Raw genomic sequence first — 230,686 nt, forward strand, 5'->3', positions numbered from 1 at the left:
GTTTTGGAAGCCACAGATGCCGAAACGCGCGCTTTCTGGCGGACTCTGATCACGGAAGTCGAAAAACACGGCATCGGTGGCGTCGGCAAGTTCGAGCGCTATTTTCGCATCTTTCGAACTTGGCTACTGCCTCTTGTGCATTCACGCCGAACCATCGACGCAGTGTTTGTTCCCCGCTCGCCCGCAGAGCGACTGACATTCTTCGACACGCGGTTCAACACGGTGCGATGGCGTCTTTTGCTGAACATCTTCTTCTCTCGCCTCGTCATGGGTCGCATGGGCCGGGACAGTGCGTTTTTCGATCATGTCGAGGGTAGCCCGGCCCAACATGTCGCCCGCCGCATCCGTCATGCGGGAGTCACCACCGATCCCTCGCAAAATCCCTATCTGCACTGGATTCTCAAAGGCGATCATGGCGACGCGCTGCCGATGGCGTGGCGTTCCGAGCATTATGAGACAATCCGATCCCGGTTGGATCGTCTCGACATCCGCCTTGGATCGCTTGAGGCTTTTGTGTCGACCGACGAAAAAGCCAGAGGATTCAACCTGTCCGACATCTTCGAGTACATGTCGCCCGAGACCTTCCATCAGGTTTACGGGTCGATCCTGACCGCTGCAGAGCCAAATGCCCGACTAGTCTATTGGAACATGATGGCACCCCGGAGGGTTCCGCCGGAATTCAGAAACAAGGTTGAAACCCTGACCGACATCGAAACACAGCAGAAGGCCCGCGACATGGCATTCTTCTATTCGGATTTCGTCGTCGAAGAGTTTCAACCGTGACTGTTATTGGGCAGATTCTGCTGGCGGCGGGGTCGGTGCTGGCTCTGGTCGGCGTAATGATGATTATACGCAATCTGGCTATTACAGCGGGCCTGAAACCCGAAGTGCAGCGCAAGCTTATGCATGTCAGCACCGGCCTCTTTGCGTTGCTGCTGCCCTGGTTGTTTCCCGATCGCTGGCCGGTTTACATGCTGATTGCGGCCACAATCCTGGTGATGCTGGTGCTGCGCCTGCCTCGTTTTTCGTCGGGTCTGGGTGCAACTTTGCATGGTGTGGATCGTACGTCCTACGGCGACTTTCTGCTCGCCCTGTCAGTTGGGCTTTGCTTTCTGCTAGCCGGGGAAAACACGCTGTTCTACATACTGCCAATCGCCGTTCTGACACTCGCGGATGCAGCCGCTGCGCTTGCCGGGACCACGTATGGAACCAAACGCTACGTGGTAGAAGATGGCGATAAGAGCTTAGAAGGATCAGTGGTGTTTTTTGTCGTAACACTATTGGTTGCGATCATCTGCTTCTTGTTCTTATCGAAACTCCCGCCATCTAACATCATGATGTTGTGCCTTATGGTTGCGGCTTTTGGCACATTGGTCGAGGCACAAAGCTGGCGCGGGTTTGACAACCTTTTCCTGCCGCTTGGCTTGTTGATTTTCCTAAACGGCCACTATTTCAGCTCTTTGGCAGAGCTCGCCCTGTTGGCCGCCATGTTCTTTGCCGCCCTTGCCAGTTTCGGCGTAGTGGGAACCAAACTGGGCCTGACCAAACATGCGACCCGTGTGTATGTTGTCGCGGTTTTTTTGCTGCTGGCCGCCGCAAAGCTGCAGAACACAGTACTGCCGATCATGGTTCTTGCCGCACATGGCTGGGCGCGTACCGCTTCTCCTTGTGACAGTAAGTACCCCGATCTGGATATCATAGCCGCCTTGGGGCTTTTGGGATTTGGTTGGCTTGCGGTGGGAAATGCAACGGGATGGGATGCAGTTTCCTTTTTTGGGCTCAGTGCGATGGGGTTAGCTATGGGGCTCACTGCTATGGCGCTGCGTCCCATTCCTGTTGTTATACCACTTGCTGCGGCTGTCCTTTATTTCATTCGAACTTGGGCTGTTTCCCAGAATTCTGAACAGTCGAACTGGGCTGAACCGCTGACGGTACTGGCCCTGTTCTCATTAGCTTGTTCAGCCGCAGCGCCGTTGCTCCGACCACATTGGTTCGAAAAAGATAGGGTGCTCAGGCTGACGCTGTTGGCCCTCGCGCCGCCGTTGCTTTACTACGTTTGGATCGTTGCTGGATCGCTAAATGCTGGGTTCTTTGCCGGAGTTTTTTCATGACCAAAGAGTTCATCAGAACGGCGGATGCAAAGCTGACCGTTTATCTGAACGGTCCGATCTGGGACGGCGCGCGAGCCGCGACCTTCGGCGATTTTTCCTGCAAAACGCCTGAAGCCGGTGCCGAAATCCTGTGCAAAGGGATCGAGAGGGTGAAAGACGCCGGCCTCAACCGCATCATCGGGCCGATGTCAGGCGATACCTGGCACAGTTACCGGTTCGTCTCGGATAGCGACGGGTCCGCTCCGTTCCTGATGGAGCCTACCAACAAACTTCATGAGCCCGGGGTTTTCCAGTCGGCAGGATTTACAGAGATCAGCCGGTATTTTTCGGCCCGGGTGTCGTTGCAAGCCGCAACCGGGTCAGCACCGCCGGAAAGCGATGGGTTCGTGGTGGAAGAGTGGGACGGAACAGACCCCGAGGCGCTGTTTCGTCAGGTCTTCGACCTGTCAACCCGCGCATTTTCCGGCAACGCGTTCTACAAACCGATATCCGAGGCAGATTTCCTGGCCATGTATATGCCAGTTGTGCCGATGATGAAGCGCGATCTGATCCTTTTTGCGCGCCGCCATGACGGGACATTGGCAGGGTTTCTGTTTGGCATTCCCAATTATGCCGAAGGCCCCAATCCGGCATCCGCAATCCTCAAGACCTATGCAAGTCTCGAACCGGGCGCCGGACGGCATCTGGCTCACCGGTTTCACAAGGCGGCGCTCAGGATGGGGTACGAAACCGCCATTCATGCGCTGATCCATGATGACAACACCTCCGCCGAGCGCAGTGCAGCGGAAGGCGCGACAATATTCCGGCGCTATACTTTGCTTGGACGGAAGCTGAATGGCTGACCTGCTGTCCCAATTCGCCACGGCGGTTAAACGGGTTCCTGACCGGACAGCCATAGTGGACGGCAAGGGCCGCGAGATCACCTTTCAAACCCTGCGCACGCGCGTTCAGCACTTGGCAGGTCGGTGGCAGGACAAGGGTATCCGGTCAGGTGATCGTGTGCTTTTGGCCATGCCAGTCAACGCGGACCTATATGCAAGTCTGGCTGCGCTTTGGACCCTTGGCGCAACCGTTGTCTTACCAGAGCCAGCCTTGGGGCTGGCCGGTCTGCGCCACGCCGCCCGAACAACGAAGCCAAAAGCGTTCTGTGCAGCGGGTGCGTATTCTTTGCTGAAGTTTCTGGTTCCGGATCTCTGGGCCCTGCCCCTGCTGACGCCTGGTAAAAGCCGCAGTAACCCGGTGGCGCAAAAGGTACAACCGGACGATATCGCCCTTATTTCCTTTACCTCTGGTACAACTGGCCAGCCCAAGGCCATTCCGCGCTCGCACGCGTTTTTGATGGCGCAGCACGATGCCATCGCACCCCTCCTCGACAGCCGCAAGGCCGAGCGCGATCTGGTGGCCTTTCCGGTGTTCACGCTGATCAATCTGGCGGCCGGGCGCACAAGTGTTTTACCCAACTGGAGGTTCAGCAAGCTGGACCGCATGTCGACTGTGCAGTTGGAAAGCTGGCTTCAAACGCAACAGATCACCCGGGCCCTCATCCCACCATCGCTATGTGAAAAACTGGTTCAATCCGACGATACCGGTCCGTTGCACACGGTGTTCACCGGCGGCGGTCCGGTGTTTCCGAGTCTTGTCGAGGCGTTGAGAACCCGGCACAGCCTGTCAGTTGTGTGCGTCTACGGGTCGACCGAGGCTGAACCGATTGCCCATCTTGACGCCGCGAATATCACGGTGAAGGATCACCGCGACATGGCTGTTGGAAGGGGTCTTCTTGTGGGATACCCGGTGCCCGAAATCACGCTCCGCATCCGCGACAATGAAATTCAGGTCGCCGGCGCACATGTGAATGACGGGTATTTGAACCCGACCCACTCAAAGAACAACAAAATCAAGGAAGGTGACGTCATTTGGCACCGGACCGGTGACGCTGGCGCGCTGGATGATGACGGGCGTTTATGGTTATGGGGGCGCGTCGGGTCCGAAATTGAAGTCTTTTCAGGTACGCTCTTCCCCTTTGCTATCGAAGTCGCGGCACAGCGATGGCCAGGTGTAGATCGATGCGCGCTCGTCAATACCAAGGCAGGCCCCACACTTTGCGTCCAAGGTTCCGCGGATCACATCGACGATTGGACTAAATCTGCGCTTGGTTTTGACGTTCCAAATGTGATTTCGATTAAGAACATTCCTATGGACAAGCGTCATGCCTCCAAAGTCGATCGTACGAAACTTACACGCATAATAGAAACCTGACGCAATATGGCTCGTAGGCCACTGAGCCTGCCCAACTCATCGCTCCCGTCGCTGTGCGCGTTAACAGAGGACTGAGTGTAGCGACGAAGTCATTGTTTTAGAATTTCCAATCAAAACCTGCACACCTTGGTCAGGGGAAATCTGCAATTGCCAGTTACATCTGGCCGCATGAAACATATAATCGCAGATACACTGTTAGGGTGCGCCCCGGCGAACGGTTGATACCCATGTCATTGCACAAAGATGTTCGGCTTGACGCGTCATCCAAATCCGTCCCAAACCTCAAGCGTTTCTAACCCAGAACTACTAGCCGGCTTTCTTCTATGCTGCTGCAAGAATGTCAATTAAGCTCACGCACACAATCACGACTAATAACTGCGCGCTCGCGAACTTTGCTGCTCTGCATTTTAAATTGAATAAGCTGTTGTAATGCGTCGATGAACATAAAAGATTGAAATAGAGTTCTCTTGGCTCGGTAGCTTCAGATACCCAGGAGAAACGAGTATGGGGAAAGCAGATATGACAAAACCTACTTCCGCTCAGAAAAAACTTTCGGAACGGTTACCAGTTTATCTATCGTTGGCCTGTATCATATGCAGCTACCTTGTCTCCGCCGCTTCATTGCAAGCTTCTGAGCTTCCCTGGATCAAACTAGATAGAGAGGTTCAGGCGCCATCGGGCGCCAAATCACTCTGCAAAGATTATTCGTGGGCGTGCGCGAATACTCGTACTTCTGGTCTGCCAGAAGCGCAGGAGAAACAGATCGTTAAAGCGATTAACTTGCGCGTCAATCGGAGGATCCGCGCCGTTTCGGATCAAAACCAATACGGGACAAAGGAATACTGGACGCTACCAATGCAGGGGTCAGGGGATTGCGAAGATTTCGCTTTGCAAAAGAAGTTTGAACTAATGCAGAACGGCTTGGATCCTACGAAGCTACTTATTGCAACTGTCTTAGACACCAATCGCAGTGGCCATGCAGTTTTAGTTTATCGCTCGAGTGAAGGCGATTTGATTCTGGACAATGTCACCAACAGGATCAAATCGTGGAAGGAAACGAGGTATCTTTTCCTACGAATACAGGACCCAAATCACCCTGATCGTTGGGTACAGGTTTCTAGCGGCTAAAAACAATGTGGCGCGCCCTCGAGACGCGCCACAATAAAATTTTGGTCCTGCGTCTACTGGTTGTTTCGCGGCAACCCAAGTTTAGGACACCGCTTCAAACTTTGGTCAAGCTTTCGCAGCGTTGTACAAACGCGGAGTCACCAGACCTGTACTGTTCAAACCGCGCATCGCCTTGGCTGCCGCAAGCACTGCCAGATCAGCAATCGGCTCAATGACAATTACCAGCATATAAGCACCGCCAAAGGACAGAACCGACGCCATGGTTTCTGCGCCGAAACCCTGGCCGTAGAAGGCCCAGAACCCAACCCATGCGACTACTCCTCCCTGATACGTCGCACTTAGGGCAAGAGCTTGGCCATATTTGAGGTCAACATATGCTGTGCCGGGTGCGATGATGCGGCTGGCCAGTGCTTGTAGCGCAAATAGCGGCACCAGCAGAGTGGTCAGGTTGATGAAGTACTGCGGAAGATCGAACGGGGCAAAAAACACACCCTGAATCAGGAGACCAGCTGCCAATCCAAAAGCCGCGGGTGCAGCACCGAGAAGCAGAAACAGCGTCGACCCCAGGATGAAGTGGACTTCAGAGACACCAACCGGGAAATGCGGCAGGACTTCGAAGAAAAGGAAAACACCAACGGTGGCGAGCACCGAGCGCATAACAAAAGATGCAGGTCCATTCGCACGCAATGTGGAAAACGTTTCTTTCGCTGCGTAAGTAGCCGCACCTGCGGCGGTAACATAGGAAAGCGCGATTTTGGCACCATTCACGATGCCCGGTTCGATATGCATGTTCTTTCTCCCTACCGCCTCACCCGGCGGCTTGTCAGGTTGAATCGACCGTAAGGCCGACAGGTTCAGTCTGGGCATAGCCCGGCGCTTTACGGCAGGTCTCCTGACTCGCGGGTGCTCGCTCCGCCAACCTTCCCGGTTCCATTACGAACCAGTGGTGTCTTGGCATCGCTCTCCGCTCACAGTTGCGGGGGCAGTTACGGAATTGGCGCCATTGAAAACACCGAACCGTATTCCCTTTTAATCCTTTTGGCTTCCGCCATCAGGAACCGAAAACAATTCACCGCTACAATGGCGGCTTCGCCTGTGTCAATTGTCTTTGCGACCTATTCCAATGTAAACTCGACCGAAGCAGGATTCACGCAACCGGTCACTTGATCGACAGGGTAAACCAAGCGTTACCTGAAACCTCTTGAAGCTCTAGCTGCTAGAGGCTTTAAGATTCGGATTAATTCGCGATAGTGCGATCCAAATACGTTAAACTTGTGAACCAGGACGAGACCTATGCTTACAAGGCGCCATTTCATTCAATCCACCATAGCGCTGTTCTCGGCGTCTGCGGCCAGTCCATTGATCGCCAAAACCTGGCCAACCGCATCGCAGAAGACCTATTGGGACAGTCAGGTCACGCCAATTGGTTACGATCCAATGACCTCAAATCCGTGGGGTGTTCATGACCGTTTTTTACCAAGACGCGTCGCGGCAAATGATGGTTTGGTTCCAGGTGACATCCATGTGGATGCCGTCGCGCGCTATCTCTATCATATCGAAGAAGGCGGGACCGCAATGCGCTATGGCGTAGCGATCGCGCGCGGGAACCTTTACGAGCCCGGCACCTATGTTATCCGCCGAAAGGTCGAATGGCCACACTGGACACCAACCGCTTCAATGATCGAGCGCAACCCCGAATACGCGGAATTCCGGAATGGCATGGAGCCCGGGCCGAATAATGCTCTCGGCTCTCGTGCCCTTTATCTATACGTTGGAGACCGAGACACATATCTCAGAATTCACGGCACGCCTGAGCCAAGAAGCATCGGCGGTCGCGCAAGTTCTGGATGTGTGCGAATGATCATGGCTCATATCAATGACCTCTACCCAAACGTGAAAACCGGCTCGACCGCTTTCCTATACTCTGCCGAAGATAGCGTCACAGCCCGCTCATGAATATTGGGCAGCGTACATGGACGTCGCTGCCCTCATTTCGATCAGGCGTCGCGCGCAATGCAGATCGGAGCGCCATTCGTCGCGCGCAATGGTACCAATGTCGTCTCGACGGGTCCGCTGTGCTCATACCAAAAGCAATTGTCTTCGGGCAGGAGGCGCGCTGTGGTCAAATCCTGCGCCGGCCCTGCCAGCGCTACGACCGAATCTGGCACGTTGCCTGGTTCAAGTGCTTTGCTTTTGGCCCCAGTGAACTGGGCTGAGCAACCAGCCGTAATCGAGACTAACGTGATGGTAATTGCGATCCGTTTCTGCATTGATCTATTCCAAATTTTTTGCGTCATCTGCAATTAGATTGCATCCACACGGCCGGCCCGCAAGACGAAATGAACTAACAATATCGCAGGCAAAGAACCCGGATGAAAAAATATAAAAGGTATTGAAGCTCTAGTTACTGTAGGAACTATTTACAAAGGACCATAGAGATTCTTGAGGTCCAATCATGTCATCCGATACCCATAGCCACGACCATGGCCACGAAAACAAACATGGTCACCACGCATGCGGTAGTGGCGGGTGTGGCGACATCGCCCCCGCCGGTCCAATTCCTGAAGGTGGTAGAAGCTTTCAGGTCTCTGGCCTTGATTGCGCCGAAGAGGTGGCGATCCTGAACCGTGTCGTCGGCCCGAAAGCAGGTGGTGAAGAGCATCTCGCATTTGATGTGATCAACGGTCGGATGACGCTTCTTGAAAGTGCTTCCAAGTTATCTGACGAAGATGTCATGCTGCTGGTTGCGAGTACTGGTATGACCGCCAAACCATGGGATGACGGAAATGCCGCCCAGGACCAGGTGGCGCATATTGCACGTCAGCGGCGGTTCACCACTCTTAGCGGAGGGTTTTGGGCAGCAGGTTTTGGCTGGCACATTTTCGAAACCGGCATGGGCGGTGCGCTCGGGCTGTTCTCGGGACATGGTGAGGTTCCGATGCCTTTGCCCGAGGCAGCTTTGTTCGCGGTCGCGATCTTGTTTGGCGTCTGGCTGGTGGCCCCTAAAGCCTGGTCTTCGGCGCGTCGACTTTCGCCGGATATGAACCTTTTGATGGTTGTTGCCGTCGCTGGTGCCATCGCTCTGGGTGAGTTTTTTGAAGCCGCAACTGTAGCATTTTTCTTCTCGCTCTCTCTTTATCTGGAAAGCTGGAGTGTCGGACGTGCTCGGAACGCGGTATCCGCGCTGCTTGATCTGGCCCCCCCGACGGTTCGGCTGGTTCGTGCTGACGGTTCTGAGGCAACGGTCCCGGCGGCGGATGTCTTTGTCGGTGACAGCTTCATCGTTCGCGGTGGGGATCGCATTCCACTTGACGGGGAAGTCATCGAAGGGGCCGGTGCCGTTGACCAGGCTCCAATCACAGGTGAAAGCGCGCTGATTCCCAAAGAGCTGGGTGATGAGGTCTATGCCGGCACAATCAATGGTGAAGGCACCCTCAAAATACGTGCGACGAAAACAGCGTCAGACACCGTGCTTGCCAAGATCATCCGGATGGTCGGTGATGCTCATGCTCGCCGTGCGCCGGTTGAGCAGTGGGTTACAAAATTTGCGCGGATTTATACGCCCATCGTTATGGTCGTCGCAGTGGCCATCGCCCTGATCCCACCGCTTGTATTTGGCGCATCGTGGGGCTTCTGGTTTTACAATGCACTTGTTCTGCTGGTTATCGCCTGCCCCTGTGCGCTCGTCATTTCCACACCGGTTTCAATCGTTGCGGCTTTGACCGCTTCGGCCCGGGCTGGGGTTCTGATTAAGGGCGGCGCATATATCGAGGCCCCCGGGCGTACCACCGCACTGGCCATGGACAAGACCGGCACGATCACCATGGGTGAGCCTGAAGTGGCCAATGTCTATCCGCTGGGCGGCGCATCCGAGCAAGAGCTGTTGGCGAACGCTGCAAGCCTTGAGGTTCGGTCTTCACACCCGCTGGCCCGCGCCATTTTGACCAAGGCAGAACAGACCGACATTTCGATATCGGCGGCTGAAGACATCCGAACCGTTCCCGGTCGTGGTCTGGAAGGCCGTACCGAGCGTCGAGATATCTGGCTTGGCTCCGACCGCTTCGCTGTAGAGAAAGGCTTTGGCGCGTCCATCCCTGCCGAGTTGCGCAACCAAATCGAAAGCGCGGGAAGCACACTTGTTGTTGTCGGGGATGAGAACGGGTTAACCGGTTTGCTTGAGCTGCGGGACCGCATTCGACCCGAAGCCCGAAGCATCGTAGCCCAGCTTCATGCGCAGGGCGTGAAGTCAATCATCATGCTGACTGGTGACAACGAACAAACAGCGAGAGCGGTAGCAGCCGAAGTCGGCATCGACGAAGTCCGGGCCCAACTTCTGCCGGAGGACAAAGTCGCTGCGATTGAGGAACTGGCAGAACAGCACGAGATGGTTGCGATGATCGGCGATGGCGTCAACGACGCGCCTGCGATGGCTCGGGCACATTATGCAGTTGCGATGGGTGCAGTTGGATCTGATGCTGCTATTGAGACTGCAGACATTGCTCTGATGACTGATGACATCGGCAAAGTACCCCGGCTGATCGATCATTCACGTCGAACCATGTCGATCATCCGTCAGAACATCGGCTTCTCACTTGCGACCAAAGCACTGTTTGTGACCCTTACCGGTTTTGGATTGGCATCAATGTGGGGTGCAATCGCCGCAGATGTCGGAGTGTCCTTGCTGGTCGTGGCTAACGCCTTGCGGCTTCTGAAAGCCTCGGAGGGTAACATACACTCAACAGGAACAGAAACCGTTGGAACGCCAGGTGAAAATGCTGAATTGGCGCATGGGCAGTAATCAGGCGCGCGGCACCTAAGATCGCGTGTGCTGTGGGATGCCCACTGAAATCAGCATCCCACAGCCGATTTTCACAATCTATCACTGTGGCGTGGTGCCCGATGTATCAATCAGTCTTGGATCTTGTATGGCATTTCATCCTGAAGATGAGGGCACATTGACACTGATCTGGCTTCCCGGAGCCGCACTTTAATCAGTCAACTTCATCCTGAATGAGGGGGGTTAGTTTGGATCGCCCCACTGCCCCACCCTCTGCTACTGCCAGATCCATTGCCATCATCCTGTAATCACCGCGCATCCATGAAGAAAACAAGTTCTTGTAGAACCGCGAAAGCGGGTGTCCCGACTGCCCGGATGGTGTCAGGAAAAAGAAGCCTTTGTCTTCTGAAACAGACATGACGGCCTGAAAATTCGTGCCGATATTTGTTGCAAACGGTTTTTCGTCAGACATCCCGAATTGAGACGAGAGCAATGAATAAGGTCCTCCGGACTTCGGTTCCCGCACAGATAACAACCCATTGAGGAATCCGGCTGGGCTAACCGCAGACCAATCCAGATTCACAACGTGTTCAGATCCCCAGCTCCACGAAGAAAGGTCGGGACCGTAGCGCTCGGTTATCCAGACGAGCGCATCGTCGAGTGCGAGAACGATCCACTCGTCGCTGGTTTCGACACGAGTTGAGGTGCGATTGTCACACCACATCGCGGCCTCTTCTCTATTTGAAAGAACCGCGGCAAGAAAATATGGATTCGGATTGGTCCACAAATCACGCGCCGCAGGAAATTCATCCTGTAGAAATCGGCGTTGCAAAGCACGCGCCCATGCCCAGAATATCAATGGCTCCGGCGAAAAACGATCCATTTCACCGTTCCATTCAGCCAAGCGGTTCAAGGCATCCTGTCGGATTCCATCGAGCGGGTCGTCGGTTGCGGGGATCATGGGTGCAGAACGCCACAAGTCCGCTGCCATCAGAGGCAACAAGCTACGCGCTGCTGAACTAACGGTATCTTGTTGTACCGCCATAACACCATCAACTGAAAAAACGCGTTGGCGCGCATCAAGTTCTTTGAGCCTTTGCTGCCGAAGCAGGATTGCATCTTCATCGGAGATGCCCGGCCAGGTCATGACGTCTTCTTTGTCAATAACGACGGTCTCCAACCCGAACAGAGGCATTTCAGAGATCAACTTCACGGCGTCTTTTGCGGTGACTACCTGTGTCAGTCGGTAAAGAGTTCTCAAAAAGATATCGCTATCTACCCGTTCGGATGTACCGTTTTGCAATTCAGGTTGCCCGGCATTTGAGTCCAAGGCCCAAGCAACGTCATTTGAACGACCCAGAACAACGAACGGAACGCCGGGCAAAGTCGCCCCTGCTACTGCCCCCGAGGGAAATTGAAGATCAGCCATGTACAAGGTTGATGGGAGCGAAAGCGGCCCGCTAGTCTCGATCGCGAGAATTGGGGAATTGGAAACCGTTCGTTCACTGGTCAATGCCCAGGCACCCAGCCGAGCTTTTGGCGTGCTCTTGAGCAATCCGGGTGTTTTCGGTCTGTCGCCTGGAATTGACGCGCCGCCACTCTCGGCCTGCCGCAGATTGCCTAAGAACTGTTGAGTTATTCTGAGACTATCCTCTGGCCGCCAGGCCATGATTGTCTTTTCATCGTACAACAACAGTTCTGGTGCCCCCCGGCCACGCCGGCCTTTTGACACCTCCCCGATCCAGGCATTGACACCGGCTGCATAGGCAATCAGCATTTCAGACAAAACTGGATCTATATCGCGATATCGCGGAACTGGTACTTTACCCGAAGCGGACCGTCGTTCCCTTAACATCTGACCCAATCTATCCTGCGCATGAACGAAACCAAGTGCGAAATAGGCATCGGACGGGGATGAAGCCGAGATATGTGGGATCGCCATAGAGTCCCTCAGGACGTCCACAGAATCTTTCAAACCCTCTAACCTAAAATCTTCCTCATAGTCCGGAAGAGAAGCCAGCATGAGATATGTAGCCGTGACGAAACAGACGGTAGCGATGAACAGGGCTGCAAGAACCAACCCAAGCACAATCCTGAGCAGCGCTTTCAATTTCAACCACCATTCGGATCAGCCTAGGAAATCAGACGCACAACTGCGATCGACAGAAAGAACGCAATCAGGCCACAAACGATGGCGTATCCTGCAGCATACTGAAGAATATCAAGGCTGTTGCCATTCCGGCGCTTTGCCAGAACGCCACCCCAAACGGCGCCAACCAAGGCACCCGCGATTGCCATCATCTTACATCCTCTGATTTTGTTCATTTGCGGTGCAGTTCACTTCAGGCGTTCAAACCGTCAAACTGATAGCCGCGCGTCTGAAGGCGTTCTGAAAGAACTCTCACGAGTTAACTTCGCGTTTCTTGGCAGTGAGATCGCCCAGCTGCTTCTCAAGCTGTGCCCGTGCACTACTTAATCGCTTTTGCGCTGCTTCGTTTTCTACCTTGTCATTCGCAGCGGCAGCAAGTCGATCGTCAGAAAGCGGGTCTGTCGGGCGCCCGTCGACCAATACTTCATAATGAAGATTTGGGCCGGTCGCGGTGCCGGTCGACCCGACACGACCAACCACCTGGCCCGCCTCCACGCGCTGACCTTTGGTCAGACCATCGGCGGTTGCGCTAAGATGCGTGTATCGCGTGACCGTGTCCGATCCATGAGCGATTTCGACCACACGCCCATACCCCCCGCGCCAACCAATATAAGACACGCGGCCCGGGGCCGTCGCATGCACCGGAGTACCACGTGCGGCAGCAAAATCGACACCTGTATGCATCCGAACATTTCCGTAGACCGGGTGCTTCCGCCGACCAAAGACAGAACTCAGGCGCGCGCCCTCGACTGGCTGCGAGAAGACGCGAAGAAGCTCACCATCTACATAGATTGTGGCGCGGCCATTTTCGGCATCTGGCCATGCTATTTCATAAAGTTGGTCATCAACCTCCAGCGCCGCAAAAATGAGTTCTGGCTGGCCTGTTCTCTCGCCATCGATGCTCTTTTCGCGCCAGAGAAGACGGAGAGCTTCACCACCTGTCAGATCCCTCCGAAAATCCACTGTCCCGCTCAGCATCTGCGCCAGATCCACCGCAAAACGAACCGGGATCTTTGCGCTACTCAGCGCATTTGAAATCGAAGTTTCGATCTCTGTTTTGCGGGCAAGAATGACGGTGTCGGGTTCTGGCGAGACCACGCGCGTGGACAACGTTTCGCTGAGTATCACCTCGATTCTTACACCACCTTCCACCGCAAGCTCCACGCTCTGCGGTTGATCCGCTGCGGTGGTAACGACTGTTATCGAGTGACCCGGGCGCAAACGCTGCAAATCATATTCAGCGCCAAGCGCAAGTGCGATTTCGGCCCGATCGGTTGCGTTGATCCCGGCTTTAGACAGCAAACTGTCGAGCGTGTCGCCCAACGCAAGTTCGCGCGTCCATGTCCGTGAAGGCGGTTCAACAGGTGGCAAAGGTTCCTCTGCCTGAATGGGTTCCGGTTGAGCAGGTCGAAACGAAACGGGGCTTGGAGCGAGTTCTGCTGATGGTACGTTCAGCAACGGAGCCGATGTGATCTGCGGTTCCGCAGGAAGCTTGGGCACCGGAAAGACCGTGGGCGCAGGCGCCGTCACTTCAGACCTGTTCGAGGCAATGAACACGATCGAAGCAATTGAGACGCTGCTGATCGCGATTGCCGAGGTTGCTAGAAACCGTGCGTTCATGATGTTTTATCCGCTCCACTTTTCAAAGCACGACGGATCTTGGGCACAGCGAATTCTCTCTGCTCATGATAGTCGATGGTGCTGACAAATTCGCCTGTGGGGCTAAACAGAAATACACTTGCAGTGTGGTTCATTGTGTAGTCGCCATCTTCCATTGGAACTTTTTCATAAGTGGCGCGAAAATCGTCTGCGGCCTGAGCGATTTGGTCCGAAACGCCGACCCACCCACGGACAGCCGGATGAAAGTAGCTGACATAGTCGGCCATAGATTCGACTGTGTCTCTTTCAGGGTCTACGGTTATGAACACGACGTTCAATTCATCCGCGTCATTGCCCAGATCATCCAGCCAGAGGGAAATATCCGAAAGTGTCGTCGGGCAAACATCCGGGCAGTAGGTAAAGCCGAAGAACACCATTGTTGCACGTCCGACGAGCGATTGCGGGGTGACGGTGGTCCCTTCGTGATCAACCATGCGAAAGTTCATGTCTGACAACGCAAGGGGACGAAGGCGATCAGATTGAGCCGCTCCCGGCCCATCCACTTGCCACCATCCGGCAAAGAGATTCAGGCCGATTACACCAAGTCCAGCAGCCCCGAATTTGAGAACGCGTCGCCGCTGCATCAGTTCTCGGGGCCTCGCGCAGCAATGCCAAATATCGGCACGTTGACAGTCTTTTCTGCGCCATCGGCAAAGATCAGAGTCAGCGTAAAGCTCTCGCCTTCGGTCATAGGGCGTTGCAGCCGCATGAGCATTGCGTGGAGCCCGCCCGGCTCAAGCGCTACGGAACCGCCCGGCGCAATTTCCAGCTCGCCAGCTGGTGCCATGGAACTGACGCCCTCTGCATTGGTCGATGTCTGATGGATCTCGGGCATCATCGCAAGATCGGTGCGGATAGACGTCAGCGTGACGGCCTCATTGCCGGTGTTGCGGATCGTCATGTAAGCGACGCCAGGTCGGTTGGTGCCAATTGAAGCGCGCGACCAGGCATCTTCAACGACAACATCGCCGCCCCCTGCCAGTACAGGTGCCGATATAATGGCAGTGGTGCCGAATGCGGCAAGCACACCTGCCAGAAGTGTATTTTTTGCAGTGAGTCTCATAGTACCTCTCGCTACTGCTCAGCTTTGCAGTGCTGCAACTTCTGCAGCGACCAGGCGTCTCAATTCAGCCTCACCAAACGGATCCAGAGATTTGCCATTGACGAAGAATGTCGGAGTTTGCCTTATACCGACCGCTTCGACATCAGCGCGATCCTGATTGAGAACACCGACTGTCTGGGGCGCAAGCATTTGTGCCTGCGCTGCCTCGGCATCCAGTCCCGCCGCTGCTGCAATTCGAATAATAAGACCAGGCTCAGGCGCACCATGCGCGGCCCATTTGGGCTGCTCTCGCAACACGGCTTCCAGTACCGGTTCAAAGACCCCCTGCATGCGTGCCGCTTCAAGCACGCGGATCGCCTCCTCTGAGCCCTCGCCATGGAAAGGGGTGTACCGGATCACAACGCGCACGGCGTCTCCATGCTGAGCCATTATGTCCTTCACGACCGGATGAAAGGCGCGGCAGGCTTCACAAGCCGGATCGAAAAATTCGACAATTGTAACCGGTGCATCTTTAGGGCCGAGAACAGGCGAGTAAGAACGGATAAGTGTTTCAGCGATTTCGGGTGCGACAGGCTCGATATTGCCTGAAGCAGTCGTTCGGTTCACGTACCAGGCGGCGGCCCCGAATCCGGCCCCACCGAGCGCGAGAACGGACAAGATCATGCCACGTCTGTTCATACTTGTTTCTCCTTGAGTGAAAGAGCACATAGAGCGCCGATCAGCGCAAACGAAACGAGCGCCATCAGCGGAATCGGGATGCCCAAAACAGATTGATTTGCGTCGGTGCAGGACGGACCACTTGCCGAGCATGGTTGGATTTTTTCGGGGATCAGACCAGCATACAGGCCCATGTGCCACAAGGCGACAGCAGCGCCCCCAAATGCCAGTGCTATCCCGTATCGCCCCACGTTCTGGTCCTGCCACCACAGGCCAAGCCCCAGTACGATCGCCAATGGGAACATGAACGCGCGCTGGAACCAGCACAGCACACAGGGCGTCTGCCCCAGGATCTCTCCAATGAACAGAACAGAAAGAGAAGCAACCAAGGCAATCGCCCAGGCCAGGCCGAGAAGTGTATCTTTGGAAAACCGGGTCATGGTGCTCAGAGTCTCTGTTTCAGATCCGCAAGAATTTCTTCGGCAGGCGTGCCATATGACCAGGACTGGACGAATCCAGCGTCCTTGTTGAACAGAAACAGATGAGAGGTATGCCCCATCGTATATCCATCCGGCGCAGTGGCTTGTTCGATCCGTTCGTAGAATATCGGGAAGGTCTTGGACGTTTGCGCAATCTGTTCTGGCGTGCCTGTAAGCCCAATGATCCCCGCATCGAAAAGTGGTACATACTCGGCCAGGACTGCCGGGGTGTCGCGTTCGGGGTCAATGGATACGAAGATAGGTTGCACTTGGTTTGATTGGCTTCCCAGCCCTTCCTGCACTGCTGCTACCTCAGACAGTGTTGTAGGGCATACGTCCGGGCAGTTGGTGAACCCAAAAAACACCAACATCCATTTGCCCGCAAAGTCGTTCTGAGTACGAACAACGCCAGAGTGATCTGTCAGTTCGAACCTGGCTTCGAACGGGACAGACCCCTCCTCAATCCGCGCAGGTCTATATTCTGACCACAGCATCAGATAGGCAAATGCCGCCGTTGCGACACCAGCCAGTACCCATAAGATTTTTTGAAATACGGTCAGTTTCAAAGTTAGCCGTCCGCCTGTGATTCTTGGTTCAGAACGGCATGTACACCCTCTACCTGCTAGAGGTTCAAAGGGGATTTTGAGCCTGCGGCTGGGTGTCACAGGTCCACCGGCTGGAAGGTGCTATTGTGCGGTGCCAACCCGAACCTACATAAGCTGTAACTTTGTAAGGAGACCCAGATGCTGACGATCGGAACGCTTGGAAAAAAGACCGGAACCAAGGTTCAGACGATCCGCTACTACGAGCAGATCGGACTTATGCCGGAACCGGGGCGCACCGAAGGTGGCCAGCGGCGTTATGGCCATACCGAACTGGATCGCCTGGCTTTTATCCGTCACGCCCGCCAACTGGGGTTTTCGCTTGAAGCGATACGCGAACTGCTTGATTTGTCCGACGATCCGGATCGCCCATGTCATGAAGCCGACCGTATTGCGCGCCGGCAACTCAAACAGATTGAGCAAAGAATGGCGCGGCTAGAAGCGTTGCGGACCGAACTGGAGCGCATGGTGCATGAATGCAGTGGCGGCAACACCTCGGATTGTCGTGTACTCGAAGTTCTACGCGATCATTCCGAATGTCTTACTGATCACGAAGACATCGGCGCGTAACCCTAGGCAGCGTTGTTGCGAACTGGAAATAGCCTCTTGAAGCTACAGTCACTGTAGCAATTACAAGTCTTTCTGAGTTGATTCGACGAGAGACCAAATGCTGAACCGAGACCCGTTGTTAACCGCCACACCTCTGCTTGATTTTGAAACACCCGCAATTTCTGGGCTCATAACGGAACGGCGCTGGCCCGATCTGCCTATCGGGGATCGAATTGGCGCTATTTATGATTTCGTTCGTAACGAGATTGCCTTTGGTTACAACCGTGCAGACGATATCCTGGCTTCAGAGGTGCTCGCTAACGGCTTTGGGCAATGCAATACCAAGGGCACTCTTTTGATGGCACTGTTTCGCGGCAGCGGTATTCGATGCCGTTTGCATGGCTTTACGATCCACAAAGAGTTGCAGAGGGGTGTGGTCCCCGAATTGATTTATCCGCTGGCGCCAGAAGAAATCTTGCATTCGTGGGTCGAAGTCGAAGTAGACGGTCGTTGGGTCAACCTCGAAGGATTTATTCTGGATCAGCCATACTTGGAGGCCTTGCAGCATAACTTTGCAGAAACAGAAAGCCTGTGCGGTTATGGGGCGGGTACCCGTTGTTTGAGCACCCCTCAGGTCGAATGGGAAGGTCGTGACACGTACATTCAGAAAACCGGAATCGTGAAGGATTTTGGCGTTTTTGATAGTCCGGATGCGTTCTATGCTGACCATGCGCAAAGTTTCGGGAGCATTCGTGGTTGGCTCTATCGCTTCATATTCCGTCACTGGATGAACGCGCGCGTACGTTCCCTGCGCAATGGGAAGCTGAAGGCTCGAATGGCCGCCACGCATACACACGGAAATGCATAGCGGGGCTTCAACTGAAGCGCTTTTGCAAGGCCGTATTCAGTGCCTCTGACAATAAAACCAAAACGATGATTGCCAACGTCACGGTCGCAGCCTTTTCATACTGAAACGACCGTACGTAGGTTTGTACATACAACCCGATGCCACCGGCACCGACAATGCCCAGTATCAGGCTTTCGCGCAGATTTAGCTCAAACCGAAATACGGTATCGCGCACGATCACAGGCGCCATCTGCGGCCAGATTGCCCAACGCAACTGTTGAATTCTGTTGGCCCCTGCGCTTTCAAGCGCCGCCACAGGAGCGGTGGCAACATTGTCGATGGCTTCCGCATAGAACTTTGCCAACATGCCGGTCGCGTGAAATGTGATTGCCAGAATACCGGGAAGCGGGCCCAACCCAACAGCGCCCACCATTAGCATAGCGACCAGGATCAGTGGGATCGACCGGATAACCGCAAGCAAGGCACGGACGGGACGCCAGATCGCTGCTGGCACCATAGTTTCAGAGGCCAAAACGGCCAGTCCCGCCGACAGGATCACAGCGAACAATGTTCCCAGAATGGCGATCCTCAGTGTCTCCGCCAGCCCGGTCAGAACCTCGCGCCAAACGGACAGGTCAGGTGGGATCATGCGCCCCAAAAACTCTGCCAGACGGGGTCCCGCGCCTGGCAGCTTGCCCAATCCCATATCTCCGCTGGTCAGCGACCACAGGATCGCCAGCACCAGCATGACCCAAATGACGGATCGACCCATCAACTGACTACACGCAGCCCCGATGTGACACCGGCACCGTGATACAGTTCATCGATGTCCCCGCTGGTCAACTGAGCCGACGGTTTGTCGAACAATACCACGCCATCTCGCAGGCCTATGATGCGCTCAGCAAAGCGGCGTGACAGGTCGGGCTGATGCGAGCTGAAAATGACGCCGGTTTCGCGGCTACGTGCAGAGCTGGTGATCAGGCTCAGAATGCGTTCGGCGTGAGCAGGGTCCAAATTGCTGACGGGCTCATCCGCAAGGATCAACTCGGGTTCTTGTGCCAGACATCTGGCAATCGCAACGCGCTGCCGTTGTCCACCCGACAACTGATCGGCACGGCGGCTTGCCAGATCGGACAGCCCCGTATCCTGAAGCGCTCGTGTCACACACATATGGTCCTCTTCCCGAAACCGACCCCAGAGTGAGGACCAGATAGTCATCCGGCCCATCCGACCGTTCATCACATTCTGATAAACACTCTGCCGATCAACCAATGCGAATTCCTGGAAGACAAAGCCAGTATTGGCACGGTCCTCGCGGGATGGAATTCCTGTTGCCAAAAGTGACTTGCCCAGCACCTGGGCCTCTCCCTGCCAACCGCTCGAACGACCATCCAACAACGCCAGCAACGTTGATTTGCCCGCACCCGAAGGACCGAGTAGCGCGACGCTTTCACCGGGCTGCACCGACAGCGAAACATCTGAAAGAGCTGCCGCACTGGCAAAGTGCTGCGATACCGCGTTGAGTGAAACTACAGGGTTCATTTCAGAAACCCATACCGCCGCGCAGTTTCGCGCACGCCTTCGTAAACCGATGGATCTGCAGGGAGATAGCCGTCCGGGCCGTAAAGGTAAGCCAGCAGGTGACGGTTCTCACTCTCGTTGAGGCGCAGCATGGTTTCAATGAACTTTGCCTGCAGCCCGGCGTCCAGATCAGGGCGGGCAATGATTGCGTGGCTGGGAATTTGTTCTGATTCCGCGAGCACCCTGATCTCGGCCTGCTGATCCGGAGTCAGGTAGAGATCTGCATACTGGCTCGCGCCCGCAGCATCGACCAGTCCGTTGGCCATGGCCTGCATCGCTTGCTGATAACCACCGGCAAAAAATTTCTGCCCGAAAAAACTGTCAGCATCGCCCGTGCCCGAGAACAGCCCGGCGCGCACAAACAGATCAAGCGGATAGATGTAACCGGATTCCGAGACCGGATCAGAAAAGGCAATGTCATGTCCCCGGAGATCGGCCAACGTTTCGATACCGCTGTCACGTCGCACGAAGACACGGCCCGAATAGCTGGGTTGCCCGCGATAAACCTCGGACAACAGCGGTACGGCGCCGATCTGGTCTTCGGCCAACACAAAGGGCAACGCTCCCATGAACGAGATATCGGCATCACCGTTGCGCAACGCCTCGACGGCAGCAGCGTGGTCGAACGTGACAAACCCCGTGACCGGGACGCCCATCTGCTCTGAAAGCCAGCCGGTGATGACGTTGATGTCACCCAACAGCTTTTCGGGGTTCTCCTGCGGGATGAAGGCCAGCTTCAGCCCCTGGTCAGTTGCAGCCATTACGGGCAGGGCTGCAGATGCGGCTGCAGCACCCAGAAAATTGCGGCGCGACAACATCAGAACATCCTCTCGTCAATTTCGGCCTGCATGGCCTTGAACAGTTCCCACTGGCGGGTGGCTTCGGTCCAGTTTCCTTCGGCGCTGGCATCGCCAACCGCTCGCAGGATCGCGGCGAATTCGTAGATTTCGGGCTTGGCGTTCTGATTGACCATGACACTGGCATCCGCCGCCAGATCAGGAGCTACCGTGTCGATCAGAACCGCTATGTTTTCGGCATCCTGCATCGGCAGCAGGGTATCGAGCGTGCTGGCGAATGTTGTCAGCTCCTCCCAGGACAAGCGGAATACGCTGTTGCGACCCTCGAATACTTGATAGGGTTCTTCACCGTCTCCAACAGCTTCGACGTAGGCCGTCAGATCTGCGCGCTGTGCTTCGTCCAAACCCAAATTTTTGGTATCATTGAACCAGTCAACAACGCTGGCCAGCGTCGGCAGCGATCCGTCATGCATGTAAGGTGCAGTGAAATTGACGTTGCGCAGCGTCGGGGTTTCGAACGCAGAAGCCGTGCCGCCGGGGAATGGTGGTTCAGCGCTGCCGATGTCGTAGGTCAGACCATCGCGGAACTGACGGTCAGGCGTGTGACACGAAGCGCAGGACTTGTCACCAAGTCCTGCAAATTTGGTGTTGAATAGCACCTCCCCGCGCTTGGCGTCATCTGACGCCAGATCCGTCAGCTTACCGGACCGATCGATCTTTGGGTTGGGAAGAAAGTCGAACTGTTTGACATAGGCTTCCAGCGCGTCCAGTTGGAACGGCGTTGGTTCCTTTCCCGCGAATTCGGTCACAATCACATTTCGGATGAACCGGCGCAGGCTGGGTTCGCGCCCGTCGCGGCCATAAGGTGCGGTAAAGCGGATGCCGCGCATGGAAGGCGTATCCAAGTGATCATCGGTCCGATCATTGAACATTGGATTGAAGAACGAACCGTCCACATCCATCCCACCCGGATGGGATGACAGGCCGGGAATGAAGAAATCCCGGTTCACGTCGGAGCGGTTGTGGCAGGTCGAGCAGGCGATGCCTAACTCGCGCGCCGGGCCGCCGAAGATTTCAGGGCTGTCGAACAGCATGTCGCCATAGGCCACCAGCGGTAGATTGGCTTCATCCTCACCCGCCTCCTCAAACTGAAGAACCAGCCGTGGCAGCTGCGCCTGATCTCCGATGTTTGACCCTGGCGGCAGCGTGGCGGGCATTGTGATTTGTTCGCCGGAAAGCACAACTGTTTCAGGCAGCGGTGTTAACTTGTCGCGTTGGGCATACTCGGATGGCAGATAGTTGGCACGAATATAGGCAGCGACAATGGCCTGAGCTTCTGCAAATTGGTCGGCATCCACCGTTTGTGCACCATTGCCCAGTACTCCTGCGCTGCCAAGGGTGGAGTTCAGAACCAGCCATGCCCGGCCCAGATCGCGAGCCGCCGACGCATCCGCAGCCTTGATACCATCTTCGAATGCGCGGAACAGAGCTGCCGCTTGCGCAACCTCGCGTGCCGCTTCAGGCTGACCCAACGCGGTCTTTGCGACATCCAGATGGCGCAGGATTCCCTCAGCAATGGCAATTGTGCTTGCTTCGAACAGCGCCTGGAGATCTTCGGCTTGCATAGCTTGGTTGATCGCAAGCGCCTCTTTGTCGGAAACGCGTGACAATGGAGCGACCTGAATGTCACTGCCAGGTGCGGGCGAGGTCCAACTCCTCTCAATTTCACCCCAGGGAACCGGGGTTAGATTTCCCATGAACAAGGTCAGTCGATACGCGGCAGCGCGCGGAGCCCAAGGAGATTCTTCAATCGCCGTGGCATCGGCGATCACTGGCAATGCGCAAAGAAGTGTGGACGCTATTAGATACTTCATAGCTCTGTCTATTAAAGTTAGCCTTGTCTAATTTATTGATGAAGGCATGCTCATTGTCAAGTTCGGCTTTCAGGTGCATACACTAGTGACTGGATTACCGACCTAATCGTGAGCCGATGACTGAAACGACACCGCAAGATTCAGATCGTACTATTGACACTCAGGCGAGTGGATTTGAGGCTGTGCGACAGGCCCACCAAAGCGAAATGGTTGAAGACTACGTTGAACTTATTGCGGAGTTGATCCATCAGAATGGCTCGGCGCGCCCGGTCGAAATAGCCGAGCGGTTGGGCGTAACCCAACCTACGGTTTCGAAGAATTTGGCCCGTTTGAAACGAGAAGGTTTCATAGAACAAATTCCCTACCGCTCACTTCAACTGACCGATGCCGGGCGTCAATTGGCGGAAGCTTGTAGAAGGCGTCACCGAATTGTCGTGGATTTCCTGATCGCCTTGGGTGTTTCAAAGGAAGTCGCAGAGCATGATGCTGAAGGTATTGAGCATCATGTAAGCGAAGAGACTCTTGCAGTTTTCAAAGGGTTCGTTAGGCGGACTGAGGAAACAAAGTAGAAACTAAAAACCTAAGTTGTGCTGGCGAATTCTGGCACTCTTAGTTTTAGAAAGACTAAGACCACTTAAACCTTTGTTGGGCCGTTGCACTAGCCCCGCACGAACCCTTGTCGCATCTGAAAAGCGAAAATTGAGCGGGTTTAATGATTGAATCTTTTCCCAAGCAGCCAAGGTAATAATCGGTCTAGCTCACTTATTTTCATTGGGGATCGAAACCTTTAGCGGCAGTGGCCTTACTACAGCAGCTATCCCCCAACTGAATTGGCGGACACGGTACAGTCGCGTAGGAACAAAAGACACAGCAATCGCCTTCCAACGGTTTCAAAACTGCCTCACATGATTTGCATTCATAAAACCACTGGCACGAGTCAGTTGGCATTTTCTCGGTTTCAACGTGCCCACACCGAGGGCAGGTCAAAATGCTATCGAGCACCACAGTTTGATTTGTCATTGTCTCACATCTGCATGATTAGATAGTCGTTGATTTGAGCCTTATTGAACACGATGACCCATGCCAACGCGGTAGTCGCCGTGCTTCCGACAAGCCACCATTTCAGATTTGCCAACGTCCCGTTTAGATGCGCTAAGAACCACGAAACCGCGACCAGCGCTGTTGAGACGGCGAGAACATAGTAGCTTGCCGCCGCTATTTTTCCGAATACTGCCAACCAACTGCCGCCCAAGCCTAACAACATCATGGCCATTGGAAGAACACAGCATGTTGCGACGCCCAGAGCTGAAACCGATCCCAAGTAGCTGAGGTTCACGTATTTCTTCATCTTTTGCTCCCGAGATGCTCGATTTGATTGTGTTGAAGCACCGGTATTCAGAGCGTATAACTCCTGTAGTAACTACAGGATCAAGTGGAGGCACTTCACATGATTGCGATAGGTGAGGCTTCCCGGCAATCCGGGGTTGGCATAGAAACCATCCGCTACTACGAACGCGAAGGTATCGTACCAAGACCCGTGCGAGCTCTGAACAATCGTCGCCTCTATGCAGCAAGCGATGTGGGAAGACTTCGATTTTTGAAGAGGTGCCGCGACCTGGGATTTCCTCTCCCAGACGCAAAGGCGCTTTTAGAGCTGTCAGAAGGAAGTGCCGAAGACTGCTGGTCAGTGAAAGAACTGGCCGAGGCGCATATTGCCAGCGTTCGAAGCAAGATTGATGAGCTCAGACGTCTGGAGCGTGCCTTGAGTGAGCTTACTGCCAATTGTGATAGCGGTAATGTTCACTGCCCGATGCTGCAAAGCCTGCGAACGATGGATGATATCTGACTCTGGCCACCGGGCGGAAGCTCAGAGTCTGAGATTTGGCCAGATCAGGTCAGACCAAGGTCTGTGGTGCGGTAACAGATTGTAGTTCATAGTCGATTTCACGATGAGAGCGAAAGTAACTGACCTGACGATTGGCAATTGGTCGTTGTCGCGAGTCTTTCTTGCGGCCAGTATCTTCGTGATGGGTACTGCTACCGCAATCGTTGGGGTCTGGGTGTCTAATCGAATTCAGAACGCAGTCGTGCAAAACTCCGCCAACTCCGCAGCGCTGTATATGGAAAGCGTAGTTTCCCCGCTCAGCCAGGAATTGGCACATGGCGACCGCCTTTCTGAGCAGGCGAGCCTGGCTCTGGACGAGATTTTCATGACCCAGCCAATGCGTGACCGTATCGTTTCCTACAAATTCTGGAAGCAAGGCGGTGTGATTGCGCATGCCTCGGATACAGACATCATAGGAAACCGTTTCAATCCAACGGATGATTTAAGGCGAGCGTGGAGCGGAGATATCTCCGGCTCTTTCGAAGAGCTTGATCATGCCGAGAGCGCCGCCGAGGCGGCATTGGGGATACCACTGCTTGAAGTTTACAGCCCCATCCGCGAACTCTGGTCCGGCGAAATCATCGCAGTTGCGGAGTTCTACGAAAGAGCTGACCAGCTTGAGTTAGACTTAGCCAAGGCTAGGCGAACAAGTTGGTTGGTCGTCGGCTCCGCATTTCTGGCAAGTACTATTGTTCTGTATTCCATTGTCGCAATTGGCGACAAAACAATTCGACGACAGGGGTCTCTTCTTAAACAGCGGTTGAAAGAAAGTGAGAAGATGGCTGAGCAGAATGCGCTGCTGCGGTCGCGTGTGGTCGAGGCGTCGGAAAGATATACCACGCAAACAGATCGGTTCCTCAAGAATCTTGGAGCTGAGCTACATGATGGCCCTGCGCAATACCTGTCGCTCGCCGCCCTTAGGCTGGAGGCGGCGTTTTCCAAAGAGTCGGAAAGGCCTAAAGAGGCAGTGGAAATTCAGCAGTCTTTGCAAAAATCGCTGGCTGAAATTCGTGCAATTTCGCGAGGGCTGTCCGCGCCAGATATCGATAGCCTGTCACTCGTCGATGTTGTGAAGAGAGCCGTAGAGGATCACGCCGAACACAGCCCGTTGCGACCGGATATTTCATTCCTGGGTAGCCAGGCCCCGGAGTTGTCATTGTCCGACAAACTGTGCGTTTTTCGGTTCCTCCAGGAAACGCTTTCCAATGCCGCTAGATATGCTCCAGCTTCCAAGTGCACTGTTATCGCTGAGGCGCAGAACGACCGCATAGTTGTAAAGATCACAGACGACGGACCAGGATTTGACAGGTCAGAAGAAACCGCGTTGCGAGACGATGGTGGCCAGGGGCTTATGGGCTTGCGAGATCGGGTCGAGAGCATTGGTGGCAGGTTCGACGTCGCATCGAGACCGGGCGAAGGCACCACCATAGCTATGACACTATTTCCCAGAAAGTTAGGCACATCATGACTACATCTGTCGTAATAGCCGATGATCACCCGATATTCAGGGATGGTTTGCAGCGCACGTTGGATGAAGCCGATGGCTTCGAAGTTTTAGCCGCTGGGTCCAGTGCTGAAGAGGCAGTATCGCTGGTCGGCACGCATCAGCCGGACATAGCTATTCTTGACCTCTCGATGCCCGGTGGCGGGATAAGCGCGACACGTAAAATCGCGGCGATGGCAAATCCACCTGTCATTGCAATCTTGACAGTCTCAGAGAACAGCGGCGATGTCGCGGACGCCTTGGAGGCGGGTGCGATTGGGTACATTGTGAAGGGAGTAACCGCAAGCGAACTAACCGCTTCTTTACGCAGCATCGCCGCAGGTGAAGGGTTCGTTTCTCCTGGCTTGGCCTCGCGGGTACTTCTTCAAATCAACGCTGACACCGGCATGTCTGTTAACAGCAGCATTCTAGATGACCTTACACATCGTGAGGAAGAAATACTGAGACGTGTGGCCAAAGGACTGAGTAATCGTGAAATCGCTGACGAGTTAGACCTCCAGGAAAAGACCGTGAAGCACTACATGACCGCGGTCCTGTCCAAGCTTCATGCGCGAAATCGGGTAGAGGCCGCGCTCATTGCACATGATGTTTGGAACAAGGGAGAATAGCTGCGGTCTCTTTGACGACTATGGCGACCTCTCACTAAGAGAAGCCGCCAACGATTATCGACTGAAGTTGCTGTTCAGTTAGCAACCGACTGTAACCTCCGGCGATCAGAGGCCGTTGCGTTTCTTTCGACAACAGTCCGGTTGTACGGGTCTTTCAACTCGTAACGCCCAAACTCGATCTCCTCTTTCCAACCATTGGCATAATTCACTTCGATATTGTTGCCTTGGCGTTCGATTTTCGTGGGTCGACTTCCAGCAGTGCCGCCTTGCCCAGATGAGCGTACATTTTCGATTGAGATACCATTCGCCAAGGACCGAAGCCTTGAAACGTCAGCGCCGGTCGCGGCCCGCTCCTCAACAGTTCGGTTCTGAGCATTCTTTCTCTCATACCGCCCGTTTTCGATCTCTTCCTTGGTTCCGTCCGAGTAACGCACCTCAATGCCGTTGGCGTTCGTTTCGACCTTTGTTATCCCAGCCGAACCCGACGATTTGCCCCCTGAATTAGACTTATCCTTCTTTCCGCTGCCCTTATTGGAGCGTTTGGAGTCATCATCGTCATTATCGTCATCATCATCGTCGTCGCGAGCACTTTTTCCTGATCCCGAATTGTCGTCCCGGTCATCATCTCTGTCGTCGTCTCGATCATCGTCTCTATCGTCATCACGATCATCATCTCGGTCGCCACCACGGCCGCTATTACCCGACCCCGAATTATCATCCCGATCGTCGTCGCGATCATCATCCCTGTCATCGTCACGATCATCATCCCTGTCATCGTCACGATCATCCCCGTCTTTCCCTTTGCCGCTTTTGGCAAAGGCATATGACGGTTCAAAAAGTAGGCGACCATCCTTATCAAAGGTTGGCACATAAGGCGTCGCGGCAATCAACGAAGCCAACGCCGCGGTACTTAGAAGTTGACCCAGCTTTCTTTGAATTTTCATTTTCGCCTCCAATTTTGATCGACACGCTTCGTGACATTGGAGACAGGCTACTACCGGTCCGACTTTCCCACATCGGGCTTAGGTCTGACGAATTTCAAGCCGAACGTCTTAATCAGATCAGTCAAACCAATAGATTTTTTGCAGAACCAAATGAGCAGTTTAGTGAGGATTAACCCCGTCGCCTTTCAGCTCGTCATCAGGTTCGAGGTGGATGACAAAGACGGAACCCGGGTACAGACACTCTAGTTCTTCCTCTATGTCGTTACATATATCGTGCGCTGCGCTGACTGGCATCGTGCCATCCACAACAAGGTGAAACTCTACAAAGATAACATTCGCGGATCTGCGGCCTTTGAGGTCATGATACTCTAAGGCTGCGCCAAGGTTTGCTTCGATTGCATTAGAAACAGTCTGCAAGTCATGTTCCGACAGGCTCACATCCATCAGGCCATCGACGGATGCCCGAATAACTTTCCAGCCCTCCCACAAGATGTTCAGCGCAACAAGAATTGCCAGGATCGGGTCAAGGATCAACCAGCCGGTGACAAGCGCTAGTATCAGTCCTGCGACGACACCAACAGAAGTCATAACATCCGTAAAAATGTGGCGGGAGCTCGCTTCCAAGGCGGGCGATCCCTCGCGCCTACCTGTCCTAAGCAAGAGGTAGGCCCATGCACCGTTCACACCCGTTGCAACGATATTGACGGCAATTCCAAGCAGCGGCGCATCCTCAAGATGCGGGTTCGGGAGCGCCAGTACAGCTTCTCTGATGATCAAGAACGCCGCCAACACAATCAGCGCGCCCTCAACCACGGCTGAAAGATACTCAGCTTTTTTATGACCAAAGGGGTGGTTTTGGTCAGGGGGCTTATTGGCAACCCGAACTGCGAAATACGCCAACAAAGCCGCGACAACATTCACGGTTGATTCCATTGCGTCCGACAACAAAGCCACCGAGCCTGTCAGCCACCAAGCCAACAGTTTCAGGGCCAGTACCGCAATGGACATCGGAATGGACCAAAGAGCGATTTTTTGTGTCATTTGGCCGCGACCCTCAGTCAATCATAAACAGAAACTCGAGCTATTGCTGAGCTCCGAAGTTCAAAATGTAAAACAGGTGTTTGGTGAAAAGGGAATAGGCCTCACAGCTTCGTACTGGCGACCGACGACAGCATCTGGCCCCCCGCATAGCGCCAAACGACTGTTATTCGGATGGAAGCCCCGTCGACGAAACAGGAACAGCTTTGAGATAGGCGGCAATCGCCAAACGGTCCTCATCCGTGAGGCGTGATGTGTTCTCGATGACGTCCACCATCTCACCACCAGCGCTGTCATAATCCGGTGTGAAGCCGGATTTCAGATACTCGGCAATGTCTGCCTCAGACCAATCAAGCTGGTCTGCGGTCAGGCCGGGGATACGCCCCTTTCCGCTGGGGTTTGGTGCTCCCGTCAACCAGAGATCGCGTTGCATGCCCCCTAAGCCGTTGCGTGGTGTATGGCACTCAGCGCAATGGCCAAGAGCCTCCACTAAGTACCGGCCATGTCGTTGTTGGTCGGTTAGATCCCCATCGAGCACCCAACCTGGCGACATGAACAAGAGCTTCCATCCCCCCAATCCGCGCCGAACGCTGAAAGGAAAACCTACGTCATGCGCAACACTTTCCGTTGCGGCTGCTGGCAGCGTGCCGAGGAATGCGTGTAGCGAAACCACGTCTTCGGCCGACATGTTGGCGTAAGAGGTATAGGGAAACGCTGGGAAATAGTGCTGCCCTTCGGGTCCGGTTCCATAGATCAAGGCATTGGCCAGATCCAGGGCAGACCAGGATCCGATACCAGCTTCCGGGTCACTGGAAATGTTGGGGGCAATGAACGTGCCGAATTCCGTCTCAAACCGGCGACCACCAGCGAGCGCTAGCTTGTCTTCACCGATCGCATCCGGCGCTGAATGACAGGATGCGCATCCTGCCGCGTGGAACACGATTTCACCTCTGGCAAGATCTGGGTTCAAACCGTCGAGTCGTGATTGATCCATTCGTTGAGGTCGGGTCAGGACCAAACCGGCCAACCCGACCAAAACAATGACGATTGCGACAAAGAAAAGAAAGCGCCGCACCGTTAGTGCCCAATCAGTTCTTTGGAGCTCTGTATGCTTTGTGACATGCCGAACAGCTTCCGCCCAGATCGCCCATCGCTGCTTTCAGGGCATCAACATCTTGACCTGCCGCAGCCTGCATCGCAACAGCGGCGTCTGCCATGGCCTGCCCTTTTGCACCCACGTCAGGGAAGTTCTCCCAGATCGCAGGCAATGCACGGGTGGTCGGATCGGACACATTGTCAGATCCCTGGGGCCACATCGCGGATTGATCGATTTGTGTCAGTACAACAAGATTATTCGCGGCCCGAGTTGCGGCCTCGGCATCATAATCGACCTCTCCCTTAGCCATTCCGCCAAGTGTACCAAGGTTGAAGGCATAGAGTTGCATGATTGAGGTACGAGCTTTCACAGCTGGGTTTTCACTTTCTTGGGCGATGGCTGTGCCAATGGCGGCCAATGACAAAAGACCGGTCGCGAATACTGAGAACTTCTTCTTCATGATGTGTCTCCCTGTTTAATGCTCCGAATGTTAACTTGAACGATTTTTCTTGTAATTGTTTGTTATTGGTCGTCACTTGTTAATTTATGAACAACGAAAACTGGGATGATATTCGGTACGCGCTCGCCGTAAGCAAATACGGCTCACTCAATGCAGCGGCAGCGGCACTGGGCGTCACGCATGCGACCGTGTTGCGAAGGGTGGCCGCATTCGAAGAGCGCAATAGCTGTGTGATTTTCCAGAAAAGCCCTTCGGGATACTCCGCCCTGCCCGAGGCCAGAGCAGTTCTGTCGGCTATGGAAAGCGTCGAAGATGCGGTGCTATCGGTCGAACGTGCGCTTGTAGGAGCAAACCGGTCTCCGGTAGGTCACGTACGTATCGCGTCAACTGACAGCCTTTGCCAGCTTGTTTTGCCCCAAATACTTAAAGAGATATCCCAGTTGTACCCTGGCTTGGAGCTGACTTTATTGAGCGGCAACAGCCATCATGATTTATCGAGATTAACTGCGGACATCGCCGTAAGGCCCTCCATAAAACTTGAAGAAGGGCTTGTTGGGGAACGCGCAGGTACGCTGTCATTTGGAGTTTTCGACGACGGCGGCACCAATCAAAAATGGTTGCGGCTTGATGGGGCATTGAGTCGTTCTCTTCCAGCAAAATGGCTTGCCGATCATGTCAGTGCGGATGAAATGACCAACGGAGCAGATAGCTTCTTAGTGCTTCAGCAGATGGCTGCATCTGGGGTGGGCAGAGCGTTTCTGCCCTTGTTCATCGGGAACGCGGACCCTCGGCTTCAGCTATCGAGCGAGATGGATCCTAGAATTGATGTTCCACTGTGGGTCGCGACACTTGATGAAATAGCACACACTCCGAGGTTTGCCATTGTACAACGAGCTTTGATTGATCGCATAGCCAACAAAACACTCTGCCGCTGAGAACAACGGGAAGTCGCGCCCTCGCTCGGGCGGACTGTACGCTTTCAGGCCTTCAAGGGTTTCGTCCGGTGGCAGGAAACGCGCGATCATTAAGGTTACTAACGTCGCAAAAGGCGCGGCTGACCTCTAAGGCAACCCCATTGTTCGCTGCCTGACCTACAAATCAGCTCTGATTTTCCGAAAGGGAAGTCAGATCAAACCAAACAGTCCGTCGGAGCATGAACTGGAGGCGGTGGGTTAGTTTATGAAGCAAATGTCAAATTCAACTAATGTCTAACATTGGGGGCGTCTTCTGATGACGAACGTCCACCGCTTGTCTGGTCCAACTATGACGGTTAGGTCGGGTTCGCTTGACTTTAAACAACAGGAATGCGGGGAGACATATAGCTTTGCGATTCGATAGATATTAGTTTACTGATTTTATATGTTATTTTTCCTTAGAGGAGCGCAGACACTAACATTCGCAAGTCAAGGCATTTCCGATTAGTCAGCGCCCTTCTTAGAATTTCTCAGGTATTAGCTGCGTCTCGACCAATGAGCAAACGCGCTTCTCTCTGACATCCACTGTGGTTTGTGCCGGCTGGTGATCAGAGCCCGTAATAGGCCTTCGGCATCATCCATAGCCTCGCTCGTTTCGCAAATCGTGATGCCCAGGTCGTCTAAATTCGTTTTGTAGAGCTCCGAACAACGAGTCGTGTGGCGAGCTCTTCGGATTTAGGTGCCTGATCAGAAGCGATCCAATCGGCTAGCGCGTCTGCTGCTCGTTCACCCATCTTAGAAACAGGTAGATGCACGCTTGTCAGAGGCGGAACGGTCACGGACGAAATTGGAAGGTCGTCAACGCCCATCATAGAAATCTGATCCGGGACGCTGATGTTTTGCGCTTGAAGACCAAGCAAAACCCCAAGCGCAACGACGTCAGATAGGCATAAAATTGCATCTGGCTTGGTGTTTAGACCGCCGAGGTGTTTTGCAACGTTTACTCCGCCCTGATGGCTGATCTCGGTTTCGAAGGTTGAAAGATTTCCAGCGAAGGGAAAGGTTGTAATGCCTGCAAGGCGAGCTCGTGTGCGATCATTGTCGTGAACCGGGCCATGTACGACAGCAATGTCCCGATGTCCGAGATCTGCAAGGTGCTGCAATGCAAGTTGCGCCGCGGCTGCGTTATCATACCCGATGGTCGGCAACGGGTTTTCGGGGTCAAAGAAAGACGTAATGATTGTTGGCAACATAGTGCGCTCGATCAGATCGAGCAGCGCGGCATTGTGTGTGGCTCCGGTGATAATCAGCCCCTCAGCTCCGATATCCAGCAGGCTTTTGGCTTTCTTGGCTTCGATATCCAGATTTGCCTCGGTGGTTGCTACGATCAGTGACAATTGGTGGTCCGACAGCTTGCGCTCTAGCGCCGCAAGAAAGCGGGCAAAGATTGCGTTGTCCAGAGTTGGGACCAATGCGCCGACAAATCTAGTGCGTCCGGAGTTGATCGCGCGCGCGGCCGCACTTGGGACAAATTTGAGGTCAGCGATGGTGGCTTGAACTTTTTCCAGAGTATCTTTCTTAACCACACTCGGTTCGTTCAACACGCGCGACACCGTCGCGACAGACACGCCCGCAGCCTTTGCTACATCTCTGAGATTTGCGCGTTTTTTAGGCTCTGGGGCTTTTTGCATCGTAGGATTTGGTGTCCATTTCGCGGATTTCTGAGTAAAGAGTTGACATATGTAACTAGTTTCATCAACCTCTGTAACTAGTTACATTTTGGGAATTCAGCAGCGATATGCAGGGGTCATCCGTCTTACACGCGTTTACCAACTCGGGGTTTGACAGCCCTGGCCGCCTGTTTCCTGGGTTTCAGAACGCTTCTGACACCCGCATGCACATCCTTACCCCACGTGAGGCTGTTCGACTGGTCGTAAAGCACGGTGATTTGCTTTCGATAGAAGGGGTTGGTCCAAAGCAAGCACTGGATGTTGTGGCGTTCACCAATGATGGAAAGTCGGGACTGGCGGCGCTGAGTTTGACAGCAACCGGGCACGTCAAATGGGACGATTTTGATAGTACACAGCTCCTGACTTGGGTTACGGCGCATGGCGGCAGTCGGCAGGTTCCCTGTCACAGGCTGGACCACATACCCGAGCCGCTGATTCTCCGCGCAGACCACACGGTTACTGTCTGGGTGATAAGTACAACCGGGGTTACAGGGTTGATTGAAGGCAGTGCGACCGGGAACATCACAGTCTTGCACAAACCAGCAATGGTCAAAGGGCCGCCTTTGCCACCTTTGCTGGGTGATACACGGGACGAATTCACCGTGCAACGCGGCAGCGCTCTGGCCTATGAACTGAAGGCTGGAGAATTTGTTCAAATCATCGACATTGAAGGCCAGCAGTGTTCTGACTTCATGGCGCTGCGAACTGATGGGCTGGATCGTGGCCAGGAATGGATGATCGATTCAACTGCCACTCGGTCGATGGTGCGCCGTGCCTATCCCGGCCCCGGCTTGCTGGACAAGTTCTTTGATCGTGAGATGCGCCCGCTGTTGAATGTGGTTCAGGATACCTGCGGTCGGCATGACACATTCGGGCTAGCCTGTACCGCTCGCGGGTATGAGGAGCGAGGGTTCCCCGGCCATCTGAACTGTTCGGATAATATGTCAAATGCCTTGGCCCCTCACGGTGTTTCACAGCGGGCTGCGTGGCCTGCAATCAACTTCTTCTGGAATACATGGATCGACCCGACAAACCATCACATTCTAACCGAGGAATCCCACTCGCGTCCCGGTGACTATGTCGCCATGCGCGCGCTTGAGGATCTGGTTTGCGTCTCGACCGCCTGCCCGGACGACATTGATCCCATCAATGGCTGGAACCCGACCGATGTGCATGTACGCATCTACCGCCCCGAAACGCCCATCCGCCGTGCGGTTGCCTATCGTGAAAAGGAAGACGCGCCCATGTCGATCAGTCAGGAGTCGGCCTTTCACGACCGTCTGGCCCCGTTAACCCAGCATTTCGCACCTGCGCGCGACCTATGGGCGCCCGTCAGTTACCCTGCCCACGGCACGTTGGGTGAATACTGGGCGTGTCGCGAGGCGGTGACTGTTCAGGACATGAGCGGACTTCGCAAATTTGATATTGTCGGCCCGGATGCCGAGGCTCTGATGCAATTGGCCACCACGCGCAATGTGGCGAAGCTACCGGTCTGGCGCGGGTCTTATACATTGATGTGTGACGAGAGCGGCTCGGTGATCGACGATGGCACCCTGTTCCGAATTGCGTCCGAAATCTTCCGTTGGTGTTGCGGCACCGAAGAAAGCGGGCGCGCGTTGCAAGAACTGGCCGATGCGCGTGGCCTGCAAGTGCGGATCCATGCATTGCGTGGAGCAATGCCCAACCTGGCCATTCAAGGGCCAAAGTCGCGCGAACTGCTACGCAAGATCGCCTTTACGCAACCGCATGTGCCAGGCTTGGATCATCTGAAATGGTTCGGCGTCACCGTCGCGCGGCTACGTGACCGCGAGGGTGCGCCGTTTATGCTGTCACGCTCGGGGTATACCGGTGAGTTGGGGTATGAGGTCTTCTGTTCCAAATCCGACGCCGTTGCGATCTGGGATGCGGTGATGGCGGCTGGGGAAGAGTTTGGGATCACGCCAATGGGCTCGGCCGCCCTGGACGTCATCCGGATAGAGGCGGGGCTGGCCGCGGCCAATGCCGAGTTTGCGCCGGGTGTCGATGCCTTTGAGGCTGGTCTTGGCTTCGCCGTCGATCTGACAAAAACCGAATTCACTGGAAAAGCCGCACTGGAACGCAACCTGCGCGAGCCACGTCGGGCGCTCAAAGGACTTTTAATCGGATGCGATGATGTGCCAGCGCACGGTGCACCCGTCTATACAGGTGAACGGCAAGTAGGTGTGGTAACGTCTGCCACCCGATCACCGACGCTGGAACACGCAATCGCAATGGCACGGTTATCCATCGAACACGCGGAAAACGGCACTCAACTTGAGATCGGTCAACTCGACGGGCGGATGAAACGCCTGCGAGCCACCGTCTCGGATATTCCATTCATAGACCCGCAACGTAAGCGGGCGCGCGCCTGAAGGCGCATGCAACTCAACGCAACGGGAGAAAGTACATGAAAAAACTGAAACTTATTGCAACCTTGACCTTTGCTTTCGGCGCAACAACGGCGATGGCACAAGAAAAGGTTATGGTGGGCGAGCCCAGCTGGCCCGGTGCCAAAATAATGAGCCGTGTGATCGGCCAGATCATTGAGACCCGCTTGGGTGGAGAAGCTGGCTATGCCCCCGGAGCAAACGCGGTGATCTTTGCCGCCATGGATGGCGGTCGTGGTGACATCGACGTACACCCGGATGTTTGGCTGCCGAACCAGTCGTCCTTCACGGATGAATATGTCGATCAGAAAGGCACCGTAGGTTTATCCTCAGGCAGTTACGAAGGCCGCGCCGGGATTTGCGTGCCAAACTACATGGTCGAAGATCACAACATCCGTTCGATCTACGACCTGGCGACACCCGTCGCGCAAGAGCTGTTTGACTCCGATGGCGACGGCATGGGTGAGGTCTGGGTTGGTGCCTCGGGCTGGGCCTCGACCAACACGTTCAAGGTGCGGGTGCGGGATTATGGGATCGAGACATTTCTGACGCCGACCACCGAAGACGAAACCGTGTTCTATTCCCGTCTGAAAGATCAGATCGACCAGAAGAAAGGCGCGGCCTTCTACTGCTACGCGCCACACTATGTGCACGCCTTATATGATGTGACCATTCTGGAAGAGCCCGAGCACGACGCGGCCACCTACAAGATGGTTCAGCCCGATCAGGATGCCGATTGGTATAACAAATCCCATGTCAGCACGGGTGAACCGGTCAAAACCGTGACAGTGGCGCATTCGAAATCGCTGGAACAGCGCAACCCGGCAGCGGCCTCTTTCCTTGCCAATATCGACATGGATGCGGGAGAGCTAAGCGGTCTGACTTATGAAGTCGTAGTCAAGGGCCGTGACACGGATGAAGTCGTAGCCGAATGGATCGCCGCCAACGGCGATATCGTCGACGGTTGGCTGGGACTGACGACCAACTAAAGCCCATGCGCCCCTGACTATCGGGGGCGCGAACCAACACAATTCCAATGGGGCCAATATGACAGCGGAAATAGCAATCGACGCAAAAGGCGTGTGGAAAGTTTTCGGTACACGCTCGCAGGAGGCTTTGAACGCTATCCACAGCGAGGGCCTGAGCAAGGCTGAGGTGCTGGAACGCTTCAACTGCGTTGTCGGCGTGGCTGATGCCAGCTTTGAGATCGAACGAGGTGAACTGTTCTGCGTCATGGGCCTGTCGGGTTCGGGTAAATCGACCCTTGTGCGTCATGTGAACCGTCTGCTGGAGCCCACTGACGGCCATATCTATCTGGATGGCGAGGATGTGATGGGCCTGAACGATGAAGGTCTGCGCGATCTGCGTAACCGGCGCGTTGCGATGGTGTTCCAGAACTTTGGCTTGATGCCTCACCGCACAGTCCGCGACAATGTAGCAATGCCGCTGGAAATTCGCGGAACCGGAAAAGCACGCCGCTGGGAAGAGGCCGACCGGGTGCTGGAGCTGGTCGAGCTGAACGGTTGGGAAGACAAATACGCACATGAGCTGTCAGGCGGTATGCAACAACGCGTGGGACTGGCCCGTGCGATCGCTGCAGACCCTGAAATCCTTTTGATGGATGAGCCGTTCTCGGCCCTAGACCCGCTAATCCGCAAGCAGTTGCAGGATCAGTTCATGGACCTCAGTCACAAGCTGAACAAAACCACGATGTTTATCACCCACGACCTGGATGAAGCAATCCGCATCGGCCACCGCATCGCGATCATGAAGGACGGGCGCATCGTGCAGATCGGCACACCGGAAGAGATCATACTCAACCCCGCTGACGACTATGTGGCCGACTTTGTGGCGGGGATTTCGAAACTCAATATGATCTTCGCCCATGCGGTCATGAAACCGGTCGATGAGTTCGAGGCGCATCACGGCGAACTCCCGGAGGATGCCAAAGAGGCTCACCCAGATATGGATCTGTCCGACCTGATGAATCTCTGCGTGGACGGACATGGAGTCGTAGCCGTAACGCAGGATGGCCAGACGGTAGGTGTTATTAACCGTGCGGGTTTGATCCGCGCAATTCAGGACAGTCAGGCGTAAGGGCAACGATATGAAACATGTTGATACGCAACAGATCCAACCGGAAACCGCCGACCGTCTGAATGGGCTAATAGGAGATTTTGTCGGTCAGGGGAACGCCTATTACCAGAAGACCTTCGCCTACATGATGCAGGCCCCAGGCTATCGCTTTACTTTAAACACAGCTGCAGCAATCCTCGGGCCGATCTGGTTTGGTGCACGCGGGCTGTGGTCGTGGTTTCTCGGGTTTTTGGTTTTGGAAACGCTGGCCTACATCCAGATCGGTCTGGGTTTGTTTGGTGATCTTGGGCGCGAGTTCCGCGAGCGGGCGATACAGATCGAGCAGACACTGGAGCTGCGCCGACAGCAGATTGCAGCGGCGGAGCAATCCGGGTCGACCACGTTGGAGTCGTTGAAACGCGCGGCGGAATCACTTGAAGGTGCTCTGGCTGGCGCGCAGGAGGCCGCACGCACAGCGGACTCTACCGGTGTCACGTATCTGATCATTGGGATCGCCCTTCTGCTGGCAGTCAAGTTTTTAGCTGCTTCGCTGGCCAACTGGACGCTTGAAGGTCAATTCGCGCGCTGGCGTTCAGACCCAAGTGTAGCCCATGGCTGGTCTATCTCTCGGCTGATTGTGGCAACGGCGTTGACCGCTGTGGTGGTGATCCTGTCTATGATCAAATTTGCACAACCGGACGCGGTGGCTGTGCTCAAGACCTTCCCAACCAACCGGGACTGGCGTCTGAACGTAGGCGATGGTGTGCAAGCGGTGTTCGAGTGGACCAAGACTGCCGGGCGCGGCTTCTTTGATGGGCTGACCTATGGTATGCGCACCCTGCTGGACTGGATCGAGGTTGTGCTGGTCGATACCCCCTGGCCGGTCGTAGCTTTGGTGATCATCATGCTGGCTTACCTGTCGGCTGGTCCCCGTGTGGCGATCTTCACCGGAGCCGCGCTGGCCTATCTAGGCCTGCTGGATTTTTGGGAAAAGGCGATGACTACAATCGCCCTGTTGGGCGCCGCGGCGCTGATTTCGATCACGCTGGGCATTCCATTGGGTATCTATTGCGCCCGTCGCCCACGTGCTTTTGCCATCGTGCGGCCCATTCTAGATTTCATGCAGTCAATGCCCTCCTTCGTCTACCTGATCCCGGTGGTGGCTTTTATTGGATCTGGAAAGCCTGCAGGCGTAGTTGCAACCATGATTTTCGGTAGCCCTCCGGTAATCCGCTTTACGGTACTTGGCCTGCAGCAAGTCCCTGAAACTGTGCGGGAAGCCGCTTTGGCCTTTGGAGCAACGCCTCGTTACCTGCTATGGCGGGTAGACCTGCCCTTGGCGCACAAAACCATCATGGCAGGTGTGAACCAGACTATCCTGATGTCTCTGGCAATGGTTGTTGTCGCCTCGCTGATCGGCGCCAAGGGTTTGGGCGAGGACGTGCTAGAGGCACTGCAATACGCAGCGGCGGGACAAGGAATTCTGGCCGGTTTGGCAATCTTGTTCTGCGCGTTAATCTTGGATCGGATTGTGGCCGGACGAAAATAACAATTGTGGCAAACGCACGATCATCCGACTGAAGTTCTAAGTGTGTTTTCAAAGCCAATTGGTAGAGGGCGCTGCCTGAAGAGCAATCCGATGCTTTGCCCATACCTCTCAAAAAAGGCTGAGAAACATCCGGTGCATTAATCTAAAGAAAAGTCCAATAGTGTCCTCGGATCAGTACCGGGTTACAACGACTGCGACCGCAGCGAACACCACACCAATCAAAAGAGCCTTTGTATTCATTGAAGAACGATCGGGCAGTTTAACCCGAAGAGATAGAGCTATAATCACGCCCCCCGTTAACCCGGTCGCGATTGAATAGAGCATGCTACTTTTGTCCGCGTTGAGACCGATCAATATGCCGACCGTAAGTGAAGCGACAAAATATGTACGTAGCCATCCAGACATATGCCCGGGGTGGGTTTTATAGAGATAAATATTCACTCCAAATAAATGCAGCGAATAGGCCAACGTTCCTATGACGTACAGTTCAGGCGAAGTTGCGGTTGCTTGCATGACTGTAATGGCAAGCAAGCAGTTATAGGTTCCGAGTGCCACAGCATCCAAGCCAAGAGACAACCTGTTGTCGACCCCTATCTCGCGACCGGCTTCCAACAAGTAGTAAGCGAGAAATCCTAGCAGAGAGTAACCATACAGCGAGTGTTCCCATTTCCCGGTTGCAGCTAAACCGGCTGACAATTCACCGATTTTTGGCAGCAAGAAAAGGAAAGCATAGCCAAGTCCGATCCCTGATGAAAAATCAGATAGCCAGCTTGCCGGGGCCGGGAATCTGCGGAAAAAAGACACGCAGAAGACGTGAACAGTACCAATGACTGCAATCGATGTTATCGCGAGGTATGTCGGCGCTTCGAACACGGCTAAGATCCAACGAACATATTACAAGCAGATGAGACACTCGTTGTGATCAAAAGCACAACCCAGAAAGTGAAGAAGGTGCGATAGCGGCTTTCTCAGAATGCCTACCGACTAGTTTTTTGAGTACCGATCGTACTGAACGATCAACGGCAGCTTTTGTCTGCTTAACAGCCAATTATTCAAGTTTGCCAAACACGTGCCTCGAGCCCATCGCGCCCAATGACGCAAGGTTTGCCAATGAAAAAGAAGCACGGAAAGCGAGAATTACATGGTTGAAGGCGTGCCTTGAAACAAACACTTGTAAAGGCGCTCGGCCTTGCCGAATTGAACCCGGTGCGTTCACAAGCGCATGGCCTTGTAACCCCCAAGAGAGCCTGGACCATGCGTCTCTTTCGGAAGCCTTGCTGCCAGTGAGTTAAATAAACTCAGATCAAAACGTTATTTGGCCTCAAAAACCATCTCGCCCTCGACGAACGTCTTTAATATCTGCGCCTCACTGACCTCCGAGATCGGAATTTCAAATAGGTTGCGGTCAAGCACGATGAAATCGGCAAGCTTGCCGGTTTCGATTGAGCCAAGCTCTTCTTCCGCAAAATCCAAGTATGCAGAGTTGATTGTGCGGGCATCAATTGCCTGCTTCAGCGTGATCGCTTGGCCCACCGCAGGATCGGGTGGACTCGTGTCAGCCACAGGATCGATACGGGTCACGGCCGCCTCGATCGATGCCAATGGGGTCTGCATGAACAACGGACCATCAGAAGCGATAACGACCCGTCCTCCGGCGTCAGCCACAGAGCGCATTGGGAAAACCCTCTGCGCGCGTTCCGGGCCAACCACGCGGTTGACGACATCGTTGTGGGGGTTCGAAAACCATAGTACTGGCGAGAATTCCGGTGTCAGATCGAGTTCTACCAGTCTTGGCATGTCATCTTCCGATATGAAAAACGAATGGGCAAGCTGGTAGCGGCCTTTCAGCTCGCCGAGTTGGTTTCGTGCGATTTCCATTGCGTCCAGAACAAGCCTAGCACCGCGATCACCCACAGTGTGGAAAACCATGCCTTTCATACCTTGTTCTTCAAACCGGATAATGTCGGCCACAAGTTCCTCTTCGGTGAAAAAGATTAGCCCATAGTCGCCCTGACCAGAAGCAAGAGGATCATACTTTGAAACCGCGTCAGATTGGGACTGTTCCGCTTTCGAGGCGTTCGTCAGGAAAGGTTCCAGCATCGCTCCGGTTTCAGTCGGAATGCCATCGATATTGACCTTAATAAAGGTTGGGTCCAGCCGTGGCGCGATCAAGTCTTGAAACGTGTCGATTGCAGCACGTTGGTCTTCCACGGATTGATATGCCCGCGTCGGAGAATCGTAGGTCCACGCCACACTAACCCTGATCGGAAGCCCCTCGGTCGTTGCAAGCCGATGTAGCGCCTGCACATTTATCAATTCGCTATGCATGTTTCTGGCAGATGTCACACCCATTGAGGCAAGCAAGTGTAGCACGTCCCTTGCGCCATCAACGTGGGTTTCGATATCCAGCCCGCGTAGAAATGGCATCGCGTAAAGACCCATCGCGGCCTCTTTCATGTAGCCTGTTGCTTCTCCTGTTTCTGGATCCCGCACAATGATCCCGTTCCGTGGGTCCGGTGTATCGACATCAATACCGCTATCGATCATCGCCGGTGTATTCAGCACTGCCTCGTGCCCGGTTGCAGTGATAATATAGGCCGGAATATCAGAGACTGCCTCATCAAGCCAAGTAGTGTTCGGTTCTCCATCAAACAACTCGTTGGCCAATCCAGATCCAAAAAGGTATTCGAGATCTGGGCGCGCAGCTACAAATTCGCGAATCAACTCCGTTGCCGCTTCCGGGTCGGCATCGCCCGGGAGTAGGATCACCTCGTCAGACAATGCCGCAGCAACGTACCAATTGCGGAAATGAACATGGATGTCATAAAGGCCCGGCAATACCATCGCACCCGCAAGGTCGATCGTTTCAGTCTCGCTCCCAGCCAGCGCAACGACTTCTTCTGCTGAACCGACAGCAATGAAACGTCCATCCTCAATCGCAAACGCCTGGGCCCATTCTTGTTCAGGGTCGACCGTATAGACCTGCGCATTGGTGTATATGGTGTCGGCGGTTTGAGCGTGTACTGCCGTCGTCGCAAGGGCGATTAATGCAACGGGCGCTAACAGGAAGCGAAATGAGAAGGCCATGGGGCTATCCAATCATTGTGCAAACATTGATCCTCGCCAACGCAGGGATTGGCTGAACGGGACCCTCAAGCAAGCTTCCGAGCAATGCGCGCGCGCCCATCTGATGCACAGCGTTGAATATCTTGATACTATTAGCAACTTAAATTACCGCGATTCAGTTCTGAAATTTACCCTTGCTTTGTCCGCAAGCGGGGCCTTCAGCTCCGGGTCGTCGAAGGTCAGCTTTCCTTAGCCTGACCGCTTTTTTTGCTTTCTTCTTTGATCTGAGAGCGGAAATTAAAACAGTTAATCGCTAATAGCGGCAAAGTCTGCAAAGCTAGAATTGCAAGGCGCAGGTTTGAAGGCCTGGTTTGGGCTGCGGCGAGTTGCTGATCTTAAATCATCCCAAGATCCATCTCAGGCCTTCATCTTAAAGTTAGATGGCTGCTGCAATGGAGGGCGGCCGAGCATTTGCCAATCCTAACGGTGCTGAGTCGCAATTTCTCTAAAGCTTCCGTTATCGATGTTGAGCACAACAATCTAGGAGATGGCTTATGGAGTTATTGTTAGACCAACTTCTTCAGACAAACTCCTAAGTGTACCACCGTGACAATGCCAAAAGCGGAATATCCCCACAAACGGAAAATTGATGTTATATAGAGAAATAGGAATATTAATTCTTGAGTTGCAGATCATCGGCACCACCGAGCTATCTTGATTTAGGAGTTCCACATGCTTCGAGCTTTTGTTTGTTCTATCTCACTAGGGCTGGCATCATCGACTGTCCTTGCAGATGCTGTTCCAAGTGAAGAAGCCGCGGCAGGCTTGTTCTCAGATCAACCGTATTCCCCGTATGCCGAACGCACTTTTCCCGAGCGACCGCTGTGGGGAGACACGCATCTTCACACCGGGCTTTCGCTGGACGCAGGTGCTTTTGGGAACACTCTGTTGCCTGATGAAGCATGGCGTTTTGCAAAAGGTGAACAGGTTACTTCTTCAACGGGTCAACCAGTAAGACTGGCCCGGCCTTTGGACTGGATGGTTCTCACGGATCACACTGACCTAATGGGATTCGCCCCTGACCTTCAGGCTGGCAAGCCAGGCGTTCTTGCCGATCCGAAAGGTTTGGAATGGTACGAAGGTTACAAGGCAGGCGGCGAAGAGGCCGGCAAAGCGGCGTTCGATATCATTACCAATTTCTCGCAAATGACCCTGCCAGAAGTCCTTCTGGACTCCTACAGCCCGGGTGCTGACGCTTTTGCTTTTACATGGGAGCAAATCGTTCTGGCTGCGGAAGAACATAACGACCCCGGCAATTTCACGGCGTTCATAGGGTTCGAGTGGACTTCCGTACCCAAGGGCTTCAACCTGCACCGGAATGTTATGCTGCGCGATGGGCCCATCAGGGCGCTTCAGATGGTGCCGCCAGTCACGCAACCGCCCTTTGGTGATACCGACCCAAGAACGCTGTATTCATGGCTAGATGACTATCAAGAAAAAACGGGTGGTCGCGCGGTAGCTTTCGCCCATAATGGCAACCTGTCGAACGGATGGATGTTCCCGACCGAAGACACCTATCACGGTGGCAAGGTCGACGAGGAATATGTGGCTGCCCGCGCAAAATGGGAACCCCATTACGAAGTCACTCAGATCAAGGGCGATGGCGAAGCGCACCCCTATCTGAGCCCCGACGACGAATTCGCGGATTACGAAAACTGGGACGTTGGCAACCTCGACATAACCGAGCTGAAAACTGATGACATGCTGGCCGGCGAGTACGCCCGAGAAGCCTTGAAGCGCGGTTTGTTGTTGGAAGATAAGTTCGGCGTGAACCCATATAAGTTTGGCATGGGTGGCGCGACGGACAGCCATACGTCTCTGGCAACTGCTGAGGAAGACAACTTCTTCGGAAAATCCGTCAGCGTTGAACCTTCGGCCACGAGAATAAAGCATCCTTTCATCGCCAACGATCTTGGCGAAATTCCTGGCGACCTCCTTGTAGCTTCCGGGTACACGGCCGTTTGGGCGACCGACAATACTCGCGCTGCGATCTTCGATGCGTTCAAGCGGCGCGAAACCTACGCGAGCACTGGACCGCGGATTGGTCTACGGTTCTTTGGCGGATGGGATTTCGATGACGCTGATGTTGAAACTCGCTTCCTTGCGGATGTGGGCTACACAAAAGGTGTTCCAATGGGTTCGGATCTGCGACCTCGCGAGGGTGAAGGTCCGCCCACATTCCTGATCGCTGCTCTGCGCGACCCGGTCGGGGCCAACCTGGATCGTGTACAGGTGATAAAGGGATGGCTCGATTCCGAAGGTGCTTTGCAGGAAAACGTCTATGACGTGGCATGGTCGGACAACCGTGTTGCCGATCAAAACGGCAAGATCCCTGCGGTTGGGAATACCGTGGATCTGGAAACCGCCAGCTGGACCAATACAATTGGAACCGCCGAACTGGTAACCGTTTGGTCTGATCCTGATTTCGATCCAAATGCGCGGGCATTCTATTACGTACGTGCGCTCGAAATCCCAACCCCACGCTGGGTGTTGTACGACAAACTGAGGTTTGGTGCGGAGCTGCCGGAAGATGCGGTACTTACGCATCAGGAGCGCGCGTATTCCTCGCCGATTTGGTACACGCCGGCAGAGTGACCTTACTTCGTGCAGATTTGGGGACCCAGATCGCAATCACTAACTCGGGACGCTCTTATGATAAGCGGCGCACCTTGAGTTGCAATTCCTTGTGTTATTCAACTGCCTGATGCCAGCATAAAACATAATGCCGTATCGCGTTTCACGCAGGAGCCTTCATGCGAATAGTGAAAGAACCTCTGTTCCATTTCTTCTTGATCGGAGCTGCCATATTCATTTGGTTCCACATAATATCACCAGATAACGACGCCGCTGCAGATCCGGAGACGATAGCGATAAGCGAAAGTGATGCCGCGCTGTTAGCTTCACAGTTCGAAGCGAGGTGGAAACGCCAGCCAAGCGGTTCTGAGCTACAAGCGTTGGTCGACGCTTCAATTCGCGAAGAAGTTTTAGTTAGGGAAGCAAGAAAGCTTGGCTTGGAACGCGGAGATAGCGTGATTAGATCGCGGCTGAGCCAAAAGATGGATTTTCTGACCGAAGCCATCGCCGCTTCAGTTATTCCAGAAGACGAAGATCTAGAGGCTTTCCTCCAACAAAACACGGACCGCTACGCGACACCCAATAAGGTCGCGTTCACTCAAGTTTTTCTTGGTGAAGAACCAAGTGAGACCGAGATTGAAAGGGCACTGGCCGCCTTGCGTGCGGAGCAAGAGACTTCCGGCTTGGAAAGCGCGACACTACTGCCTGCATCAATGCCCCTAACCGCGACACGGGTAATCGACTCGGTCTTTGGAACCGGATTTTCCAATGGTCTCGCCAATCTCGAAAAAGGCCAGTGGATGGGGCCGGTCCAATCGGGTTACGGCATCCATCTGGTGAAAGTGCTTGCCATTGAACCAAGCCGGATACCTCGCTTGCAAGAGATCCACAGTGTGGTGCTTCGTGATTGGCGTCGCGCCATGAGCGAAGATTTGGCGCAGGCGCAATACGAGGCTCTTGCCGACAATTATGAGATCACAGCACCCGATCTCACAGGTCAGGTCAAATGAACTTCTTCTTCAGCTTGATGTTTGCTCTGCTGTTCGCGTGGCCCACGGGGTACGCCAACGCGCATGCGCTTGATCCGGGATACTTGGAAATTCGACAAATCACTACGGACACTTGGAGTGTTCATTGGCGAAAACCAGATGTGTATGGTCAACCAATGGCGATTGATGCGGTGTTACCGGATGGCTGTACACCCACACACGGCCCTGACCCAATCTCCGATGGGCGAGCGTGGGTTTCTTCCTGGGTTGTCGAATGCCGTGCTGAGATCGCGGGCCAATCCATCGAGATCGACGGACTGGCGGCACAAAAGAACGACGTTTTGGTCCGTGTGCATCCTCTGCACGCCGAGCCTGCCACGCTTCGTTTCACCCCGGATGCTGCCATCCAAAATATACCTTTTGAACAGACAACATGGTCTGTTTTCATAGCCTATTTTCAGTTGGGTTATGAACACATACTAGAAGGCTGGGATCATCTGCTCTTCGTCTTCGCCCTATTTATATTGGTCCCTAATCCGTGGAGACTGGCGGGAGCAATCACGGCATTCACCTTGGCACATTCAATAACACTGGCACTGGCAACGCTAGGATTTCTGAATGTCCCCGGCCCGCCGGTCGAGGCCGTCATTGCGCTTTCTATCGTTTTTTTGGCAATGGAAATTGTTAAGGGCGGTGACGGGCGTTTTCGACTTTCAAAACAAAAGCCCTGGATCGTTTGTTTCGGATTTGGGCTTTTGCACGGCCTTGGTTTTGCAGGCGCTTTGGCCGAGATAGGACTTCCCTCCAACGATATTCCTGCAGCCTTGTTTGCCTTCAACCTAGGCGTCGAAGCTGGTCAGTTGAGCTTTGTCGGAGCTTTGGCACTTCTTGTCGCGATCTGGCGATTGATGGCACGTCCAGTTAGCCAAAGGGCGACTGTGATTGCCGCTTATGGCATCGGGTCAGTATCGATGTACTGGCTCATAGAACGCATAAGTGGGTTCTAAAGCGCTAAACCTCGATGTCGTTGAGGTGGTAGATCGGCTCAAGGCACTAGTCGATTGCGAAGCGCGCAAATTGACCGGATGCAGGTGCAACCGCGCAGAATAGGCTGCGAACAAAAGCCCACTTCATCGCATGCCCAACGTTTGTTTACCTAAGCGGCCATAGTTGCTCCCTGTACAAACTGCGGATCGGGTACGCATACTTCAGCCAGCACCTTCAAACCCGCTCGCCATAAATGGGATAAAACAAACGACAAGCGATGTTTAACGGGTTTAATATGAAGCGATCTTTGGTTGAGTGGTCAGTTCCCCTGCGGACCAAGCAAACCACTACTTCAATCGCCGGATAGCGGTCGATGCCTACCAGGATCACGATTGGGCGAATGACCTCGGGAATGCTTTTGAAGTACTTGACGGAGTTTGGTCTGGTCATTCCCAAACGCCATCCCGTGCCACGGTGAAGCCTAGTTAATCTGACATAACCTTTCACTTGTGTTCTGCTAAGAAAGCCAATGCGTCTCTCTCGAAACGCGGCCACTCTGGGTCGTTGTCCGGCATGGCATGGTTAGAGCTTTCGTAGGCGATGAACTTCGCGTTGGGTAATCCCTTAGCGAACAGTCGCCCCTGATCGACCGGTTGCATCCTGTCTCCCGTCGCATGACAAACCAGGCACGGCACCTCAACCTTTGACAATGTTTGCCGGATATCAATTTGGTCGATCACATCGCGATACCGTCCCATGTTTTCGGGCGAGATCATTTGGCTCATGTCTTTTGCATATTGCCGCCGGGCTTCTTGGCTCGCGCCTGGCACAATGATCTGCGCCATCAAATCGCGTAGAGACGGATACTCGTCGTCCCACCCTGCAGTCATCATGTGTTTCATAGCCAGAGCCCGCGCCACATCCTTCGGAGACTTACGTTTTGCTCGTCCTACTGGGAAACCACCGATCATAACAATTGCCGAGACCCGGTCTGGTCGACGGGCTGCAAAGGCGGCGGCTACAGCAGACCCCTGTGAAATCGCAAGGATTGGCGCGCGCTTTAAACCAGCCGTGTCGTAAACGGTTTCCAAGTCATCGACGAACCTATCGAACGTGCAAGTTTCTGCATCCCAGTCAGAAAGACCGTTGAGCCGTGCATCAAATCGAATTAGTCGGTGATGTTGCGCAACCGAAGTGCAAATTGGAGCCACCGCAGGATTGCGCCAGTCCAGTTCTAGATGTCCAATCCAACTTGGTGCTTTAACAACCGGGGATCCGTCACCCACTACGCTCCAAGCCAGACTAATGCCGTCATCAGTTTGACAGTAGCGGATTTCTTGTGTTTTGGCGAAATCAACTCGTGACTTTGATACACCTTCATCAGTGAAATTAATCGACAATACCTCAATCGGCTGTGCAATACCTTTGAGTGTCCGCAGTCCCTCTCTGTGCAATCGGTTGGCATAATCCGACCCGGCAAGATCGCAGAGTACTTTTGAGACCAGAATGCCACCGGGTTCAGCTGCCGCTTGGAGACGTGCCGCAATGTTTACGCCGTCTCCGAAGATATCTTCACCGTCCACAGTGACATCGCCTACATGCAAGCCTGCTCTAAGCTGAATGCGTTCTGGAACCAAATATGGATGGTCTGGCTCTCTAAGGTGGGATTGAATCGCGATTGCCCCTTCGAGTGCGTGACTCGCTGACGGAAATTCTATTAGTGCCCCATCGCCAAGAAGTTTGACCACCCGGCCATGGTGCTGTCCGACGATTGGTGTCACCAAATCGCGGTACAGCGTGTTCAGTGTTTTGAGCAGTGCCTTTGAGCCACCCTGCATCATCCGACTGAAGCCGACGACGTCGAGAGACAGGATTGCAGCAAGGCGACGTTGGCTCATGGTTATTTCCCGCAAGATTGCTCGAAAACTCTACCACGCCCATAAGATGTTAGAATCGATAACTTGTCAGAAGGCGTGTTTTTTGCTTCGAGATTACCGTTCGCAAGGTCTCTAAAAGTCGGAAAATCGGAGATACAGTCACGTAAAGTGCCTGCAGATACGTCTTTTTGCGAAAGGCCGTTTTGTCCGAGTCTCTGTCCTTGCCTCGATCTTGATGAGCTTACGCAGACGGAAGAACCGGACCTGAAAGACTGAAACCTCGAACCGGAGACAGCCAAGAACCGCATAGCGAAGACAGGCGTCATCAGACAGAAGCGCCCACATGACAACAGTGAGCGCAAATCAGCTAAAAGAATGAGCAGGTACTCCATTTCTCGCCAAATTGCGGCGTCGCTATCGACTCAAGGCGTTCCATGATAAACTTAGCGAATTTAGTGGGGGAAAATCCCGATGGAGTACTACGACCTCGGCGACTACACTCGTAAGATTTCAACGTCGTCAGATAACGCTCAGAGATGGTTTGATCGGGGCTTGGCGTGGACATATGCCTATAATCACGAAGAGGCGATAGTTTGCTTTCAAAAGGCTCTTGCCGCCGACCCCGATTGTGCGATGGCGCATTGGGGCATCGCGTATTGCATCGGACCTAACTACAACAAGCCTTGGGAAACTTTTGAGGACGACGAGAAGCCCGACTGCATCGCATTGGCAAGTGCATCAATCGAAGCCGCTACCGCGCTTTTAGATCGATTGACACCAATTGAACGTGCCTTGATCGAGGCGATCCCATCCCGCTATCCGAGTTCGCCAGACGTAGAGGATTTCAGACCCTGGAATGATGCCTTTGCTACCGCAATGCGCAAAGTCCATGCCGAATTCAGCAATGATCTGGACGTGTGCGCCGTCCTTGCCGAGGCTATCATGAACCGGACGCCTTGGCAGCTTTGGGATTTACGGACCGGGAAGCCAGCCGAAGGCGCAGACACGCTTGAGGCAATTGGCGTGCTCGACACAGCGTTCTCCTCTCTTCCTGGCGCATGGGAACATGCTGGGCTTCTACACATGTATATCCATCTGATGGAAATGTCCCCACACCCCGAAAGGGCGCTGCGCCATGGCGATGCGCTCAGCACACTGATTCCGGACGCCGGGCACCTACTGCATATGCCTACTCATGTCGACGTTTTGTGCGGTGACTACATGAACGTGGTGCTTCGCAATCAAGCGGCCATCGTTGCCGACAGGAAGTTTCTGAAGCACGAAGGCCCCGACAACTTCTACTCCGTTTATCGCTGCCACAATTACCACTTCAAGATCTACGGGGCGATGTTCCTCGGACAACCGAGTGCAGCGATAGAAGCGGCGGAAGAATTGATTGCGACATTACCTGCGGAGACCCTTCGCCCCATGGCCGACTGGTTCGAAGGTTTCATCCCTATGAAGCAACATGTTCTGATCCGGTTCGGACGCTGGCAAGAGATACTCGATCAGGACCTGCCAGTGGATGAAGAGCTTTTCTGCGTCACTACCGCCATGATGCGGTACGCGCGAACCGTTGCCTTGGCGAACCAGCACAAGATCACTGAAGCCGATGGTGAAAAGGTAAAGTATTATGAAGCTTTGGATCAGGTGCCTGAAACCAGAATGCTGTTCAACAACACGTGCCTCGACATCTTGAAGGTTGCTGAGCAAATGATGCTAGGTGAGCTAGCCTATCACAAGGGAGAGCACGAGAGCGCTTTCGAGCATCTGCGCAGATCGGTCGAGATTGATGATGCGCTGCCCTATGACGAACCCTGGGGTTGGATGCAGCCCACTCGGCATGCGCTCGGCGCTTTATTATTGGAGCAAGGCCATATGGTGGAAGCGGAAAGCGTCTATCGCGCCGACCTTGGTCTGGATGCAACGCTTAGCCGGGCCTGCCAGCACCCAGGCAATGTCTGGAGCTTGCACGGCTTGTACGAATGCCTAACTCGGCGCGGTGAAACGGTTGAAGCGCCCCAAATAAAACTACAACTGGACAAGGCCGCTGCCCGCGCCGAAGTGCCAATCAAAGCATCATGTTATTGCCGGCACAAGGCTTTGGCAGCCGAGTAATCGGCTGCCAGAAGGACAGTCTGAGTCAAAAGCAACATCTACTTTACCCGCAATGCGGGCTTCAAATCGAGTTGGTCGAACGGCCGCATAGAATCCAAAACTCTAAAACGCAGCGCCCTAGCCGATTGCCGCTATGCAGCAATATCGTTGACTCTGCTCTCTCGGGTGTCTTATCGCTGTTGTCATGATGAAATCGTTCTTTGCACTCCAGGACTATTATCCTCAGCTTCGATAGCTGCGGGTGCTTCATCATTAGTTTCCGCTGCCCCTGACAGCGGTCAACAAACAATCGACCTTGTGCCGGGCGGCAAATTTAAAGGTCGAAAAATGAACAACAACAGAAGAAATCAAAACACTTCACTAGGTATCGTGGGGTTTGGTGCGTTCGGACAGCTTGCAGCCCTTCATCTTAGCCAGCACTTCGAAATATCTGCTTACGATCCGTCCCCAGACGTTGCCAAGGCCGCAAAGCAACTCGGAGTACGTCCGTCATCATTATACTCAGTATCGCAGGCTGACGTGGTCCTCATTGCTGCACCAGTGTCCTCATTTGAGCAAGTTGTCAGCGAGATCGCGGCTGCTTGTAAGCCCAGCGCGCTGATTGTTGATGTAGGCTCAGTAAAGGTAGTTCCCTCGGAAATCATGCGGCGGCGGCTACCGAACGATGTAGACATAATCGCGACCCACCCCTTGTTTGGTCCTCAGAGTGCTGCGACAGGTATTAAGGGTTTGAAAATTGCCGTCTGCCCCATTCAGGGAAGGCAACATGCCAGACTTGCTGCGTTTTTGCGCAAGACACTGGGTCTGACTGTCATCATGACAACACCAGAAGATCACGACCAAGAAGCGGCAGTAGTTCAAGGGCTCACGCACCTCATCGCCAAAGTGCTTCTGCGAATGGGACCGCTGCCAACGCGCATGACCACGAAGAGTTTTGACTTGCTGTCTGAGGCGATTTCCATGGTTCAGCACGATGCGCCAGAAGTATTCGAAGCGATTGAGAAGGCCAATCCCTACGCCGAGACCGTGCGACGACGGTTTTTTGATATGGCCGCAAGTCTGAGTGTAGAGCTGGAGGCAGCATTTGATTACACCGCCAACAACAAAAACGGACATTGAATACTTATCGGATCTCGAACAACGCATAGTGAAAGCGTCGGGCGAACAGGCCTTTTTCATTAAGGCCTTTCCAAAAACATCCCGAAGGGTGACGGGTCCGCAATACAAACCGGTTTTTTCCACCACGTCTCTCGCGAAACCGAAAAAGGCTGATGCGTCGAGGCGGTCCTCTTTGGATGTTTCGCGCAGAACAAGGGTTAGATCGATGTAACGCGATGCGGCTTCTTACAGTTCATCAAGATGCACTGCTTTGCTCCTGCCTCGGACGGAGTAGATTCGCGTAACCGGGCCGCCCTCCGGCTGCAGCGCCCCCGTTATTGCGGAAAGCTTAGGACGCAAAGGTCAAATTCAACTGATGCCCAACGTTGGCAGCGCCTTCCGATGTCGAAAGTACCCTGCTTTTCTGGTCTGACTATGACGGTTGGATCAGGTTTGTGTGACATTCAACAGGAAAGTTGTGCGATACATAGTTTTACCCTCCAATGACACTTAAGTCATTGACTATTAGTCAATCGGTAATTCTTCGGCGTACAGGTTTTGCCGTTTGCTGCTCAAAAGCCTTCCACAACAAAGGTGCGTCTAGAAAGCCGTCACTACGTTAATTGCGGTGCAAGTTCGAGGAGCGTCCACGTCGAGCCATAGGACGAAATGAAGCCCGTCATCTGATCAAAAAATATTTGCTCTTCAAGCCGGAAGACATCGCACGATCGGGTTTCAGAAGAAAATACAGTTTCAATTGAACCTGTTCAGATGATCAAACCATGTCCCGAGCTTAGATTGTGCCAAATTTTGGATTTCATCCTTCAATTCCGAAACCAATTTCAAGTATCAGCACTAGACTGCTACAGCCTGCAGCAACTCATCGCGTGTCACGTCTTCCCTGGTGCCGTTGATTATGACTTCTCCTCGTCGCAACGCGATAAATCTGTCGGCAAGTTCATAGGCAAAGTCAAAGTATTGCTCCACTAGAATGATTGCCATTCCGCTCGTGGTTCTGAGGTGTCGGATGACTTCGCCTATCTGTTGGATGATGTTGGGCTGAATACCTTCGGTCGGCTCGTCCAACAGAAGCAGGCGTGGTCGTGTTATCAATGCCCGTGCAATCGCCAGCTGTTGCTGCTGACCGCCAGAAAGGTCACCTCCGCGACGGTTTTGCATCTGTTTGAGGACCGGGAACATATCAAATATATCACCTGGAATGAAATGTTCGCTGGCAGGCAGACAGGCATACCCCGTTTCAAGATTTTCGCGAACTGTGAGCAAAGGAAATATCTCACGACCTTGTGGGACATAGGCCACACCTTTCCACGCCATTTGATGAGCGGGCAGGACGCCCAGAATTTCCCCGTCCAGTTCCAGACTGCCGCCCGATCGCGGATGCGTACCTGATATTGCTTTCATCAGGCTGGTTTTCCCGACACCATTGGTCCCCATCACGCAAGTCACTTCACCTTGTCTGGCTTCCATGGAAATCCCGTTGAGGATTTGCGAATGCCCATAATGCAAAGTCAGATCTGTTAGCTTCAGCATTGTTTAGCGCCCTAGATATACGTCGATGACGTCCTGGTTAGATGTCACGTGATCAAGACTGCCTTCAGCCAAGGCGGACCCTTCGTGTAGAACCGTGACTTTGCAATTCAGGCGTCGGACAAATTCCATATCGTGTTCCACCACAACAACGGCACGGGTTCTGGCGGCTTGTACTAGCAAGTCGGTGGTGTGTTCGCGCTCCTGCGGTGTCATGCCAGCGGCAGGCTCGTCCACCAGCAAAAGTCGCGGCTCCTGAGCCAGCAGCATGCCAATTTCCAGCCACTGCTTTTGACCGTGGCTCAGTTCACCAGCTTTGCGGCTTAGATTCTGATACAGGCCGATTTCGACAGCCAGATCTTCAACTTTCTGCAAATCGTCAGTGGAGGTTCGATAGAAAAGCACGTGAAGCCAGCCACGTTTGTTCTGAAGCGCCATCAGCAAGTTTTCCTGCACGGTCTGGTCTTCGAAAACCGTGGGTTTCTGAAACTTCCTTCCGATCCCAGCCTGAGCGATCTTTGCCTCGGACAGCCCCAACAAAGATACCGATTTCTCCCCCCAGATGACACGTCCTTCATCGGGCCGGGTTTTACCTGTAATGATGTCCATGAACGTGGTCTTGCCTGCCCCGTTTGGGCCGATCACGGCGCGAAGCTCGGCCTCGCCGATCTGAAACGACAAGTTGTTGATAGCACGGAAACCATCGAAAGTGACCGAAACGCCGCTAACCTCAAGCAAAGTGCTCATTCGATGGCCTCCTTCTCGCGCAGAGCGCCGTCATCCGGTCCCAGATTTGCCCCATGCCTGTCCGGGTGGCGGCTGTCGGTCCACAAGTCGAACAATCCTCCGATACCCTGCGGGGCGAACAGCGTAACCAACACAAAAGTTATGCCCAATAGCACCTGCCACCAGTCGACCCATTTGATCGTGTAAAATCCAAGCGGAATATCCGGGGCCTGTCCGCCCGTGAACCACGTGCTCAGAAGACTGACAAAAGCTGCACCAATTACCGCGCCATACAATCGGCCTCGTCCACCGATGGCGACCCAGACGGCCAAATAGATCGAGGCGATAGGGGCCATTTCCTCGGGATTGATGATGCCTGCTTGCGGGTAATAAAGCGCGCCGGCAATGGCTGCGATACAAGCAGTCAGGGTGAAGACGGCCAGCTTGAATACCTCGACTGAATAGCCAAGGAAGCGCACCCGTGCCTCGTTATCGCGAATGCCGCGGATGACCGAGCCGAACTTGCCTGACACGATCCAGGCTGCCAGCATATAGCCCAGACCCAAGGCCAGCGCCGAGGCCCAGAGGAACCAGATCGACACCACGTCCTGCGAAGCGGTGACACCTGGCAGGTTCTGCAGGCCGGACAAGCCGTTGTTCCCACGCAACCCGCTGTCGTTCTGAAACAGATACAGGGCCAGTGCCAACGTCATCGCCTGTGTCAGGATCGATAGGTATACACCGGTGACACGGCTCCGGAAAGCCAACCATCCGAAGACCAGCGCCAACAGACCCGGGACCAGCACAACCAGGATCAGTTGCAGGGTCAGGCTGTGGGAGAACGCCCAGATCAACGGAAACTCCGACGATCCGACAACGCCAAAGACTTGTGTTCCAATCGCGTCCACCACTTCGGACGACGTCGGTGGAATTTCGGCCTGTGCCAGCGAGTCGACCACGATCAGGCGGGTGCGTTCGTACATCAGCCACATGCCGATCATGTAGCCCCCCAGCCCGAAGAAGGCGAAGTGACCCAGTGACAGGATGCCGGTGAAGCCCCAGACCAGATCCATCGCCACTGCGATCAGGCAAAGGCACAGGGTTTTGCCCAGCGTTTTGACGAAACTGGTCGAGATTACACCGATCCCGAAACCCTCGGACAGGATGGTTACGCTCAGGGTGAACAGGGACAGGATGGCAAGAAAGACCAGCACGGATGGGTTCTTGGCGATAAAGCTGCGTTCCATGGCTCAATCCCCCGCCGCGCGACCCTTGAGGGCGATAATGCCCCGCGGCCGAAACTGGATGAAAATGATGATGAAGATGATCATGTAGGTTTGGGCCGCGAGGGTGTTCGACGGGTTCATCCACTCGATCCCCTTCTGCAGGAAGCCGATCATACCCGCACCTGCAAGCGCCCCCCAGATGTTACCAACCCCGCCCACAACCACTGTCATGAAACTTTGCACGATATAGTCGCTGCCCAGATCGGACGTGACCTTGGCGAATAGGCCAATCGCGACCCCGGCGATGCCGGCAATGCCGGAGCCAAGCCCAAAGGTCAGCATATTCACTCGCCCGGGATTAATCCCCATTGACGCCGCCATGCGCGAGTTCTGCGTTACTGCACGCATCTCAAGCCCTAGCCTCGTCCGTTTGATGATGTAGAGGAAAAGTCCCAGAAAAATAAGCGCCAGAACGAAGATCGCAATGCGGATGTAGCTGATTGAAACCACGTCATTCAGCATCCACGAACCATCCAACCAATCGGGAGCAGTCAGCGGGCGCGCCTGCGTGCCAAAGATATTCTTGGCCAGCTGCTGTAGGGCAATTGAGATGCCGAACGTTGCCAGCAACGTCTCCAATGGGCGAGCGTAAAGCCAGCGGATCACCAACCGCTCCATAGCGACGCCCATCGCGAAGGTGACAGCAAAAGCAATTGGAATAGCAACCATGATCGAAAGCGTATGATCAGGGATAATCTGCTGCACCACGTAGCCGGTATAAGCACCCATCATGATGAACTCGCCATGGGCCATGTTGATCACGCCCATCACGCCGAAGGTGATGGCCAGACCGATGGCGGCGAGGAAATAGATCGACGCCAGTGAGATCGCGTCCAGCGTCAGGTCGAGTGTTTGGCTCAGGCCGACCTTCAGTTCGATCTGTTGCAGGGCTTTCTCTGCTGCTTCAGTGACCTCGGCAGATGGCTCACTGTAGGTTTCGAAGAATACATGCGTGTTAACTGCGGCGTTGACATCCGCCTTCGTGACCAAGGCTGGCACAGTCCCCGCCTCTGCCAGAGAGTTATACGCACGCGCGCGCATTGCATCTGAATTCAGCTGTGCGACGGGAGTACCACCTACACGACCACCTTCTATATTGGCCGCCAGTGCCGATCTGATATCTTCCGCCGAAACACGCGGTGCGGCCAGGTTTCCTGCAACGAGCAAGTCATATGCTTCGTCAGACGTTAAGGCGTCTGAGCCCGCTTCAAGAATAACGGCGACGTTAAGGTCCTGGGGCAATTCGGTAGCGGCTTGGCGGGCAGTGACGAGCAACGGGTTCAGAGCCGCACGAACGTCTACGCCCAGATCGCCGGACATTTCTTTGATCGCCGCCACGCGGGCTGCGGTATCTTCGTCAAAACCAATCGTCAGCAACCGTTCCAGCCGCTGCTTTTGCGCCTTCAACTCTGCTTCGGGTTCATCCCCTATCGAAGCGCGAAGTGGCTCCAAGAGTGCACTTTCGGGATCACGTTGGATGGATTGCAATGCGGCCAGACGTTTTGCGCGATCCGGATCGGTCAATTGAAACTGGACCAGAGCGGTCCCGATCATCGCGCGGATACCGCTGTTGGGCTTCAGCTGCCTAAGCTCGGATTTCTCAAATGTACCGACGACTTCTCCGGTATCGAAGTCGGTCAATTCATACGACCGCCCCTCTCCTTTCTGGCCAGAAAAGAACAGACCGTCCGACTTGCGCATCCACATGTTCTTGGCTGCCCATGTCTCAAGCATCACTTGCGCCTGAGGCAAGCCGCTTGATGCAATCGCATCAATCGCCGGTTTGATCGTCTTGCGCGAGCTTTTGGCGATGATCTCCTGATGCTCTTGCAGGATCGGTTGTAGACCGACCTCTTGAGCGTTGGCAGTCAGGCAGGCGCACAGGATTGCGAGGCCCGCAAGGAAAAGTCGTACCATGTGGTGAAACCCGAATGTCTTTATTTTAGCAAGGCGGGCAAACAAACCCGCCTTGCGTGTCGGTTAGTAGTTCGACAGGGTCTGAACGCAGGTCTTGGTCTCGGTGTTGTACATACCGCAACCCAGCTCTTTCCAATCGGAGACGAGCACAGCCGACTCCGGCAGGAAGTCGGTCCAGGCGTCACCCGGCACGACGTCGGTTTCGCTGATGATATCGAACTGACCGTCTTCCTGAATTTCACCGATCAGAACCGGTTTCGCGAGGTGATGGTTCGGCAGCATCACAGCGGTGCCTCCGGTCAGGTTCGGGAATTCCTGCCCATACATCGCGGCGCGTACAGCATCGACTTCGGTCGAACCGGCCTCGGTCGCGGCGTTTACCCACATGTTGAAGCCGATGTAATGCGCCTCCATCGGGTCATTGGTCACACGTTCATCACCCATGGTGGCTTTCCAGGTGTCCACAAATTCCGCGTTGGCCTCAGTATCCGCCGACTGGAAGTAGTTCCAAGCGGCGAGGTGACCGACGAGGTTGGTGGTGTCCAAACCAGACAGTTCTTCCTCACCGACCGAGAAGGCCACGACCGGAATGTCATCTGCCGAAACACCAGCCGCTGCCAATTCCTTGTAAAAACCAATATTGGCGTCACCATTGATGGTCGAGATCACACCGACTTTTTTACCATCCGCGCCCAGCGCGACCACGTCCGCCACGATCTTGGACCAGTCGGAATGGCCGAAAGGCGTGTAATTGACGAAGATATCTGCTTCCGCGATACCTTTTTGCTTCAGATAGCTTTCCAAGATATTGTTGGTGGTCCTGGGGTAGACATAGTCTGTGCCGAGCAGAGCGAATTTCTCGACCCCCAGTTCCTCCAGGAAATAGTCCGTGGCGGGGATGGCCTGTTGGTTCGGAGCGGCACCGGTATAGAAGACGTTTTTAGAGCTTTCTTCGCCCTCATACTGGACCGGATAGAACAGAAGACCGTTTAGTTCCTCGATCACTGGCAGAACCGACTTGCGGCTCACCGAAGTCCAATTGCCAAAGATTACATCCACCTCGTGGACGGTTAGCAGCTCACGCGCTTTTTCGGCAAACAGAGGCCAGTCAGAGGCCGGGTCGACCACGACAGCTTCAAGCTGTTTACCCAGCAGACCGCCCTTGGCGTTTTGCTGGTCAATCAGCATCAGCATGGTGTCTTTCAACGTCGTTTCCGAGATCGCCATCGTACCGGAAAGCGAATGCAGCACTCCAACCTTGATCGTGTCTTCGGTCGACAAGGCGGCGGTGGCCATGACAGCAAATACTGCCGATCCGGCGAGTGTGGATTTGAGCGATTTCATGTGATCCTCCTGACGGGGCCGGGAGAGAGGGCTTGCACAAAGGCACACTCTTCTTCTACCTGATCCCCGCAACTGTTGTTGCGTTCCGTGTGGCGGTTGTGTTCGAGGTCCAATTCGCGCAGCCGTCACACACCCCCGGGTCATCTCCGCGGTGGCACCCATACGGTTTCTGCATCGCAGCAAGCTTGGCAACTTACCTTTAACCCAATTCGGAAAATCGGCGCGATGCGCCTATTTTTTCATCCAAGACCGAGGTCGCTGTCTAAAATTTAGCCGCGCGATGTCGAATTAAGCAGATTTCGACTCTGTAGATTAGTGTTCCGCCCCCTCAACAGAGAAACAAGTGGCACCAATCAAAGCTCCAAAGGTGCCCTATTACCCACGTTGCAGCCATATTGCCCACGCACAGTGCTATTCCACCGCGCGCTGCAGGCGCCGTCAGTTTGAGTACCAAGCAATTGGGTGACAGGACGGTGCTGAACAAGTTTCGCCAGTCCGGGTCTTATAAATGCCTGTTCCCCAGAACCAACACACCTGATCTTGACGCGGTTCTTCTTAACACGGCAGGCGGCGTAACCGGAGGCGACTCATTTCGACTTTCCGGTAAGGCAGCAAAAGGAACGGCGCTGACTTTGACAACACAAGCCTGCGAGCGCGCCTACAAGGCCAAGCCGCAAGAATGTGGCCAGATTACCAATCATCTGACTGTTGAGACTGAAGCCCGGCTGAACTGGTTGCCGCAAGAGACTATTCTGTTCAATGGCAGCGCTCTGGAGCGACGCCTGAAAATCGAGATGGCGCCAGATGCCGAGATGCTGATGGTAGAGCCGCTGGTCTTCGGCCGCATTGCGATGGGCGAGACGCTGACCGATATCCGTCTAAACGATCGGATCGAGATACGGTACCAAGGAAAAAAGGTGTTCCTTGACGCGATCCAGTACTCGGGTGATTGGCACAAACATCTGTCCAAACCGCATATTGCAAACGGCGCGGGTGCGATGGCGTTGATCGTCTTCGTATCGGAGTCAGCCGAAGGTCATCTGAATGCCATTCGTCAGATGCTGCCCAATACCGCAGGTGCAACTATGATCCGCAATGACCTGTTGGTTGCTCGTGTTCTTGCCGAAAACAGCTTTGCCCTCCGTCGCACATTGATGCCTATCTTGCGACGGTTGAACAAAGACGCGCTACCTCGATGCTGGATACTTTGACATGAACCTGACCCCTCGCGAAAAAGACAAACTGTTGGTCGCCATGGCCGCCGAAGTCGCCCGCAAACGGCTGGACCGCGGCGTCAAACTGAACCACCCCGAGGCGATCGCCCTGATCACCGATGCCGTGGTCGAAGGTGCACGCGATGGGCGTTCAGTTGCTGACATGATGCAAGTCGGGGCCGAGGTGATCACCCGAGAGCAATGCATGGAAGGTGTGCCCGAAATGATCCACGAAGTTCAGGTCGAAGCCACCTTTCCAGATGGCACCAAGCTGGTGACCGTCCACAACCCCATTCGCTGAAAAGGAAACCAATATGACACGCATGCTTTTCCCCGCCCTGATCTTCGCTGGCCCGGCAGCCGCCCATAACGGAACGCATATCCACGCCCACGGCACCGATTATGCGGCGATGGGCGTTGGGCTGGCGGTTGTTGCGCTGGCTGCTGTCGCGCTGATCACAAAGCTGAACAAATGATCCCCGGGGAGCTGTTCCCGGCTGATGGTGAAATTACCCTGAACCCCGACACTGATGCGATCACTTTGATGGTCGCCAATACCGGCGACCGCCCGGTTCAGGTCGGCTCACACTACCATTTCGCCGAAACCAACCCGGCGCTCGACTTTGACCGAACTGCCGCGCGTGGCCTGCGCCTGGACATTGCGCCAGGCACCGCTGTGCGGTTCGAACCGGGGCAGGCCCGCGAAGTTTTGCTAATCCCGATCAGTGGTGCGCGCAGGGTCTACGGCTTCAATCAAAAGGTCATGGGGGCACTCTGATGCCAGCAAAAATCAAGCGCTCAGACTACGCCGCGATGTTCGGCCCGACCGCAGGGGACAAGCTGCGGCTGGCCGACACCGATCTTGTGATCGAGGTCGAACATGATCTGACCAGCTATGGCGAAGAGGTCAAGTTTGGTGGCGGAAAGGTAATCCGCGACGGGATGGGGCAATCTCAGACCACGCGCGCCGAAGGCGCCGTGGATACGGTCATCACTAATGCTCTGATCGTTGATCACTCGGGCATCTACAAGGCCGACGTTGGCCTGAAAGACGGGCGGATCGCCAAGATCGGCAAGGCGGGAAACCCCGATACACAACCCGGTGTCGACATCATCATAGGACCCGGAACCGAGGCCATTGCTGGCGAGGGTCGTATCCTGACGGCAGGTGGGTTCGACAGTCATATCCACTTCATCTGCCCGCAACAGATCGAAGACGCGCTGCATTCCGGCCTGACAACCATGCTGGGCGGGGGCACAGGTCCTGCGCATGGGACATTGGCCACCACTTGCACCCCCGGTCCATGGCATATCGGGCGGATGTTGCAGGCGGCGGATGCTTTCTCGATGAATCTAGCCTTTGCGGGTAAGGGCAACGCTTCGCTGCCTGCCGCGCTCGAAGAACAGGTCAAAGCCGGAGCCTGTGCCCTGAAACTGCACGAGGACTGGGGAACCACCCCGGCCGCCATTGATTGCTGCCTGTCGGTGGCCGACGCGATGGACGTGCAGGTGATGATTCACACCGACACGCTCAATGAATCAGGCTTTGTCGAAAACACCGTGGCGGCCATGAAGGGTCGCACTATCCACGCCTTCCACACCGAAGGCGCAGGCGGAGGCCATGCCCCGGATATCATCAAGATCTGCGGCGAGAACCACGTTCTGCCGTCCTCCACCAATCCCACGCGGCCCTTCACCGTGAACACGGTTGAGGAACATTTGGATATGCTGATGGTCTGTCACCACCTCGACAAATCCATCCCCGAGGACGTGGCCTTTGCCGAAAGCCGCATCCGGCGTGAGACGATCGCAGCCGAAGATATACTGCACGACATGGGCGCATTCAGCATCATCGCGTCTGACAGTCAGGCCATGGGTCGGGTCGGAGAGGTTTTGATCCGCACGTGGCAAACCGCTGACAAGATGAAGAAACAGCGCGGGCGCCTGGCCGAAGAAACCGGTGAGAACGACAACTTTCGCGTCCGTCGCTATATCGCCAAATATACGATCAACCCTGCTATTGCCCATGGGCTCAGCCACGAGATCGGGAGCATCGAGGAAGGCAAACGCGCTGACCTCGTCCTTTGGAACCCGGCCTTTTTCGGCGTGAAGCCCGAGATGGTTCTGCTGGGCGGCACCATAGCCTGCGCGCAAATGGGCGATCCCAACGCGTCGATCCCTACACCGCAGCCGGTTTATAGTCGGCCGATGTTTGGCGCTTACGGACGGTCGGTGGAAAACTCGGCGATCACATTTGTCTCGCAGGCGGCCCATGCGGATGGGATCGGTGATACACTGGGATTGGCAAAGCAAACCGTCGCCGTCCAAAACACACGAGAAATTGGCAAGCAGGATCTTCTGCTGAACAACGCGACACCGCATGTCGAGGTCGACCCGGAAACCTACGAGGTGCGTGCGGATGGCGAATTGCTGACTTGCCAACCCGCCGAAACGCTGCCGATGGCGCAACGATATTTTTTATTCTGATCAAAAAATGTGCTGCGTTGCGGCGCGTGCAAGGCAGCAATGACCAAATACGCACTTCTAAGTGAGGCCAATATGACAGATATAAAAACCCATGGGAGGACCAACGTTTACGAGGGTCCAAATGGCACACTCAGCAACACATACAAACACGCGCTTTTCGCTGGCCGGTTTAATCGTATCCATCGGGTCGTCAATTTACTCGGCCCTGATCAGCGTAGCCGAAGCTCAATCTCGCGTCCGGCAAGTCGAATTCCTGCAATCGCTCAGCGACGAAGAGTTGAAAAACCGCGGTCTGACGCGCGAACGGATCGTGCACCGAGTGTTCTCGGACTCAATCTGGCTCTGAATATTCCCGCTGCAGAGGAGGTGATGGTATGACCGCCCTGCTCTGCACTGCGCGCCAGTATTCGGATCACACGCATGGCGATCCGGCAGACTGTCTCTCGTTGACCTACGACAACCGTTTTTTGCGGCGTAAGGTTCTTACCTGCGAAAGCGGCGAACAGATTCTCATCGATCTCGCGCAAACGACCTCACTGAACCACGGTGGCGCGTTGGTTTTGGACGACGGTCGCGAAGTGGAAATACAGGCAGCACCGGAAGTGTTGCTGGAGGTAAAAGCACCGGACCTGACACGTATCGCCTGGCATATCGGCAATCGGCACACGCCTTGTCAGATTGAAAAGACTCGCCTGTTGATCCAAGTCGATCACGTCATCCGTGATATGCTTCTTAAAATCGGAGCAAAAGTGCGAGAGGTGAATGAACCATTCACCCCCGAAGGCGGGGCCTATGGCCACGGCAGGACCCATGGCCACACCCACTGACGCCAATATCCTGACGCTGACACAATGGTTGTCCCCTGCCTATCCTGTTGGGGGGTTTGCCTACTCTCACGGGCTTGAAGCTGCGATTGACCAGGGAACTGTCGCGAATTCTCGGGATACTGAAGCCTGGATTTCAGATGTGCTTGAACATGGCTCTGGGTGGAATGATGCTGTGTTCGTTGTGGCGGCCTTCAACGCGCATGACAAAGAAGAACTGATCGACGTCGATATCGCGGCGCGCGCCTTTTGTGCGACATCCGAAAGGCTCATGGAAACCGAGTTGCTGGGACAGGCCTTCGGAAACGTCACTAAAGGTGTCTGGGAATTGGACCTTGGGCAATTCACCTACCCCGTCTCGATTGGACGGGCTGCAAGACTAGAAAACCTTCCTTTGCTGCTGACGACCAAGATGTTTCTGCAAGCATTCGCAAGCAACCTTGTCGCCTGTGCGACGCGCCTTGTACCACTGGGACAGACCGATGCGCAGCGGTTGATCCGCCAGCTGACACCGTTGTGCGCCCAGATTGCTGAAAGGGCAAAAAAGGCGAGCCTGGATGAGTTAAGCTCTACCGCGTTCTTGGGGGACATTGCGGCCATGAAGCACGAAACACAATATTCGAGGATTTTCCGCACATGACCAGTATGAACGGCCCGCTTCGCGTAGGTATTGGAGGCCCAGTAGGAGCCGGAAAAACCACTTTGACCGCCGCCTTGTCTGAAGCGCTGCGCGATGTCTGTTCGGTGGGAGTTATTACTAACGACATATATACGCAGGAAGATGCCGAAGCGCTGATGCGCATGCAGGTCCTGCCGCGGGACAGGATCATCGGCGTCGAAACTGGCGGTTGCCCGCATACAGCAATTCGCGAAGACGCCTCGATCAATTTGGCCGCCGTCGCCGAGATGCAGACACGTCATCCGGACCTCGATATTGTTTTGATTGAAAGCGGAGGCGACAATCTATCAGCCACATTCAGCCCGGAACTGGCGGATCTGACCATCTACGTGATCGATGTCGCTGCAGGCGAAGAAATACCCAGGAAAGGCGGGCCGGCGATTACGAAATCAGACATCCTCGTAATCAACAAGACCGACCTTGCACCGCATGTTGGCGCTTCGCTGCAGGTTATGGAACGTGATGCGAAAATTATGCGTAAAGGAAGGCCATTCTTGTTTTCGTCACTTCGTCACAGAAGCGGGGTCGACGCAATTGTGGATCTGCTTGTGAAAGGCGGAGGTTTAAGAATTTCGGAAGCGAATTAGTCCCAGAGACGAAGAGGCTAAGATAGCTCGCCAATTAGCCCATTCCCAAGCCCTTTACACCAGTGCTTTATTAAGAATCCTTGGAGAGCGTGACCAAAAACGCAACTAAGTCTGCAATCTCCTGCTCAGATAAATTCAATTCCGAAAGAATGGCTTCACCGTCGGCGTGCAGCCTTTCAGTATCAATTTTGCTGTAATGCCGTATCACAGACTTCAGATCATCTAAGCTGCCGTTATGCATGTAAGGAGCAGTTTCAGCCACTCCCCGCAGGCTGGGCGTCCGAAAGGTTCCAAAATCAGAATGGCTCCTGCGTACATTTCGCACGGCCCAGGCACCTTTCTTTTCCGGATCGTCGTTCCAATTGCCGTCCAGTGTGTAGGGGCTTGAGAGTAAAATGTTCAATCCTCCGAACCGACCTTGGTCAACCTCGGTTTCATTCAGAAAATATGGCACACCAGCGTCATGGAACTCGTTGTTGGAAAACCTCGGACCGTTGTGGCAAAATACGCATTTCCCGCGCCCTAAAAAGAGCTGAAGACCTCGCTGAGCTGCTTCGGGGTATTCCTTAGCCGCTGCAATATCTCGGCGCTCCAAAGCATCGCGAAAATCGTCAAATATCGTCCGGTCGGTGGCTAAGGTCTCCAAGTAAGAAGAAAGAGCTTTTGCAGTATTCACCAGAAAAAGTTCAGGGCTTTGATCCTGGAGGTGACCAAATATGGCTTCAAAATCATCAATGTAGGTACTTTCAGAGATAGCTATCTTTAGGCTTTCGGCACTATGCGCCATCTCTTGTTCTTCGATGATCGGATGCAGGCTGGCTGCCCAAAGATTATCGCTTTTGCCGCCCCAACCATACCAGCGCAGCCCGGCAAGGTTTCGCAGTGATGGTGTGTTTCGATTTAACAAATCACGACCGAGTGCCCGCGCCTCCGGCGTCGTAAATGCCTGATCAGGATCATGACAACTTGCACAAGAAAATGCACCATCGACTGACAACACCGGATCGTTGAATAAAGCCTGTCCGAGCTTGATTGCCGTGGCGTCTTTGGAAAATCTATTGCTTGGATCCGACTGGAAGGATGGTGGCCACGGCCCAAAGGACAACGTTTGTTCAATTTCGTCTTCGGTCAACAAGACATCTGCACGTACTGCCCCGGTCAGAAAAATTAGCGCAGCTGTCATCCACAGCTTCATTTCAGCGCAATTTCTGACGTGTAGAACACCGATTGGCCACTGACGTCGACATCGATTTGCAGCTCCCACAAACCCGGCATGTGAAACAACATATCATCAATTCGGAACACTCCGCCGTCCAATGCGGTAACCTTGGGAGTATAGTTCATACCATGTTGATGAGCGGGCATGATTGCATCCACACGCATTTGGCCCACAGCAGTTTCACTACAAACTGAAACCAACACCGAAAACGGTTGGGCCAACGGAATTTCGTCAACCGTCAGATAAACCTTGGGTGCGTTTTGTACTTCCGAATTCATGCGTTGCCCCGTCGCTTCACAAGCAACCGCCGCGCTGGACCATATAAGAAACCAAGCAGCGCAGTGGGTCATTCTGATGCCAGCAAACGTTCTGCGTTAGCATAGGCAATGTTGTCTGCGATCTGGTCCGGCAGCAAATCCAACCATTCACGCGAAAAATCGGCATGAGGGCCTACGTAGTACCAACGTTCAGGTGCGAACGTATCCGTACCGACCATGAACCTATCGGGATGGGCTTGGAACGCAGCCCTCCAATCCGGGTCGACACGGCCTCGCGAAACCATGTCCGAACGAAATGCCAGATCGGCCCATAGCCCGGGATAGATGTCTAGCGCATCGACCACACTGGCTGGATCGTCAAACCCAGAATGGGCCCACAATACCCGAGCTTCCGGCCATGTTTCGAAGATCAAGTCAACGGCCTCGCGATCACCATGGTGGTGCAGGATTAGGTTCCGCTCTTTCGCCAGTGCAATCATACGCTGGATGACCGGCGTCTTGATGTCATCTCCGTAAGCGTGAAACTCGCCGATGGCCTCGTAGTTGTTTTTTGCCAGGTTTGTTTCCAGATACTCGATTACAGTTTCATCGTGCATCCAGGTGTTGATCTCACCGCGACGACGATAAGGGCGAAGCGCCGGAACAACGATGTCCGGTGCCACGGCCAACAATAGCTGAGTGCCATTGTCATCCGAGCTGGAAATCAGCGCTTTACGCACGCCTGCATCTCGAAGGATTTCGGCCACCTGTTCAGGCGGAACCAGTTTGACTGCATCGTGGCTGTAGTGAATATGTGCGTCAAAGATCGGTCGCTGTTCTGCGACGGCGGTACTGCAAAATAACGCTGCACTTAAAATGGAGATATGTTTCAGCACCGCAAGCCTCCTCAATATCATTCAGACCCTGGCAAGCGTCACGTCGAAATTCACGTGCAAGAAAGGTTCGGCAATCTTACCAGAAAGCTCCATGCCATCGGGAAATTCTGATGCAGGTCGTTCAACATATGTCATTACCAGATCGTCCCGAACGCCAAAGACAGTATCCTGATCTAAATAGGGATCATTGTCCGGAAAAATCTCCGTCACGAGTGAGCGATACCCGGGGGCTTTGACGATAAAGTGCAAGTGTGAGGGCCTCCATGGATGGCGACCACAAGCGCGCAGAATATCACCGACTGGCCCGTCAGACGGCACGGTGTATTCAACTGGCTTAACTGTGGTGAACGCATATCTGCCATCATCGCCAACTGACATCAGCCCGTGGAAAGAATAGGTGTCCTGTTCTTCATCCTGACTGGCGTAGAGGCCGTTGGGTGCCGTTTGCCAGATATCCAGTTCTGCCCCGGCAATCGGATGACCTTCGGTATCGCGGATCACGCCCTCTGCAAGTAGAACCGGCCCGCCGTAGTGACGCTTCATATCGCCACCGATTGGCAGCGGGGGGGCGCCCGAGACGTGAAATGGACCTAAAACGGACGAACTGGTCGCATCGGCACTGGAATGCAGCATATCAACCAATGACGACAGGCCCAACACGTCCGAGGCTAGCACGAATTCATGCCTATCCTCGGTTTCCACCGCAGCGCAGCCTTCCAGAAACGCAATCCCGGCCCGCCACTCGTCATGCGTCAGGTTGGTTTCCCGCGCAAAGTCGTGGAGGTGTTTGACTAGGGAGCCCATGATTTCACGCATCCGTGGATCAGTATCTTTTGACAGGTACCCCATGAAGACGTCGGTGATATTGTCTTTGGTGACAGAGCGCATCTTGTCCTCCTTAAATCAGGGCAAGGCTGAGGATCGGGAACTCGATCAGAATGAACAGAACGATCAGCATCACGAACGCAAAGGGAAGTGCGCCCATGAACACGTCCTTAAGTGATATGCGGTCATCGTTAATCGTGGATTTGATAACGAAGCAGGATATACCCAAAGGTGGTGTCAAAAGACCGATCTCAGCCCCGACCACGGTGATAATGCCAAACCAGATCAGCGACATATCAAGCGCTTCGGCCATGGGCAGGAACAGCGGTACCACAATCAGAATGATCGACGCGGTGTCGAGCAATGTTCCCAGAAATAGCATCAACAGAACATAGAGCAGCATGATCGACCAGAAAGATGCGGAATTCCCCGCAAGCAGATCCTGTAGTTGATTGGGCAGCCCGGCCAGCCCCAGCATGCGGCTGTAGATTGAAGCGGCCGTGATCAGGAACAGGATCGCGGCTGTGATGTGACCGGTTTCCAGCAACGCGTCCCAGAATGCGCGTGGAGACATCGACTTACGGGCAACCGCGATGATTAGCGCAACGAGAGCTCCGGCGGCCCCTGCTTCTACGGCAGTCAACCAACCTGTGTAGATACCACCAAGGACGATGGTAATGATGAACAGTGTCGGCAGTGTTTTGGAGGCTATCTCGCGCCCTGACATCCACTCGGTGTCTTCGACAACGCGGCCACCGACGAATGCTGGGGTGAAACGACCCATAACCCAAATCGCGCCTACATAAGCGATCGCCAGCATGATCCCCGGAATAACCCCCGCAAGGAACATGTCCCCTACAGATTGCTCGGCGACAAAGGAATAGATGATCAGCATCGCCGAGGGCGGGATGATCATCCCCAAAACCGAAGACCCGGCGACCACGCCAACAGCAAACCGTGGGTTATAAGCCTGCGCCATCATCTGCGGGACCGAGACCTTGGTGAACACGGATGCGGAGGCTATTGACGACCCAGTCACTGCGGCAAAGACGGCGTTGGCTCCAACGGTTGCCATACCGATACCGCCTTTGACCTTGCGAAATCGCATGGTCATGACTTCGTAGATGTCCCTGCCCAACCCGGCTTTTGAGACAATGAGCCCCATGAAAGTAAACAATGGGATGGTTGCAAAGCTGTATTCCATCGCGCTGTCGCCGACTGCCACTTTCAGCAGGTTGAGCGCCAGCGTGAAATTGTCCCGCATCAGCCAGATCGACACGAACGAGACAACGCCCAATGCGATCGGAATGTAAACGCCTGCGTAAATCAGAAAGACGATGGCAACGACCGAGATCAGGCCAATCTCAATCGGCGTCATTCTGCGGCCTCGTCATGTTCAGGTGCACGAATTAGATGCGGGCGGTCCTGCGCCGTGACAACCTTGAGCAGGAAGATCACGCAGGCAAGCGCAGTACCGCACGCGATGACCAGTTTGACCGGCCACCATGGCAGAGTGAAAAGACCCGGAACTCCGAAGTAGTCCTGTGTCTCCCACATATGCAGGAACTCGGGAAAGGTTACATAAGCAATCAGACCCATGAAGATTGCGGAGATGGCATTGATAATGCGCCTCAGGTTGGCCGTTAGCCCAGGACGGCGGTGGTGTAGCAGGTTCAGAAACCCGTCCGAGCGCGTCAGCCGATCCACTCTGACTACGTCGGCCAGCTGCAAAAAAACGATCATCACGACCGAAAATTGCACCATTTCATAGGTGCCACGCAGAGGTGCCGAAAACAGACCGCGCGCAATGACGTCGACATTCAGAATGACCACCAACGCAAGGACGACAAGCGTACCCAATGCGTTGGCGGCGATAGCAAGCGAATTGGCGACCCGCGACAAGCCAGCAACTGCGGTCTTCAGCATGAAAGGCCCCTTTCGTGGATCGCCAGACTGTTACTCGGCTGTCCAGTCACGCACTCCGGTAAAACCGGCGTCCTGCAGCTTGCCGAGATAAGCGGCCAGTATCGCGTCGCCTTGTTCACCGTTCTCATTCAGTGTGGCTGCCCATTCCTGTGCTACATTTGGCATTGCGTTGGCCCAGGCCGCTCGGTCTTCGTCCGAAACTTCGACAATCGTCCCGCCGGCTTCGGTGTATGCGTCCCTTGAGGCCGCAGCCCGGTCCATAGCGATGCCAGCCACATGATCACGGTAGTCAATTGCGACGGCCTGCAGAACGCCTTTGACTTCATCCGGCAACTTTGCCCAATAGTCAGAATTCACTGTGATCGTCTTGGAGTTCACGGCACCCAAGTCAGCTTTGAGCATGTAAGGAGCTACTTCGGCGATCTTGAAGGTCTTGGCGGCTTCAGGCCACAGCATCGCACAATCAACAAGGCCGGTTTGCAGCATATTGTAGAAATCGGTCAGGCCACCGCGAACCCCCGCTGCATCTTTGATACCTTCGAGATATCGGAGGTTCAGTCCCGCCCCTGCCACTTTTCGGCCTTCCAGATCAGAAACAGCCGAGACCGGCTCTTTACAAAAAACCTGATAAGTATCGAGCACTACACCGGTCGCCAGATAGACTTGGTTCTGCGCAGCGAACTCATTTTGCATCGCTGGGTATTCGCGCGCGATCTCATCCACGGCTTTGGCTACCGCGCGAGAGTCCGATGACACGAAGGGGGTCGACCCCGATATCCCCTGACTGGGCAACTTGGACGAATGGAAGATAGTTGTGACAATGCCGATGTCGCCAAGGCCAAGCTGGATCCCTTCCAGCACGCCCTTCGGCTTTACGATCGAACCGCCATAGTTCTCTTGCCAGTTCATCTTGTAGTTGCCGGAGTCGGCCAGCCGCTTGTCCACTTCTGGAATGAAGAAGTTGGTGAATTCTTTCACCCACAAGGCCCGATCGGGATAGCCATCAATCACGACGGCGGAAATGGTCTCTTCTGCTGCAAGAGGCAACGCCATGGTGCCTGCCAGAGCAAATCCCATTAGGCTGCGTTTAGTCCAGTTTTTCATTTCTCTCCTCCCAGAAAGTCGGGTCCTGTCGATTTTTATTGGTTGGTTTTGACCCAGTTGACGGTCAGGTCCGTGCCTGCCGCTTGAAACAGTTTTGCGATGGCGCAATACTTGGCTGTCTCCTCGCCCACGCGTGTCAGATCCTCCTGACTGGCGGGCGTATCGCACTTCACAGTGAGTTCGATTTCGGGAAACGGAACATCGATCTCCTCTTCCATCAGGACACCGCGCCGATCCAGCCTGCATTTCGCGTCGATTGTCACAGTGCCGAGGTCAACTCCCAACCGATGTGCGTTCTTGTGCCCGATGACATTCGTACAGGCGATCAGGGCTGCCATTGCGGTTTCGGTCGGAGACGGGCCAAGATTTGTTCCGCCTCGTTCCACGGGCTCGTCGATAATCACGTCCAGATCGCGAATTGGGATCTCGGTTCGCGCGTGTGTCGGGCATTGAGCTGTCGTACGGTAGGTTACGACAGGTTTGACTTTCATCGCCACAGCGTCACCTCCTCATGCATAAGAGCAAACCTTTTCGAATGAGAAGCGAGGCAGCTTGTGAAACAATCCTGTTTCGTCTGCGTAGCCCAGATTGCAAAGAAAGTTAGACTTGAGCGTCGTACCCGCGAAGAATTCCTCGTCGACGATCTTGTTTGAAAAGCCAGACATGGCGCCGACGTCCAACCCAACCGCACGCGCGGCGATCATGAAGTAAGCGCCCTGAAGCGTTCCATTGCGAAACGCTGTATCGGCTACATATTCGGGATTATTTTCGAAAAGTGGCCGTCGATCTTCGTGCGGGAAAAGAAAAGGTAATTCCTTCCAGAAGTCCATGTCATAAGCAATGATCGCAGTGACCGGCGCATCCATCATCTTTGGCACGTTCTTCGGCTTTAACGACTTAGCTAGGCGCTCTTTTCCTTCCGCACTTTTAACGAAAACGAAGCGGGCGGGCAGCGTGTTCATGCTGGTCGCGCCGTTGATCGTGATGTCATAGATCTCTTCAAGCAATTCGTTAGAAACAGCCTTGTCGGTCCAGGCGTAATGAGATCTGGATTCGCGGAGGATCAGAGCAATTGCGTCGTCTGAAAGACGTGGAATGCGCTCGCGCAGATCGCGATGATCTTGCTGCGCCTTTGCGCGAAGTGCCTCCAGCTCTGCCCCGGTTGGTGCGCTCATGCTGCGGCCACCTTAGTCTCGGCGTCCTTTTCGTCGATGACGGGGCTGGCGCATATGCCGATGCCCTCAATCTCGACCTCGACGGTTTCACCCGGCTTCAACCAACGTGGATTGGGCTTTTTGGCGTGACCAACACCCGGCGGCGTACCCAACGCAATCAGATCACCGGGTTCGAGAGTGGTATATTCCGAGATCGTGGCGATGACCTGACGAACCCCCCAGATCATGTTGGCGGTGTTCGAGCTTTGCAGGATTTCGTCCCCCACTCGGCTTTCGATTTTCAGGCCGGATGCTCCCTCCGGCAAGTCTTCCGGCGTTACAGTGAAAGGGCCGATCGCGCCTGTGTCATCGAAGTTTTTGCCGGGCGTCCATTGAACGGTTTTACGCTGATAATCCCGCAGCGACCCGTCGTTAAACACGGTGTAGCCGAAGACATAATCCAATGCGTCCTCTTCCGAGATATGACGGCCGCGTTTTCCAACGATCAGCATAAGCTCGGCTTCGTAGTCGAGTTTCTCGGAACAGGTAGGCCGCACCATAGGTTGCCCTGCCGCCATGATCGAATTCTTCCCACGCATAAACAGCGTCGGATACTCCGGGATATCATACCCGCCTTCCTTGATGTGGTCCGTGTAGTTCAACCCCATGCAAATGATCGTTCCGGGAGCGGCTACGGGCAATGCCGGAGTGATGGAAGACACGGGCACACTGTCTGCCGCGTCAATTTGGGGGGCAAGTGAGTCGGCCAGTTCAGGCTTGGCTATCAAACCCATCAAATCCGAACCGATTGCAGGATGCAAAGCCGTTAGATTCACTGCATTTTCGCCGTTTACAGCAAAAACCGCTGTGCCATCCAAAGTCTCTCCCACCAGGTATTTCATTTTCACCATCCATGTCAGTTCACTTGATTTTTGCCGACTATTTTGCAATATGTCAAATAATATCGATATTTTTGGAGGACGCAAATGGTTGCCTGGGCGAACTACAAATCAGAAGCAAAAAGCCGTGGTGCACTTGCTTTGGAACTCTACGTAGTACTCAGCACGCCTGCCAAAAAACCCGAAGATGTAAAGGCGTCGCTACCTGACCACCTGGCCTATCAGGCACAGCTTGAACGCGCGGGACAGCTGGCTTTTGCAGGGCCAATTTCTGATGAGACTGGTGAGCACATGCAAGGAATGGGCCTGATTATCTATCGTGCTGACAGTCTTGAGGCTGCCCGAAAACTGGCCGAGGACGATCCGATGCATCAAAGCGGTGCGCGCGAATTTGAACTTCGGCGCTGGATGATCAACGAAGGCTCGCTGAGCCTTTCAGTTGGCCTATCGACTGGAACGAGTGCCCTCAGTTAAGAGCAATCAAAAGTTTTGCCGCGAACAAAGGAACGGTCGGATATGGACGCCATGCTTGATACTGAGGGCAAAGAGACATCTGCCACGCATGGCGCGTATCGAAGGCTGCGCGACATGATATTGACCGGAGAATTACCTCCGGGACAAAAACTCAAGATCGAGCAGCTTCGGGGCCTTTTGGACACCGGCGCTAGTCCGGTTCGCGAAGCGCTTAGCCTTTTGACTTCGGACATGTTGGTCGAGCGGATTGATCAGCGCGGATTTCGCGCAGCACCAGTCAGCAAATGTAATTTCGAAGAAATACTTCTGTTGCGCTGCAACCTTGAGGAAACCGCGTTGCGCGCCTCTATCACCAACGCGGATGAGGCCTGGGAAGATCGGCTTGTTTTGCGTCACCATCATATGAAAAAGGCCGGCCAGAACGGCGCGCGTGACTTTGAAGACGCTCACAAGGAGTTTCATATGGCCTTGTTGGACAATTCGAATCTGCCGTTGCTTATGCGGTATTGCTCGCAGCTTTACGACCTGAACATTCGCTATCGCTATCTGGCGGCTGGCGGTTCGAGCTACAAGAAGCGGGACATTGCCGCTGAGCACCAGCAAATCTTGGACGCCGCACTGAACCACGACGCGGACAGCGCAACTCGGCACCTGGTTGATCACTATCGTCGAACAGGCGAATACCTGAGTAGTCAGATGGAGCCCTGAAATGCAGCGGAATTGGTTTCTGGGTGATCTATTGAACCAATTTCTGGAGCGTACTGAAATAGGCGTGGCCAAGATGACAAACGGTCCATTGCCGAACTATGCGAAGCGCTATTGTCTGCCGAAGGTGAAGTTTCAGGCTTCACTCTCGCGTCTACGATCCTATGGCGCTACCACACCCTGAATGATACGGAGAAACTAGACTTTTTTGTCTAGTTGAATGACCAACTTGAGTTGGATGCGGCTCAACTTTCTGCGACAGCCCGCATCTACGCCAGTGATCAAAGTGTCAATTTTTATCAAAGGCTTAGTGAAGTTTCAGAGCCAGGGCGGGATGAGTTGTGGGTTTCTTCTATGGCAGTGGTGTGGTCAGCGCAATTGCCGTGGCCTCCCCAAAATTGGCGGCGGGCGTGCCATTCTATGGTCGCCAGCCAGCAGTTGAGGATGTGGCCAAAATTCAGGCACCGTTGCAGATTCAGATGGGAGAGCTTGATGAGCGCAGCAACGCAGGTTGGCCGGATTTTGAAGCCGCCCTGCAATCCAACGAAAAGGTTTACCAAGCCTACATCTACGATAATGCCAACCATGGTTTTCATAACGACAGCACGCCTCGTTATGACGAGGAAATGGCAAACCTAGCCTGGTACCGCACCATTGATTGGCTCAACACTTATCTGAAGTAACTACAGTGTACGGCGAAGCGCGCATTGTGTTTTAATCGCTTCGTCGTAACCCTCAGTCTACCGGTGCCGATTCATTTTAAGCTCCAGTAATCTATCTTCCATGATCAGATAGGTCGAAAGGAACGCTTGGCTACAAGGCTTGGGAAAAAAGACATCATCGCTAAAAGAAGCCTTCATTGGCGGGGTACAAAACCATTGGTTGTTTACTAAAAACGTCGAAACACGAGCGTCCTGTGGGAGTTATGTGAGGCGTTCTCTGGTTGAGTGGTCGACTCGTCAGAGTATAGCCTGCACAGTCACCTAAGCCTGAATGCTTGCTACTTAAGTTCGCCGGATATCCCTCTCACCTGCTGCGAATTTCCGCATTCCGCCCGAAGTAATCCCAAAAGATGAAGTTGAATTGGATACCTGATGAAAGAAGTGAGGCGAAAATGGCAAGGTTTTGTCACTGGTGGCAGAACTATGTGTCGTTCACGCTTAACTAAGCGATTGATTTTACTTTAGCTGCCATTTCAATAGTGCACACGTTTTTCCATTTGCGTCTCAAAGTCCTTCCATCATGTCGGCTGAACTCTAAGAGAGTTTCCATTCAACTAAAGTGTGGAATACATCGAGAGAAAACCCAAAGCAAAGATCGCATCCTGAAAGCGATGTCATTCTTTTTGAACTTTATTTGTGTTCTTTTGTCGACTGCCTTCGCCACTACTGCAGTTGTAAAATATCCGGAACGCAGAGTTTTCTTTTTGCCGGCATTTTGTCCGCACCATCCGATCGTTTCAGTCGCTTGGGACCGTCTTTTACCTTGATCTTCGGCTTCGCTAGTGGGCCTTTCAAGGTCACGGGCCAGGGGCTCTTCGACAGAGGTTCGCCAATCTTGCGGGGCTGCAGGTTTAAGTCCAAAACCTTGCCCGCCACATTAACACCGCCAAAGACGACGACTTGGACATGATCTGTCTCCAATGTGGTTTGTTTCGTCGAAATACTTCCATTTGAAATACTAATCGGTGCACGCAAACATACGATCGGAGCAATCTTTTGTTTCTCTTTGGTAAACACCCAAGGTAGTATCCCTAGCCCTGCCAGATCCAAAAGCTGGGTCTCGATCGAGCCGTCACGCATTGAGACCGTGGCATTGCCGTTCATGCTGTTGGCAAAATGCTTAGGTGAATCGGTTCCGCCGGTCACCGAAAAATCTGCATAGATGGTACCGCTTGCACCCTTTTTGAAGTTCAGGTTGTGAAGAATTTCATCCAGCTGCCAGCCGCCTGCTGTGCCGGTCAGCGTGAGCAGATGCGCGTCGTTCGATAGATCCATTTGTCCGCTGACATCGAAATGAGCACCTCCGTATTCAAAATTCAAAGGTCCGGCCTTGAGTTCATTTTCGTTGAGCGTCAGTCCACTCCGCAGACTGCTGATGCCTTTGGCGCCCTCTATGTGCCGAAGATCAACGTCGACATCCATATCCATACCGGACAAGAGAATTGAACGCCCAATAGGTTTAAGTGTTACGTCTCTTAGAGGACTAGAGACGCCAGATTCCTCAATGACGTCTTCCTCGTCGGGCTCTGGACCGCCAATTTTCCTCAATTGTGCAGCGGCCTGAACGATGGTTCGGATCTGATCTATCTTTATCAAGTCACTCTCTATGGAACCCTGTAGTACAGGATCACTCGTTGCATCATCAAGATCGGCCACAATTTGCAGGACAGAGTCGGCAACCTTGACTTTGGCATTCGCATCCCAATCGGTTCCTTCGCTGGCAAGGCCAATTTCAAAGATAGCCTGTCCAGTTTCCACCCGTTCAAGCGATAGGGCTTCTAACAGGTCCGCTCCGGAGGGGACTTCTACTTGAATTGCCAAGTCCAGGTTCTCGAATTTGAGCACATTTTTGACAGAGCCATGCACCTCAAGGTTCCAAAGTTCCGTTTCGCTTGTCTGGCCATCCAAATTTGTCAGCGAAAGCTGATTGATGTCGCCGTTCAAATGAAAGTTACCAGAAAATCGACCAAGTTGATCATCCGGTCCCAGAAGCTCTGGTGAGATCAAGCTGCTTGCGGGTATATCCATTAACCCGTCGGCCGATATGCCTTGTAATTGCAACGCGTCTTCGACCGAACCGTCCAAAATGATAAATGGATCAGCAGGGTTCCCAATTCTCAAATTGATGTTTCCAACACTCAAGGCGCCTTCGGGTGTTCTGGAAAGCTCGGAAAACTTAATCGGGGGCGGCCCTTCACCAGAGGTATCCAATGTGAACCCGTTGGTTTCAATGACCATTTGCCGCTGCGGGACCTGCCCGGGTACGCTATCGATAACCATGTCAACTGCTATTAGTTTTAGATCATACCGCGACGCGGCTGGGGCGGGTTCAGCATCTTCAGGGTACAACCGAATGCGGGTTGTCAGGGATACGTCTTCTGGGTTTCCCAACTCTCCGATTTGTCCCGTCAGCGAAAGGCTTTGCCCACCATCCAATTCAGTCAATACAGCCAGGTCATCAATCCGGGCTACGCCGTCGACTGATTTGAATGTTGCACCAATGCTTCCTGAACCCTCCAGAACGCGATTGAGTTTCAGGATATCAAGAAGCTGACCAAGTTCGGCAACCTCTATGGTCGTATTCACTTGTAGCCCGTTCTCTTCAGGGACTTCTTCGGCGGCAATCGCAATCTGTTCGAAGTTCACTGCGACCTGAAACGGGTCGTCCGCGGGAATGCTCGCGTTCAGATCAAACTTCTCTCCATTTAGTGAACCAGCCCCAACCGCGGTCGCAACGTCGGTTTCCGTATCACGCTTTAAAAACAGCTCAGGAAGCTGCAGATCCAACACAAGCCCGTTTAGATCGTTCTGGTAAAGAACGGCAACATCGGTCAGGTCAATTTTTTGGTCCGTTAGAATTCCAGCCACAGACAGGTTTGCAGGTTTGGCCGGATCCCCGGCTTTAGCGCCCGTTTGGGAAGCGGACTGCCAGTTTCCGACACCGTCTTTGTCCGTGATCAAGTTGAGGTGAACACCCGAGATAGAAAGCTCACTCAGCGACAATTTGCTGTTCCAAAGGTCGCGGGCAGAAATATTGAACTCAAGTTTGTCGATTGCCGCCAGATTCGCTTTGGTCTTGATCGCGCCGGGTAGTACCAATCCCGCTGCGGATACCTGCAGTTGCCGACCAAGGCCTAGACGCACTTCATCTTCTATTAACACGTCCTGACCAAGTTTCTTCGAGATCAGGTTTTCAACAAAAGTGGTTCTGAAAGAAGAAAACAACGCAGAGGACAGGAAAAGCCATGCCACAACAACCGCGACGAACGCGACAGCGCAACAAACCATTACACCTCTTGTGATGAACCGCACGCTTTTCTCCTAAGGTTCTGATTCCTTTCTTGGGCAGACTAGACCATTAAAGCATCATGTTAATGGAATATGTGGCTTCTTATTTTGCTGAACCCTAAATGACCTTGACCATTTAGCCGACTTCTCTTGCGGAATTGGTCGGGCGGCCAAGAAACGGTTAAAGGACTAAATTTAGGATGTGCTGCTGATCCAGTTTCAAAATAGCTGGCTTGAAACGCGTTTAACGTTTCATAAACGAGCACATTGCATTAGCTTTGACGACTGCGCCTGGACGCCCCAATTAAACTAGACGCGGTTAAAATGCTTCAATTTCCCACATCCATCTAATTACTGTTATATGTGAATTCTTCAAACGACGGGGACACAATGAATTCGCTAACTAGAATAACACGTGGGATAGGCGTCGCTTTCAAGGACGGTAGAGTGAAAGGCCTTCTTGCCTTCACAGTCGGAATTATTTTATGGGCCTCGGTCTTCTACCACTTTGTCGAAGGTTGGAGTTGGCTAGACTCGATCTACTTTTCCGTAGTGACAATTTCGACCGTAGGGTTCGGTGACTTCTCACCTGAAACTGCGGCGGGGAAAATCTTCACAATGGTGTATATCATTGTAGGCTTGGGTGTTTTCGTGACTGCGGCGACCACAGTGGCAGATACAATCTTGTCCCAAGACGACGAAAAAACGGACAAATAGATTATCCCAAATTAAGGCAATTTGAGTTCATGCGCAGGTATCAGTGCGACCGCGCATCTGAAGCCGTGCCTCGGATTCACTCGTACCTTCAAACTGATAGATGATCGCCGAAAACTCAAAAAATATACATATTACGTTTTTTGAGTGTATTGTTTGGAAAACAGATAGTGGAGGGATGGAATGGAAAAGACCCAGGACGCGAAGATTGTCGACCTCGCGATACGATTGCTCTTTCTCGGATTATTCCTCTACAGCGCCCTGGTCATGGTGGCTCCGCTTGCAAGTGTGGTTATCTGGGCAACGATACTCTGCGTCGCGCTCTACCCGGCATTTGATTGGCTGCAATCCAAGCTGGGAGGACGTAAGAAGCTTGCCACAACAATTATCGTTCTGTTGGGCCTTGTTCTGACCCTGGGGCCAGTCGCAACTGCGGTGTCTGGTGCTGCAGAACTAGGGTCTGAATTCGCGGAACAAGCAGACAAGGGTGAATTGAAAATCCCCCCTGCGCCCGAGGGCCTCAAGGAATTGCCGTTGGTTGGAAATAAAATCTCCGATGTCTGGGGAATGTTTGAGCGCAATCTTGACGGCGCGCTTGCAAAATACGGCGCGCAAATCCTTGAGATCACCAAATCGCTCTTCGGAAAGGTGTTGGGCATTGGTATCGGGCTTCTTGGCTTAGCTCTGTCCGTATTGATTATGGGGGCATTGTTCAGCCCGGGGCCAAATTTGGTCCAGGGTCTTCAGCGCTTTGCCAACCGTGTCTTTGCACCACGCGGCGGTGAATTCGTGACACTGGCAGGCGCAACGATCCGGAACGTTACAAAAGGCGTGATTGGCGTAGCAGCCATTCAGGCTGTTTTCGTTTGGATACTGCTGGCTTTGTTCGGGATTTCTTCGGCCGCCACACTGGCATTTGTCTGCCTCATACTCTCAATTATCCAAATCGGGCCCGGATTGGTTCTTATACCGGTAATTATCTACGCATGGAGCTCCATGTCTGGCGGAACTGCTTTGATCTTCACCATACTGGCCGTTCCAGTCATGATAATGGACAGTTTCCTAAGACCCGTGTTCATCTCAAAAGGCCTTGAGACTCCCATGTTGGTCATCCTCATCGGTGTTCTCGGAGGTATGATGGCGTACGGGTTGATCGGCGTTTTTATGGGGCCGGTACTCTTTGCTGTCTTCTATGAGCTGTTCAAGGTTTGGATTGATACCTCACCTGAAGCCGAGGGCACGGTTGAAGGTGCGGCGAAATGAGGAAAACGATATGGACAACCCTGGCTGTCATTCTGATTTTTCTTGTCTGGTATCTGGTCGCTGATCGAAAAACGCCATTTACCGGGAACGCCAGAGTAAAAGCTGTGGCCACCCAAATCGTGCCTCAGGTGACTGGAACGGTAACGGAAGTTTTGGTAGAAAACGGCCAAGTCGTTTCGGCAGGTGATGTTCTGGTTCGAATAGATTCCAGACCCTACGAAATCGAGCGTTCAAGGGCGGAAGCTGATCTTGAAGCGGCAACCCAAGAGGTGGGTGCGTCTTCGGCAGAGGTAAGTGCGGCACAAGCCAAACTCGCAAGGGCGCAGAGCGATCTGGATACGATGCGCATTCAGACGGAACGTGTATTTGCGCTCGAAAAGAAAGGGTTGATTGCCGTCTCAAAGGCCGATGATGCACGAGGACAACTGGCAGAATCTGAGGCAAACTTTGAGAACGCAAAAGCTGATTTGGAAAAAGCGAAGCAAAGGCTTGGTGACGATGGGATTGAAAACCCGAAAATCCAGCGCGCACTGGCGGCCTTGGCGGATGCGGAATTGAACCTTGAATGGACCGAACTGCGTGCTCCGGCGACAGGTGTCATTTCTAATCTGCTGATTGCCCCCGGAACGTATGCGCGATCCGGTCAGGATCTTTTGACGTTTCTGGATGCAACCGACGTCTGGATAGAGGCGTATTTTACCGAGAACAATCTGGGAAGAGCTTCAATAGGGTCTCCGGTTGATGTGGTGTTGGATATGCATCCAGGTAAGATCGTTCCGGGCGTCATTGAGAGCTTTAGTGCTGCTGTTTCTTTGAGTGGCGGTGATGAGCCGGGGCAATTGGCGAGCCCGCCAAGCACCAAGGGATTTTTGCGGGAGCCTGAAAGGTTTCCGGTCAGGATTGTTTTACCCGGCTATGAAGCTGGAAGTGCCGAAGACGATCTTCGCTTTCAACTGAACGGGCAGGCCGATGTGATCATGTATCTAAGCGACAACTCGTTGCTGAACCTCGTAGGCCGCGCCTACATCCGCGTAGTTTCAATCTTCTCCTATGCGTACTGAGGATCAAAGCTCTGTCACCCGGCTTGCGCTGGGTGTTACGGGTGTCTTTGCATTGGGCCTATTTCTTGGGTGGCCCCTTGCCGTTGTTGGGGCGGTGTTCACTGCCCTTTTCCTTCAAGCACCTGCGGCACTACCTTTGGCAGCATTTGGTAAGCTGTTTGTCTTCTCGATTGGATTGATGTTCATTTCGTTCCTTTTGTCGTCAATCTTCTCACCTTATCCACTTGTGTTTCTCATTCTGGTGGCCATTGGAATAATCCTGTCTTTCATTTGGTCAGTTTCCGGTGCCGGAGTATTGCCGGGTGTCATCGCTCTCATGGGGGCGTTGATGATTCCGAATTTGGTGCTGCAATCACAGGATCTGGCTTTGGTGCTTGTGTATTGGATCCCGTTGAACCTGCTGTTTGCTGGCTTCGTATCGACGCTGATGTTCGTGTTGATACCCGCTGCACCTCAAACGGCACCTCAAAAGAAAGCTGCAGCATCGCCGGACTTCGACTCACATCGCCGAATAGTCAGGATGTCTCTTGTCACAGTGCCCTTTGCTATGGCGTTCTTTATTTCCGGCGCTTCTGCTTTGTTAGTCCTGTTTTTTGTCGCCCTGCTGAGCCAGCAACTTGCGGCAATGCCTGCTGCAGGCAAAGCAGTTGCAAAAGCAATGCTGACGGCAAATCTACTTGGGGCGGCAGTCTCCATCATATGCTATGAAATAAACGTAATAGCTCCGGTTATTCTAACCCCCATTCTGCTGTGTTTTTTCTTTTGCCTAACACTCGGAGCACTTGGAAAGTCAAAAGTCCCGCTCGCCGCCGCCGCCGGTTCCGCTATTACAACAGCTCTGATTGTATATGGCGGTTCGGTTGCGCCCTTTTCAGACGAGGCTGACGTCAAGAGCATCACTCGAGTATTGCAAGTCGCCAGCGCCGCTTTCTTTGTAATTATCGCATATGTCGTGGTGGATGAATTCTGGCCAGAAAAAGAGCGCCAGGCGACTCCATGAAGTTAGTTGCGATAAAGCTTGGCGCTGAAACCAGCAGAGTTCCCAGTTTGACCGATTTTTGCAACCATCGCTCGAATTGCAGCGCCATAATAAACCGCGAACATTGCTGAAGCGGTTTTATGTCAAGCGATCTCTGGTTGAGTGATGGCCGTTCTGTGGAACAAGTTCGAAAGGCTGCCTCCTCACGGGACGAATGAAGCTTTCGCCGAAGCTGCGCCAACGTCTGCCTTCCCTTCGAAAGTCAGCGTTGAGCAACACTGACCGGAAGTTTCTGTGCGTTACCCCATTGCCTCGGCGATTGCCCATACATGCGCCTGAACTCGCGACTGAACTGGGACGGGCTGACGTAACCAACGTCCATTGCGGCTTCGTTCACAGGCATCCCGCCCGCGATCTTCATGGCGGCGTTGTTGAGGCGCATCGACTTAACGAATTGGATTGGTGCCATCGTCGTGACTTGCTTGAATTTACGATGGAAGACGGCCCGGCTCATGCCCGCTCGGCTTGCCATATCGTCAATCGAGACCGGCGCATCCAAGTGTGACGACACATGTGCAATTGAACGTGCGATGGCGTTGCCAGCACCGAATGCCTGCCGGGCGAAGGTGCCAGCTTCTCCCCTCAGGATCGCATAGAACACCTCACGTAATCGCGCCTCGCCAAGAACTGCTGTATCCGTCTCGCTGTTTCCGAGCTGCAGTAGCCGCAGCAGAGCTTCAGTGAATCCATCGTCCCATCGTGCAAACCTAATTCCTGGCTCCCGCAGATCTCCTTTGACCGAAGGCAGAACGCCCCCGGCATTTTCCATCTCCATTGCCAACTCGGCCATGGCGCGTTGCTCAAGAGAGATCATAACCCCGTAGAGAGGGTTGTCATGCGAGGCCAAAGGCGTCCCCGCCTTGACCGGCATCGACATTGGGCAGCAGAGGTATTGACTGTTGTCATATTCGTATCTTCGGCCATCCAGAACGGCTTCCTTCACACCACTCACAATGGCCACGATGCAGGGCTCGTAAACGGCTGGAACACAGGGGATTGATTGCGTGGCGCGAAATAGCCGCACGCCCTTGATGCCTGTCTCGGTCAGGCCGTCTGTTTCGGTTCGGTTAGCGATGATTTGTTTAATCTGATCCTTGCTCATAACAGAGATGTAATGGCTCCAGATCGATGCTGGCAACTACCTTGATGTAATCGGGCAAGTATTCGCGATGATCTCGCCTGTTTCTGTGCTTTGGTGAGAGTTATATGCATTTCCAAGTTAACACACTCTTCACTCGATCCCTGCGCTGACGCAGTTAGGAGACAAAAGATGCCCGATACCACCTTTGGACCCAAAGGCTGGATGCCTGAGCGCCTCGGCGACCTCTCCGGCAAGACCTATCTCATCACGGGTGCCAATGCCGGTGCCGGGTTCCAGGCCGCGCGGATGCTTCTTAAGAAGAACGCCAAGGTCGTGATGTTGAACCGCTCGGCTGAGAAGTCTCAGGCAGCTGTGGCGGATCTGAAAACTGAGTTCGGCAGCGAGGCGGAAGTAAGCTTCATTCGCATGGACCTGGCCTCGCTCGCAAGTGTACGCGAAGCTGCGGACGAGGTTCTGAATTCCGTTCCCCGGATCGATGCGCTCATCTGCAATGCTGCTATCGCGCAGGTGCCTATCCGTAAGCTGACAGAGGATGGGTTCGAAAGTCAGCTCGGCACCAACCATTTCGGTCACTTCCTGCTTTGCGGGATGCTGTTCGAACGGATCGAAGCCTCGAAAGGTCGGATCGTTGTTGTCGCCAGTCTTGGCTACAACATGGGTCTGAAGACGATCAAGTTTAACGACATGAACTGGGAAGAGGGTTACGGGCCGAATACCGCCTACTCACAAAGCAAGCTGGCGCAAATGATGTTTGCCTATGAATTGCAGGACAGACTCGCCGCCGCAGGGCGCACCGAGGTCGAGGTCTATGTCTGTCACCCCGGCTCATCGGCAACATCCCTGATCAGCACGAGTGGCAGCCGGACGATGCGTTTCATCTGGTGGCTCATGACCAAGACGCCGATGGTTCAAACGGCCGAGCAAGGGTCCTATCCCGAAGTCATGTGCGCCACCGAAGAGGCTTTGACCGAACAACGCGCGCTTTACGGGCCGACGGGCCGATTGGAAGCGGTTGGCCCGGTCGGCAGAGGCACATTGAACCCACACGCATATGATAAGGATGTCATGGTGAAGCTATGGAACGTATCCAAAAAGGCGACTGGTTTCAGCTGGGAGGTTTGAGTTGGTAGGTTGAGTGACGTGCGCCAATGTTCCGCCACCAAAGCTGACATCGAAGTCTTGCATAGCCACGTCGTCTAACTGACGGGTTTGCTATTCTTGACGGTCAGACATGCAACTCAACGATCTGAATAAGGTTGCCACAGGTGTCGTCGAACACTGCCATTGTCGCGCCGCCTGCCTTAATTGGGGGTTGCGTAAACTCGACGCCTGCCGCCTCGAGTTTGGCAACCTCAGCTTCAATGTCGTCAACACTGAAGGCCGAAACGGGAATGCCATCAGCCATAAGTGCTTCCTGATAGGCACGGCTCGCCGGATGCACATTCGGCTCAAGGCCTAACTCCACTCCTTCGGCATCCTCTTTAGATACCAATGTCAGCCAACGGTGTTCGCCAATCGGGATATCGTGCTTCACAACAAACCCAAGTTTGTTGGTGTAGAAATCCAGCGCCTTAGACTGATCATCCACAGCAATGCTCTTCATGTACATTTTCATAGTGCGTCTCCTTGTGAATATAGGTCCACCCAGGGATTGATCGCATCCGCGATCGGCGCGGCCACCAGGGTGTGAATTTTTGTGCGCCCTCGCCAAGTCGTGGTGATCAGACCTGCCTGCTCAAGCGTATTCAGATGTCGAGTTATGCCTTGTCTGGAAATTGTGACTGAATGCTCTTCCAACAAACGAGCACAAAGTTCGAAAAGCGTCTGGTCGTGACGCTTTCTCAGCTCTTCAAGGATCAACAACCGCGTGGTGTCGCCAAGGGCGTTGAAAAGAATGCTTAGTTGCGGATCAAAATGAACGCTCATGCTTCATCATGCAACAATAATGTTGCATGTCAAATCGAACTATCAGTTCGAGCAGTTCACGGCATTCATTTCTTAGGGCTCGTCGCTGACATTCTTTGTGCCCCTCACGAATGACAGATTTGGATATCCGGAATGTTCGGTCCCGTGATCTGATCCGGTCGCTATACGGGACAAAGCGGAAACTGTTCGAATGCTAGCTGGCGCGAATAATGATGGGCTGATTGGACTGCGGCCACTTCACTCTGGCCACCATCCATCTATTTCGAAGGCGATTAGTAGGAGAGCTGGTAGTAGGCTGACAGCAAAACCGCGATGATCACAAGTTCAACGACCAACGGTGGCAGAACTGCCTTGTCAAACCCATCCGCAAGAATTCCCACAATACGTCCGACAGCAACAACCGCCATCAGGATCGCAACAGCTACGAAGCCCAGTGTCTGCCCTGTGGTCAGACCGATCACCAACAAGGTAACTGAGGCCAGAAACAGCCCGCCGATAACCGAGCGGATCGTGCTGAGTCCGGCGGTGCCGACCGGCTCGATGGCAAAGTTGGCGACCATGCGCCGGGGGGCGAACATGGACATGATGCCGAGACCCGACAGCATAATGGTTGCGAGTATGACGAAGATGTTCAGTGTGGTTTCCATTTCATTTCTCCTTTGCTTCAGGCGAACTGACGTAGTGCCTGGTTCGCGTTATCCTGAGTGGTGACGTCTGACAGAGCCCCGTCGATGCTAGCTTGATCCACGACTGCTCCGGTGGGATAGCCGGTTTGACTGGCGTAGAAGTGGCCAGTCTTGAATTCCGGGTTCAGCAAACCGTCCAGATACCGTTTTGCCCCAGCCTCAACGCCGTGCATCATCCCGAATATGGGCATCAGAACGCCGCCAATATGTTTGAAGACAATACGTTTTATAACGGCAGGTCGTCAAAGCCAGCGGTACCTGCGGTACCACCCGGGCTCATTGTGACAAAGCGAATATGGGGGTGCTGACGTGCCATCGCTCCCATCCACAGGGTCGCGGTGAGCTTGGCGTAGCCGTAGGTCTGCATCGGATCGCCCTCGGGGCCGAACTTGCTGCCATCAGCGATTGATTTGAATTCGTCGACTGTTCCATCGGACAAGTCCGGGCAACGCATGCCCATTTTGGGAATGCCGCGTGCGGCTTCGGATCCGGCATACAGAATTGTGGACGTTACCAACTGACGCTCCAATAATGCGTCTACCAACACCACGTGGCCGAGAACATTGGTGGCGAAGATGTTGGTCACGCCATCGCTGGTGAGGCTGTTCGGATGCCGCCCACCCGTGCCGCCTGCATTCAGGATTACGGCGTCGATCGGGGTGGAAAGTTTGGCTACAGCGGTGCGAACCGAAGCCGGATCGGTCACGTCCATCAGGACGATTTCAAAGATTTTGCGCCTGGTCTCACGTTCCAACGCTGCTATTGCGGCTTCCGCCTTCGTTGGGTTGCGGCAAGCCAGATAAACTTTGGATATGCCCTTTTGCAGTGCAAGCTGTCGGGCCGCCTCGCGGCCCAGTCCGCCATTTGCGCCTGTGATCAATACAGATTGTATTTGGTTCATGGGGTATGGTCCTTGGGTTTGCGATTGATGCGCCCAAGATAGGATGGCCAACAAATGATCTGTAGATAGGTATTTCTGGACACAGTGTTTCAAAAATGAAACACAAGATGTATGTCGATCAAGGAAAGCCATTCCCTGAACTGGGACGATCTGAAGTACTTTCTGGCGGTTGCCCGAACCGGAACTCTTCGGGGGGCAGCTGACAGTATTCAGGTGAACCACACCACGCTGACGCGCAGGATTTCAGTCATGGAAGAACGCGTCGGCAGCCGGTTGTTTGATCGCTCAAAAACCGGCCTCGCCCTGACTCAGCTCGGCGAAGATCTGATGCCTCACGCCGAACGGGTAGAAGCTGAAATGACCGCTGCGTCTCGCGTCATTGTTGGCAGAGATGCGCAACCCTCGGGCACGGTCTACGTTACTCTTCCCCATGGATTGGCAATGACATCGTTGATGGATGATTTTGCCGCCTTCGCAGATTTTTACCCAGACATCATCCTGAGCTTGAACTTCACCAACGACATCCGAGACCTGATGCGACGAGAGGCTGACATCTCCCTGCGTATCGCGGATGAGGTGACGGACGATGTGGTCGGGCGAAAGTTGGTCCAGATGTCTCAAGCAGCCTATTGCACGCGAGACTACGCCGAACGGATCTGCGACAATGGCGGCGAGGGGTTGCATTTCATCGGTTGGCATGAGCCAGAAGAGGCCACTACAGCCAAATGGATCAAAGACAGTTACTATCCGAAAGCCCGGCTTAAGCATCGTGTTTCAGAACTTGTGCCCTTGATCACATCGGCGGCGTCCGGTCTTGGCATGGCCTATCTTGCGTGCAATCTTGGCGACCGCCATCCCGATCTGATCCGTGCGCCCTTCCAAAAGCCGATACCGTACCGAAACATTTGGCTATTGCTGCATCGTGATCTTAGAAACACCACGCGTGTCCGGCTCTTCGTCGATTTTATGTCCGAGCGGGTCAGGTCTAGGCGAAACGAGTTCTGGGTTTCGGGAACCTCAAAGCGGGAGTAGCGGTTATTCTATTCGGAAAGATGGACGGTAAACTGTGCTCTTTTGAGACACTAACAGCAGCGTCGTTGAATGGCGGTTACTCGTATTGGGTCAGAAATGCTTGACGTTTGGGTCAGAATTGAATGACGTGATCGACCGCTTTGTTGAGGTTTTGGTTGTCGATTGAGTCCACGATCAGTGAAGTTCCACATTTCCTTGTTGTAAGGCGACACATAGTTCTGCCAGCAGCGACAGAGCCTTGCCGTTTTCGCGTCCCTTCCTTCATCCAGAACCCGGACCGATTTAGTTGATCCTGACTTCCTTTCGAGAAAACCAGGGCTGATTTGCAGATCAGACGCCGGAGGCGCCTGTTCCTGCTGCTCTGCCACGTGGCGAACGCGCTTGGGGGCGACGCAATGTTATTCGACAATAGTAGTGCGGCCCGCAAGCGCAGCCGAAGACACGGATTTGTCTAATAGGGTTGCCCGAGGGGGAAGGCAGCGTCTTACCCCTGATCGCCAGAGGCGTTTGGCTTGTCCAAATCCTACTAGCCCCAAAAACAAGTGCGGCTGAGTTGGCTGTGCCGTTACTTCTGCTCCAGAACACGTTGCTTTTCTAAAGAATCGGCGGAAAGCGGTCATTTGCTGCAGGCGCGGGAACACATTGTATTAGTTGTCAAAGCGGACCTTCGGTTTTGATCTGCAAATGGAAGTGGAATCTGTTGCCTCAAGCAAACTGGTAGCGCAACTGAAAAACCAAAAAATGATGCGATGTGCTATCACGGATTTCTTTGATGGCACGTAGAAAAACTGTGCAGCTATTCCGCTAAGTGTGAAATCAAGCTGAAAAATTGGGCGAACGGCAGCCTGATGAAGCATTAAATGGCGCTGGAATTGCTACCAATGCGCCTTGGCCTAACTTGTGACCCTATGAACCAACATCTAACTGTCGTTGTAGTCGAGCAGAACCAAGAACGAGCCTTTGCGATTGTAGATGCTCTTAAAGAGGCCGGAGACGTAGACGTTTCTGTAATCGGCAATGTCTCCGGGCTGGCAAGGAAAATTGCTACTCATAGCCCAGATATTGTCCTGATTGATATCGACAACCCCTCTCGAGATATGTTGGAAGAACTTACCGTTGCTTCGGGCCCATTGGAACGACCCGTGGCAATGTTCGTCTCAGGCGCCGCAGGCGGATTGGCAAAAGCTGCTGTTGAGGCCGGTGTATCGGCCTATGTTGTCGATGGATTGCAAGCTGAGCGAATTAAACCTGTTATCGATACCGCCATCGCTCGGTTTCAGGTGTTGCGCCAGATGCGGACTGAACTTGCAGAAACCCGCCGTGCGCTTGAAGAGCGTAAAGTGATCGACCGCGCAAAAGGTTTGCTGATGAAAGCCAAGGGCATTTCGGAAGACGAAGCCTATGCGCTACTCCGAAATACCGCGATGAACCAAAACCGCCGTGTCGCCGAGGTGGCAGAAGCCTTGGTCACTGCTTCGGGGTTGTTGTCATGAGAACCGTAACACTGCCCGTCGCGTATATGCCGCTTGTCGACGCGGCCCCGTTGATCGTTGCGCGCGAAATGGGGTTCGACCATGCTGAAGGCATCTCGCTGGACCTGCGTCCGGCGCCATCGTGGTCCTCTTTGCGCGATATGCTGGCCTTTGGGCATGTGGACGCGGCGCATCTACTATCGCCTGTCCCCGTTGCGATGGCTTTGGGTCTTGGTGGAATCGCGACACCGCTATCTGCGGTATCTGTCCTGTCTTTGAACGGCAATGTTATAGGTGTTGGAACGCAATTGGCCGAGCGACTGATCGACCAGGGCTATGGTTTTGATTTCACCGATGCCGCTGCGGCTGGGGCTGCACTGGCAAAAGCTGCCGATGAAGTCTTGGTGTTTGGCGTGCCTTTCCCATTTTCAATGCATGTCGAGCTGCTGCGCTATTGGATTGCGGGAACCAAACTGGCCTCAAAACAGGTCGAAATCCGCACCGTCCCGCCGCCACTCATGGCGCAGGCGCTTGCGGGAGGCGAGATCGATGCCTTTTGCGTGGGCGAGCCTTGGGGCTCCTTCGCAGTGGACGACAGTGTTGGCGCACTGCTGTTGCCCGGAAAGGCGATCTGGACTTGTGCACCTGAAAAGGTGTTGGCAGTCAGAAACGACTGGGCCGAGACGGAACCGCATTTGCTGGGAAGTCTCATGCGGACCGTATGGCGTGCGGGACGCTGGCTGTCAAACACGGACAGCCGAACAACCGCGTCCGAGATGCTGTCACGCAAAACCTACCTCAATGTCTCACCCGAGCTGATCGACCGAGCGTTAATGGGTGAGTTCGCCATATCTGCACGCGGCGAGCAACGCAGTGTGGAAGGGTTTGTCGAGTTTTTTGACGGTGCTGCCACCTTCCCGTGGCGTAGTCAGGCCAAATGGGTCGCGCATCAATTGGCGCTAAGAAACGGGCTGGACGTCGGGACAGCGGAACGACAAGCAGCTAAAGTCTTTCGAAGTGATCTCTATCGTCGCGAGTTGCAGGGGCTTGGTGTGGAAACACCCGGCGCATCCGAGAAACTTGAAGGAGCTTTGTCTGAGTCGACGGCAGTTGCCTCAGCCAATGGTAGCCTGATTCTATCTCGGAACGTCTTCTTCGACCGGCGCATTTTCGAGCCCGCAGGGTAAGATTGCACAATTTTTTTGCAGCGCAGCATCTCTTTTTGCTGCGCTGCAGAATTCTCGAAGTGAAGATGTCAAAAAATGATGACGTCGCACTGCGCGTCTGACTTAATCGGGACATCGGAAGGCAACGACGCCCACCGACGGAATTCGCCCACAATCCAGGGCACCTTAGAAGAGCAAAGCCGCTCGACCATCCGCCACCTCCTCCCGGCGGACTGTGTCGGCGGCTTTTTTTGTTTGCCCATGGGGTTGGGCTGAACCGAAAGGGATCGAGATGAAAAAGCTTCTTTTAGGCCTCGCCGCGACGACGGCGCTTGTGTCTCCAGCACTGGCCGAATTGGAACTGGAAAAAGACGAGCTGACCTTTGGCTTTATCAAACTGACCGACATGGCGCCGCTGGCGGTCGCCTATGAGAATGGGTACTTTCTGGACGAAGGCCTGTTCGTGACGCTGGAAGCACAAGCAAACTGGAAGGTGCTGTTGGATGGCGTGATTGACGGACAGCTTGACGGCGCACATATGCTGGCTGGACAACCATTGGCCGCAACCATCGGGTATGGGACCGAAGCCCATATCATCACGCCATTCTCAATGGACCTGAACGGCAACGGCATCACCGTGTCCAATGAGATTTGGGAAGAGATGAAGCCGAACATCCCGGTGATGGACGACGGCCGTCCCCAGCATCCGATCAGCGCCGAGGCTCTGGCCCCGGTCGTCGAGAAGTACAAATCAGAAGGCAAGCCCTTTAACATGGGCATGGTCTTCCCAGTTTCGACCCATAACTACGAACTGCGCTATTGGCTGGCCGCCGGTGGTCTGCATCCGGGTTACTACAGCCCTGAAAACGTGACCGGTCAGATTGGTGCGGATGTGTTCCTGTCGGTGACCCCTCCACCGCAGATGCCTGCCACGTTGGAGGCCGGCACGATCTATGGCTATTGCGTGGGTGAGCCGTGGAATCAGCAGGCTGTGTTCAAGGGTATCGGCGTTCCGGTTATTACCGACTACGAGCTGTGGAAGAACAACCCCGAAAAGGTCTTTGGTCTCAATGCCGAGTTCGCAGAACAGTACCCCAACACCACTCTGGCCGTGACCAAGGCCCTGATCCGCGCAGCGATGTGGCTGGACGAGAACGAAAATGCCAACCGCCCTGAAGCCGTCGAGATTCTGAGCCGGGCTGAATATGTGGGTGCGGACTATGAGGTTATCGCCAACTCGATGACCGGCACGTTTGAGTATGAGAAGGGCGACAAGCGTGAGGTCCCCGATTTCAACGTGTTTTTCCGCTACAACGCGACCTATCCGTTCTACTCGGACGCCGTTTGGTACCTGACGCAGATGCGCCGCTGGGGGCAGATTGCCGAGTCCAAGCCCGACAGCTGGTATGACGAGGTCGCCAAGTCCGTCTACAAACCCGAGATCTATTTGGAAGCCGCCCGCTTGCTGGTCGACGAAGGTCTGGCGAATGAAGCCGACTTCCCCTGGGACAGCGATGGTTACAAAGCGCCGACCCCGGCCGAGGATATCATTGACGGCGTCGCTTACGACGGACGCACACCCAACGCCTATCTCGAAAGCCTGTCCATAGGCCTGAAGGGCGAGCAGAAGATCATCGGCTCGGACGTGCAAGGCTAATTCCCCAAATCCTGCGCCCGGCCCGCGCCGGGCGCAGCCCCCAAAGTGCCCCGCCATCGCAAGGACACATCAGATGACAACGGTCGATCCCGAATTCAACGCAGACGCTGCCCGAGAGGAACGTCGCGCCCGCCTTTTCACCCGCATCAATGCAGCCGACAAATGGTTCCAGGTTCTGGGTCTCAGCTGGGCTACCCCGGTCCTGAAAGCCGCCGCCGGGGACAACCCGCGCGCACAGATGACCGAGATCTGGCGGTTGCTGATCGTGCCTCTGTTGTCGATCTGCGCCTTCTTGTTGCTGTGGGGAACGCTGGCCCCCAAGGTGCAGACCTCTCTCGGCGCGGTTCCGGGGCCGGCGCAGGTTTGGGAAGAGATGGTCAGCCTGAACCAGGATGCCAAGGCCAAAGCGGCCAAACGCGCGAAGTTCGAGGCCATGGTCGAGAAGCGCAATCAGAAATTCATTGACGCTGGCCAGCCGGAGAAAGTGAAAGAGGTCGCCTTCACGGGTGCTCCGACCTATTACCAGCAAATCTGGACTTCGATCAAAACAGTGTTTTTTGGGTTTCTGATCGCCACCGTCATCGCGGTCCCACTTGGTATCGCGGCCGGCCTGTCTCCGACTGCAAATGCAGCCCTAAACCCGCTAATCCAGATCTTCAAACCGGTCTCGCCTCTGGCCTGGTTGCCGATCGTCACGATGATCGTCTCGGCCGTTTACGTCACCAATGACGGTTGGTTCGCGAAATCCTTCCTGATCTCGGCCATTACCGTGACCCTGTGTTCGCTATGGCCCACATTGATCAATACATCTCTGGGTGTGGCCTCCATCGATAAGGACCTGGTGAATGTCTCCAAAGTCCTGAAAATGAACACCTATACCAAGATCACCAAACTGGTGCTGCCCTCGGCCCTGCCTCTGATCTTCACCGGCCTGCGCCTGTCACTGGGCGTCGGCTGGATGGTTCTGATTGCGGCGGAAATGCTAGCGCAGAACCCCGGTCTGGGCAAATTTGTCTGGGATGAGTTCCAGAACGGTTCCTCCAGTTCGCTCGCCAAGATCATGGTTGCGGTCTTCACCATCGGTATCATCGGCTTCCTGCTGGACCGGGTGATGTACGCGCTGCAATCCCTGTTTACCTTCACAAACAACCGGTGAGTGCGATGAGCATCCTAAGTTTCAAGAACGCCTCGAAATCCTTCGGTGAAGGCACCGCTCGCACGGATGTGCTGAAAGGCATCGATCTTAACGTGCAAGAGGGTGAGTTTCTGGTGATCCTCGGTTTTTCCGGCACCGGCAAAACCACCCTTATCAATCTAATGGCCGGGCTGGACACCCCAACCGGCGGAGAGGTCACCTTCAAAGGCACTACGATCAAAGGGCCGGGCCCTGAGCGTGGCGTGATCTTCCAGAACTACTCGCTGATGCCCTGGCTGACGGTCAGTGGCAATGTGGGGTTGGCGGTGGATACGGTATTTCCGGGTCTCAGCAAGACCGAGAAGGCCGAAAAAGTCGCGCATTACGTCAAGATGGTCGGCCTCAGTCACGCCGCGACGCGCCGACCGGCAGAGCTGTCGGGTGGGATGCGCCAGCGGGTCAACGTGGCGCGTGCGTTGTCGATGAACCCCGAGGTTTTGTTGCTGGATGAGCCTCTGTCGGCGCTCGACGCGCTGACCCGCGCCAATCTGGCCGATGAGATCGAACATATCTGGGAAGCCGACAAGAAAACTTGTGTCCTCATCACCAATGACGTTGATGAGGCGATCATTCTGGCCGACCGTATCATTGCCCTGAACCCGGATGGCACGCTGGGGCAGGAATTCCCTGTCTCAATCCCGCGTCCGCGCGAACGCGCTGCGATGAACAATGACGAGACTTTCAAACGCCTGCGCGCGGACGTTACCAAATACCTGATGGATGTGGGGATCGAGGCCAAGGTCGAAGGCTCGCGTATCCTCCCGGATGTCACCCCAATCCACGGTGTTCCAACGGCAGTGGCCGAGGCGCAAAAGGGGCTGATCGACAACCGCTTCCTCGACTTCTCGCAGCTTCACAAGGTGTATCCGACGCCCAAAGGCCCTCTGACCGTGGTCGAGGATTTCGACCTGAAGATCGATAAGGGCGAGTTCATCTCGCTGATTGGCCACTCAGGCTGTGGCAAGTCCACGGTTCTTACTATGGCGGCTGGGCTCAATGACATCTCGAAAGGCGCGATCAAGCTGGATGGCCGTCACGTCGAAGGGGCCGATCCCGAACGCGCGGTGGTGTTCCAATCCCCCAACCTGTTCCCATGGTTAACCGCCATGGAGAACGTCGCGATTGGGGTGGACAAGGTCTATCCAAAGGCCAGCATGGCCGAGCGTCAGGATGTTGTTGAATACTATCTGGAACGCGTCGGTTTGGCTGACGCGATGGACAAATCCGCAAGCGACCTATCGAACGGCATGAAGCAACGCGTCGGCATCGCCCGTGCTTTTGCTTTGTCCCCCAAACTGCTGTTGCTCGATGAGCCCTTCGGCATGCTCGACAGCCTGACCCGATGGGAATTACAGGAAGTCTTGATGGAGGTCTGGTCCCGCACCAAGGTCACTGCGATCTGCGTTACCCACGACGTGGATGAGGCGATCTTACTGGCTGATCGCGTGGTGATGATGACCAACGGTCCGCAGGCAACCATCGGCAAGATCACCAAGGTTGAGCTGCCGCGTCCGCGCACGCGCAAAGCCCTTCTGGAGCACCCGGATTACTATGCTTACCGGCAGGAAGTCCTCGATTTCCTCGAAGAATATGAACATGGCGCCAAGCCAAAAACACCCGCCCCCAAGGCGATTGCAGCGGAGTGAAATCATGAAGCAAAGACTTGTTGTCATAGGCGCGGGTATGGCCTCCGGCCGGGTGTTGGAACACCTGACCGACGCCGCGCCGGATGCGTTCAACATCACCCTGTTCAATGCCGAGCCGCGCGGGAACTACAACCGTATCATGCTCAGCCCGGTACTGTCGGGCGAGAAAACCTATGAAGAGATCGTCACCCATGACGACGCCTGGTATGCCGCGCGGGGCATTGCCTGCCGCTTTGGTGAAAAGGTCGCGAAGATCGACCGCGAGATGAAGGTGGTCGAAGGTCAGAACGGCCACGTTCCCTATGACAAGCTGGTGATTGCGACCGGGTCTAACCCGTTCATGATCCCTCTGCCAGGGCATGATCTGGAGGGTGTGTTTGCCTACCGCGATCTGGAAGACACCATTCAGATGATGGGAATGGGCCCTGACAACAAGGTGGTCGTGATCGGCGGCGGCTTGCTGGGGCTCGAGGCCGCCGCGGGTATGGCTGCCCATGGCGTTGACGTGACGGTGGTGCATATCATGGGCCACCTGATGGAGCGACAGCTGGACGAGGCCGCAGGCTACCTGCTGAAGAAATCGCTGGAAGACAAAGGCATCAGGATTTGCCTGCAGGCGAACTCTAAAGAAATCCTCGGAAAGGACGGAAAGGTCCGCGCGCTGCTTCTGGACGACGGGACCGAATTGCCATGTGATCTGCTTGTCATGGCCGTGGGTATCCGCCCCAACACAGCTCTGGCGCAAGAGGCTGGGCTGGCCACCGGGCGCGGTATCCATGTGGATGACCAGATGCTGACTTCGGATCCGGATGTCTTTGCGGTAGGTGAATGTGTCGAACATGACGGGGCGGTCTTCGGTCTTGTCGCGCCGCTTTACGATCAGGCGAAAGTGGCTGCGCAGGCTTTGTTGGGTGAAGAGGCTGCGTTTGCTCAGAAAACCCTCTCGACCAAGTTGAAGGTCACCGGCTGCGATCTGTTCAGTGCGGGGGATTTTGCGGATGGGCCGGGGCGCGAGGATATCGTGTTCCGCGACCCCTCGCGCGGGGTCTACAAACGGCTTGTGATTGAAGAGGATCGGCTGGTCGGCGCGGTCTTGTATGGTGACACTACTGATGGCAGCTGGTTCTTTGGCCTCATCAAAGACGGCACCAGCGTAGAAGAAATGCGCGAGACGCTGATCTTCGGACCCGCATATCAGGGGGGCGACACTGCGGACCCTCTCTCAGCCGTTGCAGCATTGCCGCATGAGGCGGAGATTTGCGGCTGCAACGGCGTATGCAAAGGTGACATCGTCGAGGCGATCAATGCGGGGGCGGGTGATCTGGGCGCGGTGCGCACGACCACCAAGGCTAGTGCATCCTGCGGAACTTGCACAGGATTGGTTGAGCAAGTGTTGCAGGTCACTCTGGGCGACGCGTTCCAGATGCCCGCCGCGCAGCCGGTCTGCGGATGCACCGACCTGACTCATGAGGATGTGCGACGCCTGATCAAAGGGCAGGAGTTAAAAAGTCAGGCTGCCGTCTGGCAGGAACTGGGTTGGATGACGCCCAATGGCTGCCATGTCTGTCGGCCCGCGATCAACTATTACCTGCTGGCCGACTGGCCGCTGGAATACCAAGACGACCCACAAAGCCGTTTCGTCAATGAACGCAAACACGCCAACATCCAGAAGGATGGCACGTTCAGCGTTGTACCGCGTATGTGGGGCGGGATCACCACGCCCGACGAACTGCGCGCCATTGCAGATGCGGCGGATAAATACGATGTTCCCACCGTCAAGGTCACGGGCGGTCAGCGGATCGATCTGCTGGGCGTCAAAGGCGAAGATCTGCCCGCCATGTGGTCAGACCTGAACAAAGCCGGGCTGGTCTCTGGCCACGCCTATTCCAAAGGTCTGCGCACGGTCAAAACCTGCGTCGGCACCGATCATTGCCGGTTTGGTACTCAGGACAGCACCGGGCTTGGCATAAAGCTTGAAAGAATCCTGTGGGGGTCGTGGACGCCGCACAAGCTGAAGCTGGCCGTATCTGGCTGCCCTCGAAACTGTGCCGAGGCGACCTGCAAGGACATCGGCGTGGTCTGCGTCGAATCTGGCTATCAGATCAGCATCGGCGGGGCCGCAGGGATGGATGTCAAAGAGACCGAGCTACTCTGTCAGATTCCCACCGAAGACGAAGCCATCGAGGTTGTGATGGCCGTCACCCAAGCCTATCGCGAAGGCGGCAAGTATCTGGACCGTTTATATAAATGGCTGGGTAAGGTGGGCATGGACTGGGTCAAGGTGCAGGTCGTGGACGACCTTGAAAATCGCGCGGCCCTCGTCGCGCGGTTCGAACTGTCGCAAAACATCTACCGCAAAGACCCGTGGGCCGAACACGTCAAAGAAAAAGCGCAAACCTACGCGCCAATTGCAGATTTCACGCTGGAGGCCGCAGAATGAGCTGGATCGACATCGGACATATCGACGAGGTTCCCTTGCGTGGGGCGCGTCTGGTCAAGACGCATATCGGCTGCATCGCTGTCTTCCGTACTGCCGAGGTGGAGGTCTATGCCGCGACCAACAGCTGTCCGCACAAGGGCGGTCCTTTGTCTGAGGGTATCGTGCACGGACAGTCGGTGACCTGTCCTTTGCACAATTGGGTATTTGACCTGAATACGGGCGAGGCGCAAGGCGCGGATGATGGCCGCATCACCATCTATCCCGTGCGCATTGTTAACGACCGTATCCTGTTAGACGACAGCGCAGTTACCCGGCGGAGCGCCGCCTGATGGACGGAAGTGGTCTGCCTGAAGTTCGCTCGACCTGCGCCTATTGTGGGGTCGGCTGCGGTGTGCTTTTGCGGCCCGATGGGGCCGGAGGCTTGACCGTTCGCGGCGATCCGGATCATCCAGCGAATTTTGGGCGTTTGTGCTCGAAAGGATTGGCTTTGGGCGAAACAGTTGGGCTGGAACATCGGTTGCTGGCTCCTCGCGCCTTCAGCCGAGACACAAACTGGGACAACGCGCTGCAACTGGTCGCAGATCGGTTTTCTGCCGCAATCAAGAACCATGGACCGGACAGCGTGGCATTTTACGTCTCGGGGCAGTTGCTGACAGAGGATTATTACGTCGCCAACAAGCTGATGAAGGGTTTTATGGGGTCGGCCAACATCGACACCAATTCTCGACTGTGTATGGCGTCAACTGTGGCCGGACACAAACGCGCCTTTGGCACAGATACCGTGCCCGGGACTTATGAGGATCTGGATGAGGCTGATTTGGTTGTCTTGGTTGGCTCAAACCTCGCATGGTGCCATCCCGTTCTCTATCAACGCGTCATAGCTGCGCGTCAGGCGCGCGGTACGAAGATTGTGGTTGTCGACCCGCGCCGAACAGCCAGCTGCGATCAGGCCGATCTCCATCTGGCGTTGCAACCCGGCAGTGACGTGGCATTGTTCAACCGCTTGCTGAGCAGAATTCACCAATCGGGGCATGTGGCACCGGATTTTCTGGATCGCAGCGTAGGGTACACTGAAGCCCTCGAACTCGCACAGCTTGATGATCCGGATGAGACCGGACTTACCCCAGGTGAAATCGAAGCGTTTTGCGATCTGTGGATTGGAACCGAGCGGGTTGTTACGATTTTCAGTCAAGGCGTAAACCAATCCTCCAGCGGAACAGACAAAGTCAACTCGATCCTGAACTGCCATCTGGCTACGGGACGCATCGGACGCACAGGGATGGGCCCGTTCTCGGTTACCGGTCAACCAAACGCCATGGGTGGTCGAGAGGTCGGCGGTCTGGCCAACATGCTTGCGTGTCACCTGGATATCGAAAACGAGGCCCACAGAGCAGCCGTCCGGGACTTTTGGAAAGCGCCCATCCTGCCAGAAAAGCAAGGGCTCAAAGCTGTCGACATGTTTCGCGCCGTTAAAGATGGACAGATCAAAGCACTTTGGATCATCCACACCAATCCAGCGGCCACGATGCCGGACGCCGATCGAGTCAAGGCGGCGATCAAAAACTGCCCATTCACCGTTGTAAGCGACCTGACTGCCCAAACAGACACCGCGCGTCTCGCAGACGTATTGCTTCCAGCAGCAGGATGGGGCGAAAAAAGCGGCACAGCAACCAATTCCGACCGCATGATCAGCAGGCAACGCGCCGTTCTGACCCCTCCGGGACAGGCACGTGCGGATTGGGATATCTTGGCCGAGGTTGGCCGCCGCATGGGTTGGGCCGAGGCCTTCAGCTATGAGTCTGCGGCGCAGATTTTTAGGGAATATGCGAACATGTCCTCGCTTGCCGTCTCATTTGGCAAAGACTTTGAGATTGCTGGCTTTTCGGACATCAACGACGAAGATTATGATGCGATGTGCCCGACACGATGGCCCACGGCATCGCGGAAAACTGACGGTCGTTTCTTCGGAGACGGGCAGTTTTTTCATCCCGATGGCAAGGCGCGGTTTGTGCCGGTCACTCTTCGAACGCCCAAGGCAGAGCCATCAGAACGCTACCCTTTCCTGTTGAACACAGGGAGAAATCGGGATCAGTGGCACACCATGACCCGATCCGGATTGTCGCCTCGTTTATCGGCCCACCTTGCCGAGCCCTATTTGGAAATGAACCCAAAGGACGTTGATCAACTGGGGCTTGGTCCTGCCGATTTGGTCGAAGTTAGTAGTTCAGTCGGAAGCGGCATATTTCGGCTTCGCATTACGGAATCTATTGCGCGTGGCAATGTGTTTGCGCCCATTCATTGGACCGGAGAAACGGCACCGTCGGCCCGTGTAAACGAGATAGTTCCTAGTGTAACTGACCCGATTTCTGGTCAGCCGGAAAGCAAATCAACAGCGGTATCTGTTCGACGTATGAGAGCAGCATGGTACGGTTTCGCCGTTTCAGCCGATGCAGCGTTCCCTGAAGCAGAGTATTCGGCGACAGCCAGAACAACCAACGGCTACAGGATGGAGTTGGCAGGGAACCAGATTATTGAAGACTGGGAAAAGACCGCTCGCGTTTGGTTTAGTTTACCGGATGCAACGGCGACTTCAGTAGAAGATCCCAAACGCGGCTCTTATAGAATTGCGCTGTCAGACGGTCAGCGCATTCTGGCAGTGCTCTTCGTCTCGCGCCGACCTATCACCCTGATGCGAGACTATTTGGCAACTTTGCCTGAGGTAACGCCTCAGCAGATTCTGTCTGGCCAGTCATCTGTTGGTTCTGAGGACTGCGGGCCAATCGTCTGTTCGTGTTTCGAGGTCGGATTAAAAACCCTTATCCGCGCCATTCACGACAAGCGTTTGATCAATGTGGACGATATCGGAGACGCCCTTAATGCGGGAACGAACTGCGGTTCATGCCGGCCAGAGTTGGCTGACTTGATCGCCGAGCATTCGAAATTGATCAGCAATAAGCCTAAGAAATGCCCGCATGAACAATTGGGGTAGTCTCAAGGTTCTTGATGCAGGACTGCAGTCTGTTTTGGTTGAGCAGAAATTTTCTTCTCTGACGCCACGCGCAATTGCAATGATACCGATCGACCAACCGCAGTTCAGGGCCGCGCTCGGAAGCGAGGCGACAAATGTCGCTGTTCGTTGAACAGGTTTGACAGATACTCGGTTGTCTGAGACGCTCCCAACACTCGCAAAGGATATTCTGACAATGGACCAGCATACTTTCTGATCCCGCCGCGCGCTGACCTAAATGGCAGAATGCGCACCGAAACACTCCTGCGGAGGACTCTGACAATGGACACACGACGCTAGCCCCTTGTGGGCATTCGTAGTCGTGCATCTGCGCGACTTGAGCTTCTTTTTGTCATGAGGTGCAATATGCCCTTTAAGCCACCAAAAATCGCCCTTGTGCGAACCCTTCCTGCTGCGGAGGACACATCGAAATCTGCGAATCGTGTGAAGACCAAAGCCAAACCGCCGCGTGACCTGCGCATGAAAATGCCACGACGAACGGCCAAGCGGATGAACATGCCCGGGAAAGCGGGCGGTCGTTAGAAGCTGGTGCGGGGTGCGTTTTTTTTGCCCCGCACTTCTAATCTGAATGGCCAACGGAGAAGCGCGCACTAGAGCGTGCATTACAACCCAGTGTTTGAATTGAAGGTCGGTGCGTAACGGTTCGCGCGAAACTCTGGTATAACCGCTCAATTTATGCAGGTCTACGCTGGCGTTTGCGGCGAAGACAGCCTGTCTGACTTCACGCAACGTGACATCACCAACTTAAATACGCGATCGCTAATCAAGGCGGCATGCACTTTGCGGGGGTTCGCTGACGCATAGTCACTGTGCGTTTTGCGCTACTGGTGAGGCTGATCCGATTTCCCACCTATGTCACGAAAGGAGACGACCGATGCTCGATAAATACACTATCCGCCAAGACGATATGCCGAAAGAAATGCGGTTTCTCTTGGAAAAATACCCGCGCGACAGCTGGGATGCGCACCCTGGGTTCAAAGAAAAAACCAAGCATTGGCTCGGCGCACACCTGATGTTCCACCACTTGGCGGAACGTATTCGATTGGACACGGAAAATGTGTTGAACAACGATTTGGGGTTGGACGATTATGCTGGGCGGCTGTCCCACTATGGCGGCAACCTGGTCGGGAGCCTGCATGGTCATCACGGCTGGGAAGATCGTAGCTATTTCCCTGAATTGTCGACTGCAGACCCGCGATTTGATGCGGGGCTTGAGCTTCTGGAACAGGATCACGCCGATCTGAACAAGGTGTTGGATGATTTCACCCGCGCAGCGAACCGTGTGATCAAACTGTCTGCTCTGGATGAGGCCCAGGCCTATGATGAGACCGGGCAGCTCCATGCGACAAGCAAAGCGATCAAAGCGTTTCTGGAACGCCACTTGAGTGATGAAGAAGAATTGGCCGTACCAATTATCTTGCATCACAGACTCAGAGGATGATGCTGACGTCATGATCGACACATCTATTGAAGAAGACCAGACTGCCATCACTGAGCGCCGCGCACGGGGTGAATTTGTGCGCGGCGTCAGCGGCTTTCGCCACGCCGTTGGCGATCCGGATTTTCCTGCAGAACCCAACCGATATCACCTGTTTGTGGCGCTGAATTGCCCGTGGTGTCATCGCGTGACCTTGGCGCGCAGTGTTCTGGGGTTGCAGGACGGCGTCACGATGGATGTGGCATTTCCCAACCGCACTGGCAAAGACGATCCAGAAGGACCGAACCTGTGGGAGTTCGCACCCAACCGCATTGCTTCGCTCACAAGCGAGACCTTGCCAGAGTGCACCGGAGAGACCGGAACTGGCAGAGGACTGCGCCTTGCCAAAGATATTTACCGTGCCGAAGGCTCCGAAGAGCAATCCCTGCCGATCCTTTATGATAAGAAATCAGGCCAAATCGTGAGCAACGAAAGCGCCGAAATTATCCGCATGTTGGATGCCTCTGCAGAGTCCCTTGGCGGCACCATCCCAGCAAAGAGGCGCGTGAGGCTTTACCCGGACGACGAAGCACTGCGCCAACACATCCATAACTTGAATGACTTGATCTACACCGCGATCAACAACGGCGCCTACAAGGCCGGATTTTCGTCCGATCAAACGATCTATACGGCAGCATTTGACGCCTATTTCGAGGCACTTGAACAATTGGAGCAGCTCCTTTCTGATGGCAGGCCTTTTTTAACCGGCATTCACTTCACAGAGGCCGATCTGCGCCTGTTCCCTACGCTTTATCGCCATGATCCCGTCTACTATGTGCGGATGAAGCTTAACGGAGCGCGGATATTGGACTATCCATACTTATGGCGTTGGCTATGCCGTGTGTATGCACTGCCCGGCGTTGCAAACTCCGGATCCCTTGTGCATTGCCGCCAGGGATATTTCGGGCGCAGTTGGAATGGCGTTGTTCCCCGAGGGCCATCTAAACCAATGTCTTACCCTGAGGCCTATTTACGCCCTGATCTCGCAGTTCTGTAGGCGTCGTCAGTTTGGCTTTACATTGGGGTCAGGATGCACTGATTTCCGTAGGCTTGCGGGCCACGTCCAGTTTCGTAAGTTAGGCGCCAGCATCAGAGAGGGCATGGAATGAGCTGGACCGAATATCTCGACACACACCAATCGCGCTTTGTTGAAGAGCTGTGCGACTTCATTCGTATTCCATCGGTATCAGCCAAACCCGAAAACGCGGGCGATGTTCGAAAGGCCGGGCAGTGGGTGGTTGATCGGTTGGTTATGGCGGGAATGGAAAACGTTCAGATGATGGAGACAGCAGGCCATCCGGTGGTCTGTGCCGATTGGCTGCATGCCGGGTCGGATGCGCCTACAATCCTGATCTATGGCCATTTTGACGTGCAACCAGCCGAACCATTTGAGCTCTGGTCCTCACCTCCGTTCGAGCCGACGATCCGCGGCGATCGGATTTACGGGCGTGGGGCGACCGACGACAAGGGTGCAATGTTAATACCGATCCTTGCGGCTGAGGCATTGATGGCGAAGACTGGGAAGCTGCCTGTGAACGTGCGGTTTTTCTTTGAGGGCCAAGAAGAGATCGGATCGCCCGACCTTCCGCCCTTTATCGAAGCGAACCTCGACCGACTTCAGGCCGATATGATCTTTTCAGCCGATGGAAGTCAGTGGGATACCGAGACGCCGCAACTGGTTCTGGGTCTGAAAGGGCTCACCTCACTTGAGATCTCGGTTCAGGGCGCGAAATCCGATCTGCATTCTGGCATGCATGGCGGCGGCGTCGCAAATCCCGCGATGGCGCTTGCCCAGTTGCTGGCCAGTATGAAATCGACCAATGGTCGGATCACGGTGAATGGCTTCTACGACGATGTCATCGAGCTGACCGATGAAGATCGCACGGCAATTGCGCGGGTGCCTTGGGATGAAGCGGCCTATCTTGCCCAGACTGGAGCACCAGAGACCTTGGGCGAGCCAGGATATTCCACACGTGAAAATCTGTGGGCACGTCCGACGCTTGAGGTCAATGGGCTGACCAGCGGTTGGCAAGGGGAAGGCACAAAGACCGTTTTGCCCGCGGTTGCTTCGGCTAAGATCACGTGTCGCTTGGTCGCTAATCAGAGTCCTGAAAAGATCTTTGATCTGATCTCCGCCCATGTCGAGGCCGAATGCCCGCCGGGTGTCACCGCTCAGGTATCGCGCAACCCTGGGCGCGCGGACCCATTTCTTGTACCTGCTGGCCACAACGCAACTGCCATCGCGGGTCAGGTTCTCGAAGAGGTTTACGGCAAACCCGCTTATAAAACCCGCGTTGGTGGCTCGATCCCTGTGATGTCGACCTTACTGGACGAACTGGGTTTGCACGCTGTCATGTTTGCCTTTGGACATGAGGATGAAAACCAACATGCACCGGACGAGTTTTTCCGTCTGCCAACCTTCAGACGCGGCCAAACAGCTTACGCGCGGTTGATGGAACTGTTGGGCGAATAGTGCTAACAGCCAACATCGGTTCAACCGTTTTCACAAGCTTCCGACATCACAGCATGAGCGCGATCTATGACATGCCGCACCTCAGCAAGAAACCGATCTTCATGATGCGTGACGAGCCATTGATCATGTTCCAGATCGTCAATCAAAGGTGACACTGGTATCAGGCCCGGCTGCGTGTTTCCAATGAAAGTTGGCAGAACCGCTCGGGCAAGACCTGCATTTGCAAGCTCAAGCGCATTTTGTGGCGCCGTAACTTCGATGGCGTCGTCCTCTTGCGAATGCTCTCTCACCCATCTGGCCGAGGGTGTTTTGGACATCACGCGAACCCAGGTCGAAATGCTTTCATCCGCAGCATAGACTCCAAACCGAACTCGCCCGATCTTGCGACCGGCCAAGCCTATCTCTTCTGGCCGGTGATTTCGAATACCAATCGCGGCTTCCCTGTGCCCGATGTTCAGTAGGTCTTCTGACGAGATGAAACGCAGCCGAACTGACATTGATCCCGTAAGTCTTCCGACAGCGCTGATCAAAATCCTTGTCACCCAGGTCCCGGCCGAAATTTTAACCAACGGTGGTGAGGTGGCAAGGCCGCTTTCCGTGACAGGTAGGACACGCGCTTCGATGCGTTCGACTTTTTTCAACAGCGCTTGTCCGTCCTCAGTCAGATCGTACCCACGCGGTTTACGGTGAAACAACTCAGTTCCCAGATTGCGTTCCAACTCGATCATGCGCCGACCCAGTGTGGGTGCGCTCTTGCCGGTCTGTTCAGCTGCTGGCCCAAGCCCGCCCGCTCTGGCAACCGCAAGAAAAAGCCGCAGGTTGTCCCAGTCAAAGTAGCTTTCATACATGAAATGAAACTTACATTTTATATTGTTGATGAAAAGACTGTGATGGCGTTTCTTCTGAAGTATCAGTCAGGAGACTCACACATGAACTTTCTCGAAACCGAAATCTCACCCCTTGGCATGGGGTGCTGGCCGATTGGTGGCAAAATGTATTGTGGCGAGCAGTCGTTGGGTTACACCCGATCGGACGACGGTGTCTCCATTCGTACAATCCACGCCGCATTGGATGGTGGAATCACACTTTTTGACACCGCTGCCGCCTATGGCGCGGGGCATTCGGAACGTTTGTTAGGCAAAGCGCTCAAGCATCGACCCGACACCCTGATTGTCACAAAGATTGGGGTTGGGATCGATGAAGCGAGCAGGCAGATTTCATTTGACCCCTTCACCCCAGCTCAGGTAGGCCCTGCCCTAGATGGGTGTCTGTCGCGGCTGGAACGGGATCGGATTGATCTCTTGCTGTTGCATGTGAACGATATGCCAATAGACCAGGCCGAGGCCGTGTTTGACGAACTGGACCGTTTAAAAGAGGCGGGGAAGTTGCGCGCCTATGGTTGGAGCACTGACTATTCCCAAAACGCCAGGACGGCCTCGTCCAGGGATGGTTTCAAGGCGGTCGAATACGTGATGAACGTCTTTTTCGATGCGCCTCGCATGCAACAGGTTGTCCAAGAGGAAGGACTGTTGTCCCTTATCCGCTCACCACTTGCGATGGGGCTGCTTTCAGGGAAGTACCATCAGAATACCGTTATCGCATCGGATGATGTGCGCGCATCCGGCGAAAGCTGGATGGAGTACTATACGGATGGCAGGGCAAATCCAGACTTCATGCGACAACTCGATGCGGTTCGCGATTTACTGACTACAAATGGCCGAACGCTTGTGCAGGGGGCTCTCGGGTGGATTTGGGGCCAATCTGAAACATACATACCGATTCCAGGCGCTCGGACAGAAGAACAAATTGAGGGTATTTCAGCGGCATTGACCTTCGGTGCCTTGCCGGTTGCAGCAATAAACGAAATAGAAAGCTTGATAACGCGTAACCCCCACGCCCCAGACCGCCCTAGGTAGCTTTCAGAACTGTATCGATACTGTGCGCTTGCCGCCAATGTCGGCAACGCGGGCTGCCAACGCAGCATTTCAATTTTCTGTTCAAGGTCTGCTATGGGCCTAACCCGTCTAAACGCTGCTGGTGACTTTCAACGCCGACATTCGCAAAGCGGACAGCAATCCGATCAAGTGGTTCTTGTTCTTTGCGCTGTACTTGGCCGCTGTTGAAGAGCGCTGGATAAAATCCGCGTACTGATCAACAGTCAGGTCACAGCTTTCAATCGCACTCGAATACGGCTCCAGGACACGCGCGATGATCTCGGTGTTTCGCTTTGCACCGGCCTCCAGCTCATTCTGACTTGTCGAAGTTACGCCAGCGATGATGTCCTCGGCATTGGGCGAAGACTGCAAGAAATCATAGTGCTCAATGACGGCATATTTGAAGACGATATCAAGTTGTGCTCCAAGTCCGTCAGCTTTTTTAAGACCGGCCTCGATATCCAGAACGACTCTGTCTGCCAGCGATCGGATCGTGGCCTGCAGCACCTCATCCTTGTTTGCGAATGCTTTGTATAGTGTTTGCCGCGAGATGCCCGCTTCATGGGCGATGTCGTTCATGCCCGTTCGCTTCACGCCGTAGCGAAGAAAAAGCTGCTTCGCGGCTTCGAGGATGTAGTCGTAGCGATCTTTCATGATTTACATATTGACAAATGAGCGCTTAGTGTCAACATTGACAATCAATCACAATATGTCAATTTGTCAGGATGCGAGATGTCTAAACAATCTGGAAAAGTCGCGATCGTCACCGGTGCAAACAATGGAATCGGGTTTGAAACGACAGTCGGTATGGCCGAAGCAGGTTTTCACGTCGTCATGGCGTGCCGCAGCCTTGAAAAGGCCGCAGCCGCCAAAGCAAACGTTCTCGCGCGAATTCCTTCCGCATCAATCGACATCCTCGTGCTGGACTTAAGTGATTTGACTTCGGTTCGCGCGTTCGCTGAGGCTTTCCGCGCCCGGTACTCCAAGCTGGATGTGCTGATAAACAACGCGGGTATTCTGCTTTACTCAGCTCAAACAAATGCTGATGGTGTCGAGTTGCAATTCGCAACCAACCACCTGGGACATTTTCTGCTGACCGCACTGCTGATCGACATGTTCCTGGACGACCCCGCATCGCGGATCGTCTCGCTTTCCAGTATCGCCCACAAGAACGCGAACATTCACTTTGACGATCTTACATGCGACCGGGACGGTGGTGTCGCTTACGGTCAATCAAAGCTCGCCTGCCTTCTGTTCGGCGACGAACTGGACCGTCAACTCAAGGCTTCGGGCAAGTTGCTGAAGTCGCTAACTGTGCATCCGGGCGGGTCGGACTCCGGTCTGTTCAACGATTTGGACGAAGAAACGCGCGCTAACATGAAGGCACAAGTCGCACAACTTCTGCACTCCAATGAAGACGCTGCGAGGCCATCTCTGTTCGCCGCTTTGTCTGATCAGGTCAAAGGCGGCGAGTACTACGGCCCTACAGGCCCCGAAGAAATGAGTGGCAAGACCGGGATCGCGATCCGCAATCCAATTTGCGAAGACTACGGTTTGACCGAACGTTTGTGGCGTCTCTCGGAAGAGATGACCGACCAGACATTCACGATCTGAGGGACGGGGATGAACAGGTTCATGCAGCGACTCTCGCGGGGGTTCGAGTATCTGATCGTGCTCGCCTCAGCTATCATGTTGGGCTGGGGACTTCTCGGGTTTCTTGAATACTTCACCGGGCTGGCGCCGCTTATGCCTTTGCAAAACTCGACCTTTCCGCCGGGCATGCAGTCTCTCCATTGGATATTGATCACCGCTTCGGGTGCCACCTATCTGGCCGGATACGTCCTGCGCTGGAGCGTCACTCCGATTGCCATGCTGGTCATGTTCACCGCGCTTGCCACGATGTGTGCTGTGCAAACCTTAGACATGTTGGAAAATCCGGATCGCTACCGGAACTTCGCCCAGGAATGTGTCAATTACATCATCATCTCGATCTACCTTTTTCGATCCAAGCGCATGCGGGATCGTTTTGGGCAGATCACAATTCAGGGCGGGGATCGCGTATCACCACAGAACGCCTGAGACCTTCAAAGGAAGGATTGTCATGGAAACCGGATCATCGGAAAAAGTGAGCCTCTCACATTACAAAATCCACACCGATATTGTGATCGATGCGCCGCCGGACGTGGTCTGGTCGGCGTTGACCGACACGCCAAACTACAAGGACTGGGCGGCGTTCCTTGTGGGCATCCACGGAGAGATCAAGGATGGATCGACAATCACCGTCGACTTTCAGCTTGATTCATCAAAGGAGAAACTGACCACCTTGGATCATACCATCTCGGTCGTGCAGGGGACGGAGTTTTTCTGGGCTGAGAAGGGGCCGGGTGGCATTCGCGATAACCACCACTTTTGTGTTGAGCCGTTGGAGGGTGGCAAAACTCGCTTCTTACAATCCGATGAAATCATGGGGGGCATCACTTTCCTGATGGGCGGACGATTGGCAAAGATATATGTGGAAGGTTACCAAGCTTTCAATCGCGGCTTGAAAGCCGAGGCAGAGCGCCGTGCCCAATCCACCTGACAAGACAACACGACCACTTGGACGCGTCTTGCTGACCGGTGCGACGGGGATGGTGGGTTCCTCGGTACTTGCGGCATTGCTGAACGAAAAAACTGCGCGCGAAATCGTGTCACTTGGGCGCAGGCCATGCAATATGAATCAACCAAAGCTGACCGATGTGAGGTTTGCAGCATTCGGCGATACCCAAGCCATCGAAGCCTATCTTGATGGCATCGACACCGTCTTCCATTGCCTTGCCACTTATTCCGCGCGCGTCAGTCGAACAGAATACGAGGAAATCACAGTCGATTGGATGCGCGCTTTGCTGGTGGCTTGCGAGAGGTCTGCGCCCGGTGTGACGTTCTGCTTGTTTTCCGCTCAAGGCGCTGGGTCTGTTGGCGGCGGCATGTCCTTTGCTTTGAAGATTAAGGGCGAAGCGGAGAGCAAGCTATTTGCATCTGACCTCGAAAGGAAATTCGCCTTTCGTCCAGGCTATATTGCGCCGTCGGGGCCGAGGAACACGTGGAAGAAGGGTGATTATCTTCTCAAACCGCTCCAAAGGCTGATGCCGTCCATCGGTGTAACTTCCGATGAATTGGCTCATGCCATGCTTCAAACTGCGATGCACGATCCTCGTCGTACTGCTGTTCTTGAAAACGCTGAGTTGCGTACGTTGCTCGGATGAGGCTGCGGTTGCGCCTCGAGTTGTTTAGTTTTCAACAGAGGTCTTTCAATTCCCGATTCTGGGAAGCCTCAATGCAGCATTCAAATCCCGCACGGACGGCGGCTCTGAGCCGCCTTCAACCCAACCGTTTTTTGAACCTTAAAGTGGCCGCCAACAATCCGAATGCCGCAAATCCAATCATCCAGAGAATTCCCCAGCGCAACTCGTATAGCGACGCGTCACGCAGGACCACGCCGCGGATCATGTCCATAAAATGAGTGGCGGGCAGAACCTGAGCAATCATCTGGACTGGTTGCGGCATGCCGTCGAAGGGGAACATAAAGCCCGACATCAGGATCGATGGCAGCAGAACAAAGATAGTCATCTGCATTGATTGCAATTGGTTCTGCGCAAGCGTGGAAATCACCAGCCCAAGCGACAGGCTGGCGATGATGAACAACAAGGTCACCACAAGCAAAGTGCCCAATCCGCCGTTTATCGGGACATCGAAAAGGACATGCCCGAGGCCGAGGATGATTGCGACCTGTATCAGGCCCAGAAAGATATAGGGGATGATCTTCCCGATCATCAGTTCGATCGATTTGATCGGGGTGTTGATCAGCATCTCCATATTGCCCCGTTCGCGTTCGCGGACGATGGCGGCTGAAGTGAACAGGATCATCGTCATGGTCAGGATCACGCCGACAAGACCTGGCACGATATTGACTGCTGATCGCTGTTCAGGGTTGAAGTAAAGCGTCACCTCGAAGGTAGGCACCTGCCGGTTTGGTGGTTGTTTCAGCAGTTCTGTCAAAGGCATCGTGCGCAGGGATTTGATTGCGCTGGCCACCATCGTGTCCGAGCCATCGACGATCCAATGGGCAACCGGTCGGCTGCTGGTCTTGTCCGTTGCGTTGGGCAGGCCCAGCCCGACAGACGGGCTTCGGGCAAGGCGTTGGCTGACGTTTGATGGGATGATAAGCGCGGCGCGCACGCGGGATTCAGTGATCGCGCGCTCGGCTTCTTGCGGGGTTGTTAGATGTTCGGTGATGGTCACGACCTGCGTGGCCTGAACGATCTGCGCCAATGTTCGGGACAACTCGGTTCCGGACTGGTCCACCAGTGCCACAGGCACATGGCGCAGGTTGGTGTTGATCGCATAGCCAAACAGCAGCAGTTGGATCAGGGGGATCATAATCACCATGGCAAAGGTCATCCGATCCCGCCGCAGTTGTAGCAGCTCTTTCTTCAGTACAGCAGCAATGCGGCGTGGCGAGATCACTGTTTTGGCCCCCGTGTGGCGCTGACGAACACGTCTTCCAGATTTGGTCGCTGCGGGGTTAGGGACAGGTCGGGAAACGCAGCAAGTTGGCCGCGCAACATGTCCACCGGCTGAGGTTCGGATTTATCCACCAGCACACGCAGCCGCGATCCGACTTGCGCGGTCGACAGGATCATGGGCTGGACGTCCAACGCGTGTTTGACCTTGCGCAGGCCCGGGCCTTCAACTTCGACAACATCGGCCTGCAGATCATCCATCAACTCACGCGGAGAGCCGTCCGCCTTCTTCACCCCGTGTTGCAAGATCGCCAACCGGTGGCAGCGTTCGGCCTCGTCCATGAAATGGGTCGAGACGATCATCGTCGCGCCCTGATCGACCAGATCGAACAGCTGTTCCCAGAAAGTGCGTCGGGTTTCGGGGTCAACGGCCGAGGTCGGTTCATCCAGAAACAACAGTTTTGGTCGGTGCATGACGGTCGCTGCAAGGGCGAGTTTTTGTCTTTGCCCGCCGCTCATGCTGCCGCTGAGCTGATCAATGTTGGTTGTCAGGTCATAGGTGTGCAGCAGTTCTTCAATCCGGTCCTTGGCCGACTTCACTGGAATGCCATAAATTTCTGCCGCGAACCGAAGGTTCTCCAGCACTGTCAGGTCGCGGTAATACGAGAAGATCTGGGTCATGTACCCGATCTCATTTTTTAACGGCTCAGCCGCTTCGGGCATTGATCGGCCCAAAACCGAAATTGCCCCGCTGCTGGGGGTCAGTAGGCCGGTCAGCATGCGCATGGTAGTTGTCTTGCCGCAGCCGTTGGGGCCGAGAAACCCGTATATCTGGCCCGTTCGGATTTCGAGGTCCAGATTGTTGACTGCGGTGTTTTCCCCAAACCGACGGGTCAGACCCTGCGTCGAGACGACGATATCACTCATGGCATGGGGACCTGCACTGGCACTCCGGCGGGCAGGTCGGGTGTTGCAGTGGGCAAGTCAATCTCGGCCAAATAGACAAGGCGCGTGCGGTCGTCCTTGTTCAATCCGTAATAGGGGGTGAAGGACGCGTCGTCGCTGATCCAGCGGATCACGCCGTCCAGCGGATCGGCCAGCCCGTCAATGCGTACTTCCAGCATGTCGCCGGGTTTCAGATTGACGCGATGCGGCTCGGGCACATAGACGCGCGCGTAAGGCGTCTGGCCCGTGACCATCACGGCAACCGGGCTGCCGGATGTTACCCGCTCGCCCAAATTCCACGGCAGAGAATCCAGCACGCCGTCGCGGGTGGCCGTAACCGTCAAGTCGTCCAGAACTGTTTGCTCGGCGGAAACCAACGCTTCGGCGGCCCGTACGTTGGCTTCGGCAACCGCCAGGTCTTCGGGTCTGGTGCCGTTCTGCAACTCTTTAAGCGATTCCTGAGCGCTGGCCAGTTCAGCTCGCGCGGAATCGCGCAGGGCCAGATCATTTGCTACCTGCGCTTCGGTCACGACCGAGTTTTCGACCAGTCTGGCGTTTCGGTCATAGATGGCTTCGGCATCGGCAAGGCGTGCAACAGCGCCCGCGACTTTGGCCTCGGCTATCGCAATCTCCTCCTCTCGCGGCCCCACCTGCAGCTTCAGAAGCGTGGCCTGCGCCTTTTCCAGTTCAGCCTGCGCCAGTGCCAGTTTTGAGCTTTGCAATGTTGGATCAAGCTGAACCAGCGTGTCGCCTGCCTTGACCACGGCACCTTCGGCAATAGGCAAATCGACGACGATTTCGCTGGCTGTCGCGGTCAAAGCCACCCGGTCGCGCGCCAATACGCCCAAAGCGACGCTGGTATCAGACCCGGAGCACCGGTCCAGAAAGGCGGGCAGTACAGCCGCTAGAATCAAAGGGATGGGGGTCGTCAGATTCAACAGGGTTTCCCTCCGGTGTTTGGCCTTTGAACGTATTGGGTGATAGTTAAAGCATAAAATCAGGAAATCTGATTTATGTATACGGCTCAGCCGCTACACGTGGCAGCACGGGGTCATGCGGGCAATCGCGCCAACCACTCCTCCAGCTTTTCTCCGATCAGATGGGGGTTATCTTCCTGTAGGAAATGAATGCCTTTGCCGATATCCACCGCTTCGAGGTTCTGGATGGTCTGATGGCACCAGGCGACCTCTTTTGTCCCGATGGTGCCTCCGGGCGTGGCGTGGAACATCAGCATCGGGGTTTGCGTTTCTCCCAACCAACTGCTGTAGGCGCTGACGATCTCATGAACGTCAGAAGGCGTGCCATCGATCGGAATCTCGCAAGGCCACACACGAACCGGCTTGCGACTTCGTGCTGTGGGAAAGGGCGCACGGTACTGCGACATTTCTTGCGGTGCCAGATCACGTACTATGGCGCTTGGCAGGATTTTCTCGACGAACATATTCAGGCCCGAGATCATCATCCATCCCAGACCCGGCGTCCGCATCAAGCGAAACCCGGTGCGGAAATCGGGCGGAAATCCCGCCCAACTCATCGGGCGGACCACGCCCTCCATGAACACGATGCCGCGGATGTTCTCGGGATGTCGGTGCGCATAGTGAAACCCCAATGCCGAGCCCCAGTCATGAATGACGAGCGTTACGTCTTCTAACCCCAGCGCCTCGATGAATCCGTCAACGTAGGGAACGTGGTCGACAAAGCGGTAGGGAATATCCGGCTTATCCGATTTGCCCATACCGATCAGATCCATCGCGATAGCGCGGCCCTGCCCGGCGGCATAGGGAATGATGTTGCGCCACAGATAAGACGAGGTGGGATTGCCGTGCAGAAACAGAACCGGCGAGCCGTCGCCTTCCTCGACATAGTGAATGCGCTGCCCATTCACCTCGACATATTTCGAGTCAAACGGGAAGTCGGGTGAGATCTCTTGTTCGGTACTCATTGAGCCACTCTTTCTGCATTGCAAGTCTCTTCGATCAGGCCCAGCGCCTCACCATACCACGCAGGTCGGGACGACCAGCCAACGATCGCGTTGACGGGTTGGGACGGCGGGCAGGACAAGCTGCCAACGGGGACAATCAGAATCTTGCCGTTTTGAGTCTCGAATGGCAGCGTCGTCCCGCAGTTCCGGCAGAACACCCGGCGTACTTGGGAATTGGGCACGTCGAAGGTGGTCAGCATGTTTTTGCCTTCCAGCCATTCGATCTGATCGGGCGTGGTGAACGCATTCGCAACATGGGCCGAGCCCGAGGCCTTTTGGCAGAAGCTGCAATAGCAGAGTTTGAAGGCGGTCATATTGTCCCGCACCCGATAGCGCACCGCGCCACAGATACATTGGCCGTCGATCGTGTTTGGGTGACTCATCTGAACACCTCAGCCGCGATAGGCGAAATAGGAGCGGACAGAGGCCGCAAACGTCAGGCCCATGCTGATGATCGCGATGATAAAGCCGATGACCGCCGTTGCCGGGATCGAGACCAGAAAATCAACGGCAATCGCTGCGCGGATACCGACCAGGCTGCGCCTGAGGATGGATGCGATGATGCAGGCAAAAGTCACCATATATCCCAGCATCGTATAGAGCATCAGGTTGGCGGCTTGGGGGCCTGCCAGTTCTCCGACCTGCAGCCCGTAGAATTTGAACGCGGCGAAGAAGCCAAGGGCCAGCAGGATTTTCAGCGCGTTCAGAATGAAGATGGCGCGCAGTGTTACGGGCTTTGAGGCCCCGGTTGTCGGGTCGATGGCGGTCATGTCAGGTCTCCCATTCAGGTGAGGCCGCGCGGCATTTGCTGCAGCGCGCCCAAAATGCTATCCATGTGGATAGGAAATTATTCCTATCCACATGGATAGAAAAAGCAAGGGGAAATCTGTGGCGCGAAAACGCAAGACGGATCACGACAGTGCTGTGGCAGGTGCGCTAGACCTATTCTGGCGGTGTGGATACCATGGTGCCAGCACGCGGGAACTGGAGCAGGAGACCGGGCTAACTCGGTTCACACTGCAAACCACCTATGGCGGAAAAGAGAAGTTTTTCCTAAAGACGCTTGATACTTATCTGGACAATGCCGAGGCTCGGCACTTCCCCGACCCCGACACCTATTCGCTGAATGACCTCAGCGATTGGTTCCAGGGTATCGCCTCGGCAGAACGCATGCCGAAGATCGAGGATGCTGGGTGCCTTGCCTTCAACTCGATTAGTTCGTTTGACCGCACTGACCCCGAGGTGAATGCCCGAATCGAGAGATACCTCACCGCCCTGGAAGGACGGTTTGCGGCGATCCTCAGCCGCGCCAAATTAGAAGGAGCCGCGCGCATCGATGTTGACCCGGATGAGGCGGCAAAGCTGCTGATCGGCCTGTTGCTGGGACTTCATACGATCATGAAAGCCCGGACATCCGACCAGTTCCCAAGGAGCTATGCAGACGCGGCGGTTGGGTTGATCAATGGGTGGAGAAATTTGTAAGCGATGAAATATGCAGGCGTGATCGGCTGCCATAATCTGACATCAAAAGACTAACACTCGAACGAACGTGATATCTAAGGCACGCAATGGGAAACAATTAACGTGACCACCTGCAGCGCGAGCATTACGCGTCTGTAGCGAATGTCTGGAAGTGCGCTGCCATTGCAGCATGTCCAGTGGCCGCTTTGGACCGCTAGTTAGCTCCCCGACCATATGCTACTGCGGAAGCCTGGCGCTATGAAAACCGGAGTGCGTGCGTCTATTGGTCGAGACTTTTCACCGTCTGAGACGGCAACTCCGCATAGGATGCGTCATAGAAATAGGTCAGCCAAATCGACCACTCATTGAAGAGTATATCGGAAATCCCGCGCGAATGAGACCCGACGCTCAGCGGATCTACGGACCCATCAGTTTCAACGCGCAAGAGTTTCGCATTCGGGTACTTCTCGTGACCCCGGTAACCCCCGACAACAACTGTGCCGTTCACGACTTCAACGGATTCCAAGTTACCAAAGCCGGTTGAAACAGCTACAGCAGTATCTCCGTTGCCTGAATGCGGAACCCAATACAAAGCGCTGTCCCAGGCGTCGTCGCTGCCCCAGGAAACAGCGTAAATACCTGTCTCTGCAATTGCAAAGCGGGCGAGACCACTGATGCGAGAATCGCCGAGGTGAGGTTGAATTTGTCCGGTTTGGGCTGCGACCGATAGGAATGCGCCGCGCCCAAAATCACTCACAAGAAGGGTGTCGTCGTCGAGGGCTTCGATATCGTAGAGAAAAACACCATCGTCATCGAGAGCCTGACGCCAGTTTACCGTGCCATCCGAAGCGGTAGAAATGACCTCATTGCCATCCACAATGACAATCTGGTTGCCGGAACGCACCATTCCTGTTGGGTTACGAAGACCTTGCCCATCTGAGAGTTTGATTTCTTCGGTCACGCCATCAGGAGTGAGCTTGTAGAGCCCGCCGTTAGTGGCGTCTGAGCTGAACTCTTCATCTGGCCCACCCGGTCCAATCGATACGGCATAGACATCATTTCCCATCGGCAAAACGGCTTCGGTAAAGGGCGGCAGCTCCTGTTCGGCGACAACAGGGAAGGCCGTGGTGCAAGTGACCAATAACGAAAGAACTTTCATCTCAAATAATTCTCCGGTGTATCTGTGCTTTGATGTTGCCGCCCGTTTTTCCGGCAATGATTGTTCCGGGGCGGCGTCAATGAACCGAGCGGTTTGCATCAAGGGGTTCAATTGGAGGCAAGAAAGTGCGGAGCCAGAGCATTGACGGCGGCATCAATGATCAACGGGTCTTCGTAAAACTGAAGCTGGTTGGCGCCGTCGATCCAATACAGCGTCTTCTTTTCTGACGCGATTTCTTCAAAAATGCGGCGGGGAATGACCTGACCGCTTGCAGCTCTGTCGCCATGGATCATCAATACAGGCAGGTTCAGTTGAGGGGCTGTTTCGTCGATCCGCCAGCCCCAAATGCCAGCTTCGCTCATCGCGGTGATGCGGTTTTCCCAACCCCCTTTGAAAGTCAGCCAAGGGGCCCTGTTATCCCATGGTAGGTACCAGTCTGCGATGGCAGTTGCGGTCAGAAGGGCATCCTCAGAGCCGACGATCGGGATGTAGCTTGCTTCCCCCGTTTTTTCGAATTCGGTGGCTGCTTTGGCCGCGCGATCTATGCGTGCTTCAACCTCGGCATCACTGCCAAGGTACATTCTGGCAGTTTCCTCAGTTAGATAGTGGCCCGCGACAACCCCGAGAGAGGCCACGCGACCGTCTGTCACCGCTGTTTCAATCGCCCAGTTGACGCCCTGACAAATCCCGAGAAGATGAAGCCGGTTTGCGTCGATGCCTTCTTGGTTTGCGAGAAAACCGAGGGCGGCTTGGCAGTCTTCAACCTTGGCTTCACCAGACTCGTAGCGTCGGGGTGTGCCCGAGCTTTCTCCGTGATAGCGTGGATCGAATATCAGAACGGCCAGCCCGCGCGATGCCAGGCGGGTTGCATATTGCACCGGTGACTGTTCTTTGACGAATGCAACAGGGCCGATGATCACAACGGCCGGGTGAGGTCCTTCCGAAGCAGGTCTCAACAACTTTCCAACAAGGGTTTCCCCAGAGCTGTCAAAGGACACTGTTTCAACATCATAAGAGCCAAATGCCGATTGATCTGGGTCACCGGATGCCTCCGCTGTGCTAGCGCGGGCGGCGAAAGCTCCGCTCAAGGATGTTGCAATCGCGATTGAGTTGAACATGCGTCGTGTAATCACTGCTGCTGCCCTTTCGTATACAGTTTGATGGTCTCGACAACCAAACGATCTTGGATCGAGCGCCCCGATCTGGGGGGGCGCCCTGTTAGGCTTCACTTGTCAGTTAACTCGCGACGGGCATAATTGGGATGACGCAAACAGCATGATGAGCATGCAAAAAATGAATGACATTTTAACTTCTCTGGATGTTAGGACTCTACGGTTCCTGCAGCTCCTGCTTCGCACAAGCAGCGTGACACGCACGGCAATACATCTGGGGATCAGCCAGCCCGCCGCCAGTCGAATACTCGCCCGGGTACGCGACCTTATTGGAGATCCGGTGCTGATCCGAACGCAGTCCGGATACCAATTAACGGATCATGCTCTGGGCTTGAATGAACCGGTCGATGCTGCCCTGTCAGCGATAGCTGACGTCTTCCAGCCTTCCGCCTTTGATCCAGCACAGTCCAACTATTGCTACCGCATCGCTTCGACAGATTACGGCGTCGCGGCTGTCCTGGGACCCATGATGGAGGTCTTTGCCGTTACCGCACCAGCAATAAGGTTCGATGTCTCGCCACTGGTGCCGCAAAGCTTTACCGATTTGGAAAAAGGAGCAATTGATCTGCTGCTATACGCGGATTTGGATGCCAGGAACGATTTACTTGTTCAGAAGCTATTTGATGAAACCTACGAAATCCTGTTCCGACAAGGCCATCCGCTTGAAGAACATGCGTCATCAAAACGGGCACTTACTCCGCAAGACGTTTCAGCTTACCGGTTAATCGAGTTCAGTTTTCCGGGCACTTCGGGTCTGAAACCCGATACGATCATGAGGGAAAAAGGAGATGGTTCGAATGCTGTGTTCCAGCAGCCTTACTTCACCACATTACCTTTTTTGGTAGGACAGACGGATGCAGTTGCAGCTGTCCCCAAGCGGCTGGCAAAGCAAGTCCAGAAATTGACCTCTCTTTGTTCAGCTCCGTTTCGGCCGAGTTGTGGCTTCCCTTATTTTCTTGTCCGCCACGAGCGTAGCCGCTTCAATCCAGCGATCAATTGGCTAAGGGAACAAGCATTAGAGTTCGCCAAGTCCAACTGATCAGATGTTCGAGCTGGAATGATAGTTTGCACGTGAGATCTTCGAAGTACACAAAGGCCATCCAAATCAGCACCCGCCCTTGGGTCCTGACGAAACCACAATCCATAGATGGCAGGTCTGTTGGGCTAAGCTGCAACATCGTCCGTTACAGTTACATCTCCGCTCAGAGCCGTTCCCCAGATCATCGTCTACTTTCCAGCTTCGCGATTGCAGCGAACGACAGCTTTGACGGTCAGCACCGCGAGAAGGTGACCAGGGTCGAACGGAAGGAATGGGCCGTTTGCAGCGCACGTATTTGATGCTAATTGGCGTGATCCATGAAGTTCATCCTCCAACGCAAACGGTAATAATTTATATAAAACAATGGTTTACTCTACTTCTTCCTTTCTACTAAAAAATTAGTTTGACAGCAGCGCCGAATATCATCGATGCTGTTTGCCATCCGGTCTGCACCGGATCACATAATCTTTGGGAGGAGACAGATGCGGAGACATCTACTTTCCGCCGTGGCGGCAGCGGCCGTCATTGCGGGGCATGGTCCTGCTTGGGCCGACGAAGCCGCAGCACAACGTTGGATCGACGACGAATTCCAGCCATCGACCTTGTCGAAGGACGAACAGTTGTCCGAAATGAAGTGGTTCATCGATGCTGCACAACCGTACTCGGGAATGGAAATTAATGTCCTGTCCGAGGGTATCCCGACACATTCCTATGAATCCGAGGTTCTGACCAAGGCGTTCGAGGAAATAACCGGGATCAAGGTCAATCACCAAATTCTCGGCGAAGGCGAAGTGGTTCAGGCCGTACAGACTCAGCTACAAACCGGACGGAATCTGTATGATGGCTATGTCAACGACAGCGACCTGATCGGGACACATTCGCGCCTGCAGTTGGCCTATCCGCTAACCGATATGATGGAAGGTGATTGGGCGGCGACAACCTCGCCAACGCTGGATCTGGATGACTTCATGGGCATTCAGTTCACCACCGGCCCTGATGGCAAGCTGTATCAATTGCCTGACCAGCAGTTTGCGAACCTATATTGGTTCCGCAAGGACTGGTTCGATGACGAAGCCAACAAGGCCGCGTTCAAAGAGAAATACGGCTATGATCTAGGCGTTCCGGTCAATTGGTCGGCCTACGAAGACATCGCCGAGTTCTTCACCAATGACGTGAAAGAAGTCGATGGCACCACGATCTATGGCCACATGGATTATGGTAAGCGCGCGCCTGACCTCGGCTGGCGCATGACTGACGCCTGGCTGTCGATGGCCGGCGCCGGTGACGTGGGTGAACCGAACGGCGTTCCCGTCGACGAATGGGGCATCCGCATGGAAGCGGGCACTTGTAACCCTGTTGGCGCATCCGTTTCGCGTGGTGGTGCTGCGAACGGCCCGGCTGCGGTCTATGCGATCCGCAAGTGGGATGAATGGCTGCGGGCTTATGCGCCTCCGGGTGCGGCGTCTTATGACTTCTACCAGTCTTTGCCAGCGCTTAGCCAAGGCAACGTGGCTCAGCAGATCTTCTGGTACACCGCCTTCACCGCAGACATGGTGAAGCCGAAATCCGAAGGCAACAACACCGTGGATGACGAAGGCACGCCGCTGTGGCGGATGGCGCCCAGTCCGCACGGCCCCTATTGGGAAGAAGGCCAGAAGGTTGGTTATCAGGACGTGGGGTCGTGGACCTTCCTGAAGTCGACGCCTGCAGATCGTGCTCAGGCGGCTTGGCTCTATGCCCAATTCGTGACCTCCAAGACTGTCGACGTGAAGAAATCCCATGTGGGCCTAACCTTCATCCGCGACAGCTCGGTCAACCACGAGTCGTTCACCGAGCGCGCACCCAAGCTGGGTGGTCTGGTCGAGTTCTACCGCTCACCCGACCGTGTGGCATGGTCACCGACCGGCATCAACGTGCCGGACTATCCGAAGCTGGCCCAGATCTGGTGGCAGCAGATCGGTGACGTGAACTCGGGCGCCTTCACCCCGCAAGAGGCGATGGACCGTCTGGCAGAAGAGATGGACATCACTATGGCCCGAATGCAGGCCGCTGACGAAAGCGCCGGTGTCTACGGTGGCTGTGGTCCGCGTCTGAACGAGCCGCAGGATGCCGCCTTCTGGTTGGAAAAGCCGGGCTCGCCCAAGGCCAAGCTTGAAAACGAAAAGCCGCAGGGCCAGACCGTCAACTATGACGAATTGGTTCAGCGCTGGCAGTCTCAGTAAGCAAACGAAACCGGGGGTGCCGTGTGCGGCATCCCCACCCCAAGGCCAGTGCGACGCACTGAAGGACCGGAACCCACGGACATGATCGAACTTAAAGACGCCACCAAACGGGTTGGCAATGTCATCCATATCAAGCCTACGAACCTGACGCTCAAGACTGGCCATTTCAACGTGTTGCTGGGCGCGACGGGGTCGGGCAAAACCTCGCTGATCAAGATGATGGCCGGGCTGGACCCGATCGCCTCAGGCAAAGTTCTGATGGACGGGCAGGACGTCACCAAGCTGAACACGCAAAAGCGGCAGATCAGTTTGGTACACCAGTTCTTCGTGAACTACCCGCATATGACCGTTTTCGACAACATCGCCTCGCCCTTACGCGTGGCGGGGATGGCAAAATCCGAAATCGAAGGCCGTGTCGAAGAGGCCGCCGACTTGCTGCAGTTACGCCCAATGCTGCAGCGCCGTCCGCATGAGTTGTCAGGCGGCCAGCAGCAGCGTACAGCACTGGCCCGCGCGATTGCAAAGGAAAGCCGCGCGGTGTTTCTTGACGAACCACTGGCCAACCTCGATTACAAGCTGCGTGAAGAACTGCGTGAACAACTGCCCGACCTGTTCGCCGGGCGCGGGGCCGTGGTCGTCTATGCCACGTCGGAACCGGAAGAGGCGTTGATGCTTGGCGGCTACACCGCTTTGATGGAGGACGGGCGCGTCACCCAATTTGGCCCCACCTCAGATATCTATCGCAACCCCGAGAACATCTCTGCAGCTCGTGTGTTCTCTGACCCGCCCATCAATGTGGCGCGCATCACTGTGTCTGAAGCGCAGGCGCAATTGGTCGGCGGTGGTGGCTGGAAAGTCACCGATATAGCCGATGGTGACTACTTGGTCGCCGTGCGTCCGCACCGGGTGACCCCGTTCCGCTCTTCCGACGCCGACGTGGAGCTGACCGGGCGTGTCATCGTGACCGAGCTTTCGGGCTCGGATTCCAGCGCGCACTTCCAGCATGGGGATGAGGCGTGGGTGTCCCTGGCCTCGGGTGTCCATCCCTATCAGGTGGGCGAAGACCACAGCTTCTACATGAACCCGGCCCATTGCCGGTATTTCGGCCAAGACGGCAAAAGGATAGCCTGACATGGCACAAATCAAGCTTGCAAACCTGCGACACAGCTATTTCCCCAATCCCAAGGGGCCACATGATTACGCCCTGAAGGAAATCGACGTCACCTGGCGCGATGGCGGCGCCTATGCGCTGCTGGGGCCATCAGGATGCGGCAAGTCAACGCTGCTGAACATCATCTCGGGGTTGCTGACGCCTTCCGAGGGACAGATTCTGTTCGATGGTCAGAACGTTACTGCCTTGCCCCCAGATCAACGCAACATTGCGCAGGTGTTCCAGTTCCCGGTGATCTACGACACGATGACTGTGGGCGAAAATCTGGCCTTCCCGTTGAAGAACCGGGGGGTTGACCCGGCAACGATCAAACGTCGCGTCGATGAGATTGCAGAAATGCTGGACGTTACGGATATGTTGAATACCCGGGCCTCAGGTCTGAGCCCGGACAACAAACAGAAAATCTCGATGGGTCGTGGGTTGGTGCGTGACGACGTGAACGCGGTGATGTTCGATGAGCCGCTGACTGTTATCGACCCACATCTGAAATGGAAACTGCGGTCCAAGCTGAAAGAGCTGCACCAGCGCGTCAAAGCCACGATGATCTACGTCACGCACGACCAGACCGAGGCGCTGACCTTCGCGGACGAAGTAGTCGTGATGCAGGAAGGCGAAGTCGTGCAGATCGGCACCCCTGTGGAACTGTTCGAACGCCCTCAGCACACATTTGTCGGCCATTTCATCGGCTCACCCGGCATGAATGTGCTGCCGTGCGAAGCAAAGGGCGATCGGGCCCTATTCGAAGGCCATGAAGTGATGCTGGAAGGCCAGACCCACGGTGACGGAGGCCGCACCGATCTGGGTATCCGGCCTGAATATATAAGCTTTGGCGAAACCGGCATCCCTGCCCATGTCACCAAGGTCGCAGATATCGGGCGACACTATGTGGTCAGTGCCATGGTCGGTGATACGCCGGTGAAAGCCGTAGCAGAACACAATGCGCCCAACCCTGGCTCACATGTGTACCTGCAATTCAAACCCGAACAATCTCGCGTCTACCGCGACGGCTGGATCGCAACCGAGGAGCGGACGCAATGAGAACGGAAAACCAAAAAGCATGGTTCTTTGTCCTGCCGGTGCTGGCGCTGGTCGCGTTTAATGCGCTGGTGCCGATGATGACGGTGGTCAACTATTCGGTGCAGGAGACCTTCGGTAACAACCAGTTCTTCTGGGAAGGACTGGGCTGGTTCGAACAGATCCTGCGTTCCGACCGGTTTCAGGCAGCTCTGGGACGGCAGTTCCTGTTCACCTTTCTGATCCTGCTGATCGAGGTGCCGCTTGGTATCATCGTGGCGCTTTCCATGCCGCGCAAAGGGTTCTGGGTGCCGGTCTGTCTGGTCCTGATGGCCCTGCCGATGCTGATCCCGTGGAATGTGGTCGGCTCGATGTGGAATATCTTTACTCTGCCCAAGATCGGCCTGCTGGGCTACTTCCTGAATGACGTCCTGGGCATCAACTATGACATGACACAACAGCCACTGTCGGCCTGGATCACCGTGATCGTCATGGATGTCTGGCACTGGACGTCGCTGGTTGTGCTGCTGTGTTATGCGGGCCTCGTGTCGATCCCGGATGCCTATTATCAGGCCGCTAAGATCGACGGTGCCAGCCCGTGGTCAGTGTTTCGCTATATCCAGCTGCCCAAGATGAAGACTGTCCTAACCATCGCCGTTCTGCTGCGCTTTATGGACAGTTTCAACATCTATACCGAGCCTTTCGTTCTGACCGGCGGTGGCCCCGGCAATTCAACCACCTTGCTGTCGATCGACCTTGTAAAGATCGCGCTGGGACAGTTCGACCTTGGCCCTGCGGCCGCGATGAGCCTGATCTACTTCGCCATCACGCTGCTGGTCAGCTGGGTCTTCTACACTCTGATGACAAAGGATGACGCGCAATGAAGAAGAGGTCCATTATCCCGATCCTCTATATCGCGTTCCTGATGCTGCCAATCTATTGGCTGGTGGCGATGTCCTTCAAGACCACGAACGAGATCCTGTCGGGCTTTTCCCTGTTCCCTCAGACCTTCACGCTGGAGAACTACGTCACCATCTTCACCGATCCGACGTGGTATTGGGGCTATATCAACTCGATAATCTACGTGACGATCAACACGGTGCTGTCGGTCTGTGTAGCGCTGCCAGCGGCCTATGCGTTCTCGCGCTATCGGTTTCTGGGCGACAAGCAGTTATTCTTCTGGCTGCTGACCAATCGGATGGCGCCAGCGGCGGTGTTCGCGCTGCCCTTCTTCCAGCTCTATTCGTCAATCCACCTGTTCGACACCTATCTGGCCGTGGCGCTCGCGCACACGCTGTTCAACGTGCCGCTGGCGGTCTGGATTCTCGAAGGCTTCATGCGCGGCATCCCGAAAGAATTGGATGAGACAGCCTATGTCGACGGCTATTCTTTCCCGCGCTTCTTCGTGACGATCTTCCTGCCCAACATCAAAGCGGGTGTCGGCGTCGCGGCCTTCTTCTGCTTCATGTTTTCATGGGTCGAGATGTTGCTGGCCAAGACCCTCACCGCGGTCGAGGCCAAGCCCATCGCCGCCGTGATGACCCGCACCGCCTCCAGCGCGGGGTATGAGTTGGGTCTGCTGGCAGCAGCCGGAACACTGACCATTATCCCTGGTGCCATTGTCATCTGGTTTGTCCGCAACTACATCGCGCGCGGTTTCGCGATGGGCCGTGTGTGAGGTTCGATATGCGTAGACTTCTTCTCACCCTCCCCTTCCTGCCTTCGATGGCATTCGCCCAGCAAGCCGGATGGGGCAATGTTGGCCAGCAAGAGGAAAAGGGATTCTCGTGGATCGCCCCTCTTTGGCCTGATTTCTGGATGGCCTGGACCCCGGCGACGTTGGCGGTATTCGTGGGTATCTTCGCGGCCATCGCACTAATTGGACTATTGGAAGGGTTCAAGTTCCGCGACGGCCTTGAACGTCGCGGTGTACTTGGTCTGACAACCACGTTGGGCGATCGGTTGTTCATAACACTGCTCGGCTCGACCTATATCTTCCTTGCCTGGCTTGGGCTGGTAGGCCAACCTGTATGGACGCCTCTTTTCCTGTCCATCGGTTGGGGCGTCTTCGTCTTCTGGAAAGTTTAAGCTTTGAGAAACAGCGAAAGGATGCTTGTCTGTCAGGCATACTAAGAAATGGCGACTCCGAGATCGATGCGAAAAAAAAAGACAACAAATCTACTGACCGAAGTGGAGCTTGAGTTTATGAATGAGCTCTGGGCGCTGGGTCAGGGTTCGGTCCGTGATGTCCTTGATCGCCTGCCTTCTGATCGTAATTTGGCCTATACATCCGGCGCGACTATTCTGCGTATCCTTGATGAAAAAGGGTTCGTCGAAAGCGAGAAGAACGGCAAGTCGCTGATCTACAGACCCCTGCTGGAAAAGGACAGGTACCAGTCGCGGTCGCTGCAGAATCTTTCTCGGACCCTGTTTGACGACACACCCGCAACGCTGGTTGCAAGGCTGGTCGACGATGAGGGGCTGACAGAAGATGATTTGGAGGAAATTCGAGCACTGGTAGAGAGGAGACTGCAAAATGACAGCGGTTAAACCGGTTCTCGATACGTTTCTTGATCTGAATGTCGTGCTTGGATTGTCGGCCTTTATCTGGTTGGCAGTGCGCGCGGCGCTGGATAGGACATCGATGCGATATGGATTTGTGGCTCAGCTTCGCTTGCTCAAGGCACTTTGTATCTGCGTTCTTGTCAGCCCCATTTTGGCTACAGGGGTCTCGAGCCTTGCAGGACTGGTCTGGCCGGGGCAACCTGTTGCACTGGGGGATATTGCCGTGGCCGCTTATCTGCGCGGCGACATTGCCATGCCAGCAGCACAGTTTGAAACCCTACTGAACACGCGCGAGCGGTGGCTGGACCACGTACTGGCAGGCGCAAGCATGGCCGCAAACTGCGCCTTGATCGCATTCGCTCTTATTGCAGCGGTGCTGACAGTTCGTGTGATGCGCGATGCATGGGCCATCCGCAGCGCGATCACGACCAGTTTTCTGTGGCGGCAATCCGCCAAGGTGGACATTCGCCTGTCAGATCGGATTACCGTACCGTTCGCTGTGCGTGGCCTTCGCCGCCGGCACGTCGTGCTGCCCAGTCATCTGTTGAACACACCAAATGAGTTGCGATTTGCCCTGGCGCACGAGTTTCAGCACATCCGAGCCAATGACGTGGAATGGGAGCTTGGGTTCGAGCTTTTGCGACCTTTGCTGTTCTGGAACCCGGCCTATCTGGTGCTCAAACACCAATTCGACCGGCTACGCGAATTGGCCTGTGACCAATCCGTCGTGTCTCGTAAGGGCATAGATTCAAAGGAGTATACGACCTGTTTGCTGGAATTCTGCGCGCGATCGATTTCGTTGAACAATCCACGTGTTCTTAATGTGGCACTGGTTTACGGAACAAAGGCAAAGCACGTACTGCGGCAGCGCGTGTTAGCGTTGACCGAAGCGCCGATGGCAGACACCCGACTGCCTGCCGTATTTCTTGGGCTGATACTTTCATTTGCATTAGTTCTCGCCATCGGATCAGCATCAGTTCGCCAAACACAGGACTGGAGCCACGATCGGCTGATGCTGTCTACAGTCATCAATCTGGAACGGCTGGAGGCTCGCAATCGAGGGAACTGACGGGTCAACAATTTGCCGTCTCAGATCAGGCATGCAGACGTGTCTGACGTCGGCCCCAATGGATTAGTTTAGGTTGATTTGATAAGGGAGATGCGGTCATCGGGCCGGTTCACCATAATTGTTGTAGTGATTTGAAGCTCAAAGGAGATGACCGAGACTTATTTCGTGGGTCTTGATGTTTCAGTCAAGAGCGCGGCAATTTGCGTGATCGCAGGTAACCCGGTCCTTGTGGCGGCAATCTTCCCGCTCCCGTCAGCGCGTGATGCGATGGCAGAAGAATTTGCTGAATTGGACAAGCAGGTTCGAGATCAGTCTCGCAAAGATAATGTCTGTCGTCGCCTCATGACAACTCCCGGTGTCGGCGCCATAGTTGCAATGACCTTCCGTGTTGCCATTGAGGGACCCAAACGTCTCCGTTCATCTAAGTCGGTGGGAGCCTGCTTTGGCCTGACGCCATGGCGAAACCAATCCAGACAAACGGATCGAGTCACATCAAATACCAAGGCCGGCGATGCCAGTGTGGGATAGACGCTTTACGAAGCAGCGCATGTGATGCTTGTGAGAACCACCTGATGGACTCCGTTGAAGGCATGGCCGATGCGTGTTGCCGCCCGATGTGGTGCAAAGCGCGCCAAAATTGCCCTCGCGAGGAAACTGGCAGTCATCATGCATCGGATGTGGATAGACGGCACGGAATTCAGAACCGTCTGAAAGACAACGAGTACCAACTCTTCCGCGAGGAAGGCGCCCCTGAAAGGACGCAGCGCGGGAAATGCCGACAGAAACCCTGATAAAAATATATGCCGCAAGGGAAATAGGCTTTCCCCGTCAGAGCCAACCGCATCATTTGAGTGCACTACGCAGATCACGGACAGAAGCAAGCACTTTAGGGCGCAATATCCTTGCAATACCGGGCCCGATTACAGAAGGGTTTCGGACTCACCATAACCGCCAAGGAGTAACGAGGAGAAAGAAACCCGGAACCAAGCATAGCCACGGTGAGAAGGTGGTAAAGGACACTCGCCGTGTGACCCGATAGCAATTTTCAGCAGAAGAGCAAATCAAGATCGTGCTGGACGGCCTGAATGGTGAGGACAGCATTGCCTCGCCCCCCCCGCGTTCGCCACGTGGCAGAGCAGCAGGAACAGGCGGCTTCGCCGTCTGATCTGCAAATCAGCTCTGATTTTCCGAAAGGAAAGTCAGAACAAACCAAACTATCTGCAGGAGTATGAAATGGCAGCGGCGTGTTAGCTGATGACGCAAAGGTCAAATTCAATTGATGTCCAAAATTGGGGTCGCCTTCTGATGTCAAACGTTCACTGCTTTTCTGGTCCAACTATGACGGTTGGGTCAGGTTCATGTGACGTTCAACAGGTGTCGGGCGACACATAGTTTTGCCATTCAGAGAGGCCTAAGCCATTGATTTTGGGTCATTCGATTTTCGATGGGCGCACAGGTTTTACCATTTGCGACTCAAAGGCTTTCCATCACGTTGGAGCAGTCGAGCAAAAGCTAGACTGAATCTTTATCGCCTTCTTCGGCGCAGATCGTAGGTAAATCTATCAAAATCTCGGCAAGTTCTTGTCTGTTAAGCCTCAGCCGTCCTGCCGATATCGCTTCGATACATCCCGCCAATTCGAGTGCAACTGTGAGAATTGTGGGCCGTAGCCAGCGAATTGAACTTCAACGACAACGTTTGGCTTCGTACTGCAAATCCCTCAAGAAAGTAGCCTTCTCGTCGTCCCATTCCTGCGAAGTGCAGTTTTGAAGGTCATTCAACTTGGACCAAAGGTCGGTTTGCCCGAGTATCGCAGCAGAGCCACATAGTTTATGCGCCGCTTGCCTGTGTGTGTCATTTAACTCATTGGAATTATTGAGACTGTCAATAAGACCAACAACTTCGTTGTTCAATTCCCTGCAGGCTTCACGGAATTTGTCCTCTCCAAATCGAATCCTGAAGTCATTGTCTGGCTCCATAACCTCAACCCTTTGCACCTTCACAACTTTAGACAGTTCTGACTGTAAAGCCGCCAATGGAACGGGTTTCACCAGCAACCCCTGAAATTCTGCTGCTCGTATGACTTCGTGATCTTTTGGGGCTGCGTGAGCCGTAACTGCTATCGCTGGCAAATTGCCCCACTCGATATTCAGTTCGCGAACTTTTCCGAGTGTTTCGATACCATCGATACCCGGCATGCTGATATCCAACAAAAGTACATCAAATCGCGCGGACCCAAGACGTTCTAAGGCGGCGTAACCACTTTCAGCCTCAGCAACCGAAAAGCCAAGATCTTCAAGCATATCGGTCAAGATCATTCGATTGATTTCATTGTCGTCTACCACCAGCGCTTTCAAACCCTGATAAAGCTCTGCCTGTGGCGCGTCTGTGGAATCCGGTTCGCTCATGACATCAGATCTTGAGGTTGGCAGAGGCAGTCGCATTGTAAACAGACTGCCTTCTCCAAGCACACTATCCGCCGTGATGTCGCCACCCATCGCCTCGACCAATCTTTTGGTAATAGCCAGCCCTAATCCCGTTCCGCTCGTCTCACGTGCAAAGGCGGTATCGATCGTGACAAATTCGTCGAAGATAACGTCCAGATATTCAGATGATATCCCGACCCCGGTATCTGCAATCCGAAACTCAATCAGATCATCATGATGAAGTCGTTCGACTTCGATCGTGACTGATCCATCCCGCGTAAATTCGATTGCGTTACCTAACAGGTTCACCAAGCATTGCTGCAGCGCAGTCCTGTATCCAAGAACGTCGATAAGCTCTTCAGAGAGAACATCGACCTTCAAGTCGTTGCCACGCGCATCTGCATTCGCCGACAGACTGTCGGCAACTTCGTGGACAACCTCCATAACGTCAAAACTTGATCTGTCACGCAAGGCATTGCCTGAACCCAGTCTGGAAAAATCCAAAACATCAGTCACATGAGACAGCAGCAACTTACCCGACACCTCAATAGAACGAAGATACCGCTTTTGTCTGTCCGTCAGATTGCTCTGATCAATCAATGCCGCAGAGCCGAGTATTCCGTTCAACGGAGTACGCATTTCATGGCTCATCACTGTCAACAGATCGGATTTGGCCTGTTCACTTTCCCGCGCCTTGTCTCTTGCAGTGCGCAAGTCTTCCTCGGCTTTGAGTTCCTCAGTTATATCCCGAAGGAATGAGACAAAGACTTGCTCTCCATCCGTTTCAGCTAGCGATATGGACAGCTCCACGGGAAAAGTTTCCTGCGATTTGCGCAAACCCTCTAACCTGACGCGCCCAGCGCCGATTACCTTTTGCTCGCCGGTCTCGAGAAATCGTGTCATGCCTTTTCGGTGCAGGGCGCGCAGGTGTTCTGGAACGATAAGTTCAGCCATATCAGCACCGATTGCCTCGGCCTGACGGTACCCAAAGACATCTTCGGCGGCACCGTTGAATTCAAGAATTCTTCCAGAAGTATCGACCACCAACACCGCATCCAGTGACGAGGTAATGGCCGCTTCAAATCGGTTGCGAGCCGACTGGCTTTGCCGGGCAAACAACTGCCCTTGCCGGAATAATTTGATGAGAACTGCAAAAGCTAAAAGCAGTGCAACGAAAAGTACAACAAGTAATGATGCCATTCGGGTTAGTGTGCTGGCCAACTCAGCACGTCGGGTTGCGTTTTCCTGGGCAAATCCCTGAATACCGCCCAGCGCAATCTCGCGCACTTCAGGTCGCAGTGTTTGAATCTGCGCCCGCAGATCAGGAAGTGCTGCGCGCAGCTGGTCATCCGGACCATCGATCAATGGTGTCAGCCGGGATAGAAAATCTTCAGTGGCTTGCAGGGCTGGTTGCGCGGCGGCACCCCCTCGCAGAAATGAAAACAGCTCGCTACTAAACAGCGTATCCGCTCGGCTAAAAAAGATATCGAAACGGTTGCGTACAGCGGACAAGTCACCATTGGAACGTGATGAAGCGTCAATGACCGAGACTTCGAACCTAAGCAGCTCGACTTCGAGCTGAGACATCAGCCAGCTGACGTTGTCTGTTTTTGCGGTCGAGAGTGCGTCGAGATCTGATTTCACCTCGCGCCCAAGGGAAAGCACGATAGCCAGACTCACAACCAGCAATCCTACAAAGGCAAAAATGGGCCATCTCTTCATGCTCATTAAAGGCGCTTTAGTGTCGATGGCCTTCTCCTCGGTACTTACTGTGCTACGACTTCCAATCGATTGAGTTGCCAAATGCTGCGGGCATAAATTTCTTCGGACTGATAGGCCTCGTTAGCATCGTAAGGGTAAATTATCCACAAAGGTCCTTTGTCGCGTACTGACATCGCCTTGCCATCGCGCAAGTAGGCAACGATCGGGCCACCATCTGTTGCATCACTGGTGGGAATGGTGACGGCGTAGTCATTCAAAGCCACCGCTCGTATGATCCCCTGCTCTGCCTGGACATGGTCCAGAAGCACATCAAGGGAAACTCCTTCAAAGCTCTGCGTACCCTCTGTCCAGATCGTTGTTGTATCGATTGACTTACTGGGCAATGCCTCAAGGGCTTTCCTGTCGAACGTCCAAGTGTTCTTGTTTCCATTGAGACCGACATCGCCCGAGACCGTAAGAAGTACTTCATTCGCATATGCCGCACTCGCAAATGAAATGGCGAGTGCGGCGCAAAGTGATTTTAGAGTTTTGAGCATGCGAGATTGTGTCCGTGAGTAGGTGAACCTTTGTCAAAACGCTTTTGACACAGCCCCGCGAAACGTTCTTAGACGCAATAGAATAGCTCGCTATACTTTAGGATAGTTCAGCGCACCAAAGGTCACACCATCAGCCTAATTTGCGAACTTTCGACGTCCCAAACCATGCAATCAAAGTTGTCGCTGAGTGCGATAATGAGGCTTTGGCAGCCAGCGTCAAAGAGTAATAGTTTAGGAAAACAACATGAATTTGCAAAGTTCGTCAAATAGTAACCCTTTTGGTGGTTCAACTATTCCGGGTGCGATAAAATCGGATCAAAGCATTTGTTCAAGGTCACCGATATCGATGCGAATTCTATTGGCTGATGATCACGGTTTGGTCCGTGACACGATCTCATCCTACCTCGAAACCGAGGGGCGCGCGGCAGTTGTTGCCGTACCCGATTACATGGCTGCGATGAAATTGCTGTCATCCGAAGATCCATTCGACCTTGTCCTGTTAGACTTTGATATGCCGGGTATGAACGGGATCGAAGGGCTTTCAGACGCAATTCGTCAATTCCCTGAACAGGCTTTTGCGATATTGAGCGGGACCGCACCAAACAAGATCGCACAGGAAGCGGTCGAAATGGGCGCCGTTGGTTTCTTGCCCAAAACCATGGGCGCCAAATCTCTGGTCAACGCGGTGCGATTTATGATCGCCGGCGAAACCTTCGTCCCGGCCAGCGTTCTAAGTATGGATGGCGATGTTAAAGAAAGCGACTTTTCCCGTCAGCTCAGCCAGCGGGAAAAACAGGTTCTACGCGGATTGTGCCGTGGGCAGTCCAACAAGGAAATCGCGCGAGAGCTGGATCTTCAGGAGGTGACGATCAAGCTGCATGTTCGGACCCTTTGCAAGAAACTGAATGCAAAAAACCGGACCCAGGCCGCTCTGATCGCTCGGGATGCAGGGTTCGAGTGACCCGGGTCCGCAGGGGGGGGACTTCAGAATAGAAAGTGATCGTAGAGTTGGTCGAAATCCGACGCTACGCCTTCAAGGATTAATGTCGTATCCGGTGACAAAGTTACGTAGACATCGGTCCCGCCCACGATTTCCGCGTTGGCATCAAACCAGTCAGACGTATCAGCTCCGCCACTATCGATGTTGAGCGCGCGCAGATCGAGTAAATCGCCATCACTGAGCGAAAAGTCAGTGATCGTATCGGTCGACCCATCCAGATCCTCATCGCGGAAAATGAACCTGTCTGCATCAGCGCCACCGGTGGCTTGATCATCTCCTGCACCAAGGTAAAGCCGATCTTTCCCTGAACCTCCGTCCAGAACGTCGTCACCGCTGGAGCCATTCAGATAATCGTTGCCAGCGCCCCCAATCAACTCGTCATCGTCAGAACCACCCTTCAGCGTGTCGGAGCCCTCACCGCCAGCTAATGTGTCGTTTCCGGATCCGCCATCCAGAGTATCCGCGCCGAGACCGCCTATCGCGGTATCATCACCTGAGCCCCCAGAGAGGCTGTCGTCGCCCGCACCGCCATCTAGGTCATCGTTGCCAGATCCTCCGGACAGCGTGTCTTTTCCGTCGTCCCCGGAAAGAAAATCATCACCGGATCCACCTGACAAATTATCATTGCCATCGCCACCGTTCAGGACATCCGCGCCAGACCCGCCATCGAGTTGGTCATCGCCTGTGCCACCGAACATCTCATCATTGCCCGAGCCACCGTCCATAACGTCTTGGCCGTCTTCACCTCGCAAACTGTCAGCTTCGGATCCACCGCGGAGTGTGTCATCGCCCTGACCACCGATGAGAATGTCAAAGCCTGAACCTCCATCCAAAATGTCGTTGCCGATCCCACCATCCAGCATGTCGTGCCCAGCCGAGCCCATCAGGTGATCGTCGCCCTGCCCGCCGAACAACGAGTCATCGTCTTCTGTAAGAACATTGCCAAACTGGTCGTACCGCACACCGTCTTCGTCATATTGCGAGACAATGCCGCTGGCGGCACCGACGCCCGCTCCACCGTGCAGCAGATCGTTGCCGTCATCCCCTTCGAGCACGTCCCCTGAACTACCACCCGTCAGGGTGTCAGTGCCAATCCCACCGTATAGGGCATCGCTACCTGCATTGCCCGAAAGGTCATCATCGTAGCTCAACGCGCCTTCGGTGGTCGCAACAAGTGTCAGATCCTTAACCAATACGCTTGCATCCAAATCGACGGGCGCAAACGGACTGGTTGCTGTCGGGTCGGCGGCACCATCATTCGAATACGATTTCGGCGCCTCTTCGATAAGGTGCAAACTAGCCTCGCCGGTCACATCATCCACGATGACCTGGAAAATCGCGCCTGTTGCAGGTGTCGAGTCATCCATGTCGTGGTCGCCTGAGTTGCCACCGACAAACAGGTTTCCGTCTACGTCAATGATTGCAGCTCCAAACGTCATTAGCGGGACCCCATTCAGGACTTCGCCGTTAATCACTGTCGATGTGACTGAAACCGTTCGAAACTCTGGTTCGCCCGAAGAGATATCAACGATCAGCATAACCGTAGCTGCACCTTCGGAACTTGGGCGAGAGACACCGTAGAACGACTGTGAGGCCGCGTCGAACGCAACATCGTAGACTTTGAAATCCACAAGATCGGATGGCAACTTGTATACTGTGGTTACCGGATTTCCATCCGTATCAAACTGATCAACATTGATGACTGCGATACGATCCATACTGGATTGAAACGACCAAAGGTTGCCCTGATCATCAAAATCCCCGGTCCAAGACCGATATGGTGTGCTGCCAACACGGTAACTGTTTCCTTCGGCGTCCAGCATCACCAAATCAGAGCGGCTAACCACCTGCCCCAATGAATCCACTCCGTCACCTACTGCGATGGCATACAGAAGGTCGTCTTCCGTATTGTAACCCATCGAGTTCACATTGACCGTGCCCTCGACGCCCGCCATTTCATAGGCTTGGGTTTCGATATCAAACACATGCAGTGTTCCATTTAGAACCTGATAGAGATTTGATTGCCCATCGGCTAATGCGGAAACCGTCACGGTTTGTCCACCAATCTCGACATCCTTATCATAGTGAAACGCAGGACCGGACGTATCAATTGTTGGACCGTTGCCTGACACATCAATCGATCTGATCGTAATGGTCGAGCTGTCATCGTCAGCTGTGAATTGAACGGAATGAGATCCGAAGGCACCGCTTTGAGAAGAAAACTCTGCGACCACCTCACCATCGACCAGAACTTCGACGGCAGCCCCGGAACGACCTGCAGCAAAATTTGTCGCGAGATCCAGGTTCAGTTCATAGACCCCGCCCGCTTCGGTCGTAATCTGCTGCTCCATCTGTTGGTGGCCGTTTGCAAGATCAATCAATCCCCATTCGCCGTTCTCGGCGTAATCAGAAAAACTGACAGCACCTTCTGTGCCGTCCAGCAAGTTTGCCTCGGCATAGTCACCGTGCAACACATCATCGCCAGCTTGCCCTTGGATCTCATCGTTTCCGGCAAGCCCTATCAGGGTCTCCTGCTCACTTCCGCCAACAAGTTGATCGGACAAACCCGTTCCTGAAATTACATTTGAAGATACCGCAGGCATCATTTCACCTCTTACTTTCAGCTATTTGGAGTAAAAATTTACCAACCGATGCCGTCGATCCGACGGTTCACCGGGTTCTCGGGAAACAAGCGCACCACATCCACGACCGGCATCTCCGGTTTACTGGAAACGGCGTTCTGATAAGCGGGGTTGCGATGGCAGACGATGACGGCCTCGGCCTGTTCCATTACGTCTTCTATGCTGTCGCATAGCATCGATTTGATGGATTCCGCGAGACTTCGAATGCCAGAGCCCGCGTGATGCATGTAGGCTTGCAACCCACTCAGAGGGGTTTCTTTTGTCACCGCCGGATCATGCAGGACCAACTCCACACCCTCGGCATGGAGCTCGGCCATGACTTCCAGAATAGGGCTTTCGCGCAGATCGTCGGTGCCGGGTTTGAAAGCCAGCCCCAGTACCCCAACGCGCTTGGCCCCCGTTTTGCGAAGCATCTCGGTCGCTTGATCGATCTGCTCTCGGTTTGAGCGGTCAAGGTTGCCGATCATGGGCAGTTCGACACCCAGTTCTTCGGCTATATGTGTAACCGCCCGCACTTCTTTCGGCAGGCATGAGCCGCCATAGGCAAAGCCCGGCTTCAGATAGTAAGGTGAGAGGTTCAGCTTTGTATCTTGGGTAAAGACATCCATGACCGCGTGGCTGTCCACGCCCAGCGGCTTGCACAAGCGGCCGACTTCGTTGGCAAAGCAAACCTTGGTCGCGTGCCATACATTGTCGACATATTTGATAGTCTCAGCCACTTCGACTGTTGTCAAAATGGGATTTGGATCAACCGGTGCGAAGATGCGCTTCATGACTTCCGCCGTGCGAAAATCGTTGGTGCCAAGCACTGTTTTCGGAGGGTTATGGAAGTCATCTATGGCGACGCCTTCCCGTAGAAACTCAGGATTGAAGCACACCCCAAAGTCCTGGCCCATCTTCTTTTCTGAAAGCCTTTCGAGGATCGGAACCATCACATTCATCGTGGTTCCGGGCGGGATCGAGCACCGCATGGCAAAGATGTGGAAACCATCTTTTTGGCGAAGGCCGACCGCCATCGAGCGCGCAGCCTGTTCGATATAACTATAGTCGCAGCCCCCATCCGGGGCGGTTGGAGTTCCGACCGATACAAAGGTAACGTCGGTTTCGCGTACAGCTGCGCTCAGATCGTCCGTTGCAGAGATCAGCCCCTTTTGAACGCCTTGCTTAAGAGTTGAACCAAGATTTTCTTCGTGGATCGGGCTCTCTCCGCGCGCGATCTGGCTCACTTTGTCAGGGTCGATGTCAACACCTACGACCCGATGCCCAAGTGACGCCAAACATGCGGTTGAAACAGCGCCGACATAGCCCAGTCCGACAACACTGATCCGGGATTTTTGCGAAGACACCGGTATGACAATTTCGGCGTTATTTTGGGTAATTTTTCTGAGTTCCATAGATCTACCTCCGATTTGAATCCAAGGTAACGCACTGATAATTTGACGAAATGTATCGGCAGACTATCCGCGGCGCGCAAATGACGCCGGACATATACGAATGGTCATCACCCCCATACGAGAGAAAAAACCCGCGTGGAAATCCACGCGGGCCAGTCATTAGGAGGGTAGTGCAAGTGAATCTAAGCTACAGCGATACGGTCATAGATATCCTCGTATCTCACGATGTCGTCTTCACCTAAGTAGCAGCCGGATTGAACTTCGATCAGATGCAAAGGCAACTTCCCCGGGTTCTCCAAACGATGGACAGCACCCAGCGGGATGTAGGTCGATTCATTCTCGGAGAGCAGGCTGACTTTATCACCAACCGTCACGCTTGCTGAGCCACTGACGACAACCCAATGTTCGGCACGATGCATATGGCTTTGCAGGGACAGCTTGGCGCCGGGCAAAACCATGATCCGTTTGACCTGAAACCGAGGACCCAGCGACAGGGTTTCGTAGTAACCCCAGGGACGATGGCACCGACGGAACATCTCGGCCTGGTCGGAGCCTTCGTTGTGCAACGCTTCCACTACCTTGCCGACTTCAGCACTGTGCGACATGTCCGCGACCAGAATTCCATCGTCGGTCGCGACTGCAACGATGTCCTTCAAGCCTAGTCCGACCAACTTGATATCCGGGTTTTCCGACCTCAGCAGGCTGTCGCGGCAATCAATGGCTGTCGAATTTCCAGAAGTGACATTCGCCCCCTCATCTCCCTGACCCTGATCCTTCACCGATTTCCAGCTGCCCAGATCGGACCACCCGCAGTCCAATTCAAACGCCACGACACCGTTTTCGATATGCTCCATTACCGCATGATCAAACGAGAGGCTCGGGCAACGGGAAAAGGCGTTTTGATCCATTCGGTAGAAACCCAGATCCTTTAGACCAAGAGCCAACGCAGCCTCGACCGGTGCAGACATGTTAGGGGCAAAAGCTTCAAATGCCTTTAGAACGGTATCAACTCGGAACATGAACATCCCGGCATTCCACAGCCAGTCACCGCTGTCCAACATGCCCTTGGCGGTTTCGGCATCGGGCTTTTCCGCAAACGCAGAAATCAGCAGAGATCCTTGGTAACCGCCTGCAACCCGTAGGTACCCGAAACCCGTCGCGGCATGATCGGGTTTGATCCCAAAGGTGACGATCTTACCGCGTTTGGCTGTTTTTTCAGCGCGCACCATAGTCCGGCGAAATGCCGGCACGTCATCGATTGCGTGATCGCTGGGCAGGACAAGCAGGATCGTTTCCGGCTCTTCTTTGTACCGCAAAGCAGCTGCCAGAACTGCAGCGGCGGTATTGCGGCCAACAGGTTCCACGATCAGTTCAGACTTTTCGGCATCAACATCTGCCAATTGTTGTTGAGCAATGAACCTGTAGTCTTCGCCCGTCACGATCAGTGGTGCCGAAAATCCAGGCTCGGCCACACGTTCAACTGTTTTCTGAAACAGGCTGTTGTCGCCATCCAGTTCGACGAACTGCTTTGGGTAACTCTTACGAGAGACGGGCCAGAGACGGGTGCCGGAACCACCAGCAAGGATAATTGGCTGAATCATGTGAAACCTCATCATTACAAGTCTGATTCCAGATTATCAGCCCCCGCTCTTATTGCTGTGTGTCATAGGCTTAAGCTCACTATCGAAAGGATAGGTCTATTAGCCGAACTGCATCTCGATCAGACCGACATAGGTCAGGATGGCGGTTAAAAACGTCAGGATAGCGGTGACCATCTGGAACTTGGCAAATCCGCTTTTTAGTGTCTCGGCAAAGCCCGATCCACCGCCAGAGCTTTGGTTGCCTCTGTTCGACCATTTCTGTTTGGATAGGTGAAAGATCATGTAGATCTTGACCGTCGCGTTGATCACTTGATTGAGATACAGGATGAACGGCCAACTCATATCCGCGCGCCTGCTGTATCCGAACAGGAACAGACACAGCACGATCCGAGAAAACAACACCCAGATGATGCAGTTCCAGAAGTAACCCGGCGCAATCAGGCTGCCGACAACGGCCATGACCGGACTGACCATCATAGTCCACATGGCGATCCGTTGATCAACGACACACCACCAGATGAAAAACGGCATTGCAGTCGGCCCAAGTGCGATTGCGCGACTTCCGTTCCGCAGCATGTTGCCCGACCAACGGCGGAAATTCTGGACCATCCGCATGAGGCCATTTTCCTTGATGACCTCAATTGTGTAGACCGTCGCATCCGGCACATAGGTCATTTTCGCACCCACGCTCAGCAGGCGATACCAGGTTGATTTGTCATCCCCGGACAGAAACCGGAAATTACCCCAAAGCCAGTGATGCAGGTGATCCGCCTCGATCGTGCGAATGAATTTTTCGTCCAGAATATGGCGCGCGCGAAACACGCTCATTCTCCCCGTCAACGTCAACACACGACCCGACAAAGCATGGCTTTGCATCGCAAGGCGACGCTGGGCGAACCGCATGTCCAGCCATTTTGCGATCCAGGCCGGGCCATAGCATATGACCTCTTCATCTGTGGTCAGCGCCTGTAATTCTGGATCGCTTGCAAACATTGGCAGGGTTTTACGTAGAACATCCCCGCCAAACAGGGCGTCGCCGTCCATAAAGATCACCAAATCATCAGGCGAAGCACCGGATCGACAGATCGCCCGCAGGATCAGACCAATCGCCATTCGCTTGCCCGGCTGGTTCTGACGGATGAATACAAGCGTCGCCAGATCATCCGGGATATCCTGCGCATAGGTTTCGACAAAGTCGCGAATGACCTGCTCATCATATGCACTGCCTGTACCGATATAGATCGTCGTCGGAATCCGTTCGCGGCGGATTTGTCCAAGGATGGACCCCACAACACGTTTGGTGATGGAGGGTTCCTCAAAATAGGTCGTCATCTGAATATGAAGGCGTTTGGGGCGCCAGCCCGCATCCCAAATTGCATCCGCCCGGCGCCGCATGCCCGGCCATTTGCCTTTCGCATAAATCTGAGCCCTTAACGCATGGGTAAACCACCAACCAAATCGCCAGAACCCAAGTGTTCCAAGGACCATCGTGACGTGCAAAACACTCGGGTTGAAGAACCGGTTCGGTACGTTCGCCAACAGCCAGAGCAGCCCCATAAACAAGAGCAAAAACAAGGTGAACTGCGGTACTGACCACTTGCAAAAATAGTTGGGAACATCTGTTTGCAGCTCCCTTAACCGCCGCGCCAGATCTTTGTCGAACTCGTATTCAGTCATGGGTTCGGCCCACACGCGGGTCCATGGACTTTAACCACGTATGGAAGCGTGTCCCCAACTGCCGCTTTGCTTCCAGATTCACCGGGGCTCCCAACCGCAATTGGCTTTTTGTTTGTTTCGAGGACAGGCCAATTGCGCGAACCGTAACAATGATCCCGAACTCTCCGGGCCGTTCAGGGTTGTCCCCTGCGCGCACGTCCCAGACCTCACCAGGAATGGTGATCTTCTTTCCCTTCTCATTGAAGCCGATGGTTGCGGGCATGCCGATGTAAATCGTTTCAGCAAACCGTTCCGAGACCCATCCGATCGTCATGCGAGGCTCAGCCGTTTCAAAGAGCAACTCGTCTGCTGTGCCACCAAATGGCTGGCCTTTCCGAACGATGAAATCCTGAACAATCCCATCCGTCGTCGCGCGAACATGGTTGTTTTCTATCTTCTGTTGCTGAGCTTCTTTTGTTGCTTCCAAGGCCTCTACGGCGGAGGCGCGATTGCGTTCTTCGGCTTCCAGCAAGTTTGTTACGATCAATACCGGATCGACCGATTGCGCAAGCTCAGGGTTGCGCTCACGAAGGCTGAGCCATTGGCGCCGTATATCGTCAAACCCGCCGTCTTGTACAAACTCTGCATAGAAGCGCATGGCTGCTGCGACCCGTTCGGCCAACACCTCCGAGCCAGATTGGGTCCTAAGATCATTCAAGGCCTCAGTGATGTTGACGTGCTCGGTGCGCGCAAGTGCCAACTCCGTCTCGGTGCGTTTGAGGGCCGCCACAGCTTCTGCGTCACCCATCAAGAATAGAAGATCACCCTCTTGCACCTCCTGCCCGGTCTTGACTTCAATATGTTCGATGTAGCCGTTGGCTGAAGGGAAAGAAGAGATCATTGGGGCCAACACGCGCCCGTGTTGGATGTCAATTCGATCCAAATTGGTGAAAATGTTGTTTCCAATAACGCCAATCACCGCCGCTGCGATCAGCAGATAGGTCGCCACATTGAGTACAACACGCAAAGATCGTGGAAGAAATCTCGCAGGTTTCCGGGATTGTTCGCCTTCCGTTTCCTCCATCGGCACCAAGTCAACCGGAGTGTCGAGACTGGTTATCACATCTGCGCTGCTTGCCATTCGCCCAGACAACAGAGAGCGATAAAACAGAGCCAACGTCTCGCGTTGCCGACCGCTTAGACCTTCCAGCTGCACTGTGGAATTGGGACCTGGCTTCGACAAACGTACCGGGAAGCGGATATCTACGCCTTGAAACGGAACGCTAAGTGTCGCGGTTTTGGGGCATTCAGGCGCGTCGTCCGGCCATTCCAGCCCCGCAAGCGACCAGCGTTCAATCGCGACCACCGCGCCAGAGGGGGTTTCCACGACCAGCGGTGCTTTGACCTTCCAATCCAGGTCCGACCCCGGTGTTTCGTGCAATATACGCAATGTCGCCTCAGAAACTGTTGACAGGACTGAGGTAGCAACAAATCACAGCTTCTGACGGACACACGGACGCATATTTGTACGCAAATAAGATCGCTTCCGATACGAAAGTATATCAGGAAAATCTTCCTGGACCGCGCCAGAGCCTCTTATTGTGTTCTCGAACTTCTGCATTTGCGCTTTAGTTCAGAGGCGCGAGAATACAGCCTTGAGTTGAAACGCTTCACAGCAACAAACCGCAATCACCCTTGAGGCGGTTTTATGTGAAGCGATCTCTGGTTGAGTAACGGCCGTTCAGTGGAACAAGTACGAAAGGCTGCCTCGCGGACAAAGCTGCCGATTAGTCAGTTTGCCGGGATGTGTGACAACGGCCCAAACCTGCCGTTCATCGTGTCAGACTGCGCTGCAGTGCAGCTTCACCGAACCCGCCATTCGCTGCGCCCGCGAAAATGCAGTGTTGCCCGAGGCGAGGAGTGCGGACGAAAGCCGCCTTTGAGGGCCATCGGTTAAATGACTGCTTTCGGTTTGCATGAGCACTACCCATGCAAGAATTGTTCAGCAGCAAACCGGTCCGCCTCAGCAATCTCGTAGGCCCATGATCGAAAAGCCTCAACCTTGGGAGAGTGCCATTTGTGACGTCCGGCAAGGAGGCAGATGTCACCGTCAGACGATTTGCACACCATGTCCGGAAACGGGGCAACCAACGTTCCCGATTGCAATTCTTCGCGACACAGTACGAGGTCGGCCATAACAACTCCAACACCCATGACCGCCGCTTTGGTTGCGATGTCAATGTTGGGAAAATCCTGACCTTTAGCCGGGTCTACGCCTACGTCCCGGAAAGCACCGACCCATGTCTTCCAGTCGGAGTGACTTCTTGTTTCGTGCAGCAATTCACAGTCGGCAAGCGCCTCAGGAGATTTCAGCGACATATTGCAACGATAGTCCGGCGTACAGGCCGGGGTGAGAATGATCGGAAAAAGTGTCTGCACCTCAAGATCATGCGAGCGGTTCGAAAAGTTGGATATAGAGAAACCTATATCAGCATTGATTGGGTCGAAGCCGCCATCTGGATAAAAATCCGTTGTCAGACTCACATTGAACTCTGGATGAGCTTCTCTGAAGCCTTCCAATTTTGGCAGCAGCCACCTGATTGACGTCCCCGGCGGGCAAACGATGCGCAACTCGTTGGCATCCGCGGAAACTTCTTCCGCTGCGCGCCCGATCATGCCAAAAGCTTCCGATATAGTGGGCAGAAACGCGGTTCCCGCTGGCGTCAACCGGACGCCCTGAGCCAGCCGCTCAAAGAGCTGAACGCCCAAATGGTCTTCCAACAGCTTGACGTGCCGACTGATCGCGCCTCGCGTCACATTGAGCTCTTCACTTGCACCCACAAAACCGCGGTGACGTGCTGCGGCTTCAAAGGCCCTGAGGGCGTTAAGTGGTGGTAGTCTTGTCATGTATAAGGCTCATTTTTTCTAATCCTTTGGATGCAAAAGCTTGGTTTGCCTGAAAGTCTCCACTCGCGGTATCCCTCAGTCAAGCTAGAAAGCATGAGGAAAATTCTATGTTAACCGGTCTGCTCGGGAATGGTTCGTCGATTAGGAAAGTCACGGATATTTTGGCTGCGTGCAAAAAATTTATGCCTATGTCACGGGTAGCAACACCTGACGTGCGGCTACAAAAACAACTGGAGCATCTTGCCCTGAGCGCCCCGCACATGCTGGCGGACATAGGGTTTGAGCGCGACGTCGAAGCGAGTTCCTGCGAAAAGGCAGTGTGGCGCCGGGGCGCTCACAGCGTGATCATCTTTAGCCCCATACATGCCTCCGCCTTCATTTGAAGTCTTTTCAAGCAAACGAACAGAACGTTTTGCGCCAATGCCATCTCTTGGATGACGTAAAGAACCAGACATTCGAACCGGTTGCAGTATTCAGTAGTTCGGGCTCATCTCGGACCCCGGTGCCGATGCAGCAATAGCCCTTGCTCTGCTACGGCTTAACCGAGGGTGCCGACTGGTACCCACCAATTGGTTAACCTCGGGAGGTGAGGACGCTTCTGCCGCGATATCGGACCAGCCTTTCGGAGCGGTTCGAGAGTTCGAACAACATCAATTCAAGGGATGTCGAGGCCATTTTCCCGTCCGAAATCGGTATAGAAGCTGTCACTTCGGTATCGGTTCAATGTGGCTTCGTCTGCTTGTCTTGGGTCGTTGCCAGGGCTTTGAACACCTGTTCCTTCTATGAAGCGGTTCACGAGATTGAAGACACCGCAGACCTGGATAGCATCGAACAGCGCGCTCTCTGACCAGCCTGCCGCGTAGACTGCTTTTGCGTCGGCTTCTGTCATTCGGGATGGCGAGACAGTGAGCTTTTCAATGTATGCCAGCAATGGTTTGAGACGATCTTCGACTGGCGCCGTATCGCGGTCTTCCATCAGTGCCTCGATTGTCTCGACCTCAATGCCGTAGGCTTTGGCGAAAACGATGTGCGCCCCATGGCAATACGCACAAGCATTCAAGCCAGAGACATAGGCTGCAATCAATTCACGTTCAGCAACCGAGAGGTCACTCTCGCCCCTCATCACAAGGCTTTCGTACGCACAAAGCGGAGAAAGCTTGTCTGGAAAGGCTTGATAGACACTTCCCAGTGTTGCGTTCTCGGGCAGAGATGGAAACAGGCGTTTCATTCAATTCTCTTTCAATCTTGCTTTGGATCACTTCGTGTCAAAATGAGGAACTAACGTTTTTTACGCAACCTTAACGCAATTCCGGGTTCCGCACAGAGATTCTGTTGGGATACAGCCGACAGTAAGTATACCTGACAACGCCCCAACCTGTTCGTTGTTTGGCTAAAGGCAATTTCAATTGAGACGTTCTCGTATGTTTGCAAAGTCTGGGTTAGCGGCAAACCGGAGCTTCAAATCCGAGCGTGGCGATTTCCGTGTTGCGGGACTAAGCCGACCGTAGGAAATCGAGCGATACCCGCATAATCGTTTCCCATGCGTCTGTTCTTGGCAGAGGCACGTGATTTCTACCTTCCACGATTCTCAACTGTGCATCTCGCAGCAACGAGGCCAGCAAGCTAGATTGGCTTATTGGATTGACAGAATCTTCAGTTGTGTGAACTACGAGGACCGGCACCCGTACTTGGTCGAGGATGCTTGATACGTCGAAAGTGTCTATCGAACGCCTCAGCGCGATCGCAGTGTCCGGTGATGCAGAGGCCAACTGCATCTTGCACATGTCATCAATCTGCGCCGCCGACGCATCGGGCATAAACAACGTCGCATACGCCTTGCCAAAGGCACCGCTTGGCTTGCCCCAACCTTCTGATATGAGGTCAAGGAAAGTATTTGCCTGAACCGAGTTGGGTTCGGGCTCACGGACGGCGCGGCCCTGAACAAAACCACCGTACAAGACCATTCGGCTGACGCGCTCAGGATAGGCGGCCGCGAATGCCAGTGACACAGGCACCCCCTGTGAAGTCGCCCAGATCGGAAAGCGTTCGAGTTCGGCGTCGTCGGCCACAGCAAGCATGTCCTCGACCAGCCGTTCAAGCGCGAAATCCGTTGCGGAGGCTCCCGAAAGCCCGGTCCCCCTCTGATCGTATCGCGTCAGAGAAAAATGTGCGCCGAGGCGATCAAGCGTCGGTCGCCTGACTTCACTCTCCCAATCCATATTCAGATGCGTCAGGAATTGCCCGGCCCTCATCAAAGGCGGACCTTCACCGCTGGTAGCGTAGGCGATGACAGTGCCATCTGCGGATCGGGCAACTTTAGTGATCTGGCGATCAGAGCGTGGTGTCTGGGTATCAGGGCTTGTCGACGCGACGCTGGAGACTTCAACAGAGAACCGATACCCCCGCTTACTCAGCGTTTCGAGCATGCGGTTTGCACGATCGTTGTCGCCAATGGCCCGTCTGACCGCATTGATCCTGGTTGAAATAGTTGAATCTGAGACAATCCTGCCATCCCAAACATCTTCAATAAGGTCGTCGCGCGAGACTACTATTTCTGGATTTCGCAAGAAGTATGCCAACACGTCGAATACCTGCGGCTCAAGACGTACGGATTTACCTGACTTCCAAAACATCTGCCGATCAGTATCGACAGCGCAATCTCCGAAAGTGACCTTCATAGACAAAGCATGACTCAATGTAGGCAATCCGAGAAGGCCGAAAATTTCTCAAGAAAATCTGGATGCTCTATTCAAGTATTCGCCCACCCGCGAAGGCACTGTGTACACGTCGCAAAAGGAACAAACACATGCCAACTCCTAATTCTCAAATGCCTGACCTTCGCCAAATCGGTGCTGATTGTGCATTCGGTCGCAGCCAGCAGTGCGATTACATATTTACCGCCGTCCGTTCAGTGTTCATTCGACTTCGTCATTTTGTCATAAACACGCAAGACGACAGAACGCAAAAATAGGTTCCGACATCTTCTTCGCCGCGCCAGCACAAGGGTCTTACTTGGGTTCAGAGCTGGCCTCGGCGCTGTTGCAGCAAAGCCCCCTACCCCGCTGTCAGCTGATCACGCAGACGGACCAAATCGGGCATTGGCAATGGCTTGATGACGCTACGGTGCAGCCCGCTGAAAGAGACTTTCGCTGCGGTTGCGAGTTACCCGGCCAGATGAGGTCATGCTCAGGGAAGACACCCTGCCGTCGCCCTAAGGTTCACAGGAGACCCGAGACAATGTAGATTTCTATGAAGATTTGACAGCAATAGGTGTGGATCAGAATGGCGCGACAGTTCCCACTCGAAGGTGACAAGACCTTTCTGGTTTATGCCGGCACTGGCACAGACCTGATATTTAATCATGGGGTTGAGCTACCCGGTTTCGCGTCGTTTCCATTGCTGGAAGAACCTGACACCAGGGCAATACTGGCTGGTCAAATGCAGGCACTTGTCGATCTCGCCCGTGAAATGAGTGTCGGATGCATCCTTGATGCGCCCACATGGATGGCGAACGCCGACCGAGCAGGGCCCTTGGGGTACGATGCAGAACGGCTCGTTGAGGTGAATAAGGATGCGGTCAGTCTAGTCGAGGGCGTACGCCAAGCTGCCACTCGCGATGATGTACTGGTGTCAGCATGTATCGGCCCGCGTTATGATCCTTACGCCAACATTCCGCCGGTACCCGTCGAAGATGCACGTCAATACCACACCGCTCAAATGCACAGCTTGAAAGACACAAGTGTCGACCTGGTCACCGCTTATACATTCAACCGCCCAAGCGAGGCAGCAGGATGCATCCTCGCCGCGCGAGACGCTGATCTGCCGATCATCATGTCTCTGGTTGTTGAGACAGACGGGTGCCTGGCAGATGGAACCAAACTTGTGGACGGAATTGACCATATCGACGGGGCAACCGACGCTGCAGCGCTGTTTTTTATGGTCAACTGCGCCCATCCGACCCATTTCGCCGGAGCGCTTGGCAACCACCCACGACTTAAAGGTATGGTGGCGAACGCTTCTAGTTGCTCGCATGCGGAACTTGACGAAGCAGATGAGCTGGACGAAGGCGATCCAATTGAGCTTGGCAAACAAATTGCCGCGATTGCGCAGCAGAATCCATCGATTCAAGTATTTGGAGGATGCTGCGGTACCGACATGCGCCATCTGAAGTCGATTGTCAGCGAATTGGCGTAGCCAACTTGGCACAATCTGAGCGATAGCACTGATATTTAAGGTGATACCGTGATTTTTTTCCACAACTTGTTAGGAGTCGGCCTTAACCAGTCGTTGACTACCACACTCGGCCGCTGCGGTCGCAGCCCGCTTTCCCGACATTCGCCGCGAGTGCGAAATCGATGGCCAGCTGAACCCACAGCCGGCACATCAAAGCCGTCATTCGCCCGTGAGTTTTGTCATCGCGAACTTTGCAATCCTCTCAACTGTTCCATTCGAAAACTAGCCAGAAGAAAATTCGCCAAAAAGTTCTGCGCAGGAATTTGACTATCGATGAAATCCTTAACCTTACAATGCCCATTGCCTTTGTGCCTGCAGTCCTAGCGGTTGATCCCGTCGGCCCGCGTAAGCACGCTGTAAAGCGGATAGCGTATTCGACAAAATGTCGCTCGGGTTGTTCGTTTTCGTAAGGTCGCGTGACGAGACTGCATCTGGAATAACACGCCGCTTGCAAACTGCAGACGGCGTGCTCTCCCTGAACGACTAGGTATTCGCGTTTCAATAGCCTACGGTAAAGGCGGCGCGTAAAAACTTGGCCGATTGAGCCTCATCGACAATTGCCACAGCAAAATCTTCCATGGAAATTTTTGAGTTACCGGCGTCATCGACAATCAGGTTATCTGTGTCGGTTCTGAAGACACCCAGGCGCTCACCGGGCTGCAATAATGCGGATGGGCTGGCATAGGTCCAGTTTGCCGAGGCATCGGATGAACAGAGTTCCCACTGTGCCATGGATGCACGCGCGGTTGGAACAATGCTCTCGGGCAGAAAGTCGGGATCTGTCAAGACGGTGTGTGGGCTACCATCGGGTAGATGCAGACGCGCGGCACCGCCGACAATGATCACCCGAAGATCTGCAAGGGATGCGGCGTCCAAAATGGAACGGGTCAGAGCAACGACTTCGCCCTCACGCCCGGCTGGTGCGCGCACAGCGCTTACGGCCAGATCCTGACCAGCCATGGCCGCGGCCAAAGCCGCAGGGTCCGCAACATTCGCAACAATCGGCTTGGCGCCTTTGGGCAGGTTTTCGATCCCTGCCTCGTTTCGAACTGCCGCGGTAACGTCATGGCCACGCGAGATCGCCTCAGTCACGACACGAGAACCGACATCGCCAGTTGCACCAAATACGACAAGTTTCATGAGCATTCTCCTTTTGGATTGAGGTGTGTATGGGCAGTTTCTGAAAGAACGAGAGGGCTGATACGCCCGGCACGCTGCCCAAGCCAGATTGCCGTGAGCACCACTCCGGCTCCGGCGATCTGGGTGGGCGTCAGAGCCTGGCCAAGAAGCATCCAGCCAATAACGACTGCGGAAAGCGGGCTGAGAAAACCAAGGGCTGAAACGGCGCCGGGCTCGATCCGGGAAACACCTCGGAACCATAAGATGTATGTCAGCGCAGCCCCGATCAGAGTGAGATAGGCGATTCCGGTGAAAAATTGCGATTTCAACGGCGGAAGCGCAGGCTCAAACAGATATGCCAGCGGCATCAGCAACAGCCCCCCTGCCGAAAGCTGCCAGGCCGCCAAGGTTAAAAGGGGCACGGGGGCTTGCCACTTCTGGGTCAGAACTGTGCCAGCTCCCATGGAGACTGCGCCGCCGATAGCTGCGAGTAACCCGATCGGATCAAGTGAAACCCCCGAACCAAGAACAAGAAGTCCAACCCCAAAGATACCGATCAGTGCCGCGATCACCGCAGATAACTTGACCGTCGTACCAATCAGCATCGCAGCCAAGAATACGACAATCAAAGGCTGAACCGCCCCAACCGTTGCGGCTACACCACCAGGCAACCGGTACGCCGCCACAAATAGCAATGTCCAGAACACGGTGAAATTGAGCGCACCAAGAACGAAAGCGCGTATCCACCAGATACCCTGCGGCAGTTGCCGGGCCAGAACGAGCAATAGCAGGCCAGCAGGCAGCGCACGCAGGGCAGCCATTGTGATTGGATACCCAGCAGGAAGGAATTCAGTCGTAACGTAATACGTGCTGCCCCAGATCAGCGGCGCGATGGCAGTGAGCGCGATGTCGACATGATGTTTCATGAGGGATCTCCATATATCTTGATGTCAAGATATCTTGTATTCTCTTGACGTCAAGATAAATCTTCGCAATATGCTTCTATGGACCACATCGATCGTATCATTTCTCAATGGAACAAAGCCCGCCCCGACCTCGATGTGGGACCGATGGAAACGATTGGACGTCTTTCCCGCCTGGCGGCTCAGCTCAGAAAAGAGATGGACAAAACCTGGAAGGTCTACGGGCTCAACCTCGCCAGCTTTGATGTGCTGGCGACCCTGCGCAGGTCCGGAAAGCCTGAAGGCCTGTCGCCGGGGGAATTGCTTGACCTGACCATGGTGACATCGGGGACAATGACCAACCGAATTGACCAGCTCGTCAAGGCCGGCTTGGTCGAGCGCGCGCCAAATCCGGAAGACAAACGCGGCTTCTTGATCCGATTGACGAGGGACGGGTTCTCAAAAATCGAAAATGCCGTCTCAGATCACGTTGAAACACAACATCGGCTTATGAACGGTTTATCGCCCGAGCAGCGCGATAACTTGAATGGACTGCTTAAAGCACTGGGCGAGGCGGTTGACGAAGATACGAAATAAATACTGATAAATTAAGCGCCTCCCAAGAAACCATCACATTTTCAGAACATGGCGCACCTTGGAAACAGGGCACCTGCAGTCGAGTAAAGCATTCGCGAAACACTGGTGAACTTTGCGCAACTCGATTGATATATAACTGTCCACCCTACGCAATAAAAACTGATTTGTTACGCACCCATGTCACAAACTCCACGCCTGCCGCGTCCTGTTTCTATACACCCGAATACAGGAGCACCTCATGCAATCCCGCCTAAACCACTTCGCCGTTGCCCCGCAACTTATGCAGCCAATGCTCGACATGGAGGAATGCCTCAAAACATCCGGCCTTGAGCACAGTCTAATCGAACTGGTAAAATTGCGCGTGTCGCAGATCAACGGCTGCGCTTTCTGCATTCACATGCACACCCATGACGCGCGTGCGCAGGGTGAGAGTGAAGACAGGCTTCACTTACTGAACGCGTGGCGAGAGTCGTCTCTTTATTCCGGGCGTGAACGCGCCGCTCTTGCCTGGGCCGAAACGCTGACCCGCATCGAGCAGAATGGTGCACCGGATCACATCTATAAAGAGATGGCCGTTCAGTTTTCAGACCAGGAAAAGATCGCCCTGACGTTGGTGGTGACAACGATCAACGCATGGAACCGCATTGCTATTGGCTTTGCAACGCCACATCCTGCCGCCAAGGAGGCCTCGGCTGCATGAGCCATATGACTTCACTCGTCAATGGCCAGACATTTGTCGATCTGCGACCGCGCTTGTTCGCGGTCGCCTATCGAATGCTGGGCACCGTTAGTGACGCAGAGGATGTAGTACAGGACGCATTTCTGCGTTGGCAGAAGGTTGATCATAACAGTGTGCGGGACGCGACTGGGTTTCTGATCCGGACAGTCACGCGGTTATGTCTCGATCACATGCGGGCCGCGCATACTCGACGCGAAGCATATCCCGGCGAGTGGTTGCCTGAACCACTAATCACAGATGATGCCACCGAGCAACTGGACCGTGACGTCTCGGTGGCACTCCTCCTGGCGCTGGAGCGGTTGACACCTCTCGAGCGGGCAGCATTTCTGCTCCACGATGTGTTCGAGCAATCATATGACGAGCTGGCATCGGCACTGGAACGCACACCTGAATCCTGCCGCCAGCTTGTCAGCCGAGCGCGGAAACATGTGCAGCGCAGCAAACCTCGAACACAGGTTGAGCCACAACAAGGCGAAGCCATCGCCAAGGCATTTTTCATGGCCGCCAAAAGCGGCGACACCAACGTTCTTACCAAATTGCTTGCGCAAGACGTACGATTTGTTTCGGATGGCGGCGGCAAAGTGCTGGCGACACTCAATCCGATTTTGGGCCGAGACAAGGTGATGCGGCTATTATCTGGACTGGCGCGAAAATACTCTGATCAACCAGTCCAGCAATGGCAATATTGCCACCTGAACAATCTGCCATCGATCCTCAGCCTTGAAGCGAGCGGCCTTTTGCAAACGATGTCGTTGGAGATCGAATACGACGTGATTACCGCTGTTTACGTTGTTCGCAATCCGGAAAAGACTCGTCATCTGTCGTTCGACGAACACACGCCCATTTATTGGCGGCCTATCTGACTAGGATGACTACATACAGAGAAAACACCGGCCCTAAGCGGACTCTAAAAATGCAATCCGTATGCAGCAAATGCACTCTAGAAAGCAGACATTAGTACCGTGCAACAGTCTGTAATCAGCCTCATGACAAAGGCCTGTCAAAACCGCCTAGGAATTGCCAAGGTTAATGTCAAATAACTTCTTGGTTTTAGGTCGCGTAGCGAGCTCAGTCACAAACCACCAGTTTTGACCAAACAGTTACGCTAACTTGCGCTATCCTTGATGTGCTCTTCCAACACGCCTGCATTTATCTCGCGCGGGTCGCCAACATTGTAATGCGTCGCGTCTCGCAGGATTTCGTGGCGCATACTGCCGTCCACTATTTTTGAATTTCATCGACAACGAAAATTAGATTCCAACCGTCTTCATCGGTGATCATCTTGGCTTCAAACGAATGGCTATCAAACTTAAGTATTTTGCTTGTGTGCAAATGCGAATCTCCATCAAGTTCCACTAATTTTATTTGTCTTGTACTATCCCGACCACAACCTTCCGATATCACCGCCCTCATCGCAGGGTACGGAATTCTACAACAACATTTAACTACTTCAGGCGATTCAGTGGAAATTCTATTTTAAACGGCTCTCAAGCCGACGGCCGACTTCGAAGTAGGAGAAATCGGTCTCTACAACTTTGGCACAATCGGCACGCTGCTTGGTATTCATGCCGCTCTTGTCAACCCTAGTCATCTTGCGAATTCCGTTGGAAGCTAGTTTGCACGCCTGACTAGGAAATTCAGGAAAAACTGGCCGTCAATACGTCGTGGCTCATACACGAGGCGTCGGTCGGGTTTCAGTCCTTGAGGCAACTTTACATCAATTCGAACCTTGTAGGGCGTCACCGGTGGACCAAAATGCGAACTTAGGGTGAAGCGGAGTTTCAGTTGACCGTTGTCATCCAATGACCCCCGGAAATCCTTGAACCACGGACCACCTCCGGTAAACGCTTGGGCGGACACCAGAGTCACTTTGCTGCCTTTCCGGTTGATCCGCAATGACGCGAGTGGTTCGATTTTTCCGGGGTAATAGGATTCGTCGCCGCGGGTTGCAGTTTGCCAATAGTCATCATCCCATCTACGCCGAATGGAGATGACGTAATCGCCGTCAAAACCTACAGCAACCGCAACTTGCTTGCAGACGCGACCCTGTTCTTTCTTAAGCGCAATGAGGGTCTGTTGTTGGTTCAGACCTTCCGCCGGAAGCCCTAGGTTTTTTCGGGCGTTCCGGTATCTAGTATATGCCGCTCTTGTGCGAGGACCTACGACGCCGTCCGCCGCGCCCGCACTGCATCCGACGCGGTTCAATTCGCTCTGAATGTCACGGACAAGGCTGCGTGTTAGTGCTTTCTCAGTCGGCTTGTCCTGCGGAGCAACAAATGCGACTTCCGTGTCGTTCGTTTTAAGTTTGTTGTCATGAGCAGCTTGTAGCCTTGCCTTCTCACGCAGATCATCCCGAAGTGAAAGGGCAAGCGTTACCGCAAAGTGATCATTCTGTTCCTGATAGCGGTTTAGAAAGGACTCGATTGCATCCAGCGTTCCGAGTGAACGAGCCAACTCAAAGTCAGCGTAGATTTCACGGTTTTCAGGCCCGACTCGCTTGGCTTTCGTCGGAACGGGCGCTGTGACCGGAACTAGGTAGATATCTTGGCTTGGTAAAGAACCGTAGGTAAAAGGTTCCTGAAACCCATCTGTCAATTTAAACACGGTGTCGCGGACCTTTCGGAACATCTTACCTAGTTCCAACCCAGGCTCTTCGATGTGCTTTAGCAGCGCTGTGGCATACGGGCTGTTACGCCCCTCTCCATCAAGAGCCAATGTTCCGCCCTTGGCTGCGTAGCTTACTAAAACTCCGCTAGGGTCAATACGACCCAAGCCGCGACCGATGGAGCGTGTGCCGCCATTTCTTTCCATCGTGCTCAGGAATGGGTTGTTCCGGCACGCATCGATCAAAACGACCTTTAATCCATCGGCACCCGACAAGGAACTGATAACAGAGTCCAGACGTATCGCTTCAAATTCGACATCCTGATCGCTGCGCAGCTCAGAGTTTACAGGAATGAGGTAGTTTGTGTTTTCGATCTCAATCCCGTGACCCGCAAAATAGATGATGGCCATATCCGCATCTTTCGCCGCTCGACCGAAGTCGCGCAACGCAATGCGAAGACCACGGTAGTCTAGATTCTGATTATGCCAAACCGTGAAACCGATGCGTTGCAAGGCTTCGGCAAGATCCGAGGCATCATTGTCTGCATTTGGAAGATTGGCGACATGTTGATACTCAGCATTTCCAATCACCAATGCGACCCGTTTGGTGTCCGCGTGCGCAATATGCGAAACAGAGAACCAAATCGCAAAGCCTATCAGCCATAAGAATGTCCTGAAAAGATATTGAAATGAACTGTAAAACAAAGTGCCCCCGATCGGAACAAGTTGAGACGCCTTAACACTACCACAAAACCTTATTGAATCGAATATTCCGATCCGATTGCCAGCGTATCCTCATAAAAAAACATACGGTTTCGCTGAAACCCCTTGGGCAGAGCGCGTTATTTCAGAGAGCCTTCCAAGACCACGGAACGCACATTCCATCCAGAGCCATCGAACCATTTTGTCGGGGTCACATCGTCAAGATCGCGTCTCCCTCGCGCTTCGTACTGAAACTGCGCGAATGATTTACTGCCCTTGCCGTGGGTTTTGTTTGGCTTGGATGGCAACCAGTTGGTATAGGTCACGGGTTCTCCGCTGAACCATCGCCATCCGATGACGGCACCGTCTTCTTTGGGGTCCTTTCTGAACCCGAAATAAGGTCCGGCCTTATAGCTGATTTTCGTTTTGCTGTCGTATCCCATTTCAAAGAAAGCCGGGTCGCTTGAAATCATCCTGACGATGAACGCATTCTCTGCAGCCGATGTGATTGCGGCCAAATCCAATCCACATTTTTGCGCCTCGCTGCGCGCACTCTGCACGCTGCCTGAATAGACCAGCGCAACGTAAAGGTTGCCACGAAACGTGCCATAGACACTTTTACGTAGACCCAAACAACCAAGAATTTGCGTGACTTCTTCAGATTCACCTAACACCTTCAACTCGGAAATATTCTGTCGGACAGCGAAGGGATTGCTAATAAAACTCGCGCCATCCTGCGCCTGCGGCCTGATCCCAAGGCCGGAAAGGACGGCAAGATCGGCGTATCCGGATTGTTCCAACCCCAATTTGGCCTGAAGCGCCTTGATGCCTGATCGTGTCCGCGGCCCGAAAACTCCGTCGGGCACACCAACGTCGAAGCCTGCGCTGTTAAGATTTTGTTGTATTTCCTTTTTCTGAGTAGGGCTCGGCAAGAGCGCGGCTTCTATTTCATCGAACTGCCCACTCTTTCTGGTCCAGGCAGGTGTGATCTGGGCCATCCGCTTCAGTACTTCGGGCTCGGATAACGTTGCTGTGCGATAGGATCTGGCAACCAAATCCCACCCCCTGACAGTGTTCACCTTCATAGCTGCGGCCAGCGCGTTCTTCTCAGTTGCCTGCGGTTGCACGCCTGATGCGTCAGGTTCTTTAGGGCCCAACAATGGCAATGCAGCTTGTTCTACCTTGGGTACCAAAAAAATGTCCTCGCCCGGAAGTGAGCCGTAAACAAAAGGCTCCTGATACCCGTCGGTCAGCGCGAACACGCGATCGCGCACCTTGCGGAACAATTTGCCAAGTTCCAGACCCGGTTGTTCAACATGTTCCAGAAACGCCTGCGCGTAAGGGCTGTTCCGACCGTCGCCATCTTGCGCCAGAGTCCCACCGCGGGCCGCGTATCCGACCACGACGCCTCCTGGTTCAACCGCGGCCAAACCGCGCCCGATCGAACGAGTGTTCGATGCCTTTTTCATCTGGGTTAAAAACGGGTTGTTTCGGCATGCGTCGACAATCACGATATTTAGCGCGGATGAGCCAGCAATGGCATTCACGATAGCGTCCAGACGAATGGCTTCGAATTCGACGTCCCGGTCACTTTTCAGCGCTGCATTTACCGGTATCAGATAGTTTGTGTTCTCGATTTCGATTCCATGACCCGCGAAATACATAAGCGCCACTTTCGCATTGGCTGCGGCTTCGGCAAAGTCGCGCAATGCAATGCGCATATCGGTGTAACTCAGGTTTTGATGTTGTGTAACCTCAAACCCAACGCGCTGTAACGCCTTGGATATGTCCTCGGCATCATTGGCCGGATTGCGCAGGTCCGGGACGTATTGATAGGCAGAGTTACCTATAACAAGAGCTACGCGCTCGCCCTTAGCCTCTGTCGCAAGCGGCAAGGTCAAGAGCAAACAAACCACCAACAAACACCAGGCACCGCTTCGCCATTTGATTTCAGGAATCATAAGTACAGACTCAACTCTGAACCGAACAGTTCCTAATATTAGCATAAAATTGCTTGATAACCGAGCTTAGGATCAGCTGAAGCGAGATAGAGCAGGAACTGGACTCAACGTAATTTCAAGCCTACGCTAAACCTTCAAAAAGCGGATTTATTTGCAATTTTCTTCGCGAGGCGTCTTGTGTCGTGGAATTGGGTATCAATAGCTGTTTTTGTCTTCGTACTGGCTGCAGGCCTGTTTCCCAGCGGTTTTGCACTGGCTTCAGGCGATGAGAAAAACGCGGAAAAGTCCTCAGAAATTGTATTCATTCCTCCCGAAATCGGCACGCCAAAAGATCGAATGGGCGCTGGTACCCGGACTATACCTTCGGATGCCGCTTCTGACCTACTGCTACTGGTTCCAGCAGACGGTGGGTTAACAACTCTGGCCTTTCCGCCGTTGATCTGGCGGCTGACCCGCGGCCATCGAGGAAATGTAATCGTCAAGCTGAACCCAATCGGGACGACTGCAACAGAACTACACATTATGGGTCCTTTCCCGCCCGGCGATTATGGTCTGGACCTCAGTAGGTCAAGTTTTATGCTGGATACCGACCAGGTTTACCTTTGGCAACTTGAGCTGCTCGATCCAAACACCGACGCGGTGGTCGAACGGTCGTCAGGGTTGATTGAGCGTTTGCCGGAAGAATTTAGATCAGACACTCCGGCCGCAGCTGGTCTGTGGTTCGATGCGCTCTCCGAACTTGTGGATATAGGCCTCAGCGGCCGAGTGCAGGCGACGAACCCAGCCGTACTCGAAAAATTTCTGAATTCAGCTGGCGTAGGTCCGTGAAATTGAAGCGTCCAAGGCATGCATGGCAGAGAACGTCATCGCTCATGCCGATTTGGCAACGCTGGGTTTTGGTCTGTGTCATTTCACTGATTGTGGGCATACCTCTGATCGAACTCCGAAAAAAAGGCATACTCGAACCACTTGAGCTTCTCCAATACGATTGGACGACATCAGCCTTTGCCGAAGATAAACCTATAGCAGACGTTTATCTGGCTACCATCAATGACAAAGATTTGGGCGAATGGGGCTGGCCTGTCCCCGATCTGCAATTGGCGCAGATTGTAAGCAATTTGCTCGCCTCTGGTGCAACTACGGTGGGTGTAGACATTTACAGGGACGTTCCGGTAGGTGAAGGTCGGGACGCCTTGCTTGAGGTGCTGAGCGATCCCAGAGTTTTCGTGATCTCGAAACTACAGGACGGCGAGACTGCTGGCATTTCCGCGCCGCAGGACTCGCACACGGGGTTCGCTGATATTCCAATTGACCCTGATGGCGTTGCCCGACGCGCCTTGTTGTTAGTAAATACGCACGATGGTATTTCCCTGTCACTGCCTATGCATTTGGCCGCGACCCATACCGGGCAACCTGCATTGAAAAGCGCTCCCGACAATCCGCGCTATTTGATGTTTGGCGATACAGTTGTAAAACCTTTGGCCACGGGTGCAAACCTGTTCCGCAACGTGGATACGTCAGGCTATCAAATCGTCATTGATTACAAAAATACATTGCCGATCACTCGCAGTGTTCCCGCCGCAGAGATTCTGACTCAAACTGGGCTGGATCGCTTTAAAGGAAACGCTGTGATAATCGGCGTTACCAGTCATTCCGTAAAAGATTACTTTTTAACACCACTCAACCGGTCAACCGGGTCAAATTTTACCTTTGGGGCCGAAATCCACGCCACGATCGTTCAACAGTTGATAGACTACTTCAACGGCCAAGCCACTCCGCTGCGCGCCTTGGACGGCCAGATTCCTGCGTTCATCATCCTCGCTTCGGTCTTCTTAGGTGCCTGCGTGTCTGTTTTCGTCAGGGTTACCGGCAATGCGGTGTTGTTGGCTGGGATGGGTGGCCTCTTGCTAACGGTTGCGTTGTCCGTGTTTCAACAGTTCGCTTTGTTAATGCCCGTCGCGCCATCTCTGTTGGGTTGGACTTTTGGATTTCTTTGCGGCTTTGGTATCATCTCAGGCTTTTCGCGCAACCAAAGGCGTGCCATCGCGCAGGTGTTTTCTTCTCATCTGTCCGAAGAGCTGGCAGCTGAGATTTGGAAACAACGCAAATATCTAATGTCGGGTGGAAAGCCCCGATCTCGGCAACTGTTTGTCACGGCGCTGCTCGCGGATATTGAAGGATCGACCCTTGCTGGTAATTCGATGGATGCCGAAGCGTTCATGGCGTGGATCTCACGCATACTGGATCGGCTAAGTGAAATTTCCCGCGCGCATAATGGGTTTGTCGAGAAATACACTGGCGACGGCATATTGGTTGTGTTTGGCGCGCCAATTCCCAGCGAAACGCACAAACAAAGACAATTTGACGCGCAGGCCGCATTGCGCTGCGCCCATGCCATGCGCAAAGCCGTTGCGACACTGAATGGAACACTTGAAAACCAACCTGCGTACAAGCTGCGCATTGCACTGAACAGCGGAGACGCAATTGGGGGCACCCTAGGCGTCAGAGGGTCCATGCATTACAACGTCATTGGCGACACGATTAACATCGCCGCACGTCTGGAAAGCTGGATAAAGACTCTACCACCTGATAAGGACGGATGCCGTCCGATCTGCATGACGCTGGAAACTGCGCGGCTGACCGATCCGGACCGCAACTGGCCAGTCATACCGGGGCTTTTTCATGACGATGGCAGAACAGAGATTCAGGTGGTGAAAGCACCGCCAACAACGTGAGATCTGCGAAATTAGTTCTATCGTGGAATTGGTGGTGAATCCTATTTTCGCGTCACAACAACATCGACGTACCAATTCTTGTCAAATCGCCCCTGATTGCTGCGTATTGACGCGTTGGGTGCCAAAGTTGAAGGCAAGTCCAGCGTGACCGAGAAGGGTACTACATAAACGCTGTTGAACAGAAAATTCGTGCGTCCGGAAACTTTCAAACGCCCTTTGTCGGACAAAGATGCCCGATATTTCTTGGACCGGCTATCACCCCCTTTGGAGCGATCGACCGCATTTACTAGCGCGAATCCAGCATCGGTCTTGCGATATTTCAGCCAAAGCACCGTGTCGATCCCGGAACCGGCATCCGTGCCCAGCGGGTCCGGTCGCCGACGAATATTAACGACATACTCGCCGTTGAATCCAATCGCAGCAGAGGTCGCCGACGCCGCTTCCGGAGCAACCAGCGTCTGACCCCGACTTGTCTTTTGAACCGGTTCCTGGCGTTCCGGCTGAGGAATGCTGCTGAGAACTGCAACGCTTTCTGCAGTCAAATAGCCAGTCCTGGCCACGCCGTTCTTACTTTGAAATCTCTCAAGCGCGGCGCGCGATCTGGGGCCGAAAATACCGTCTTCAGGTCCGGCAGCGAAGCCAAGAACATTCAGGCCGCGCTGAATGTTTCGGTAGTCGCCGCGGCTTAGATTCAAATTGGCTTCGGTATTCGATGTTGCACTTGACCGTGCAGCAGTCTTGTCCTCGGGCACGTCCTGCCGCAGCGGTTCTTCCGTTGTTTTTGGGGCAACATGCGTTGCCGGATTTCGGTTCGTGCTGCTGGCGGCATCCAAAACACCTTGCGCATATTGACCGGCGCGCGTGTCCGGGTAGAGCTGCGCAATCAATTTCAGCGCATTCTGTTTCGTGGTTTCGTCTGCCAGTGTCAGGGCTTCGCGCAAAACCCGCTCGGCCGAACTTTGACGCTCGTTCACGGGATCGGTCGCGACCTTCGAGGCTTCCTGCACGACCGACGGGGCACTCACCGCCGCCGGTACCAGATAGATATCACGCCCGGGCAATGAACCGTAGGTAAAAGGCTCCTGATAACCATCGGTAAGTTCAAAGACGGTGTCGCGTACTTTTCGAAACAGTTTGCCAAGTTCCAGCCCCGGCACCTCGATATGTTCAAGCAGGGCTTCGGCATAGGGGCTGTTTCGGCCATCACCGTCCAACGCCAGAGTTCCGCCGCGCGCGGAATAACCGACCAGAACACCTCCGGGATCAATACTGCCCAATCCCTGCCCGATGGACCGCGTTGCGGTTGTGCGCTCCATATCTGAAAGGAACGGATTGTTTCGGCAGGCGTCAATAAGAACAAGCTTGAGACCTTTCGCCGTAGATACCGCATTTAGCACCGAGTCCAGCCGTATAGCCTCGAATTCCACATCCTTATCGCTTTTGAGTTCCGCGTTGGTGGGAATCAGGTAATTGGTGTTGTCTATTTCGATGCCATGACCCGCGAAATAGACCAACACCACGTCAGCTTTCGCAGCCTTATCGGAAAAATCCCGAAGGGCCAGCCGCATTTGACGGTAGTCGAGATCGTATAGTTCGGTCACATTAAAACTTATCCGACCAAGCGCGGCCGCTATATCCCGCGCATCATTTGCCGAGTTTGGAATATTTGTAACGTACTCATACTTCGAATTTCCTATGACAAGCGCCATACGCCTGGCATCAGATATGTCCGCCAGTACAATTGCAGGTCCGAACATGACAATAGCAATGAAGCCAGACCTAAGTCGCGAAAAAACCAGATAAACAAGGTGTACCAGCATTACAACTTCGTCCACAAAAGCCGTAGTTACTTTAACATAATCCACATCAAACCGCGATAAGGCTAAAATAATTTGCTGAGTGCGTCGCCGATTTCACCCCATTAACTGCGCTAAAACTTCCCGTTTCATAATTTAGTGTGAGTTCCAACTTGCTTTGACTACCCGATCCGCGTCAAACCATCGTCAATCGGCACAAATTCTCCAAAACCGTCGGCCAGCTGGCTTAAGGGCATCCATTCAACATGTGATAGGGACACTAAGTAGTGTTCCGCTTTGTATGTCAGCATTTTTGTAACCGAATACCAAACCCTGCACCTGCAGCGAATGACTGCTTCCCGCCCAAACGACAAATGCTGCGCCCATAGCCTAAGTCTCCTTTGGGCTCCTTCGAGTCATTTGCCGCGTTCCGCCTAAATGTCTGGTTTTGAGTTCTCGGAGGGAAGGCCTTAGATAGAAGCCAATGGACATTGCTGAACGGGTGTTACGTGAACCACCTCCTAGTTGCATCGTCACCCATCTTTGTCCTCATCACTCCAGTGTCCAATCTCATAAACGCCCTGCTTTTTCATGCGACGTATGAACGATAGGTAGTTAACTACGCGGTCGATCTCATCCAATTTTCCGGTGGCATAGGCGACCGCAATCATCTTGAATTGGGCCTCAAGATCTTCCGCAATTTTTTCGTCTCGTCGAGCGAGACCCTTTCCAGTCCCCAAAGAAGCAGTAGTTGTTTTGTCTTCGCTCCACATCTCATCGAGATAGGCCTTTAGATTAAGCGCGGGAGTATTCGCGCCCAGCTTGCCTACGGCCTCCCATATTGGTTGAAGCCGTTCAGTAAGATTTCTTCGACTGCTAGTCATTTTTCTTCACCTCGCGGTACAGCAATTCAACGTAGTTGCCCCAATCTATAGACCGCCACTATTTCTCATGAGAATGTGTGGCGGAGCATCAACCTTGCTCCGCCGCCTGCTTATCTTGGTTCCAACTGTCGTGGAGACAATCTGTTTGGATCGAAGTTTTACCCCCCATCGTCATTTCCCGAACCACATCTCGTGTCTCGTTCGGGTAGGCACGAACAAACCCAGCCTCGCAGGGGATAGTCTCAACTTCTCTGCGATCCAATGCCGGACCCAAATGGACCGCTGCTATCTCAAACTGCCGCGCCAATTGGCCCAGCGTTACGTAATATTTTTCAAAAGCCTGAATACTCTCTTCAGTGATGTAGCAACGGTAGTGCTGCGTGTCCGGGTTTCGCATTTTTTTCTGCTTTAGGTATCCACCATCCCGCAACCGCCGGATCGACCCGACACTAATTCTCAAGCGCGCCGCCGCATCCATCAGAGACAGATCGCCGGAAAACACGCGCTCCGATTTCTCCAAGATCTCAGCGCAGTCGATAAGAATTCCAGCCAACCCTTCCACGTCCGGATCTCTCCAAACGCCGGTCAGTCGGCCTGCTACCCAATCAGCGACAACGCGAGCCAGGGCCACCTTGCTCTGTCGGCTGTACTCCGAGAGGGGCAACCTATGACGTGCCCGAGAGGCAATGCGTAGGCCTTCAAGCCTAGTCAGCAAGGTCTGTACTGAGGACGATGGAACATAGCGCAGAGACGTTCCAAAACGATAGGCTTCCAGAACATTCTGTCGGATCAGCGCCTTCACCTGGACCGGATGGATATTGAGCTGGACCGCGGTGGATTTGATATTCCGCAACCCAGACCAGAAGTCGAGAACGGCGGCCAGATCCTCATGGCTGACATCTTTCATATCTGACAGGTCGCTAGCGGTTTGACCTCGAAGATGGGCGAGAATGCCTCGCACCCGAACCTCGCCGACCCCATGTAGCTCCCGCGCGCGTTCAAGCGTGATGAGTTTGGGTGCTGAGATTTCCGCACCCAGAACTTTCGCACCGGTCTGCAGCGGATAGTTTTCACTCACAAAATCCTGCACGCAAGCCCTGAGGACTGCTGTCGCCGGGTCCTCTTCAGCTTCTTTAAGCCAAGTGTAGAATTCGCCCATATCGGTCGTAAAATAAGACCGCTTTGAGGAAGACCGGCGCCTGGCACGCTCCAACTCAGATTTCAGGGCTTCCGGCCCACTCTTCAGAACCTCGAAACCAGCCGACATGCAAGTACGCTCTTGTTCGAAGTCCAAATCCGAACGGCCGACGCCGCGGTCCATGGCAATCGCCATACCAAATGTCAGAGCGGCCTGATGAAGATGCGTTAGCTCCAGCGAGTCCAACCAGTCATCAGCGACCCCAAACTCAATTCGGCGGCTCAGGTAGGTTTCAAACGAAGATCGCCCAAGCTTTGTTGCGTCTTGAGCGGCTTCAAAGATCAGATCCTGGTGACGCGTCACTTGCTCAACCACGTCGTAGGTGAGATGCGCATGCGACGCGTTGGGAAGCTGGATCAACGGTACGCTATGTTTGGCACAGGTCCCGATCGGCAGCACCAACCATTCAAGAAGTTGAAACGCGCTCTCAGGACCCGACCCATCAATGACATCCACAATACACTTCGGACAGATTCGGGTGGTAGCACGGCGGAACGAACCGGAGGTGGCAAAGGAATGCCCGACGCGGTACCGACAGGGGCCAACCAATCTGGCCGCCGCCAACTCCAACGCTTCAAGTGGCACCCCAGCCAGTTGCGACAGCCGCTCCAGCTGATCCGGATGAGCCGAGCAGATATGGGGCCATCTCAGACCCAGATCTGAGCAGAATTCCCTCGTAACACTAAGATTGCGACGTGACAGCCGGGCGACATAGGAAGCAGGCGTCTCCATGTGATGATGAGGCAGAGTGAGAGCGAGTTGTCGTTTCATTGCAACCCTCCGTCCAACGAGGGGTCGCCGTGATCCAACCAGCCCATGATGGTCCTAACATCTATGCTAATGTAGTCTTGGGCAAGAAATGGGTTGAAAGCAGGTATACAACCCGACTTGCGCCGGAATGCTTCTGCAAAATGTCCAAGTCGGAGCTGGGTTTCTCCGTCGTAGAGCGCCTCTTCTATCCCACTCAGACACATTTCGATGATCATTCCAAACTCATTGCCACCTGCGTGAACCAGCCGCTTGAGAAACTCTCTCTGTTGAAGTTCAATGGAAGGTGTCAGACCAGACTTCCGAACGAACTCAGTAAAGATCTCTGTGATCTCGGGTTCGTGGGATATCCAGCTCACTGCACCCAAGTGCACAACATCTATGCGCCTTTTGAGCTGAACATCAGAATTGATCATCTCGATCAGATCGGGCGTGCCAGACAGAACAAGACCAACCGGCCAGTCCTTATCGTTCATAAGCGATTTCAGGGTGTTCACCACATCATTTCGGGTTTTGACGCCTTTGCTGATGTAGAGGTCCTGAGCCTCGTCCAGATGCACAAACAGGGTCCTTCGCATTTGGAGAAACTGACGCACCTGCGTCCATATGATCCCAACCGATTTGTCCCGAGCGAGCGGATATCCCAAACCGGACAGGATCGTCGTACCAACATTTTTTAGCGTCGCGGGTGACGGCACCAATAGCCGGATCACCTCCGCTACATCCTGGCCCGCCGTTGGTAGGATCAGGTCAGTGTGATTATCAAACAAGCGGTCTGCGGCGGTGGATTTCCCACTGCCAGACGCCCCGATCAGAGCAATACCGCGCGCCTCGCTGCGACTACCCAATCGGATAGCCGCTCGTCTTCGGCGCAGATGACGATCAAAAACCAGTTTGAGATCGTGGAACACCTGATGTGAAACGAACATGTCTCGAAGACGCGCTATCTGGACGTCGATCTCATCAGACGGATCGCCAGGGAGATCAGTCATTTTCAATCCTCCATTTCGAAGGTCTGGGACGATCCCCATTGGGGTTTTGCCCCTGGCCAGCTGTAACTTCGATGGTGTTTTCTCCTTCGTCCAATGACGGGATGACATGGCCGAATAGATCTGGCTCTGGCGGAAGGTCAAAGCCTTCAGGATCATCCGTTTCGATGCTCAAACCCTGGAACAGATCTTCCCTAGCTCGTCTAAGCCCAGCCGGTGTCTGACGCTTCAGGACAGCCCCGAACCGGCGCTCTTCTTCTGAGTTCTTTTGGATGATGGTATGCAATGCGTCAGAGACAGTCTTCTCCTGAAGCACGGCCTCGGCCTTGTATTTCAGCCGCAACTGACGCGCGGTCGCTTCCCATTGTTCATAAGATACGGCGTCAAAGCACTTCTGCAGAGCGCGCGCCGCATACCACTTTTTCCCGATCTGAATCATGATCCAACCGAGATCGTTCAGGTCAACTTTTAAATGAACGTGACGGCGACGGTCGTGCACATAGAACTCACGAAGTGCCTGGCAGGTGTAGTCAATGCTAAATAGCCTCACTCCTTTGCCAAAAACACGCCTGCGATACCTCACACCAAGGGCTTTGCGTCGGGTGGTTTCGGCGAGCTGGGGGACAATACCCATTTTCTCGGCGAGGCGTTTCCAGCAATTATTGGGGGTTTCGCCATTCAGCCCGCGGTGCGGGATGTTGTGATACACGTCCACAACGAACCTGATGAGGATTTCCATCAGCACGTCATCTGAAAGAGAGGCCATCTCCTCCGAAGGATAGTCTCCTCGCTCTTTAGGATCGGAAAATGTGCGACCGGCGAGGAGCGGCATCAGGGCCGTCCCAAAGGTTCGAAAGATACGCTCCACGCGCCCGCGCAAACGCGGTAGCCCGCCGCGAGGCGTCTCAACAACTCCATGTGCATCAAAGACCGCACTTCGAAACTCATCATCCACAAAAGCAACGCCAAGATCGGTCACCAGGGAACTCACCCCGCCGTAGTGATGCCAGGTCGATTTGCAGCCAGCCGCAATCGCAAGGTCCGATTTGTCGCGTGTGATGTCAGACAAAAGAGCCAGGGCGTCTTGGCAATTCGGCTTTTCCGCCAGTCTCATACCCACCACACATCGCGTGGCACAGTCGATCGCGAGGTAAAGCCAACGACGCCCACGATCCAGCTTGGCGAGCTCTTCGGGACTCAAATGATCCAGCGCGCCCCTTTCAGCAAGTATCGTTATTAGATCAACACACCATTCATCTATCTCAACACGCTCCATTGGATAGCTGGCTGTGACACCTTCCTCATAGAGCGCGAACTTGCGATTGGCGTAGTCCACGCCGTGCCTTTGGACGCATGTGAAATACGGATCAAGCTCAGAAAGTGCGCGCTCAACTTTGCGCCGCGAAGGAATTGTGAGCTCCGGCTTACCCTCCACCACTCGTTGCTTGTTCACAGTTTTGAACCGGTCCCGGCACACGTCCGCGACGTTCTTCTTGGTTAGTCTTTTCCGGGTCAAATAGGCTTCGAGGCATTCGCCCAGCAATCTCGAAGCCTCGAGGCAGAACCGCGCAGTTCGGTTGCCCGATCTATGTGTGCCCGGGATCAAAGCAAGCGGAGAGCCGCCTGCTTTCTCGTATCGTTTCACCCATTCTCTTAAGGTTCTTGGACTGGGTGGGTCCCGATAAACGTTCTTCTTTCCGGCCCTCGGATTCCGCCAATTGCTTTGGGCAGCCCGTGCCTGTTTGTTCACATGGGCCTCGATGGAAGGAATGACACTCTGTAGTGAGAAATCTGTCCGCTTCGCCTCATCGACACGCTCGAACTGGTAAAACCCGTCGACCCAGGAGAAGCGCCAGACTACTTCGGATCTCACGTCATCTGGCAAGCTTGCTATTGCTTCAACACCCGCACTCATTCGCAAGTCCTGGCGTTCAGGCAGAAAATACCCAGGATCAAAGGTCACATCAGGCCTTTGAAGGAGGTCGGCAAATTCGTCGAATGTGAGAGACAGGTTCCGGCCAGTCTCATCAAAATCTTCGAAGTGGTAACCAAAGTCTGTTTTTCGGTCTAATTTGTACTTCCGGCCATCGATCGTCAGACGGCCAAAGACACTCACTCTGAAAGGCAGGTTCATTTTGCACCTCCCTTCGAAAGCAAAGTGTCGAGATCAATCAGATGCTTTCTGTCGGCCGTTAGAACGTTTTCAAAGACCGCGATCACGATGCTCCTGAACCCTGCGCCACCGAGCCCCAACAACCGGCACATCTCGTCGACCGTGACCGGAAAACAGACGTCACGGGTGACGGACTTGAGATGAGCCTGATGCTCTGTATTTCGCGCCTTTGAGAACTCAACGAAACGTTGTGCGTTGAGGGCCTCTGCGCGGGTGAAATCGCGCTCTGTAACTAACACGATGTCATCGGCAAAATCCTTGCGCATCGCCACGCGGATCTGCTGAAGCTCACGTAAGAAATTCTTCTCCAGCACCACCTTCCACGGCTTCACTGCTATAGCTAATCGGCGACCGTTTTTTAGCTCCGCCAAGAAGTCTATGAAGTGGGTTTTGCGATTGCCGGATTGATCGCGGTAGCTGATGAGTTGTGGCTGCTCCCAAACGTTAGCCACCGCAGGGTTAGCCAGTAGCAGAAACAACACTCGCTGTTCCAGTTTGCTTTCAAATTGAACGACCCTCGGGCGGTTTTGCCCAGGCAATTGCATGACAACTCCGCCTCTGGAGCTATGCGTCGATCTCCGGGGGATACCCCGTGTCGCACGGCTGGGCTCAGGCGACATCTCGCCCGTCAGTGTGAACTCTTCATCTTTCATGTCTGTGATTTGGAGCGCCGACCAGCTTGGGCTGATCGTGCCTCTCCACCCTCTTTTGGTGTTCTTTGGGCAAAGCCAAACCATCTCATCGCCAATAGGCGACGACGAAACAGTTGACTTTGAGATCATGGCGGGGGAAGAAGGTGTATCGGTAAGCTATCGATACTGATTTCAAAGGCCTCGTGGGTTGCCGCCCTCGGGGCCTTACCCTTTCTTCTTATATGAATGCTGTTGCTAATTCATCTGCAGGCACCTCCGTTATTCGTAACGTTCCGGCCACAGAGCCTCGGGCGTTGTCCCAAGCTTTTCTGCTATGGCTTTCTGGACGTAGTCAGAGCGCCTGTATCCTTGTGACACAGTAGACACTGAGCTGATGGAACGGCCGATATCTCGGCTCAGCTTAGCCAGTGAACTGCCTTTTAGCCGAAGGTCACACTTGATCTGCTCATGTTTCGCGAGATCGACAATCAAATTCTCGGTCATGTCAAATGTTCCGACTGATTCCAGTTAACGAAACCTAACAAATGACTTTACAGGTGTCATTTTTATTGTTTAATTTCTGATGTTTACGTATTTGCGCCTCAAAATTTCAATGCAATGTCGGAAGACAATCAGCTAAGTTGCTGTAACGCCGACGGCTTTGCGCCAAGAGACGCAAATAGAGGTATCTGACGTTGAAGAAACTGGGTTAGGCTTGAGCACAATAGTCGAAATAAAATGTGGCAGAGTTCCGACTATTTTCCTACGAGAGACGCCAAATGCGTGGCAGCCGTACCTGCGCCGCAAACTCCTCGCTTTGCTTAGACAAAGTAAAACCCATAAGGAATTTGCCACGCGGCTCGGAATTAGACCGTTGGTTGTGCGACGGCTCTTGGACTTGCTTGGCGTCGATTATGTTCAACGCCTCTATAGGCAATATAAAAAGGGAAAAACCTGCTCAGATATTGCCAACGCAAACGGGATGAAGCCTGCAACACTGTCCAAACTCTTTAGGGAACGAGGCTTTGAGGTACAGCGTGGGGTTCGCAGACCCAAAGTGCCAAAACATAAACTGCGCCGCATCTGGACAGAGACCCAAGTAATCAACAGGGTGGCGCGAAAACTCAAAATCCACTGGGAAACGGCGCTTCGTCTGCTCGAGGATGAAAAGCTGATCGTGGGTTACGAAGGTCGACCGAGAAAACTCTCAAAATCATCACGGCCGCCTTAGGCTCTTCATATACGCCTCAGGGGCATACTAGCAGACCTAGAAAACTCTTGGTTCGGCCCAAAGCCGACATTTAGAACGGAATCCAAATGCTGCAGAGGCATCTCGTTTTGTGGACATTCGCAACAATGGTGCCTGCTCTTCATTGGTCACTGATTCCAACAAGCCACGTTCTTGTCGCTTCAAGCCCTTCGCGCAAAACAGAAAACATCTTCTTAATTTCACTTTCGCTAATGATAAGGGGCGGTGAAAGAACACACATATTGATCACAGGTCGAACCAATAACCCACGTTTTTGGCATTCTATATCGATCTGGCCACCAATCTCGTAGTCGCGACCCAAATCGCTCTGAGGATCACCATCAACCGAGCATTGAACGCACCCCATCAAACCCATCCCGCGCACATCGGCAACGATGTCAACGTGACGCAATTGCTGCAGTTGATCTTGAAATATCGGAGCGACTTTTCGAACGTGTTCGAGTAGCTTTTCTCGTTCAATAATCTCCATGCTTTTCAATCCGGCGGCCGCGCTAACCGGGTGACCAGAATAGGTGTAGCCATTTGAGAAGGTTGCACCTTTTCCTGCAACGTCTGCAATCAATCGGTCAGAGATTATCGCGGCACCCATCGGCGCGTACCCAGAGGTCATCCCTTTGGCGCAAGTGATTATGTCTGGTTGGATGCCGAAAACAGCCTCTGACGAAAACCAATGACCCAATCGCCCGAAAGCTGTCACCACTTCGTCGGAGATATACAGAACATCATACTTCCTGCAGATGTTTAAACAGCCTTCGTGATATCCTTTTGGCGGCACGATCACGCCACCAGACGCCAGAACCGGTTCAGCGATAAAAGCGGCAACATTTTCTGGACCAAGCGCCACAATGGCATTTTCAAGGTCGGAAACTTTCTCGTTCAGAAAGCTCACTTCGCTTTGACCAGGTGCGCGGTAGAGCGGATTCACGTCCGGCAGGAAATGTGCGAGGTCATCGGCCTTGTCGAGCCAAAGCCTGTCACGCTCTTTTCCACTGACGCTGGCCGCCAAGTAGGTGCTTCCATGATAGGCTTTTTGCCTTGAAATGATTTTCTTTTTCTCGGGGCGACCCAGAAGGTTGTTTCGAAAATGGACAAATCGGATAGCCGTATCCACCGCAGTGGAACCACCGGTGGTAAAAAAGACGTTGTTCAAATCGCCGGGTGCACGTTTGGCGATTTCGCGTGCAAACCGGGCAGCGGTCGAGTTGGCGTTGTTGAAGGGCGAGAAATAGGCAAGGTTACGCGCTTGCTCGGCCATGGCCTCGGCCATCTCCTCTCGTCCATAACCGATCTGGGTGCACCACATGCCTCCCGGCCCGTCGATCAAGCGTTCGCCTTGTTCGTTCACCACATGGATGCCGCTGGCACCTTCGATAAATGTCCGGTCGTTCTCGCGCAAAGTTGCCATCCCTTCCCACGGGTGCAGGAAGTGATCGTTGTCCCATTGCTTGGCGTTTGAATTATCCACGGCGGGCCATGCTTTCTGCGCTCATCACAATTGGGAACTCTTCACGAACCTGAGCGTCTGAGGCACCGAAGTAGTTGGGGAAATGGTTGTCGAGAATGGAATTAGCCTTGTCACGGGCGCGGTCCATCAGATCAGTTTTGCCTTCGTTTTCCCATGTATCTGTACGCTCACGATCCATAAGCCGCGGGTAGACGAACTCGCTGTTCATATAGTTCAGCGTGTGTGGGTTGCCGAGGAAGTGACCAGGATCGATGGCGCACTGGTGGATCACATCCACTGCCATGGTTTCATCCGTTACCTCTATTCCGCGTATCGATCGCAGGATCATCCCGCCCGCTTCGTCATCGATAACCATGCTTTCAAAACTGCATCCCATGAGGCTGCCAATCATACCCCCGAACTCGCACAGACGGTTTGCACCAGCATGGGCGGCAAGTGTGAAGGTCAGCGCCTTTTCCAACCCGTACTGCGCATCGGGAATTTTGGCGTCGGTCATGCCTGCGCCAACGGATGTGGGAAGGCCATAGAAATTGCCCATCTGAATGGCTGCCGCCCCGATCAGGGCCTGTTCGCCGCTGCCTCCGGTGAACGACCCGCTGCGCAGATCGGTGATAAAGGGCCAGGCAGCAAAGCAGATAGGACAACCTGGTGTGATGAGGTTCACGATCGCAACACAGGCCAACGTTTCGGCCACGGTTTGAACCAGTGTTCCCGCAAGCGTCGCGGGGGCTGTAGCCCCGGCCTGCGGAGGCACAGCCAGATCGACTGTCAGGCCAAGTTTGGCGGTATCAATCAGGATTTCCATATTTTCCTTGCCGATCCGCAGCGGCGAAACCATGGGACAGCCGCCAAAAATGACGCTTGGCTTTTTCATAAAAGCCCCCTCGCCACCCTGAGCCAAATCAAACATGCGGATGGCATGGGGGATATGACTGCGGTCGCGAAAGGTCAGACAGGCGGGCTTTTGGCTGCCTGCGAGCATTGCATATATGGTGTTCATATCGTGGGCGAAATCATCGGTCACATCGGTGGCCAAGACTGTGTCGCCCAGCATATGGATATTGTCCAAACGGTCCACCAGACGGGTGAAGTCATAGACATCACGCAGAACCGATGGGCGATAGGACTTGGTGTGCGAGTCAAAGGTGGTGACGGCGGTTCCAGAGTTGGCGAAGTAAACGCTCTCTGCCGAGCAATGCATGTCGTCTTTGCCTTCACGCTCTCCGCGGGCATAGACGTAAAACTCCTTGGCAGCACCAGCCAGGATGTCTTCCATCAGGGCACGGGGGAAGCACAGCCGATTGAGGTCATTCATCACCGCGCCATTGGGAAGCACCAGATCAAGCAGTTCCGGAAAATGGTCGGTAACGCCGGTGTTTTCCAGAACGGTCAGGGCCGCTTGGTGGATGTTCTCCATATCTGATTGGGTCAACGGCTTATAGCGTCCGCCACTTAGGCCTCCACGTACGGCCTCATTGCCCGTGGTCGCCTGTTGCACCTTTATGCGCGCGGCGCGCCCGCCACCACCGCGACGGCGTGATTTTGCCTCAGCCATGACCGGACATCCTTTGTTCTGGTTCCGGGCTGATCATGTTGAAATAGAAATCGTAGAAGTCCTGGATCGAGGTTTCCATCTCGCCCAAGGGGCCCGGTTGGAAGTATTGAGAATTTACGCCGGACTGGTTGTGGCGAATGATACGTTCGTCATCCATAGATGTGACACGCCAAAGCCAGGTCAGGTCTTCCATGTTGTAATCCTGGTCTTCTTCAGCATCAGCGCGAACCAGCCAGACCACCTGAATGTCGGTTTCCTGTAGACCACGTGGAATGAAACGGTAGCCGACCATGTGATCCGAATAGATCAGGAACCAGTTCAATGGACCAATGTCAAAGTCAGTTGCGCCACCGTCGAAACTTTTCAACGTTCCAAGCAATGGCGCAAGCGCCTCTCCCGATTTGCTGCCGGTTTTGTAGCCTGGATAAAGTGGATAGCGCCGATAGTACCCGCTGGTGAACGGGGTGGGCGCAGCGTCGCCGACAAGCGCCAACTCATCAGGTGACAGCCCGGCTTCCACAGCCTTTGCCTTTAGCGGTTCAACCAAACCAGCCATGTCTTGCGGGGATTTCAGGCTATGAGAACGGGAATACTCTTTGTGCGCTGGCCCGCAGTGATAGCACTCAAGATAGTTCTCAACCGCCAGTTTCCAATTCGCTGGAACGGGAAATGACGCCGTATGCGCGATTTTCAGATCGTCAAAGCCATAGGGCTCGACAAGCGGCGAAAGCTGGTTGAGGACAGGCTCAAGCGATGGTGTGTTCGCATCGGCACAGACAAAGATCAGGCCCTTGAAGACACTCACCTGAACGGGAAAAAGCCCGAATTTGGATGGGTCAAAGTGTTCCCCCATATTGTGGCCCGCACGAAGTTTACCCGATAGCTCATATGTCCAGGCGTGGTAGGGGCAAACAAGAACGCGGGCGTTGCCGGACTGTTCGGTGCAAACGCGAGAACCCCGATGGCGGCAGACATTCAGATGGGCGCAAATTCCGCCCTCACGATCGCGAACAATGATGATACTCTCCGGGCCATAGTCAAACAGGAAATAGTCACCGGGGTTTGGGATTTGGCTGGCATGCCCCGCCCAAAGCCAGTTGCGGTTCCAGACCTGGGCGATGTCATAATTATATATGTCTTGCGAGGTATAGAAACCGCGCGGTAAGGCGTGGCCGTACTGGTGCGAGGCTATCAACGCATCCAACTCAAACGGTCGGCTGTTCATCACGTTTCCTCCAAATCGATTATCTCGCGGCGAAACCAGTCCTTGTCTGCTTCTGCCTCGGGGCGTTCAAAGTCGCGGGCGGCACGGTGACCTGCGAAGACTGCGTCGACGATCAGTCCCGGAGAAGCGGCATCGCCAATAAGTTCAAGGGTCTTCAACCCGAGACCGCGCAAGCTGTCATAAAGCGCTGTCTCCCGATGGCGCTCGGTGACCAGAACTGTCGAGGCACACGGAATATCCGTTTCGCGACCGGTAAAGGCACAACCGATGCGTGCCATGCCACCTTCAACCGCCGTCAGCACCTGATTGCAGCGAATGTCTATGCCGAGCTCGATCAGGCGGGCCTGAATGCGCGGCTGCTCCAAAGTATTGACGGCGTAAGCTGAGACCAAACTCTCCGGCGTGACAAAAACCACCTGGTATCCCGCGGTTGCCAGTTTTTCGGCGATCACCCCTGCCAGATAGATGTGGTCATCATCATAGATCGTCACCGGCCCATCCGGAGGCAGAAGACCGTTCATGATGTCATCAGGCGTCAACACTTTGGCGCTTTGCTCGATCTGAGGCATACGGCGTTGTGTGCTACGGCCGATGCCGTCGGTGCGCCAATGGCTGCCGGTGGCCACAAAGACGTGTTCGACGCCTAGCTCTGCCACCTGATCGCCATCAAGTCTGCTGTCAGTGAACAGCTGAACGTTGCCGCGCTGCCTTAGGTCATTCAGGCGGTAGTCGACGACGCGGGACCAAGCTGCGAGGCCGGGAAGTCTGCTTTCCTTCGTAACCCGCCCGCCCAATTCGGCTGACGCCTCGGCCAAGGTTACTTGATATCCTCGCCTTGCCAACTGCGTAGCGCATTCAAGACCTGCAGGGCCACCGCCAATGACCAAAGTATCCGCGCTGCTCTTCTTCGGCGCGATGATCTCGGGGTGCCAACCGCGTCGCCATTCCTCGCCCATCGTGGGGTTTTGAGTGCAGCGGATCGGGATGCCCAAATTGTCGGATGAAACGCAGATATTGCAGCCGATGCATTCGCGGATTTCGTCAATGCGGCCCTCTTCAATCTTTTTCGGAATGAACGGGTCCGCGATGGAAGGTCGTGCGGCTCCGATAAGGTCGACAATTCCCTTTTTGACCATCGACAGCATCATGTCGGGGGATGTCAGGCGCCCGACACCAACCACAGGTTTCCGGGTGATCTGTTTGACGTGTGACAGAAGCGCGTTCTGATATCCGTCTTCTGGCTGAAAACGGGTCGTCGCACTGTCATTGGACCAGTCGGCTACATTCACATCCCAGAGATCCGGGAGGTCAGACAAAAGCTCGACCACGGCGCGGCCTTCTTCCGCGGCCTGCATGCCGCTGACGCCCATCATCTCGTCAATGGCAAAGCGGAACGCCACGGCGCAGCTGTCACCCACCGCTTCGTGGGTGTCTTCCAGCAATTCGCGTGTCAGGCGCACACGATTTTCAAGCGACCCGCCGTATTCATCACTACGCTGGTTCATATGCGGCAACATAAAATGCTGCGCCAGTGTCATGTTGTGTCCGGCATAGATGTAAATGATGTCGAACCCTGCGTCTTTAGCGCGCAAGGCGGCGTCGCGGTGCCAACGGCGGAATTCGCGAATATCGGACTTATCCATGGCCTGCGCCTGCTTGGGATGCGTCGTATCGACGGACATCTCGGAAGGTGCAAGAACCGGCGCGCGGGTCAGCAGGTTTTGCGCATGGTTGCCATTGTGCACCAGCTGGATGGCCGCCAGCGCACCATGCGCGTGTACCGCATCCGTCATCAACCGCAACGCGGGCACATCGCGACCGTCCCATAACCGTCCCTCGGCATAAGGAGACAAGTCTGAGGTTGGGTGGATCTCAGTTTCCTGATTTGAAACCACCGCCCACCCGCCTTCGGCCTTCATCCCACGAACGGCAGCATCCGCCCGTGGACGGAGGTGCCCCAGCCCAGTGCAATGGGGCACCTGATAGAAGCGGTTCCTGGCTGTCACGGGACCGATCTGGACCGGTTCAAAAAGCAGAGCATATGGGTTCGCGTCCAACATGTTCACGCGTTATCCTGTATTTGGGATCCGGAACCGAAAGGCCCCGGAAATGGAGTTGTGTCAGAAGCCGGCTTTGATCCGTTCGAATTCAGACAGCATTTTCGCCTCAAGCTCGGGATTCACCGCATCAAAGAACAAGCTGCCTTCGAAGAAGCTTTTTGGATCCGAGAACCCATAGGCTTCGATGTTGGCTTGATCGGCTATTTCGAACGCTTTTGCGTTGGAATGTGGGTAGCCCCAATTGTCGATGATGTACTGGCCGCTGGCAGGATCGGAGAGCGCGTTCAACAGATCGTAGACCTGATCGACAGGTGTCGTCGACGATTTCAGATGCACGTAGCCACACGCCCAGGTCGCGATACCTTTGTCGACGTCACGCATCATGGCGGCAGGCACTTCGTTCCAGATCAGGTTCAGTTCGGACTGGTTCCAGGCCCAGCCCAGTTCGATCTCACCACTGGTCATAGCCTGATCGAACTGACCCGCATCTGACCAGTAAAAGCGCATGTTCGGGTGGATCGAGCGCAGGAAATCAGATGCTTCCTTGAACTGTTCGTCACTCAGATTCGTGTAATTGTCGGCATTTCCAGTAGCCAGCGCTGCCAAGGCATATGCAGACGATGCAGCATCCGGGATGGCGATCTTGCCCGCATAGGCCGGATCAGCCAGCAGTTGCAGCGAGATGTCATCGCCTGAGATTTTGTCGGTGCGATAGATAAGGCCCGTGTTCCCCCACTCGAACGGCAACATGTAAAGCTGGCCGTCCAGTACGATGGCGTCCACTTCCTTGATCTCAGGCAGCACATCGGCCCAATTTGTCAGCTTGCTTTCGTCCAGCGGTTGGATCAAATCGGCCGCGACCCATTTCCGGACCGCGTCGGAACAAGGATGCGCCAGATCAGCTGTGAAACCCGAACTTAGTTTCGTAAAGGCTTCCTCCTGACTCCCGAAATAAGAATAGCTTGGCGCCTCATTCCCGTACTTTTCCATGTAGCTGGCAAAGAACCCGGGATCTTCATATCCCGACCAGTCAAAAACCGTAAGATCAGCGCCATTGGCACTGGCACTTCCCGTACTAATCGCCGTCGCACATGCGAAGGCCGCAATTCCCTTAAGTCTCATTCTATCCTCCCACTGATTTACTTTGTGTCTGTACCAAGATCGATTACGCTGGCCCCCTGAAGCCCCAGCCAAACAACGTCTCCGCGCTTGAAATCGACCGTGTGAAAATAGTTCGGAACAGATACCGAGATTGGTTTCTCAGCTCCCGCCACTTGAATGTGGTAATGAATGTTCTCGCCGTAGAAGGCGACGTTGCTGACAGTGCCTTGGACCGTTGACGGGTAGTCTTCGGGCTTTTCAGCAGAGATTTCCAATTGTTCCGGGCGAATACCGATGTTCATGTCTTTACTGCTGGTTACAACGTTGGGATTTTTCTCGATCTCAATCCGCCCGAAGGCGGCTGCGTCGATCGACAACATATCGCCGGTTTCACCCAGCAACTGAGCAGGCAGTATGTTCATTTCACCGATGAAACTGGCCACTTGCTGATCACAAGGACGGGCATAAAGCGTGGTTGGTGTGTCCACCTGCTTGAGCCGTCCGTTAAACATCACGCCAATACGATCTGACATGGTCATCGCCTCATATTGGTCGTGTGTGACCATCACAAAGGTGATACCAAGCGATTGCTGCAAATTGCGCATTTCAAACTGCATCTGTTCGCGCAACTTCTTGTCGAGCGCCGACAAGGGCTCATCCAGCAACAACACTTTGGGTCGCATGATCAGCGCGCGCGCGAGCGCCACCCTTTGCCGCTGCCCACCCGACAACTCACTTGCGCCGCGATCCTGAAGGCCGCCCAGCTCGACCATTTCTAGGGCTTCTGCTACGCGCTGGTCGATCTCAGCCTTGGGTGCCTTGCCCCGTAGTCCATAGGCCACGTTGTTCCCAACGTTCAAGTGCGGGAAGATGGCGTAGCTTTGAAAGACCATGTTTGTTGGTCGGTTGTTGGCTGGGACACCTTCCATATCCTGACCATCGATCAGCACGGTGCCCTCGGTCGGTTCCTGGAATCCCGCGATCATCCGCAATACCGTGGTTTTGCCACATCCCGATGGGCCGAGGAGTGAGAAAAACTCGCCCTCTTTGAGATCGAGATTGATCCCGCTAGCCGCTAGGAAAGTGCCATAGCGTTTCTCGACGCCCCTGAGTTCTATGATATTTCTGACTGTCATCGGACCTCTGATGCAGATGAGCGGCGGCGGAAATACTCGGCCAATACCAAAAGCAGAACCGAGGTGAGCAGCAAGATGGAGCCAAGCGCCAGCACATTGGGAAGCTTGGCGGGGAAACGGATCTGGCTCCAGATATAGACCGGGAGGGTTGGCTGGTTGCCTGACAGGAAAAAGGCTAGGACGAACTCATCGAAGCTGACCGTAAAAGTGACCAGCATACTGGCTACGATACCGGGGGAAACGACTGGCAGCGTCACGCGGCGGAAGGTTTCGAACACGCCGACGCCCAGATCGTAAGATGCCTCTTCCAGCGATGCGTCAAAGTCATCAAAGGCAGATTTCAAGATCGAAACTGAAAACGGTAAGGCGAGGAACGTATGGCCCAGAACAACGGTCAGCAAAGACGGTTTGAGACCGAGAAACAGAAATAGGACCAGCATTGACGAGGCCACGATAATGCCCGGAATAACCAAAGGCAGCATCACCAGCCCTTCAGCCGCACGCTGACCCCTAAATCGATAGCGAACAAAGGCGCGAGCGGCAAAAAGCCCCATAGCCGTGGATAGAATTGCAACGACCGTGCCGACGCCAAGCGAATTCCAAAGGGCCTGGATCAACGTATCCTGCTCGCCCAGCTTGCGATACCAGTCCAGCGTCCAACCCTTGATCGGAAAGGCAACGATTGTGCCGCTGTTGAACGAGAACAACGGCAGGAAAAGGACCGGCAGGTACAAAAATACCAGGTAGAGGAAAGCGTAGGCTGTCAGGGTTGAAGGACGTCTCATTTGATCCGCCTCCCAAGCCGGGTGGCGGTAATGACAAACACGATGGCGACAAAACCAACCGACAGCATTGCGATCAGCGACAGCGTGGCGCCGAGGGGCCAGTTGTTGGCGGCGCCGAACTGCACCTGAATAAGATTGGCGATCATCTTCCCGTCCGATCCGCCGACGAGTGCCGGGGTCACATAGTCACCGACAGTGGGGATGAAGATGATCAGGCAAGCAGCAATTATCCCCGGGATCGTCAGCGGCAGCGTCACCCGCATGAAGCGTTGCAAAGGGCTGTTGCCGAGGTCGGTGGCGGCCTCCAACAGGCTCGGATCGATCTTCTGCAACGAGACATAGATCGGCAGGATCGCAAAAGGTGCCCAGGCGTGGGCAAGCGTCAGTACGACAGCGAATTCATTATAGAGCAAGAAGTCGAGCGGTTCGTCGATCAGACCAAGCATCAGCAGCGCAGAATTCATCACCCCGTTGAACCCAAGGATGAGTTTCCAGGCAAACACACGCAACAGATAGCTGGACCAGAACGGAATGGTGATGAGCAAAAGCCAGATGGTCTTTTTCCGGGCCTTCATCGCGATAAAGTACGCGATGGGATAGGCCAGTGCGACAGTGACTACCGTAACTGCTCCGGCAATCCAGATTGACCTTAGCATTAAGTGTCGAACCAGCGGATCAGCAAAAGCCTCGCTATAGTTTTTCAGCGTCGGTGACTTGTCGAGCGTTACGTAGGTTTGGGTCCAGAACGAATACGCAATCAAGATCACTAAAGGCGCTGCCACCAGAAACCCCACGTAAGCCGTGGCCGGTGCGCTAAGGGTAAAACCCCGGGACGCTTCACTGCGAAAAATCACCATATCCCCTTCTTGGATTTACGAGCCACTAATGGACGATCGTCCATTTAATGTTGCGCCAGAAAGGCCTTTCGTGTCAATCTTCCTGTGAACCGCCCGAATTAGAAGGCCCTAAGCTAATGGAATCATTGAATAAGGCGACAGAGTTCAAAGGAAGAAAGCGTAGTTCGAAGCGTGACCCAGAGGCCAATAGGCAGCTTCTGATCATGGCAACATTGGACACTATTGCTGATATTGGAGTTACCGATACGTCGGTCAGCCGCATCTGCGAGCGTTCCGGTTTATCACGCGGAATGATCCATTTGCATTTTGGTGGGAAAGACAATTTGTTGACGGCGGCAGCCCAACATTTCAGCACCCAGTATTATGCTGAGATGGACAGATTGACCGATCTTGGCTTGGATGCATCGCCTGAAGACCGAGTGATGGCTGTTATCGAGGCGGACCTGTCCGAAGCTTTGCTGAATCCAAGAAGTACGAAAATCTGGCATGCTTTCCGAGGTATCGCAAGCTCACACCCAGGCATTGCCCGTTACAGCAGCACTCAGGATTACAGACTTGTTGAAACCTTGAGGCTTGCGTTTTTGGAGATAGCGCAACAAACCGGGCGTGACCCAAACTTGGTTGACGATGCTGCCAGCGGAACGCTGGCATTGCTGGAAGGTATGTGGGTGAACTATCTTACTGATATGCAGGGATTTTCGCGACGTCGCTCTGTTGATCTAATAAGAAGATTCTTGGGCGGGCTTTTCCCCGGAAAGTTCAAATTGTGAACCTTGGCGACGCTTAAGTTTTAGATAAACACGAAGCCTCTTCTTGGATAGCCGACCATTGGTTTTTGCGGGCCTCCTCGCGCCTAAGTGTTATCCACCCTGCCTTTGACGAAATTCAATGTCTGCTTTGTGCTGGAGAAAGCTCCCCATTGCAGATGCAGCGAATGACAGCTTTCCGTCCGTTTCGTTAGAATAACAACGCGTTCTTGCGCAAACAGTACTCGCGCAGCCTGCTCCGCTGCACCTGTTTTGGGGCAGCGGGATTTGGACAAGCCAGACGCCCCTGGCCATCAGGGGCAAGGCGCTGCCTTCCCCCTCGGGCAACCCTATTAGACAACACCGTGTCCTCGGCTACGCCTGCGAGCCGCACCACTATTGTCGAATAGCATTGCCTCGCCCCCATCCGCGTTCGCCACGTGGCAGATCAGCAGGAACAGGCGCCTTCGGCGACTGATCTGCAAATCAGCCCTGATTTTCCCAATGGAGAAGTCAGGATCATTGAAACCGGTCTAGGTGCTGGATGGAAGGATGTGAGGCGAAAATGGAAAGGTTCTGTCGCTGGTGGCAGAACTATGTGTCGCCTGACAAGGAAACCAGTGGCGGACCGAGGAGCAACTATATATTTTTTTTAACTATCTGTTAAATTTTGATTAATATACCAAATATAAGACTCATACCACTAAATATACCACACTGCGCATAGGTTCTGGCGTTTCAAAGCCTCAGGTTCGAGTATGACTGAACGACCGGTAAGACGTAATGTAACAGACGCTCGCGCAAAGTGCAGTAAACGACTGCTTCGAGCCCAAAGCGGTCGGGCACTCAGAAGGCTTTTGGTCGCCAACGAAATGCACAAGTTTGCTCGCAAACACTCTTTGAATTAAGCTTCGTGGGATGAGCTTAGATTTGAAAGAAGTTGATTTAAGGGCCGTCAGCGCTTGCCATCAGGGCATAAAGCCGGGCCGCCTGCTAGGTGATCCAGAAGCGCGCCTACCCGAGTTGTAATGCGCCTGTTCTGCGGACGACGCCGCCGTTAGCCCCATCGCAGCACCTTTGGCCTGCATAAACGACCGCTTCGCGGACAAAGCGTGCATTCGACAATTTCCCTGGAAACTCTTCGGGGATTTCGCTCCTCGCGTTAGGGCTATCAGATTGCGCATATGCATCTGCTAAGCTGTTGAGAGTTTTTGGAACTCAGACGAAATCAAAGGCGTCGGTTGCGCGAACAATTTCTAGAACGACATCCTCATAGTCTTGATCGCCGCCACCCGTGAGGTCTTCAAAACCCAAAATAATTGACTCACCACCCGGTGCCACGCCCGAAAGGGAATGTTGGACTCCGTCTCGATTCATGTCAGCATCATAACTGTGGTAGACAATCTGGTCTGTTGTTGTACCGTTTATGGCCAAGAAGATATCTGCACCATCGTCCAATGTTGCAACTGCACCAGCTGAATTGACGAAGTTGAATTCATCGGCTTCTCCCAAGCCAGCCAACCAGTCTGCACCATCTTGGACAATAAAGAAGCCAAGCGTATTCCCAGCGTCGATACCTTCAACAAGAATAGCATCTTCACCTGGATCATTGGCGTTGTCGAACAGCACGCGAGCGTTTATCAAAGTACCAGCTTCATCGATCTCATATAGGCCAACGACGTTGTCGTATCCCGCAAACCCAAGATCGACGATGTCGATCTCAAATTGGGTGCCACCATTGGATGTCAGGAAGAGCTGATTGATCACACCGTTAACAAAGCTTGGGTCCACTGCTTTCCCCTCAGCAAGTTCGGGCAGTAGGTTCTCAAATGTGATGGTAGTATCATCCTCAAATGCGACAGCCATGAAATCACCGTCAGAGTAGTTCCCCTCTAGCGTGACCCGCGTATCAAAATCGCCGTCCTGATCAGAGTCGATGTCCAAAATTGCTGAGCCAAACGTGACCAACACATCTTTTCTAGAAAAGGCGGAGTTTTCCACTACAAGCTTGTCAGATGTGTCAAAGTTCCTAAGGCTATCTCCGTCCAATTCTTCTGCATTCCCTCGGACGGTCTCTTCGCCATCAGCTGAGTCTAGATCAAACTCTTCTACTTCTTCGGTCGCTTCAATTTCTTCTGGTGAATTGGCTTCCTCGACCCTCCAAGCTGGACCACCATCCCTGTACCCCAGTGTTTCAAGGACCGCGACATCGATCCCGGACAAAGTCTCATTCGGGCCTCCATATCCTGCAGTTATCAACGAGTCAGTGCCGAAATACAGGTGCTTTTTGTCAAGTTCAGTACGAACGAGGGCTGTTCCCTCATTCGACTCGTCGGTCAACAGAAAATAACTTTCACCCTGACCCTGATCGTTCGTTTCTTCCTGAATATGAAAATCCCACGGGTACGACACTGTTCCGACTCCGAGGCCGTGCAAGATTTCATGTGTAAACACCGTAGCCATATCATAAGACGGTAGTTGCCGAGATGCTTCATTGGGACCACCTGCTCCACTGTACCAAGCTGGTACTTTAGTCGGATCAATAAGTATTCGCATGTCTGGATCGGCGGTATTTGTATTAGTCACATACTCGTAAAGGGCCTGAGGCACGAACCGCTCGCCAACGCCACCATTGATCGGACTTCTAATTTCAAGTCTCACTGGACTATCGACCTGGTCTGCTTCGGCAATTGAATCTCCAGCTATGTCCGCAATGGTATAGACAAGTTCAATCTCCAGATCTGGAACATATGAGTTGGCTTCATAAACACGTGCGGCAGCAGCAAATAAATCATTCTCCAGATAACGCTCTAAGTCTTGATCAACTTGAAACCCATTACGTTCAAAAGTGATATTCGTCCTGCTGGTTTGGAGTGGGTCATTCCCGGAAGCATCATCATCGGTTATTGTTCCATAAACTAGATCAAAGACATCACCAGAAAACGGGTCGAGCACACTACCGGGAAGAGCTTGTCCGGTTACGTCAAACTGTTCTAACTGTGCCGTTGATTCAGTAATATTGATTGCCAGACCAAATACGATTTCGGAGTCTGGTTCGATTACGGGATCGTCTACGATTGGCACCCTGACCAATTCACTTAAAGTTTGTCCTGCCTGGATAGTGATTTTCCTGGTGGCCGTTTCGGCGGTTCGAAAATCCGACCACTCACTTATATCTCCAAGTGCGACGCCGCCATTCATCGCCGGCATTGATCCGTCATAGAGTTGGACTAGGTCCAGAACAAGAATACCGGTGTCAAAGGCGTCGCTGAGCTCTACATTGAACTCCAGAAATCCACTGGATTCATTGGCAACCTGATCGGCCATCGAAATGCTGATGAGTCCTTCCACACCTACAAAATCAGAAAGAGTCAATTCGGATACTTCTTCGACGATTAACCTATGGTTCGCTTCGCCATTTCCGTTTGTGTCGATAAGGACATTCCAAGTAGTGCCAATTTCTGGATCAATCTCCAGTACCACTTCGCCCCGTTGCCCCGTAAAGCCGTCGGGTTTCAACGTGAAATTCTGATTTCCCGATTGAAAAGGCTGTGCGTCCCACATGGACAAATCAATTTTGTCGCCGTCCTCGCGACTAAAGTCCTTAATTGTGTCGGTGCCGAATAGTTCATCGAATAGGCCTGTTCCGGGCGCTTCTTCTTCATAGGCCGCGAAGTGATCCGCGCCTAGTCCTCCGGTAAGTGTGTTCTCCCCGGTGCTTAGGAAAAGAAAATCATTTGATGAACTTCCAATAATAGTATCGTTGCCTTCTTGCCCATAAAGATACCAGGGGATGGGTTCGGCGCTTGATGCATCTATGCGATCATTACCATCTCTGCCTCGAAACTCTTCATGGCCAAGCACTTCATATCTAATAAACTCTACCGCTGTTCCCAACCTGTAGTAGACGTCTCGAATGGATTGCGCTTGCTCTAGCGTGGGCAATGTGACGATGTCATTGAGATTGGTACCGGAGCGCCACGTAGTAGTCATTAATTGAGTATTCGTTGCGTTTGCAATTGAAGCAAAATCTACAACATTGTCACCAGTCTCAGGTGGCCGCACGATTTCAGGGAAGCCTTGGTATGGTTCGCCGGGTATATAGCTTTCGTCGCTTAGGACCCAGATATAGTCAGGTATGGAATTTGAAAAATTGTTCTGGTCAGGACCGGGAATCTGGGGTCCGTATATCATCAATAGACCATCGCGAACGGCACCTTGCACGGCGTCACCATTGGTAAGCCCGTTCGTACTACCAAGTTGGCGATATGTCTCGTTACCAAATTCCGCCGTCTCGCCGAATCTAGGAATAGAATAGGTAGGGGTTAGATCTGGTGCGAATGCGGTTGCGTCATGCTCTTCAGTTATCTGAGCAGAAACCACTACAGCGTTAACGGTTGAAACTACCTCGGTAATATCGTCGCCAAGGTCGCGATAATCGTTAATACGGTCGGAGGAATAATAAAATTCTTGAAGCAGATTGTTGAAATCATCCACAGGCCCAAATAACCCTGCATTTACGACCCTATCAGAATAGGGAAGCTCTTCTGGGGAAAACCCGCTTAGCCCAGTACCATTAGCGTATCTAATCTCTTGAAAAGGTGTGAAAAACGTCTGTCCGTTGTAATCGATAGGAACTAGTTCTGAAATTAGCTCTCCATCCCAACCCGTAGATGAAATTAACTCTCCCGTTTGATCATCAAAAACTTCAATTTTTTGATACGTTACACTTTCAAACGAATACTCAATCTTTATCCAATTCGACACTTCGCACCCCACACACTCTTGACGCAAACAAACAGAAACAATCTGATCTTTGTAATCGAAGTAGGTTGCCACAAATATTAAAGCACGTCTACTTTGGGCTCGAAGCGGCCATCCGAGCACTTCGCTCGAATGACTGCTTTGCCTTGCTTGCGAGGCAGTGCCTGGTCAGTCGATCAATTTCTGCAGTTCCCTGTCAGTGCGGATAAGTTCATTGATCGTCTTGCGCATTTCCTCGGTTCCTCTCGACCGTCCCCCATGTTTCCAAGACGGATGACTTGGCCCCGCAGCATGCCCTCCTCTAGCCCCATGCATGCGACACACACTCCAACCTTGAACTGCAGGCGCGCTGCAGCGTTGGCCGGTAGACTTTGCCGTTGCTGTGCATCTGGGTGCATTATTGAGTCTTTTGGTAGGGTCCGTGAGGTTGTCGTCACTTTTTGTCATCCGACCGCCCCCCGTTTTGAACATTGCCAACGATAGCCTGACCACCTTCTTTGACTTCAACGCGCTCGACACGGACGGTTTGATCCGACTTAGATCGATACCGTTTCAGGGTCTCAACCTTACTAATCAAAGGAAGGAACGACTTGTTGTCTCCTTGAAGAGTTGCACTCGGACGTTGGGTGCAAATAAGTGATGTAGCTGGCCCGTTATCATGCACAATTTTGATGGATGAACCTGCTTGGATTGCCAATTACGCATTGAAGCCCAAGTTACCAGCATTGCTAGCAATGTTGACAAAAACCACGAGTATTTCTTCGCAATCACCGCTCTTCGCTAAACCCACACAAACGAGTCTTCACTCAGATCCATAAACGCAAGGTCCTCAACTAAGACTTTGGCACCACCTAATTTAAGCAGCACCCCGTCATCCAGATCCCGGTACTTAATGTCGGAGATATCGTCTGCAAATAGACTTGAGCCGATCCCAATCTGGTCAATCCCAACTTCGAAATCAGTGACGATGTCGAAGCCATCAAAAAAGTGAAACTCAAAAAGGTCAGCTCCCTCTCCACCAATAAGAACATCGCGACCGGGTCCGCCTCTCAGGATATCGGCGCTTTCCCCACCTTCCAATTTGTCTCTTCCGAAGCCTCCCTCCAGGATGTCAGCTCCATCCAAGCCCTTGATATGGTCTCGTCCCCACAACCCCCGAAGATAATCCTCGCCACCATCATCACCAACGAGAACATCTCGTCTCCAGCTGCCCGAAAGCGATACGCCGTCGCCAAGAATGCTCACTGTGATTAAGGCCGTGGCCTCGGAAGTTCTGCCGAACGCGTCTTCAATTTCATAATTGAATATCTGGATTACCTCGTCTCCGGGATCGGCCAAATCAAAAACATCTGAATCTGCTTCATAGGTAAACGAACCATCATCATTCAGCGTTAGTTGCCCCTCTTCCGGACCAGAAAGTAGGGATACGGTTAGTTCTCCGCCTGTGTACCAGTTGTCGTTCGCCAGGATGTTTCCAGCCATGAAATCGTCTTCGTCAACGTAGAAAAAATCGTCTTGTGCATTTGGTGGAAACGAAACAGTTATGGCTGTCGACCCATCGAGATCTACAACCGTAAATTCCGAACCGGAATAGTCGCCCTCCAGGACGATGGTTGTGTCGGCTAATCCGTCTTTGTCAGTGTCTATGTCCAAAATTGCGGAGCCCATATAGACACTCAGATCACTTCGATCAAAACTGACGCCATTTAAAATTAATACGTCATCAGTCCCAAATCCAACGACAGTATCACCGTCGAGTTCAGTTGGCACACCCGTTATCCGATCTGCACCAGAAACTAAGTTGAATATCTCAATATCTTCCGAAGCCTCGTACACATCATCCGTTGTGTCGTCATCAATGTTCATCTCAGTTCGAGATGGGCCGTAAATCGCTTGGATGTATTGCCTATCCAATTCTGAGAACGCCCCTGTACTGAATGGGTCATGCATAATGGAATTCGAGTCGTTAGTGTGCTCAAGCCCAATTGCATGACCAATTTCATGTATTACCAAGCTTTCGAGAGTAGCGCCGCTAACGCTATCTTTAACTAGTATGTCTCCAAAATCAGCATCCCTCCTATTGTACGAGTTGAACGTGGCATTCGCACCATCCGACAAAAAGAATGCATCGTTGAAACCAATCGCCTCTCCATCCTTCCCACCTGACCAATTTGCTAGATAGATCCTGATATCAGCGCCTTGTGCATTATAGCCTAGATTTTGAAAGCTTATTCCGCCATTCCGCTGCCATGTTTCAAATCCAATAAATACTGCTTCTGATAATTCCGAAAATTTCTGTGAGTTAGGATGATTGGGGTCAAGTTGGCCTTGATCGTTGAGAACGGCTATAGTGGGTCCACCAGCAATGAATTGAGAGTTGAAACTTGGAAGGTTATTTCCATCCACTATTATCGAATAAGTTACAGTGCCACCATAAGTACCAAGTTCATGGCTATTTCCCCATTTGTACGCGACATTCCGGATTTGCTCGCCCGTTCTGTCTGTCAGAAGAATACTTTCAATACCGTTAAGTGTGTCGTTGCCTTGGTGACCTTCGCTTACCACGCGGCGGTCCCTTAATTGAAAACCGTTGGATGTGTAAACGATACTGAAATCACCCACACCACTATCGGCGTCGTAATACTCCGTGATGCCGGAGTACTCGGCAATGTCGATCCCGCCACCACCAGTAATCCTATCGTCGCCTTCTTCGCCAAAAATGTTTTCATCGCCCGGTCCGCCAATATAGACATCGTCACCCGGGCCTAGTAGCGCGTAGCCGCCCAGTCCCGTTTGTGTCACGTGATCATTTCCTCCCCTGGCAAACAGGTAACCAGAGTTCATCCAAACAACATCGTTGTAGTTGCTGGCATGTCCATTGATGACGTACGTGGAGAAAGTGTCGATCTCTCCATATTCGTCGATTGCGCTACGCCCAGCCACTGTCGCTCCCGCATGTGTTTGCTGGCTATCGCTCAAGTTCACGAAGACCCCACCGAGTAAAGACTCTTCGTAAAAATATATTCCCTCTTGGAATTGGTCGTTCCCAGAACCACCGATCAGAAATGTAGTTTCATTTCCAATCAGAACGTCGTTATCAGCACCACCGTAAAGAAAGTCAAAAAGAAACTCTGAATGTGCCGGCCCAGAGTATAAAGTATCATCGCCATCCTCTCCGTATATATAGTCAATTCCACTGCCACCTGTGAAAGTATCATTACCGCCTCCGAGTCTGGCGATAGTATTTTGGGAGCCTCCCGTTACGGTGTCGTTGGCATCGCCTAAAGTCAGATTGAATGAGTCTGATGGTGCAAGCAGAGAAAGATCAATATTATTTCCATTAAGGCTATCCTGGTACCCAAAGTTAATGTGAAGCACAGATTGGTCGCCAATCAATTGGCTTATTGTTAGCCCCTCTATTTCTGAAAGCCGTATTCCAGTTGCTCCTGCCCCGGGGGAGTTGTCGTTGCTGTGAAGGCCAAGAAAAGAGAAATTCAAACGACTTATTAGGTGTTCTCGCGACAAACTTGCGTACATAGTTGAGCGATCTGCGTCGAGATACTCTACAACATGGTGTGTTGATTCAGGCAAAGCTTGAGAGGTTATTGTTGGTATCTCATCAAGCAGCCAGATGGTCCCAAGGCTTGATTGCAAATAAAATCTGTTAGACAGCGTATCGTATTGAAGTTGCACGCCAGCAATTGGGGTGTTGTAGACATCGCTCGCCGGAAAAACCCGACCACCTGGGCCACTGTAAATTGCGCTGAAAGACATTGATCACCCCCCAAAAAACAAAAAAAATATTGCCCAAGGTATCACAATTGCCAAAGTTCTCAAAACTGTGAGGAATAGAAACCGACAAGTCTGTACAACTCTGGGCGCACCGAAAACGGGACTATCGCACTTAATTTTGTGCCTAACGAAAACTGCGCGAACCAGTATCCGGAACCTGGATACTATTAGTTAAGACTACCTAAACGACTGAAGACTTTTACTTATATTTTTTTTGCGATCATCAAAGGTACTTACCCAATCAAATTCTGCAACTCCTTGTCGGCGCGGACAAGTTCATTGATGGTCCTGCGAGCTTCTTCAGCCTTTCGCGATCTTTCTCCGTGCTTCCATGACGGATGACCCGGCCCAGCAGCATGCCCACCTCTGGCACCATGCATGCGACACACACTCCAACCTTGAACTGCAGGCGCGCTGCAGCGTCGGCCGGTAGACTTTGCCGTTGCTGTGCATCTGGGTGCATCATTGAGTCTTTTGGTAGGGTCCATGAGGTTGTCGTCACTTTTTATCATCCGACCGCCCCCCGTTTTGAACATTGCCAACGATAGCCTGACCACCTTCTTTGACTTCAACGCGCTCGACACGGACGGTCTGATCTGCCTTGGAGCGGTACCTCTTCAGGGTTTCAACCTGACTGGTGAAGGTCCGCGCAAGTTTGTTGAGCGCTCGTTCCGCAGAATCTTGCTGCGGGAGAGTTTTGACGTGGTTCAGGCGGCGCGCCATCATCATGGTGGCCTGATGGATCGCGCCCATCTGGATCGCAAGCATGGCTTCGATCTCGTCTTGCGGCTTAACTCCGGCAACAACCGACATCACGAAGTTCGAAGCGGTCTCAGAAATCGAACTGTCCTGTTGTCCGAGTATGGCTACTTGATCCATGACGCCTTCGAAGAACCGATAGTCAACGGTGCCGAGCTCATGCATCGCTAAGGCACAGGCTGCGTTTGGGTCTTTCCCTTTATGTCCAACCGTGAGCCTGCGTGTGTCTTCTTCGAAGTCCAACTTGATGTCCGGGGCCCGGACAAGTGACCTCTTCCGTTCCTTCAGATCCGCAATCGCATTGGTTTCCGCGTCGGTAAGTTCGGAGCCCTTTGTCCGAAGTTCGTTGCCACTGTCTTTCTGTGTCTTGCTCATGTCCGCCTCGCTTAACAGGGAGTGGTTAGTATTAGTGTTCCGTTTCAGAACCGACGGACCGGTGAGAAACCGGCCTGACGGGTTCTGATTTGGAACCATGGGAGGTCTTTGGGTTCTCAAACGGAACCACAGAGGATGCTGACGGGTCCGTCTCAGAACCGCGTTTTGTTTTTTCGGGCTGCCAGAGCCGCCAGTCATTAGTGGCGGCTTTCTTACCGGACCGGGTCTGCGTCGCCTTAGTCGTCAATCGCCATTCATGGGCTTGGCGGTGATACCAGTTGCCTTCTTGCTCGAGCACAAGGAAGCCTTTGTCCTGCAGATCCTCGAAAGCCCGCTGAACCGTGGCCTTGCCTAGGCCAAGAATCTCTGCCGCCTCGTTCATCGACAGAAGAAGCTTGCCATTGTTGCTGCCATTGAAGCGGGCGTGAAGCTCCAGCCAGAGTTTCACTGCGGGTCCGGACAATGCCCGCCACGCCGGAGATTTGATCATGGCGTAGGGCAGAGGGACGTATTGACCCTCATCCGACCTTTTACCATTGGGAGATCGGCGCCTACTCATCGCGACACCTCCGCTGGAATTGCGCGGGCAATGCATCCAGTTCGGGTAGGTCACAGCCGATATGCGCCCGGACGAGCCGGGTTAGGCCAGATTTGGACACACAGTACCCGAGCGTGTCCCAGGCCGCTCCCCCGGCCTGAAATTGGGGCCTCTGGCGCTGAAACAGCCATTGGATACTGTCCCGACAAACTGCGACGCGGTAAACACCATGGCGAAAGAGCTCGCCGCTGTAGTTCTCAGCAGTTTCCCGATGATCGGTTGGAGAAAGAGGGCCAGTGTCTGGCCCCCTGTCGTGACTCGTAATGTTCGGCTTGGAGAAGGTCATATCAGCCATGCTCGATCCTTCCTTTCCGAATGATCACCCGTTCGACAGAGTGGCTCAGTGGCGACCAGTAATACCGGCGCTCGTTTTGTCTTGTCGGCGCAGGGCATCCTGTGGCATCAACTGAACTTGCTAGGGTGGCAGTTGATGTCACTGGAAAAGCCCCATCTCCGCGCTTGGAGTTGGGGTTTTTCATTATGCAGCCTCATTGTTGGGATCGGTGCGTCGGGCCGCCAGCCAGGCGTTCAGATCGGCGCCATGATAGGCGATCCGCCGACCAATGCGAATAAAGGCCGGACCGCACATGCGGTGGCGCCATTGAGCCAGCTTCTCACGGTTTCCCAGCAATTGCATTTCAGGGTCTTCTGGGAAATAGACCCGGTCTTCATTAAAGACGTTTGCCATCGTTGAAATCCTCTTGGATCAGTTGCGATGGCTCCCAATTATCGGCAGCTTTCCCGAAGTGTCACCAGACTTTTTCTTGCGCTTAAGCGGCTTCCCGAAGTGAGAAAATGCTTAAGCGTTTTTCCTGAACACCGCTTCGTACCTTGATTTGAAAGGCTCTTCTGAACGCAACGCCGTTCCATAGTCCGCATGAGTTTTTCGCGATTTTGGGAAGTCCAGTTGTTTCTCAACTGACTTCTCCAAGGCTTGCTCGATTATTCGTTCTTCGCTGATCAAACCAACCGCGCCAGATAGTTGCTCGATTTCTTGCATCAGCAGTTCCAAGTTCTGAAGTCTGCGATCTCGGGATGCACGTGCCCCGGCTTCGCCAGCCTTTATTCGGGTGTTTGCTGCCAGAAATGCTGCAGCTTCAGTGCCTCCTGAGATAGCCTCAATTTCCTTGGTTACATAACCCGCTGTAAAGTCGTCGTTTGTCACGAACTGCGACAAGAATAGTTTCGCTGATAGACTAGCCAGAGACGAGTCAGGGAAGTGATTTAGACAAAACTCAAACTGTGCAACTGCTGACCAATTTTCACCGAAGGTATTTCTCATCCAAGCAACATGATCGTCGCCCAACCAATCGAGGACACTTGGTAGAGTAGTGTAGTCCTTTTTTGATATGACCCCCGCTTCGGCTAGCGCTTCGTAACAAACAAAATGAACTGCGTCGTGATCGCCAGATCCAAACATATATGACAGCATAGCGGCGGGGTCTAAGCCTCCAGTTCCAACTATTTCTTTAATTCTCTTAGGAAAGCCAAAGTGGTCTCCGTAGGTCATCCCAACCGGCATAGAAGCTACAGCAGCTTCCGCTGCTTCCTCTGTTGCGAAATAGCTTAAACCCACGACCTCTTTGTCTAGTCCTGTCCTAGTCGTTATCCAAACTTCCCAAACGGTGTCTCCGTCCCTTGTTTCGCTGAAATCATCGGTAAATGTGTTTCGAAGAGAGACTAGAGACGGCCCTGGGACCGCACCCACCACGACGGGGGATGCCTTGTGGCGTATAACCTCTGTAAACCGATTAGGTTTTGTCCATTTGCTATGCGTCATCAAATCATATCCATCTAAATTGCTAACTCGAAACAGACTTGCACCACCGCTCGATCAAATCGCGGCGGCGTTCCAACAAATCCGACCGCGCATAGGCGCGCTCAACATCCGAACCAACCTGATGGGCCAAGGCCGCCTCTGCCAGCTCGCGCGGTGCGTTTGCAGCCTCCGCCGCCCAATCCCGAAACGAACTGCGAAAGCCATGCACGGTGACGCCATCCTGACGCATCCGGCGCAGCAACATTAGCATGGACATGTTTGACAGGGGCTGATGCCGCTTTTGACCCTCGAACACATAGTCAGAGGCCAACGCGCGCAGCGGTTCCAGAATGGCCAGCATTTCGTCGGTGAGAGGAACACGATGGACCTGCCCGCCTTTCATGCGCTCCGCAGGTATGATCCAAAGTCTCGCATCGACATCGACCTCGGGCCATTTCATCTCCAGCACCTCTGAGGTCCGGCAAGCGGTCAGGATGGTGAACTGCAGCGCCTTGGCTGCCATGGCTGAACGGGTCTGTAGCTCGGCAAAGAACGCGGGCACCTCTTGCCACGGCATTGCGTCATGGTGCTGTACCTTTGCTTTGACGGTGGGCAGCACCTTGCCTTCACGGATAGCGGTCACCGGGTTCTCGCCTGAGCGGAAACCCTTGGATTTTGCCACGTCGAGTACCGTCTTGATCCGCTGAGACAGTCGCTTTGCGGTTTCGTGTTTCTCAGTCCAGATGGGGGACAGGCACATCAGCACTTCGGGCTGATCAATACTGTCGACTGGCATGCGTCCGATCTTTGGAAACGCATAGTCGCGCAAGGTATTTAGCCACTGCTGGCCGTGCTTGGCGTTCTTCCATGTGGGCAGCCGGTCGATGTGAACCTGTCGGCTGAGTTCTTCGAAGGTCGGGATTTCACGCTGGGCATTGAATCGAGGGTTTAACCCGGCTTTCGCCATGCGTCGATATTCGAGGGCTCTTTCTCGAGCCTGGTTTAGTGTGACGACATCAGCGCCACCTAACCCGAAATCCGTGCGCAGCGGAGCGCCCTTGCGGTTCTTCTGCCCTTTGACCGTCACGCGCACGATCCAGCGCCGGGCGCCCGAGGGATCAACAACAAGGTACAGGCCAGAACCGTCGCCATGTCGACCCGGGCCAAGATTCTCTACCAGTTTCTTTGTCAGCTTCCCGCTGAGCGCAGCCATGAAAATACCACAAAATATACCACTCAACGAAAGTATAGTGGTGTAATTGGATAAAATCCAATGAAACACGCCAGTGAGACTACAGCCATAAAACACAATGGTTTTAGCAGCCTAATATGGTTCGGCAAAATTGGAGAAAATTACCAAGTGGCGGACCGAGGAGGATTCGAACCCCCGACCCCTTGATTCGTAGTCAAGTACTCTATCCAGCTGAGCTATCGGTCCGCGTTGGTGAGGCGGTATTTAGACCTGAGGCCGAGGGCGCGCAAGTCGATTCTTCAAAAAAACTTCAAAAAGTCATATCACCGCGTGGAAGCCTTATTTCAAAGGTGGTTCCATCAGGCCCTGTGTCTTTCAGAAACAGATCTCCGCCGTGACCCCGCACCAATTCTTGCGAAATCGCGAGCCCAAGTCCCGAGCCGCCTTTGCGAACACCACCCTGAAATGGTGTAAACAGATTCTCTCGGGCCTTAGGAGGCAGGCCTGGACCTGTATCGCTGATTTCGATGCACCAGTCGGCTTCAAGCTCAGATGCAGACACTGTTACGCGCCCCGCCTTACCAGAGACCAAAAGCGCCTGACGGGCGTTGCGCACAAGATTCATGACAACCCTGAAAATCTGTTCCGGGTCGGCACGGATAACAAGATCTTCGGGTACGTCGTTCACAATCTCAACGCAGGCATCGGCAATGGCGAGTTGCTCGCTGGCGACAACATCTGCGGTAACGTCCCGCAAGCGCACCATGGTCAGGGTTGGGGCTGGTTCTTCGGCGCGTCCGAACGCCAAGGTGCTTTCGCACAAGGAAACCGCCCGCGTGATCGAATTGACAAGTTTGGGTGCCATTCGCGCCACCAGGGGGTCATTGCTTGCCTCAATTCGATCGGTAAACAGCTGAGCAGACGTCAGAATGTTGCGCAAATCGTGGCTGACCTTGGCCACCGCCCCGCCCAACTGGGCCAGACGTTCACGTTGTTTCAGGGCCTGGGTCAGATCGGTTTGAAGCATCTGCAGGGCCTCTTCGGCCTCGCGCAGTTCGGTCACCTTGGAATTGGGGGAGATGATGCCGCGCGCATCCTCAGGTGCGCTGGCATAGCGCTGCATGTAGCCCACAACGCTTTTGATCGGACGCACCAGTACCACGCGCACAGCCAGAAACAGGAACGAGGCCGTTATGATTGAGATCACAAAGGACAGCCCAAGGATGCGGAGACCATAATCCGTCATGGCCATGCGCAAGGGCTCACTGTCCATTGTCACCTCGATCAACAGTCCTGCGTCTTTGACCGGCGCGCCAATCACACGAATGACCTCGTTTTCGGGGGTAAACAGCCTCGAGACCGCATCACGGATCAGCACCCAAGCCCTGGCATTACGCAAATCAAAGGTTTTGGTGATCTGGGTCGGGATCGGTGAAGACAGCATGAGCTGACGCACCTCGTCGCGGCGCAATACGACGTTATAGACCCCCGCATTTGACAGCAATTCCGCTTCAAGCTCATCAGCCAGCATATCGTCGGCCAACAAAGCAAGCGAGGCGATCTGGGCGCGTTCCAGCCGGTTCAGCAGAAAATCTTCACGGAAGCGCGCGATCGAGGGCACAAAGATCAGTACTTCGGCCAACATGACGAAGACCGTCGTCAGGATCAGAAATCGGCCCGACAGCGAGTTCACTTTGCGCTCCTCCTTGGGTCAGGGAATCCAGCGCTGGACGAACCTGACCACTCTTTTAACCATTTGATTCTCAAACAGCCTTGGAGAGAAATAGGCCCCTGCCACACGTTTGTTAAGCTCTCCGACCGTTGGGTAAGGCGAAACCATCGCTGCGATCTGACCCATCTTGAGATTATTGGCCAGCGCCAGCGACCACAAGTTGATCAATTCTCCGGCCTGATATCCGACGATTGTCGCGCCCACTGGTCGGCCCTTTACGACCATCACCTTGATGAACCCCTTGGTCTTGCGCTCGGAAACTGCACGGTCATTGTGGTGATAGTCGAACCGGGCAACCTCCACCGCGTCGCCATGCTGTTCACGGGCTTGTGCCTCGGTCAGGCCGACCTGTGCCAGTTCGGGATCTGTATAGGTGGCCCATGGGATATGAGCGGTCTTCGCTTTCGACGGAAGCCCAAATAAGGCAGAGCGGATGATGATCCCCGCATGATATCCGGCGACATGGGTAAATTGCAGCCCACCTGCAACATCACCAATGGCATAGACCTTGCGATTGCTCGTGCGTAAAGAGTCGTCCACCTTGATGCCTGCCCGCGTGCTGTCGATCCCGGCAGCGTCGAGGTTCAGACGGTCGATATTGGCCTTGCGTCCGACGGCCAGCAACAGATGAGAGCCCGCGTAGACCTCATCATTCTCAGTGACCACCTCAATGGTGCCTGCATTTTCTCGGATCTGGGACACCATGGCGTTTTCATGGATTTCGACACCTTCAGTCCGAAGGCTGTCCAGCACGACGGCTGCAGCTTCAGGGTCGTCTTTGCCCAGCGCACTAAGGCCCTCGATCACGGTCACTTTGCAGCCCAGCCGGATATGCGCCTGCGCCATTTCCATGCCGATGGGACCTCCGCCAATGATCAGCAGGTGCTCGGGCTTATCGCGCAGGTCGAATATGGTCTCGTTGGTGTAATACGGCACTTGATCCAGCCCGGGCAGCGGCGGCACCAAGGGCGATGAACCTGTGGCCACCACGACGCGACGGGCGGTGATCAGATGATCTCCGGCCTGTACCTGCGTGGGTGAGATGAAGCGACCGTACTCCCGGATTACCTTGACGCCAAAGCCTTCAAAACGCTCCTGACTATCCATGGGTTCGATCTGGGCGATAACACTCTGCACATGATCCTTGGCAGCTGCGTAATCCACTTGTGGCATCGCATCCGCGACGCCAAAAGCCGACGCGTGGGCCTGAGCATATGCAGCCTTGCCGCTGGCGATCAGAGCTTTGGATGGGACACAGCCGAAGTTTAGGCAATCCCCACCCATCTTGTGGCCTTCCAGCAGGATGACATCCGCACCCATCTGGCTGGCCCCGGCGGCTACAGACAACCCGCCTGACCCGGCCCCGATCACCAGGATATCGGTTTTCAACTCTTGCATGGATCAGGAGCCCTTTCGACCACGGAGGGATTTGATGACAATCGGCAGCGCTGCCAGCGCGCACAAGCCAATAATTGGCCCGATCACGAAGGGTTCCCATAACAGCGAGACATCAGGGGTCTCGCCGCGATCAAAGACACCACCCAGCCCAACACCGATCCAGGTATAGACAATCCCACCAGGGATGATGCCCAGCGCCGTCGTGATCAGGAAGTTTCGGAACTTTACCCCAACCAATGCGGGCACCAGATTGGCAACGAAGAAGGGCACCACAGGTACAAGACGCAGCAGGAACAAAACCGAGATTTCATTCTCACGCAGCCCGTCCTTCAGTTTCTTGACCGTCCCTTCCGAGGCTTCAAGCTTGGCGGTCAGAGATTCACCCAAACCCCAGCGTGCGGCCAGAAAGATCGTCGAAGCGCCTATGGTTGCGGCAAAAACATTAAAAGCCGTTCCTGCAAGCAACCCGAATAGGAACCCACCGGTCATCGAAGCGACCGCAGCGCCAGGCAGCGAGAAGGCAACAATAATGATGTAAATCCCTACGAAAGCCGCAGCCATCGCCCAGTAGTTTGAATCGCGCCAGGCCAGCAGGGCCTCGCGATTGTCGCGCAGGGTTTCAAAGGTCAGATAGTCGCCCAGCGCAAAGAACCCCACAGCGGCAACGGCGAGAATCACCGCCAATGGGATATGACGTGCCAGCCCGTTGCGCTGGATCTTGGTGGTTTCGTTCATCTGGGTAGCAGGTTCTTGTTCATTCATCTTGCCCACAACATGCGCCGCCCGCGCGCGCTGCAACAGAGGCCTCACGGGGCCTTGATGTTTATGGCACTTAATGTGAGGGATACGCGCTCTGAACCCGGTTTTTGAAATCTTTTGCCCGGACAGATTACAGATTTGTTGCAAAACGCACCAAAACCCCCACCTAGGGGTTTGACTTACCCCCCGCTACCCAGTAGAGGACGGGCTTCGAACACTAGGGCCAGGCGAATCCGCGCCGCACCCACCGCTATAGATTGGAGACGGAGCGATGAAACGCACCTATCAGCCTTCGAACCTGGTTCGCAAACGCCGCCACGGTTTCCGCGCGCGCATGGCCACCAAAGCCGGCCGCAAAATCCTGAACGCACGTCGCGCACGCGGCCGCAAGTCGCTGAGCGCATAAACCGCTCGACCTTTCGGGTTATGAACATGACGCCGCCGGAGGCCCCTGAGGATGGTAATAACCAGCCGCGGGTGATGCCCCCGGCGGCGTCCGTTTGCGCATCTGAATCATTGACCGTACTGCAGAATCGCTCGGACTTTCTGAAAGCCGCGCGGGCCAAACGGCAAGGCACTGCATCGATGATGGTGCAGGCGCGTAAACGTGGCGCTGATGAGGCTGCGGGCATTCGCATCGGGTTCACCTGCTCAAAGAAGGTCGGCAATGCCGTCGCCCGCAACCGCGCCAAACGCCGCCTGCGTGAAGCCGCGCGAGCCGTATTAACTATTCATGGGCATGCGGGCTGGGACTACGTGTTGATCGGCCGCGCCGAGGTTACCGCTGCACGGCCCTTTGATGCGCTGAAAGACGATTTGCGCTATGCGCTGCGCAAAATTCATGGGGGTGGCAAGTGAACATATTTGCCCATCTCCTCGCCCTGCCCGTCCGGGCCTACCGGTTGATCTTCAGCCCCTGGGTCGGATTCAACTGCCGCTATCAGCCGACTTGTTCGGCCTATGCGCTGGAAGCGCTTGAAAAACACGGCGCCATCAAGGGCGCATGGCTGGCGGCGCGCCGGATCGGGCGCTGTCATCCGTGGGGTGGCGACGGTTATGACCCTGTGCCCGAAGACGAACGACCCTGACCCTTGCCCGGCTCACCCAACTGCGATAGGCCCCGCCCATGTTTGATGAAGCCGACGATATCCATCCGCTTTTTGCCGGTGCGCCTTCAACCACCGAGTTCAAGAAGCTGCGCAAGCGCATCGTGCGCCAGACGCGCGAGGCCATTGAGCAGTACGGCATGGTGGACCGCACCGCCGAAGGTAAAACACCCCGCTGGTTGGTCTGCCTATCGGGCGGTAAGGACAGCTATACCCTTCTGGCGGTGCTCTACGAACTGAAATGGCGCGGTCTGCTGCCCGTGGATCTTCTGGCCTGCAATCTGGATCAGGGGCAACCGGGGTTCCCGGCAACAGTCCTGCCAGAATTCCTAGACCGTATGGGGGTGCCACATCGGATTGAGTATCAGGACACCTATTCCGTTGTGATGGACAAAGTTCCGCAGGGCCGCACCTATTGTGCGCTGTGTTCACGCCTGCGTCGTGGCAACCTCTATCGTATCGCGCGCGAGGAAGGCTGTTCCGCAGTTGTGCTTGGCCATCACCGCGATGACATCCTTGAAACCTTTTTCATGAACCTGTTCCATGGCGGTCGTCTTGCAACCATGCCACCAAAACTGGTGAATGAAGAAGGTGATCTGTTCGTCTATCGCCCGCTGGCCCATGTGGCCGAGGCGGATTGCGAGAAATTCGCCAAAGCGATGAACTATCCCATCATACCCTGCGATCTGTGCGGCAGTCAGGACGGGCTGCAGCGCCAACAGGTCAAGCAGATCCTCGATCAGTGGGAAAAGAACAGCCCCGGCCGGCGGCAAGTGATGTTTCGGGCATTGACCAATGCGCGGCCTTCGCATCTTCTGGACCCAAAACTGTTTGATTTCGCAAATCTTTCGATCGATCCGATTCAAAAAGACGAAAATTCAGACGATATTCCCCAGTTACGTTAACGCCTGACTCAGATTGATTTCCTACGGTTGGCTTGCGCGATCCTAGCCCAAGCTGAAGGCCCTAAAACCTATGCGGAAATTCCTCTTTGTCGACCGTTGTTCCGAAACGCTGCGGATATTTCTCACCGGACCGCAGGTTCTGGCATTTATTCCCGCGGCGTGTTTAGCCGCCTTCTGGTTGGGCGGTGAACGTGCACTTGTTACCACGGCTTTGGGTTTGCCCCTTGCTTTTGCCGTCATCGGAAATTGGGGAAGCCGTTCTTATACAGCCCGCAGTTCAGGTATGCGCCCCAGCGGCCTGGTTCCCTATGACGTTTTTCAATCAGAGTTGGAGGCGTTGAGTGAATCGGTCAGCAAATCAGGTGAGAATGCCGCCTGTATTGCAATTGCTTTGGACGGCTATGCCGAGCTTCAGGATCTGCACGGTCAGGCTGCCGCCACTCATGTAAAGCAGCAATTCAGTGATCGTATCCTGTCGATCATCCGAAATCAGGACATCTTTTCGCAGATCGATCAGAACCGGTTTCTCATTGGCCTGCATCCCTCCCCACATCTTGATCTGGAAGCTTGCATTCAAATGTCCGGCCGCATCCAAAGCGCAGTCGAAGAGCCGCTTTTGTTGAATGGCACAGGAGTTTACCAATCCTGCTCGATCGGGTTCTGCCTGCATTCAGACCTGCGACAGGCCGAGGCTGATGAGTGGATTGGCGCCGCCACCGCTGCACTGTCCGAGGCGCAAAGAAGCGGTCCCTCGACCATACGCGCCTATTCAACCGCGACCCGTCGGCGATCCCTGGTCCGAGCCAATTTGAGAAAAGAGTTCGAGGCGGCATTGGACAATGGAGAGATTCGGCCCTGGTTTCAGCCTCAGGTTTCAACGGATAATGGGAACATCACAGGGTTCGAGGCTTTGGCAAGGTGGGAGCATCCAATAAAAGGTGTTCTCAGCCCGCAGGTATTCCTGCCCTTCGCCGAGCAAGCCGAACTGATGGAGCGGCTAGGTCAAATCATGCGTCACCATGCTTTTGAAGCGATGCAAGCTTGGGATCGTGCAGCATGCGTTGTGCCCCGGATCGGTATCAATTTCTCATCCGATGAGTTGCGCAATCCCGGCTTGATCGACCGCCTGAAATGGGAGTTGGATCAGTTTGATTTGACACCGGATCGGCTGGCGGTTGAGATTCTGGAAACCGTGTTCTCTCGCAGGCCGGATGACGTGATCACCCGGAATGTAACCGGCATGGCTGCGCTTGGATGTTGTATCGACCTGGATGACTTTGGCACCGGACATGCTTCAATCGCCTCTATCAAGCGGTTTGACGTCTCGCGGATTAAAATTGATCGGACGTTTGTCACCAAATCCGATCAGGATCCCAGCCAGCAGCAACTGGTCAGCGCCATTCTGACCATGGCTGAACGTCTGAACCTCGAGACGCTCGCCGAAGGCGTGGAAACGCCCGGCGAGCACGCGCTGATGGCGCAATTGGGCAGTAACCACGTTCAGGGGTTCGGAATTGCAGAGCCAATGCCATTTGAGCAGACCCTGGATTGGATCGCGGCGCATCGTGCCAAGATCAGGGGTGCATCCAAGATCGGTCGCAAAATGGGATGAAATCTGCAATTACGGTGCGCCAAATCCAGCGCTGGAGCGATTTGATGGGCGATTCCGCTTGACCTTTGGGGCTGCACTCTGTTGAACCCACCGGGTGTGTTTCACTGCTCAAGGTGGCTGTCCCCGATGGACGATCAGAACAAAAATCTCATCCTTGCAACCGCGCTCAGCTTTCTGGTGATCCTTGTCTGGTTCGTGCTGTTCCCACCGCCGGAATCAACCACGACGCAGGACGCTGCAGAAATTGCAGCTCTGGAAGGCGACGAGGTGCAAACACCCAGCGCGACCAGCACCGTGGGTGAAGCCACAGCGACCGCCGAGGAAACACTGCCAGAGGAACAGGCCCCGCGCGTCAACATCGACACCCCCCGTCTGAAAGGCAGCCTGTCCCTGTCCGGCGGGCGGATCGATGAGCTGTTTCTGAAAGATTATAAAGTCTCGATCGAAGAAGGCGCGCCTATTGTTGAGCTGCTGTCTCCGGTTGGTTCGGAATCGGCTTATTATGCCCTTTACGGCTGGGCACCGGGTACAGGAGTTGCAGGTGCGGATGTCCCGGGCCCCAACACGCTCTGGACATTGGAAGAGGGTGAGACGCTTGGCGTAGACAGCCCCATCACGCTGGCCTGGGACAATGGCAATGGCCTGACTTTCCGCCGCACCATCGCGGTCGACCAGGATTACATGTTCACAGTTACCCAATCGCTTGAAAACGCGACCCAATCCGAGGTGGGCATGGCCCCCTATGGCATTCTTGCACGCCACGGTATTGGTGAAGATGGCGACCTTCCGGGCCTGAAAAACTTCTTCATCCTGCATGAGGGTGTGATCGGCATGGCTGACGGCACGCTGTCCGAAGTTGACTATGGTGATGTCCGCGATTTTGACATCGACCCGAACGAACGGGCGCAGGCCGAGGTCTATCAGGTCAAGGAAGATGGCTGGATCGGCTTCACGGATCACTACTGGATGACCACGCTGATCCCAGAGCCGGGCTCGACCTTCAAAGCAGCCGCAAAATATGACTCGCGCCGCAAAATCTATCAAACCGAAACGGTGCTGCCGACGCTGACCGTAGCGCCGGGTGAGACTGCCGAAGTGACCACACGCCTGTTCGCTGGTGCCAAGGAATGGGAAGCCATTCGGGAATACCAGGCGGAAGGCGTACAGAAATTCATCGACAGCATCGACTGGGGCTGGTTCTTCTTCCTGACCAAGCCGATCTTCTGGCTGCTGCACAACATCAATCTGCTGATCGGCAACATGGGCTGGTCCATCATCGGCCTGACCCTAATCATCAAGGCGATCCTGTTCCCGCTGGCGTTCAAATCCTACGTTTCGATGGCCAAGATGAAGGAACTGCAGCCCCAGATGGAGGCCTTGAAAGAGGCCGCAGGGGATGACCGCCAGAAGATGCAGCAAGGCATGATGGAGCTGTACAAGAAGGAAAAGGTTAACCCGGCCGCAGGCTGTTTGCCGATCCTGATGCAGATCCCCATCTTCTTCTCGCTGTACAAGGTGATTTTTGTCACCATCGAACTGCGTCAAGCCCCATGGTTTGGCCCGTTCCAGGACCTCAGCGCTCCGGATCCGACCTCAATCTTCAACTTCTTTGGCTGGCTGCCTTGGGCGGCACCGCAGCCTGAAAGCTTCATGGCGCTGATCTTTATCGGTATCCTGCCACTGCTGCTGGGTATCTCGATGTGGCTGCAGCAGAAACTGAACCCGGCACCGACCGATGCAACACAGGCGATGATCTTTGCCTGGATGCCATGGGTGTTTATGTTCATGCTGGGCGGATTTGCCAGCGGTTTGGTGGTCTACTGGATCGCGAACAACACGATCACATTTACCCAGCAATACCTGATAATGCGGAGCCAGGGCTATACGCCCGATGTATTCGGCAACATCAAATCAGGCTTCAAACGCACGCCAAAGACGGACGACAAATGAGCGGTTCGGTCACCAGCATTTGGCGGCACCCGATCAAAAGTCACGGGCGTGAACGCCTTGATCGCATTACCATGATCCCCGGGCATACCATGCCCGGGGATCGTGTTTGGGCGGTTGCACATGAGGCGTCGAAAGCGGATGGATCGGAATGGGCACCCTGCGCCAATTTCAGCCGAGGCGCGAAGGCCCCTCAGTTGATGGCAATCTCGGCGCAGCTGCAAGGCGACTCGGTCACGCTGAGCCATCCCAATCGCCCCGATCTAAGCTTTGAGCCCGACGTGCATCAGGATACCTTTCTGGACTGGGTCAAACCGCTGATGCCTGCAGATCGTGCTGCGTCTGCCCGCATTGTCCGCGCCGCTAATCGCGGCATGACGGACAGCGATTTTCCTTCGATCAGTTTGTGCAATATGTCGTCGCATCGGGCGGTCGAGCAGAAGCTAGGCAGGGATCTTTCTATCGCTCGCTGGCGCGGAAATATCTGGTTCGATGGCCTGCCGCTGTGGAATGAGTTCGACTGGATTGGCCGCGACATCCGGATCGGCGAGGCCGTTTTTCATGTGCGCGAACGCATCACGCGGTGTTTGGCGACAACCGCCAACCCTGAAACGGGTGAGCGGGATGCCGACACACTGGGTGCGCTGAGCAGCTGGGATCATCAGGATTTTGGCGTTTATGCCGAAGTTCTGGAAGGCGGCACCATTCACACCGGTGACGAGGTTCAGGTTCTATGACCACACTTCCCTTTCCACTAGCTGAAACTCCAGATGAATTCGCAACGGAAACCGGTCGAAAGCTGTTTGCCGGGCCATCCGAATTCGTCAAAGGCGTCGTTGCGATGGATGGCCTGCCTGCGCCCGATCGGTTGGAGGTATGTTTCGCCGGGCGTTCGAATGTCGGTAAATCCAGCTTGATCAACGCGCTAACGGGCACCAAGGGGTTAGCACGTGCCTCGAACACGCCGGGGCGTACACAAGAGATCAACTTTTTCACGCAAGGGCCTGAACTCTATTTGGTCGACCTGCCAGGGTACGGCTATGCGAACGCGCCGGTGAAGGTCGTGGAAAAATGGCAACGTCTGCTGAAACAGTATCTGAGTGGACGTCAGACCCTGCGCCGTGCCTTCGTCCTGATCGACTCGCGCCATGGGGTGAAACCTGTGGACGCCGAGATCATGAAGCTGCTGGATACCAGCGCAGTGACCTTTCAGTGCGTTCTGACAAAGGCCGACAAGGTCAAAGCAAAAGACCGGGAAAAAGTGCTGGACCAGGTGCGCGCCGCGCTTTCGAAACATCCTGCAGCCTTCCCCGAGATCGTGTTGACCTCATCCGAGAAGGGCGACGGCATTCCGACCCTGCGTTCGATCATTGCGCATCTGGAGTGACGCTGTTCAGCAATATACAAGTCATGAGCTAAGGAAACCGGGTCGCGCCCATCGGGTACGGCCCGTTCAGATTGGCTGTTTCCGCGATCCGGTCTTGGCACCATCCTCCAAACGCCCTAACACAGGGTCCCAGAGGGACAATCAGCCATGAAGACACGAGATATGAACCGGGATTGGATCGCCACCGCCGCCACATTGAACAGCGCCCTGCCCTATCTGCAGCGATACGACGGTGCGATTGTCGTCATCAAGCTAGGTGGCCACGCCATGGGCAGCGACGAAGCCATGGAAAGCTTTGCGCGCGATGTGGTGCTTATGCGTCAGGTTGGCGTAAACCCGGTCGTCGTGCACGGCGGTGGCCCAATGATCAATGCGATGCTCGACAAACTGGATATCCAGTCCGAGTTTGTGGGTGGTAAACGCGTGACGGACAAAGCCACAGTCGAAGTGGTCGAAATGGTCCTGTCGGGCCTTGTGAACAAGCGGATCGTGCAGGCGATCAATGCGCAGGGTGGCATGGCTGTGGGTCTGTCGGGCAAGGATGCCCATTTGATGATGTGCGAACAGACCGACGCCTCGCTCGGGTTTGTCGGCACACCGTCCGAGATGAACCCCAAAGTCCTGCATGACCTGTTTGCGCATGATGTTATCCCTGTGATCGCGCCGCTGGGCGCAGGTCGGAATGGCGAAACCTTCAATGTGAATGGCGACACTGCAGCCGGGGCGATCGCCTCAGCTCTTAAGGCAGACCGCCTGCTGCTGCTGACCGATGTAGCGGGCGTCAAGAACGCAGCGGGCGATGTCGTGACCGAGCTCAAGGCTGGCCAAATTCGTGAGATGACGCGTGAAGGCACTATTGCGGGTGGGATGATTCCAAAGACCGAAACTGCGCTGGACGCGCTGCATAATGGCGTTCGGGCGGTCGTTATTCTGGACGGGCGCGCGCCAAATGCGGTGTTGCTCGAACTGTTTACGGAACACGGTGCCGGATCCTTGATCCGTCCTGATTAACGCCATAGTGATCTTCAACATCTTGCACCGGGCATTAACATGCCCGATTGTGAATGTATGGAGAACGAGCCCCTATTTCGCCTAAGCGTGTTTTTGATCCTGTTTGTTGTGTTTGCGGCGGCAGAGACTATTGCGCCAAAACGCTTACGAACCTGTCCGCGAAAAAATCGGTGGCTAACCAATCTATCAATCACTGTTTTGAACACACTGATGCTCAGGACTATGGCGATTGGGTTGCCCTTATTGGCAGTTGGCGCTGCCATTGATGCCGGGAAAAATGGATTGGGCGTTTTTAATTGGCTCGCCTGGCCAGGGTGGGTTGAGCTTATTCTATGTGTGCTGATTCTGGACTTTGCAATCTGGCTACAGCATCTGATTACCCACAAGGTGCCAATCCTTTGGCGGCTACATCGTGTGCATCACGCCGACCGAGACATGGACGTCACTACTGCAGTCCGCTTTCACCCTGTTGAAATCGCGTTGTCCATGATCCTGAAAATCGGGCTAATCTATCTGCTCGGCGCCAGCGCCCTGGCTGTGATCCTGTTCGAGATCCTTCTTAATGGCACAGCGTTGTTCAATCATTCAAACTTGAAGCTCCCCCTTGCCGTTGACGCTGTTGTACGTAGGATTCTTGTGACACCCGATATGCATCGCGTACATCATTCGGTATTCCGAACAGAGCATGACAGCAATTATGGCTTTGCACTGTCTATCTGGGACCGAATGCTGGGGACTTACATTGCACAACCTCGGGACGGGCACGAACAAATGAGCGTGGGATTGGAATGGCAGGACGATCGACCAACAAAACTGGGCTGGAGCCTGGCTCTGCCCTTCCGCCGTTGATGACCTACGCCAATGTCGAACGAGCAGCCACTCAGGTTGGGCTGATAGTTATGGGTGCACTTCATCCAAGGCCCAGTGAAGCAAAGCAACTTAATGACGGAACCCTAATCCTTCTGGGGGCTGCGGGGGCATTCTGGCCTGCTCTGAAGGCCTCGGCTGAGTGGCAGGATGGCCAACCCGACCCGGTTGATCGCTGGTCCAGACGGGTGATCGGCCAGCTTGCGCGGGACATGAGGGGCACCGCCTACTATCCGTTCGGCGACCCACCATACGCACCCTTCATTGACTGGGCACTTAAGTCCGGTCGCACCTTCAGCAGTCCGGTCGGGGCCCTGGTGCACGATACGGTAGGGATGATGATGTCATTCCGTGGTGCGTTGCATTTTGCGGATGAGTTCTCAATTCCATCCGTTTCTCAATCGTCACCCTGCACAGAATGCCCCGCGCCATGTGCAACAACCTGTCCGGTTGGGGCATTGAACACCCACAGCTTCTATGACGTAGCAGCCTGTCATGATCATCTCGATACCAAGACGGGACACAGCTGCATGAATAAAGGCTGCCTTGCCCGGCTCGCCTGCCCTCTCAGCGCCGGCGCAGAGCGCCAGCCAGAGCAATCTGCGCATCACATGAAAGCATTTCACCGATCATGACCCGCACACTGATCCTAATGCGCCATGCCAAGTCCAGTTGGGGCGATCCCTTTGCCGAAGATCACGACCGCCCGTTGAACAATCGAGGACGCAAATCGGCTCCCGCGATTGGGGCGTGGCTGCAAAGCAATGACTGGCTACCGGATGACGTTATCTGCTCAAGCGCCAAACGCACCCGGGAAACGTGGGACAGGCTGGGGCTGAGCACCCCGGAAATCCGCTTTACCCCCGCCTTGTATCTGACAGGCCCCGATGAGATGTTCGCCGAATTGGCCACAGCCACCGGCAATACCGTACTAATGCTGGGGCATAATCCCGGCATCGCTGCATTTGCAAATCGGCTGGTACGCAACCAGCCCGATCATTCGAGATTCTACGACTATCCGACTTGTGCAACGACTGTAATCCGGTTCGATATCCCCGACTGGAATACACTCGAATGGCATCAGGGTGAGGTTCTGGGCTTCACGATCCCACGCGAGCTGCTGGAATAGAAAAAGGCGAGGTCGACACCCCGCCTTCTTGGTTTTCTGATCCGAATTTAGTGTCCCAGAATCTGGCTGAGGAACAACTTGGTCCGTTCGCTCTGCGGGTTGTTGAAGAACTCTTCCGGTTCGTTCTGCTCCACAATCTGACCGGCATCCATAAAGATCACGCGGTTGGCGACCTGGCGGGCAAAGCCCATCTCGTGGGTCACACACAGCATGGTCATGCCTTCCTCGGCCAGCTCGATCATGGTGTCGAGCACCTCTTTGATCATCTCAGGGTCCAGCGCCGAGGTTGGCTCATCGAACAACATGATCCGCGGCATCATGCACAGCGAGCGGGCAATCGCCACACGCTGCTGCTGACCACCCGATAGCTGACCGGGATACTTGTCGGCCTGCTCAGGGATCTTCACCTTTTCCAGGAAATGCATCGCGCGCTCTTCGGCCTCTTTCTTGGGCGTCTTGCGCACCCAGATCGGGGCCAGCGTGCAGTTTTCCAGAATGGTCAGGTGCGGGAACAGGTTGAAGTGCTGGAACACCATGCCAACCTCAGACCGGATCTTGTCGATGTTTTTCAGGTCATTCGACAGCTCGGTCCCATCCACAATGATCGTGCCCTGCTGGTGTTCCTCCAGCGCGTTCAGGCAGCGGATCAGGGTAGACTTGCCCGACCCCGACGGCCCCGCGATCACGATCCGCTCGCCTTGATTGACGGTCAGATTGATATCGCGCAGCACGTGGAAGGCCCCGTACCACTTGTTCATATTGGTGATTTCGATGGCGATTTCGTCGCTCACCTGCATTTTGGAGCGGTCGATTTCGCGTTCAATTGCAAGTTCAGACATGTGTTGAACTCCTTAACGGTGGCCAGTCTGAAGCTTGCGCTCCAGGTACATGGAATAACGGGACATGGAGAAGCAAACCACGAAGAACAGAACGCCGATAAAGGCAAACAGTTCCCAGTAGACGCCGTTCCAGGCGGTATCGGCGCGGATGCCGTTGGTCAGGCCAATCACGTCGAACAGACCGATGATCGAGACCAAAGTCGTATCCTTGAAGATACCGATGAACGTGCTCACGATGCCCGGGATCGAGATTTTCAGCGCCTGTGGCATGATGATCAGCCGCTGCGCCTGCCAGTAGTTCAGGCCCAGACTGTCTGCGCCTTCGTACTGACCACGCGGCAGGGCAGCCAGACCACCCCGGATCACCTCGGCCATATAGGCAGCCGAAAACAGGGTCATCATGATCATCACCCGCAGGATGATGTCAAAATTAGTGCCCGGCGGCAGGAACAGGTTCAGCAGCAGCGATGCCACGAACAGCAGCGTGATCAGTGGCACACCCCGGATGAACTCGATAAAGCCCACGCACAGGTATTTGACGATCATCAGATCGGACTGACGACCCAGCGCCAGCACGATACCGATAGGAAGCGAAACACCAATGGCCACGACACCCAACAGGATCGCTAGCATAAAGCCACCAAAGTCGCGGCTTTCCACCGGCGCGATACCGATCGGAATGATTGCATTGATTGCGTCAGCCACGGAACCGGCAGCAAACAGCCACCATAGTATGGGCAGCGCAATCGCAAGGATAATCGCGGCAAGAGACCCGGCAACCGGAAGCGCAAACTTGTACGCGAAATACCCGATGGCAAATCCAGCGGCGACCATGAGCGGCCCCCAGATCGACCCACCCCACATCAGCCAAGGCAGCAGGAACGGATAAGCCGCCGTTACAATCAACAGCTTACGCGGCACCTTGGTGAACAACACCGGCGCAATAGCAACCAACAACAGGATGAAGGTCAGGTTCGGTCGGAAATAGGCCGGCCAGCCGCCAGTTTCGGGCGGGTTAGACCACGTCGCGTCCGGATGGGCCGGATACGGCGGATAGAACCCATATAGCAGCTGTAGCCACCGGTCCTTGATCACACCCCAGCAGGCATGACCATGCGTATCGCCCCAGGTCGCCATCATGATCTCACGACATTCCGACAGCGAATTGGCGTTCCAAACGGATTCGAACGTCCAGGACAGGATGTTGGAGAGCACATAGTAGATGAAGACCAGCGAGACGATTGTCAGGATGGCGTTCAGCCAGCTTGAAAACAGGTTATGCTTGATCCAGCCCAGTACACCGACCTCGGAGGCGGGTGGTGCCTGTTCCGGCAACATTTCCGTGCGGACAAATGAAACATCACTCATATTACCGCTCCACCAGTTTGACACGGTTGTTGTACCAGTTCATCACCGCCGAAATGCTCAGCGAGATGGACAGGTAGACCAGCATCAGCAGCAGAACGCATTCCAGCTCGCGACCGGTCTGGTTCATGGTGATGCCACCCAGCGTACCCGTGATGTCCATATATCCGACCGCGATCGCCAGCGACGAGTTCTTGGTCAGGTTCAGATAGTTCGAGATCATTGGCGGGATGATCACCCGCAACGCCTGCGGCAAGATCACCAGACGCATGGTCCGGCCCGGGCGCAGGCCCAGTGCGGATGCGGCCTCGGTCTGACCCTTGGAAATGGCCAGAATACCGGCGCGCACGATCTCGGCGATGAATGCCGCAGTGTACAGCGACAGGGCCAGCCACAAGGCAATCAGCGAGTTACGAAGGTGGGTACCGCCGCTGAAGTTGAAGCCTTTCAGCTCAGGGTAGCCCAGGTGAAAACCCAGAACGCCCAGCAGGATGGCTGATGGCACGAACAAAAGGCCCAGTTGGATGTGCCAGATGGCCGGGCGATCGCCGGTCTTTTCTTGCGTTGAATTGGCCCAGGCCGAAACCTTACGCATCGCAAAGATGCTGCCGCCAAACACGATCAGGAAGGCGATCAGGTCAAGCGAAACATCAAAGCGCAGGCTTGATGTACCGAAAAGGTGGATATCGCCCAATCCGCGCGAGAACAGAAACTCGGGGATATAGACCCCGCGATTTGTGACCGCGACCGTGCCAAAAAGATCCATCGTGGCTTCTGGGTTTTCACCTCGGAAGGCGCGCGGTGCTGGCAGGCTTTCAATCAGGATCGCCATGGCGAACACGATCCAAAGCAGCACTGGAACGTTACGGAACATCTCGACATAGACTGTCATGATCCGCGCGATCAGCCAGTTATTCGACAGGCGCAAAACACCGACCATGACACCGATGATCGTTGCTGTGATACAGCCCAGAACTGCAACAACCAGAGTGTTTAGCAGGCCTATAAACGCTGCGCGCAGATGGGTATCGCGCGAGTCGTATTCCAGCAGGCGTTGGTTGATGTCATAGCTGGCCGGTTCGGCAAAAAAGTCGAACCCGACTGTTCTGCCCAGCGTTTCAAGGTTCTGAATGGTGTTGTTGATAATCCAGGCTGCCAGAAGCATGAAACCGATCATCGCTATGACCTGAATGGTCGCAGATCGGTACCGCGTATCATAAAGGAGCATGGACAGCCGGAAGTGCTCCTTCGGCGGGTCAGTGAGTGTCGTCATGACCTATGTATATCCCCGTGCATCCCGGATGTTGGCAGAGTTTGCCTCTGCTCAGATCGTTCCGGGCGTGTTTCTTATGGAAGGAAAAAGGGCGCGGGTTCCCCCGCGCCCTTTTCCGTGGATCTTAGCGGAAAGGCGGTGCGTACAGCAGGCCACCATCGGTCCACTGTGCGTTCAGGCCGCGTGCCAGACCGATCGGAGTTTCCTCCCCGATGTTCTTGGCAAACACTTCGCCGTAGTTACCGCCGACTTTGATCGCGCGCTGTGCCCAGTTCGCGTCCAGACCCAGCATCTCACCCAGCGTACCTTCGGTACCCAACAGGCGGTTTACCTCTGGGTTGTCGGTGGCGCCACTGGACATCTCGTCGATGTTCGCCGAGGTTACACCCAGCTCTTCCGCTGCGATCAGTGCGTTCAGGGTCCAGCGGACCACATCGCCCCACTCGTGATCGCCGTGACGGACCAGCGGGCCCAGCGGCTCTTTCGAGATGATTTCGGGCAGGATCACGTGGTCGCCTGCGTTTTCAAAGGTGGCGCGCGTAGCAGCCAGACCCGATGCGTCGGTAGTGTAAACGTCACAGGCACCAGCCAGATACTGCTGCTGCGCTTCGGCGTTGGTTTCGATCGGAACCGGCTCGTAGCTCATGTTGTTGATGCGGAAGAAATCCGCCAGGTTAAGCTCGGTGGTGGTGCCGGTCTGGATACAAACGGTTGCACCGTCCAGTTCCTTGGCCGAGCTGACGCCCAGTGCCTTGGGAACCATGAAACCCTGACCATCGTAGTAGTTGATGCCGACGAATTCGAACTTCAGGTCGACGTCGCGGCTGAAGGTCCACGTGGTGTTACGGGCCAGCATGTCAATCTCGCCCGAAGCCAGCGCGGTGAAACGTGTTTTACCGGTGGTCGGGATGAACTCAACGGCGCTTGGGTCGTCCAGAACGGCAGCGGCTACCGCGCGGCATACGGCCACGTCAAAACCCTGCCACTCACCATTGGCATCGGGGCTGGCAAAGCCGGGTACGCCGGTTGCAACGCCGCAGTTCAGCTTGCCGCGGGCTTTCACGTCGTCAACGGTACCCGCTGCAGCTGCGCCAGCAGCCAGGCCGGCAATGGTTGCCACGCCCAAAATTACGGATTTTTTCATTTTTACCTCTTCCTGATTTTCCATCCCTGAATGGAACGGTTCGATCCGGCGCATAGGCGCCAGAAAGGTTACCCAAAAGGTGTCTCCCCTTTAGTGGCCCGAGTTTGGGCGTATTCATCAACAAACGTCAAGGGCTGGATCAGGGAAAACGATAGGTCTTTTCTGCCAGAATCGGACACAAATTCACGATTTGACGAGAATCCGTCTCAGAACGAGAGGTCAAAGAACTGCTTTGCGTGCAGAAAGGCGGCCCGTTTCACTTCGGCGGCAGCATGCGCCTCATCGTCGTGGCCCCATTGTTCGATCTGCCAAAGCTCGTCCAGCCGAGAAATGCGCCATATCTCGTCCGGTTTGCGCCAATTCTGGGCTGCCGCAAAACCAAGAATCAATGACCCCGACAGGCTGACGAGGTCATGAAACGCCGCCAGCTGGAACGCATTCAGTCCATGCACCCGGTCACGCAGGCCTTGCAGCACCTCGGCAGCTTGCGGTTGATGCACCACCCCTGCACGCGGGATCAACCGCGCGCCCAGGGCGTCCGCAGCCCAATCCAATGCAGGATCCCAGGCCTCGGACTGCCGCTGCTGCAACGTTTCGGGATGGGTCGCCCGATAACACAGCAGATCCGAGTCGCCGTAATCGGCCAGCATATCGGCAACCTCACCATGCTGGTGCCGCACCTTGTCGATCGCCGCATTGGCCGAACGGGTGAATGGCATCGTGGTCGGATCGATTTTCTTTTCCTGCGCATCCCATTCCCGTGCAACGGCCTCGGCCATGGCACGCGTGGGCAGGTCCAGCGCAGCCTTGGCGGGCGTTTTGACCCGCCGACCATCCAGTTCAACCGTATAGCCCCCGTCGGTCTCAACGACCGTGCTTGTCGTCCAGAAGCGTTTGGGTTTCCAGTCGCTCATCTCATTAGCCCCAGATCTTGGCCAGTGCGCCTGGCAATTCTTCGAATGTTTCGATCACATGTGTCGCAGCCGTCAGTACCCGACGATCGTGATAACCCCAGCTGACACCGATCCCGGCAACCTGCGCGGCTGCGGCCATATCCATGTCAAAGCTGGTGTCGCCCACCATGACGGCTTGCGCAGCCGGCACGCCCGTTTCAGCCAAAGCTGTTTCTATCATCGACGGGTGCGGCTTGGACGGGTGGTGATCTGCAACCTGACGAGTAATGAAATGCTGCTGCAACCCATGCCCTTCAAGCAGCGCATCAAGCCCGCGCTGAGATTTGCCTGTGGCCACTCCCAAAAGAACCTCGGGTTGAGCGTGAAGAGCCTCAATCACTTGGCGCGCACCGGGATAAAGCGGCGAGCTTGCGGCGCCCTGCTCCAACCTTTGCGCGTGATAGGCCTGCTTATATCCGTCAACCAATGCGCTTTGTATCCGCTCGGACTGATCTGCTGCCAGACGCGCCATTGCATGGGGCAGAGATAAACCGACGATGGACAGGATGGCGTCACGATCCGGGACCGGCAGTGACTGCGCCTGAAAACAGGCGGTCATTGCCGAAACAATGGCACCCTGACTATCGACCAGAGTGCCATCCACATCAAACAGGACCAGCCGCAATGGAGCGTTCATCGCAACTCCTCAAACGGATCATCTGCAGCGAGGTCTTCGGTCCAGCCCAGCGTATCCCAGCTGTGTTTCATATGATCCGGTAAAGGCGCCGTAAGCGAGATGGGTTTGCGGGTCATCGGGTGTTCAAAGGACAGGCTGCGGGCGTGGAGATGCAGCTTTTTGCTGATGATACCTCCCAACTGCGCGCCCCAGCCATCGCCGAGGTTTTCCTGCCCCGAGCCGCCATATTTCCCATCGCCAATGATCGGGTGGCCGATCGCCGCCATATGTGCGCGCAGCTGATGGGTCCGCCCGGTCACCGGCTCCATCGCGACCCAGGCGGCTCGCCCTGCAACGCGATAGAGCGTTGCATAGAGCGTATGTGCGCGTTTTGCGCCGGGCGTATCGTTCACCTCGCTCGGATGAACAGCGATCATCTTCTCGCCTTCGCCATGCTTACCATGCCCCGGTGCCTTGACCAGCCCGGTCTTGATTTCGCCCAGGTACGGAGTTGGAACACCAGCTACCAGCGCCCAATAGATCTTTTGGGTGTTACGATGCCGGAACGCAGCGGTCAGCCCCTTGGCAGCCTCGCGCGTGCGGGCCAACAGCAGTACGCCCGAGGTGTCTTTGTCCAGCCGATGCACAAGGCGCGGGTTCTCGTCATACCCAAAGCGCAATGCCTCAGACAGGCTATCCACATGGCGGGTCTGACCACTGCCACCTTGAACCGGCAGCCCATGCGGCTTGTTCAGCGCCAGCACGTGATCGTCTTTATAAATCACGCAAGACTGGATCATCTTTGAGTCAGCGTCCGAAACACGATGCTTTACGACAGCGGGCTTATGGTCGGCGTCTGGCAGCGGCGGCACACGCACGGACTGCCCGACCTCTAGCCGCGTCGAGGCCTTGACCCGACCGCCATCTACGCGCAGTTCACCCTTGCGGCACATCTTCTCGATCCGGCCCTGGCTGACATGAGGAAACAGGCGGCGCAGCCAACGATCCAGCCGCTGGTCGCCATCGCCCTCTGCTACGGTGATCACCTGTACGCCGCTCATGCCATTGCCCCTTGTTCCGCACGGCTGATCCGCCCGGATTGTGCTTGTTTCAGTGCCTTAGAAATCATGCGCGTCTGTCGCGCGCATCGGGTGCAGAGTCAAGTCTAGCCCTGATTGCGTTGCGTTCTCAGCTTGGCGAAGTATTCCAGCCGTTTTTTCAGCTCGCGCTCAAAACCACGCTCTACCGGCTGATAGAGAACCGGGCGCTTCATATCATCCGGGAAATAGTTCTGACCCGAGAACCCATCTTCGGCATCGTGGTCATAGGCATACCCTGCACCATATCCCTGATCCTTCATCAGCGATGTCGGAGCGTTCAGGATATGTTTGGGTGGCGGTTCACTGCCCGATTGCTTGGCCAGCCGCATCGCCGCCTTATACCCCACATAGGCCCCGTTCGATTTCGGAGCGAGTGCCAGATACACCAACGCCTGCGCCAGCGCCAACTCGCCCTCGGGCGAGCCCAGCCGTTCATAGGTTTCCCAACTGTGCAGGCAGATCGATTGCGCCTGAGGATCGGCCAAACCGATATCTTCAACCGCCATCCGCGTGATCCTCCGCGCCAGATAGCGCGGGTCTTCGCCGCCGATCAGCATCCGCGCAAACCAATACAGCGCCGCGTCAGGGTCCGATCCGCGCACCGATTTGTGCAGGGCCGAGATCAGATTGTAATGCTCATCCCCCGATTTGTCGTATTTTGCGGCCCGTCGCATCAGGCGCGTCGACAATGCATCCGGATCCAGATCGGCGTCCACCTTCCAAGCAGCAACCTGTTCAATCAGGTTCAGTAGTGCGCGACCGTCGCCATCTGCCATCTCCTGCAGCGCTTCGCGGGCGGCAGACGTTAGCGGCAAGGCGCGGTCAAGCTCATTCTCGGCGCGTTGTGTCAAACGCTCAAGATCAGCAAGGCTAAGGCGTTCCAGAACCAGCACCTGAGACCGGCTGAGTACCGCCGCGTTCAACTCGAAGGAAGGGTTTTCGGTCGTCGCGCCAACCAGGAGGATCGTGCCGTCCTCCATATGCGGCAGAAACCCGTCCTGTTGCGCTTTGTTAAAACGATGGATTTCGTCAACAAATAACAAGGTGCCCTGCCCGTTCTGACGACGGATTTTAGCAGCCTCAAATACCTTCTTCAGATCCGGCACACCGGTAAAAATCGCGCTGATCTGCACGAAATGCAGATCGGTTTCCTGCGCCAGCAACCGGGCAATGGTTGTCTTTCCCACACCCGGCGGGCCCCAGAAGATCAGGCTGGACAGGCTACCTGACGCGAGCATCACCCCCAATGGCGCATCTAGTCCCAAAACCTGCTCTTGCCCGATCACCTCAGACAGGGATTGTGGGCGCAAGCGATCCGCAAGCGGCCTGTGCGGCGAAGCGGTTGGTTCCGCAGAACCGGTATCGAACAAATCACTCACGGATCACAACCGAAACCGCAATGAGATTAACCGGCTTCCCCGCTCAATCTCCATCTGTACCCGGCGACCCGGATCGGTCAGGGCCTGAATGATATCCTCCGGTGTCTCGGTTCTGGTTCCGTTGATACCTTTTACGACATCGCCCACACGCAATCCTGCGCGGCCGCCATAGCGGCTCGGATCAACCACCACGACGCCGGTCTGAGACAGCGACAAGCCAAGCTTTACGATCACTGCCGGATTTACACCCGAAACGATTAGACCTGGCATGACCGTATCCTCGTCCAGCGTAGTCTCATCCGCCGCAGGCGTTTCAGGCGGTTTGATCAGCGCCACTTCAATATCCGAGCGGTCTTCGCCCCGCAGCCGAGTCAGGACCGACTTTCCACCTACCCCGGCAACAGCCATGCGAAATTTCATCTCGGCCGGAGAATTCACCTCGTCTCCGTCGACATGAGTGACAACGTCACCGACCCGCAGACCCGCTTCTGCCAGCGGACTCAGTTCATGCAAGTCAGAAATCACCACACCGAGAGGGATGGCCATACCCAGAGACTCGGCTATGTCCGCGCTCATGTGTTGACCGGCCATTCCTGCCCAAGGACTTACGAAGCTTTCGTTTCCAGACTGCGCCTGCCGCAGGAATTCGGCTACCAAATTGGCCGGAATGGCAAAGCCGATACCGTTCGACCCGCCCGAGCGGGTCAGGATTGAAGTATTGATACCAATCAGATCACCATTCACATCGATCAGCGCGCCACCGGAATTGCCCGGGTTTATCGCCGCATCGGTTTGAATGAAATACCCTCGTGCGTTTCCGGTTGCGGTTCCTGTGCGCGCCAGCCCTGAAATAATACCTGACGAAACAGTTTGGCCAACGCCGAAGGGGTTGCCAATCGCCAGCGTCAGCTCTCCTACTTCAACCTGATCGGAATCGCGCATCTGCAGGAAAGGCAGATCGTTTGCCTCTTCCAACCGCAAGATTGCAATGTCGCTTTCTTTGTCACCCAGAACGACTTCGGCAGTGAATTCACGACGGTCGGTAGTCACGACCTGAATTTCCGATGCCATCCCCACAACGTGGTAGTTTGACACCACATACCCATCACCAGTGAGGATCACGCCAGAGCCGAGCGAATTCTGCACACGGGGGCGTGACGTCCCAAATCCACGGCCAAAGAAGTCCTGAAAGAACGGGTCAGAAAATAGCGGATTTGCCCGCCCTTCGCGCACAATCTTGGCGTAGATGTTCACAACCGCCGGGGCAGCCTGCTTTACGACAGGGGCGAACCCGAGGCTGATTTCGGTCTGGCTTTTTGGTACCTGCGTCTCTGCGGCTGCCGGTAATGCACCCATCAGCAATACTAGGGAACACAATAGTCTTAGCATCATCGGCCCTCCGGCAATATCGCCAACCGGATATGCGGGGCCGATGCAAAGATTGCAAGCTACATAACCCGCTGCCTTCGACAATGCTGAGGACCTACCGTTTTCTTTTGAGCTATTCGTACAAATACCCAGCTTCAGAATTATGGCTTCGCAAAGCGTTGCAAAAGTTTCACAGGGAGTTGTGTTATGTGTTGGACTTGGCGCTGAATCCAATCAGAGGGAACGACCATGCACAAAGACCGGGAATTGACCTTTGCAACGGCCCTTGCCTCTCATCATCGAAATAAGAGCTTTGTGCGGGAAGAGCACGCCCACGAGTATTACCAGGCCTCACTACTGAGTGCCGTCATGCAGGGGGTCTATGATGGGACTGTTTCCATCGGTCAGCTGCTGGAACACGGAGATTTCGGTCTCGGTACCTTCAACGCCCTGGACGGAGAAATGGTGGTGCTGGATGGTGTCGCTTATCGCCTGGATGGGGAAGGCAAAGCGACAATTGCGGATAACGGCGCGCTGACACCATACGCAGCCGTCATTGACTTTGAACCGACGATTTCGCTTGCGTTGGATTCTCCTGTTAACAAATCCGGTTTCGAGGAGGGTTTGGATGACATGGCCGATGCAAAGAACTTGTTTTATGCGGTTCGTTTCACCGGATTGATCAAACACATTAGGTATCGAAACGTTTTGAAACAGGAACGGCCATACAAACCTTTGCTGGAAGTGGTCAAAACGCAGGCCGAGTTTGAATTGGAAAACGTGGAGGGAACTATTCTCGGGTTCCGCTGCCCTGACTACGCAGTCGGGATCGGCGTACCGGGTTACCACTTGCATTTCATCTCTGACGACCGGACCACCGGTGGGCACGTACTTGATTACACATTGACCCGGGGAAAGATCGAAATCGATCACACGTCGTCTCTTCATCTGGAACTGCCAGAGACAGAGGATTTCTCTGACGCCAATTTGTCCGCGGGAGCGTCGGCGGATGGTATTCTGAAAGCCGAAAGCAATTAAATTTAGGCCGACTTGAATTTTCACACAGAGCAAAAAGAAAACCCCCGCGTCTGCGACGCGGGGGCTGAAACTCAGATATAGCCAAGGCTTATTCTTCGTCTGCGGCCTCTTCGGCGGCAACACGAGCTTTGTCGGCCGCGCCTTTGGCGTCGATGTCGCGGTCAACGAATTCGATGATCGCCATCGGAGCCATGTCGCCATAGCGGAAGCCTGCTTTTAGGATACGGACATAACCGCCCTGACGCTCGGCGTAACGAGGGCCCAGAACTTCGAACAGCTTGGCGACGTCTTTGTCTTCTTTCAGCTGTGCTGCGGCCTGACGGCGGGCGTGCAGGTCGCCGCGCTTGCCCAGAGTGATCAGTTTTTCAACGATCGGGCGCAGTTCTTTTGCCTTGGGCAGAGTTGTTTTGATTTGCTCATGCTCGATGAGCGAGCCAGCCATGTTTGCAAACAGAGCTTTGCGGTGCTCATGAGTACGGTTCAGGCGGCGATAACCACGTGCGTGACGCATTTTCTAGTTCCTTCTTTCGCGTTTTGCTTTGTCTGGCCGGCGATGCGTGTCACCGGCTCTCCTTGGGGCGGAAGTGCCCATATGGTCCCCGGCAGCCCGGGCATTTGTGAAGACGCGCTTAGAACGCGTCTTCGAATTTCTTGGCCAGATCTTCGATGTTGTCAGGCGGCCAGTCCTCGACATCCATGCCGAGGTGCAGACCCATGCCGGACAGCACTTCCTTGATCTCGTTCAGCGACTTGCGGCCGAAGTTCGGAGTGCGCAGCATCTCGGCTTCGGTCTTCTGAATCAGATCGCCGATGTAAACGATGTTGTCGTTCTTCAGGCAGTTTGCCGAACGGACCGACAGTTCCAGCTCGTCCACTTTCTTCAGCAGCAGCGGGTTGAACTCCAGACCATCGTCTTCGTCCTGGCGGCCAGCCGATTCTGGCTCATCGAAGTTGACGAAGATCGACAGCTGATCCTGCAAGATGCGAGCAGCAAAGGCCAGCGCATCCTCGGGCGTGATCGAACCGTCGGTGTCGATTTTCAGGGTCAGCTTGTCATAGTCCAGAACCTGACCTTCACGGGTCGGCTGAACGTCATAGGCAACCTTTTTGACCGGCGAATAGATCGCGTCGATCGGGATCAGGCCAATGGGTGCGTCTTCGGGCTTGTTCTTCTCAGCCGAGACGTAACCTTTGCCGGTGTTGACGGTCAGTTCCATGAACAGGTCCGCGCCATCGTCCAGGTGGCAGATGACGTGATCGCGGTTCAGAACCTCGATGCCAGCGCTTTCGCTGATGTCGCCAGCGGTGACAACTGCGGGGCCTTTGGCATTGATCGACAGGCGCTTGGGGCCTTCGACTTCCATGCGCAGCGAAACGCCTTTGAGGTTCAGGATGATGTCGGTGACGTCTTCACGTACGCCCGCGACCGAGGAGAACTCGTGCAGTACGTTATCGATCTGAACGCTGGTGATGGCCGCGCCTTGCAGCGAGCTCATCAGAACGCGGCGCAGCGCGTTACCCAGGGTCAGACCAAAGCCACGCTCCAGCGGCTCGGCAACCAGGGTTGCCTGACGTGCAGGGTCGTTGCCCGGCTTGCCGTCAAGCTGGGTCGGCTTGATCAATTCTGCCCAATTCTTATGGATCATGTAATCCCTCCATTCCTGTCCGCGCCCCATGACCAACAAGGTGCAGACGCCCGAGGTTCAAAATGACGTGCTGGGGCCGTGCAAAAACACAGCCCCAGCTTAATTCAAAATCGCTTAGACGCGACGACGCTTCGGCGGACGGCAGCCGTTGTGAGCGATCGGGGTCACGTCGCGGATCGACGTGATGTTGAAGCCCACTGCAGCCAGCGCACGCAGAGCCGATTCACGACCCGAACCGGGGCCCTGAACTTCGACTTCCAGCGTCTTGACGCCATGTTCCTGCGCCTTTTTGCCTGCATCTTCTGCAGCCATCTGAGCGGCGTAGGGGGTCGATTTCCGCGATCCCTTGAAGCCCATGGTACCGGCAGACGACCACGAGATGGCGTTGCCCTGTACGTCCGAGATCAGGATCTTGGTGTTGTTGAAGGTCGAGTTCACATGGGCAACGCCCGATGCGATGTTCTTACGCTCTTTGCGCTTAACGCGAGTCTTATCACGTGCCATCGGTCAGACCCTCCCTTATTTCTTCTTACCGGCAATGGCCTTTGCGGGGCCTTTGCGGGTACGAGCATTGGTGTGGGTACGCTGACCGCGAACCGGCAGGTTGCGGCGGTGACGCAGACCGCGATAGCAGCCCAGGTCCATCAGGCGCTTGACGTTCATCTGAACTTCACGACGCAGGTCACCTTCGACGGTGAAGTTTGCATCGATGTGCTCGCGGATGGCCAGAACTTCGGCGTCGGACAGTTCATTGACGCGACGGTGCGCTTCGATGCCTACGGCTTCGCAGATCGCTTTGGCCGAGGTGTTTCCGATACCGGTGATATATGTGAGGGCGATTGGTACCCGCTTTGCAGTCGGGATGTTTACGCCGGCAATACGTGCCACGTGTCACTTTCCTTTTTGTTGCGGTTCCGTAACTCCGGAACCTTTTTTCACAACACTTGACCGTGGCAGTGACGCCAGAGGGTCCAGTATTATTCGAGGTGGTCGGGGCAATTGGGACGAATCCCGCATGCGGTCTTGATTCCCTTTAGGGATGGGGGTGCGTAGAGACTTTTAAGAGGATCGTCAAGCCATACAAAGTGAGGTTGGAATTTCATTCCCTCACCACATCGACCCGATGCGACATATCGTGGCAAATCCGGAGGCCTTGATCCGAAAATTTACACTGTATCTCTTCACGCTCTGCACTGAGTTTCCCTCCAAAAAATCTAAAAGCAAGGAATGGAAGAGAAAATAAGATGGCAACCGATATTGTCGATTTGAGCGGTGGAAAGAAACCGAGTATCGGACCAAACATAAAGATAGCCGTAAACACACAAATAGCAGGCAAGGTTCGTTGCCTGAACGTAGTGCTTTCCGCCTTTATAAGCTCTCCATATCTTTCGAATGCTTCTTCAAGATCTTCAGGAACCGGAACAGTCGTCGACTGCATCACCCCAAAACAGCTTCAATCGACGCCGTAACTTCCTTGATATCCGCCAGCCCGTTCACCGGACGCAGATCGCCTTTGGCGTAGTAGTAACCAATCAGCGGAGAGGTCTTTTTATAGTATTCCATCAACCGCGTGCGCAGGCTGTCTTCGTTGTCGTCGGCGCGACGGACAAAGTCATTTTCCTTGCCGCAATTGGTGCATTTGCCATCCGCAGGAATCGGCTTGGTGTTGTCGTTATAGACCTCACCACATCCGCCGCAGGTTGACCGCGCCGTGATCCGGTCCACCAGCGCGTCATCGTCCACACGCATCTCGATCACCGTATGCAGCGACTGGCCCAGCTTGGTCAGCAGAGCCGACAACGCGTCGGCCTGCGCCAGCGTCCGGGGGAAGCCGTCAAAGATGAAACCGGCGCCTTTTTCGGTGGTCAGTTTCTCTTCGATCAAGCCGATCACGATCTCATCGGTGACCAGCTTGCCCGCGTCCATGATCGCAGCAACCTTCTGGCCCATTTCCGTGCCCGAGGTTTTCGCCTCGCGCAGCATGTCTCCGGTGCTGAGTTGCACCATACCGCGGGTTTCAACCAGGTGACGCGCCTGCGTTCCTTTGCCTGCCCCCGGGGGGCCGAGAAGAATGATGTTCATCGACGAGCAGCTCCCTTTCTGCCGCGTTTCTTGCCTTTGCCGCGCAGCTGGGACTTTTCAATCAGCCCTTCGTATTGATGCGCCAGTAGATGGCTCTGGACCTGTTGGATCGTGTCCATGGTCACGGAAACGATAATCAGAACCGAGGTGCCGCCGAAATAGAACGGGATGGCAAACTGGCCCCGCAGGATTTCAGGCAGCAGACAAACGGCCGCCAGATAGGCCGAACCCAGCACCAGCACGCGGTTGACCACGTATTCCAGATACTCGGCGGTTTTCTTGCCCGGACGGATACCCGGTACAAAACCGTTCTGCTTTTTCAGGTTGTCCGCCACATCGTCCGGCTTGAACGACACGTTGAACGTGTAGAAATAGGCGAAGAACACGATCATCGACGCGAAGAACAGCAGATAAAGCGGCTGTCCGGGGCCGAAGTTGGCCAGCAGCCACGACATCACCGGGCCATTTGTGGCGCCCGACGAGAAGGTCGAGATCGTTACCGGCAGCAACAGCAGCGAGCTTGCAAAGATCGCAGGGATCACACCCGCCGGGTTCACTTTGACCGGCAGGTGGCTGGAGCCGCCTTCGTAGACTTTCATACCAGCCTGACGGCGCGGGTATTGGATATGGATCTTGCGCAGGGCCCGCTCCATGAACACCACAAAGGTGATCACGGCGATGACCATGATGATCACACCCACGATCACGGCGGGGCTGATCGCACCGCTGCGGCCCGAAGCGAAGAACTGCGCCAGAGCTGCGGGAACCTCGGCGATGATGCCGACGAAGATGATCAGAGAGATACCGTTGCCGATGCCGCGTGCGGTGATCTGCTCGCCCAGCCACATCAGGAACATGGTGCCGCCGACCAAAGTGATCATGGTCGACATACGGAAGAACATGCCCGGATCGGTCGCAAGATCGCCCGATTCCAACGAAACCGCCAGACCATAAGCCTGAACGGTGGCCAGAGCCACGGTACCGAAACGGGTGTATTGGTTGATCTTCTTGCGCCCTTGCTCGCCCTCTTTCTTGAGTTGCTCAAGCGCGGGAACCATCGAGGTCAGCAGCTGCACGATGATCGAGGCCGAGATATAGGGCATGATGCCGAGGGCAAAAATACCCATCCGCCCCAGCGCCCCGCCGGTGAACATCGAAACCATGCCGCCGATGCCCTGCCCCGCTTGCTCCATGAACTCACGCAGCGCTTGCCCGTCGATCCCCGGCACCGGGATAAAGGTGCCCAGACGATAGACGATCAGCAAACCCAATGTGAACAGGATGCGGTTGCGCAGATCGGTGGCTTTGCCAAGAGCAGCCCAGCTTGTGTTGGCTGCCATTTGTTCTGCTGCTGATACCATAAATCGGTCTCTCTTATGTAAACGCCGCCCGGAACCGTTTTCCGGCTCGGGCGGCGTCTGGGAAAACTTAGTGCTCTATGTAAGCGCGTCTTTGCCCGCTCACAAGCGCTTACTCTGCCGCAGCAGCTTTTGTGACCTGAAGTGAACCGCCCGCTTTTTCAACTGCTTCAACCGCAGCTTTCGAAGCGCCGGTGACTTCCAGGTTCAGCTTGGCGGTGATTTCACCTTTGGCCAGAACGCGGACACCGTCCAGCTTGCGGCGGACCAGACCGGATGCAACCAGCGCATCCTCGGTGATCGCAGCCTTGGCGTCCAGCTTGCCGGCGTCGACGAACTTCTGGATCAGGCCCAGATTGATAACCGCGAATTCCTTGCGGTTCGGCTTGTTAAAGCCACGCTTAGGCAGACGTTGGTACAGCGGCATCTGGCCGCCTTCATAGCCATTGATGGCCACACCCGAACGGGATTTCTGGCCTTTGATACCACGGCCACCCATTTTACCTTTGCCGGAACCGGGACCACGGCCAACGCGGGTGCGTTTCGGGCTAGCGCCAGGATTGTCGCGCAATTCATGCAGTTTCATATCGCTTCTCCTAAGCCGGATGTGACCCCCGAAGCGTGATGGGCCAACCACGGCGTTTCTTGGTTTTGATTCTCGTGGATGGAAATCCACCGGAGCGCTCTACAGCGTTGCGGCTTTGGTTGCAAGGTTTGATCCATCACAATTGCCAAAACCAAAAGAGGCGCCGAAATGGCGCCCCTTCAACGGTGAGTGTTGGGGTGTTACGCGCAATATGCGTGGTCGCGTGCAATATCTGCGATATCACAACGGCGAACGCCGATATCGTCCAGCTCGCGGTTGCTCAGGCTTTGCAATTCGCGATAAGTGCGGCTGTATTCCGCAGCGCGGGCGCGGTTCTCTTTTACGCGCTCAACAAAGCTCTCGATACGAGCGCTCAGGTTGAAGCCGCCATGAGTCAGTGTAGCTGTATGTGCCATATCTAATTTCCTTTCTGTTCCAGGGCGTATTCCCTGGGCGTTTCCATTTGTTCCTTTGTGGACCAGGCTCAGATAGGAGCATTAGATACCGCTAACAACGCGTGTTTTGGTCTAGCCGGTATGCGTTTGGTGAATGGCGGTGAAACCTTAGCAGCGCATTTTCAAACGCTTTCGAATGATGATATTGATGTTTGATATTGGGGGATCGCCTTATGATACGCAGAGATTTTCTGGTTTTTGGCGGCGCAACCTGCCTGGCTTTACGAGGCCAAACCGTATCTTCCCAAACTTGGAGTGAACGGTATGGACGTTCTCAACCCATTGAGATTACCAAAGTTGATCTAAATGGGCTAACTCCGGGTCAGCAAATGCTCATCAAGTTTCGGGACGGTCCGGTTACTGTCAGATATCGGACCCAAAAAGAAGTCGACGCTGCACGCTCAACACCACTGAGTGAGTTGCCTGACAAATTTGCACGAAATGCAAATCTTCGTGCAGATGCCCCAGCGACAGATGAAAATCGATCATTCGGAGAAGATGGGCGCTGGTTGGTATATCGTCCCATTTGCACGCATTTGAATTTCATAACCTTCCCGGCAACTCAGCCCTTTGGAGACGAACCTTATTGGATTAACTGCCCATCACATGGAGGCAGATACGACTCGGCAGGGCGCGTCAGAGCCGGCCCAGCACCTGAGAACCTGCCAATCCCACCTGTGCGTTTTCTTTCTAATGGAGTTTTGGAAATCCGCTCTCGCGACAGCTTTAGTAACGAAAAGGCCGTGCGCGACTCACATCCGTCTGATTGGTAGAAAAAAAACGCCCCCGACATCGTCGAGGGCGCTTCAATTACTTCAAAGAACTCGCGCTTAGCCGCGCTCTTCGATGATCTCAACCAGATGCGGGATCTTGTTGACCATGCCGCGGATCGAAGGTGTGTCTTCCAGTTCGCGGGTGCGGTTCATCTTGTTCAGGCCCAGGCCGATCAGGGTTGCGCGCTGTTCGGCGGGGCGGCGGATCGGGGAGCCGATCTGCTTGACGACGATGGTTTTTGCCATGGGTCGCTCTCCTTATGCTTCTGCTTCAGCAGCAGCCGGTGCTTCGTCCCGCTTGGGCAGGATGTCAGCAACCTTTTTGCCACGACGTGCAGCAACCGAACGCGGGCTCTGCTCTTTCTGCAGGCCGTTGATGGTGGCGCGGATCATGTTGTACGGGTTCTGCGAGCCCAGCGATTTGGACACAACGTCCTTCACGCCCAGCATTTCGAACACGGCACGCATCGGACCACCGGCGATGATACCAGTACCTTCAGGTGCGGTGCGCATAACCACTTTACCGGCGCCGTGACGGCCTTCGATGTCGTGGTGCAGGGTCCGACCTTCGCGCAGTTGCACGCGGATCATCTGACGCTTGGCCTGTTCAGTCGCCTTGCGGATGGCCTCAGGTACTTCTTTCGCTTTACCTTTGCCAAAGCCGACGCGGCCTTTCTGATCACCGACAACCACCAGAGCGGCGAAGCCAAAGCGCTTACCACCTTTTACGGTTTTCGACACGCGGTTGATTGCGACCAGACGATCTGCAAATTCCGGCGCTTCTTCACGATCGCGGCCACGGCCCCGACGGTTTTCACGTTCTGCCATTTGGCATCCCTTTTCTCATGTGGCGCATGCGGCGCCGTTTAGTTCAATCCAAGTGAGCCCCGACTGTCGCCGAGGCCCCCGGATCATCGGGGCAGCCGCAAAGCTGCCCGCAAGTCTTAGATCTTCAGACCACCTTCACGCGCGGCGTCGGCCAGAGCCTTCACCTTGCCGTGGAACAGGAAGCCGCCACGATCGAAATAGGCCTCTTCGACGCCTGCCTTTTTGGCGCGCTCGGCGATGGCCGCGCCCACTTTGGTGGCCGCTTCGACGTTGTTCTTGCCCACAACGCCCAGATCCTTTTCCAGGGTCGAGGCTGCGGCCAGGGTCACGCCACGTACGTCGTCGATCAGCTGAACAGAGATGTTCTTGTTCGAACGGTGTACGGACAGACGCGGACGACCCGCGTTGACCTTGCGAAGTTTGTTCCGAACGCGCAGGCGGCGCTTCAGAAACAGGGTTCTTTTGCTGTTTGCCATTGTTTGCGTCCTTACTTCTTCTTGCCTTCTTTGCGGAAGATGAACTCGCCCTTATAGCGGATGCCCTTGCCTTTGTACGGCTCGGGACGGCGCCATTCGCGGATTTTGGCCGCGACTTCGCCCACCTGCTGCTGGTCGATACCTTCCACAACGATCTCGGTCTGCTTCGGCGCGGTGATGGTGACACCTTCCGGAGCAGTGAAATCAACATCGTGGCTGTAACCCAGGTTCAGCTTCAGGGTGTTGCCCTGCATCTGAGCCCGGTAGCCAACACCCTGGATCTCCAGCTCTTTTTTGAAGCCGTTTGTTACGCCTTCAACCAGATTGGCGACCATGGTGCGGCTCATGCCCCACTGCTGACGCGCACGCTTGGACATGCCACGGGGATCGATCTTGACCACGTTGTCTTCAACCGACAACGTAACGTCGTCGGTGGCGGTGAAGCTACGGGTGCCTTTCGGACCTTTCACTTCGATGGTCTGACCCGACACAGAGGCGGTAACGCCGCTGGGCAGCTCGACCGGTTTTTTACCAATACGAGACATTGCAGACCTCCTTAGAAGACGGTGCAGAGCACTTCGCCGCCAACATTGTTGGAGCGAGCGTTTGCATCCGACATCACACCTTTCGGAGTGCTGACAATCGACACACCCAGACCCTGACGGACCTGCGGGATGTCATTGACGCCCATGTAGACGCGACGGCCAGGCTTGGAAACCCGCTTGAGTTCGCGAATAACAGGGGTGCCTTCGTAGTATTTCAGGCTGATTTCGATGGCCGGATGACCGTTTTCACCGGTCGTCGCTTCGTAGCCACGGATATAACCTTCGTCCGCCAGCACGTCCAGAACCCAGCCGCGCAGCTTGGAAGCCGGGGTGGAAACGGTGGACTTGCCGCGCATTTGCGCGTTGCGGATACGGGTGAGCATATCGCCGATAGGATCATTCATATCTATGTCTCCCTTACCAGCTCGATTTCACCATGCCGGGGATCTGACCAGCAGAACCCAGCTCGCGCAGCGCGATACGGCTGACCTTCAGCTTACGGTAGTAAGCGTGGGGACGACCGGTCAGCTGACAACGGTTGTGCAGACGGGTAGCCGAGCTGTTGCGCGGCAGTTTCGCCAGTTTCAGACGCGCTTTGAAACGCTCTTCCATCGGCTTGCTCTCGTCATTCGCGATTTCTTTCAGCTCGGCACGCTTTGCGGCATATTTGGCCACCAGGCGTTCGCGCTTCTTCTCGCGTTCGATCATTGCTTTTTTAGCCATGTCTCAATCCTCCCGGCGCTTACGCGTTGAACGGCATGTTGAATGCTTTCAACAATGCCTTTGCTTCAGCGTCGGTTTTCGCTGTGGTGGCAATTACGATATCCAGGCCCCAGACCTCGTCGACCTTGTCGAAGTCGATTTCCGGGAACACGATGTGCTCTTTCATGCCCATGGCAAAGTTGCCACGACCATCGAAAGACGGCTTCACACCGCGGAAGTCACGAACGCGAGGCATCGCGATGGTGATCAGACGATCCAGGAATTCGTACATCCGGTCGCCGCGCAGGGTCACTTTCGCACCCAGCGGCATGTCTTCACGAACGCGGAAACCCGCGATCGACTTCTTCGCCTTGGTTGCAACGGCCTTCTGGCCAGCAATCGCAGTCAGATCTTCGACAGCAGCTTTCGCTTTTTTCGAGTCTTTGACGGCCTCAGCACCACAACCGATGTTCAGAACGATTTTTTCCAGCTTGGGCAGCTGCATGTCGTTCTTATAGCCGAACTCTTCTTTCAGAGCGGCACGGATGGTTTCGGCGTACTGAGCTTTCAGACGCGGGGTGTAGGTTGCGGTATCAAGCATCGATCAAGTCCCCTGTGGTCTTGGCGAAGCGCACTTTCTTGTCGCCTTCCATGCGGAAGCCAACGCGGGTTGCTTTGCCGTTTTTGTCCAGCAGTGCCAGGTTCGACAGCTCGATCGGGTTTGCCTGAGGCAGGCGACCACCTTGCGAGGTTTGCGACTGACGGGTGTGGCGGATGGCGATGTTGATGCCATCGACAACAGCTTTACCGGCTTTAGGGTCAACCGAGGTGATAGTCCCCTCTTTGCCCTTGTCCTTGCCGGCCAGCACGACGACCTTGTCGCCTTTGCGGAGTTTAGCAGCCATGATTACAGCACCTCCGGAGCCAGCGAGATGATTTTCATGAAGTTCTTGCCGCGCAGTTCGCGAACAACGGGGCCAAAGATACGGGTACCTACGGGCTCGTTGTTGTTGTTCAGGATGACGGCGGCGTTGCGATCGAAACGGATCGCGGTGCCGTCTTCGCGACGGACTTCCTTGGCGGTGCGTACGACGACGGCCTTACGGACGTCACCTTTCTTTACGCGGCCGCGCGGGATGGCTTCCTTCACCGAGACGACAATGATGTCGCCGACGGAGGCGTATTTACGCTTGGAACCACCCAGGACCTTGATGCACTGAACTCGGCGTGCGCCGGAGTTGTCAGCGACATCCAGATTGGTCTGCATCTGGATCATGTGGTTTCTCCCGACCTGTGGGGGCTGGTCTCGTTAAATCCCCCAGGGTTTCGACAAATGGAAAAATCCCGGAAGCTTACGCTTCCAGAACTTCCCAACGTTTCGTCTTCGATTTCGGCGCGCATTCGATGATGCGTACGGTGTCGCCGACCTTGAAGGCGTTCTTTTCATCGTGAGCCCTGTATTTCTTGGACTTACGGATGGTTTTCTTCAGAACCGGATGCGTAAAGCGGCGCTCGACGGATACGGTTACGGTCTGTTCGTTGGCGTCGCTGGTCACGGTGCCTTGCAGGATACGCTTGGGCATCTGATTACTCCTCGGATGCCGCAGCAGCGGCCTTTTCGTTCAGAATGGTTTTGACACGGGCAGCATTGCGGCGGGCCGCTTTGATGCCGGCTGTGTTTTCCAGCTGACCGGTTGCCTGTTGAAAGCGCAGGTTAAAGCTTTCTTTCTTCAGGTTGGCCAGTTCCTCGCGGAGCTGGTCCGGGGTCTTGTCACGCAGTTCTTGGGCGTTCATCGCCTTTTCCTTTGCTCAAAACACCAGAAGGCCCCGTACACGGGTCACCTTTGACCTGGTGGATGAATGATAGACATACGAATCGCCCGACAACGCCGGGAGATCGCAGGATGCCGCCGTATAAGGGTTTGGGGGGTGGGTGGCAAGGGAAAGTTTCAAACCGTGTTCGGGCAGATGAAACTACCTGTTTCCAAATTCCCGCCGCCCTCTGAATCCGGGCAGCAGATGACAACCGCGACCTTTCTTGATCCCGACAAACGCGGCCAAGTGCTCAGGCACCTTTCTCCTGCATTTTCCGAACCATTTTCAGGCGCGCGCGTCGCGGCAGCAACGGCATGACCCAACCCAGCACAAACGCGAGCGACTTATCGTTGATCACCGTGAGCTTCCCATCGATCATGGCGTCATAGCCGACTTTGGCCACGGCCTCAGCGGTCGCCCCTTTTTGGGCAACAAGCTTTGTGCCCTCAAGATTTGCCGCAGTAGCAAATTCGGTCGCGACATAGCCCGGCTCCAGTGCCGTCACAGTGACGCCCTTACCTTTCAGCTCCTCCGCGAGCGCCTGACTGAAACTCGAAACATAGGCCTTGGTGGCAAAATAGGTCGCCTGAAGTGGACCCGGCATATGCGCCGCAGTCGAACTGACATTCAGTATCTTTCCGCCACCGCCACTGACCATATCCGAGCCGAACAGATGACACAGAGAGACAAGGGCTTCGACGTTCAGCCGGATCATATCCAGATCGTCCGAAAGGCGGCGATCCAAAAAAGCCCCATGCCCTCCGAATCCAGCATTGTTGATCAGGTAGTCGACCGTCAGGTCTTTGCACTTGACGGCCTCATAAAGTTTTTCCGCGCCTCCAACAGCACCCAGATCAAGCGGAATGGCAGTGACAGTAACATCGTGGGCTGCCTCAAGCTCTGATCTGAGGGCATCTAACGCATCTCCGCGTCGCGCACTGATGATCAGATTGCCGCCTCGCGACGCATGATAACGTGCCAATTCCCGACCAATTCCGGCTGATGCGCCTGTGACGAGAGCTGTTTTGGTCATAGTATCCTCCGACGAAGTAGCTGGAGCGCTTTCACCTTGACGCTTTAAGACGCTTCACTCCCATTTATAGTTGAAGCTAACAGAAATCCGCTCGTCCTCGGCCATGTTCATCGGCACCTCGTGGCGCAGCCAGCTTTCCCACAGCAGGACGTCGCCCACCTGTGGCTTCATGTAGATGAAAGGCTGTAATTCCCGACGCCCGCCTTTCAGCCTCGTCGGGGCGGCCATCATACGGCCCGAACGTGGGTCTTCCAGTTTCAGTGCACTGGCCCCTTCCGGCATGGACACATAGGTCGTGCCCGAAATGACACTGTGAGGGTGCAGGTGACTGGCATGCATTCCGCCCTCGGGCAGGATATTGATCCACAGATCCTCAAGCTTCAACGCGCGGTCGTCCAGATCAAACTCCAAATCCTTGGCGAAAGCCGCGACGTGCTGATCCAGCACTTTGACAAGATCGGCAAATATCGGAAATCGCCAAGGCAAATCGGTCAGCGAAGCATAACTGGTGTAGCCGGGATACGCGTTCGCTTCACACCAGTCCTGCCCGGCCTCATCATCTTCAGCAATAACAAGGCATGAACTCTCCAATTCCTCCACGTCGATCCTGGGATCGAATTCGGACAAGTTTGCGCGATAGAGACGGGTGACGAAGAGTGATTCAATCTGTGCCATGGGCTGGGCATACCCCAGCCCTCTCGGCAAGACCAGCCGCTTAGGTCTTGATGGGCCCTTTGCCACAGCGTGGTATCGGGCGACCTCCGTCGGCATAGGCGAGGCACAGCACGATCTCATCCGGTTTCGGCGCATCTGGGATGTTCAGCGTCATCGTGTCGAAATGATCGAACGACCACGGATTGTCCTTGTGCCCCAGCGGAAGATCAATCGCGCAACCCGGCGCGCCCAGCTTGGCGTTGGACGGTATCACCGCCTCACCTCCGCCCACCGCAGCGCGCATGGGCGCACCGAGTTTGGGGTGGATCACCGCCCCGCCCTGCTCAAGATCGCCGTTCATGCCGACAATCGCGGCTTTGCCGTACGAAACCGGCGGCCCATCAAGCTGAGAAACTGCCTCAGCGGCGAGTTCCGAACCCAGAATGGCGCCGATCTCGAACAACTCTGAAAGATCGTCCGAGAAGTGCCCGGCCAAAGGGTTCTGCATCACCGCCAGCGCTGCAACCCGACTGATCGGATCACAAGGCTGGCCCAACTGGTCGGTGGTTATGACTTCCTTAATGAGCATCTTTTTGCGCAGCTGAACCATAGGACCCTCCCATTCCTGCAAGTTAGCCTAGGGGTGCGGCGGAGGGAGGTCGACGTTTTTCACGATCCACGATACACGGGCTGCCGAACCAAAAGAAAACCCCCGCCGGTTTCCCGACGAGGGTCATTCTTGTAACGAGTGGGGTCAAAGCCCCAATCGCTTACCAGTCTTCGCGGACCACAACGCGGGTCTTGATCGGCAGCTTCATCGCGGCCAGGCGCAGGGCCTCGCGGGCGATGTCGTCATTGACGCCATCGATCTCGAACATCACACGACCGGGCTTTACTTTCGCTGCCCAGAAGTCAACGGAGCCTTTACCTTTACCCATACGGACTTCGGTTGGCTTCGAGGTCACGGGGGTATCCGGGAAGATCCGGATCCAGACGCGGCCTTGACGTTTCATGTGACGGGTCATGGCACGACGTGCAGCTTCGATCTGACGCGCGGTGACGCGCTCGGGCTGCAGTGCTTTCAGACCGTAGGTGCCAAAGTTCAGATCGGAACCGCCTTTGGCGAGCCCCTTGATCCGGCCTTTGTGCATCTTGCGGAATTTAGTACGCTTTGGTTGAAGCATATCTTTCCCTCCTTAGCGACGACCGCCACCAGCACCACGAGGTGCAGGGCCGTCCTGGAGTTCTTGTGCTTTACGGTCACGTGCCTGCGGATCGTGCTCCATGATCTCACCTTTGAAGATCCAGACCTTGATCCCGATGATCCCGTAAGGAGTCATCGCTTCAGCATG

The 230,686-nt window shown here is 54.5% G+C and carries 222 protein-coding genes, 1 tRNA gene, 1 pseudogene and 1 riboswitch (2 of these 225 only partly in view); of the genes and pseudogenes, 93 read left to right on the top strand and 131 right to left on the bottom strand.

The features are described 5' to 3' along the window. From I5192_RS12810 to I5192_RS12830, 5 genes are all read left to right on the top strand, one after another. Positions 1-783, top strand: the 3' portion of a protein-coding gene (locus tag I5192_RS12810; protein WP_223116988.1) for a DUF3419 family protein. The gene continues 318 nt to the left of window position 1, outside the view; only the last 783 of its 1,101 coding nucleotides appear in the window; its start codon lies beyond the left edge, outside the window; the stop codon is at positions 781-783. Beyond that, entirely contained in the window at positions 780-2,111 is a 1,332-nt protein-coding gene (locus tag I5192_RS12815; RefSeq protein ID WP_223116989.1) for a hypothetical protein, read from the top strand. The genes I5192_RS12810 and I5192_RS12815 overlap by 4 nt, the downstream gene beginning before the upstream one ends. Next, positions 2,108-2,953 (top strand): hypothetical protein, encoded by an 846-nt coding sequence (locus I5192_RS12820; RefSeq protein WP_223116990.1) that lies wholly within the window; start codon positions 2,108-2,110, stop codon positions 2,951-2,953. The genes I5192_RS12815 and I5192_RS12820 overlap by 4 nt, the downstream gene beginning before the upstream one ends. Further along, complete coding sequence (locus I5192_RS12825) at positions 2,946-4,367, top strand: AMP-binding protein (RefSeq protein ID WP_223116991.1); 1,422 nt, start codon at positions 2,946-2,948, stop codon at positions 4,365-4,367. Before I5192_RS12820 ends, I5192_RS12825 begins: the two co-directional genes overlap by 8 nt. 504 nt (positions 4,368-4,871) lie before the next feature. Then, positions 4,872-5,495: a transglutaminase-like cysteine peptidase gene (locus I5192_RS12830; protein ID WP_255611833.1), complete on the top strand. Its 624-nt coding sequence runs from the start codon at positions 4,872-4,874 to the stop codon at positions 5,493-5,495. Positions 5,496-5,600: 105 nt separating this feature from the next. Here the strand turns inward: I5192_RS12830 and I5192_RS12835 are convergent, their stop codons facing one another. Beyond that, the gene (locus I5192_RS12835; RefSeq protein WP_170392744.1) at positions 5,601-6,284 is read right to left on the bottom strand and encodes an energy-coupling factor ABC transporter permease; all 684 of its coding nucleotides are present in this window, start codon (positions 6,282-6,284) and stop codon (positions 5,601-5,603) included. Between the two features lie 75 nt (positions 6,285-6,359). Continuing rightward, positions 6,360-6,573: riboswitch (cobalamin riboswitch) on the bottom strand. A gap of 215 nt (positions 6,574-6,788) precedes the next feature. Here I5192_RS12835 and I5192_RS12840 point away from each other — a divergent pair. Further along, positions 6,789-7,451, top strand: coding sequence for a L,D-transpeptidase (locus I5192_RS12840; RefSeq protein WP_170565327.1), 663 nt, complete (start codon positions 6,789-6,791; stop codon positions 7,449-7,451). Between the two features lie 41 nt (positions 7,452-7,492). On the opposite strand, the gene I5192_RS12845 is transcribed toward I5192_RS12840, so the two are convergent. After that, entirely contained in the window at positions 7,493-7,765 is a 273-nt protein-coding gene (locus tag I5192_RS12845) for a hypothetical protein (protein ID WP_170392939.1), read from the bottom strand. Between the two features lie 185 nt (positions 7,766-7,950). On the opposite strand from I5192_RS12845, the gene I5192_RS12850 reads away from it, so the two are divergent. Further along, entirely contained in the window at positions 7,951-10,293 is a 2,343-nt protein-coding gene (locus I5192_RS12850) for a cation-translocating P-type ATPase (RefSeq protein WP_223116992.1), read from the top strand. Between the two features lie 193 nt (positions 10,294-10,486). Here the strand turns inward: I5192_RS12850 and I5192_RS12855 are convergent, their stop codons facing one another. The 8 genes from I5192_RS12855 to I5192_RS12890 all read right to left on the bottom strand — a co-directional run bounded on the left by I5192_RS12855 (position 10,487) and on the right by I5192_RS12890 (position 16,845). Then, entirely contained in the window at positions 10,487-12,382 is a 1,896-nt protein-coding gene (locus I5192_RS12855; RefSeq protein WP_255611835.1) for a penicillin acylase family protein, read from the bottom strand. Positions 12,383-12,405: 23 nt separating this feature from the next. After that, complete coding sequence (locus I5192_RS12860) at positions 12,406-12,597, bottom strand: hypothetical protein (RefSeq protein ID WP_170391782.1); 192 nt, start codon at positions 12,595-12,597, stop codon at positions 12,406-12,408. A 76-nt stretch (positions 12,598-12,673) separates the two neighbouring features. Continuing rightward, positions 12,674-14,041 (bottom strand): M23 family metallopeptidase, encoded by a 1,368-nt coding sequence (locus I5192_RS12865; protein WP_223116993.1) that lies wholly within the window; start codon positions 14,039-14,041, stop codon positions 12,674-12,676. Next, positions 14,038-14,664, bottom strand: a complete 627-nt coding sequence (locus I5192_RS12870) for an SCO family protein (RefSeq protein ID WP_223116994.1) — start codon at positions 14,662-14,664, stop codon at positions 14,038-14,040. The genes I5192_RS12865 and I5192_RS12870 overlap by 4 nt, the downstream gene beginning before the upstream one ends. Beyond that, entirely contained in the window at positions 14,664-15,143 is a 480-nt protein-coding gene (locus I5192_RS12875; protein ID WP_170611858.1) for a copper chaperone PCu(A)C, read from the bottom strand. Before I5192_RS12875 ends, I5192_RS12870 begins: the two co-directional genes overlap by 1 nt. An 18-nt stretch (positions 15,144-15,161) precedes the next feature. Then, positions 15,162-15,821 (bottom strand): thioredoxin domain-containing protein, encoded by a 660-nt coding sequence (locus I5192_RS12880; RefSeq protein ID WP_223116995.1) that lies wholly within the window; start codon positions 15,819-15,821, stop codon positions 15,162-15,164. Continuing rightward, positions 15,818-16,240 carry a disulfide bond formation protein B gene (locus I5192_RS12885; RefSeq protein ID WP_170424835.1) on the bottom strand — a complete coding sequence of 141 codons (423 nt, stop codon included), beginning with the start codon at positions 16,238-16,240 and terminating at the stop codon, positions 15,818-15,820. Before I5192_RS12885 ends, I5192_RS12880 begins: the two co-directional genes overlap by 4 nt. Positions 16,241-16,245: 5 nt before the next feature. Continuing rightward, complete coding sequence (locus I5192_RS12890; RefSeq protein ID WP_370644311.1) at positions 16,246-16,845, bottom strand: SCO family protein; 600 nt, start codon at positions 16,843-16,845, stop codon at positions 16,246-16,248. Between the two features lie 177 nt (positions 16,846-17,022). On the opposite strand from I5192_RS12890, the gene I5192_RS12895 reads away from it, so the two are divergent. Both I5192_RS12895 and I5192_RS12900 read left to right on the top strand, forming a co-directional pair. Then, positions 17,023-17,451: a helix-turn-helix domain-containing protein gene (locus tag I5192_RS12895; protein ID WP_223116996.1), complete on the top strand. Its 429-nt coding sequence runs from the start codon at positions 17,023-17,025 to the stop codon at positions 17,449-17,451. 97 nt (positions 17,452-17,548) lie between these two features. Further along, positions 17,549-18,298 (top strand): transglutaminase family protein, encoded by a 750-nt coding sequence (locus I5192_RS12900; protein WP_223116997.1) that lies wholly within the window; start codon positions 17,549-17,551, stop codon positions 18,296-18,298. Positions 18,299-18,305: 7 nt separating this feature from the next. Here I5192_RS12900 and phnE read toward each other — a convergent pair whose 3' ends face one another. Genes phnE through I5192_RS12920 form a run of 4 tightly spaced genes read right to left on the bottom strand, consistent with a single transcriptional unit; the run spans position 18,306 to position 22,529 of the window. Continuing rightward, positions 18,306-19,049, bottom strand: a complete 744-nt coding sequence (phnE, locus tag I5192_RS12905) for a phosphonate ABC transporter, permease protein PhnE (protein ID WP_223116998.1) — start codon at positions 19,047-19,049, stop codon at positions 18,306-18,308. Continuing rightward, entirely contained in the window at positions 19,049-19,819 is a 771-nt protein-coding gene (locus I5192_RS12910) for a phosphonate ABC transporter ATP-binding protein (RefSeq protein WP_223116999.1), read from the bottom strand. The genes phnE and I5192_RS12910 overlap by 1 nt, the downstream gene beginning before the upstream one ends. Next, positions 19,816-20,676, bottom strand: coding sequence for a phosphate/phosphite/phosphonate ABC transporter substrate-binding protein (locus I5192_RS12915; RefSeq protein ID WP_223117000.1), 861 nt, complete (start codon positions 20,674-20,676; stop codon positions 19,816-19,818). The genes I5192_RS12910 and I5192_RS12915 overlap by 4 nt, the downstream gene beginning before the upstream one ends. Beyond that, positions 20,676-22,529, bottom strand: a complete 1,854-nt coding sequence (locus tag I5192_RS12920; protein ID WP_223117001.1) for a cytochrome c peroxidase — start codon at positions 22,527-22,529, stop codon at positions 20,676-20,678. The genes I5192_RS12915 and I5192_RS12920 overlap by 1 nt, the downstream gene beginning before the upstream one ends. A gap of 116 nt (positions 22,530-22,645) precedes the next feature. On the opposite strand from I5192_RS12920, the gene mntR reads away from it, so the two are divergent. Then, entirely contained in the window at positions 22,646-23,098 is a 453-nt protein-coding gene (gene mntR / locus I5192_RS12925; RefSeq protein WP_223117002.1) for a manganese-binding transcriptional regulator MntR, read from the top strand. Between the two features lie 199 nt (positions 23,099-23,297). Here the strand turns inward: mntR and I5192_RS22525 are convergent, their stop codons facing one another. Together I5192_RS22525 and I5192_RS12930 are read right to left on the bottom strand one after the other, a co-directional pair. Continuing rightward, a complete protein-coding gene (locus I5192_RS22525) occupies positions 23,298-23,549 on the bottom strand; it encodes a GDCCVxC domain-containing (seleno)protein (RefSeq protein WP_255611837.1) in 252 nt (83 codons plus the stop codon). Between the two features lie 4 nt (positions 23,550-23,553). Then, complete coding sequence (locus I5192_RS12930) at positions 23,554-23,877, bottom strand: hypothetical protein (protein WP_223117003.1); 324 nt, start codon at positions 23,875-23,877, stop codon at positions 23,554-23,556. A 99-nt stretch (positions 23,878-23,976) separates the two neighbouring features. Between I5192_RS12930 and I5192_RS12935 the strand changes: the two genes are divergently transcribed. From I5192_RS12935 to I5192_RS12945, 3 genes are all read left to right on the top strand, one after another. After that, complete coding sequence (locus I5192_RS12935) at positions 23,977-24,375, top strand: MerR family transcriptional regulator (protein ID WP_223117004.1); 399 nt, start codon at positions 23,977-23,979, stop codon at positions 24,373-24,375. Positions 24,376-24,739: 364 nt separating this feature from the next. Beyond that, positions 24,740-25,882 (top strand): sensor histidine kinase, encoded by a 1,143-nt coding sequence (locus tag I5192_RS12940; protein WP_170597576.1) that lies wholly within the window; start codon positions 24,740-24,742, stop codon positions 25,880-25,882. Beyond that, complete coding sequence (locus tag I5192_RS12945; RefSeq protein ID WP_170392761.1) at positions 25,879-26,526, top strand: response regulator transcription factor; 648 nt, start codon at positions 25,879-25,881, stop codon at positions 26,524-26,526. The genes I5192_RS12940 and I5192_RS12945 overlap by 4 nt, the downstream gene beginning before the upstream one ends. Before the next feature lie 74 nt (positions 26,527-26,600). Here I5192_RS12945 and I5192_RS22530 read toward each other — a convergent pair whose 3' ends face one another. The 4 genes from I5192_RS22530 to I5192_RS12965 form a co-directional block, all read right to left on the bottom strand. Then, entirely contained in the window at positions 26,601-27,470 is an 870-nt protein-coding gene (locus tag I5192_RS22530) for a hypothetical protein (protein WP_255611839.1), read from the bottom strand. A 159-nt stretch (positions 27,471-27,629) separates the two neighbouring features. Continuing rightward, positions 27,630-28,511, bottom strand: coding sequence for a cation diffusion facilitator family transporter (locus I5192_RS12955; RefSeq protein WP_223117005.1), 882 nt, complete (start codon positions 28,509-28,511; stop codon positions 27,630-27,632). 163 nt (positions 28,512-28,674) lie between these two features. Further along, positions 28,675-29,583, bottom strand: a complete 909-nt coding sequence (locus I5192_RS12960; protein WP_255611841.1) for a cytochrome c — start codon at positions 29,581-29,583, stop codon at positions 28,675-28,677. Between the two features lie 13 nt (positions 29,584-29,596). Next, positions 29,597-30,064, bottom strand: a complete 468-nt coding sequence (locus I5192_RS12965) for a cytochrome c (protein WP_223117006.1) — start codon at positions 30,062-30,064, stop codon at positions 29,597-29,599. 86 nt (positions 30,065-30,150) lie between these two features. On the opposite strand from I5192_RS12965, the gene I5192_RS12970 reads away from it, so the two are divergent. Further along, a complete protein-coding gene (locus I5192_RS12970; protein WP_223117007.1) occupies positions 30,151-30,999 on the top strand; it encodes a LysR family transcriptional regulator in 849 nt (282 codons plus the stop codon). A 659-nt stretch (positions 31,000-31,658) separates the two neighbouring features. Here I5192_RS12970 and I5192_RS12975 read toward each other — a convergent pair. Beyond that, entirely contained in the window at positions 31,659-32,669 is a 1,011-nt protein-coding gene (locus tag I5192_RS12975) for a LacI family DNA-binding transcriptional regulator (protein ID WP_170625029.1), read from the bottom strand. Between the two features lie 203 nt (positions 32,670-32,872). On the opposite strand from I5192_RS12975, the gene I5192_RS12980 reads away from it, so the two are divergent. From I5192_RS12980 to I5192_RS12995, 4 genes are read left to right on the top strand one after another with little or no spacing between them, the layout of a single operon-like run. Next, entirely contained in the window at positions 32,873-35,098 is a 2,226-nt protein-coding gene (locus I5192_RS12980) for a DUF1989 domain-containing protein (protein ID WP_255611844.1), read from the top strand. Between the two features lie 35 nt (positions 35,099-35,133). Next, the gene (locus I5192_RS12985) at positions 35,134-36,102 is read left to right on the top strand and encodes a glycine betaine ABC transporter substrate-binding protein (protein ID WP_170392767.1); all 969 of its coding nucleotides are present in this window, start codon (positions 35,134-35,136) and stop codon (positions 36,100-36,102) included. Between the two features lie 58 nt (positions 36,103-36,160). After that, on the top strand, positions 36,161-37,210 hold the full coding sequence (locus I5192_RS12990; protein WP_170565386.1) for a glycine betaine/L-proline ABC transporter ATP-binding protein: 1,050 nt from the start codon (positions 36,161-36,163) through the stop codon (positions 37,208-37,210). Between the two features lie 10 nt (positions 37,211-37,220). Beyond that, positions 37,221-38,738: a proline/glycine betaine ABC transporter permease gene (locus tag I5192_RS12995; protein WP_170392769.1), complete on the top strand. Its 1,518-nt coding sequence runs from the start codon at positions 37,221-37,223 to the stop codon at positions 38,736-38,738. Between the two features lie 171 nt (positions 38,739-38,909). Here I5192_RS12995 and I5192_RS13000 read toward each other — a convergent pair whose 3' ends face one another. Further along, on the bottom strand, positions 38,910-39,611 hold the full coding sequence (locus I5192_RS13000; RefSeq protein ID WP_223117009.1) for a hypothetical protein: 702 nt from the start codon (positions 39,609-39,611) through the stop codon (positions 38,910-38,912). Positions 39,612-40,049: 438 nt separating this feature from the next. Then, a complete protein-coding gene (locus I5192_RS13005) occupies positions 40,050-41,825 on the bottom strand; it encodes an amidohydrolase (protein ID WP_223117010.1) in 1,776 nt (591 codons plus the stop codon). Between the two features lie 711 nt (positions 41,826-42,536). Between I5192_RS13005 and I5192_RS13010 the strand changes: the two genes are divergently transcribed. From I5192_RS13010 to I5192_RS13020, 3 genes are all read left to right on the top strand, one after another. Beyond that, positions 42,537-44,459, top strand: coding sequence for a DUF3604 domain-containing protein (locus tag I5192_RS13010; protein WP_223117011.1), 1,923 nt, complete (start codon positions 42,537-42,539; stop codon positions 44,457-44,459). Between the two features lie 158 nt (positions 44,460-44,617). Further along, entirely contained in the window at positions 44,618-45,448 is an 831-nt protein-coding gene (locus tag I5192_RS13015) for a peptidyl-prolyl cis-trans isomerase (RefSeq protein WP_223117012.1), read from the top strand. Between the two features lie 155 nt (positions 45,449-45,603). Further along, positions 45,604-46,434 carry a HupE/UreJ family protein gene (locus tag I5192_RS13020; RefSeq protein ID WP_255611848.1) on the top strand — a complete coding sequence of 277 codons (831 nt, stop codon included), beginning with the start codon at positions 45,604-45,606 and terminating at the stop codon, positions 46,432-46,434. A 483-nt stretch (positions 46,435-46,917) separates the two neighbouring features. Here the strand turns inward: I5192_RS13020 and I5192_RS13025 are convergent, their stop codons facing one another. Next, positions 46,918-48,312, bottom strand: a complete 1,395-nt coding sequence (locus I5192_RS13025) for an alpha/beta fold hydrolase (protein ID WP_255611849.1) — start codon at positions 48,310-48,312, stop codon at positions 46,918-46,920. Between the two features lie 450 nt (positions 48,313-48,762). Between I5192_RS13025 and I5192_RS13030 the strand changes: the two genes are divergently transcribed. Beyond that, positions 48,763-50,409: a hypothetical protein gene (locus tag I5192_RS13030; protein ID WP_170625019.1), complete on the top strand. Its 1,647-nt coding sequence runs from the start codon at positions 48,763-48,765 to the stop codon at positions 50,407-50,409. Between the two features lie 165 nt (positions 50,410-50,574). Next, positions 50,575-51,528, top strand: a complete 954-nt coding sequence (locus I5192_RS13035) for a prephenate dehydrogenase/arogenate dehydrogenase family protein (protein ID WP_255611850.1) — start codon at positions 50,575-50,577, stop codon at positions 51,526-51,528. A gap of 834 nt (positions 51,529-52,362) precedes the next feature. On the opposite strand, the gene urtE is transcribed toward I5192_RS13035, so the two are convergent. From urtE to urtA, 5 genes are all read right to left on the bottom strand, one after another. Then, positions 52,363-53,058, bottom strand: coding sequence for an urea ABC transporter ATP-binding subunit UrtE (gene urtE, locus I5192_RS13040; protein ID WP_223117014.1), 696 nt, complete (start codon positions 53,056-53,058; stop codon positions 52,363-52,365). Positions 53,059-53,061: 3 nt separating this feature from the next. Next, on the bottom strand, positions 53,062-53,802 hold the full coding sequence (urtD, locus tag I5192_RS13045) for an urea ABC transporter ATP-binding protein UrtD (protein ID WP_170392779.1): 741 nt from the start codon (positions 53,800-53,802) through the stop codon (positions 53,062-53,064). Further along, positions 53,799-55,028, bottom strand: coding sequence for an urea ABC transporter permease subunit UrtC (gene urtC, locus I5192_RS13050; RefSeq protein WP_170424908.1), 1,230 nt, complete (start codon positions 55,026-55,028; stop codon positions 53,799-53,801). The genes urtD and urtC overlap by 4 nt, the downstream gene beginning before the upstream one ends. Before the next feature lie 3 nt (positions 55,029-55,031). Continuing rightward, on the bottom strand, positions 55,032-56,984 hold the full coding sequence (gene urtB, locus I5192_RS13055) for an urea ABC transporter permease subunit UrtB (RefSeq protein ID WP_223117015.1): 1,953 nt from the start codon (positions 56,982-56,984) through the stop codon (positions 55,032-55,034). A 63-nt stretch (positions 56,985-57,047) separates the two neighbouring features. Next, on the bottom strand, positions 57,048-58,328 hold the full coding sequence (gene urtA, locus I5192_RS13060; protein ID WP_170392782.1) for an urea ABC transporter substrate-binding protein: 1,281 nt from the start codon (positions 58,326-58,328) through the stop codon (positions 57,048-57,050). 443 nt (positions 58,329-58,771) lie between these two features. On the opposite strand from urtA, the gene I5192_RS13065 reads away from it, so the two are divergent. The 9 genes from I5192_RS13065 to ureG all read left to right on the top strand — a co-directional run bounded on the left by I5192_RS13065 (position 58,772) and on the right by ureG (position 64,119). Then, the gene (locus I5192_RS13065) at positions 58,772-59,539 is read left to right on the top strand and encodes an urease accessory protein UreD (protein WP_255611853.1); all 768 of its coding nucleotides are present in this window, start codon (positions 58,772-58,774) and stop codon (positions 59,537-59,539) included. 1 nt (position 59,540) lies between these two features. After that, a complete protein-coding gene (locus I5192_RS13070) occupies positions 59,541-59,843 on the top strand; it encodes an urease subunit gamma (protein ID WP_223117016.1) in 303 nt (100 codons plus the stop codon). Positions 59,844-59,856: 13 nt separating this feature from the next. Continuing rightward, positions 59,857-60,018 carry a peptidase M23 gene (locus tag I5192_RS13075; RefSeq protein WP_170392785.1) on the top strand — a complete coding sequence of 54 codons (162 nt, stop codon included), beginning with the start codon at positions 59,857-59,859 and terminating at the stop codon, positions 60,016-60,018. Beyond that, positions 60,015-60,320, top strand: a complete 306-nt coding sequence (locus tag I5192_RS13080) for an urease subunit beta (RefSeq protein WP_223117017.1) — start codon at positions 60,015-60,017, stop codon at positions 60,318-60,320. Before I5192_RS13075 ends, I5192_RS13080 begins: the two co-directional genes overlap by 4 nt. Further along, on the top strand, positions 60,320-62,029 hold the full coding sequence (gene ureC, locus I5192_RS13085) for an urease subunit alpha (RefSeq protein WP_170663016.1): 1,710 nt from the start codon (positions 60,320-60,322) through the stop codon (positions 62,027-62,029). The genes I5192_RS13080 and ureC overlap by 1 nt, the downstream gene beginning before the upstream one ends. A gap of 121 nt (positions 62,030-62,150) precedes the next feature. Then, positions 62,151-62,375, top strand: a complete 225-nt coding sequence (locus I5192_RS13090) for a DUF1127 domain-containing protein (protein ID WP_170392788.1) — start codon at positions 62,151-62,153, stop codon at positions 62,373-62,375. A 28-nt stretch (positions 62,376-62,403) separates the two neighbouring features. After that, complete coding sequence (gene ureE / locus I5192_RS13095) at positions 62,404-62,856, top strand: urease accessory protein UreE (RefSeq protein WP_170402584.1); 453 nt, start codon at positions 62,404-62,406, stop codon at positions 62,854-62,856. Next, positions 62,840-63,493, top strand: a complete 654-nt coding sequence (locus I5192_RS13100) for an urease accessory protein UreF (protein WP_170663018.1) — start codon at positions 62,840-62,842, stop codon at positions 63,491-63,493. Before ureE ends, I5192_RS13100 begins: the two co-directional genes overlap by 17 nt. Then, positions 63,490-64,119, top strand: coding sequence for an urease accessory protein UreG (gene ureG / locus I5192_RS13105; RefSeq protein ID WP_170663020.1), 630 nt, complete (start codon positions 63,490-63,492; stop codon positions 64,117-64,119). Before I5192_RS13100 ends, ureG begins: the two co-directional genes overlap by 4 nt. Positions 64,120-64,189: 70 nt before the next feature. Here the strand turns inward: ureG and I5192_RS13110 are convergent, their stop codons facing one another. From I5192_RS13110 to I5192_RS13155, 10 genes are all read right to left on the bottom strand, one after another. Next, the gene (locus tag I5192_RS13110; protein ID WP_223117018.1) at positions 64,190-65,314 is read right to left on the bottom strand and encodes a cytochrome-c peroxidase; all 1,125 of its coding nucleotides are present in this window, start codon (positions 65,312-65,314) and stop codon (positions 64,190-64,192) included. Beyond that, on the bottom strand, positions 65,311-65,616 hold the full coding sequence (locus I5192_RS13115; protein ID WP_170392793.1) for a hypothetical protein: 306 nt from the start codon (positions 65,614-65,616) through the stop codon (positions 65,311-65,313). The genes I5192_RS13110 and I5192_RS13115 overlap by 4 nt, the downstream gene beginning before the upstream one ends. A gap of 68 nt (positions 65,617-65,684) precedes the next feature. Further along, complete coding sequence (locus tag I5192_RS13120) at positions 65,685-66,491, bottom strand: amidohydrolase family protein (protein ID WP_170513215.1); 807 nt, start codon at positions 66,489-66,491, stop codon at positions 65,685-65,687. 21 nt (positions 66,492-66,512) lie between these two features. Continuing rightward, positions 66,513-67,379, bottom strand: a complete 867-nt coding sequence (locus I5192_RS13125; protein WP_170597623.1) for a dioxygenase — start codon at positions 67,377-67,379, stop codon at positions 66,513-66,515. 10 nt (positions 67,380-67,389) lie between these two features. After that, on the bottom strand, positions 67,390-68,694 hold the full coding sequence (locus I5192_RS13130) for a TRAP transporter large permease (protein ID WP_170403583.1): 1,305 nt from the start codon (positions 68,692-68,694) through the stop codon (positions 67,390-67,392). Next, positions 68,691-69,242, bottom strand: coding sequence for a TRAP transporter small permease subunit (locus I5192_RS13135; protein ID WP_170392797.1), 552 nt, complete (start codon positions 69,240-69,242; stop codon positions 68,691-68,693). Before I5192_RS13135 ends, I5192_RS13130 begins: the two co-directional genes overlap by 4 nt. Positions 69,243-69,272: 30 nt before the next feature. Beyond that, positions 69,273-70,346, bottom strand: coding sequence for a C4-dicarboxylate TRAP transporter substrate-binding protein (locus I5192_RS13140; RefSeq protein ID WP_170511719.1), 1,074 nt, complete (start codon positions 70,344-70,346; stop codon positions 69,273-69,275). Positions 70,347-70,381: 35 nt separating this feature from the next. Beyond that, positions 70,382-70,837 carry an OsmC family protein gene (locus tag I5192_RS13145; protein ID WP_170513201.1) on the bottom strand — a complete coding sequence of 152 codons (456 nt, stop codon included), beginning with the start codon at positions 70,835-70,837 and terminating at the stop codon, positions 70,382-70,384. Positions 70,838-70,855: 18 nt separating this feature from the next. Further along, positions 70,856-71,521: a malonic semialdehyde reductase gene (locus I5192_RS13150; RefSeq protein WP_170733676.1), complete on the bottom strand. Its 666-nt coding sequence runs from the start codon at positions 71,519-71,521 to the stop codon at positions 70,856-70,858. After that, on the bottom strand, positions 71,518-72,402 hold the full coding sequence (locus tag I5192_RS13155) for a fumarylacetoacetate hydrolase family protein (RefSeq protein WP_223117019.1): 885 nt from the start codon (positions 72,400-72,402) through the stop codon (positions 71,518-71,520). The genes I5192_RS13150 and I5192_RS13155 overlap by 4 nt, the downstream gene beginning before the upstream one ends. 84 nt (positions 72,403-72,486) lie before the next feature. Here I5192_RS13155 and I5192_RS13160 point away from each other — a divergent pair, with 84 nt between their 5' ends. The 4 genes from I5192_RS13160 to I5192_RS13175 all read left to right on the top strand — a co-directional run bounded on the left by I5192_RS13160 (position 72,487) and on the right by I5192_RS13175 (position 74,261). Then, complete coding sequence (locus I5192_RS13160; RefSeq protein WP_223117020.1) at positions 72,487-72,873, top strand: YciI family protein; 387 nt, start codon at positions 72,487-72,489, stop codon at positions 72,871-72,873. Between the two features lie 51 nt (positions 72,874-72,924). Beyond that, positions 72,925-73,581: a GntR family transcriptional regulator gene (locus I5192_RS13165; RefSeq protein WP_255611858.1), complete on the top strand. Its 657-nt coding sequence runs from the start codon at positions 72,925-72,927 to the stop codon at positions 73,579-73,581. Position 73,582: 1 nt separating this feature from the next. Further along, positions 73,583-73,762 (top strand): hypothetical protein, encoded by a 180-nt coding sequence (locus I5192_RS13170; RefSeq protein ID WP_223117021.1) that lies wholly within the window; start codon positions 73,583-73,585, stop codon positions 73,760-73,762. A 157-nt stretch (positions 73,763-73,919) separates the two neighbouring features. Next, positions 73,920-74,261: a dienelactone hydrolase family protein gene (locus tag I5192_RS13175; RefSeq protein WP_370644314.1), complete on the top strand. Its 342-nt coding sequence runs from the start codon at positions 73,920-73,922 to the stop codon at positions 74,259-74,261. A 702-nt stretch (positions 74,262-74,963) separates the two neighbouring features. Here the strand turns inward: I5192_RS13175 and I5192_RS13180 are convergent. Continuing rightward, a complete protein-coding gene (locus I5192_RS13180) occupies positions 74,964-77,612 on the bottom strand; it encodes an AsmA family protein (RefSeq protein ID WP_223117022.1) in 2,649 nt (882 codons plus the stop codon). A gap of 423 nt (positions 77,613-78,035) precedes the next feature. Here I5192_RS13180 and I5192_RS13185 point away from each other — a divergent pair, with 423 nt between their 5' ends. The 4 genes from I5192_RS13185 to I5192_RS13200 all read left to right on the top strand — a co-directional run bounded on the left by I5192_RS13185 (position 78,036) and on the right by I5192_RS13200 (position 81,626). After that, positions 78,036-78,305, top strand: coding sequence for a potassium channel family protein (locus tag I5192_RS13185; protein ID WP_255611859.1), 270 nt, complete (start codon positions 78,036-78,038; stop codon positions 78,303-78,305). Positions 78,306-78,485: 180 nt separating this feature from the next. Next, entirely contained in the window at positions 78,486-79,565 is a 1,080-nt protein-coding gene (locus tag I5192_RS13190; RefSeq protein WP_170403697.1) for an AI-2E family transporter, read from the top strand. After that, positions 79,562-80,626 (top strand): HlyD family secretion protein, encoded by a 1,065-nt coding sequence (locus I5192_RS13195; protein ID WP_223117024.1) that lies wholly within the window; start codon positions 79,562-79,564, stop codon positions 80,624-80,626. The genes I5192_RS13190 and I5192_RS13195 overlap by 4 nt, the downstream gene beginning before the upstream one ends. After that, a complete protein-coding gene (locus I5192_RS13200; RefSeq protein WP_170424669.1) occupies positions 80,616-81,626 on the top strand; it encodes a DUF2955 domain-containing protein in 1,011 nt (336 codons plus the stop codon). Before I5192_RS13195 ends, I5192_RS13200 begins: the two co-directional genes overlap by 11 nt. A gap of 241 nt (positions 81,627-81,867) precedes the next feature. Here the strand turns inward: I5192_RS13200 and I5192_RS13205 are convergent, their stop codons facing one another. Continuing rightward, the gene (locus I5192_RS13205) at positions 81,868-82,767 is read right to left on the bottom strand and encodes an AraC family transcriptional regulator (RefSeq protein WP_223117025.1); all 900 of its coding nucleotides are present in this window, start codon (positions 82,765-82,767) and stop codon (positions 81,868-81,870) included. Positions 82,768-82,935: 168 nt separating this feature from the next. Between I5192_RS13205 and I5192_RS13210 the strand changes: the two genes are divergently transcribed. After that, positions 82,936-83,889 (top strand): SDR family oxidoreductase, encoded by a 954-nt coding sequence (locus I5192_RS13210; protein ID WP_223117026.1) that lies wholly within the window; start codon positions 82,936-82,938, stop codon positions 83,887-83,889. A gap of 103 nt (positions 83,890-83,992) precedes the next feature. Here the strand turns inward: I5192_RS13210 and I5192_RS13215 are convergent, their stop codons facing one another. The 5 genes from I5192_RS13215 to I5192_RS13235 form a co-directional block, all read right to left on the bottom strand. After that, positions 83,993-84,382, bottom strand: coding sequence for a VOC family protein (locus I5192_RS13215; protein WP_223117027.1), 390 nt, complete (start codon positions 84,380-84,382; stop codon positions 83,993-83,995). Continuing rightward, positions 84,379-84,693: a helix-turn-helix transcriptional regulator gene (locus I5192_RS13220; RefSeq protein ID WP_223117028.1), complete on the bottom strand. Its 315-nt coding sequence runs from the start codon at positions 84,691-84,693 to the stop codon at positions 84,379-84,381. The genes I5192_RS13215 and I5192_RS13220 overlap by 4 nt, the downstream gene beginning before the upstream one ends. A 272-nt stretch (positions 84,694-84,965) precedes the next feature. Continuing rightward, positions 84,966-85,340: a DUF4345 family protein gene (locus I5192_RS13225; protein ID WP_223117029.1), complete on the bottom strand. Its 375-nt coding sequence runs from the start codon at positions 85,338-85,340 to the stop codon at positions 84,966-84,968. A gap of 17 nt (positions 85,341-85,357) precedes the next feature. After that, positions 85,358-85,570, bottom strand: a complete 213-nt coding sequence (locus tag I5192_RS13230) for a hypothetical protein (protein WP_223117030.1) — start codon at positions 85,568-85,570, stop codon at positions 85,358-85,360. Between the two features lie 35 nt (positions 85,571-85,605). Continuing rightward, positions 85,606-86,280 carry an SDR family NAD(P)-dependent oxidoreductase gene (locus I5192_RS13235; protein WP_223117031.1) on the bottom strand — a complete coding sequence of 225 codons (675 nt, stop codon included), beginning with the start codon at positions 86,278-86,280 and terminating at the stop codon, positions 85,606-85,608. A 111-nt stretch (positions 86,281-86,391) separates the two neighbouring features. Between I5192_RS13235 and I5192_RS13240 the strand changes: the two genes are divergently transcribed. The 12 genes from I5192_RS13240 (at position 86,392) to I5192_RS13295 (ending at position 103,866) form a co-directional block, all read left to right on the top strand. Beyond that, complete coding sequence (locus I5192_RS13240) at positions 86,392-87,312, top strand: LysR family transcriptional regulator (RefSeq protein WP_223117032.1); 921 nt, start codon at positions 86,392-86,394, stop codon at positions 87,310-87,312. A gap of 908 nt (positions 87,313-88,220) precedes the next feature. Next, positions 88,221-88,805 carry an ANTAR domain-containing response regulator gene (locus I5192_RS13245; protein ID WP_170424691.1) on the top strand — a complete coding sequence of 195 codons (585 nt, stop codon included), beginning with the start codon at positions 88,221-88,223 and terminating at the stop codon, positions 88,803-88,805. Continuing rightward, a complete protein-coding gene (locus I5192_RS13250) occupies positions 88,802-89,971 on the top strand; it encodes an ABC transporter substrate-binding protein (protein WP_170407176.1) in 1,170 nt (389 codons plus the stop codon). The genes I5192_RS13245 and I5192_RS13250 overlap by 4 nt, the downstream gene beginning before the upstream one ends. A gap of 271 nt (positions 89,972-90,242) precedes the next feature. Next, on the top strand, positions 90,243-91,607 hold the full coding sequence (locus I5192_RS13255) for a CmpA/NrtA family ABC transporter substrate-binding protein (protein WP_170392818.1): 1,365 nt from the start codon (positions 90,243-90,245) through the stop codon (positions 91,605-91,607). A gap of 73 nt (positions 91,608-91,680) precedes the next feature. After that, positions 91,681-92,763: an ABC transporter permease gene (locus tag I5192_RS13260; protein WP_170424685.1), complete on the top strand. Its 1,083-nt coding sequence runs from the start codon at positions 91,681-91,683 to the stop codon at positions 92,761-92,763. 5 nt (positions 92,764-92,768) lie between these two features. Continuing rightward, entirely contained in the window at positions 92,769-94,448 is a 1,680-nt protein-coding gene (locus tag I5192_RS13265) for an ABC transporter ATP-binding protein (RefSeq protein WP_223117033.1), read from the top strand. A gap of 4 nt (positions 94,449-94,452) precedes the next feature. Then, positions 94,453-96,888, top strand: a complete 2,436-nt coding sequence (gene nirB / locus I5192_RS13270) for a nitrite reductase large subunit NirB (RefSeq protein WP_223117034.1) — start codon at positions 94,453-94,455, stop codon at positions 96,886-96,888. Next, complete coding sequence (gene nirD / locus I5192_RS13275) at positions 96,885-97,217, top strand: nitrite reductase small subunit NirD (protein WP_223117035.1); 333 nt, start codon at positions 96,885-96,887, stop codon at positions 97,215-97,217. Before nirB ends, nirD begins: the two co-directional genes overlap by 4 nt. Further along, positions 97,217-99,877: a nitrate reductase gene (locus I5192_RS13280; RefSeq protein WP_223117036.1), complete on the top strand. Its 2,661-nt coding sequence runs from the start codon at positions 97,217-97,219 to the stop codon at positions 99,875-99,877. The genes nirD and I5192_RS13280 overlap by 1 nt, the downstream gene beginning before the upstream one ends. Before the next feature lie 913 nt (positions 99,878-100,790). Then, on the top strand, positions 100,791-101,357 hold the full coding sequence (locus tag I5192_RS13285) for a hemerythrin domain-containing protein (protein WP_170567349.1): 567 nt from the start codon (positions 100,791-100,793) through the stop codon (positions 101,355-101,357). A gap of 10 nt (positions 101,358-101,367) precedes the next feature. Beyond that, positions 101,368-102,390, top strand: a complete 1,023-nt coding sequence (locus I5192_RS13290; protein ID WP_223117037.1) for a glutathione S-transferase C-terminal domain-containing protein — start codon at positions 101,368-101,370, stop codon at positions 102,388-102,390. A 108-nt stretch (positions 102,391-102,498) separates the two neighbouring features. Continuing rightward, positions 102,499-103,866, top strand: coding sequence for a dipeptidase (locus I5192_RS13295; protein ID WP_223117038.1), 1,368 nt, complete (start codon positions 102,499-102,501; stop codon positions 103,864-103,866). Between the two features lie 20 nt (positions 103,867-103,886). Here I5192_RS13295 and I5192_RS13300 read toward each other — a convergent pair whose 3' ends face one another. Next, positions 103,887-104,714: a LysR family transcriptional regulator gene (locus tag I5192_RS13300; protein ID WP_170597666.1), complete on the bottom strand. Its 828-nt coding sequence runs from the start codon at positions 104,712-104,714 to the stop codon at positions 103,887-103,889. Positions 104,715-104,831: 117 nt separating this feature from the next. Between I5192_RS13300 and I5192_RS13305 the strand changes: the two genes are divergently transcribed. Beyond that, positions 104,832-105,782: an aldo/keto reductase gene (locus tag I5192_RS13305; RefSeq protein ID WP_255612150.1), complete on the top strand. Its 951-nt coding sequence runs from the start codon at positions 104,832-104,834 to the stop codon at positions 105,780-105,782. Positions 105,783-105,890: 108 nt separating this feature from the next. Here the strand turns inward: I5192_RS13305 and I5192_RS13310 are convergent, their stop codons facing one another. Continuing rightward, positions 105,891-106,454, bottom strand: coding sequence for a TetR/AcrR family transcriptional regulator (locus I5192_RS13310; protein WP_223117039.1), 564 nt, complete (start codon positions 106,452-106,454; stop codon positions 105,891-105,893). Between the two features lie 78 nt (positions 106,455-106,532). Here I5192_RS13310 and I5192_RS13315 point away from each other — a divergent pair, with 78 nt between their 5' ends. From I5192_RS13315 to I5192_RS13330, 4 genes are read left to right on the top strand one after another with little or no spacing between them, the layout of a single operon-like run. Continuing rightward, positions 106,533-107,414 (top strand): oxidoreductase, encoded by an 882-nt coding sequence (locus I5192_RS13315; protein ID WP_223117040.1) that lies wholly within the window; start codon positions 106,533-106,535, stop codon positions 107,412-107,414. Between the two features lie 21 nt (positions 107,415-107,435). Beyond that, positions 107,436-107,879, top strand: a complete 444-nt coding sequence (locus tag I5192_RS13320; RefSeq protein ID WP_223117041.1) for a hypothetical protein — start codon at positions 107,436-107,438, stop codon at positions 107,877-107,879. A gap of 22 nt (positions 107,880-107,901) precedes the next feature. Beyond that, the gene (locus I5192_RS13325) at positions 107,902-108,381 is read left to right on the top strand and encodes an SRPBCC domain-containing protein (protein ID WP_170624990.1); all 480 of its coding nucleotides are present in this window, start codon (positions 107,902-107,904) and stop codon (positions 108,379-108,381) included. Between the two features lie 28 nt (positions 108,382-108,409). Further along, entirely contained in the window at positions 108,410-109,045 is a 636-nt protein-coding gene (locus I5192_RS13330; protein WP_223117042.1) for an NAD-dependent epimerase/dehydratase family protein, read from the top strand. 115 nt (positions 109,046-109,160) lie between these two features. Here I5192_RS13330 and I5192_RS13335 read toward each other — a convergent pair whose 3' ends face one another. From I5192_RS13335 to I5192_RS13360, 6 genes are all read right to left on the bottom strand, one after another. Beyond that, positions 109,161-110,306 (bottom strand): ABC transporter permease, encoded by a 1,146-nt coding sequence (locus I5192_RS13335; protein ID WP_223117043.1) that lies wholly within the window; start codon positions 110,304-110,306, stop codon positions 109,161-109,163. After that, positions 110,303-111,229 carry an ABC transporter ATP-binding protein gene (locus I5192_RS13340; protein ID WP_223117044.1) on the bottom strand — a complete coding sequence of 309 codons (927 nt, stop codon included), beginning with the start codon at positions 111,227-111,229 and terminating at the stop codon, positions 110,303-110,305. Before I5192_RS13340 ends, I5192_RS13335 begins: the two co-directional genes overlap by 4 nt. Further along, positions 111,226-112,185, bottom strand: coding sequence for an HlyD family secretion protein (locus I5192_RS13345; protein ID WP_255611867.1), 960 nt, complete (start codon positions 112,183-112,185; stop codon positions 111,226-111,228). The genes I5192_RS13340 and I5192_RS13345 overlap by 4 nt, the downstream gene beginning before the upstream one ends. Positions 112,186-112,298: 113 nt before the next feature. After that, the gene (locus tag I5192_RS13350) at positions 112,299-113,189 is read right to left on the bottom strand and encodes a haloalkane dehalogenase (protein WP_223117045.1); all 891 of its coding nucleotides are present in this window, start codon (positions 113,187-113,189) and stop codon (positions 112,299-112,301) included. Then, complete coding sequence (locus I5192_RS13355) at positions 113,186-113,611, bottom strand: GFA family protein (protein ID WP_223117046.1); 426 nt, start codon at positions 113,609-113,611, stop codon at positions 113,186-113,188. The genes I5192_RS13350 and I5192_RS13355 overlap by 4 nt, the downstream gene beginning before the upstream one ends. Positions 113,612-113,620: 9 nt before the next feature. Continuing rightward, a complete protein-coding gene (locus I5192_RS13360) occupies positions 113,621-113,998 on the bottom strand; it encodes a hypothetical protein (protein WP_223117047.1) in 378 nt (125 codons plus the stop codon). Between the two features lie 118 nt (positions 113,999-114,116). Here I5192_RS13360 and I5192_RS13365 point away from each other — a divergent pair, with 118 nt between their 5' ends. After that, on the top strand, positions 114,117-114,710 hold the full coding sequence (locus I5192_RS13365; protein WP_223117048.1) for a TetR/AcrR family transcriptional regulator: 594 nt from the start codon (positions 114,117-114,119) through the stop codon (positions 114,708-114,710). 259 nt (positions 114,711-114,969) lie between these two features. On the opposite strand, the gene I5192_RS13370 is transcribed toward I5192_RS13365, so the two are convergent. Continuing rightward, a complete protein-coding gene (locus tag I5192_RS13370) occupies positions 114,970-115,848 on the bottom strand; it encodes a hypothetical protein (RefSeq protein ID WP_223117049.1) in 879 nt (292 codons plus the stop codon). Between the two features lie 107 nt (positions 115,849-115,955). Continuing rightward, positions 115,956-116,804 (bottom strand): alpha/beta hydrolase, encoded by an 849-nt coding sequence (locus I5192_RS13375; RefSeq protein ID WP_223117050.1) that lies wholly within the window; start codon positions 116,802-116,804, stop codon positions 115,956-115,958. A gap of 322 nt (positions 116,805-117,126) precedes the next feature. Here I5192_RS13375 and I5192_RS13380 point away from each other — a divergent pair, with 322 nt between their 5' ends. The 10 genes from I5192_RS13380 (at position 117,127) to I5192_RS13425 (ending at position 126,628) form a co-directional block, all read left to right on the top strand. Beyond that, a complete protein-coding gene (locus I5192_RS13380; RefSeq protein WP_223117051.1) occupies positions 117,127-118,059 on the top strand; it encodes a LysR family transcriptional regulator in 933 nt (310 codons plus the stop codon). A gap of 482 nt (positions 118,060-118,541) precedes the next feature. Further along, positions 118,542-120,281, top strand: a complete 1,740-nt coding sequence (locus tag I5192_RS13385; protein WP_170424638.1) for an ABC transporter substrate-binding protein — start codon at positions 118,542-118,544, stop codon at positions 120,279-120,281. An 81-nt stretch (positions 120,282-120,362) separates the two neighbouring features. Continuing rightward, positions 120,363-121,412, top strand: a complete 1,050-nt coding sequence (locus I5192_RS13390; RefSeq protein WP_170597695.1) for an ABC transporter ATP-binding protein — start codon at positions 120,363-120,365, stop codon at positions 121,410-121,412. A gap of 1 nt (position 121,413) precedes the next feature. Beyond that, positions 121,414-122,490 carry an ABC transporter ATP-binding protein gene (locus tag I5192_RS13395; protein ID WP_170597697.1) on the top strand — a complete coding sequence of 359 codons (1,077 nt, stop codon included), beginning with the start codon at positions 121,414-121,416 and terminating at the stop codon, positions 122,488-122,490. Further along, positions 122,487-123,350, top strand: a complete 864-nt coding sequence (locus I5192_RS13400; RefSeq protein WP_170392846.1) for a carbohydrate ABC transporter permease — start codon at positions 122,487-122,489, stop codon at positions 123,348-123,350. Before I5192_RS13395 ends, I5192_RS13400 begins: the two co-directional genes overlap by 4 nt. Further along, positions 123,347-124,144, top strand: coding sequence for a carbohydrate ABC transporter permease (locus I5192_RS13405; protein ID WP_170597699.1), 798 nt, complete (start codon positions 123,347-123,349; stop codon positions 124,142-124,144). Before I5192_RS13400 ends, I5192_RS13405 begins: the two co-directional genes overlap by 4 nt. An 8-nt stretch (positions 124,145-124,152) precedes the next feature. Next, positions 124,153-124,554 carry a DUF2160 domain-containing protein gene (locus I5192_RS13410; protein WP_170636976.1) on the top strand — a complete coding sequence of 134 codons (402 nt, stop codon included), beginning with the start codon at positions 124,153-124,155 and terminating at the stop codon, positions 124,552-124,554. Between the two features lie 66 nt (positions 124,555-124,620). Next, complete coding sequence (locus tag I5192_RS13415) at positions 124,621-125,016, top strand: BlaI/MecI/CopY family transcriptional regulator (protein ID WP_170567382.1); 396 nt, start codon at positions 124,621-124,623, stop codon at positions 125,014-125,016. Next, entirely contained in the window at positions 125,003-126,100 is a 1,098-nt protein-coding gene (locus tag I5192_RS13420) for a M56 family metallopeptidase (RefSeq protein WP_223117052.1), read from the top strand. The genes I5192_RS13415 and I5192_RS13420 overlap by 14 nt, the downstream gene beginning before the upstream one ends. A gap of 147 nt (positions 126,101-126,247) precedes the next feature. Beyond that, positions 126,248-126,628, top strand: coding sequence for a transposase (locus tag I5192_RS13425; RefSeq protein WP_223117053.1), 381 nt, complete (start codon positions 126,248-126,250; stop codon positions 126,626-126,628). Between the two features lie 1,155 nt (positions 126,629-127,783). Here I5192_RS13425 and I5192_RS13430 read toward each other — a convergent pair. Then, entirely contained in the window at positions 127,784-129,811 is a 2,028-nt protein-coding gene (locus I5192_RS13430; RefSeq protein ID WP_255611869.1) for a PAS domain-containing hybrid sensor histidine kinase/response regulator, read from the bottom strand. A 479-nt stretch (positions 129,812-130,290) separates the two neighbouring features. Continuing rightward, positions 130,291-130,782 carry an oxidoreductase gene (locus I5192_RS13435; RefSeq protein WP_170402696.1) on the bottom strand — a complete coding sequence of 164 codons (492 nt, stop codon included), beginning with the start codon at positions 130,780-130,782 and terminating at the stop codon, positions 130,291-130,293. A gap of 346 nt (positions 130,783-131,128) precedes the next feature. On the opposite strand from I5192_RS13435, the gene I5192_RS13440 reads away from it, so the two are divergent. Continuing rightward, positions 131,129-131,743, top strand: a complete 615-nt coding sequence (locus tag I5192_RS13440; RefSeq protein ID WP_155150329.1) for a response regulator transcription factor — start codon at positions 131,129-131,131, stop codon at positions 131,741-131,743. 23 nt (positions 131,744-131,766) lie between these two features. Here I5192_RS13440 and I5192_RS13445 read toward each other — a convergent pair whose 3' ends face one another. The 7 genes and pseudogenes from I5192_RS13445 to I5192_RS22535 all read right to left on the bottom strand — a co-directional run. Continuing rightward, positions 131,767-134,346 carry a calcium-binding protein gene (locus I5192_RS13445; protein ID WP_304621964.1) on the bottom strand — a complete coding sequence of 860 codons (2,580 nt, stop codon included), beginning with the start codon at positions 134,344-134,346 and terminating at the stop codon, positions 131,767-131,769. Positions 134,347-134,423: 77 nt separating this feature from the next. Next, on the bottom strand, positions 134,424-135,818 hold the full coding sequence (locus tag I5192_RS13450; RefSeq protein WP_223117056.1) for a nucleotide sugar dehydrogenase: 1,395 nt from the start codon (positions 135,816-135,818) through the stop codon (positions 134,424-134,426). A 182-nt stretch (positions 135,819-136,000) separates the two neighbouring features. After that, the gene (locus I5192_RS13455) at positions 136,001-137,419 is read right to left on the bottom strand and encodes a mannose-1-phosphate guanylyltransferase/mannose-6-phosphate isomerase (RefSeq protein WP_223117057.1); all 1,419 of its coding nucleotides are present in this window, start codon (positions 137,417-137,419) and stop codon (positions 136,001-136,003) included. A 99-nt stretch (positions 137,420-137,518) separates the two neighbouring features. Then, a complete protein-coding gene (locus I5192_RS13460; RefSeq protein WP_223117058.1) occupies positions 137,519-139,096 on the bottom strand; it encodes a glycosyltransferase in 1,578 nt (525 codons plus the stop codon). Beyond that, complete coding sequence (locus I5192_RS13465; RefSeq protein WP_223117059.1) at positions 139,089-140,525, bottom strand: hypothetical protein; 1,437 nt, start codon at positions 140,523-140,525, stop codon at positions 139,089-139,091. The genes I5192_RS13460 and I5192_RS13465 overlap by 8 nt, the downstream gene beginning before the upstream one ends. A 533-nt stretch (positions 140,526-141,058) precedes the next feature. Beyond that, entirely contained in the window at positions 141,059-141,751 is a 693-nt protein-coding gene (locus I5192_RS13470; protein ID WP_255612151.1) for a LysR substrate-binding domain-containing protein, read from the bottom strand. A 48-nt stretch (positions 141,752-141,799) separates the two neighbouring features. After that, positions 141,800-141,982: pseudogene (locus tag I5192_RS22535) on the bottom strand (LysR family transcriptional regulator); the annotation flags it as partial. Between the two features lie 107 nt (positions 141,983-142,089). Here I5192_RS22535 and I5192_RS13475 point away from each other — a divergent pair. Further along, positions 142,090-142,365 (top strand): hypothetical protein, encoded by a 276-nt coding sequence (locus I5192_RS13475; RefSeq protein WP_223117061.1) that lies wholly within the window; start codon positions 142,090-142,092, stop codon positions 142,363-142,365. Positions 142,366-142,637: 272 nt separating this feature from the next. Here I5192_RS13475 and I5192_RS13480 read toward each other — a convergent pair whose 3' ends face one another. Both I5192_RS13480 and I5192_RS13485 read right to left on the bottom strand, forming a co-directional pair. Then, positions 142,638-143,210: a carboxymuconolactone decarboxylase family protein gene (locus I5192_RS13480; protein ID WP_223117062.1), complete on the bottom strand. Its 573-nt coding sequence runs from the start codon at positions 143,208-143,210 to the stop codon at positions 142,638-142,640. Positions 143,211-143,475: 265 nt separating this feature from the next. Continuing rightward, entirely contained in the window at positions 143,476-144,615 is a 1,140-nt protein-coding gene (locus I5192_RS13485) for an alpha/beta fold hydrolase (RefSeq protein WP_223117063.1), read from the bottom strand. A 649-nt stretch (positions 144,616-145,264) separates the two neighbouring features. Here I5192_RS13485 and I5192_RS13490 point away from each other — a divergent pair. Continuing rightward, positions 145,265-146,176, top strand: coding sequence for a homocysteine S-methyltransferase family protein (locus tag I5192_RS13490; RefSeq protein WP_255611872.1), 912 nt, complete (start codon positions 145,265-145,267; stop codon positions 146,174-146,176). A 537-nt stretch (positions 146,177-146,713) separates the two neighbouring features. On the opposite strand, the gene I5192_RS13495 is transcribed toward I5192_RS13490, so the two are convergent. Both I5192_RS13495 and I5192_RS13500 read right to left on the bottom strand, forming a co-directional pair. Continuing rightward, complete coding sequence (locus I5192_RS13495) at positions 146,714-147,355, bottom strand: NAD(P)-dependent oxidoreductase (RefSeq protein WP_223117064.1); 642 nt, start codon at positions 147,353-147,355, stop codon at positions 146,714-146,716. Further along, positions 147,352-148,260 carry an EamA family transporter gene (locus I5192_RS13500; RefSeq protein ID WP_223117065.1) on the bottom strand — a complete coding sequence of 303 codons (909 nt, stop codon included), beginning with the start codon at positions 148,258-148,260 and terminating at the stop codon, positions 147,352-147,354. The genes I5192_RS13495 and I5192_RS13500 overlap by 4 nt, the downstream gene beginning before the upstream one ends. 78 nt (positions 148,261-148,338) lie before the next feature. On the opposite strand from I5192_RS13500, the gene I5192_RS13505 reads away from it, so the two are divergent. The 3 genes from I5192_RS13505 (at position 148,339) to I5192_RS13515 (ending at position 150,435) form a co-directional block, all read left to right on the top strand. After that, complete coding sequence (locus tag I5192_RS13505; protein WP_170592557.1) at positions 148,339-148,833, top strand: MarR family winged helix-turn-helix transcriptional regulator; 495 nt, start codon at positions 148,339-148,341, stop codon at positions 148,831-148,833. A 238-nt stretch (positions 148,834-149,071) separates the two neighbouring features. Beyond that, entirely contained in the window at positions 149,072-149,533 is a 462-nt protein-coding gene (locus tag I5192_RS13510) for a carboxymuconolactone decarboxylase family protein (RefSeq protein ID WP_170592554.1), read from the top strand. Continuing rightward, the gene (locus I5192_RS13515; RefSeq protein WP_223117066.1) at positions 149,530-150,435 is read left to right on the top strand and encodes a sigma-70 family RNA polymerase sigma factor; all 906 of its coding nucleotides are present in this window, start codon (positions 149,530-149,532) and stop codon (positions 150,433-150,435) included. Before I5192_RS13510 ends, I5192_RS13515 begins: the two co-directional genes overlap by 4 nt. Before the next feature lie 748 nt (positions 150,436-151,183). Here I5192_RS13515 and I5192_RS13520 read toward each other — a convergent pair. Both I5192_RS13520 and I5192_RS13525 read right to left on the bottom strand, forming a co-directional pair. Continuing rightward, positions 151,184-152,881, bottom strand: a complete 1,698-nt coding sequence (locus I5192_RS13520; protein ID WP_170465205.1) for a caspase family protein — start codon at positions 152,879-152,881, stop codon at positions 151,184-151,186. A 137-nt stretch (positions 152,882-153,018) separates the two neighbouring features. After that, positions 153,019-154,773, bottom strand: coding sequence for a caspase family protein (locus I5192_RS13525; RefSeq protein ID WP_223117067.1), 1,755 nt, complete (start codon positions 154,771-154,773; stop codon positions 153,019-153,021). Between the two features lie 243 nt (positions 154,774-155,016). On the opposite strand from I5192_RS13525, the gene I5192_RS13530 reads away from it, so the two are divergent. Further along, positions 155,017-155,667, top strand: a complete 651-nt coding sequence (locus I5192_RS13530) for a DUF928 domain-containing protein (protein ID WP_170465210.1) — start codon at positions 155,017-155,019, stop codon at positions 155,665-155,667. Positions 155,668-155,711: 44 nt separating this feature from the next. Continuing rightward, positions 155,712-157,574: a CHASE2 domain-containing protein gene (locus I5192_RS13535; RefSeq protein ID WP_223117068.1), complete on the top strand. Its 1,863-nt coding sequence runs from the start codon at positions 155,712-155,714 to the stop codon at positions 157,572-157,574. A gap of 41 nt (positions 157,575-157,615) precedes the next feature. Here the strand turns inward: I5192_RS13535 and I5192_RS13540 are convergent, their stop codons facing one another. The 6 genes from I5192_RS13540 to I5192_RS13565 form a co-directional block, all read right to left on the bottom strand. Further along, a complete protein-coding gene (locus I5192_RS13540) occupies positions 157,616-159,394 on the bottom strand; it encodes a caspase family protein (protein ID WP_223117069.1) in 1,779 nt (592 codons plus the stop codon). A gap of 509 nt (positions 159,395-159,903) precedes the next feature. Then, a complete protein-coding gene (locus I5192_RS13545; RefSeq protein WP_170465216.1) occupies positions 159,904-160,254 on the bottom strand; it encodes a hypothetical protein in 351 nt (116 codons plus the stop codon). Between the two features lie 88 nt (positions 160,255-160,342). Next, positions 160,343-162,223 (bottom strand): TniQ family protein, encoded by a 1,881-nt coding sequence (locus I5192_RS13550; protein ID WP_223117070.1) that lies wholly within the window; start codon positions 162,221-162,223, stop codon positions 160,343-160,345. Further along, positions 162,220-163,212 carry an ATP-binding protein gene (locus tag I5192_RS13555; RefSeq protein ID WP_170465220.1) on the bottom strand — a complete coding sequence of 331 codons (993 nt, stop codon included), beginning with the start codon at positions 163,210-163,212 and terminating at the stop codon, positions 162,220-162,222. Before I5192_RS13555 ends, I5192_RS13550 begins: the two co-directional genes overlap by 4 nt. Continuing rightward, positions 163,205-164,485: a hypothetical protein gene (locus I5192_RS13560; RefSeq protein ID WP_170465222.1), complete on the bottom strand. Its 1,281-nt coding sequence runs from the start codon at positions 164,483-164,485 to the stop codon at positions 163,205-163,207. Before I5192_RS13560 ends, I5192_RS13555 begins: the two co-directional genes overlap by 8 nt. An 854-nt stretch (positions 164,486-165,339) precedes the next feature. Further along, the gene (locus I5192_RS13565) at positions 165,340-165,927 is read right to left on the bottom strand and encodes a TnsA endonuclease N-terminal domain-containing protein (RefSeq protein ID WP_170465224.1); all 588 of its coding nucleotides are present in this window, start codon (positions 165,925-165,927) and stop codon (positions 165,340-165,342) included. Here I5192_RS13565 and I5192_RS13570 point away from each other — a divergent pair. Then, a complete protein-coding gene (locus I5192_RS13570) occupies positions 165,926-166,204 on the top strand; it encodes a hypothetical protein (protein WP_170465226.1) in 279 nt (92 codons plus the stop codon). The genes I5192_RS13565 and I5192_RS13570 overlap by 2 nt on opposite strands. Positions 166,205-166,293: 89 nt before the next feature. Here I5192_RS13570 and I5192_RS22770 read toward each other — a convergent pair whose 3' ends face one another. From I5192_RS22770 to I5192_RS13615, 9 genes are all read right to left on the bottom strand, one after another. Then, positions 166,294-166,518 (bottom strand): helix-turn-helix domain-containing protein, encoded by a 225-nt coding sequence (locus I5192_RS22770; RefSeq protein ID WP_170465228.1) that lies wholly within the window; start codon positions 166,516-166,518, stop codon positions 166,294-166,296. Positions 166,519-167,384: 866 nt separating this feature from the next. Next, on the bottom strand, positions 167,385-168,689 hold the full coding sequence (locus I5192_RS13580) for an aminotransferase (RefSeq protein ID WP_370644454.1): 1,305 nt from the start codon (positions 168,687-168,689) through the stop codon (positions 167,385-167,387). 52 nt (positions 168,690-168,741) lie between these two features. Beyond that, complete coding sequence (locus I5192_RS13585; protein WP_223117071.1) at positions 168,742-170,304, bottom strand: trimethylamine methyltransferase family protein; 1,563 nt, start codon at positions 170,302-170,304, stop codon at positions 168,742-168,744. Continuing rightward, complete coding sequence (locus I5192_RS13590; RefSeq protein ID WP_170465235.1) at positions 170,297-171,529, bottom strand: aromatic ring-hydroxylating dioxygenase subunit alpha; 1,233 nt, start codon at positions 171,527-171,529, stop codon at positions 170,297-170,299. The genes I5192_RS13585 and I5192_RS13590 overlap by 8 nt, the downstream gene beginning before the upstream one ends. Next, positions 171,529-173,589, bottom strand: a complete 2,061-nt coding sequence (locus I5192_RS13595) for an FAD-dependent oxidoreductase (RefSeq protein WP_170465237.1) — start codon at positions 173,587-173,589, stop codon at positions 171,529-171,531. Before I5192_RS13595 ends, I5192_RS13590 begins: the two co-directional genes overlap by 1 nt. A 60-nt stretch (positions 173,590-173,649) precedes the next feature. After that, positions 173,650-174,711 (bottom strand): PotD/PotF family extracellular solute-binding protein, encoded by a 1,062-nt coding sequence (locus I5192_RS13600; RefSeq protein ID WP_223117072.1) that lies wholly within the window; start codon positions 174,709-174,711, stop codon positions 173,650-173,652. Between the two features lie 17 nt (positions 174,712-174,728). Next, positions 174,729-175,826: an ABC transporter ATP-binding protein gene (locus I5192_RS13605; RefSeq protein WP_170465241.1), complete on the bottom strand. Its 1,098-nt coding sequence runs from the start codon at positions 175,824-175,826 to the stop codon at positions 174,729-174,731. Further along, complete coding sequence (locus I5192_RS13610; protein WP_170465243.1) at positions 175,823-176,611, bottom strand: ABC transporter permease; 789 nt, start codon at positions 176,609-176,611, stop codon at positions 175,823-175,825. Before I5192_RS13610 ends, I5192_RS13605 begins: the two co-directional genes overlap by 4 nt. Beyond that, a complete protein-coding gene (locus tag I5192_RS13615) occupies positions 176,608-177,468 on the bottom strand; it encodes an ABC transporter permease (protein ID WP_170465245.1) in 861 nt (286 codons plus the stop codon). Before I5192_RS13615 ends, I5192_RS13610 begins: the two co-directional genes overlap by 4 nt. A 116-nt stretch (positions 177,469-177,584) precedes the next feature. Between I5192_RS13615 and I5192_RS13620 the strand changes: the two genes are divergently transcribed. Further along, complete coding sequence (locus I5192_RS13620) at positions 177,585-178,238, top strand: TetR family transcriptional regulator C-terminal domain-containing protein (RefSeq protein ID WP_255611879.1); 654 nt, start codon at positions 177,585-177,587, stop codon at positions 178,236-178,238. 1,194 nt (positions 178,239-179,432) lie between these two features. On the opposite strand, the gene I5192_RS13625 is transcribed toward I5192_RS13620, so the two are convergent. From I5192_RS13625 to I5192_RS13675, 11 genes are all read right to left on the bottom strand, one after another. Then, positions 179,433-183,053, bottom strand: a complete 3,621-nt coding sequence (locus I5192_RS13625) for a DUF4114 domain-containing protein (protein WP_223117073.1) — start codon at positions 183,051-183,053, stop codon at positions 179,433-179,435. Positions 183,054-183,758: 705 nt separating this feature from the next. Beyond that, positions 183,759-186,752: a matrixin family metalloprotease gene (locus I5192_RS13630; protein WP_223117074.1), complete on the bottom strand. Its 2,994-nt coding sequence runs from the start codon at positions 186,750-186,752 to the stop codon at positions 183,759-183,761. Between the two features lie 516 nt (positions 186,753-187,268). Further along, the gene (locus I5192_RS13635) at positions 187,269-187,904 is read right to left on the bottom strand and encodes a hypothetical protein (protein WP_223117075.1); all 636 of its coding nucleotides are present in this window, start codon (positions 187,902-187,904) and stop codon (positions 187,269-187,271) included. A gap of 31 nt (positions 187,905-187,935) precedes the next feature. Continuing rightward, a complete protein-coding gene (locus tag I5192_RS13640; protein WP_223117076.1) occupies positions 187,936-188,463 on the bottom strand; it encodes a helix-turn-helix domain-containing protein in 528 nt (175 codons plus the stop codon). A gap of 517 nt (positions 188,464-188,980) precedes the next feature. Continuing rightward, the gene (locus I5192_RS13645; RefSeq protein ID WP_223117077.1) at positions 188,981-189,190 is read right to left on the bottom strand and encodes a helix-turn-helix domain-containing protein; all 210 of its coding nucleotides are present in this window, start codon (positions 189,188-189,190) and stop codon (positions 188,981-188,983) included. 111 nt (positions 189,191-189,301) lie between these two features. Then, positions 189,302-190,078, bottom strand: coding sequence for a hypothetical protein (locus tag I5192_RS13650; protein WP_223117078.1), 777 nt, complete (start codon positions 190,076-190,078; stop codon positions 189,302-189,304). 226 nt (positions 190,079-190,304) lie between these two features. Then, the gene (locus I5192_RS13655; protein ID WP_223117079.1) at positions 190,305-191,474 is read right to left on the bottom strand and encodes a site-specific integrase; all 1,170 of its coding nucleotides are present in this window, start codon (positions 191,472-191,474) and stop codon (positions 190,305-190,307) included. A 148-nt stretch (positions 191,475-191,622) separates the two neighbouring features. Further along, positions 191,623-191,699, bottom strand: a tRNA-Arg gene (locus I5192_RS13660). A 64-nt stretch (positions 191,700-191,763) separates the two neighbouring features. Next, positions 191,764-193,146 (bottom strand): sensor histidine kinase, encoded by a 1,383-nt coding sequence (locus I5192_RS13665; protein ID WP_255611880.1) that lies wholly within the window; start codon positions 193,144-193,146, stop codon positions 191,764-191,766. An 18-nt stretch (positions 193,147-193,164) separates the two neighbouring features. After that, positions 193,165-194,583 (bottom strand): NAD(P)/FAD-dependent oxidoreductase, encoded by a 1,419-nt coding sequence (locus I5192_RS13670; protein ID WP_223117080.1) that lies wholly within the window; start codon positions 194,581-194,583, stop codon positions 193,165-193,167. Positions 194,584-194,586: 3 nt separating this feature from the next. Then, entirely contained in the window at positions 194,587-195,345 is a 759-nt protein-coding gene (locus tag I5192_RS13675) for a TVP38/TMEM64 family protein (RefSeq protein ID WP_370644315.1), read from the bottom strand. Between the two features lie 268 nt (positions 195,346-195,613). On the opposite strand from I5192_RS13675, the gene rpmH reads away from it, so the two are divergent. The 12 genes from rpmH (at position 195,614) to I5192_RS13735 (ending at position 205,306) form a co-directional block, all read left to right on the top strand. Continuing rightward, complete coding sequence (gene rpmH / locus I5192_RS13680) at positions 195,614-195,748, top strand: 50S ribosomal protein L34 (protein WP_005980833.1); 135 nt, start codon at positions 195,614-195,616, stop codon at positions 195,746-195,748. Positions 195,749-195,774: 26 nt separating this feature from the next. Beyond that, positions 195,775-196,200 carry a ribonuclease P protein component gene (gene rnpA / locus I5192_RS13685; RefSeq protein WP_223117081.1) on the top strand — a complete coding sequence of 142 codons (426 nt, stop codon included), beginning with the start codon at positions 195,775-195,777 and terminating at the stop codon, positions 196,198-196,200. Further along, positions 196,197-196,430 (top strand): membrane protein insertion efficiency factor YidD, encoded by a 234-nt coding sequence (yidD, locus tag I5192_RS13690; protein ID WP_223117082.1) that lies wholly within the window; start codon positions 196,197-196,199, stop codon positions 196,428-196,430. The genes rnpA and yidD overlap by 4 nt, the downstream gene beginning before the upstream one ends. 38 nt (positions 196,431-196,468) lie before the next feature. Further along, positions 196,469-197,353 (top strand): tRNA 2-thiocytidine(32) synthetase TtcA, encoded by an 885-nt coding sequence (ttcA, locus tag I5192_RS13695; protein WP_170402750.1) that lies wholly within the window; start codon positions 196,469-196,471, stop codon positions 197,351-197,353. A gap of 70 nt (positions 197,354-197,423) precedes the next feature. Further along, complete coding sequence (locus I5192_RS13700; RefSeq protein WP_223117083.1) at positions 197,424-198,965, top strand: bifunctional diguanylate cyclase/phosphodiesterase; 1,542 nt, start codon at positions 197,424-197,426, stop codon at positions 198,963-198,965. A 126-nt stretch (positions 198,966-199,091) separates the two neighbouring features. Then, entirely contained in the window at positions 199,092-200,915 is a 1,824-nt protein-coding gene (gene yidC / locus I5192_RS13705) for a membrane protein insertase YidC (RefSeq protein ID WP_223117084.1), read from the top strand. Further along, entirely contained in the window at positions 200,912-201,649 is a 738-nt protein-coding gene (locus I5192_RS13710; RefSeq protein ID WP_223117085.1) for an MOSC domain-containing protein, read from the top strand. The genes yidC and I5192_RS13710 overlap by 4 nt, the downstream gene beginning before the upstream one ends. Next, positions 201,646-202,299, top strand: coding sequence for a ribosome biogenesis GTP-binding protein YihA/YsxC (gene yihA, locus I5192_RS13715; protein ID WP_170392875.1), 654 nt, complete (start codon positions 201,646-201,648; stop codon positions 202,297-202,299). Before I5192_RS13710 ends, yihA begins: the two co-directional genes overlap by 4 nt. A gap of 147 nt (positions 202,300-202,446) precedes the next feature. Then, positions 202,447-203,310 carry an acetylglutamate kinase gene (gene argB, locus I5192_RS13720; protein ID WP_170508738.1) on the top strand — a complete coding sequence of 288 codons (864 nt, stop codon included), beginning with the start codon at positions 202,447-202,449 and terminating at the stop codon, positions 203,308-203,310. 57 nt (positions 203,311-203,367) lie between these two features. Further along, positions 203,368-204,159, top strand: a complete 792-nt coding sequence (locus I5192_RS13725; RefSeq protein ID WP_170508739.1) for a sterol desaturase family protein — start codon at positions 203,368-203,370, stop codon at positions 204,157-204,159. Further along, positions 204,159-204,812, top strand: a complete 654-nt coding sequence (locus tag I5192_RS13730) for a ferredoxin (RefSeq protein ID WP_223117086.1) — start codon at positions 204,159-204,161, stop codon at positions 204,810-204,812. The genes I5192_RS13725 and I5192_RS13730 overlap by 1 nt, the downstream gene beginning before the upstream one ends. Beyond that, positions 204,809-205,306 (top strand): histidine phosphatase family protein, encoded by a 498-nt coding sequence (locus I5192_RS13735; RefSeq protein WP_223117087.1) that lies wholly within the window; start codon positions 204,809-204,811, stop codon positions 205,304-205,306. Before I5192_RS13730 ends, I5192_RS13735 begins: the two co-directional genes overlap by 4 nt. Before the next feature lie 47 nt (positions 205,307-205,353). On the opposite strand, the gene I5192_RS13740 is transcribed toward I5192_RS13735, so the two are convergent. The 9 genes from I5192_RS13740 to I5192_RS13780 form a co-directional block, all read right to left on the bottom strand. Continuing rightward, positions 205,354-206,145: an amino acid ABC transporter ATP-binding protein gene (locus tag I5192_RS13740; protein ID WP_304621965.1), complete on the bottom strand. Its 792-nt coding sequence runs from the start codon at positions 206,143-206,145 to the stop codon at positions 205,354-205,356. Between the two features lie 12 nt (positions 206,146-206,157). Continuing rightward, positions 206,158-207,513 carry an amino acid ABC transporter permease gene (locus tag I5192_RS13745; RefSeq protein ID WP_170819032.1) on the bottom strand — a complete coding sequence of 452 codons (1,356 nt, stop codon included), beginning with the start codon at positions 207,511-207,513 and terminating at the stop codon, positions 206,158-206,160. A gap of 1 nt (position 207,514) precedes the next feature. Then, entirely contained in the window at positions 207,515-208,783 is a 1,269-nt protein-coding gene (locus I5192_RS13750; protein ID WP_170515915.1) for an amino acid ABC transporter permease, read from the bottom strand. 124 nt (positions 208,784-208,907) lie between these two features. Further along, positions 208,908-209,927 carry an amino acid ABC transporter substrate-binding protein gene (locus I5192_RS13755; protein ID WP_170392882.1) on the bottom strand — a complete coding sequence of 340 codons (1,020 nt, stop codon included), beginning with the start codon at positions 209,925-209,927 and terminating at the stop codon, positions 208,908-208,910. A gap of 206 nt (positions 209,928-210,133) precedes the next feature. Beyond that, positions 210,134-210,841: an ATP12 family chaperone protein gene (locus tag I5192_RS13760; protein ID WP_170515919.1), complete on the bottom strand. Its 708-nt coding sequence runs from the start codon at positions 210,839-210,841 to the stop codon at positions 210,134-210,136. Positions 210,842-210,845: 4 nt separating this feature from the next. Next, the gene (locus tag I5192_RS13765; RefSeq protein WP_170392884.1) at positions 210,846-211,517 is read right to left on the bottom strand and encodes an HAD-IA family hydrolase; all 672 of its coding nucleotides are present in this window, start codon (positions 211,515-211,517) and stop codon (positions 210,846-210,848) included. Continuing rightward, positions 211,514-212,557 carry an RluA family pseudouridine synthase gene (locus tag I5192_RS13770; protein ID WP_170508752.1) on the bottom strand — a complete coding sequence of 348 codons (1,044 nt, stop codon included), beginning with the start codon at positions 212,555-212,557 and terminating at the stop codon, positions 211,514-211,516. Before I5192_RS13770 ends, I5192_RS13765 begins: the two co-directional genes overlap by 4 nt. Before the next feature lie 104 nt (positions 212,558-212,661). Continuing rightward, a complete protein-coding gene (locus I5192_RS13775; protein ID WP_223117088.1) occupies positions 212,662-213,975 on the bottom strand; it encodes a replication-associated recombination protein A in 1,314 nt (437 codons plus the stop codon). A 3-nt stretch (positions 213,976-213,978) separates the two neighbouring features. After that, positions 213,979-215,364, bottom strand: coding sequence for a trypsin-like peptidase domain-containing protein (locus I5192_RS13780; protein ID WP_223117089.1), 1,386 nt, complete (start codon positions 215,362-215,364; stop codon positions 213,979-213,981). A gap of 228 nt (positions 215,365-215,592) precedes the next feature. Here I5192_RS13780 and budA point away from each other — a divergent pair, with 228 nt between their 5' ends. Then, positions 215,593-216,381 (top strand): acetolactate decarboxylase, encoded by a 789-nt coding sequence (gene budA / locus I5192_RS13785; RefSeq protein ID WP_170663165.1) that lies wholly within the window; start codon positions 215,593-215,595, stop codon positions 216,379-216,381. An 88-nt stretch (positions 216,382-216,469) separates the two neighbouring features. Here the strand turns inward: budA and rplQ are convergent, their stop codons facing one another. The 9 genes from rplQ to I5192_RS13830 form a co-directional block, all read right to left on the bottom strand. After that, the gene (gene rplQ, locus I5192_RS13790) at positions 216,470-216,892 is read right to left on the bottom strand and encodes a 50S ribosomal protein L17 (protein ID WP_170392888.1); all 423 of its coding nucleotides are present in this window, start codon (positions 216,890-216,892) and stop codon (positions 216,470-216,472) included. Positions 216,893-217,010: 118 nt separating this feature from the next. Further along, positions 217,011-218,027 (bottom strand): DNA-directed RNA polymerase subunit alpha, encoded by a 1,017-nt coding sequence (locus I5192_RS13795; RefSeq protein ID WP_010437127.1) that lies wholly within the window; start codon positions 218,025-218,027, stop codon positions 217,011-217,013. 114 nt (positions 218,028-218,141) lie between these two features. Further along, the gene (gene rpsK / locus I5192_RS13800; RefSeq protein ID WP_008757289.1) at positions 218,142-218,531 is read right to left on the bottom strand and encodes a 30S ribosomal protein S11; all 390 of its coding nucleotides are present in this window, start codon (positions 218,529-218,531) and stop codon (positions 218,142-218,144) included. A gap of 15 nt (positions 218,532-218,546) precedes the next feature. Further along, positions 218,547-218,915 carry a 30S ribosomal protein S13 gene (gene rpsM, locus I5192_RS13805; protein WP_008757392.1) on the bottom strand — a complete coding sequence of 123 codons (369 nt, stop codon included), beginning with the start codon at positions 218,913-218,915 and terminating at the stop codon, positions 218,547-218,549. Positions 218,916-219,126: 211 nt separating this feature from the next. Continuing rightward, positions 219,127-219,465, bottom strand: coding sequence for a hypothetical protein (locus tag I5192_RS13810; RefSeq protein WP_223117090.1), 339 nt, complete (start codon positions 219,463-219,465; stop codon positions 219,127-219,129). Then, positions 219,465-220,109, bottom strand: coding sequence for an adenylate kinase (locus tag I5192_RS13815; RefSeq protein WP_170424551.1), 645 nt, complete (start codon positions 220,107-220,109; stop codon positions 219,465-219,467). Before I5192_RS13815 ends, I5192_RS13810 begins: the two co-directional genes overlap by 1 nt. Further along, the gene (secY, locus tag I5192_RS13820) at positions 220,106-221,470 is read right to left on the bottom strand and encodes a preprotein translocase subunit SecY (RefSeq protein ID WP_170392890.1); all 1,365 of its coding nucleotides are present in this window, start codon (positions 221,468-221,470) and stop codon (positions 220,106-220,108) included. Before secY ends, I5192_RS13815 begins: the two co-directional genes overlap by 4 nt. 109 nt (positions 221,471-221,579) lie before the next feature. Then, positions 221,580-222,053: a 50S ribosomal protein L15 gene (rplO, locus tag I5192_RS13825; RefSeq protein ID WP_170392891.1), complete on the bottom strand. Its 474-nt coding sequence runs from the start codon at positions 222,051-222,053 to the stop codon at positions 221,580-221,582. Positions 222,054-222,253: 200 nt separating this feature from the next. After that, on the bottom strand, positions 222,254-222,469 hold the full coding sequence (locus tag I5192_RS13830) for a DUF1127 domain-containing protein (protein WP_170392892.1): 216 nt from the start codon (positions 222,467-222,469) through the stop codon (positions 222,254-222,256). A 212-nt stretch (positions 222,470-222,681) separates the two neighbouring features. Between I5192_RS13830 and petA the strand changes: the two genes are divergently transcribed. Beyond that, positions 222,682-223,281, top strand: a complete 600-nt coding sequence (gene petA / locus I5192_RS22775; protein WP_170819042.1) for a ubiquinol-cytochrome c reductase iron-sulfur subunit — start codon at positions 222,682-222,684, stop codon at positions 223,279-223,281. 57 nt (positions 223,282-223,338) lie between these two features. On the opposite strand, the gene rpmD is transcribed toward petA, so the two are convergent. The 16 genes from rpmD to rpsC all read right to left on the bottom strand — a co-directional run. Beyond that, positions 223,339-223,527 (bottom strand): 50S ribosomal protein L30, encoded by a 189-nt coding sequence (rpmD, locus tag I5192_RS13840; protein ID WP_170392894.1) that lies wholly within the window; start codon positions 223,525-223,527, stop codon positions 223,339-223,341. A gap of 12 nt (positions 223,528-223,539) precedes the next feature. Continuing rightward, on the bottom strand, positions 223,540-224,109 hold the full coding sequence (gene rpsE, locus I5192_RS13845) for a 30S ribosomal protein S5 (RefSeq protein ID WP_155148691.1): 570 nt from the start codon (positions 224,107-224,109) through the stop codon (positions 223,540-223,542). A 116-nt stretch (positions 224,110-224,225) separates the two neighbouring features. Then, positions 224,226-224,585 carry a 50S ribosomal protein L18 gene (rplR, locus tag I5192_RS13850; RefSeq protein ID WP_170392895.1) on the bottom strand — a complete coding sequence of 120 codons (360 nt, stop codon included), beginning with the start codon at positions 224,583-224,585 and terminating at the stop codon, positions 224,226-224,228. An 11-nt stretch (positions 224,586-224,596) separates the two neighbouring features. Then, positions 224,597-225,130: a 50S ribosomal protein L6 gene (rplF, locus tag I5192_RS13855; protein ID WP_170392896.1), complete on the bottom strand. Its 534-nt coding sequence runs from the start codon at positions 225,128-225,130 to the stop codon at positions 224,597-224,599. 11 nt (positions 225,131-225,141) lie between these two features. Next, on the bottom strand, positions 225,142-225,534 hold the full coding sequence (rpsH, locus tag I5192_RS13860) for a 30S ribosomal protein S8 (RefSeq protein WP_010437099.1): 393 nt from the start codon (positions 225,532-225,534) through the stop codon (positions 225,142-225,144). A 13-nt stretch (positions 225,535-225,547) separates the two neighbouring features. Continuing rightward, the gene (rpsN, locus tag I5192_RS13865; RefSeq protein ID WP_010437098.1) at positions 225,548-225,853 is read right to left on the bottom strand and encodes a 30S ribosomal protein S14; all 306 of its coding nucleotides are present in this window, start codon (positions 225,851-225,853) and stop codon (positions 225,548-225,550) included. Between the two features lie 19 nt (positions 225,854-225,872). After that, positions 225,873-226,433, bottom strand: a complete 561-nt coding sequence (gene rplE / locus I5192_RS13870; protein WP_170544316.1) for a 50S ribosomal protein L5 — start codon at positions 226,431-226,433, stop codon at positions 225,873-225,875. Further along, positions 226,426-226,737, bottom strand: a complete 312-nt coding sequence (gene rplX, locus I5192_RS13875; RefSeq protein WP_223117091.1) for a 50S ribosomal protein L24 — start codon at positions 226,735-226,737, stop codon at positions 226,426-226,428. Before rplX ends, rplE begins: the two co-directional genes overlap by 8 nt. A gap of 2 nt (positions 226,738-226,739) precedes the next feature. Beyond that, positions 226,740-227,108, bottom strand: coding sequence for a 50S ribosomal protein L14 (gene rplN / locus I5192_RS13880; RefSeq protein WP_008757934.1), 369 nt, complete (start codon positions 227,106-227,108; stop codon positions 226,740-226,742). Between the two features lie 76 nt (positions 227,109-227,184). Beyond that, positions 227,185-227,415 (bottom strand): 30S ribosomal protein S17, encoded by a 231-nt coding sequence (gene rpsQ, locus I5192_RS13885; protein WP_068340771.1) that lies wholly within the window; start codon positions 227,413-227,415, stop codon positions 227,185-227,187. Between the two features lie 4 nt (positions 227,416-227,419). Continuing rightward, entirely contained in the window at positions 227,420-227,626 is a 207-nt protein-coding gene (gene rpmC / locus I5192_RS13890; RefSeq protein ID WP_010437082.1) for a 50S ribosomal protein L29, read from the bottom strand. A gap of 271 nt (positions 227,627-227,897) precedes the next feature. After that, positions 227,898-228,680 carry an SDR family oxidoreductase gene (locus I5192_RS13895; protein WP_223117092.1) on the bottom strand — a complete coding sequence of 261 codons (783 nt, stop codon included), beginning with the start codon at positions 228,678-228,680 and terminating at the stop codon, positions 227,898-227,900. A gap of 54 nt (positions 228,681-228,734) precedes the next feature. Then, positions 228,735-229,355 (bottom strand): 2OG-Fe(II) oxygenase family protein, encoded by a 621-nt coding sequence (locus I5192_RS13900; RefSeq protein WP_170567436.1) that lies wholly within the window; start codon positions 229,353-229,355, stop codon positions 228,735-228,737. 40 nt (positions 229,356-229,395) lie between these two features. Beyond that, positions 229,396-229,944: an amino acid synthesis family protein gene (locus I5192_RS13905; RefSeq protein ID WP_170424539.1), complete on the bottom strand. Its 549-nt coding sequence runs from the start codon at positions 229,942-229,944 to the stop codon at positions 229,396-229,398. 160 nt (positions 229,945-230,104) lie between these two features. After that, the gene (gene rplP, locus I5192_RS13910) at positions 230,105-230,518 is read right to left on the bottom strand and encodes a 50S ribosomal protein L16 (protein ID WP_039538270.1); all 414 of its coding nucleotides are present in this window, start codon (positions 230,516-230,518) and stop codon (positions 230,105-230,107) included. A gap of 12 nt (positions 230,519-230,530) precedes the next feature. Next, positions 230,531-230,686, bottom strand: the end of a protein-coding gene (gene rpsC / locus I5192_RS13915) for a 30S ribosomal protein S3 (RefSeq protein WP_008758042.1). 555 nt of this gene lie beyond the right edge of the window; the window shows 156 of its 711 coding nt (coding positions 556-711); the start codon falls outside the window, past its right edge; its stop codon occupies positions 230,531-230,533.

Origin of the sequence: Ruegeria sp. SCSIO 43209 (genome assembly GCF_019904295.1) — a bacterium.
GTDB lineage: Bacteria > Pseudomonadota > Alphaproteobacteria > Rhodobacterales > Rhodobacteraceae > Ruegeria.

Coding starts and splice junctions, on each gene's coding strand:
- I5192_RS13640 (WP_223117076.1), bottom strand. CDS start 188,463: ATGAGTAGGCGCCGATCTCCCAATGGTAAAAGGTCGGATGAGGGTCAA.
- urtA (WP_170392782.1), bottom strand. CDS start 58,328: ATGAAATCGCTCAAATCCACACTCGCCGGATCGGCAGTATTTGCTGTC.
- I5192_RS13385 (WP_170424638.1), top strand. CDS start 118,542: ATGCGGAGACATCTACTTTCCGCCGTGGCGGCAGCGGCCGTCATTGCG.
- I5192_RS13080 (WP_223117017.1), top strand. CDS start 60,015: ATGATCCCCGGGGAGCTGTTCCCGGCTGATGGTGAAATTACCCTGAAC.
- I5192_RS13100 (WP_170663018.1), top strand. CDS start 62,840: ATGGCCACACCCACTGACGCCAATATCCTGACGCTGACACAATGGTTG.
- I5192_RS12985 (WP_170392767.1), top strand. CDS start 35,134: ATGAAAAAACTGAAACTTATTGCAACCTTGACCTTTGCTTTCGGCGCA.
- I5192_RS12850 (WP_223116992.1), top strand. CDS start 7,951: ATGTCATCCGATACCCATAGCCACGACCATGGCCACGAAAACAAACAT.
- I5192_RS12940 (WP_170597576.1), top strand. CDS start 24,740: ATGACCCAGCCAATGCGTGACCGTATCGTTTCCTACAAATTCTGGAAG.
- I5192_RS12870 (WP_223116994.1), bottom strand. CDS start 14,664: ATGCAGCGGCGACGCGTTCTCAAATTCGGGGCTGCTGGACTTGGTGTA.
- I5192_RS12820 (WP_223116990.1), top strand. CDS start 2,108: ATGACCAAAGAGTTCATCAGAACGGCGGATGCAAAGCTGACCGTTTAT.
- I5192_RS13020 (WP_255611848.1), top strand. CDS start 45,604: ATGGCGATTGATGCGGTGTTACCGGATGGCTGTACACCCACACACGGC.
- I5192_RS13010 (WP_223117011.1), top strand. CDS start 42,537: ATGCTTCGAGCTTTTGTTTGTTCTATCTCACTAGGGCTGGCATCATCG.
- I5192_RS12920 (WP_223117001.1), bottom strand. CDS start 22,529: ATGAAGTATCTAATAGCGTCCACACTTCTTTGCGCATTGCCAGTGATC.
- I5192_RS13245 (WP_170424691.1), top strand. CDS start 88,221: ATGAACCAACATCTAACTGTCGTTGTAGTCGAGCAGAACCAAGAACGA.
- rpsH (WP_010437099.1), bottom strand. CDS start 225,534: ATGAATGATCCTATCGGCGATATGCTCACCCGTATCCGCAACGCGCAA.
- I5192_RS13255 (WP_170392818.1), top strand. CDS start 90,243: ATGAAAAAGCTTCTTTTAGGCCTCGCCGCGACGACGGCGCTTGTGTCT.
- I5192_RS13250 (WP_170407176.1), top strand. CDS start 88,802: ATGAGAACCGTAACACTGCCCGTCGCGTATATGCCGCTTGTCGACGCG.
- I5192_RS13710 (WP_223117085.1), top strand. CDS start 200,912: ATGAGCGGTTCGGTCACCAGCATTTGGCGGCACCCGATCAAAAGTCAC.
- I5192_RS13125 (WP_170597623.1), bottom strand. CDS start 67,379: ATGCGCTCTGTCACCAAAGACAATATCACCGACGTCTTCATGGGGTAC.
- I5192_RS12825 (WP_223116991.1), top strand. CDS start 2,946: ATGGCTGACCTGCTGTCCCAATTCGCCACGGCGGTTAAACGGGTTCCT.
- I5192_RS12930 (WP_223117003.1), bottom strand. CDS start 23,877: ATGAAGAAATACGTGAACCTCAGCTACTTGGGATCGGTTTCAGCTCTG.
- rnpA (WP_223117081.1), top strand. CDS start 195,775: ATGACGCCGCCGGAGGCCCCTGAGGATGGTAATAACCAGCCGCGGGTG.
- I5192_RS13355 (WP_223117046.1), bottom strand. CDS start 113,611: ATGAGTCACCCAAACACGATCGACGGCCAATGTATCTGTGGCGCGGTG.
- I5192_RS13420 (WP_223117052.1), top strand. CDS start 125,003: ATGACAGCGGTTAAACCGGTTCTCGATACGTTTCTTGATCTGAATGTC.
- ttcA (WP_170402750.1), top strand. CDS start 196,469: ATGTTTGATGAAGCCGACGATATCCATCCGCTTTTTGCCGGTGCGCCT.
- I5192_RS13295 (WP_223117038.1), top strand. CDS start 102,499: ATGAGCTGGACCGAATATCTCGACACACACCAATCGCGCTTTGTTGAA.
- nirB (WP_223117034.1), top strand. CDS start 94,453: ATGAAGCAAAGACTTGTTGTCATAGGCGCGGGTATGGCCTCCGGCCGG.
- urtE (WP_223117014.1), bottom strand. CDS start 53,058: ATGCTGAAGCTAACAGATCTGACTTTGCATTATGGGCATTCGCAAATC.
- rpmC (WP_010437082.1), bottom strand. CDS start 227,626: ATGAACGCCCAAGAACTGCGTGACAAGACCCCGGACCAGCTCCGCGAG.
- nirD (WP_223117035.1), top strand. CDS start 96,885: ATGAGCTGGATCGACATCGGACATATCGACGAGGTTCCCTTGCGTGGG.
- I5192_RS13555 (WP_170465220.1), bottom strand. CDS start 163,212: ATGACTGATCTCCCTGGCGATCCGTCTGATGAGATCGACGTCCAGATA.
- I5192_RS13280 (WP_223117036.1), top strand. CDS start 97,217: ATGGACGGAAGTGGTCTGCCTGAAGTTCGCTCGACCTGCGCCTATTGT.
- I5192_RS13675 (WP_370644315.1), bottom strand. CDS start 195,345: ATGAATGAACAAGAACCTGCTACCCAGATGAACGAAACCACCAAGATC.
- I5192_RS13265 (WP_223117033.1), top strand. CDS start 92,769: ATGAGCATCCTAAGTTTCAAGAACGCCTCGAAATCCTTCGGTGAAGGC.
- rplP (WP_039538270.1), bottom strand. CDS start 230,518: ATGCTTCAACCAAAGCGTACTAAATTCCGCAAGATGCACAAAGGCCGG.
- I5192_RS13235 (WP_223117031.1), bottom strand. CDS start 86,280: ATGAACCAAATACAATCTGTATTGATCACAGGCGCAAATGGCGGACTG.
- I5192_RS12980 (WP_255611844.1), top strand. CDS start 32,873: ATGCACATCCTTACCCCACGTGAGGCTGTTCGACTGGTCGTAAAGCAC.
- I5192_RS13300 (WP_170597666.1), bottom strand. CDS start 104,714: ATGTATGAAAGCTACTTTGACTGGGACAACCTGCGGCTTTTTCTTGCG.
- I5192_RS13370 (WP_223117049.1), bottom strand. CDS start 115,848: ATGAAAGTTCTTTCGTTATTGGTCACTTGCACCACGGCCTTCCCTGTT.
- I5192_RS13735 (WP_223117087.1), top strand. CDS start 204,809: ATGACCCGCACACTGATCCTAATGCGCCATGCCAAGTCCAGTTGGGGC.
- I5192_RS13005 (WP_223117010.1), bottom strand. CDS start 41,825: ATGGCCTTCTCATTTCGCTTCCTGTTAGCGCCCGTTGCATTAATCGCC.
- I5192_RS12975 (WP_170625029.1), bottom strand. CDS start 32,669: ATGCAAAAAGCCCCAGAGCCTAAAAAACGCGCAAATCTCAGAGATGTA.
- I5192_RS13410 (WP_170636976.1), top strand. CDS start 124,153: ATGCGTAGACTTCTTCTCACCCTCCCCTTCCTGCCTTCGATGGCATTC.
- rplO (WP_170392891.1), bottom strand. CDS start 222,053: ATGAAACTGCATGAATTGCGCGACAATCCTGGCGCTAGCCCGAAACGC.
- mntR (WP_223117002.1), top strand. CDS start 22,646: ATGACTGAAACGACACCGCAAGATTCAGATCGTACTATTGACACTCAG.
- argB (WP_170508738.1), top strand. CDS start 202,447: ATGAAGACACGAGATATGAACCGGGATTGGATCGCCACCGCCGCCACA.
- I5192_RS13580 (WP_370644454.1), bottom strand. CDS start 168,689: ATGGCAACTTTGCGCGAGAACGACCGGACATTTATCGAAGGTGCCAGC.
- I5192_RS13165 (WP_255611858.1), top strand. CDS start 72,925: ATGCTTGATACTGAGGGCAAAGAGACATCTGCCACGCATGGCGCGTAT.
- I5192_RS13155 (WP_223117019.1), bottom strand. CDS start 72,402: ATGAAATACCTGGTGGGAGAGACTTTGGATGGCACAGCGGTTTTTGCT.
- I5192_RS13485 (WP_223117063.1), bottom strand. CDS start 144,615: ATGTTTTGGAAGTCAGGTAAATCCGTACGTCTTGAGCCGCAGGTATTC.
- I5192_RS13195 (WP_223117024.1), top strand. CDS start 79,562: ATGAGGAAAACGATATGGACAACCCTGGCTGTCATTCTGATTTTTCTT.
- I5192_RS13810 (WP_223117090.1), bottom strand. CDS start 219,465: ATGCAGTCGACGACTGTTCCGGTTCCTGAAGATCTTGAAGAAGCATTC.
- I5192_RS13110 (WP_223117018.1), bottom strand. CDS start 65,314: ATGAAGCTGTGGATGACAGCTGCGCTAATTTTTCTGACCGGGGCAGTA.
- I5192_RS13260 (WP_170424685.1), top strand. CDS start 91,681: ATGACAACGGTCGATCCCGAATTCAACGCAGACGCTGCCCGAGAGGAA.
- I5192_RS13590 (WP_170465235.1), bottom strand. CDS start 171,529: ATGAACAGCCGACCGTTTGAGTTGGATGCGTTGATAGCCTCGCACCAG.
- rpsE (WP_155148691.1), bottom strand. CDS start 224,109: ATGGCAGAACGTGAAAACCGTCGGGGCCGTGGCCGCGATCGTGAAGAA.
- I5192_RS13610 (WP_170465243.1), bottom strand. CDS start 176,611: ATGAGACGTCCTTCAACCCTGACAGCCTACGCTTTCCTCTACCTGGTA.
- I5192_RS12970 (WP_223117007.1), top strand. CDS start 30,151: ATGAACAACGAAAACTGGGATGATATTCGGTACGCGCTCGCCGTAAGC.
- petA (WP_170819042.1), top strand. CDS start 222,682: ATGATACGCAGAGATTTTCTGGTTTTTGGCGGCGCAACCTGCCTGGCT.
- I5192_RS13390 (WP_170597695.1), top strand. CDS start 120,363: ATGATCGAACTTAAAGACGCCACCAAACGGGTTGGCAATGTCATCCAT.
- I5192_RS13015 (WP_223117012.1), top strand. CDS start 44,618: ATGCGAATAGTGAAAGAACCTCTGTTCCATTTCTTCTTGATCGGAGCT.
- I5192_RS13075 (WP_170392785.1), top strand. CDS start 59,857: ATGACACGCATGCTTTTCCCCGCCCTGATCTTCGCTGGCCCGGCAGCC.
- I5192_RS13635 (WP_223117075.1), bottom strand. CDS start 187,904: ATGAGCAAGACACAGAAAGACAGTGGCAACGAACTTCGGACAAAGGGC.
- I5192_RS13795 (WP_010437127.1), bottom strand. CDS start 218,027: ATGATCCATAAGAATTGGGCAGAATTGATCAAGCCGACCCAGCTTGAC.
- I5192_RS12910 (WP_223116999.1), bottom strand. CDS start 19,819: ATGAACCCTGTAGTTTCACTCAACGCGGTATCGCAGCACTTTGCCAGT.
- I5192_RS13225 (WP_223117029.1), bottom strand. CDS start 85,340: ATGGAAACCACACTGAACATCTTCGTCATACTCGCAACCATTATGCTG.
- I5192_RS13285 (WP_170567349.1), top strand. CDS start 100,791: ATGCTCGATAAATACACTATCCGCCAAGACGATATGCCGAAAGAAATG.
- I5192_RS13310 (WP_223117039.1), bottom strand. CDS start 106,454: ATGAAAGATCGCTACGACTACATCCTCGAAGCCGCGAAGCAGCTTTTT.
- rplF (WP_170392896.1), bottom strand. CDS start 225,130: ATGTCTCGTATTGGTAAAAAACCGGTCGAGCTGCCCAGCGGCGTTACC.
- I5192_RS13605 (WP_170465241.1), bottom strand. CDS start 175,826: ATGACAGTCAGAAATATCATAGAACTCAGGGGCGTCGAGAAACGCTAT.
- I5192_RS13780 (WP_223117089.1), bottom strand. CDS start 215,364: ATGCTAAGACTATTGTGTTCCCTAGTATTGCTGATGGGTGCATTACCG.
- I5192_RS13305 (WP_255612150.1), top strand. CDS start 104,832: ATGGGGTGCTGGCCGATTGGTGGCAAAATGTATTGTGGCGAGCAGTCG.
- I5192_RS13620 (WP_255611879.1), top strand. CDS start 177,585: ATGGAATCATTGAATAAGGCGACAGAGTTCAAAGGAAGAAAGCGTAGT.
- I5192_RS13160 (WP_223117020.1), top strand. CDS start 72,487: ATGGTTGCCTGGGCGAACTACAAATCAGAAGCAAAAAGCCGTGGTGCA.
- I5192_RS12835 (WP_170392744.1), bottom strand. CDS start 6,284: ATGCATATCGAACCGGGCATCGTGAATGGTGCCAAAATCGCGCTTTCC.
- I5192_RS13730 (WP_223117086.1), top strand. CDS start 204,159: ATGACCTACGCCAATGTCGAACGAGCAGCCACTCAGGTTGGGCTGATA.
- I5192_RS13030 (WP_170625019.1), top strand. CDS start 48,763: ATGGAGTACTACGACCTCGGCGACTACACTCGTAAGATTTCAACGTCG.
- I5192_RS12840 (WP_170565327.1), top strand. CDS start 6,789: ATGCTTACAAGGCGCCATTTCATTCAATCCACCATAGCGCTGTTCTCG.
- I5192_RS13765 (WP_170392884.1), bottom strand. CDS start 211,517: ATGAACGCTCCATTGCGGCTGGTCCTGTTTGATGTGGATGGCACTCTG.
- I5192_RS13725 (WP_170508739.1), top strand. CDS start 203,368: ATGGAGAACGAGCCCCTATTTCGCCTAAGCGTGTTTTTGATCCTGTTT.
- rpsK (WP_008757289.1), bottom strand. CDS start 218,531: ATGGCACGTGATAAGACTCGCGTTAAGCGCAAAGAGCGTAAGAACATC.
- I5192_RS13215 (WP_223117027.1), bottom strand. CDS start 84,382: ATGAAAATGTACATGAAGAGCATTGCTGTGGATGATCAGTCTAAGGCG.
- I5192_RS13515 (WP_223117066.1), top strand. CDS start 149,530: ATGAGCCATATGACTTCACTCGTCAATGGCCAGACATTTGTCGATCTG.
- I5192_RS13460 (WP_223117058.1), bottom strand. CDS start 139,096: ATGACTGAATACGAGTTCGACAAAGATCTGGCGCGGCGGTTAAGGGAG.
- I5192_RS13145 (WP_170513201.1), bottom strand. CDS start 70,837: ATGAAAGTCAAACCTGTCGTAACCTACCGTACGACAGCTCAATGCCCG.
- I5192_RS13745 (WP_170819032.1), bottom strand. CDS start 207,513: ATGAGTGATGTTTCATTTGTCCGCACGGAAATGTTGCCGGAACAGGCA.
- I5192_RS13655 (WP_223117079.1), bottom strand. CDS start 191,474: ATGGCTGCGCTCAGCGGGAAGCTGACAAAGAAACTGGTAGAGAATCTT.
- I5192_RS12955 (WP_223117005.1), bottom strand. CDS start 28,511: ATGACACAAAAAATCGCTCTTTGGTCCATTCCGATGTCCATTGCGGTA.
- rplR (WP_170392895.1), bottom strand. CDS start 224,585: ATGGCAAACAGCAAAAGAACCCTGTTTCTGAAGCGCCGCCTGCGCGTT.
- rpsN (WP_010437098.1), bottom strand. CDS start 225,853: ATGGCTAAAAAAGCAATGATCGAACGCGAGAAGAAGCGCGAACGCCTG.
- ureG (WP_170663020.1), top strand. CDS start 63,490: ATGACCAGTATGAACGGCCCGCTTCGCGTAGGTATTGGAGGCCCAGTA.
- I5192_RS13905 (WP_170424539.1), bottom strand. CDS start 229,944: ATGGTTCAGCTGCGCAAAAAGATGCTCATTAAGGAAGTCATAACCACC.
- I5192_RS13595 (WP_170465237.1), bottom strand. CDS start 173,589: ATGTTGGACGCGAACCCATATGCTCTGCTTTTTGAACCGGTCCAGATC.
- rplE (WP_170544316.1), bottom strand. CDS start 226,433: ATGCTTGATACCGCAACCTACACCCCGCGTCTGAAAGCTCAGTACGCC.
- I5192_RS13405 (WP_170597699.1), top strand. CDS start 123,347: ATGAAGAAGAGGTCCATTATCCCGATCCTCTATATCGCGTTCCTGATG.
- I5192_RS13645 (WP_223117077.1), bottom strand. CDS start 189,190: ATGGCAAACGTCTTTAATGAAGACCGGGTCTATTTCCCAGAAGACCCT.
- I5192_RS13395 (WP_170597697.1), top strand. CDS start 121,414: ATGGCACAAATCAAGCTTGCAAACCTGCGACACAGCTATTTCCCCAAT.
- I5192_RS13210 (WP_223117026.1), top strand. CDS start 82,936: ATGCCCGATACCACCTTTGGACCCAAAGGCTGGATGCCTGAGCGCCTC.
- I5192_RS13565 (WP_170465224.1), bottom strand. CDS start 165,927: ATGCAATTGCCTGGGCAAAACCGCCCGAGGGTCGTTCAATTTGAAAGC.
- I5192_RS12945 (WP_170392761.1), top strand. CDS start 25,879: ATGACTACATCTGTCGTAATAGCCGATGATCACCCGATATTCAGGGAT.
- I5192_RS22525 (WP_255611837.1), bottom strand. CDS start 23,549: ATGACAAATCAAACTGTGGTGCTCGATAGCATTTTGACCTGCCCTCGG.
- urtD (WP_170392779.1), bottom strand. CDS start 53,802: ATGAGCACTTTGCTTGAGGTTAGCGGCGTTTCGGTCACTTTCGATGGT.
- I5192_RS13760 (WP_170515919.1), bottom strand. CDS start 210,841: ATGAGCGACTGGAAACCCAAACGCTTCTGGACGACAAGCACGGTCGTT.
- urtC (WP_170424908.1), bottom strand. CDS start 55,028: ATGGAACGCAGCTTTATCGCCAAGAACCCATCCGTGCTGGTCTTTCTT.
- ureE (WP_170402584.1), top strand. CDS start 62,404: ATGACCGCCCTGCTCTGCACTGCGCGCCAGTATTCGGATCACACGCAT.
- I5192_RS13770 (WP_170508752.1), bottom strand. CDS start 212,557: ATGAGCGGCGTACAGGTGATCACCGTAGCAGAGGGCGATGGCGACCAG.
- I5192_RS13540 (WP_223117069.1), bottom strand. CDS start 159,394: ATGCTGGTACACCTTGTTTATCTGGTTTTTTCGCGACTTAGGTCTGGC.
- I5192_RS13740 (WP_304621965.1), bottom strand. CDS start 206,145: ATGTCTGAACTTGCAATTGAACGCGAAATCGACCGCTCCAAAATGCAG.
- I5192_RS12860 (WP_170391782.1), bottom strand. CDS start 12,597: ATGAACAAAATCAGAGGATGTAAGATGATGGCAATCGCGGGTGCCTTG.
- I5192_RS13070 (WP_223117016.1), top strand. CDS start 59,541: ATGAACCTGACCCCTCGCGAAAAAGACAAACTGTTGGTCGCCATGGCC.
- I5192_RS13380 (WP_223117051.1), top strand. CDS start 117,127: ATGAGCATGCAAAAAATGAATGACATTTTAACTTCTCTGGATGTTAGG.
- I5192_RS13360 (WP_223117047.1), bottom strand. CDS start 113,998: ATGACCGCCATCGACCCGACAACCGGGGCCTCAAAGCCCGTAACACTG.
- rpmH (WP_005980833.1), top strand. CDS start 195,614: ATGAAACGCACCTATCAGCCTTCGAACCTGGTTCGCAAACGCCGCCAC.
- I5192_RS13135 (WP_170392797.1), bottom strand. CDS start 69,242: ATGCTGAAGACCGCAGTTGCTGGCTTGTCGCGGGTCGCCAATTCGCTT.
- I5192_RS13450 (WP_223117056.1), bottom strand. CDS start 135,818: ATGGAACTCAGAAAAATTACCCAAAATAACGCCGAAATTGTCATACCG.
- I5192_RS13170 (WP_223117021.1), top strand. CDS start 73,583: ATGCAGCGGAATTGGTTTCTGGGTGATCTATTGAACCAATTTCTGGAG.
- I5192_RS22530 (WP_255611839.1), bottom strand. CDS start 27,470: ATGAAAATTCAAAGAAAGCTGGGTCAACTTCTAAGTACCGCGGCGTTG.
- I5192_RS13900 (WP_170567436.1), bottom strand. CDS start 229,355: ATGGCACAGATTGAATCACTCTTCGTCACCCGTCTCTATCGCGCAAAC.
- I5192_RS13230 (WP_223117030.1), bottom strand. CDS start 85,570: ATGCCCATATTCGGGATGATGCACGGCGTTGAGGCTGGGGCAAAACGG.
- I5192_RS13550 (WP_223117070.1), bottom strand. CDS start 162,223: ATGAAACGACAACTCGCTCTCACTCTGCCTCATCATCACATGGAGACG.
- I5192_RS13025 (WP_255611849.1), bottom strand. CDS start 48,312: ATGAGCCAACGTCGCCTTGCTGCAATCCTGTCTCTCGACGTCGTCGGC.
- I5192_RS13140 (WP_170511719.1), bottom strand. CDS start 70,346: ATGAAAAACTGGACTAAACGCAGCCTAATGGGATTTGCTCTGGCAGGC.
- I5192_RS13815 (WP_170424551.1), bottom strand. CDS start 220,109: ATGAACATCATTCTTCTCGGCCCCCCGGGGGCAGGCAAAGGAACGCAG.
- I5192_RS12845 (WP_170392939.1), bottom strand. CDS start 7,765: ATGCAGAAACGGATCGCAATTACCATCACGTTAGTCTCGATTACGGCT.
- I5192_RS12895 (WP_223116996.1), top strand. CDS start 17,023: ATGCTGACGATCGGAACGCTTGGAAAAAAGACCGGAACCAAGGTTCAG.
- I5192_RS13490 (WP_255611872.1), top strand. CDS start 145,265: ATGGCGCGACAGTTCCCACTCGAAGGTGACAAGACCTTTCTGGTTTAT.
- I5192_RS13670 (WP_223117080.1), bottom strand. CDS start 194,583: ATGCAAGAGTTGAAAACCGATATCCTGGTGATCGGGGCCGGGTCAGGC.
- I5192_RS13115 (WP_170392793.1), bottom strand. CDS start 65,616: ATGAATTCGGAAGTACAAAACGCACCCAAGGTTTATCTGACGGTTGAC.
- I5192_RS13495 (WP_223117064.1), bottom strand. CDS start 147,355: ATGAAACTTGTCGTATTTGGTGCAACTGGCGATGTCGGTTCTCGTGTC.
- I5192_RS12900 (WP_223116997.1), top strand. CDS start 17,549: ATGCTGAACCGAGACCCGTTGTTAACCGCCACACCTCTGCTTGATTTT.
- I5192_RS13480 (WP_223117062.1), bottom strand. CDS start 143,210: ATGAAACGCCTGTTTCCATCTCTGCCCGAGAACGCAACACTGGGAAGT.
- rplX (WP_223117091.1), bottom strand. CDS start 226,737: ATGGCTGCTAAACTCCGCAAAGGCGACAAGGTCGTCGTGCTGGCCGGC.
- I5192_RS13415 (WP_170567382.1), top strand. CDS start 124,621: ATGCGAAAAAAAAAGACAACAAATCTACTGACCGAAGTGGAGCTTGAG.
- I5192_RS13150 (WP_170733676.1), bottom strand. CDS start 71,521: ATGAGCGCACCAACCGGGGCAGAGCTGGAGGCACTTCGCGCAAAGGCG.
- I5192_RS13440 (WP_155150329.1), top strand. CDS start 131,129: ATGCGAATTCTATTGGCTGATGATCACGGTTTGGTCCGTGACACGATC.
- I5192_RS13190 (WP_170403697.1), top strand. CDS start 78,486: ATGGAAAAGACCCAGGACGCGAAGATTGTCGACCTCGCGATACGATTG.
- I5192_RS13350 (WP_223117045.1), bottom strand. CDS start 113,189: ATGAGTACCGAACAAGAGATCTCACCCGACTTCCCGTTTGACTCGAAA.
- I5192_RS12995 (WP_170392769.1), top strand. CDS start 37,221: ATGAAACATGTTGATACGCAACAGATCCAACCGGAAACCGCCGACCGT.
- I5192_RS13535 (WP_223117068.1), top strand. CDS start 155,712: ATGCCGATTTGGCAACGCTGGGTTTTGGTCTGTGTCATTTCACTGATT.
- I5192_RS13320 (WP_223117041.1), top strand. CDS start 107,436: ATGCAGCGACTCTCGCGGGGGTTCGAGTATCTGATCGTGCTCGCCTCA.
- I5192_RS12990 (WP_170565386.1), top strand. CDS start 36,161: ATGACAGCGGAAATAGCAATCGACGCAAAAGGCGTGTGGAAAGTTTTC.
- I5192_RS12935 (WP_223117004.1), top strand. CDS start 23,977: ATGATTGCGATAGGTGAGGCTTCCCGGCAATCCGGGGTTGGCATAGAA.
- I5192_RS13470 (WP_255612151.1), bottom strand. CDS start 141,751: ATGATCGGGCGCGCAGCGGAAGAAGTTTCCGCGGATGCCAACGAGTTG.
- I5192_RS13205 (WP_223117025.1), bottom strand. CDS start 82,767: ATGAGCAAGGATCAGATTAAACAAATCATCGCTAACCGAACCGAAACA.
- I5192_RS13240 (WP_223117032.1), top strand. CDS start 86,392: ATGTCGATCAAGGAAAGCCATTCCCTGAACTGGGACGATCTGAAGTAC.
- I5192_RS12965 (WP_223117006.1), bottom strand. CDS start 30,064: ATGAAGAAGAAGTTCTCAGTATTCGCGACCGGTCTTTTGTCATTGGCC.
- I5192_RS13200 (WP_170424669.1), top strand. CDS start 80,616: ATGCGTACTGAGGATCAAAGCTCTGTCACCCGGCTTGCGCTGGGTGTT.
- rpmD (WP_170392894.1), bottom strand. CDS start 223,527: ATGGCAAAAACCATCGTCGTCAAGCAGATCGGCTCCCCGATCCGCCGC.
- phnE (WP_223116998.1), bottom strand. CDS start 19,049: ATGGGTCGATCCGTCATTTGGGTCATGCTGGTGCTGGCGATCCTGTGG.
- I5192_RS12865 (WP_223116993.1), bottom strand. CDS start 14,041: ATGAACGCACGGTTTCTAGCAACCTCGGCAATCGCGATCAGCAGCGTC.
- I5192_RS13630 (WP_223117074.1), bottom strand. CDS start 186,752: ATGTCTTTCAGCGCAATTTACAGTGGCCCAGGTGGTCGGGTTTTTCCG.
- I5192_RS12830 (WP_255611833.1), top strand. CDS start 4,872: ATGGGGAAAGCAGATATGACAAAACCTACTTCCGCTCAGAAAAAACTT.
- I5192_RS13315 (WP_223117040.1), top strand. CDS start 106,533: ATGTCTAAACAATCTGGAAAAGTCGCGATCGTCACCGGTGCAAACAAT.
- I5192_RS13400 (WP_170392846.1), top strand. CDS start 122,487: ATGAGAACGGAAAACCAAAAAGCATGGTTCTTTGTCCTGCCGGTGCTG.
- I5192_RS13560 (WP_170465222.1), bottom strand. CDS start 164,485: ATGGAGCGTGTTGAGATAGATGAATGGTGTGTTGATCTAATAACGATA.
- I5192_RS13700 (WP_223117083.1), top strand. CDS start 197,424: ATGCGGAAATTCCTCTTTGTCGACCGTTGTTCCGAAACGCTGCGGATA.
- I5192_RS13545 (WP_170465216.1), bottom strand. CDS start 160,254: ATGACTAGCAGTCGAAGAAATCTTACTGAACGGCTTCAACCAATATGG.
- I5192_RS13340 (WP_223117044.1), bottom strand. CDS start 111,229: ATGAGTGATATCGTCGTCTCGACGCAGGGTCTGACCCGTCGGTTTGGG.
- I5192_RS13755 (WP_170392882.1), bottom strand. CDS start 209,927: ATGAAAAAATCCGTAATTTTGGGCGTGGCAACCATTGCCGGCCTGGCT.
- I5192_RS13750 (WP_170515915.1), bottom strand. CDS start 208,783: ATGACGACACTCACTGACCCGCCGAAGGAGCACTTCCGGCTGTCCATG.
- I5192_RS13570 (WP_170465226.1), top strand. CDS start 165,926: ATGACAACTCCGCCTCTGGAGCTATGCGTCGATCTCCGGGGGATACCC.
- I5192_RS13090 (WP_170392788.1), top strand. CDS start 62,151: ATGGCACACTCAGCAACACATACAAACACGCGCTTTTCGCTGGCCGGT.
- I5192_RS13510 (WP_170592554.1), top strand. CDS start 149,072: ATGCAATCCCGCCTAAACCACTTCGCCGTTGCCCCGCAACTTATGCAG.
- I5192_RS13290 (WP_223117037.1), top strand. CDS start 101,368: ATGATCGACACATCTATTGAAGAAGACCAGACTGCCATCACTGAGCGC.
- I5192_RS13475 (WP_223117061.1), top strand. CDS start 142,090: ATGTTAACCGGTCTGCTCGGGAATGGTTCGTCGATTAGGAAAGTCACG.
- I5192_RS12875 (WP_170611858.1), bottom strand. CDS start 15,143: ATGAGACTCACTGCAAAAAATACACTTCTGGCAGGTGTGCTTGCCGCA.
- yihA (WP_170392875.1), top strand. CDS start 201,646: ATGACCACACTTCCCTTTCCACTAGCTGAAACTCCAGATGAATTCGCA.
- I5192_RS13585 (WP_223117071.1), bottom strand. CDS start 170,304: ATGGCTGAGGCAAAATCACGCCGTCGCGGTGGTGGCGGGCGCGCCGCG.
- urtB (WP_223117015.1), bottom strand. CDS start 56,984: ATGGTACGACTTTTCCTTGCGGGCCTCGCAATCCTGTGCGCCTGCCTG.
- I5192_RS13505 (WP_170592557.1), top strand. CDS start 148,339: ATGGACCACATCGATCGTATCATTTCTCAATGGAACAAAGCCCGCCCC.
- I5192_RS13425 (WP_223117053.1), top strand. CDS start 126,248: ATGACCGAGACTTATTTCGTGGGTCTTGATGTTTCAGTCAAGAGCGCG.
- ureC (WP_170663016.1), top strand. CDS start 60,320: ATGCCAGCAAAAATCAAGCGCTCAGACTACGCCGCGATGTTCGGCCCG.
- I5192_RS13130 (WP_170403583.1), bottom strand. CDS start 68,694: ATGACGCCGATTGAGATTGGCCTGATCTCGGTCGTTGCCATCGTCTTT.
- I5192_RS13220 (WP_223117028.1), bottom strand. CDS start 84,693: ATGAGCGTTCATTTTGATCCGCAACTAAGCATTCTTTTCAACGCCCTT.
- I5192_RS12915 (WP_223117000.1), bottom strand. CDS start 20,676: ATGTTGTCGCGCCGCAATTTTCTGGGTGCTGCAGCCGCATCTGCAGCC.
- I5192_RS13615 (WP_170465245.1), bottom strand. CDS start 177,468: ATGGTGATTTTTCGCAGTGAAGCGTCCCGGGGTTTTACCCTTAGCGCA.
- rplN (WP_008757934.1), bottom strand. CDS start 227,108: ATGATCCAGATGCAGACCAATCTGGATGTCGCTGACAACTCCGGCGCA.
- I5192_RS13455 (WP_223117057.1), bottom strand. CDS start 137,419: ATGATTCAGCCAATTATCCTTGCTGGTGGTTCCGGCACCCGTCTCTGG.
- I5192_RS12880 (WP_223116995.1), bottom strand. CDS start 15,821: ATGAACAGACGTGGCATGATCTTGTCCGTTCTCGCGCTCGGTGGGGCC.
- rpsQ (WP_068340771.1), bottom strand. CDS start 227,415: ATGCCCAAGCGTATCCTGCAAGGCACCGTGACCAGCGACGCCAACGAA.
- rplQ (WP_170392888.1), bottom strand. CDS start 216,892: ATGCGTCACGCACGTGGTTATCGCCGCCTGAACCGTACTCATGAGCAC.
- I5192_RS12885 (WP_170424835.1), bottom strand. CDS start 16,240: ATGACCCGGTTTTCCAAAGATACACTTCTCGGCCTGGCCTGGGCGATT.
- secY (WP_170392890.1), bottom strand. CDS start 221,470: ATGGTATCAGCAGCAGAACAAATGGCAGCCAACACAAGCTGGGCTGCT.
- I5192_RS13325 (WP_170624990.1), top strand. CDS start 107,902: ATGGAAACCGGATCATCGGAAAAAGTGAGCCTCTCACATTACAAAATC.
- I5192_RS22770 (WP_170465228.1), bottom strand. CDS start 166,518: ATGACCGAGAATTTGATTGTCGATCTCGCGAAACATGAGCAGATCAAG.
- I5192_RS13435 (WP_170402696.1), bottom strand. CDS start 130,782: ATGCTCAAAACTCTAAAATCACTTTGCGCCGCACTCGCCATTTCATTT.
- yidC (WP_223117084.1), top strand. CDS start 199,092: ATGGACGATCAGAACAAAAATCTCATCCTTGCAACCGCGCTCAGCTTT.
- I5192_RS13895 (WP_223117092.1), bottom strand. CDS start 228,680: ATGACCAAAACAGCTCTCGTCACAGGCGCATCAGCCGGAATTGGTCGG.
- I5192_RS13600 (WP_223117072.1), bottom strand. CDS start 174,711: ATGAGACTTAAGGGAATTGCGGCCTTCGCATGTGCGACGGCGATTAGT.
- budA (WP_170663165.1), top strand. CDS start 215,593: ATGCACAAAGACCGGGAATTGACCTTTGCAACGGCCCTTGCCTCTCAT.
- I5192_RS13500 (WP_223117065.1), bottom strand. CDS start 148,260: ATGAAACATCATGTCGACATCGCGCTCACTGCCATCGCGCCGCTGATC.
- I5192_RS13830 (WP_170392892.1), bottom strand. CDS start 222,469: ATGGCACATACAGCTACACTGACTCATGGCGGCTTCAACCTGAGCGCT.